Source organism: Stenotrophomonas bentonitica (genome assembly GCF_013185915.1).
GTDB lineage: Bacteria > Pseudomonadota > Gammaproteobacteria > Xanthomonadales > Xanthomonadaceae > Stenotrophomonas > Stenotrophomonas bentonitica.
Genome location: NZ_JAAZUH010000001.1, coordinates 632,996 through 863,681 on the forward strand (window position 1 = coordinate 632,996; position 230,686 = coordinate 863,681).

Annotated in this window: 198 protein-coding genes, 1 tRNA gene and 3 pseudogenes (1 of these 202 only partly in view); 97 read left to right on the forward strand and 105 right to left on the reverse strand. The window is 64.4% G+C overall.

Annotation, left to right across the window (positions count from 1 at the left end; genetic code table 11):
- Nucleotides 1–32: 32 nt before the first annotated feature.
- From HGB51_RS02820 to HGB51_RS02860, 9 genes are all read right to left on the reverse strand, one after another.
- Nucleotides 33–1,145 carry an alkene reductase gene (locus tag HGB51_RS02820; RefSeq protein WP_070206267.1) on the reverse strand — a complete coding sequence of 371 codons (1,113 nt, stop codon included), beginning with the start codon at nt 1,143–1,145 and terminating at the stop codon, nt 33–35.
- Between the two features lie 140 nt (nt 1,146–1,285).
- Nucleotides 1,286–2,167, reverse strand: coding sequence for an EcsC family protein (locus tag HGB51_RS02825; RefSeq protein WP_070206268.1), 882 nt, complete (start codon nt 2,165–2,167; stop codon nt 1,286–1,288).
- A 30-nt stretch (nt 2,168–2,197) separates the two neighbouring features.
- Nucleotides 2,198–2,767: an oligoribonuclease gene (gene orn / locus HGB51_RS02830; RefSeq protein ID WP_070206269.1), complete on the reverse strand. Its 570-nt coding sequence runs from the start codon at nt 2,765–2,767 to the stop codon at nt 2,198–2,200.
- 46 nt (nt 2,768–2,813) lie between these two features.
- Entirely contained in the window at nt 2,814–3,326 is a 513-nt protein-coding gene (gene tadA / locus HGB51_RS02835; RefSeq protein ID WP_216666754.1) for a tRNA adenosine(34) deaminase TadA, read from the reverse strand.
- 4 nt (nt 3,327–3,330) lie between these two features.
- Nucleotides 3,331–3,789, reverse strand: a complete 459-nt coding sequence (mntR, locus tag HGB51_RS02840; protein WP_070206271.1) for a manganese-binding transcriptional regulator MntR — start codon at nt 3,787–3,789, stop codon at nt 3,331–3,333.
- A gap of 38 nt (nt 3,790–3,827) precedes the next feature.
- Nucleotides 3,828–4,943, reverse strand: coding sequence for a hybrid sensor histidine kinase/response regulator (locus HGB51_RS02845; RefSeq protein WP_070206272.1), 1,116 nt, complete (start codon nt 4,941–4,943; stop codon nt 3,828–3,830).
- Nucleotides 4,940–5,524, reverse strand: coding sequence for a chemotaxis protein CheB (locus HGB51_RS02850; RefSeq protein WP_070206273.1), 585 nt, complete (start codon nt 5,522–5,524; stop codon nt 4,940–4,942). The genes HGB51_RS02845 and HGB51_RS02850 overlap by 4 nt, the downstream gene beginning before the upstream one ends.
- The gene (locus HGB51_RS02855; protein ID WP_171966721.1) at nt 5,524–6,372 is read right to left on the reverse strand and encodes a CheR family methyltransferase; all 849 of its coding nucleotides are present in this window, start codon (nt 6,370–6,372) and stop codon (nt 5,524–5,526) included. Before HGB51_RS02855 ends, HGB51_RS02850 begins: the two co-directional genes overlap by 1 nt.
- Entirely contained in the window at nt 6,345–9,443 is a 3,099-nt protein-coding gene (locus HGB51_RS02860; RefSeq protein ID WP_070206274.1) for a response regulator, read from the reverse strand. The genes HGB51_RS02855 and HGB51_RS02860 overlap by 28 nt, the downstream gene beginning before the upstream one ends.
- A gap of 158 nt (nt 9,444–9,601) precedes the next feature.
- On the opposite strand from HGB51_RS02860, the gene HGB51_RS02865 reads away from it, so the two are divergent.
- The 4 genes from HGB51_RS02865 (at nt 9,602) to HGB51_RS02880 (ending at nt 13,305) form a co-directional block, all read left to right on the forward strand.
- A complete protein-coding gene (locus HGB51_RS02865; RefSeq protein WP_070206275.1) occupies nt 9,602–10,759 on the forward strand; it encodes a two-component system sensor histidine kinase NtrB in 1,158 nt (385 codons plus the stop codon).
- Nucleotides 10,752–11,120 (forward strand): response regulator, encoded by a 369-nt coding sequence (locus HGB51_RS02870; RefSeq protein WP_070206276.1) that lies wholly within the window; start codon nt 10,752–10,754, stop codon nt 11,118–11,120. Before HGB51_RS02865 ends, HGB51_RS02870 begins: the two co-directional genes overlap by 8 nt.
- A 104-nt stretch (nt 11,121–11,224) precedes the next feature.
- Nucleotides 11,225–13,015: a sensor domain-containing phosphodiesterase gene (locus tag HGB51_RS02875; protein ID WP_070206277.1), complete on the forward strand. Its 1,791-nt coding sequence runs from the start codon at nt 11,225–11,227 to the stop codon at nt 13,013–13,015.
- Nucleotides 13,016–13,074: 59 nt separating this feature from the next.
- Nucleotides 13,075–13,305 (forward strand): DUF1653 domain-containing protein, encoded by a 231-nt coding sequence (locus HGB51_RS02880; protein WP_070206278.1) that lies wholly within the window; start codon nt 13,075–13,077, stop codon nt 13,303–13,305.
- Between the two features lie 96 nt (nt 13,306–13,401).
- Here HGB51_RS02880 and HGB51_RS20495 read toward each other — a convergent pair whose 3' ends face one another.
- The 17 genes from HGB51_RS20495 to HGB51_RS02965 all read right to left on the reverse strand — a co-directional run bounded on the left by HGB51_RS20495 (nt 13,402) and on the right by HGB51_RS02965 (nt 29,497).
- Nucleotides 13,402–13,959, reverse strand: coding sequence for a DUF4189 domain-containing protein (locus HGB51_RS20495; RefSeq protein ID WP_084738774.1), 558 nt, complete (start codon nt 13,957–13,959; stop codon nt 13,402–13,404).
- 16 nt (nt 13,960–13,975) lie between these two features.
- The gene (locus HGB51_RS02890) at nt 13,976–14,518 is read right to left on the reverse strand and encodes a DUF4189 domain-containing protein (protein ID WP_343034348.1); all 543 of its coding nucleotides are present in this window, start codon (nt 14,516–14,518) and stop codon (nt 13,976–13,978) included.
- Between the two features lie 67 nt (nt 14,519–14,585).
- A complete protein-coding gene (locus tag HGB51_RS02895; RefSeq protein ID WP_084738775.1) occupies nt 14,586–15,134 on the reverse strand; it encodes a DUF4189 domain-containing protein in 549 nt (182 codons plus the stop codon).
- Between the two features lie 4 nt (nt 15,135–15,138).
- Entirely contained in the window at nt 15,139–15,690 is a 552-nt protein-coding gene (locus tag HGB51_RS02900) for a DUF4189 domain-containing protein (protein ID WP_084738776.1), read from the reverse strand.
- 266 nt (nt 15,691–15,956) lie between these two features.
- Nucleotides 15,957–16,496 (reverse strand): DUF4189 domain-containing protein, encoded by a 540-nt coding sequence (locus HGB51_RS20500; protein WP_141738965.1) that lies wholly within the window; start codon nt 16,494–16,496, stop codon nt 15,957–15,959.
- A gap of 47 nt (nt 16,497–16,543) precedes the next feature.
- Entirely contained in the window at nt 16,544–17,683 is a 1,140-nt protein-coding gene (locus HGB51_RS02910) for a TrbL/VirB6 family protein (protein WP_084738777.1), read from the reverse strand.
- 78 nt (nt 17,684–17,761) lie between these two features.
- Nucleotides 17,762–18,571, reverse strand: a complete 810-nt coding sequence (locus HGB51_RS02915; protein ID WP_141738966.1) for a hypothetical protein — start codon at nt 18,569–18,571, stop codon at nt 17,762–17,764.
- Between the two features lie 28 nt (nt 18,572–18,599).
- Entirely contained in the window at nt 18,600–21,047 is a 2,448-nt protein-coding gene (locus HGB51_RS02920; RefSeq protein ID WP_070206395.1) for a VirB4 family type IV secretion/conjugal transfer ATPase, read from the reverse strand.
- Nucleotides 21,048–21,137: 90 nt separating this feature from the next.
- Nucleotides 21,138–21,446 carry a VirB3 family type IV secretion system protein gene (locus HGB51_RS02925; protein ID WP_084738779.1) on the reverse strand — a complete coding sequence of 103 codons (309 nt, stop codon included), beginning with the start codon at nt 21,444–21,446 and terminating at the stop codon, nt 21,138–21,140.
- On the reverse strand, nt 21,439–21,837 hold the full coding sequence (locus HGB51_RS02930) for a TrbC/VirB2 family protein (protein ID WP_070206282.1): 399 nt from the start codon (nt 21,835–21,837) through the stop codon (nt 21,439–21,441). Before HGB51_RS02930 ends, HGB51_RS02925 begins: the two co-directional genes overlap by 8 nt.
- A gap of 45 nt (nt 21,838–21,882) precedes the next feature.
- Entirely contained in the window at nt 21,883–22,710 is an 828-nt protein-coding gene (locus HGB51_RS02935) for a lytic transglycosylase domain-containing protein (RefSeq protein WP_070206283.1), read from the reverse strand.
- The gene (gene virB11, locus HGB51_RS02940; protein ID WP_070206284.1) at nt 22,710–23,762 is read right to left on the reverse strand and encodes a P-type DNA transfer ATPase VirB11; all 1,053 of its coding nucleotides are present in this window, start codon (nt 23,760–23,762) and stop codon (nt 22,710–22,712) included. The genes HGB51_RS02935 and virB11 overlap by 1 nt, the downstream gene beginning before the upstream one ends.
- A gap of 15 nt (nt 23,763–23,777) precedes the next feature.
- Complete coding sequence (locus HGB51_RS02945; RefSeq protein ID WP_070206285.1) at nt 23,778–25,013, reverse strand: TrbI/VirB10 family protein; 1,236 nt, start codon at nt 25,011–25,013, stop codon at nt 23,778–23,780.
- Nucleotides 25,010–25,786 carry a TrbG/VirB9 family P-type conjugative transfer protein gene (locus HGB51_RS02950; protein ID WP_070206286.1) on the reverse strand — a complete coding sequence of 259 codons (777 nt, stop codon included), beginning with the start codon at nt 25,784–25,786 and terminating at the stop codon, nt 25,010–25,012. The genes HGB51_RS02945 and HGB51_RS02950 overlap by 4 nt, the downstream gene beginning before the upstream one ends.
- Nucleotides 25,783–26,925 carry a VirB8 family type IV secretion system protein gene (locus HGB51_RS02955; RefSeq protein WP_070206287.1) on the reverse strand — a complete coding sequence of 381 codons (1,143 nt, stop codon included), beginning with the start codon at nt 26,923–26,925 and terminating at the stop codon, nt 25,783–25,785. Before HGB51_RS02955 ends, HGB51_RS02950 begins: the two co-directional genes overlap by 4 nt.
- 33 nt (nt 26,926–26,958) lie before the next feature.
- On the reverse strand, nt 26,959–27,417 hold the full coding sequence (locus HGB51_RS02960; RefSeq protein WP_070206288.1) for a hypothetical protein: 459 nt from the start codon (nt 27,415–27,417) through the stop codon (nt 26,959–26,961).
- Between the two features lie 382 nt (nt 27,418–27,799).
- Entirely contained in the window at nt 27,800–29,497 is a 1,698-nt protein-coding gene (locus HGB51_RS02965; protein WP_070206289.1) for a type IV secretory system conjugative DNA transfer family protein, read from the reverse strand.
- 593 nt (nt 29,498–30,090) lie between these two features.
- On the opposite strand from HGB51_RS02965, the gene HGB51_RS02970 reads away from it, so the two are divergent.
- The 3 genes from HGB51_RS02970 to HGB51_RS02980 all read left to right on the forward strand — a co-directional run bounded on the left by HGB51_RS02970 (nt 30,091) and on the right by HGB51_RS02980 (nt 35,240).
- Nucleotides 30,091–31,311, forward strand: coding sequence for an MFS transporter (locus HGB51_RS02970; protein ID WP_070206290.1), 1,221 nt, complete (start codon nt 30,091–30,093; stop codon nt 31,309–31,311).
- Nucleotides 31,312–31,846: 535 nt separating this feature from the next.
- The gene (locus tag HGB51_RS02975; RefSeq protein WP_070206291.1) at nt 31,847–32,392 is read left to right on the forward strand and encodes a hypothetical protein; all 546 of its coding nucleotides are present in this window, start codon (nt 31,847–31,849) and stop codon (nt 32,390–32,392) included.
- 124 nt (nt 32,393–32,516) lie between these two features.
- Nucleotides 32,517–35,240 carry a UvrD-helicase domain-containing protein gene (locus tag HGB51_RS02980; protein ID WP_070206292.1) on the forward strand — a complete coding sequence of 908 codons (2,724 nt, stop codon included), beginning with the start codon at nt 32,517–32,519 and terminating at the stop codon, nt 35,238–35,240.
- Here HGB51_RS02980 and HGB51_RS02985 read toward each other — a convergent pair.
- Nucleotides 35,237–36,145, reverse strand: a complete 909-nt coding sequence (locus HGB51_RS02985) for an NAD(P)/FAD-dependent oxidoreductase (RefSeq protein WP_070206293.1) — start codon at nt 36,143–36,145, stop codon at nt 35,237–35,239. The genes HGB51_RS02980 and HGB51_RS02985 overlap by 4 nt on opposite strands.
- Nucleotides 36,146–36,247: 102 nt before the next feature.
- On the opposite strand from HGB51_RS02985, the pseudogene HGB51_RS02990 reads away from it, so the two are divergent.
- The 8 genes and pseudogenes from HGB51_RS02990 to HGB51_RS03025 all read left to right on the forward strand — a co-directional run.
- Nucleotides 36,248–36,597 (forward strand): annotated as a pseudogene (locus HGB51_RS02990) (chloride channel protein); the annotation flags it as partial.
- A 353-nt stretch (nt 36,598–36,950) separates the two neighbouring features.
- Nucleotides 36,951–40,775, forward strand: a complete 3,825-nt coding sequence (locus HGB51_RS02995) for an RNA-directed DNA polymerase (protein WP_141738967.1) — start codon at nt 36,951–36,953, stop codon at nt 40,773–40,775.
- Between the two features lie 1,139 nt (nt 40,776–41,914).
- Nucleotides 41,915–42,661 carry a DUF5343 domain-containing protein gene (locus tag HGB51_RS03000; RefSeq protein WP_141738968.1) on the forward strand — a complete coding sequence of 249 codons (747 nt, stop codon included), beginning with the start codon at nt 41,915–41,917 and terminating at the stop codon, nt 42,659–42,661.
- A gap of 419 nt (nt 42,662–43,080) precedes the next feature.
- The gene (locus HGB51_RS03005) at nt 43,081–43,383 is read left to right on the forward strand and encodes a hypothetical protein (protein WP_070206298.1); all 303 of its coding nucleotides are present in this window, start codon (nt 43,081–43,083) and stop codon (nt 43,381–43,383) included.
- 685 nt (nt 43,384–44,068) lie between these two features.
- Nucleotides 44,069–44,371 carry a hypothetical protein gene (locus HGB51_RS03010; RefSeq protein WP_070206299.1) on the forward strand — a complete coding sequence of 101 codons (303 nt, stop codon included), beginning with the start codon at nt 44,069–44,071 and terminating at the stop codon, nt 44,369–44,371.
- On the forward strand, nt 44,368–45,861 hold the full coding sequence (gene hxsB, locus HGB51_RS03015) for a His-Xaa-Ser system radical SAM maturase HxsB (RefSeq protein WP_256123578.1): 1,494 nt from the start codon (nt 44,368–44,370) through the stop codon (nt 45,859–45,861). The genes HGB51_RS03010 and hxsB overlap by 4 nt, the downstream gene beginning before the upstream one ends.
- Nucleotides 45,848–47,038 (forward strand): His-Xaa-Ser system radical SAM maturase HxsC, encoded by a 1,191-nt coding sequence (hxsC, locus tag HGB51_RS03020; protein ID WP_070206300.1) that lies wholly within the window; start codon nt 45,848–45,850, stop codon nt 47,036–47,038. The genes hxsB and hxsC overlap by 14 nt, the downstream gene beginning before the upstream one ends.
- 77 nt (nt 47,039–47,115) lie before the next feature.
- Nucleotides 47,116–47,793, forward strand: a complete 678-nt coding sequence (locus tag HGB51_RS03025) for a peptidoglycan-binding protein (protein ID WP_246233451.1) — start codon at nt 47,116–47,118, stop codon at nt 47,791–47,793.
- Nucleotides 47,794–48,412: 619 nt separating this feature from the next.
- Here the strand turns inward: HGB51_RS03025 and HGB51_RS03030 are convergent.
- From HGB51_RS03030 to HGB51_RS03050, 5 genes are all read right to left on the reverse strand, one after another.
- Complete coding sequence (locus HGB51_RS03030) at nt 48,413–49,936, reverse strand: MobA/MobL family protein (protein ID WP_070206301.1); 1,524 nt, start codon at nt 49,934–49,936, stop codon at nt 48,413–48,415.
- A gap of 151 nt (nt 49,937–50,087) precedes the next feature.
- Nucleotides 50,088–50,672 (reverse strand): Swt1 family HEPN domain-containing protein, encoded by a 585-nt coding sequence (locus HGB51_RS03035; protein ID WP_070206302.1) that lies wholly within the window; start codon nt 50,670–50,672, stop codon nt 50,088–50,090.
- Entirely contained in the window at nt 50,669–51,370 is a 702-nt protein-coding gene (locus tag HGB51_RS03040; protein WP_141738970.1) for a DUF5343 domain-containing protein, read from the reverse strand. The genes HGB51_RS03035 and HGB51_RS03040 overlap by 4 nt, the downstream gene beginning before the upstream one ends.
- Before the next feature lie 942 nt (nt 51,371–52,312).
- Nucleotides 52,313–52,900 carry a hypothetical protein gene (locus HGB51_RS03045; protein WP_141738971.1) on the reverse strand — a complete coding sequence of 196 codons (588 nt, stop codon included), beginning with the start codon at nt 52,898–52,900 and terminating at the stop codon, nt 52,313–52,315.
- Nucleotides 52,901–53,700: 800 nt separating this feature from the next.
- A complete protein-coding gene (locus HGB51_RS03050) occupies nt 53,701–53,847 on the reverse strand; it encodes a hypothetical protein (protein ID WP_171966688.1) in 147 nt (48 codons plus the stop codon).
- A 354-nt stretch (nt 53,848–54,201) separates the two neighbouring features.
- On the opposite strand from HGB51_RS03050, the gene HGB51_RS03055 reads away from it, so the two are divergent.
- The 3 genes from HGB51_RS03055 (at nt 54,202) to HGB51_RS03065 (ending at nt 57,719) form a co-directional block, all read left to right on the forward strand.
- A complete protein-coding gene (locus tag HGB51_RS03055; protein WP_070206306.1) occupies nt 54,202–55,593 on the forward strand; it encodes a site-specific integrase in 1,392 nt (463 codons plus the stop codon).
- A gap of 93 nt (nt 55,594–55,686) precedes the next feature.
- A complete protein-coding gene (locus HGB51_RS03060) occupies nt 55,687–55,998 on the forward strand; it encodes a hypothetical protein (RefSeq protein WP_070206307.1) in 312 nt (103 codons plus the stop codon).
- A 626-nt stretch (nt 55,999–56,624) separates the two neighbouring features.
- On the forward strand, nt 56,625–57,719 hold the full coding sequence (locus HGB51_RS03065; RefSeq protein WP_070206308.1) for a hypothetical protein: 1,095 nt from the start codon (nt 56,625–56,627) through the stop codon (nt 57,717–57,719).
- A gap of 256 nt (nt 57,720–57,975) precedes the next feature.
- Here HGB51_RS03065 and HGB51_RS03070 read toward each other — a convergent pair whose 3' ends face one another.
- Nucleotides 57,976–58,416, reverse strand: coding sequence for a hypothetical protein (locus tag HGB51_RS03070; RefSeq protein ID WP_141738972.1), 441 nt, complete (start codon nt 58,414–58,416; stop codon nt 57,976–57,978).
- Nucleotides 58,417–58,989: 573 nt separating this feature from the next.
- Here HGB51_RS03070 and HGB51_RS03075 point away from each other — a divergent pair.
- Complete coding sequence (locus HGB51_RS03075) at nt 58,990–59,481, forward strand: hypothetical protein (protein ID WP_070206310.1); 492 nt, start codon at nt 58,990–58,992, stop codon at nt 59,479–59,481.
- A 913-nt stretch (nt 59,482–60,394) separates the two neighbouring features.
- Here the strand turns inward: HGB51_RS03075 and HGB51_RS03080 are convergent.
- The 6 genes from HGB51_RS03080 to HGB51_RS03105 form a co-directional block, all read right to left on the reverse strand.
- Nucleotides 60,395–60,625: a hypothetical protein gene (locus HGB51_RS03080; protein WP_070206311.1), complete on the reverse strand. Its 231-nt coding sequence runs from the start codon at nt 60,623–60,625 to the stop codon at nt 60,395–60,397.
- Between the two features lie 166 nt (nt 60,626–60,791).
- A complete protein-coding gene (locus HGB51_RS20440) occupies nt 60,792–61,424 on the reverse strand; it encodes a cupin domain-containing protein (protein ID WP_343034350.1) in 633 nt (210 codons plus the stop codon).
- A 1,143-nt stretch (nt 61,425–62,567) separates the two neighbouring features.
- Nucleotides 62,568–63,008: an ankyrin repeat domain-containing protein gene (locus tag HGB51_RS03090; RefSeq protein ID WP_084738781.1), complete on the reverse strand. Its 441-nt coding sequence runs from the start codon at nt 63,006–63,008 to the stop codon at nt 62,568–62,570.
- A gap of 175 nt (nt 63,009–63,183) precedes the next feature.
- Complete coding sequence (locus HGB51_RS03095) at nt 63,184–64,878, reverse strand: ABC transporter ATP-binding protein/permease (RefSeq protein ID WP_070206312.1); 1,695 nt, start codon at nt 64,876–64,878, stop codon at nt 63,184–63,186.
- 21 nt (nt 64,879–64,899) lie between these two features.
- Nucleotides 64,900–66,954, reverse strand: a complete 2,055-nt coding sequence (locus HGB51_RS03100) for a TonB-dependent siderophore receptor (RefSeq protein ID WP_171966722.1) — start codon at nt 66,952–66,954, stop codon at nt 64,900–64,902.
- Between the two features lie 1,547 nt (nt 66,955–68,501).
- Entirely contained in the window at nt 68,502–69,188 is a 687-nt protein-coding gene (locus HGB51_RS03105) for a hypothetical protein (RefSeq protein WP_070206314.1), read from the reverse strand.
- Between the two features lie 678 nt (nt 69,189–69,866).
- Between HGB51_RS03105 and HGB51_RS03110 the strand changes: the two genes are divergently transcribed.
- Nucleotides 69,867–70,517, forward strand: coding sequence for a response regulator transcription factor (locus HGB51_RS03110; protein ID WP_084738782.1), 651 nt, complete (start codon nt 69,867–69,869; stop codon nt 70,515–70,517).
- Between the two features lie 90 nt (nt 70,518–70,607).
- Here HGB51_RS03110 and HGB51_RS03115 read toward each other — a convergent pair whose 3' ends face one another.
- On the reverse strand, nt 70,608–71,129 hold the full coding sequence (locus HGB51_RS03115; RefSeq protein WP_084738783.1) for an H-NS family nucleoid-associated regulatory protein: 522 nt from the start codon (nt 71,127–71,129) through the stop codon (nt 70,608–70,610).
- Between the two features lie 1,609 nt (nt 71,130–72,738).
- Nucleotides 72,739–73,020, reverse strand: a pseudogene (locus tag HGB51_RS03120) (ankyrin repeat domain-containing protein); the annotation flags it as partial.
- A gap of 310 nt (nt 73,021–73,330) precedes the next feature.
- Here HGB51_RS03120 and HGB51_RS03125 point away from each other — a divergent pair.
- Nucleotides 73,331–73,993, forward strand: a complete 663-nt coding sequence (locus tag HGB51_RS03125; protein WP_070206317.1) for a YoaK family protein — start codon at nt 73,331–73,333, stop codon at nt 73,991–73,993.
- 107 nt (nt 73,994–74,100) lie between these two features.
- Nucleotides 74,101–74,553: a hypothetical protein gene (locus tag HGB51_RS03130; RefSeq protein ID WP_070206318.1), complete on the forward strand. Its 453-nt coding sequence runs from the start codon at nt 74,101–74,103 to the stop codon at nt 74,551–74,553.
- Nucleotides 74,554–74,625: 72 nt separating this feature from the next.
- Here the strand turns inward: HGB51_RS03130 and HGB51_RS03135 are convergent, their stop codons facing one another.
- Nucleotides 74,626–74,793, reverse strand: a complete 168-nt coding sequence (locus HGB51_RS03135; protein ID WP_171966723.1) for a hypothetical protein — start codon at nt 74,791–74,793, stop codon at nt 74,626–74,628.
- A 2,044-nt stretch (nt 74,794–76,837) separates the two neighbouring features.
- Here HGB51_RS03135 and HGB51_RS03140 point away from each other — a divergent pair.
- Nucleotides 76,838–78,598 carry a sensor domain-containing diguanylate cyclase gene (locus HGB51_RS03140; RefSeq protein ID WP_246233398.1) on the forward strand — a complete coding sequence of 587 codons (1,761 nt, stop codon included), beginning with the start codon at nt 76,838–76,840 and terminating at the stop codon, nt 78,596–78,598.
- Nucleotides 78,599–78,790: 192 nt separating this feature from the next.
- On the opposite strand, the gene HGB51_RS03145 is transcribed toward HGB51_RS03140, so the two are convergent.
- Complete coding sequence (locus HGB51_RS03145; RefSeq protein ID WP_070206319.1) at nt 78,791–79,024, reverse strand: hypothetical protein; 234 nt, start codon at nt 79,022–79,024, stop codon at nt 78,791–78,793.
- Nucleotides 79,025–80,235: 1,211 nt separating this feature from the next.
- Here HGB51_RS03145 and HGB51_RS03150 point away from each other — a divergent pair.
- From HGB51_RS03150 to HGB51_RS03170, 5 genes are all read left to right on the forward strand, one after another.
- Nucleotides 80,236–81,384: a PAS domain-containing sensor histidine kinase gene (locus HGB51_RS03150; RefSeq protein ID WP_070206320.1), complete on the forward strand. Its 1,149-nt coding sequence runs from the start codon at nt 80,236–80,238 to the stop codon at nt 81,382–81,384.
- Between the two features lie 86 nt (nt 81,385–81,470).
- A complete protein-coding gene (locus HGB51_RS03155) occupies nt 81,471–81,857 on the forward strand; it encodes a hypothetical protein (protein WP_070206321.1) in 387 nt (128 codons plus the stop codon).
- Between the two features lie 233 nt (nt 81,858–82,090).
- Nucleotides 82,091–83,779: a diguanylate cyclase gene (locus tag HGB51_RS03160; protein ID WP_070206322.1), complete on the forward strand. Its 1,689-nt coding sequence runs from the start codon at nt 82,091–82,093 to the stop codon at nt 83,777–83,779.
- 781 nt (nt 83,780–84,560) lie between these two features.
- Entirely contained in the window at nt 84,561–84,830 is a 270-nt protein-coding gene (locus tag HGB51_RS03165) for a cyclase (RefSeq protein WP_070206323.1), read from the forward strand.
- A complete protein-coding gene (locus HGB51_RS03170; RefSeq protein WP_070206324.1) occupies nt 84,820–85,098 on the forward strand; it encodes a PQ-loop repeat-containing protein in 279 nt (92 codons plus the stop codon). Before HGB51_RS03165 ends, HGB51_RS03170 begins: the two co-directional genes overlap by 11 nt.
- 188 nt (nt 85,099–85,286) lie before the next feature.
- On the opposite strand, the gene HGB51_RS03175 is transcribed toward HGB51_RS03170, so the two are convergent.
- The gene (locus tag HGB51_RS03175; protein WP_070206325.1) at nt 85,287–86,282 is read right to left on the reverse strand and encodes a magnesium transporter CorA family protein; all 996 of its coding nucleotides are present in this window, start codon (nt 86,280–86,282) and stop codon (nt 85,287–85,289) included.
- A 159-nt stretch (nt 86,283–86,441) separates the two neighbouring features.
- On the opposite strand from HGB51_RS03175, the gene HGB51_RS03180 reads away from it, so the two are divergent.
- The 5 genes from HGB51_RS03180 to HGB51_RS03200 all read left to right on the forward strand — a co-directional run bounded on the left by HGB51_RS03180 (nt 86,442) and on the right by HGB51_RS03200 (nt 89,277).
- Nucleotides 86,442–86,723, forward strand: a complete 282-nt coding sequence (locus tag HGB51_RS03180; protein WP_141738973.1) for a hypothetical protein — start codon at nt 86,442–86,444, stop codon at nt 86,721–86,723.
- A 322-nt stretch (nt 86,724–87,045) separates the two neighbouring features.
- The gene (locus HGB51_RS03185) at nt 87,046–87,438 is read left to right on the forward strand and encodes a response regulator (protein WP_070206327.1); all 393 of its coding nucleotides are present in this window, start codon (nt 87,046–87,048) and stop codon (nt 87,436–87,438) included.
- 93 nt (nt 87,439–87,531) lie between these two features.
- Nucleotides 87,532–88,029: a YciE/YciF ferroxidase family protein gene (locus tag HGB51_RS03190; protein WP_070206328.1), complete on the forward strand. Its 498-nt coding sequence runs from the start codon at nt 87,532–87,534 to the stop codon at nt 88,027–88,029.
- A 44-nt stretch (nt 88,030–88,073) separates the two neighbouring features.
- Nucleotides 88,074–88,712, forward strand: a complete 639-nt coding sequence (locus HGB51_RS03195) for a DUF6766 family protein (protein WP_070206329.1) — start codon at nt 88,074–88,076, stop codon at nt 88,710–88,712.
- A 1-nt stretch (nt 88,713) separates the two neighbouring features.
- Nucleotides 88,714–89,277, forward strand: a complete 564-nt coding sequence (locus HGB51_RS03200) for a cysteine hydrolase family protein (RefSeq protein WP_070206330.1) — start codon at nt 88,714–88,716, stop codon at nt 89,275–89,277.
- Nucleotides 89,278–89,319: 42 nt separating this feature from the next.
- On the opposite strand, the gene HGB51_RS03205 is transcribed toward HGB51_RS03200, so the two are convergent.
- From HGB51_RS03205 to HGB51_RS03230, 6 genes are all read right to left on the reverse strand, one after another.
- Nucleotides 89,320–90,132: an OBAP family protein gene (locus tag HGB51_RS03205; RefSeq protein WP_084738785.1), complete on the reverse strand. Its 813-nt coding sequence runs from the start codon at nt 90,130–90,132 to the stop codon at nt 89,320–89,322.
- 39 nt (nt 90,133–90,171) lie between these two features.
- Complete coding sequence (gene ligD / locus HGB51_RS03210; protein ID WP_070206331.1) at nt 90,172–92,739, reverse strand: DNA ligase D; 2,568 nt, start codon at nt 92,737–92,739, stop codon at nt 90,172–90,174.
- A gap of 9 nt (nt 92,740–92,748) precedes the next feature.
- Entirely contained in the window at nt 92,749–92,925 is a 177-nt protein-coding gene (locus tag HGB51_RS03215; protein ID WP_070206332.1) for a DUF3606 domain-containing protein, read from the reverse strand.
- 108 nt (nt 92,926–93,033) lie between these two features.
- Entirely contained in the window at nt 93,034–93,537 is a 504-nt protein-coding gene (locus tag HGB51_RS03220) for a hypothetical protein (protein WP_070206333.1), read from the reverse strand.
- A gap of 44 nt (nt 93,538–93,581) precedes the next feature.
- Entirely contained in the window at nt 93,582–94,484 is a 903-nt protein-coding gene (locus HGB51_RS03225) for a manganese catalase family protein (protein WP_070206334.1), read from the reverse strand.
- A gap of 54 nt (nt 94,485–94,538) precedes the next feature.
- Nucleotides 94,539–95,048 carry a ferritin-like domain-containing protein gene (locus tag HGB51_RS03230; RefSeq protein ID WP_070206335.1) on the reverse strand — a complete coding sequence of 170 codons (510 nt, stop codon included), beginning with the start codon at nt 95,046–95,048 and terminating at the stop codon, nt 94,539–94,541.
- A 241-nt stretch (nt 95,049–95,289) separates the two neighbouring features.
- Here HGB51_RS03230 and HGB51_RS03235 point away from each other — a divergent pair, with 241 nt between their 5' ends.
- Nucleotides 95,290–97,059, forward strand: coding sequence for a YbhB/YbcL family Raf kinase inhibitor-like protein (locus HGB51_RS03235; RefSeq protein ID WP_070206404.1), 1,770 nt, complete (start codon nt 95,290–95,292; stop codon nt 97,057–97,059).
- Between the two features lie 116 nt (nt 97,060–97,175).
- Here HGB51_RS03235 and HGB51_RS03240 read toward each other — a convergent pair whose 3' ends face one another.
- A complete protein-coding gene (locus HGB51_RS03240; RefSeq protein ID WP_070206405.1) occupies nt 97,176–97,610 on the reverse strand; it encodes a BLUF domain-containing protein in 435 nt (144 codons plus the stop codon).
- Between the two features lie 163 nt (nt 97,611–97,773).
- Between HGB51_RS03240 and HGB51_RS03245 the strand changes: the two genes are divergently transcribed.
- Nucleotides 97,774–98,022 (forward strand): hypothetical protein, encoded by a 249-nt coding sequence (locus HGB51_RS03245; protein ID WP_070206336.1) that lies wholly within the window; start codon nt 97,774–97,776, stop codon nt 98,020–98,022.
- Between the two features lie 23 nt (nt 98,023–98,045).
- On the opposite strand, the gene HGB51_RS03250 is transcribed toward HGB51_RS03245, so the two are convergent.
- Nucleotides 98,046–98,414 (reverse strand): response regulator, encoded by a 369-nt coding sequence (locus HGB51_RS03250; protein ID WP_070206406.1) that lies wholly within the window; start codon nt 98,412–98,414, stop codon nt 98,046–98,048.
- 155 nt (nt 98,415–98,569) lie between these two features.
- On the opposite strand from HGB51_RS03250, the gene HGB51_RS03255 reads away from it, so the two are divergent.
- The 3 genes from HGB51_RS03255 (at nt 98,570) to HGB51_RS03265 (ending at nt 101,659) form a co-directional block, all read left to right on the forward strand.
- On the forward strand, nt 98,570–99,712 hold the full coding sequence (locus HGB51_RS03255) for a two-component system sensor histidine kinase NtrB (protein WP_070206337.1): 1,143 nt from the start codon (nt 98,570–98,572) through the stop codon (nt 99,710–99,712).
- Between the two features lies 1 nt (nt 99,713).
- Nucleotides 99,714–100,064 carry a response regulator gene (locus HGB51_RS03260; protein ID WP_070206338.1) on the forward strand — a complete coding sequence of 117 codons (351 nt, stop codon included), beginning with the start codon at nt 99,714–99,716 and terminating at the stop codon, nt 100,062–100,064.
- A gap of 950 nt (nt 100,065–101,014) precedes the next feature.
- Nucleotides 101,015–101,659: a response regulator gene (locus tag HGB51_RS03265; protein ID WP_070206407.1), complete on the forward strand. Its 645-nt coding sequence runs from the start codon at nt 101,015–101,017 to the stop codon at nt 101,657–101,659.
- 289 nt (nt 101,660–101,948) lie between these two features.
- Here HGB51_RS03265 and HGB51_RS03270 read toward each other — a convergent pair whose 3' ends face one another.
- Both HGB51_RS03270 and HGB51_RS03275 read right to left on the reverse strand, forming a co-directional pair.
- Complete coding sequence (locus HGB51_RS03270) at nt 101,949–102,467, reverse strand: hypothetical protein (RefSeq protein WP_070206340.1); 519 nt, start codon at nt 102,465–102,467, stop codon at nt 101,949–101,951.
- Between the two features lie 66 nt (nt 102,468–102,533).
- Nucleotides 102,534–103,430 (reverse strand): PDZ domain-containing protein, encoded by an 897-nt coding sequence (locus HGB51_RS03275; RefSeq protein ID WP_084738787.1) that lies wholly within the window; start codon nt 103,428–103,430, stop codon nt 102,534–102,536.
- A 939-nt stretch (nt 103,431–104,369) separates the two neighbouring features.
- Here HGB51_RS03275 and HGB51_RS03280 point away from each other — a divergent pair.
- On the forward strand, nt 104,370–104,621 hold the full coding sequence (locus HGB51_RS03280; protein ID WP_246233457.1) for an HNH endonuclease: 252 nt from the start codon (nt 104,370–104,372) through the stop codon (nt 104,619–104,621).
- A gap of 201 nt (nt 104,622–104,822) precedes the next feature.
- Here HGB51_RS03280 and HGB51_RS20445 read toward each other — a convergent pair whose 3' ends face one another.
- Nucleotides 104,823–105,116: a helix-turn-helix domain-containing protein gene (locus tag HGB51_RS20445; RefSeq protein ID WP_070206410.1), complete on the reverse strand. Its 294-nt coding sequence runs from the start codon at nt 105,114–105,116 to the stop codon at nt 104,823–104,825.
- 130 nt (nt 105,117–105,246) lie between these two features.
- On the opposite strand from HGB51_RS20445, the gene HGB51_RS03290 reads away from it, so the two are divergent.
- From HGB51_RS03290 to HGB51_RS03310, 5 genes are all read left to right on the forward strand, one after another.
- Nucleotides 105,247–106,023, forward strand: a complete 777-nt coding sequence (locus HGB51_RS03290; RefSeq protein ID WP_141738974.1) for a hypothetical protein — start codon at nt 105,247–105,249, stop codon at nt 106,021–106,023.
- Nucleotides 106,024–106,095: 72 nt separating this feature from the next.
- On the forward strand, nt 106,096–106,407 hold the full coding sequence (locus HGB51_RS03295) for a hypothetical protein (RefSeq protein ID WP_070206342.1): 312 nt from the start codon (nt 106,096–106,098) through the stop codon (nt 106,405–106,407).
- Nucleotides 106,404–106,745, forward strand: a complete 342-nt coding sequence (locus HGB51_RS03300; RefSeq protein WP_070206343.1) for a hypothetical protein — start codon at nt 106,404–106,406, stop codon at nt 106,743–106,745. The genes HGB51_RS03295 and HGB51_RS03300 overlap by 4 nt, the downstream gene beginning before the upstream one ends.
- A gap of 170 nt (nt 106,746–106,915) precedes the next feature.
- Complete coding sequence (locus tag HGB51_RS03305) at nt 106,916–107,107, forward strand: hypothetical protein (protein WP_141738975.1); 192 nt, start codon at nt 106,916–106,918, stop codon at nt 107,105–107,107.
- A 1,935-nt stretch (nt 107,108–109,042) separates the two neighbouring features.
- Entirely contained in the window at nt 109,043–109,267 is a 225-nt protein-coding gene (locus tag HGB51_RS03310; RefSeq protein WP_141738976.1) for a hypothetical protein, read from the forward strand.
- Between the two features lie 197 nt (nt 109,268–109,464).
- Here HGB51_RS03310 and HGB51_RS03315 read toward each other — a convergent pair whose 3' ends face one another.
- The 8 genes and pseudogenes from HGB51_RS03315 to HGB51_RS03350 all read right to left on the reverse strand — a co-directional run bounded on the left by HGB51_RS03315 (nt 109,465) and on the right by HGB51_RS03350 (nt 117,232).
- Entirely contained in the window at nt 109,465–109,731 is a 267-nt protein-coding gene (locus HGB51_RS03315) for a putative hemolysin (RefSeq protein ID WP_084738789.1), read from the reverse strand.
- Nucleotides 109,732–111,330: 1,599 nt separating this feature from the next.
- Nucleotides 111,331–112,260: a Kiwa anti-phage protein KwaB-like domain-containing protein gene (locus tag HGB51_RS03320; protein ID WP_070206345.1), complete on the reverse strand. Its 930-nt coding sequence runs from the start codon at nt 112,258–112,260 to the stop codon at nt 111,331–111,333.
- Nucleotides 112,257–112,841 (reverse strand): hypothetical protein, encoded by a 585-nt coding sequence (locus tag HGB51_RS03325; protein ID WP_070206346.1) that lies wholly within the window; start codon nt 112,839–112,841, stop codon nt 112,257–112,259. The genes HGB51_RS03320 and HGB51_RS03325 overlap by 4 nt, the downstream gene beginning before the upstream one ends.
- Before the next feature lie 474 nt (nt 112,842–113,315).
- Nucleotides 113,316–113,762, reverse strand: coding sequence for a hypothetical protein (locus HGB51_RS03330; protein ID WP_141738977.1), 447 nt, complete (start codon nt 113,760–113,762; stop codon nt 113,316–113,318).
- Between the two features lie 217 nt (nt 113,763–113,979).
- Nucleotides 113,980–114,426: pseudogene (locus HGB51_RS03335) on the reverse strand (site-specific integrase); the annotation flags it as partial.
- Between the two features lie 8 nt (nt 114,427–114,434).
- A complete protein-coding gene (locus HGB51_RS03340; protein ID WP_070206349.1) occupies nt 114,435–115,904 on the reverse strand; it encodes a site-specific integrase in 1,470 nt (489 codons plus the stop codon).
- 83 nt (nt 115,905–115,987) lie between these two features.
- Nucleotides 115,988–116,077: transfer RNA gene (locus HGB51_RS03345), tRNA-Ser, on the reverse strand.
- 162 nt (nt 116,078–116,239) lie between these two features.
- The gene (locus HGB51_RS03350; RefSeq protein ID WP_068854691.1) at nt 116,240–117,232 is read right to left on the reverse strand and encodes a LysR family transcriptional regulator; all 993 of its coding nucleotides are present in this window, start codon (nt 117,230–117,232) and stop codon (nt 116,240–116,242) included.
- Nucleotides 117,233–117,356: 124 nt separating this feature from the next.
- Between HGB51_RS03350 and HGB51_RS03355 the strand changes: the two genes are divergently transcribed.
- A complete protein-coding gene (locus tag HGB51_RS03355) occupies nt 117,357–117,944 on the forward strand; it encodes an FMN-dependent NADH-azoreductase (protein ID WP_070206350.1) in 588 nt (195 codons plus the stop codon).
- 114 nt (nt 117,945–118,058) lie between these two features.
- Here HGB51_RS03355 and serS read toward each other — a convergent pair whose 3' ends face one another.
- The gene (gene serS, locus HGB51_RS03360) at nt 118,059–119,339 is read right to left on the reverse strand and encodes a serine--tRNA ligase (protein ID WP_070206351.1); all 1,281 of its coding nucleotides are present in this window, start codon (nt 119,337–119,339) and stop codon (nt 118,059–118,061) included.
- Nucleotides 119,340–119,454: 115 nt separating this feature from the next.
- Between serS and HGB51_RS03365 the strand changes: the two genes are divergently transcribed.
- Both HGB51_RS03365 and HGB51_RS03370 read left to right on the forward strand, forming a co-directional pair.
- Nucleotides 119,455–120,087, forward strand: a complete 633-nt coding sequence (locus HGB51_RS03365; protein ID WP_070206412.1) for an energy transducer TonB — start codon at nt 119,455–119,457, stop codon at nt 120,085–120,087.
- Nucleotides 120,088–120,234: 147 nt separating this feature from the next.
- Complete coding sequence (locus HGB51_RS03370) at nt 120,235–120,813, forward strand: energy transducer TonB (protein WP_070206352.1); 579 nt, start codon at nt 120,235–120,237, stop codon at nt 120,811–120,813.
- A gap of 59 nt (nt 120,814–120,872) precedes the next feature.
- Here HGB51_RS03370 and aroA read toward each other — a convergent pair whose 3' ends face one another.
- From aroA to HGB51_RS03390, 4 genes are all read right to left on the reverse strand, one after another.
- A complete protein-coding gene (gene aroA / locus HGB51_RS03375; RefSeq protein ID WP_070206353.1) occupies nt 120,873–122,180 on the reverse strand; it encodes a 3-phosphoshikimate 1-carboxyvinyltransferase in 1,308 nt (435 codons plus the stop codon).
- 34 nt (nt 122,181–122,214) lie between these two features.
- Nucleotides 122,215–123,375, reverse strand: a complete 1,161-nt coding sequence (gene pheA / locus HGB51_RS03380; protein ID WP_070206354.1) for a prephenate dehydratase — start codon at nt 123,373–123,375, stop codon at nt 122,215–122,217.
- Nucleotides 123,376–123,417: 42 nt separating this feature from the next.
- Entirely contained in the window at nt 123,418–124,503 is a 1,086-nt protein-coding gene (serC, locus tag HGB51_RS03385; RefSeq protein ID WP_070206355.1) for a 3-phosphoserine/phosphohydroxythreonine transaminase, read from the reverse strand.
- Nucleotides 124,504–124,600: 97 nt separating this feature from the next.
- Nucleotides 124,601–125,437 (reverse strand): FHA domain-containing protein, encoded by an 837-nt coding sequence (locus HGB51_RS03390; RefSeq protein WP_425505370.1) that lies wholly within the window; start codon nt 125,435–125,437, stop codon nt 124,601–124,603.
- Nucleotides 125,438–125,491: 54 nt separating this feature from the next.
- Here HGB51_RS03390 and HGB51_RS03395 point away from each other — a divergent pair, with 54 nt between their 5' ends.
- The 3 genes from HGB51_RS03395 to HGB51_RS03405 all read left to right on the forward strand — a co-directional run bounded on the left by HGB51_RS03395 (nt 125,492) and on the right by HGB51_RS03405 (nt 127,635).
- The gene (locus HGB51_RS03395; protein WP_070206357.1) at nt 125,492–125,767 is read left to right on the forward strand and encodes a polyhydroxyalkanoic acid system family protein; all 276 of its coding nucleotides are present in this window, start codon (nt 125,492–125,494) and stop codon (nt 125,765–125,767) included.
- A gap of 87 nt (nt 125,768–125,854) precedes the next feature.
- Nucleotides 125,855–126,346, forward strand: a complete 492-nt coding sequence (locus HGB51_RS03400) for a phasin family protein (protein WP_070206358.1) — start codon at nt 125,855–125,857, stop codon at nt 126,344–126,346.
- Between the two features lie 248 nt (nt 126,347–126,594).
- Nucleotides 126,595–127,635, forward strand: coding sequence for a restriction endonuclease (locus HGB51_RS03405; RefSeq protein WP_070206359.1), 1,041 nt, complete (start codon nt 126,595–126,597; stop codon nt 127,633–127,635).
- A gap of 3 nt (nt 127,636–127,638) precedes the next feature.
- Here the strand turns inward: HGB51_RS03405 and hutC are convergent, their stop codons facing one another.
- Nucleotides 127,639–128,367 carry a histidine utilization transcriptional repressor HutC gene (gene hutC / locus HGB51_RS03410; RefSeq protein WP_070206360.1) on the reverse strand — a complete coding sequence of 243 codons (729 nt, stop codon included), beginning with the start codon at nt 128,365–128,367 and terminating at the stop codon, nt 127,639–127,641.
- Between the two features lie 21 nt (nt 128,368–128,388).
- Nucleotides 128,389–129,771 (reverse strand): formimidoylglutamate deiminase, encoded by a 1,383-nt coding sequence (locus HGB51_RS03415; protein WP_070206361.1) that lies wholly within the window; start codon nt 129,769–129,771, stop codon nt 128,389–128,391.
- Nucleotides 129,772–129,834: 63 nt separating this feature from the next.
- Between HGB51_RS03415 and hutI the strand changes: the two genes are divergently transcribed.
- From hutI to HGB51_RS03455, 8 genes are all read left to right on the forward strand, one after another.
- Nucleotides 129,835–131,034, forward strand: coding sequence for an imidazolonepropionase (gene hutI / locus HGB51_RS03420; RefSeq protein WP_070206362.1), 1,200 nt, complete (start codon nt 129,835–129,837; stop codon nt 131,032–131,034).
- Between the two features lie 23 nt (nt 131,035–131,057).
- Nucleotides 131,058–132,599, forward strand: coding sequence for a histidine ammonia-lyase (gene hutH / locus HGB51_RS03425; protein ID WP_070206363.1), 1,542 nt, complete (start codon nt 131,058–131,060; stop codon nt 132,597–132,599).
- A complete protein-coding gene (gene hutG, locus HGB51_RS03430; protein ID WP_070206364.1) occupies nt 132,596–133,444 on the forward strand; it encodes an N-formylglutamate deformylase in 849 nt (282 codons plus the stop codon). The genes hutH and hutG overlap by 4 nt, the downstream gene beginning before the upstream one ends.
- Nucleotides 133,441–135,105 carry a urocanate hydratase gene (gene hutU / locus HGB51_RS03435; RefSeq protein WP_070206365.1) on the forward strand — a complete coding sequence of 555 codons (1,665 nt, stop codon included), beginning with the start codon at nt 133,441–133,443 and terminating at the stop codon, nt 135,103–135,105. Before hutG ends, hutU begins: the two co-directional genes overlap by 4 nt.
- Nucleotides 135,106–135,258: 153 nt before the next feature.
- Complete coding sequence (locus tag HGB51_RS03440; protein WP_216666706.1) at nt 135,259–137,295, forward strand: TonB-dependent receptor; 2,037 nt, start codon at nt 135,259–135,261, stop codon at nt 137,293–137,295.
- Between the two features lie 117 nt (nt 137,296–137,412).
- A complete protein-coding gene (locus HGB51_RS03445; protein WP_070206366.1) occupies nt 137,413–139,530 on the forward strand; it encodes a TonB-dependent receptor family protein in 2,118 nt (705 codons plus the stop codon).
- Between the two features lie 140 nt (nt 139,531–139,670).
- Nucleotides 139,671–140,087, forward strand: a complete 417-nt coding sequence (locus HGB51_RS03450) for an EF-hand domain-containing protein (protein ID WP_070206367.1) — start codon at nt 139,671–139,673, stop codon at nt 140,085–140,087.
- Nucleotides 140,088–140,185: 98 nt separating this feature from the next.
- A complete protein-coding gene (locus HGB51_RS03455; protein ID WP_070206368.1) occupies nt 140,186–140,722 on the forward strand; it encodes a hypothetical protein in 537 nt (178 codons plus the stop codon).
- Here the strand turns inward: HGB51_RS03455 and HGB51_RS03460 are convergent.
- Nucleotides 140,698–141,363, reverse strand: coding sequence for a cyclic nucleotide-binding domain-containing protein (locus HGB51_RS03460; RefSeq protein ID WP_070206369.1), 666 nt, complete (start codon nt 141,361–141,363; stop codon nt 140,698–140,700). The genes HGB51_RS03455 and HGB51_RS03460 overlap by 25 nt on opposite strands.
- Before the next feature lie 490 nt (nt 141,364–141,853).
- Between HGB51_RS03460 and HGB51_RS03465 the strand changes: the two genes are divergently transcribed.
- Nucleotides 141,854–142,135: a hypothetical protein gene (locus HGB51_RS03465; RefSeq protein WP_070206370.1), complete on the forward strand. Its 282-nt coding sequence runs from the start codon at nt 141,854–141,856 to the stop codon at nt 142,133–142,135.
- Nucleotides 142,136–142,207: 72 nt separating this feature from the next.
- Here the strand turns inward: HGB51_RS03465 and HGB51_RS03470 are convergent, their stop codons facing one another.
- From HGB51_RS03470 to HGB51_RS03495, 6 genes are all read right to left on the reverse strand, one after another.
- A complete protein-coding gene (locus tag HGB51_RS03470) occupies nt 142,208–142,825 on the reverse strand; it encodes an SCO family protein (RefSeq protein WP_070206414.1) in 618 nt (205 codons plus the stop codon).
- A gap of 1 nt (nt 142,826) precedes the next feature.
- Nucleotides 142,827–143,966, reverse strand: coding sequence for a hypothetical protein (locus HGB51_RS03475; protein WP_070206371.1), 1,140 nt, complete (start codon nt 143,964–143,966; stop codon nt 142,827–142,829).
- Nucleotides 143,966–145,555, reverse strand: coding sequence for a multicopper oxidase family protein (locus tag HGB51_RS03480; protein ID WP_171966725.1), 1,590 nt, complete (start codon nt 145,553–145,555; stop codon nt 143,966–143,968). Before HGB51_RS03480 ends, HGB51_RS03475 begins: the two co-directional genes overlap by 1 nt.
- Before the next feature lie 41 nt (nt 145,556–145,596).
- Entirely contained in the window at nt 145,597–145,920 is a 324-nt protein-coding gene (locus HGB51_RS03485; RefSeq protein WP_070206372.1) for a hypothetical protein, read from the reverse strand.
- A 150-nt stretch (nt 145,921–146,070) separates the two neighbouring features.
- Nucleotides 146,071–146,829, reverse strand: coding sequence for an SDR family NAD(P)-dependent oxidoreductase (locus tag HGB51_RS03490; RefSeq protein ID WP_216666707.1), 759 nt, complete (start codon nt 146,827–146,829; stop codon nt 146,071–146,073).
- A gap of 1 nt (nt 146,830) precedes the next feature.
- Nucleotides 146,831–148,570: an SMP-30/gluconolactonase/LRE family protein gene (locus HGB51_RS03495; protein WP_084738790.1), complete on the reverse strand. Its 1,740-nt coding sequence runs from the start codon at nt 148,568–148,570 to the stop codon at nt 146,831–146,833.
- 212 nt (nt 148,571–148,782) lie between these two features.
- On the opposite strand from HGB51_RS03495, the gene HGB51_RS03500 reads away from it, so the two are divergent.
- From HGB51_RS03500 to HGB51_RS03525, 6 genes are all read left to right on the forward strand, one after another.
- Nucleotides 148,783–151,101 (forward strand): TonB-dependent receptor, encoded by a 2,319-nt coding sequence (locus HGB51_RS03500; RefSeq protein ID WP_070206374.1) that lies wholly within the window; start codon nt 148,783–148,785, stop codon nt 151,099–151,101.
- A gap of 2 nt (nt 151,102–151,103) precedes the next feature.
- Complete coding sequence (locus HGB51_RS03505; protein WP_070206375.1) at nt 151,104–152,822, forward strand: sodium:solute symporter family transporter; 1,719 nt, start codon at nt 151,104–151,106, stop codon at nt 152,820–152,822.
- Nucleotides 152,823–152,972: 150 nt separating this feature from the next.
- A complete protein-coding gene (locus HGB51_RS03510; protein ID WP_141738979.1) occupies nt 152,973–153,575 on the forward strand; it encodes a hypothetical protein in 603 nt (200 codons plus the stop codon).
- A gap of 100 nt (nt 153,576–153,675) precedes the next feature.
- Entirely contained in the window at nt 153,676–154,359 is a 684-nt protein-coding gene (locus HGB51_RS03515) for a MarC family protein (protein WP_084738798.1), read from the forward strand.
- Between the two features lie 80 nt (nt 154,360–154,439).
- Entirely contained in the window at nt 154,440–155,579 is a 1,140-nt protein-coding gene (locus HGB51_RS03520; protein WP_070206378.1) for an FAD-dependent monooxygenase, read from the forward strand.
- Nucleotides 155,580–155,637: 58 nt separating this feature from the next.
- On the forward strand, nt 155,638–156,474 hold the full coding sequence (locus HGB51_RS03525; protein ID WP_171966726.1) for an alpha/beta fold hydrolase: 837 nt from the start codon (nt 155,638–155,640) through the stop codon (nt 156,472–156,474).
- Here the strand turns inward: HGB51_RS03525 and HGB51_RS03530 are convergent.
- The 4 genes from HGB51_RS03530 to HGB51_RS03545 all read right to left on the reverse strand — a co-directional run bounded on the left by HGB51_RS03530 (nt 156,452) and on the right by HGB51_RS03545 (nt 161,821).
- Complete coding sequence (locus HGB51_RS03530) at nt 156,452–156,814, reverse strand: hypothetical protein (protein WP_070206380.1); 363 nt, start codon at nt 156,812–156,814, stop codon at nt 156,452–156,454. The two genes, HGB51_RS03525 and HGB51_RS03530, sit on opposite strands and share 23 nt — an antisense overlap.
- Nucleotides 156,811–159,183: a GH92 family glycosyl hydrolase gene (locus tag HGB51_RS03535; protein WP_216666708.1), complete on the reverse strand. Its 2,373-nt coding sequence runs from the start codon at nt 159,181–159,183 to the stop codon at nt 156,811–156,813. The genes HGB51_RS03530 and HGB51_RS03535 overlap by 4 nt, the downstream gene beginning before the upstream one ends.
- Nucleotides 159,184–159,268: 85 nt before the next feature.
- Nucleotides 159,269–161,494 (reverse strand): patatin-like phospholipase family protein, encoded by a 2,226-nt coding sequence (locus tag HGB51_RS03540; RefSeq protein ID WP_070206382.1) that lies wholly within the window; start codon nt 161,492–161,494, stop codon nt 159,269–159,271.
- Between the two features lie 9 nt (nt 161,495–161,503).
- Nucleotides 161,504–161,821, reverse strand: a complete 318-nt coding sequence (locus HGB51_RS03545; protein ID WP_084738792.1) for a DUF5076 domain-containing protein — start codon at nt 161,819–161,821, stop codon at nt 161,504–161,506.
- A gap of 89 nt (nt 161,822–161,910) precedes the next feature.
- Here HGB51_RS03545 and HGB51_RS03550 point away from each other — a divergent pair, with 89 nt between their 5' ends.
- Together HGB51_RS03550 and HGB51_RS03555 are read left to right on the forward strand one after the other, a co-directional pair.
- Nucleotides 161,911–162,687 carry a HipA family kinase gene (locus HGB51_RS03550; RefSeq protein ID WP_070206383.1) on the forward strand — a complete coding sequence of 259 codons (777 nt, stop codon included), beginning with the start codon at nt 161,911–161,913 and terminating at the stop codon, nt 162,685–162,687.
- Entirely contained in the window at nt 162,665–163,054 is a 390-nt protein-coding gene (locus tag HGB51_RS03555) for a DUF3037 domain-containing protein (protein WP_070206384.1), read from the forward strand. Before HGB51_RS03550 ends, HGB51_RS03555 begins: the two co-directional genes overlap by 23 nt.
- Before the next feature lies 1 nt (nt 163,055).
- On the opposite strand, the gene HGB51_RS03560 is transcribed toward HGB51_RS03555, so the two are convergent.
- From HGB51_RS03560 to ligA, 7 genes are all read right to left on the reverse strand, one after another.
- Entirely contained in the window at nt 163,056–165,587 is a 2,532-nt protein-coding gene (locus HGB51_RS03560) for a membrane-bound PQQ-dependent dehydrogenase, glucose/quinate/shikimate family (protein WP_070206385.1), read from the reverse strand.
- Nucleotides 165,588–165,763: 176 nt separating this feature from the next.
- Nucleotides 165,764–168,478, reverse strand: coding sequence for a DNA gyrase subunit A (gyrA, locus tag HGB51_RS03565; RefSeq protein ID WP_070206386.1), 2,715 nt, complete (start codon nt 168,476–168,478; stop codon nt 165,764–165,766).
- A gap of 169 nt (nt 168,479–168,647) precedes the next feature.
- Nucleotides 168,648–169,709 carry an S-methyl-5-thioribose-1-phosphate isomerase gene (gene mtnA, locus HGB51_RS03570; protein WP_070206387.1) on the reverse strand — a complete coding sequence of 354 codons (1,062 nt, stop codon included), beginning with the start codon at nt 169,707–169,709 and terminating at the stop codon, nt 168,648–168,650.
- A gap of 18 nt (nt 169,710–169,727) precedes the next feature.
- A complete protein-coding gene (locus HGB51_RS03575) occupies nt 169,728–170,450 on the reverse strand; it encodes a DUF3011 domain-containing protein (protein ID WP_084738793.1) in 723 nt (240 codons plus the stop codon).
- A 165-nt stretch (nt 170,451–170,615) separates the two neighbouring features.
- Nucleotides 170,616–171,560 (reverse strand): EF-P lysine aminoacylase EpmA, encoded by a 945-nt coding sequence (epmA, locus tag HGB51_RS03580; protein ID WP_070206388.1) that lies wholly within the window; start codon nt 171,558–171,560, stop codon nt 170,616–170,618.
- Nucleotides 171,557–172,042, reverse strand: coding sequence for a GNAT family N-acetyltransferase (locus HGB51_RS03585; RefSeq protein WP_070206389.1), 486 nt, complete (start codon nt 172,040–172,042; stop codon nt 171,557–171,559). Before HGB51_RS03585 ends, epmA begins: the two co-directional genes overlap by 4 nt.
- A gap of 61 nt (nt 172,043–172,103) precedes the next feature.
- The gene (gene ligA, locus HGB51_RS03590) at nt 172,104–174,563 is read right to left on the reverse strand and encodes an NAD-dependent DNA ligase LigA (protein ID WP_070206390.1); all 2,460 of its coding nucleotides are present in this window, start codon (nt 174,561–174,563) and stop codon (nt 172,104–172,106) included.
- A 130-nt stretch (nt 174,564–174,693) separates the two neighbouring features.
- Here ligA and HGB51_RS03595 point away from each other — a divergent pair, with 130 nt between their 5' ends.
- Nucleotides 174,694–175,812, forward strand: coding sequence for a pyridoxal phosphate-dependent aminotransferase (locus HGB51_RS03595; RefSeq protein ID WP_070206391.1), 1,119 nt, complete (start codon nt 174,694–174,696; stop codon nt 175,810–175,812).
- A gap of 39 nt (nt 175,813–175,851) precedes the next feature.
- On the opposite strand, the gene zipA is transcribed toward HGB51_RS03595, so the two are convergent.
- From zipA to HGB51_RS03625, 6 genes are all read right to left on the reverse strand, one after another.
- Nucleotides 175,852–176,574 carry a cell division protein ZipA gene (gene zipA / locus HGB51_RS03600; protein WP_070206392.1) on the reverse strand — a complete coding sequence of 241 codons (723 nt, stop codon included), beginning with the start codon at nt 176,572–176,574 and terminating at the stop codon, nt 175,852–175,854.
- Between the two features lie 43 nt (nt 176,575–176,617).
- Nucleotides 176,618–180,121: a chromosome segregation protein SMC gene (gene smc, locus HGB51_RS03605; protein WP_070206393.1), complete on the reverse strand. Its 3,504-nt coding sequence runs from the start codon at nt 180,119–180,121 to the stop codon at nt 176,618–176,620.
- A gap of 719 nt (nt 180,122–180,840) precedes the next feature.
- A complete protein-coding gene (gene rplI, locus HGB51_RS03610; RefSeq protein ID WP_070209227.1) occupies nt 180,841–181,290 on the reverse strand; it encodes a 50S ribosomal protein L9 in 450 nt (149 codons plus the stop codon).
- A 103-nt stretch (nt 181,291–181,393) separates the two neighbouring features.
- Nucleotides 181,394–181,624, reverse strand: coding sequence for a 30S ribosomal protein S18 (gene rpsR, locus HGB51_RS03615; protein ID WP_002804494.1), 231 nt, complete (start codon nt 181,622–181,624; stop codon nt 181,394–181,396).
- 11 nt (nt 181,625–181,635) lie between these two features.
- Entirely contained in the window at nt 181,636–182,073 is a 438-nt protein-coding gene (rpsF, locus tag HGB51_RS03620; protein WP_070209226.1) for a 30S ribosomal protein S6, read from the reverse strand.
- A gap of 166 nt (nt 182,074–182,239) precedes the next feature.
- Nucleotides 182,240–182,578, reverse strand: coding sequence for a HesB/IscA family protein (locus tag HGB51_RS03625; protein WP_070209225.1), 339 nt, complete (start codon nt 182,576–182,578; stop codon nt 182,240–182,242).
- Between the two features lie 129 nt (nt 182,579–182,707).
- Here HGB51_RS03625 and asnS point away from each other — a divergent pair, with 129 nt between their 5' ends.
- The 11 genes from asnS to HGB51_RS03680 all read left to right on the forward strand — a co-directional run bounded on the left by asnS (nt 182,708) and on the right by HGB51_RS03680 (nt 192,013).
- On the forward strand, nt 182,708–184,102 hold the full coding sequence (gene asnS / locus HGB51_RS03630; RefSeq protein WP_070209224.1) for an asparagine--tRNA ligase: 1,395 nt from the start codon (nt 182,708–182,710) through the stop codon (nt 184,100–184,102).
- A gap of 22 nt (nt 184,103–184,124) precedes the next feature.
- Nucleotides 184,125–184,430, forward strand: a complete 306-nt coding sequence (locus HGB51_RS03635) for a hypothetical protein (protein ID WP_070209223.1) — start codon at nt 184,125–184,127, stop codon at nt 184,428–184,430.
- Nucleotides 184,427–184,741, forward strand: coding sequence for a hypothetical protein (locus HGB51_RS03640; RefSeq protein WP_070209222.1), 315 nt, complete (start codon nt 184,427–184,429; stop codon nt 184,739–184,741). The genes HGB51_RS03635 and HGB51_RS03640 overlap by 4 nt, the downstream gene beginning before the upstream one ends.
- Before the next feature lie 7 nt (nt 184,742–184,748).
- Nucleotides 184,749–185,387: an FMN-binding negative transcriptional regulator gene (locus HGB51_RS03645; RefSeq protein WP_070209221.1), complete on the forward strand. Its 639-nt coding sequence runs from the start codon at nt 184,749–184,751 to the stop codon at nt 185,385–185,387.
- 33 nt (nt 185,388–185,420) lie between these two features.
- Nucleotides 185,421–186,083: a carbonate dehydratase gene (gene can, locus HGB51_RS03650; protein WP_070209220.1), complete on the forward strand. Its 663-nt coding sequence runs from the start codon at nt 185,421–185,423 to the stop codon at nt 186,081–186,083.
- A 20-nt stretch (nt 186,084–186,103) separates the two neighbouring features.
- Nucleotides 186,104–186,616, forward strand: a complete 513-nt coding sequence (locus tag HGB51_RS03655; protein ID WP_070209219.1) for a 3-hydroxyanthranilate 3,4-dioxygenase — start codon at nt 186,104–186,106, stop codon at nt 186,614–186,616.
- A 76-nt stretch (nt 186,617–186,692) separates the two neighbouring features.
- A complete protein-coding gene (gene kynU / locus HGB51_RS03660; protein ID WP_070209218.1) occupies nt 186,693–187,958 on the forward strand; it encodes a kynureninase in 1,266 nt (421 codons plus the stop codon).
- 28 nt (nt 187,959–187,986) lie between these two features.
- Nucleotides 187,987–189,354, forward strand: a complete 1,368-nt coding sequence (locus HGB51_RS03665) for an FAD-dependent oxidoreductase (protein WP_070209229.1) — start codon at nt 187,987–187,989, stop codon at nt 189,352–189,354.
- On the forward strand, nt 189,354–190,793 hold the full coding sequence (sbcB, locus tag HGB51_RS03670) for an exodeoxyribonuclease I (RefSeq protein WP_070209217.1): 1,440 nt from the start codon (nt 189,354–189,356) through the stop codon (nt 190,791–190,793). The genes HGB51_RS03665 and sbcB overlap by 1 nt, the downstream gene beginning before the upstream one ends.
- Nucleotides 190,790–191,476 (forward strand): DUF2461 domain-containing protein, encoded by a 687-nt coding sequence (locus tag HGB51_RS03675; RefSeq protein ID WP_070209216.1) that lies wholly within the window; start codon nt 190,790–190,792, stop codon nt 191,474–191,476. Before sbcB ends, HGB51_RS03675 begins: the two co-directional genes overlap by 4 nt.
- Nucleotides 191,477–191,479: 3 nt before the next feature.
- Nucleotides 191,480–192,013: a DUF2939 domain-containing protein gene (locus HGB51_RS03680; protein ID WP_070209215.1), complete on the forward strand. Its 534-nt coding sequence runs from the start codon at nt 191,480–191,482 to the stop codon at nt 192,011–192,013.
- A gap of 87 nt (nt 192,014–192,100) precedes the next feature.
- Here the strand turns inward: HGB51_RS03680 and HGB51_RS03685 are convergent, their stop codons facing one another.
- From HGB51_RS03685 to HGB51_RS03695, 3 genes are all read right to left on the reverse strand, one after another.
- A complete protein-coding gene (locus tag HGB51_RS03685; RefSeq protein ID WP_070209228.1) occupies nt 192,101–193,051 on the reverse strand; it encodes a 5'-nucleotidase in 951 nt (316 codons plus the stop codon).
- Nucleotides 193,052–193,067: 16 nt separating this feature from the next.
- The gene (locus HGB51_RS03690) at nt 193,068–193,844 is read right to left on the reverse strand and encodes an NAD kinase (RefSeq protein ID WP_070209214.1); all 777 of its coding nucleotides are present in this window, start codon (nt 193,842–193,844) and stop codon (nt 193,068–193,070) included.
- A 593-nt stretch (nt 193,845–194,437) separates the two neighbouring features.
- Entirely contained in the window at nt 194,438–199,414 is a 4,977-nt protein-coding gene (locus tag HGB51_RS03695; protein ID WP_070208798.1) for an NAD-glutamate dehydrogenase, read from the reverse strand.
- Nucleotides 199,415–199,943: 529 nt separating this feature from the next.
- On the opposite strand from HGB51_RS03695, the gene HGB51_RS03700 reads away from it, so the two are divergent.
- Both HGB51_RS03700 and HGB51_RS03705 read left to right on the forward strand, forming a co-directional pair.
- Nucleotides 199,944–201,218 carry an efflux RND transporter periplasmic adaptor subunit gene (locus HGB51_RS03700; protein ID WP_070208799.1) on the forward strand — a complete coding sequence of 425 codons (1,275 nt, stop codon included), beginning with the start codon at nt 199,944–199,946 and terminating at the stop codon, nt 201,216–201,218.
- 15 nt (nt 201,219–201,233) lie between these two features.
- Nucleotides 201,234–204,404 (forward strand): multidrug efflux RND transporter permease subunit, encoded by a 3,171-nt coding sequence (locus HGB51_RS03705; RefSeq protein ID WP_070208800.1) that lies wholly within the window; start codon nt 201,234–201,236, stop codon nt 204,402–204,404.
- Between the two features lie 432 nt (nt 204,405–204,836).
- Here the strand turns inward: HGB51_RS03705 and HGB51_RS03710 are convergent, their stop codons facing one another.
- Nucleotides 204,837–205,985: an acyl-CoA dehydrogenase family protein gene (locus tag HGB51_RS03710; protein WP_070208801.1), complete on the reverse strand. Its 1,149-nt coding sequence runs from the start codon at nt 205,983–205,985 to the stop codon at nt 204,837–204,839.
- Between the two features lie 145 nt (nt 205,986–206,130).
- On the opposite strand from HGB51_RS03710, the gene HGB51_RS03715 reads away from it, so the two are divergent.
- From HGB51_RS03715 to HGB51_RS03730, 4 genes are all read left to right on the forward strand, one after another.
- Entirely contained in the window at nt 206,131–207,060 is a 930-nt protein-coding gene (locus tag HGB51_RS03715; protein ID WP_070208802.1) for an ArsR/SmtB family transcription factor, read from the forward strand.
- Nucleotides 207,061–207,071: 11 nt separating this feature from the next.
- Nucleotides 207,072–208,160 (forward strand): homocysteine S-methyltransferase family protein, encoded by a 1,089-nt coding sequence (locus tag HGB51_RS03720; protein WP_070208803.1) that lies wholly within the window; start codon nt 207,072–207,074, stop codon nt 208,158–208,160.
- Nucleotides 208,157–210,844 carry a methionine synthase gene (gene metH / locus HGB51_RS03725; protein ID WP_070208804.1) on the forward strand — a complete coding sequence of 896 codons (2,688 nt, stop codon included), beginning with the start codon at nt 208,157–208,159 and terminating at the stop codon, nt 210,842–210,844. The genes HGB51_RS03720 and metH overlap by 4 nt, the downstream gene beginning before the upstream one ends.
- Nucleotides 210,845–210,946: 102 nt before the next feature.
- Entirely contained in the window at nt 210,947–212,125 is a 1,179-nt protein-coding gene (locus HGB51_RS03730) for an MFS transporter (RefSeq protein ID WP_070208805.1), read from the forward strand.
- A 3-nt stretch (nt 212,126–212,128) separates the two neighbouring features.
- On the opposite strand, the gene HGB51_RS03735 is transcribed toward HGB51_RS03730, so the two are convergent.
- The 6 genes from HGB51_RS03735 to HGB51_RS03760 all read right to left on the reverse strand — a co-directional run bounded on the left by HGB51_RS03735 (nt 212,129) and on the right by HGB51_RS03760 (nt 218,254).
- On the reverse strand, nt 212,129–214,168 hold the full coding sequence (locus HGB51_RS03735) for an acyltransferase family protein (RefSeq protein ID WP_246233401.1): 2,040 nt from the start codon (nt 214,166–214,168) through the stop codon (nt 212,129–212,131).
- A gap of 84 nt (nt 214,169–214,252) precedes the next feature.
- Nucleotides 214,253–214,963: a DUF2058 domain-containing protein gene (locus HGB51_RS03740; protein WP_070208807.1), complete on the reverse strand. Its 711-nt coding sequence runs from the start codon at nt 214,961–214,963 to the stop codon at nt 214,253–214,255.
- Between the two features lie 13 nt (nt 214,964–214,976).
- Nucleotides 214,977–215,216, reverse strand: coding sequence for a SlyX family protein (locus HGB51_RS03745; protein WP_070208808.1), 240 nt, complete (start codon nt 215,214–215,216; stop codon nt 214,977–214,979).
- Nucleotides 215,209–216,558, reverse strand: a complete 1,350-nt coding sequence (locus tag HGB51_RS03750) for a UDP-glucose dehydrogenase family protein (RefSeq protein ID WP_171966727.1) — start codon at nt 216,556–216,558, stop codon at nt 215,209–215,211. The genes HGB51_RS03745 and HGB51_RS03750 overlap by 8 nt, the downstream gene beginning before the upstream one ends.
- A gap of 23 nt (nt 216,559–216,581) precedes the next feature.
- On the reverse strand, nt 216,582–217,562 hold the full coding sequence (locus HGB51_RS03755) for an FKBP-type peptidyl-prolyl cis-trans isomerase (protein WP_070209531.1): 981 nt from the start codon (nt 217,560–217,562) through the stop codon (nt 216,582–216,584).
- An 83-nt stretch (nt 217,563–217,645) separates the two neighbouring features.
- Nucleotides 217,646–218,254: a glutathione peroxidase gene (locus HGB51_RS03760; protein WP_084739117.1), complete on the reverse strand. Its 609-nt coding sequence runs from the start codon at nt 218,252–218,254 to the stop codon at nt 217,646–217,648.
- Between the two features lie 268 nt (nt 218,255–218,522).
- Between HGB51_RS03760 and HGB51_RS03765 the strand changes: the two genes are divergently transcribed.
- The 7 genes from HGB51_RS03765 to HGB51_RS03795 all read left to right on the forward strand — a co-directional run bounded on the left by HGB51_RS03765 (nt 218,523) and on the right by HGB51_RS03795 (nt 223,070).
- On the forward strand, nt 218,523–218,774 hold the full coding sequence (locus HGB51_RS03765; RefSeq protein ID WP_070209530.1) for a hypothetical protein: 252 nt from the start codon (nt 218,523–218,525) through the stop codon (nt 218,772–218,774).
- Nucleotides 218,775–218,776: 2 nt separating this feature from the next.
- The gene (locus HGB51_RS03770) at nt 218,777–219,139 is read left to right on the forward strand and encodes a GntR family transcriptional regulator (RefSeq protein ID WP_070209529.1); all 363 of its coding nucleotides are present in this window, start codon (nt 218,777–218,779) and stop codon (nt 219,137–219,139) included.
- A complete protein-coding gene (locus tag HGB51_RS03775; protein ID WP_070209528.1) occupies nt 219,136–220,011 on the forward strand; it encodes an ABC transporter ATP-binding protein in 876 nt (291 codons plus the stop codon). Before HGB51_RS03770 ends, HGB51_RS03775 begins: the two co-directional genes overlap by 4 nt.
- Complete coding sequence (locus tag HGB51_RS03780) at nt 220,008–221,039, forward strand: hypothetical protein (protein ID WP_070209527.1); 1,032 nt, start codon at nt 220,008–220,010, stop codon at nt 221,037–221,039. The genes HGB51_RS03775 and HGB51_RS03780 overlap by 4 nt, the downstream gene beginning before the upstream one ends.
- A 26-nt stretch (nt 221,040–221,065) precedes the next feature.
- The gene (locus tag HGB51_RS03785) at nt 221,066–221,953 is read left to right on the forward strand and encodes a DUF4097 family beta strand repeat-containing protein (protein ID WP_070209526.1); all 888 of its coding nucleotides are present in this window, start codon (nt 221,066–221,068) and stop codon (nt 221,951–221,953) included.
- Between the two features lie 12 nt (nt 221,954–221,965).
- Complete coding sequence (locus HGB51_RS03790; protein WP_070209525.1) at nt 221,966–222,553, forward strand: DUF2884 family protein; 588 nt, start codon at nt 221,966–221,968, stop codon at nt 222,551–222,553.
- 91 nt (nt 222,554–222,644) lie between these two features.
- A complete protein-coding gene (locus HGB51_RS03795) occupies nt 222,645–223,070 on the forward strand; it encodes a YggN family protein (RefSeq protein WP_070209524.1) in 426 nt (141 codons plus the stop codon).
- Between the two features lie 302 nt (nt 223,071–223,372).
- On the opposite strand, the gene HGB51_RS03800 is transcribed toward HGB51_RS03795, so the two are convergent.
- Complete coding sequence (locus tag HGB51_RS03800) at nt 223,373–224,788, reverse strand: class II fumarate hydratase (protein ID WP_070209283.1); 1,416 nt, start codon at nt 224,786–224,788, stop codon at nt 223,373–223,375.
- A gap of 232 nt (nt 224,789–225,020) precedes the next feature.
- Here HGB51_RS03800 and HGB51_RS03805 point away from each other — a divergent pair, with 232 nt between their 5' ends.
- The 5 genes from HGB51_RS03805 to HGB51_RS03825 form a co-directional block, all read left to right on the forward strand.
- The gene (locus HGB51_RS03805; protein ID WP_216666710.1) at nt 225,021–226,355 is read left to right on the forward strand and encodes a hemolysin family protein; all 1,335 of its coding nucleotides are present in this window, start codon (nt 225,021–225,023) and stop codon (nt 226,353–226,355) included.
- A gap of 35 nt (nt 226,356–226,390) precedes the next feature.
- Nucleotides 226,391–227,758 (forward strand): adenylosuccinate lyase, encoded by a 1,368-nt coding sequence (purB, locus tag HGB51_RS03810; protein WP_070209282.1) that lies wholly within the window; start codon nt 226,391–226,393, stop codon nt 227,756–227,758.
- Nucleotides 227,759–228,095: 337 nt separating this feature from the next.
- On the forward strand, nt 228,096–229,529 hold the full coding sequence (locus tag HGB51_RS03815; protein ID WP_070209281.1) for a ribosomal protein uL16 3-hydroxylase: 1,434 nt from the start codon (nt 228,096–228,098) through the stop codon (nt 229,527–229,529).
- Between the two features lies 1 nt (nt 229,530).
- Entirely contained in the window at nt 229,531–230,031 is a 501-nt protein-coding gene (locus tag HGB51_RS03820) for a DUF7931 domain-containing protein (protein WP_084739091.1), read from the forward strand.
- 184 nt (nt 230,032–230,215) lie between these two features.
- Nucleotides 230,216–230,686: the 5' end (the start) of a 2-oxoglutarate dehydrogenase E1 component gene (locus HGB51_RS03825; RefSeq protein ID WP_070209280.1), read on the forward strand. The gene runs 2,361 nt beyond the window's last position; 471 of the gene's 2,832 nt are visible here — the first part of the coding sequence; its start codon is at nt 230,216–230,218; its stop codon lies beyond the right edge, outside the window.

Consider the following 230,686-nt stretch of genomic DNA (forward strand, 5'->3'; position numbering starts at 1 on the left):
TCCGGCACCGCGAAGCCACGCAGGGCGTGGCTCTATCCCAATGCAGGCTCCGTCACGGGATAGTCGGTAAAACCAACCTCCCCGCCCCCGAAGAACGTCGCCTTGTCCGGCGCGTTCAATTCGAGACCCTGCTGCAACCGCTCCGGCAGGTCCGGGTTGGCAATGAACGGCCGGCCAAACCCGATCAGATCCGCCCAGCCCTTCGCCAACGCTTCCTCCGCACGCTCCACGGTGTACTTGCCTGCGTAAATCAACGTGCCGCGATACACCATGCGCAATGCTTCCTTGAACGCCACCGGCATCACCGGGGCATCGTCCCAATCGGCTTCGGCGATGTGCAGGTAGCCCACGCCGATGCTGTCCAGGATGTGCGCGGCGGCCAGGTAGGTCGCCTGCGGGGTGTCGTCCACTGCGCCCTGCAGGGTGGTCAACGGGGCAAGGCGCACGCCGACGCGCTCGGCGCCCACTTCGGCAGCAACCGCTTCGGTCACCTCGCGCAGGAAACGCAGGCGGTTCTGCAGCGAGCCACCGTAAGTGTCGGTGCGCTGGTTGGCCTGCGAGTCGATGAACTGGTTGATCAGGTAGCCATTGGCGCCATGCAGTTCGACGCCGTCGAAACCGGCCTCGATCGCGCGGCGGGCGGCCAGGGCGTACTCGCGCACGATCTGCGGGATCTCGGCGATGTCGAGCGCACGCGGCATGGAGTGCTGGACCATCTCGCCCACTCCACCCTGCGGGCCGGTGCCGGCGACGTCGACGAACACCTTCACGCCCTCGGCCTGCAGCGCCGAAGACGAGACCGGGGCGGCGCCGCCCGGCTGCAGGTCCACGTGCGAGACGCGGCCGACGTGCCAGAGCTGGGCGAAGATGCGCCCACCGGCGGCGTGCACGGCATCGGTGACGCCGCGCCAGCCAGCGACCTGGGCGTCATCGTGGATGCCGGGGGTCCAGGCATAGCCCTGCCCCTGCGGGCTGATCTGGGTGCCTTCGCTGACAATCAGGCCGGCCGAGGCGCGCTGGGCGTAGTACTCGGCCATCAGCGGGGTGGCGACGTTGCCGGCGGCGGCGCGCGAGCGGGTCATCGGCGGCATCACGATGCGATTGGGCAGGGTTAGCGCGCCGAGGCGGTAGGGGGTGAAGAGCATGGGGGATCCTTGCGGGGAGACTGTGGCAAGGATGGGGATGGTGGCGGTCAGGGACCAGCCACATCAGGGCAAAACAGTTGTGCCGTGGGTGCAATGATCGGCTGGGGCAGCCACGCAGGGCGTGGCTCTACCGGCCCAAATCAGGCCTTTCCGGCGTCTCGTTGGCCCGCCAGCAGGTTGTAGGCGCTACGCACTGTTTCGTAGCCGTACTGCCGTTCGAGGCGGCGCACGATGAAGTGGCCGCGGGCCATGTCCTGATAGTAGTCGGTGAACATGGTGTTGAGGGTGGCGCCGGCGACCGCGCCGATGATCGGGACCGCCTGTGCGGCGAACTTCTCGGTGACCACCACGCCGAAGCGGGCGGCGACCTTTTCGACGATCTTGGCCAGCCACTTGCCGGCTTCCTTGGGGGTCAGCCCGATCATCACCCCGCCGCCGCCAACGGCTGCGCCGGCCAGCTCGGCAGAGAGGTGGCGCATGACCTCGGCGGTGAAGCCGCGGGTGATGTAGTAGCCGGTTTCGCTGGCATCGTCCTGTCCGGAGTTGCCACCGAGGGCGAACACTTCCAGGCAGGCGTGGCGGGTGCCCATCTCGGAAAGATCGAACCCTTCGCTGCGGGCGACGTCGGCGACCGAGCGCATCATGATCGTGGTCGAGACCGGCAGTTCCAGGAACAGAGCCGTGAAGCCGAAGGCACCGCCGAGCGCGCCGGTGGCGGCGGCCGCGGCCTTGTGCCAGCGGGTGGACGCCTCCTTGCCGGGCGTGTTGTCCATGCTCCAGAGCGCGGCCTGCGCCGACTTGAACAGGGCAGCCTCGACCGCGCCGTGGATGCGTTTGGACACCGACTGCGGCAGCTTCTTCACCGCGAATTCGAGCGGCGAACCGATCAGGTTGGCCATCTTGGCGGTGAGCGTGGGCGATTCCAGCAGTTCCACCGCCCGTTCGAGGTCGGCCCAGTCCTTGGAGGTGGGCACGATCTTCGCCTCGATGGGCGGCGGCAGGATGCGGACGATATGGCTCATGGCGCGATCATACCCCCGGGCGATTGAACGTTACGTAGGCAGGCCGGACAGCGCGCCCATGAACTGGCGGTAATGGCGCAGTTCTGCGATCGAATCGTGCACGTCGCTCAGCGCGGTGTGGCTGGAGGTCTTGCCAACCCCGGCGGCCACCGTCGGCGCCCAGCGCCGGGCAAGTTCCTTGACCGTGGACACGTCCAGGTTGCGGTAATGGAAGTACTTCTCCAGGCGCGGCATTTCACGGTGCAGGAAACGACGGTCCTGGCAGATCGAATTGCCGCACATCGGCGAGGCGCCGGCCTTGATCCACTGGGCCAGGAAGTTCACGGTCTGCGCTTCGGCCTGGGCCAGGGTCACCTGGCTCTCCACCACGCGCTGCCACAGCCCGGAACGGCGGTGCTGGTTGCGGTTCCATTCGTCCATCGCTTCCAGCCGCTCCACCGGATGGTGGATGGCGAACTCCGGACCTTCGGCCAGCACGTTCAACTGCGCGTCGGTGACCACGGTGGCGATCTCGATGATCGCGTCGTTGTCGGTGTCCAGACCGGTCATTTCCAGGTCGATCCAGATCAGTCGTTCGCCTTCTGCGCCGTTGTCTGCCATGTTTTCCAGCCGTTTTTACGAAAGGGTGATGATACCGCGCACAAGGTCAGGGAAGCAGCAGCGGCGGTTTGCCGCGCTTGGCGCGGAAATAGTTGGTCAGGCGCGTGCTGGCTTCCTTGGCCAACACCCCACCATGCAGTTCAACGCGGTGGTTGTGGCGCGGATCGCCGAGCAGGTCGAACACGCTGCCGCAGGCGCCGGTCTTGGGGTCGGTGGCCGCGTACACCAGCCGCGCCACGCGCGCATGCACCACCGCCATCGCGCACATCGCGCACGGCTCCAGGGTCACGTACAGCGTGCTGCCCAGCAGCCGATGGTTGGCCAGCGCCCTGCCCGCCTGGCGCATCGCCACGATCTCGGCGTGGGCGCTGGGGTCGTGGTCGGCGATGTTGAGGTTCCAGCCCTCGCCCAGCACGGTGCCGTCGGCCCCGACCAGCACCGCGCCCACCGGAATCTCGTTGAACTCACGCTCGGCACGTTCGGCCAGGGCCAGCGCGTGCTGCATCCAGTGCTCGTCCTGGTCGTGCACCGGCACGCCCAGCGGCGGCGGCGCGGGCAGGCGCTCAACCACGGCCGTCGGCCTTGCGCACGAACGCCTCGAAGGCGGCCAGGGTGGCCTCGCTCACATGGTGTTCGATGCCTTCGGCATCGCGGCGCGCCGAGTCCGGGTCCACGCCCAGCGCCAGCAGGAAGCGCTCCACGGTCTGGTGGCGGGCACGCATCTCCACGGCCAGCTGCTCGCCGGCCGGGGTCAGGAACACGCCCCGGTACGGCCGCTGGATCGCCCAGCCTTCCTTGACCAGCCGCTTGAGCGCCTTGGCCACGGTCGGCTGCGCCACCCCCAGCCGGGTCGCGATGTCGACCTGGCGGGCCTCGCGGCCGTCGGCGATCAGGTCGGCGATCAGCTCCACATAGTCTTCCACCAGCTCCGAACGCCGCGCCTCGCGCACCTGCACGAACCCTTCCACATGGACCTGGGCATCGATCAGCGGCGTGGACGTCTTGCGGGCGGTAGGCGACATACGGGGAGTTTACCGTAGTGACGGGCCATGCCCGTCAGTCAGGCGCCTTGCCGCATCAACCCCGTCTCGAACACCACTTCCCCGTCCAGGTTGCGCGCTGCCAGGTCTCCGCCATGCGCGCGGGCGAACTCATGGGCAATGAACAGCCCAAGTCCCAGCCCGCGGCTGTCGTGGAAACTGGCCTTGAACGGCTCGAACAGGCGCGGCAGCAGCGTCTCGGGAATCTGACCGGCGTTGCGCACCTGCAGCCGCAGCGAGTCGCCCGCGAGCCCACGCACCAGCACCTGCACCGGCGCATTGCCCCCGTGCAGCACGGCGTTGCCGACCAGGTTGGAGAGCAGCTGGGCCAGCCGGTCCGGGTCGCCATGCAGGCAGGTATCGCCTTCCACCTGCAGCTCGATGTGCGCCTGCGGGTGGGCACGGCTCATCTCGCTGACCACCGCCGCCGCCACCTCGGCCAGGTCGCACTCCACCTGCTGCAGGCGCAGGCCACCGCTGCGGATGCGCGAGAAGTCGAGCAACTGCTCCACCATCCGCGCCATGCGCACCGCGCTGTTCTCCAGGTGCACCAGGGTCTGCTGCGCCGACGGATCATCGGGCAGATCCAGCGCCAGCTTGTCCGCGCACAGCAGGATCGCCGAGAGCGGCGTGCGCAGGTCGTGGGTGAGCACCGCCATCATCGTTTCGTTGAGCGTCAGCGCGTGCTCCAGCGCCTGGTTGCGCGCCTTGAGCAGCTGCTTCTGCTGGTAGAGCTCGATGAACACGTTGACCTTGCTCATGATCACCTGCGGCTCGATCGGCTTGTGCAGGAAATCCACCGCACCGCTCTCATAGCCCTTGAACGCGCGCACCGGGTCGTTCGGCGAGGCGGTCAGGAAGATGATCGGCACATCGCGGCTGCGCTGCGAACCGCGCATCAATTCGGCCAGCGAGAAGCCGTCGATCTCGGGCATGTGCACGTCCAGCAGCGCCAGCGCCACTTCGTGCTCCAGCAGCAGTTCCAGCGCTTCCGCACCGGAGGCCGCGCACAGGATGTCGAGTCCGTCGCGGCGCAGCAGCGCTTCCATGGCCACCAGGTTCTGCGGCACGTCGTCGACGATCAGCAGGTTGACCCGGTCGGTGGTGGCCGCAGGGGTGGGCGCAATCAGGTTCATCGTGCAAGGCCTTTCATACGCGAACAAAGGGATTCAAGGGTCAACACCGCATCGGCGCCGGCATGGGCCAGGGCCGCTGCGGGCATGATCGGGGAAAAGGCGTCGTCCGGGCTCTGGATCCAGGCCTGGCCGCCCGCCTCGCGGACCGCCGCAACACCGGCACTGCCGTCGTTGCTGGCGCCGGTCAGCAGGATCGCCAGCACGCCGCTGCCGAACACATCAGCCGCGCTCTCGAACAGCGGGTCGATGGCGGGGCGCGAGAACAGCACCGGCGGGTCCACCGACAGCGCCAGGCTGTCGCGGTCCTCCACCAGCAGGTGGTAATCCGGCGGCGCGAAGGTCACCGTGCCCGGCACCAGCGCCTGCTTGTCCTCGGCTTCCCGCACCGGCAACACGCAGCCGTGGTCGAGCAGGTCGGCAATCCGGCTGGGGCGGTCGCGCGGCAGGTGCAGCACCACCAGCACCGCCATCGGCAGCCCGGCAGGCAGCGCGGCCAGCAGTGCCTGCAGCGCACGCACGCCGCCGGCGGAGGCGCCGACCACGATCAGTTCGATGTTGGGCTGCACGGCGTCGGCGTTCATCAGGCCAGCTTCCGGTACAGGCGCTGCTCGCGCGCGCAGGCTTCGAATTCGTTGGCGTGCTCGCCGAACTGCAGCGACTCCTTGCTGCCCAGGCCGAGGAAGCCACGGTGCACCAGCGCCTCGTGGAACAGGCCGATGGCGCGGTCCTGCAGGGCGCGCTGGAAGTAGATCAGCACGTTGCGGCACGACACCAGGTGCACTTCGGAGAACACCGTGTCGGTGGCCAGGCTGTGGTCGGCGAACACGATGTTGCGCTTGAGCCGGCGGTCGAACACCACCCCGCCGTAGCCGGTGCTGTAGTAGTCCGACAACGAGCCGCTGCCACCCGCTTCCAGGTAGTTGCGGCTGAACTGGGCCAGCCGGTCCAGCGGGAACGCGCCTGCTTCGGCCGCCTGCAACGCCTCGGGGTTGATGTCGGTGGCGTAGATGATGGCGCGGTCGAGCAGGCCTTCTTCCTGCAGCAGGATCGCCAGCGACCACACTTCTTCGCCGGTGCTGCAGCCGGCGATCCACAGCTTGATCGAGGGATAGGTGCGCAGCACCGGGATGGCGTGCTCGCGCAGCATGCGGAAGTACGCGGGATCGCGGAACATCTCCGAGACCTGCACGGTGAAGTACTGCATCGCCAGCGCGAAGGTGTCCGGTTCGTGCAGCAAGCGGTGCTGCAGCGCGCCCATGCTGTCGCAGTCGAAGCGCGCCATGGCATGCCGCATGCGCCGCCGCAGCGACGCCAGCGCGTAGTCGCGGAAGTCGTAGTGGTAGCGCTGGTACACCGCCTCCAGCAGCAGCTTCAGCTCCAGGTCGTACAGCTCGGCCTCGTTCATCGACGCGAGCACCACACGCGGCACAGCGAGACCAGCTTGTCCACATCGATGGGCTTGGCGATGTAATCGTTGGCACCAGCCTGCAGGCAGTGCTCGCGGTCATCCGGCATGGCCTTGGCGGTCAGCGCGATGATCGGCAGGTCGCGCCAGCGGTTGTCGCGGCGGATCTCGCGCATCGCGGTCAGGCCGTCCATCTCCGGCATCATGATGTCCATCAGCACCAGGTCGATGTCCGGGCCCAGCCGTTCCAGCGCTTCGCGGCCGTTGCGGGCGATCTCCAGCTTTACTCCCAGCGGTTCGAGCACGCTGGACAGGGCGAAGATGTTGCGCACGTCGTCCTCGGCCAGCAGCACGGTGCGGCCGTCCAGCACTGCGTCGCGGCGGCGCGCTTCGCGCAGCAGGCGCTGCTGGTCGCTGGGCAGCGAGGCTTCCACGCTGTGCAGGAACAACGTCACTTCATCGAGCAGGCGCTCGGGCGAACGCGCACCCTTGATGATGATGCTCTTGGAATAGCGGCGCAGGCGCTGCTCTTCGTCGCGGGTCAGCGCACGCCCGGTGTAGACGATCACCGGCGGGAAGCCCAGCGCCTCGTTGCCGGCCATGTGTTCGAGCAGGTCGTAACCGGTGCCGTCGGGCAGGGCCAGGTCGGTCACCATGCAGTCGAAGGTGGAACCGGACAGCTCGGCGATCGCCTCGGCAAGGGTGCCAACGGCGGTGATTTCCAGCTGGTCGCGGCCCAGCAGCAGCTGCAGGTTGGAGCGCAGCGCACTGTCGTCCTCGACGATCAACAGGCGGCGCACATCACGTTCGTTGGTGGCTTCCAGCTGCTGGATCGCCTCGACCAGGCGCTCGCGCGTGGCCGGCTTGATGACGTAGCCAATGGCACCCAGTTCCATTGCCACCTGCGAGCGCTCCAACCCGGACACCACGTGCACGGGAATATGGCGCGTGGCCGGATCGCGCTTGAGGCGCTCCAGCACGCTCAGGCCCGACACATCCGGCAGGCCGATGTCGAGCAGGATGCCGTTCGGGCGCAGCTCGACGGCCAGCGACAGCGCCTCTTCGGCGGTCTGCGCGACCACGCAGTCGAAGTCCAGCTCATGCGCCATGCCAACCAGCGCCTCGGCGAAGGCCACATCGTCCTCCACCGCCAGGATCATGCGCCCGGCGCGGCTGCGACGGCCGCGGTCGTCGACCACGCGCGGTCCCTGCGGCGCCACCGGTGCGTCGTGACCCGTACCGAACAGCGGCACGGCGGCGGCGGGCTTGGGCGTCGGCGCCATCCGCACGTCCGGCGCGGCGGCCAGCGGTGCCGGGCTGGCGCCAGCGGCCAGCGGCAGTTCCAGGGTGAAGCAGCTGCCGCGCCCCGGTTCGCTCGACACGGAAATGTCGCCGCCCATGCGCGAAGCCAGGTCGCGCGAGATCGACAGGCCCAGGCCGGTGCCGCCATAGCGACGGCGGGTACTGCCATCGGCCTGGCGGAACGCTTCGAAGATCACCTCGGTCTGCGCCTGGGCGATGCCGATGCCGGTATCGCTCACCGCGAACTGGATCCGCCCTGCCCCGTTGCCACGCACCACCAGCGAGACGCTGCCGTGCTCGGTGAACTTGATCGCATTGGCCAGCAGGTTCTTCAGGATCTGCTGCAGGCGCTGGCCGTCGGCGACCAGCTGGGTCGGTGCATCGTTCTCGGCGCGGATGTCCAGCGCCAGGCCCTTCTGCTGGGCGAGCGGCTCGAAGGTTTCCTTCAGGCGCTGCAGCACGCTGGGCACCGCCAGGTTCTCTTCGGCCAGTTCCACATGGCCGGCTTCGATCCGCGACAGGTCGAGGATGTCGTTGATTAGCGCCAGCAGGTCGTTGTTGGACGAGTGGATGGCCTGGGCGTACTTGACCTGCTCGGCGGTCAGCGTGCCGTCCTTGTTGTCGGCCAGCAGCTTGGCCAGGATCAGCGCGCTGTTGAGCGGCGTGCGCAGCTCGTGCGACATGTTGGCCAGGAACTCGGACTTGTAGCGCGAGCTGGCTTCCAGTTCGCGGCTGTTCTGCACCAGCTGGCCCTGCGCGATGAGCAGCGCCTGCTGGCGCGCTTCCAGTTCGTGGGTGCGCTCTTCCAGCTGCACGTTGGTCTGTTCCAGCTCGGCCTGCTGCTGTTCCAGGTTGGCCTGCGAATGCAGCAGGCTGCGGCTCTGTTCTTCCAGCTCTTCGTTGGCCACCCGCAGCTCTTCCTGCTGGGTCTGCAGCTCTTCGCTCTGGCGCTGGGTTTCTTCCAGCAGCTCCACCAGCTGCGCGCGCAGCAGCGCGGTACGCATGGCCATGCCCACCGGTTCAGCGCATTGCAGCAGCAGATCCAGTTCCAGCGAACGCGCGGGCGAGACGCCGGCACGGCCGAGCTCGATCAGGCCGATCACCGCGCCGTCGGCGGTGATCGGACCGAGCAGGCGCTGGTGCACCACGGTGCGGCCCAGCGCGGTTTCGATTTCCAGCGGGCTTTCGCCCTCTTCCAACCGGCGTGGCGTGCCGGCACGCAGCACTTCACCCCACTGCCCGGCCGAGGCCGGCAGCGATTCCGGCAGCTGCGCGGGCAGTGCGGCCCCGCCGACCAGCACCAGGCGCTCGCCCTGGAGGCGATACAGCGCACCGACATCGGCGTTGAGGCGGGCGCACAGCGAACGCATCGCCGCGTCGGCGAGCGTCTTCGGCTCAGGGTCACCGCGCAGGCTCACGGTCACATCGTTCTCGCCTTCCTGCAGCCACAGCGCATCGGCGGCGGTGCGGCGGGCCTGGATCGCCTTGACCACGGTCAGCGCCATCAGCAGGAAGGACACGCCGCCGATGGTGCGATTGACGAATGAGAACGCCGAATTCGTGCTGGCGGGCGCCAGATGATAGCCCACCACCAGCAGGATGCAGGAGCCCACCGCCACCAGCACCGGCACTTCCAGGCGGCGCTGGAACAGCGTGATCCCCACCGCCATGAAGTAGGTCAGCCACACCGCGTAGCCCAGCGGCACCACCAGTTCCAGGCCGATGGTCAGGCCCATCAGGCCGGCGGATGCCAGCCAGATCCAGCGGTCGCGAGCAGTCGGAGCAGCATTCATCCAGACAATTCCAGCGTGAAAAGGGGTTCGATGTTAACCGAACAGTGAATGCGTGCGTTATCCGCCAGTTGGCGACGCGATCAACCCCATTGTTGACACTATCTTCACATGATCGCTTCTACGGTTCTGGCCCTTACCGGGGGAGTAGAGCTGTCGCCGTGGTCCAGGCCGTCACCGACATCACGCCATCTGCTGATGATCGCCTGCAGCTGCAGTTGTTGATCGATCATGTGTCCGACCATGCGATTTACATGCTGGATGCCGAAGGCTGCATCCGCAGCTGGAACCGTGGCTGCGAGCGGGTCAAGGGCTACACGGGCGAGGAAGCGCTGGGCCAGCACGTGGGCCTCTTCTACGGTGCCGATGACCGCACCAACGGCGTGCCGCAGCAGACCCTGGCCCAGGCCGAATCACAGGGCCGCTTCGTCGGCGAAGGCTGGCGCGTGCGCCGCAGCGGCGAACGTTTCCGCGCCAGCGAGGTTATCGAAGCCGTACGCCAGGACGGCGTGCTGCTGGGTTTCGTCAAGGTCACCCACGACATTACCGAGCGCTACCAGGCCCAGCGCCTGCTGCAGGACGCCCAGCGCGCACGTGAACAGCTTCAGCAATTCGAGGGCGTGGGCCGGCTCACCCGCGGCCTGGCGCATGAATTCAACAACCTGCTGACCACCATTGGCACGGCGCTCGACCTGATCGCCGCACAGCCGGTGGCCGACGCCCGCACCCGCGAGCTGGCCGACCTGGCCCAGGCCGCCGCCGACCGCGGTTCGCTGCTGACCCGCCAGCTGCTTGCGTTTTCGGCCGACCAGACGCTCATCCGCGAGCACCTGCAGGTGGCGCAGCTGCTGCAGGACCAGCTTCCGTTGCTGCAGCGCGCCTGTCCAGCTAACATTCTGCTGCGTACGGAAGTGCCTTTCGACCTACCTCGAATCGTCACCGATGGCGTACAGTTGCACACTGCCGTGCTGAACCTCCTGCTGAACAGCTGCGAGGCGATGCCACAGGGCGGAACCATCACCCTCAGCGCCCGGGTCGAGCAGCGCCTCGCTCCGGACCTGGCCACCCCCACCCAGCGCCGCTATGTCGCCATCGCCGTCACCGACGCCGGCAGCGGCATGCCGCCGGACGTGGCCGAGCGCGCCAGCGAGCCGTTCTTCACGACCAAGGAGGTCGGCAAGGGCAGCGGGCTGGGATTGAGCCAGGTGTTTGGTTTCGTCTCCCAGTGCGACGGCTTCGTCGACGTCCAGACTGCCCCCGGACGCGGCACCACGGTCCGTTTGTTGTTACCTGCCCTTGAGGAACCCGCCCATGTCTGAGCCCCTTCGCGTCTTGATGGTTGAAGACCAGGAAGAGCTGCGCGAGATGATCGGGCAGGCGCTCAATGATTTCGGCTTCGACGTGCATACCGCCAACGACGGCCCGCACGCTTTGCAGCTGATTGATGAAACGGGCGACTTCAATATTGTGTTCAGCGACGTAAACATGCCCAACAACATGAGTGGGCTGGAGCTGAGCGCTCACGTGGCCGAAGCGCTGCCCAACGCGCGCATGATCCTGTCCTCGGGCTATGCGCGCTCGCAGTTGCCGCCGCTGCCGCCCCATGTGGAATTCATTGCCAAGCCTTACCGGCTGCGCCAGCTGATCGATCTGCTGAAGAATCCAGCGCCTGCTGCCTGACGCGCGGTGGCGTGAATGCTTCATACCTGAACGAGTTCGTTCACACAGGCTCTGCAACGGCGGCGGGATAGTACGGGTGTACTCCGTATGACAGGACGCACCGGATGCTCGACCGCAGCCAGGATCTCGAACGTGTCGCGCTGATCGAAGCGCTCAATGTGATGGATCCAGCCCTGGGCCGTTCGTTGGACCCGATCACCGAACTTGCGGCGTTTACCTTCGGTACGCCGATCGCGCTTATCTCGATCGTAGATGCCGACTCTCAGCAGTTCATCTCGCGGGTTGGCTTGGCGCTGGAGCGCACCGACCGCCACCACTCGATCTGTTCGTGTGCGCTGCAGTCCACCGGCATCCTGCAGATCGGCGACTTGCGCGACGACCCGCGCTTCCGCGACAACCCCATCGTTTCCGGCCCCGAGCGCATGCGCTTCTACGCGGGTGCGCCGCTGGTGACCCGTAACGGGATCCCGTTGGGCACCTTGTGCCTGATGGACCGCGAACCGCGCGTGTTGTCCGAGGATGAGCAGCGCCAGCTGCAGACCCTGGCGCGGATCGTGGTGAACCAGATGGAGCTGACCATGTCGGTCGGGCGCCGCGAGCCGATCAGCGGCCTGCCCAACCGCCAGCAGTTCCAGGCCGACCTGAGCGTGCTGAGTCGGCGCGATGGCGCCAACCAGTTCACCGGCGTGCTGCTGGATGCCTTCGACCTGCAGAGCGCGAACGATGCCGGCCAGGCACTCGGCCTGAAGCCGGTGGAATCCCTGCTGCGGCAAGCCGCGCTGCGCGTGCAGGAAGTGCTGCACGACAGCGTGCAGATCTACCACGTGGCGTCTTCGCGGTTCGCCTTCGTACTGCGCGACCGTTCGCACGAACAGGTCGAAGAATTGATGGAGCGGCTGCGCGAGCGCCTGCGCCGGCCGCTGATGGTCGGCAGCATTCCCATGTCGCCCCAGTTCCACGCCGGCCTGTGCAACTTCCACGCCGAGCCCGACCAGGCCAACGATCTGCTGCGCAAGTGCATGGTAGCGCTGAACCATGCGCTGCAGACCGACGCCTGCCTGTGCTGGTACTCGTCCGACCGCGACGCGCACCTGCGCCGCCGCTACCGTCTTGCGTCCGACGCGGCACGCGGACTGGCGCAGGAGCAATTCAGCCTGGTCTACCAGCCTCGCTACGACCTCACCGACGGCCAACCGGTCTCGGCCGAGGCGCTGCTGCGCTGGACCCACCCGATGCTGGGGCCCATCACGCCCGGCGAGTTCATCCCGGTGCTGGAGTGCACCGCGTTGATGCCGCAGTTGAGCCAGTGGGTGATCGAGCATGCCTTCGCCCAGGCAGCGCGCTGGCAGCAGCTGCTGCCGGGCTTCACCCTCTCGATCAACCTGTCGCCACGCGACTTCGACAACGAAACGCTGTGGACGCGGATGGCCGAACGGCTGCAGGAGCACGGCCTGGTGCCGTCGCAGATCGAAGTGGAAATCACCGAGGGCCAATGGCTGCACAGCCACCCGGCCGCCCTGCCCCAGCTGCGCGCGATGGCGGCCGCCGGCGTGCGTATCGCGATCGATGACTTCGGCAGTGGCTACAGCAACTTCGGCTACCTGAGCGAGGTGCCGATCAGCCATATCAAAGTGGACCAGAGCCTGGTCACTGGCCTGGCGCGCTCGCGCACCGCACGGCTGAAAGTGGAAGCGATCATCAAACTGGCCCATCAGCTCGGCTACCGCACCGTAGCCGAAGGCGTGGAGCATGAGGCGGAGCTGTCGTTGCTGCGGCTGTGGAACTGCAATGAAGCGCAGGGGTATTACCTGGCGCGGCCGATGAGTGCCGAAGCCGTGACCCAGCTGGTATTGGCGCATCGTGCGGGACCGCCGCTGGAGCCGGATGCCGACTAGCGGGTCAGCGTTACGCGGGATCCTGCGATAATCCAGTTTCTCCCACCCTGGTGCACCCGATGTCCGACCTGTCCCCCCTGCCCGAGATCGCCCCCGGCCACTACCGCCATTTCAAGGGCGGCGAGTACGAGGTGATCGGCGTGGTCCGCAACAGCGAAACCCTGCAGCCGATGGTGCTCTACCGCGCGTTGTACGGCGAGCACGGCCTGTGGGTGAGACCGTATGAGATGTTCTGCGCGACGGTGGAGGTAGACGGCGTGACCCAACCAAGATTCGCCCGCACGTCCTGAATGCACACCCCGGTAGAGCCACGCCCTGCGTGGCTGAAACCGTGCATCAAGCGCGAACCACCCCGCGTCGTTGTTACAGCCACGCAGGGCGTGGCTCTACCGGAAGGACCTGAATTCCGACATGCTACAGGCCGAGTAAATGATCGAGCATGCATCGGCGCCGTCCGGCGAGCACCGCTTCATGGCTTCAGCTGTTGCGATGTCCGCGCTTTTCGCCGTGTAAATGACCGATCTCCCGCCGGACCCACCTTGGCTCTTTGGCTTCGGATCAACAACCGCGATGCACTGGTTGTAGTACGTGGTGAGAACCTTGCACTTCAACCCACCACCACTTCTGCACTGCTCCAACGCGATCCTGCTCGCTTCGCCTTTCGACTTTCGGGACTCAGCAACACCAGTAGCGACAACCACGCCACGTTCATTGGCGCTGGCATCCTCTGCCAGCGCCCCCCAGCGCGTCTCCCACTTGCCCGTGGGACGAGGGGCGACAGACTCGCCTGACCCACTACCTGACCCAGGAATCGGCGCACAGCCCTGAACACCCTGCCCGCCGATGGGATACTGCCCAGGCGGACAGCCACCTTCTGCAAGGGCGCCAAAGGATGCAAGTAAAAGCAACAGTATTAGAGGTGCTCTCATAAGTTCACCAGACATTCAATGAATCGGCGCATTAGTACTTTTCAAAGTACGGCATGCTGCACTCCGCGTAGACCTCAGCGCAAACTTTGCTACCCGCCTTCTTGCAGGACTCCGTCGCCCGTTGAAGAGCGATCTCCTTCGTAGCCCCCGTGTTGAGCCTCGTACCAAGTGCCTTATCTGCTTGGATGACCGCCGCACACTGGTTCTTGAAGGTAAAATCCGCCTGGCAGTCAGACGCACCCCACTGAGCGCACTTATCGATTGCTGCTGCGACCGCCTCGCTCTTCGTCAGCTTTCCAGCGACCGCTCCTGCATCTCCAGAGTTTGAGAAGGCAACGGCACCCCACGTCTGGTGCCAACGGCCCGTTGGGACAGGATCACTACTACCTGATGCACCTCCACCAGTTGGTGCGCATCCTCCAACACCCTGGCCTCCGACTGGGTACTGTCCTGGGGGACAACGTCCCTCTGCAGCAGCTTGGAAAGTCGGCACTGCGAGCAGTGCTGACGCAAGCAGCACCATAATGCCCAAGCGGGCTGCTGCACTGCGATGGCGGACCACGGTGAAGTCCATTGGTACCTCTTAGAGTAAGTGATCGACCGGACAACGCTGCACGCTTGAAGTTGCGCAGTCGCCGTATCTAGAACTTCTCGAACTTTGGCTCCGCGCACGCCGAATAGATCTTGATGCAACCTACCCCACCTGCCTTTGTACAAAGCTCAAGGGATATCTTCTCAGCAGTATCAATGGTGGCACCGCGTCCGAAACTGGTACCTCCACTACCAGAGGTCGGGACCGATGCGGCTGCACACTGATTCTTGTAGGTAAACGCAACCTTGCACGACGCTCCGCCGCTCGACTTGCACACAGCTTCCGCATCACGGGTCGCCGCTTCCTTCGTAATCCGACTGGCCGCAGCACCGGAAGCCCCCTCGGGTGACAGCGCTATTGCGCCCCACGTCTTGATCCAGCGACCGGTAGGACGAGGGCCAGCGCCTCCGCCAGCACCGGACTGGGGAATCGGCGCGCAACCTTGAACACCCTGCCCGCCGATTGGGTACTGCCCAGGCGGACACGCTCCCTCACCAAAGGCCGATCCAGCGAGCGTGACCAACAGCAACGCGGCCAGCACGTTAGTCCTTCGAGTCACGGAGTTCACGACTCGGTTGTATGATTGCTTGCGTGTCATCAGGCTAGTTGAACGGTTTGAACTCGGACATGCTGCACGCCGAGTAGACAACTTCGCACTGCTGCGCACCCGCGACCCGACATCTCTGAAGCGCGTTTGATCTGGCCATCTCAACGGTTTCCGCTCGACTCATTACATTAATTGCGCCAGGCAAGCGATTACCCACCGGATCAGCCATTGCAACACACTGATTGTAGTACGTGAGTTTAACTTTGCATTTGCGCCCACCACGCTCGGCGCAACGGGAAAGCGCAAGTGCACTTGCAGCTCCCTTTGACTTCTGGGACACAGCTGCGCCAGTCGGTATGTTGCCTTTGATTTCCGGAGAGTTGTCTTCTGCGATCGCGCCCCAGCGCGTCTCCCACTTACCAGTGGGACGAGGGGCAGCAGACTCGCCTGAACGACCATCTGAACCGGGGATCGGCGCACATCCACCGACACCTTGGCCACCCACCGGATACTGCCCGGGCGGACAACGACCTTCGCCAAATGCCAGACCAGGAATGGCGATCAAGATGAACATCACAACCGAGCGCATGGCAACCTCACTATCCATTGAGTCGGGCACCAGACTGTCCCCAGCCGGAAGGCCCCACCACTAAAGGGGGCACGCCGTACCCACATAGCACCCCGCACTACCCCGAAAGATTGTTAGAACGTCTCAAAGTTGAACTCACTGCAATGGAAAAGGGAATACACAGGGACCAAGCGAGTCGCTCATGCGCCAAAACACAGCCCTTTTCGCGCTTACATTCCAATGCTGAAGCTTGAGCGTCTTACCTCGAAGGTCTGACGGGCAGTAGTTTTGCGGAGATCACCGCATTAGAACGATTTGAACTCGGACATGCTACACGCCGAATAGGAAACGGTGCATTCTCCACCGCCATTCTCGCGCTTGCAGTCACGGACTGCCAACTCCTTTGCCTGTTCAACCGTCTCCGCATGCGCGGCGATTGAAGTGCCGCCAGCGATTACGCCAGAAGAACTGCCAGGATCCGCGATTGCGGCGCATTGGTTGTAGTAAGCGAGTCGAACTTCACATTTGTTTCCGCCCTGCTTCCTGCACTCATCCATCGCAAGCGCCGATGCAGCGCGCTTTGACTTCTGGGAAACAGCCGCCCCCGTCGCAAGAGGCGCGCCAGGACTTGGGGACTGATCTTCAGCAATTGCACCCCAGCGCGTCTCCCACTTCCCAGTGGGTCGAGGAGAAACACCATTCGCTCCCGCACCACCACCTGGAATGGGCGCGCAACCTTGCACGCCTTGCCCACCGATAGGGTACTGGCCCGGCGGGCAGCTGCCTTCTGCGAACGCCACAGAAGGAACGAGCAAAAACAGTACGAACAAAAGCTTGCTTGGCATTCCAGAACCTCCACCTTTCGTGTCAATGCAGCGCGGACTCAGCCGCCTCACCGAGAATCAGCGTTCCCGTACTTCCCAGATCCGCTGGCCGTGCTTCCAGCCTCAGAAGTGCTCCTCACGGTGGGTTGCACTACCTGACCCACAGCGCCCTCATCACTATTCTTTGTTTGCGGCGGAGTATAGGAGCCCGGCGGCTGGCCCTGCGGGCCTGCGGCTGCCGAGCCGCCTATCTGGGAATATGCCATGAAGCTGCCCAGTGTTCCCTGGAAGAAGAATGCGGCCATTGGGGGCGCGGTCAGGATCAACGTGGTGAGTATCAGGCCCATGCCGCCCTGCTGCATGGCCTGACTGGTCATGCCATCGCTCATTGCGTCACTGAGGAAGAAGCTGTTGATCAGCGACGAGGTCCAGAACGCTGCCGACACACGGATCACCATATCCAGCGCGATGGAAACCATCGCCGACAGCACCGCCATCGAGAACATGGTACCTATGCCGTAGAACAGCCACTTCTGGAACAGCTGCTTGGTCTGATCGAACAGCAGGCACAGGATGAACAGAGGTCCGAAGCCGATGAACAGTGCGATGGCCACCTGGTAGAGCAGCAGCATTGCACCCGCAGTAACCGCCGGACCACCGGTGCCGATGCCGATGAACCACATCGCGCGCGTCTTCTCTTCCTGTAGCCCGCCGTCATCAAGCACCTTGATGGCGTCGATGCTCGACAGGGCCACCTGCATCCACGCCAGGCTCTTGTCGATCTGGTCCGACGCGGTGCCGCCTTCCCCGGTGACTACTCGGGTAATCAGGCCGCCCACGTCCTTGGTGAGGAAGTCGCTCACGCTTGTGCCAAACATGGCCATGCTGGTGGCCACACTGATGATCAACGCTGCGCGGGCCATATTGGTGACCAGCGCCATCATTGAATCCCGGCTCTGCCCAGTGACAATGCGGTAGCCCTGGATCAACACCCACAAGGTCATCAAGACCAGGGCGATGCCCCCAACCCACGCCATCATCCGGCCCATCATCTCAATGCCGAAATCGTTGATCCGCTCGCGCAGGTAATCAAGAATCAGCTTGAAGAAGACGAAGTCGCCTATCGACTGGACACGCACCGCGTAGCCCAGCAGATCCTGCAATCCGCCCGAGAAGTCAAAAACGTTGGCAATCGACCTGATCGACATTTCCACAATCCCTTGGTGATGCTGCTACTACTTCGGTCCGGCACTACTTTGCAGACCCGCTGAACCTGTATGGGTGGATCATTTGACGCCGAGTGCGCCCTTCAGTGCTGCGGTCTTGACGAGCGTCCCGATGATCTGGTTGGTGGTATCACCCTTGAGCGCATTCTTCGCCACCACCTTCTGGTTGGCCTCCATCACTTCGATGTAGGCATCGTAGGATTGCATCCGCGACTGCCAGATCTGCGACTGCACGGCCAGGTCATTGGCCATGCGAAGTGCTTCGCTGTCAGTGCCCTGGACGTTGCCCTGACTGTTGCTGAAGATGCGCAGGTTGAAGATGCGGGTCAACGAAGACTGCATCAACGGCACAGACTCCGTCATGAACGTGACCGCCTCGTTGTACTTTCGATTCTGCATCATGCGGATGTTCACGCAGATCTGTGTCTGCTGCGCCTTGAAATCTGCCTTGGGGTTGAACACGAACGTCTTGAACAGCCCGGTCAGGCTGAGGTCCGTATCGCCACCGCAACTCTGCTTGACCAGATAGTTCTCCGGAACCTTAGTCAGCACAGCGCCTTGCGGCATCCCGAAATTGTTCATGACGGCCTGCACCTGCACCAGCGCCTGCGCATACTGCTCCAGGGTTCGGATCCAGCGGGTGCGCTGCTCCACGTACTCGGCCGCGTCCTGCGCCTTGGAGGCATACGCAGTGATCTCCGCTTTGTAGGTGTTGATCTGGTTCATGATCTGCTGGTACACGCTGGGACCCACTTCGACCACCGGCATGGTGTAGGCCGGCGCAGGGGTGTTGCACATCAGCACGGTCACCAGCGAGAGCGCAGCCAGGCGGTAGCTGAAATGGCGGCGACGGGTCTTGTTATCGTTCATGGTGTTGTCCATAAGGGTCTCCATCGAATCAGGCAACAGCGTCCTGGCGGGTTCCGGCGGGCTTTCCCGAGCCCTTGCGCTTGCTGTAGAACTCACTGAGCCACTGGTCCGGGGTGAGGTCGGCCTGCGCGACCTTCTCGCGCCGGGCGGCGTCGAGCAGGACGCGGTGCATCACGTCGATATTGTCGGTGGAAGCCGAAATCACCGACAGGATGTCGTCCATGCCGCGCAGGTTGAGCTGGCATACGCTGGCCGCGTGACCCTGTTTGACCAGGAAGCAGCGCGAACGCTCGTCCAGGGCGGTGACCACCTTGAACTCGCTCTCGGTCAGCTTCAGGCCGTCGATGTAGTCCGAGCGGCTGGCATTCGGGTTGGGCAGCAGGATCAGGGTGGCGGTCTGCTCGATCAGGGCGGCAGCAATGTCGCTCTTCAGCGCGTCCTCCGGGCTCTGGGTGGCGAAGATGCCCATGCCGTTCTGCTTACGGATGGTCTTCTGCTTGTTCTTGGCGAACTCCTTCAGGCCGCCCTCGCCGTCCAGGATCTTCCAGAACTCATCCATCACGTAGATCAGCGGTCGCCCGTCGATCAGCGACTCCAGCCGGTGCAGCAGGTAGTTGATCACCGGCACCCGCACTTCCGGGTTGTCGATGATGTCGGTGTAATCGAAGCCGATGATGTTGGCCCGGCTCAAGTCCACGGTGTCCACCGGGTTGTCGAACACCCAGCCCAGCGAGTTGCCCGAGGTCCACTTTCGCAGGCGCGCGTACAGGCCGTCGTCGCCCATGTTGGGCAGGCTCTTCTGGAAGTTGGTCATGCTACGCAGGTGCATGGGGGTGTCGAGCATGTTCTCGACGGCGCGGAAGATGTCCTCTTCCTCGCGGGCGCTGTATTCGTGCTTGTTGGCCAGCACCTTGACCAGGTCAGCCAGGAACTGCACGTTGGCTTCGTTGTTCTCGCACTGGAACGGATTGAAGCCAGTGGCCTGCCCGTTCTCCAGCGCCAGGTAGTTGCCGCCGCAGGCGCGCACGAAGATCTCCGCGCCGCGGTCCTTGTCGAAGAAGAAGATGGTCGGCGACGGGTCGTACTTCTGCACCTGGCTGAGCAGGAAGTTGATCAGCGCGGTCTTGCCGGTACCGGACTTGCCGATCACCATGGTGTTGGCAATGGCCTTCTCACCCAGCGAGTTCTCTGAGGGGTGGGTGGCGTGGAAATTGAAGTAGTACGGCTGGCCGTTGGTGGTCTGCAGCGTGGTCACGCAGTCGCCCCACGGGTTGTTGTGCTGCTTGCCGGTGGCGAAGTTGTGCAGCGGCGACAGGCCGAGGAAGTTCAACGAGCTGATGTTGGCCAGGCGGGTGCGGTAGCGCCAGTTGGCCGGGAACTGCGAGTAGAACGAGGCGGTGACCGCCAGGTCTTCCTTGGTCGACACGAACCCGGCGTTGGAGAGCTCGGCGCGGGTGGTGGCGATGTTCTGCGAGAGCTTCTCCTGGCTGTCGGCGTAGACGGCCATGATGAAGTGGTACTCGCCCAGCACGAAATTGCCCGAGGAGAGCTGGTCCATCGCCTGGTCGAGTTCGACGATCTGGCTGACGGCCTTGTCGCCGGAGGAGATCATCATGCCCTTGGTGCGGTCCAGCACCTTGAGCGCGTCCTGGCGGCCCATGGGGCTGAAGGAATGGGTGATGACGTACTCGAAGTCCAGGTACTTCAGGCCGTTCAACACGCCGGGATAGGTGCCTTCGGCGTATTCCTTGATGTTGAGGATGGCGCCGAAGTGGTTCACGCCGTTGGGCGTATTGATCACGAAGTCGCCGGTCTTGGCCGAGAACATGTGCCGGCTGATCGGCAGGTAGTCCTTGACCGGGGCCGACAGCACCGGCACCGGCTCGTCCACCCGGTTGAGCAGGTAGCCGAAGAACTCCAGGGTCTCGGAGAACACCAGGCCGTTCTTTGCTTCATACATGCCCATGCGGTACGGCGAGTAGTCACGGATCACCGCTTCCACGTTGCCGGCCATTTCCAGCAGCTTGGCCACCGCCTGGTCCTGCTCGGCCTGCAGCTGGGTGATGCTGGAGGACTTGTCCATGAAGCGCTTACCCGCCACCACCGGCCGGTAGATCATGGTCAGGTACAGCTCGTTCTGCATGATCCGCTGCGAGCCGAGCATGCCCATGTACTGGTCGGAAACGTCCTGGTTGAAGCGCTGGCCGAACTTGCTGCTGCCCTTGAGTTGGCGGCGACGGCGGATGTCATGCACCCAGAATGCGACGTTGACGAAGTCCGGCGCTCGCAGGGTCTGCAGCAGGCGGTTGAAGGTGTTGTGCCGGTGTTCCAGCTCCCAGTCCTCGCGCCCCACGAACGGCAGGCCTTCCAGATGCCAGGTCAGCAGGAAGTCTCCGCCCGTGGTCTTCACGACCGTCGGCGCCACATGGGACGACAGGGGGATGAATTCGCTGATCGAGGTGTCGGGACTGAACATGACCGGTTCCAATGGATGCTGCGGGGATGACGCGGGTCCTGCACCGGGCAGGCGACGGGGGTCGCCTGCCCGGGGTACTGCATGCCGTCGTCAGGCCGACGGCGGTGGCTTGTCGCGGTAGTGGTTGGGCGTGAACACCCACATGCCGTTGTGCTGTTCCAGGTTGCGTGCGCGGAACTTGAACTGCAGGCGCAGACCGATCAGGCGGAAGATCATTTCATCGCGCTTGGCCATCTGCCGGAGGATGAAGATGGCGATCGGAATGGTGACCAGCAGCCGCATGTCGATGTACATGCTCAGCAGCAACAAGCCGCCCGCGACCAGGAAGAACGGGACGTACGGGACGCCCAGGAACATCGCCGGTCGGGTGCAGCCGCGGAACAGGACGTTCTTATGCACGGTAGTACTGGACGACGTTCATGATCGAGGTGACGGTGGTCTGGCAGGAGCTGGCATTGCCGTCGCCCAGCAGCATCTTGGCGATCTGGCCGGCCGCGCCGATCAGCAGGCCGCCGATCAGGATCGGGGCCACGTCGCCGATGCGCTTGTGGGCGAAGGCGATCTGGTAGCCGGCGAAGATCACCGCGATGGTGACCACGGCGATCGAGGCGATGTTCAGCAGACCGTTGATGTTGGAGAAGAAGCCGCAGACCTTGGTGTCGGTGCCGCCGAAGTTGGTGGCCTGGGCGAACACGTCCGGCACGAAGACGGCAGTGGCGAAGGCGACGGCCATCAGGGCGGTCTTCAGCGAGCGCTGGGCGTGGACGATGTCGAGGTGGGTACGCTTCATTGTGGATTTTCCTTGTTGATGGTCAGACACGACTGGATCGTTCCTTCAGAACACGAAGGCGGCATCCCCGGCGGGGACGTTCTGTACCGGCATCGCCTGCGCAGGCGGGGCCTGCGTCGGCAATGCCACCGGTGCGTTGCGCTCGCTCCACGGACGCACCACCACCGGGCCGGCGGTGTTCTGCGCCATCGGCTGGGCAGGCACGGGAGGGAGTGCGATGGGTTCCGGCGCGGCAGCGGGCGCGGGCGGTTGCGGCATCGCCCGTTCCACGGCGCCCATCACCACCCGCGACAAGGCCGCGTCGGCGGTGCGGAGCGCGACCACGTCCTGCGGCTGCCCGCTGAGCTGCGGATGGTGGGCAACGTCGACAACGCGGCGCTCCGCGCGGCTAACCACATCGATGGGCACCGCGCCGTTGGCCGCCACCATGCTGCCGCGTTGCCGGGCGATGGAGGCGAACACCTTCTGCACGTAGCCGTGGCGGAAGCCGGTGGTGAAGTTGCCCGAGTAGTAGCAGCTGAACGACTTGCCCCAGTCGTTGCCCGAGCGCCCGTAGCACTCGGCCAGGATGCGCGAGGCAGCCTGCAGGTTCGGGCACTGCTGGAAGGCCTTTTCGTACGAATCGAGCCCGTACTTGACCAGGTTGTAGCGGTTGACCTGGGCCAGCCCGACCGAGAAATTGTAGCCCTTCTCTTCCAGCATGCGCACCGTGGCCAAAGCCTCGTCCAGCTGCTTGGGCTGGCGCACCAGCGCACCGCCGACCACGCCGATGGCGTACGGATTGCGCGAGGATTCGACGTTGATCACATGCTGCATCACGTCCATCGACACTGCCATTTCGGGGCAGGCCATCATTTCCAGTCCAGGCAGCATCAGGCGTCCCTCCCCGTGGCGGCCAGCGCCCGTTCGGGGCTGAAATCGATGCCGGTGATGTAGCGGCTGCCGGCGTGTGCCTTGATATGCACCACCACGTCGATGGTCATCATCAGCAGGCGCTTGATCACCGAGAACTCCAGGCCCGAGCCCTCCGCCGAGGCCTTCACCATCAGGCCCAGCTGGTCCCAGGTCTGCTCCGGGCTGCCGGCATGGCAGCTGGTGATCGAACCGGGGTGGCCGGAGGCGCAGTTGCGGATGAAGTAAAACGCTTCATCGCCACGGAGCTCGGCCAGGATGATGCGGTCCGGCTTCATGCGAAGGCAGGCTTCCATGCAGCTCTTGGCGGTGACATTGCTCGCGCTTTGCCCGCCCTTGGAATACAGCAGGTGCACCACGTTGGGCTGGCTGATGAAGAGCTCGCGCGCGTCCTCGATGGTGACCAGGCGCTCGTTGGCCGGAATGTGGTTGACCAGCGACTTCATGAAAGTAGTCTTGCCGCTGCCGGTGGCGCCGGAGACCACGATGTTCTTCCGGTACTGCACCGCCTTGCGGAAGAACTCGGCGTAGTCGCGGTTCTGGCGCAGGGCCAGCAGCTCCTGGTCCTGCTCGCTGAGCGAGGCACCCTGCTCCAGGATCTGGTTGAAGAAGCCGTCGCTCTGGTACTGCTCCAGGGTTTTGGTGTGCTTGGACGGCAGGCGGATGGTGATCGACACCTTGCCTGCGTCGCACGCCGGCGGAATGACGAACTGGGCACGCTGGCCAGTCGGGAAGGTCAGCGACACCACCGGGTCCACATCGGTGATGCGCTGGCCGGTGTTGCTTTCATTGACCACGGCGGTACAGAACTGGCGCGCACGCTCGTAGGTCAGCGTGGGCACTTCCACACGCTGCCATCCGTCACGCGTTTCCAGGTACACCTCGCCCGGACGGTTGATGCAGATTTCCGTCACATCGGGCGAGGTCATGTACGTGTGGATACCCAGGACCTCGTACTGGTACCTGAGGAACTCACTGGAAACGTCGGCTACGGGGGCCACTTCGGCGTCCATGGTCTGTCCAGTCGGTCAGCGGCGGCGCGGCAGCACGTCGCTGAAGTCGACGTCCTTGGCCACGTAGACACTGACCACAGTGCCCTGGTTGATGGTCACGGTGGGCGGGCGACGCTCGCTCAGCGCTTCGTTTGCCAGGCGCTCCATGCTGCGCGCGGTCGCACTCTCATAGGGCGACTGCACGGCAAAGCCGTTGCTGGCGATCTCTGTGGTTTCCGGACCGTGTTCGGCGGCCGCGTATTTGAACGCGTCGGCGATCAGGCTGATCATCAGCGCCGAGGCGATGCGGCTGCCCCAGTGCGCGCTGTAGTCGCCGGGATGACCGGCGCCACCGAGCTGGTCGATGCCGGGGCTGGACATGGCCACGTCGATGCCGTTGGGCGTAGTGATGCGGTCCCACACCACTTCCACGCGCTTGCCCTGCGGGCCGCCACCGTAGGCGCCATAGATCTTCGAACCCTTCGGCAGCAGCAGGCTGCGGCCATTGATCGAGTACACCGGCTCGGTGAGCAGGCAGGAGGTGAAGCCGGCCACGTCGGTGATGATGCGGGTCTCGAGCACGCAGCGCAGGTAGGTGCCGCGGACCAGCAACGCATCCGGGCTGCGGATGAAGCTGGCGTTGGACACATCCTCCACGTCCGGGCCGCGACGGACCTTGGCCGGTGCCGGCTGCTGCGCGCCGGGCAGCTGGGCCAGCATGGCGCGGGTGTACTCGTCGTCCGGACGGCCACCGAGACCGCCGGCCTGCCCTTCGGCACCGCCGCCGCCCATGCCGCCGCCTACTCCACTGCCGGACGCCATGCGGCGATCCAGCAGCGAAGGCTGGCGCGGTTCGTTGGACATGTCCATGTCGCCGCCGATCGCCGGCGGCGTGCGGTACGGGTTGTCCTGCGCCGGTGGCGGCAACGGCGGCAGCATTTCAATGGGCTGCGCGTCGGCCACCGGCGGTGGTGCCACTACCGGCGGCGCGGTCGGCAGCTCCGGCGTGGACACGCGGGCCTGTTCGTTGACCTTGGCCGGGCGGTCCTGGTCGTCGCTGCTCTTGCGCAGCAGCAGGAAGCCCATTGCGATGACCAGCACCAGGATGCCACCGAGGAAGGCCAGGGCCTTGCGGTTCAGGCGCTGCTCTTCGGCCGAGCGCAGCTGCGGCGCGGCGGCGTCCAGGTTGGGATTGTTGTCGGCCACGTTCTGCCCGTAGTACGGGTTGCCGGTGGGCTCATGCGGCTCGTTGCCGGGAGTGTGCTGGCTCATTTCTTTACGTTCCTTCGCAGGCCGACGACGCTGTCACCGTGGCGGATCACCAGGTAGGGATAGGTGCCATGCACGATGAGCGCGTTGCCTTCCACCGTGGTGTTGACCACGAAGTCCTCACCGTCTTCGCTTTCGCGACCGAACACCGCCGGGAAGATCCCGGTCTTGTACTCCGGCGACGCGGGCAGCTTGAGGTAGGTGAAGCGGCCATCGTCGTAGGCGTTGACCGGGATCAGCCAGCCCATCTTCTTCGCGCGGCGCGTCGAGTAGGAGTAGTCGAAGTTGTACTGGCGGTCCTTGGCCAGCTCCGAGCTGAGCAGCGGCTTGACCTCTTCGTCCACCGCCTGCTGCGCGGTACCGAATTCGGTATCGCTCGGGTAACGGAAGGCGATCTTGTACTGCACGCCCGCGCGCCGCGCCTGTTCCAGCTGGCGCCAGTCGGTGGCGACCACCTTCAGTTCGAAGATGTACGAATGGGTCTCGGTGCGCACCATCATGTTGGTGTCCACGTCGACGTTCTTCGGCTTGAGATAGAACACGTTCTCGCGACGGGTCAGCTCCCAGCCGCTGCTGAAGCCGGTGCTGTAGTCCAGGATCTTCTCGTTCGGGCTCAGTTCGATCTGGGTGGTCAGGCCCAGGCCGGTGCGCACCGGGTAGATGCGGTCCTGTTCGTACTCGTACTGGTCCACCACCTGGGCCTGCGCCGGGGCGCTGGCCATGGCCATGATCGGCACCAGGGCCAATGCGGCCCATCCAATGTTGCGACTACTCATCGGTTGCTTGCTCCCTCAGCAGTTCCGGTGGAAACGTTTCGTGCCGGCGCAGTGGCCGGTTGCCGCGGCGCGACCTGTCCTGGTATTGCCTGGCCGGGCACGACCTGCCCGGGGTTCTGTTGCTGCATCGGCTGGGCCGGCATTGGCTGTGCGGGCATCGGCTGGCCCGGCACCGTCATCTGGCCGGGAACCGGCTGGCCTTGAACCTGCTGGCCCGGTGCCACGGTCTGCCCCGGCACCGGCGCGGCTACCGGCTGCCCGGTATTCGGATCGATCATCGTGGCGGCCGCTGGATTGTTCGGGTCGTACACCGGCACCGCAGCCGCGGCGGCCGCTTGCGCAGCTGCCTGCGCTGCCGCGGCCTGGTTGGCCTGGCTGGTCATCGACGCGTCGTCCGGCACCGGCACGCCGCGCGCGTAGTCGCTGTCGACGCGGTACTCGGTGACCTGGAACGCCAGCGGGTTGAGCACGCGGTCCTGTTCGGAGAGGGCCAGGTCGGTGCGGTACTCGAACCGCATCGTCACCAGCTTGTTGTCCAGGAACTGCATTACCCCGGTGGTCTTGTCGAGCAGGCTGCGCTGGATGCGCACCGACGCGCCACGGAAGCTGCCATTGCCCTCCGCCGCCAGCGGCGTGATGCTGAGGATCTTGACCCGGATCGCCTTGTTGGTGCCGTACACGTACACGGGGTTCTGCGGATTGTTGTTCGCATAGCGCTGGCGCTGGGTTGCAGCCACCGGCTCGGACGACATCGTGAACACCAGGTCCCAGTCGCGCAGGCCCATCACCGCCGAATCGAACGACTCGCGCGCCATCACGTATTGCGCGACGTTGCTGCGGTTGATCGCCTCGTTGGCGGTGATCGACCCGGCACCGAACGTTCCGCTGAGGCGCGCGACCGTGGCGTTGCCAGTGTACGCGTCGGCCATCACCAGGAACGGCACCTTCTCCTTGAGCGGCAGCATGTAGTAGTAGCCGCCGGCCAATGCCAGCGACATCACCATCGAGCCGGTCGCCACCCACCACGCGCGACGCTCGCTGCGACGCGCCATGTCGGCGACGGTCAACTCGTAACTCACAGCCTTGGCGACCGCCTGGTCGACCTTGGGATTGTTGCCTGCGTCCTTCTTTCGGAACATGGGGTCATCCGTACTGCTGGAACATCAAGGGGATCAGCTGCCGCTGGTGCTGTTGGCGTTGCCGGTGGCCGCAGTCGGCGCCGACGCCGAAGCGGTCTGCACCACGATCTGGTTGCCGACGATCGACACCAGCACGCCCTGCCCCGCATACGCGGCGCTCAGGTCGATCATGGCCTGCTGCGGATTGGTGGTACCGATCGTGGAGACCGCGCCATACAGCGTGTAATCGGAACTGATGCGGTAATCGAGCGTCATGCCCGAATCCTTGGCCCAGCGTTCAAGCATGGTCTTCAAGGTGCCGTCCATCGGCGAAGCCTGGTACACGTAACTGGTGTACAGCGGGATTTCCATCGTGGTGCTGGCGAAGCGGTTCACCGGCTTCCACCGGCCGCCGAAGTCCGGCGCCGGTGCAGTGGCGCACCCGGCGAGCAACAGCACCGCAGATGCAATGGCGACGCCGATGGATCCCTTGAACAATGACGCTTGCTTCATACGAACTTCCCTATGGCGTACGGAATAGCGGTTTTCAGCCTGAAAATCGGCAAAACTAAAGCGTGTCGACGCCCACGGCGGGCTCAACCAGTCAACGTGCGGATGTGAGTTGAAACACTTTTCAACGGTGAAACCGGGCCCCAGCCCGCCTGGTGTGCATTCGCCCCGAACGCCTGTCCGGCCCCTGCGCCTGCACACTCAAACCGTGAAAAGCCATCCTTGTACTTGCTGCTGCATGCGTAACGACGATTTCATGACGCATGAAACGTCCATCAAAATTACGATGCCACACCTCCGCGTCAAATCAACGTCAATTACGACAACTTTTTAACCTTCACACGCAACTTCTTTGACGTGCGTCACATGCGTTCACGTGCAGCGCTCACAGCGCCAGCATCGGCACATCGGTCTTCGGCAACAGACGCGATGTGAAATAGCGGTCCTTGTAGTACTTGATCTTGTCGCACTTCACGGGATGCGGAATGCCTTCGTACAGGAACACCTCGTGGTCATTGCCCATGGCCTTGAGCTCCTGCGGCAACATCAGTGCGCGGCGCTCTTCCGTGAAGTTGTGGGTCTTTTCACGGGCGTGGGTGACGTTCTTCTTCCGCACGGTGGTGTAACCGAGCATCTCCGAATAGTCGTTGGCGTCCTGCTGCTCGCGCGGCGCGTACAGGATCTGCAGCGCGTGGTTGGTGATGATCGTGCGCGATACGTCCCGGCCGTAGGTTGCGTCCAGCTGCGCCATGCTCTGGATGATCGGCAGCAGGCGCACGTTGTAACCGGCCATGTAGGACACCGCCGAGGCAATGATGTCGACCTTGCCGATCGCGGTGAACTCGTCCATCAACAACAGCACCTGGTACTTCAGGTCCGGATTGGATTTGGGCAGTTCCTTGGTGTTGAGGTTGATGATCTGGCTGAAGAACAGGTTGATGATCAGTCGGCTCTCGGCCAGCTTGTTGGGCTGGATGCCGATGTAGATGGTCATCTTCTTCCGGCGCAGGTCGGTGAGCAGGAAGTCGTTGGCGCTGGTGGCCTTGTCCAGCACCGGATTGATCCAGGCGTTCAGCGGTTCCTTGAAGGTGCCCATGATCGACGCGAAGGTTTCATCGGCCTGCGAGAGCAGATTGGCGAAGGCCGCGCGCGCATTGCCGCTGAGGAACTTCTGCTCGGACAACGCCTTGAGGTACTTGCGCAGGTCGCTGCCATCGCCGGTGGCGAGGCGGAACACCGCACCCAGGGTCGGCGCGCCCTGCCCGCCCGGGAACCCCTGCTGGCGTTCGTCGTCGCGGTTTTCGAACAGGTACAGCGTGAAGGCCATGAACGCATTGCGTGCCTGGCTGATCCAGAATTTCTGGTCGTCCGAGCCGTCCGGGTACAGCATCGCGGCAATGCTCATCAGCTCCGAGACGCGGAAGGCCGGGTCGTCGGAGACGTAGCTGAGCGGGTTCCAGCGATGGGTACGGCGGTCTTCGGCGAACGGATTGAACAGGAACACCTCATGGCCTTGGCTGGCGCGCCAGCCACTGGTGAGGTCGAAGTTCTCCTGCTTGATGTCCAGCACGACTACGGACTCGCCGTACTCGAGCAGGTTCGGAATCACCACGCCCACGCCTTTGCCGGAACGGGTGGGTGCGGCCAGGATCACGAACTGCTGGCCACTGAGGCGCACCAGCTTGCCGCCGAAGCTGCCCACCACGATGCCGTTGTCGGTCTTCTTGAACAGGCCATGCTTCGCCAGGTCACCCGCCTCTGCAAAGCGCGCATCACCATGCAGCGACTTCTTCTTCGGCTTGACCAGGAAGAACAGCGCGCCCAGCAGCGCCAGCGCCGGCAGACCGAACCCGATCACGCCCGCGGCTTTGATTTTCGTCAGGTACGGCGCAACGGCAGGCTGATCCATCGCCTGGACGTATTGAAGATAGGTGTTCCACTTGAACAGCCCGGTGTCCAGACCCAGCAGCAGCAGCGTGAGGTATCCGGAAAGACAGTAGCCAACAAGTGCGGTCAACAGGACTGCAACAGCGATGACGACAGGTTTCTGCGTGGACAAACGTGATCCTCCATGACGCGCCATTCCAGGCGCTACGACGTGCGTTGGCATCAGTGTGATGCGCGGTGCACGCGACTCGTAATCCAACTTCCGACATCTGGACCAATGTCAATGACGCGCATCCTAATGCACGTTTGCAGCGCTGCCAATCAGAAAGTTCTGATGATACGTCTGTAAATACAGGTGTATTCGCATGAATGATGCGTGCAGCGGGACAATGGAACACGATCGTAAACAACGCATCACGCAATGCACGCAACGCGCGTGTGCATTCTTCACGCAGCACTGAATTGCAGTGCTGTAGACGCGCGCGAAGCAACGCGTTGCAATCATCAAAACTGTGCTACTCGTCACGGTGGTTAATGATTGTGTAGAGCGTTCGACGTGCTCGCGTGTGAAATTCAACGCTTCACTTGTGCATGCCTCCATGTGAAAGCGTGCGAGCGACGTTCTTTTCGTCGTCGAGATAATGTGAAGAAAATATGACGAACATCCTTCACACCCCGTCTCAGAAGACCCCCTGATCCACAGCATTCCAGCCGCAGACCTGCGTCAGACAGGCGCATGTTGCGCCGCAGCAGTACAATGCCCAGCCACGTTCTTCGTTCTCCTGCCCCATGAGCCCCACCAACCTCCCCTTGGCCGCGCGGCTGTCTGCCCGTGAGCGCACGCTGATCATCCTGGCCCTGTCGCTCGGCGGCTTTGCCATCGGCACCAGCGAATTCGCCAGCATGGGCCTGATGCTGGAAATCAGCCGCGGGCTCTCCATCAGCGAGACCCAGGTCGGCCACCTGATCAGTGCCTACGCCATCGGTGTGGTCGTGGGCGCCCCGGTGCTGGCGTTCGCAGGTGCCGGTTATGCGCGGCGGACCCTGCTGCTGGGCCTGATGGGCTTCTATGCGGTGGGCAACCTGGCCAGCGCGCTGGCACCGGACTACGCCACCATGCTGATCGCCCGCTTCGTGGCCGGCCTGCCGCACGGCGCCTACTTCGGCGTGGCGATGCTGGTGGCCGCCGCGATCAGCCCGCCCGCACAGCGCGGCGCGGCCGTCTCAAAAGTGCTGTTGGGTCTCTCGGTGGCGATCCTGGTCGGCAACCCGCTCACCACCTGGCTCGGCCAGCAGCTCAGCTGGCGCACCGCGTTCGCGCTGGTCAGCGTGCTCGCCATCGCCACCGTGGTGATGATCGCGCGCTTCCTGCTGCCGGACCCGGACGAGGTGCGCACCTCGCCGATGCGCGAACTGCGCGCCTTCAACAAGCCGCAGGTGTGGTTGGCGCTGGCGATCGGCTCGGTCGGTTTCGCCGGCATGTTCTGTGTGTTCACCTACCTCGCCCCGACCCTGGTCCAGGTGACCGGCCTGGCCGAATCGTGGATGCCGGTGGCCGTGGGCATCTTCGGCATCGGCGCGATCATCGGCAACGTGGCCGGCGGCTGGCTGGTGGACCGCTTCCAGTTCCGCGCCGCCGCCATCGTGCTGGTGTGGTCGATCGTGGTGCTGCTGGCCTACCCGCTGGCCGCCAACTCGGTGTGGACCATCTTCCCGCTGATCGTTGCGGTCGGCACCATGGGCGCCCTGGCCGCAGTGCTGCAGACCCGCCTGATGGACGTCGCCGGCGAAGCCCAGACCCTGGCAGCCGCCTCCAACCACGCCGCCTTCAACACCGCCAACGCACTGGGCCCGTGGTTCGGCGGCATGGCCATCGGCGCCGGCTTCAGCCCGGCAGTGACCGGGTATGTGGGCGCAGCCACCGCCGTGGGCGGCCTGCTGCTGTGGGGCGTGGCGGTGCTGGTGCAGCGCCAGTCGCGCGGCAACGAGGCAGTTGCCTGCGAACGCTGATTGGACGGATGGTCGCTCCACTGAACAAGCCCCGCTTCGGCGGGGCTTGTTCGTTCTGGACACTGCGGATCACGCAGGCAAACAACCGCGTAGCGACACGCCATGCGTGTCCCACGCACCGCCCGATTCCCGCGCAAACCCACCGCCATCGCACCTCCTGACACCCTGCTGGACACGCATGGCGTGTCTCTACGCGCATAAACGCATGACGCGTGCACCCCGTTCTTCCTGCAACTCCGTCGCACTTTCGCGAAAACCTGCGCACGTTGCGACACGTTTTAGGCAACGCCTATCGAAGGCGCAATTTCAACAGAAACAATCAACTAGCCATGCCATGCACTGGCGCTCAAGGTAGGCGACGGAGCTTCGAAACTCCGAATGCGTGCAAACTTATGACGTCCCATGTCGGGAGGGTGGCTAATACAAGACCCCTCATCCGGGGAAATACGCCACGCCGTACGCACGCTTCCACGGTTTCGAACCTCCCGGCTCCCTTGCCCTACCGGCAAGGGAGATTTCCCCTTGGAGGACCGCCATGCACATATCACGCCACACCCCGATGTTCCCCGAGCTCGGCATGCCTACGGCCGAACAACCGCGCCACTACACAGTGCGTGCGCACACCTACCCTTGGATGGACACTTTCGACGGCGGCCTCGTGCCCTGCATCGCCGCGCACGGCAGCTGGTTGTACAACGCAGGCTTCAAGCCCGGCGCAAGGGTAACCGTGCAGGCGGTCGAGGGCCGGCTGATCTTCGACCTTGTCGACCCACCGAAGGAACCGCGTAATCGCAAGTGCAACGCGTTCGAAAAGTACATCGCCGACCGCTACGCACCCAGGCCGGGAGAAGTCACCTACTACGAACACCCGGGCCTGCTGGTCCGCGAGCACATCCTCGGCCCCATGGGAGCTTCAACCCTGGACTTCGCCCACGCCATCGGCGTCTCCCAGGACCTGGCCGAATGCTTCCTGGCCGGCGACCACGACGTAGACATGGACCTGGCCGAGCGCCTCGCCCCCTTCGCCAGCACCTCCCAATGGTTCTGGTGGGAACTGCAACAAAAGCACCTCTCCAGGTAGAGGCGGGCCCTGCCCGGCTGCACGCCGACGCGGCAATTCCGATCGGATTTTCCTATCATGGCAATCCCTTCCAACGCTCGCCCGGCCCCGTGCCAGCGACCGCCCCGCTTTCCTGGATGTACAGATGACGCACGACTGGTCCCCCTCCCCCTGGGGCCGACGCCTCTCGCGCTCGCCGGACTGGCGGCTGCGCCGGGTCGATGACCGGTTCGAGCTGACCGTGGATGGGCAGGTCTATTCGCTGGCGGTGAGCGCCTCCAACGCGTGGCGCGTGCAGCGCGGTCCGGTGTGGTCTTCGCTCAGCATCGCCACCGAAGACGGCGACCTGCGGCTGGGCGGCCTTGCCGCCGCCCCGGCGCGCGAACTGGAGGCGCTGTGGGCGGCAAGCGCGCATGCCCACCAGCAGGACCAGCAACTCGGCGACGCCAACGATGCGCTCGCGCGGATCCGCGACTGGCTGGACCAGGTCGATCACGCGCAGGAACTCGCGGATGCACAGCAGCGCTGGTTCACCCTCGAGCAGCAGCAGACACTGCTGGATGCCCGCCCGCGCCTGACGCTGGACGGCGATGCGCTCTGGGCCATCTTCGACGACCCCACCCTGCGCCCGCAGCTGCACGGCGTACCCGCAGCGATCGAAGACGATCTGCAGCGCTGGACAGAGGACTGGGAGGCACAGTGGGCGTCACGCAATGAAGCGCACCTTCAACAGGAACGCGACGCCGTCGCTCCACTGCTGGCCCAGGTCGAACGCAGGCCGCTGAGCGAAGAACAGACCCGCGCTGTACTCAGCTTCGAAAGCCGCATGCTGCTGGTGGCCGCCGCCGGCTCCGGCAAGACCTCGACCATGGTGGCAAAGGCCGCCTACGCCGTGCAGCGTGGCTTGATGGCGCCGGACCAGATCGTGATGCTGGCCTTCAACAAGGAGGCCGCCACCGAACTGCAGCAGCGCACTGCCGCCGCATTCGAACGACTCGGCCTGCCAACAGGCGAGGTCAACGCCTGCACCTTCCACGCGCTGGGTCGGCAGATCATCGGCAAGGTGACCGGCCGCATGCCCGAGGTGCCCTCGTGGGCGGTGGATGCGGCGCAGGGCTTCGACCAGCTGGCCGACATCATCGACCGCCTCAAGGACCGCTCGCTGCATTTCCGTACCCAGTGGGACATGTTCCGGCTGGTGTTCGCACGCGACCTGCCACCGCAGGGCGAAGCCACCCCGGCCGACGGCTGGGACAGCGACGGCAACCGCTACGTGCGCACCCTGCGCGGCGAGCGTGTGGGCAACATCGAAGAGTGCGTGATCGCCGACTGGCTGTTCTACAACGGCGTGGACTACACCTACGAACCGCACCCGGTGCTGGATACCGGTACCGACACCTGGCAGCCCGGCTGCGCGGACTTCTTCTACCCGGGCACCACGCTGTATCACGTGCACCATGCCGACGGCAGTGGTGACAGCACACCGCTACATGCGCGCTCACGCGATGCGGTGCAGCTGCGCACGACCGCCACGCAGCTGCGCAATGGAGACCTGTTCAACGCACTGTCCGAAGCGCTCACCGCGCACGGTCTGGAGCTGGACCCGAACCCGGACCGCGAGCTGCCCGCCGAAGGCGCCAAGCCCATGCCGGACAGCGACCTGATCGGCCTGCTGCGCACCTTCATCAGCCATGCCAAGAGCAACGGGCTGGCCCCTGCCGACCTGGCCGAGCGCCTGCGCGAACTGCCCGAAGACCGGTTCAAGCATCGCTATCGGCTGCTTCTGGAACTGGCCACGCCGATCCTGCACGCCTGGGACGACGCGCTCGCCGCCGAGAACGCCATCGATTTCGAAGACATGCTCAACCAGGCTGCCGAGTACCTGGAACAGGGCCGCTACCAGGCGCCCTACCTGCTGGTGATGGCCGATGAATTCCAGGACGCCTCGCGTGCACGCGCACGGCTGTGCAAGGCGCTGGTGCAGGCGCCGGGGCGGCATCTGTTTGCAGTGGGCGACGACTGGCAGTCGATCAACCGGTTTGCCGGCGCCGACGTGAGCGTGATGACCGGGTTTACCGAGACCTTCGGCCCCTCGCAGGTGCTGCAACTCTCCCAGACCTTCCGCTGCCCGCAGGCGCTATGCGATGCGTCCAGCCGCTTCATCTCGAAGAACCCGGCACAGATCGCCAAGCAGGTTCGCTCTGCCACACCGGCCCAAGGCCCGGTGCTGCAGGCGTTCCAGGTGGCCTCGCGCGACCGCCTGCAGGACGCGATCTACCAGTACCTGCAGCGCCTGCAGCAGCAGCTGCAGAGCGGCGCCATTGCGCCCGGCCGCGATGGTCGCCTCTCCGTGTTCGTGTTGGGCCGCTACAACGCAGACCGCGCCTACCTGCCCGCCCACTGGGCGCAGCGCTTCGGCGCGCAGCTGGAGCTCAGCTTCCTCACCGCTCACCGCGCCAAGGGTGCGGAGGCCGACATCGTGATCCTTCCTTCCATGCTGGAGCGCAGCTTCCCCAGCGCCCGCGCCGATGACCCGGTGCTTGGCTTGGCGATGCCGCACGCCGACACATTCCCGCTGAGCGAAGAGCGCCGCCTGTTCTACGTGGCGCTGACCCGTGCGCGGCGCTCGGTGGCGATGTTCACCGTGCAGGGCAAGCGTTCGCCGTTCCTCAACGAGTTGGTGCACGACGGTGCGGTGGAGATCACCGCCACAACGGGCGAGCCCATCCGCGAGCAGGCCTGCCCGGTCTGCGAGGGCGGGGTGATCGTGCAGCGCAGTGGGCCGTATGGGGAGTTCGCCTCCTGCTCGAGCTTCCCGCGTTGCCAGTACAAGCCGAGGCAGGCTGCGCCCGTCACTGCGCTGCGCTAGTCCAACAGGCCCAGCAGCGAGCGGTGCACGGCCACGCCCACCAGTGCCCCCTCGCCCACCGCCAGCGCGATGCTGCCGGCCATGCGCCCGGCATCGCCGCAAGTGAACACGCCGGGCACGGTCGTCTGCTTGGCTGAATCGGCGACGATGCAGCCTGGATCCAGCAGCTCGCAGCCAAGCTGTTCGGCCAGGTCGCAGGAGAGGCGTGACTGGGGGAGCAGGAACAGGGCGTCCAGGGTGATCTTGCGGCCATCGGCCAGTACAACGCTGGCGGCGTCTTCCACACGCTGGATGGCGGTGGATTCGATGGTCACCCGACATGCGTCCATGCGCTCGCGCTGCTCAGGATCGATGCCTTCGAGATTGGGGCAGAACAAGGTGATGTTGCCCCAGTCGCACAGCAGGACTGCCTGGCCGGCGCCACCATCCTTGGAGCAGCCAATCACCCCGATGTTGCCTTCGTAGATCTCATACCCGTGGCAGTACGGGCAATGGAACACGCTGCGGCCCCAGCGCTCGGACAAGCCTTCGATGTCCGGAAGGGTGTCGGTGACGCCGTAGGCCAGGACCAATCGGTCGCCAATGAACGTGCTGCCGTCTTCGCAACCCACCTCAAAGGACACCCCCTCTTCCAGCACCTTGGCGTGGGTTGCCCTGCCCTCGCGCCAGGTCACAGTTGGGTAAGCCATCAGCTCCGCGCGCGCCTTGGCCGCGATCTCGGCCGGAGGGAGGCCCTCCCGGGCGATGAAGCCGTGCGCCGCCAGCGAGTTGCGGTTGCGCGGCAGCCCGGAATCGATCACCAGCACGTTGCGGCGGGCGCGAACCAGCTGCAGCGCTGCGGACATGCCGGCGTAGCTGCCGCCAATGATGATGGCGTCCAAATGGGGGCTGGGGGTGGCGCTCATGGGGGGAACCTGGAGCGATTGGGGGAGCTGCGAGAATACGACCATCCTGTGAAGCAGCAGTCACGCTGATCTGAAGCGCCCCAGCCCCCCCCCCCCCCTGGCAAGAATCTCGCCAGTCTGGTGTCCAACATCGCGAATATCCCCGCCAACATCTTCTCGCCCGCACTGGCAGTGGCCGCGGGTATCGGCCGCAACCTAGCTGCCGTGGCGCCAGGCGTGAATGGGGAGGTGCTTGCGCTGCTTTGTATGTGCGCCCATCTCACTGGCGTAACTCAGCGATGCTGACCTCAGCGACTATTTCGCTGGAACTAACCGATAGCAGCGACACGCTGCTGCCAGTTCTGGTTACGGCGTTGCTCGCGCGAGGGGTGTCGGGGCTGGTGTGCAGAGTGCTGATTTATCTGGGGATGGAAAATCTGTCGCTCAGATCAACGGAAACACCAGAGCCTTGAGGCCGATGCAAAGGTAGCGCAAGGAAAACTTGGGAGGATCTGAGGAAACCATTGCAATACAACGAGCCGGTTGCAGAAGTAGCGGCCGTTGACTGCAGCCGTTCTCATCTCACTTAGAAACCAGTGCTGTTGCAGCTGACCGCACTGTGGCATAGGGAAGGCTCGCCCCTCCCTTCAGCATCCCGACATGAGTTGGGCAGATGATCGCGACAAGACGCGAACAACCGCTTGTCGTAAGGAGCGCAGATCATACTCTTGACGCCCTCCCAATGCTGAAAGACGCAGGCCAGCCGAAGTGGTAATCTCAAACCAAAGCGCATACACACTGACCTCATCCATTAAAGGGATCGAATATGAGCGTTGTTGATTCGCGGTACGAAAAACTGTGTCCGCGAGTAAAGATTGTTCACGATGAGGTTGTTCTTGCCCAAGCATGGAAGAAGACGCACACCTTTGTTCGGCGCTACAACTGGTACGCCGACGTACTGGAACTTGATGTATCCGGAGTCTGCTTACCAGAGAGCCTAGCCGCTTGGTCCGCAGATATCGCGAATGGAAACTATGTGACTACTCCAGCATGGCTGGTCCCGGCGCCGAAGAATGGCTTGTGGTTCTTCTCTTCTGACTTGGATGGGGGGTGGCAGCCGCGACGCGTCGAAGGGGAGCAACGTCCGGTGCTGCGACCGCTTGCTCATATCGGAGTGCGGGAACAATCAATAGCCACCGCCGTCATGCTTTGCCTGGCTGACTGCGTTGAATCAGCACAAGGCGACACGTCTCTCGCTGCGGACAGAGCAGCAAAGATGGGCGTTTTTAGCTACGGCAACAGGCTCTTTTGCAATTGGTCGAAGGATCACACCATTGCCTCATTCGCATGGGGAAACTCGAACACCTACAGCAGATACTTTCAGGACTACCAACGGTACATCGAACGGCCATTAGCAATCGCAAAGAACATCGACGTCGACAAAGATGGAAAAGTCTTCATCGTCAGTCTAGACCTAAGCGCATTCTTCGACAACATACACATCGCTCTACTTGTAGAAAAGCTAAAGATTGCGTACCAAGACTTTTTCGACAACTCCGAAGATGACTTGCAACCTGCGGACAACGGGTTTTGGGAAGTAGCACTACGCGCCCTGAGCTTCAAGTGGCGCGATGAGGACCTCTCCCTGAGTCATTTGTTTCGAGATGGGACGCTTCCACTGGGGCTTCCACAAGGATTGGTCGCGAGCGGCTTTTTTGCGAATGCGTACCTGCTCGATTTTGACCGTGACGTCGGCTCATTTATAGATCGGACTCCAAGAGGAAAGACCTTCCGAATTCACGACTACTGCCGTTACGTCGATGATCTTAAGTTGGTCATCTCAGTCAAGTCCGACGAGGCAACACCTCATGATCTCGCCGAATTGGGTGACGAGATCACTGCCTGGGTTCAGCGTCTCCTGAAAAAGCACACCACTGCATCTGGGACCGAAGGCACGTATCTCCGGCTCAATGCAAAGAAGACTCAGCTCGAAGCACTCGTCGACATTGGAACCGAGTCCGGCACTGCGGCACGCATGAAAACCCTTCAACAGCAACTTAGTGGTCCTTTTGACCTCGACTCTCTCCGTCATGCTGAAGCCGGGCTCAACGGATTGCTGTCACTAGCAGAACTTGGGCTCATAGAAGACACGAAGCCCTCACGAGGCAATCTTCGCCTGGCGACGGTGTCAGCACTGAAGCAGGAGGTAAGGGATGACACGCTCACGCGCTTCTCCGCATACCGACTTGTGCGTTCGCTACGAGAACGCAGACGAATTACAGACCTGACCGAATCCGTTGATGGTGAGAGTGCAATTGAGGCGCTACGGCATGACTATCAGGCTGCTGCACGACGATTGGTATCTGCATGGGCGCTAAATCCTTCCCTTGTTCAGGTACTCCGATATGCACTGGACCTATGGCCCAGCGTCGAACTGCTTGGGCCGGTCGAGGAGGCGTTGCTGAGCAAGTTGAACGACACTGGCCCAGACTCCGAATTCGGCCGAAGAGTCGCCTATTACGTCCTCGCGGACCTGTTCAAAGCGGGTGCAACTGAGACAGGCAGGGAGGCCATGCAAGACCATAGCTTTGAGGTTTCTGACGTTGAAGCCTACCGGGTTGCACTCGCGAACCTCGCAGCACGAATGCTTGACGAGCGGGAGGCGCCTTGGTACGTCCAACAGCAGGCGAGTCTCCTTCTGGCCTCAGTTGGGCAAGTCGCGAGAAGTCCAAAGAGCGCAACTGAGCTTCGATTCCATAGAGCGCTTCATCTATTCGCTCGAGCAAAGTCACCCGCTCTCGACCTGTCCTCCGAGGAAGAGGTAGTGGTGTCGCTCGTTGGTCACCAGCTTCTTAATGATGACGCGCATTATGCACGCTGGTTCACTCGCTTTGGCAATTCGAGGAATAGGAAACAGGTTGCAAAGGCATGGAAGATTGTGGCTGAGGCATCTCCAGCCCTGTTTAACAGTCTCTTTAGTTCCACACGAAACGGCATGAAACAACTGATTTCCTGGGCACCGAGGCATCTCGCCCGATTTGCAGAAATGCGATGGTCATCCGGAAACGCTCCGCTTCCGACGGGAAGGTGGCTGCCGCTCTTGACGGTTATTACCCACCCGAGTCAGTTGTTCAGCCAAGAGAATTCACTGCTAAAGCTTGCGGAAGCATTAAGTAGGTCGAAAGCAGTACGGGCGTTCGACTCTGAACTCCTCACGCCATTGAATGTGGAGGTAAGGTCGAATGACTGGGGGCAGTTAAGCAATCCAAGCTTTGCGACGCTCGACGCACGGGCAGTCGTTTCACTCCAAAGAACGGACGGGGCGTATGACACCCCCCCGTGGTGCCGACGCGAAGATGCCTGGATGTATGCGTACGGACGTCTATTGCGGGCTGCCGCCACGGGAGAGCCCGACTTCACTGCACGTCACTGGCTCGCAAGTGAAGACACAGGATGGTATAGCGGCCTGAAGAGTACATGGCACAAGCGTCGCTTGGGAATGCTTCATTCCGCAGAGGGCCTAAGGGGTACTGCGGCAGCAATCACGCCTTGGTTCTCGGACTTGCTAATGCACATGCTGAGGTGGCCAGGTTTGTCTGAACGCAAGAACCTAGAGGCTTCAGGGATCACTACCCGCAGAGATTTCGCGGACGCTATCAAGAAGCGCCTTGACTTTCAGAAGGAGCTCTATGGGGTCAGCAGTCGAGTACCTGTATATCGCTATCCCGTCGAATGGCGTTTGGACCATGATCGTGGGCTTCGAGTTGCTATGGTCCAGGGACTTATGCCGCTCCATAACCATTTCAACGGTGGCCTGGCAGGGCTCGACGATCCAGGCTACCGGGAAAGGCACCGAAACCACACTGCGGCACTGCTCCATCTCACTAATAAGCATCTCGCTGCACGCGAGTACGTTCTGGGAACGTCAGAGAAGCCCCATATCGATGTCGTCGTGTTTCCTGAGCTCAGCATTCACGTCTGCGACCAAGATCTCATGAGGTCCTTCTCAGACGCGACTGGCGCGATACTCTTCTACGGACTCTTAGGAGCGAAAGACCCCACGAGTAAAGAGCCAATCAATGCAGCCCGTTGGCTAGTCCCGCAGAGACATACGGGCCGCCGCTCCTGGGTCGAGGTTGATCAGGGGAAATTTAACCTCACGACAGATGAACATAGTCTGGGCATAAAGCCGTGGAGACCATACCAAGTCGTCATCGAACTCCTCGATTCAACCAAGACGACCGAGGAGTCCTTCCGGCTGACAGGCTCAATCTGCTTCGACGCTACGGACCTTTCCTTAGCCTCAGACCTGAGAAATGAAAGTCACATGTTCGTGGTGTCGGCAATGAACAAGGACGTAAAGACCTTTGATGGCATGGTTGCCGCGCTGCGTTATCACATGTATCAGCACATCCTAATTGCAAACATCGGCGAGTTCGGCGGATCTACCGCTCAAGCACCATACGACAAAGAGTATCTCAGGCTCATCTCTCACACGCATGGCGGCAACCAACTAGCTGTATCGGTTTTCGATGTACGTTTGGAGGATTTCGGTCCCGCACTTGAGGCTGCGCTACCGGCAGTGAGTAAGTGGAAGGAGGTAAAGGAGCGCATCGGTAAAGCGCCGCCCGCCGGACTGGATCGAGCTTGAGCGGCCGCCCTGGCCCACGACACGCCGCGAGTTGCGGGCGCCGCTCAGCCGGCACTAGCGCCAGGGACCACCGCCGGGCGACGCCGGTCGCTCCTGAATTTGAGTGTGGACCGCGGGCCGGTGGCGCCGACGGCGCTGCGTCCGCACTGCCACCTTCAGTAGGCCGCTCGCCGGCGTCGTGTTTGCAGTGAACGAGGCGAGCGCCCCCTTCGAGCATCACTTCTCTGGAACGTCGCCCACTGCGACAGTCATCGGTCTCGTGTCGCGTGGACGCCCTGGTAGCCGCCCCCCCCACCCCGGGGGGATGAGCTAATGGTGGTGAAGATGCGCACCAAGCTAGCGCCTTATATCGCCGGCATCCTCACACGATGCCAGTGCTGGTCATACAACTGCGACTGCGGCAAGCCCCTCCGGTAGATCATCGGAAACGTCACCGGCCGCGCGCCCGAGGAGAGTGGGCAGCGCATGCCGCGTGGGGATTCGACTAGCTGGCCAACATCATCAACCGCCTCAAGGACCGCTAACGTCAATTCCGCATCCAGTGGCACATGTTTCTGCGGGTGTTAGCACACGATCCTCTCCCTCCGGGCAAGAGAATTCTGGCCGACGGGTGGGACAGCGACGGCGCGGTTACGTGCCTAACCTGCGCAGCGAGCGGGTCGGCAACTCGGACAAGCCCTCGATGTTCGTAAGGGTGTCGGTAACGCTGCAGGCCAAGAACAACCGGTCGCCCGTGAACGTGCTGCCGTCCTCGCAAGCCGCTCAAAGGAGCGACCGTGCTCCAGCACCTTGACGTGGGCTGCCCCGCCCTCGAGCTAGGTCAGCGCTGGGTACGCCATCGGTTCCCCGTTCCCCACGAGCCTCGTCCGGAAGCAGCCCTTACCGGGCGATGAAACCGTGCACCGCAGCGGGTCGCCACATCGAATGGACCATCACCCACGTAATGACCAAGCTCCGTGGTCTTGGTCTTACAGTCCGTAACTATCTGTTTTTACTGTATGTTTATCTTACTTGAGTTGTTTCGCAAACACATACAACAGTCCTTTAACAAACTTGGACGAATTTATCGCTTGCATTCGCAGCTGCCGTGTGGAAGAATCGCATCAATCCGCAAAATGACAGGCAAGGGAGGAGTAGAGATGAGCGACAAAGGCGTTAAACCGCCATACCCGACCTATAAGACCTTCGTTGGCCTTATAGATGAGCTTCGAAGTCATGAAGTGATGCCCGAAGCAATTGACCGCAGCTTCCTTAGTAAACGATCTGGCACTGAGCAATCCGCCCTGATCGCAGCTATGAAGTGGTTCAAACTTATTAGCGAGTCCGGCGCCCCGACGAAACTCCTGCGCGACTTCATCCGCGCAGAAGCCGATGACGCTCAGGCCATGTTTAGGTCGATGGTTTTGGAGTCATATGGCTCAATTACCGATGGAAGCTTTGCCTTAGGCAGTGCTACGACGAGCATGCTCGCTGACAAGTTCCGTGAGTACGAGATTAGCGGTTCGACGCTTACCAAGGGCATTAGCTTCTTCCTTTCGGCCGCAAAGGATGCCGGGATCAAGGTTAGCCCTCACGCCAAAGCGCCGCCGACGTCAGGCAATGGAAGTGCCAAGCGAAAGGCCAAGTCGCCTCCCGCACTGCTGGCTCCAGCAGTCACTCATTCCGAGCCGACCGGACATGGAAGCAAGCCGAAGCCTCCGCGGGAAGCAATGGTTGCCATCCCCATCCCGATCTTTGGGGGGCAGGATGGCGTTATTTATCTGCCGGACCACATGACTGCAAAGCAGTGGGAGAAGGTAATCAAGATGACCGAGTTCATCTTGCAGAACTATCGAGACACAATGGCCGAAGAAGCGGCAGTGTCGGAGTCAGAGGTGACGCCATGAGGAGAGTAGGTGGCCGCTCGCAATTTCCGCCGACGCGGGTGGCCGAAAAAAACAACGCCCCAACTTAAGTCCCCGTCTTCCAAACAGGCTTAAGTTGAGGCGCCAGGCGGGCAACGGCAAGGCAGTGAGGGCATCCCTCTGCCGGTACCGAGCCCCTCGCAGGCAAAGAGTATAACTCTTTGAGCCCCGGTATTCCATATTGCCCTCCTCTCGTCGAATTGAGGAGGACTTATGTCCATTTCCAAGACGGTGCATGTGTGCGCTTACACCCGGTTCCGCAAGGGCCGCCTGGAGTACGTCGTATCACATTGGCGCAGCCTCCCAGGCTAAGCGCAGCATCTGGGGAGCGCCGCTCGCGGCGCCTCCCTTCTTGGGGCATGTAAATTTTTGGTCGAGTTCACAACTTTAAGGAGGAAGCAATGGGCTACAACGATCATGTGCAAGACGATGGCTTCAGTGATTTCCTCGAAGAGGTCTTGGGGGGCGGGGCTCTTGAAGGCGCCGCTGAGGGAATCACACGCCAAGTAGTTGAGAGAGGACAAGAATCGCTTAGCGACAAACAAGCATTCGTGTTCAAGCGAGACGTCTTGGACGTCTACGTAGTGGATGGATGCAAACGATGCGAAGCTCCAGTCCCATGGTCCGAGATGTACGCTGCCAGCGACAACGGGGGCTACTGCAACTACTGTTGGCACATGCTCGAAAAAATGAGAGATGAGTAGCCTGACAGCCTAGCCAGCATTGTAGCTAGCTCTGAGAGTTCTCGCCTCAAACGCCGTCTCTGGTCACCAGGATGAGATGGTGGTGGTAAAGCTGGAACACTTTCTGGGCAAGCGTCCTTTCGCTGACGCCCAACCAATAAGGGTATGGCGGAGAGAGTGGGATCGGATCACCTCCGATCTAAGCAACTCAAACCGTTGCAGAAAGCCTGCTCGGCAGGTTTCCTTTCAATGTTTCCCCGATCATAGCGGCTGTTCACCGCCCCGATCCACCCTCCCGCGGCCGCCAGCCCGAATTCAGCAGTCCGACCGCCCCCGGTCGCAATCCCGCGGCAAGGCCGACCTGCCACGAAAAGACCAGCCCGCTTGACCTTGGGCTCTGGAAGCTGGCCACCGCGTCCGGCACCCGGTGCGGGCGGCCGGCGCCAGAGGGTTTTCCTGGGCCCGTCGAGTGACCGCCCCTTAAGACCGATAGGCAAAATGCCGGTAGGCCTTGGGAGCCTGTCCTCGTGACCACTCGGCGAAGACGGCGGCTCTCCATTCCTTCCCGGCGCCGGGCTTCCCCTTCGCCAAGCCCAGAGGTTTCGCTGATGGAGTCCCCCATCTTCATGGCCCGGTCGCCCGCTCCCCCTCTTGCCAGGAGATGCCAACGGGAGCAGAGTCGCTTTATCCAGGGGGAGAAAGGGCAATGGAAAGCTCGGAACTTGCGGTCGACCGCACGCTTTACTCTGACGAGGAGGTCGTCCGCGCGGCCCACCGGCTGTCGGGAATGTGCCACGTGGAACTTATTACCCGAAGCGAAGCGCTCGTGGTCGTTGTCCGCGCGCCCGAAGGCCAAACTTTGCGGAGGGACCTCAAGAGCCGGTTTTATAGCGACCTCGTCGACGAAAAGCTTCGATCTCTGGTCCGCGTAGAAACCCAAGGCCTGCATCAGGAGCTGGTTCGAGCCGCCCTGGCGCAAGCAATGCCGCGTTCGGTGGCCGGGTCGTGAAGTTCAGGCCTCCCGACGGTTTCTCCAGTGGTTCCGGCTACCAGCTGCTTCCCCTGCGGTTTCGTCGCTTGCCTTGGGCCGGCGACCGGGTGTTCGTATCGTCGATGGCGGGAGACTGGCTCATCATGCCAGCGGAAGAGTTCCACGCATTTGTTTCACACGAACTGCCAATCGACTCTCCCTACTTGGCCGATCTGCAAGCGCGTCACCTGGCTGTCGTAGACGTCAGCAAAAGTTCGCTCGCCCCATTGCTGAGCCAATACCGTAGTCGCAAGTCGTATCTGATCGGCGGGCCAGCGCTTCACATCTTTGTGGTCTCCCTTCGCTGCCATCACACCTGCGGCTACTGCCAGGTTTCGAGGCAAGGGGTCAACGCTCAGGCATTTGACTTGGCGGACTCCCCAGCAGAGTTGGCTGTGGACAGGCTGTTCGAGTGGCCCAGCCCCGAGCTGACTATCGAGTTCCAAGGTGGCGAGCCGCTGCTGAATTTCGAGCAGGTCATGCACATCACGCGCTTGATCGTCACGAGGAATCGGCAGGAAGGCCGGTCCCTGCGATTCGTTCTGGCTTCTACCCTCCACGATCTGACGGACGCGCAGCTCGACTTCCTAGCCGAACACCGCTTCAAGCTGTCCACGTCGCTTGACGGTCCAGAGTGGCTACACAACGCCAACCGCCCTCGCCCAGGGCGCGACAGCTATCGACGGACCGTCGAAGGGATCGAGCGCGGTCGCAAGCGCCTTGGCGATGACGCAGTCTCTGCACTGACGACTTTGACCAAGCTGAGCCTTTCTGTCCCTGGAGAGATCATTGACGAATACCGCCAGCTCGGCCTCCATTCCATCTCGCTTAGGCCTTTAAGCCCCTACGGCTTCGCTACCAAGACGGCTCGCCGAACGGGCTATTCGACCGCAGACTACTTGGCCTTCTATAAGACTGCGTTTGAACATTTAATGGCGGTCAACCACGCCGGCTACGCCATGGACGAGTCCTACGCCTCTTTGCTGCTGTCCCAACTATTTACCTCGTTTGGCCATGGCTACGTCGACCTGCGCTCGCCGTCCGGTGCCGGGTTGGGCGCCGTCATCTACGACTACGATGGTCGCGTCTACCCATCCGACGAGGCACGGATGCTCGCGGCGATGGGCGATACGACTTGGGCCTTGGGCGATGTGAGCCAGCCCGTCAGCGCCTGGCTCGAGTCCCCGGCCTTGGCATCTCTGCTCCATGCCGGCGTGGCTGAAGCCCTGCCCACATGCTCTGATTGCGCCTACGTCCCACTGTGCGGCGCTGACCCGGTCGAGCACTACGCCAGGCAAAAGAACACCGTTGGGCACCGGCCCACGAGTGATTTCTGTCAGAGAAACATGGGCCTGTTCGATTTTCTCCTAGAGCGCTTCGAGAAGGGGACCGCCAGGGACCAACGCCTCATGCAACGGTGGGCAATGCGCCACTCCACTGCCGAGGAGGCTGCCCATGCTGCCGCTTGAAAGCAAAGCGGTGATCTCCAGACCGCTCGGTGCCCAGCTGCTGAAGGTCGTTGGGCTTTCAGACTTCCCATCGGCCACCTTGCCCTTTGAGCGGATGGCCCTGGACCTGCGCGATACACCGGCCGGACTGATTGGCAGCCAACTGCTGGACCTGCCCTGGGGCGGGATCGTCCAATCCCCCGAAGCCCCGCGTCTCGGCGAGCGCCCTTACCTAACAATTCTCGGCGACCAACGGGTGGCCAAGTCGGGGGACGTTATCGAAGTGGATGGACTTCGACAGCGCGTCGCCAGCCGCTACCGGCGTGGGGACAACGGGAACGTCCTCTTTGCGACGGAGCGCTGCAACAGCTATTGCGTCATGTGCTCGCAACCGCCCAGGCAGGTCCAGGACGATTGGCGGGTCAGCCAACTCCTAGACCTCATCGATCTGATCGATTCGGATGAGCCATCCTTGGCCATCAGTGGCGGTGAGCCGACCTTGCTTGGGGACGGGCTCGTGGACGTTGTGGAGCGCTGCGCGTCAGTTCTCCCCGCAACCCACGTCCACATCCTATCGAACGGCCGCCTGCTGGATGGCTCAGCGCTGCACAGCCGCTTTGAAGGAATCCATCCCAACCTGAGCTGGGGCATCCCCCTTTACGGCGACCATTACGGGCTTCACGACTACGTGGTCCAAAGCGAAGGGGCTTTCGCTGAGACACTCAGAGGCCTCTATGCCCTTGAGGCGGCGAAGCAGCGCGTCGAGATCCGGGTTGTGCTGGTGCGGCCCACCTTCGAGCGACTGCCGCAGATCGCACGATTCATTCAGCGCAACCTGCCGTTTGTTGAGCACGTGGCATTGATGGGGATTGAGCCCATCGGCTTTGCCAAAGCCCACCAGGCCGATATTTGGGCCGATCCGGCCGATTTCGGTGATCAGCTCGCAGCAGCCATCAATTTGTTTGACCTTAGTGGGATTGGGGTCTCGCTCTACAACCTCCCCCTCTGCGTCATTGACCGCTCTCTGTGGCCCTATGCCGCGCAGAGCATCTCCACTTGGAAGAACGATTACTTGCCCGCCTGCACCAGCTGCTCAATGAAGCCCAAGTGCGGCGGATTCTTCTCTTGGGTAACGCCAGCGTGGACCAGCCGGGCGGTCGCCCCCATCAAGGAAACCGAGACATGTCCAGCGCATTGATGATCGTCGGCGCGACGTTGGGGGCGATCGGGGCGGAGCCAAACCAGAAGCCTCAGGATTTATCGGCGTTGTCGGAAATGGATAGCAAATACGCGACGGTGCTGAGTTCTTCCCTGAACTCCGGCCGGCACAACCTTTACGCCGGGCACCGGAGCCACAGCTCCCATCGCTCGCATAGCTCCCATCGCTCTCATTCGTCCGGCTCGGGCAGCTCTTATCGCTCCTATTCCCCGCCTGCCACCTACACGCCCCCTGCCCCTGTGCGTCAGGCCGCGCCGGCTCCAGCCCCGGCCCGGGCCCCGGCCCCGGCTCCCATCCGAACACCTACAACTCCCTACCCCCGCCCGTCCCTCACTGCGCCTGCAGCATCCAAGCCGGCCGTCAACACGTATCGGTCCTCGGACAGTGGCTTGAACCACCTGCAAAATGAGCATCCCGCGGTTGAGCCATCGCTTGAGTCCAGCACGGTGCCTGCCCCCGACGACGCGGCTTCAACTGCAGCGCCCCCGTTCAACGACAATTTCTGGCGAGCACGGACGGTGCAGCCCCAGCGCCAGGATGCTGACGAGCTCCGAATGCTTATCATGCGTGTCCAGGCCGCGCTTTACTCCAAAGGCCTCGATCCCGGTGCCATTGATGGCGTCCTTTCGCAAAAAACCCAGACGGCCTTGCGCACCTTCCAGAGGCGCTACGGACTTCAGGTCACCGGCACCATGACTACCCCGACCCTCGACGCACTTGGTGTTCGTCTTTAGAAAGCGTATGGAGTATCTGCGCAGGAGGGCTAGGCCCGCCGGTTCCGGCGGGTGGAGACAGCGCGTGTTGAAGCGGGCGCGTGTTGAAGCGTTGGGATTGGTGTGGTGTATGCCAGTCCTAGGCGTTGCAAGGCAACTTCAATATTTGTGAACCAGCGCAGATTCCCTCCCTTGCGGATTTCGGCATCGCTGCTTCGATGTGAGGACCTTCCACACATGGACCTTCAATGCCCGCCAACACAGAACTTCGAATCGCCAGTCGCCTCCTTCCCGCTCTGATGGCGCAGAGCGGGACGCGCGACATCGCTGACCGGGAAGCCGATATTCAACACGCGCTCGATGCTGCAGCCCTGCTGATGCGTCGCTTCGCTGCCTCTCCCGCTGGGCAGGTGCAACACGCTTACGTCCCCGGTAGCGGGAGCCGCCCCACCCCACGCGCTGCGGCGGTGGACCGAGCCCAGGTCCCACCGACGTTTCCCTCTCAAGAAGAATGGCGTAAATCTCGCGGCCTACCTCCCGCCCCAACTCCTCAGGCCGCTCGGCAGCCCTTCCCTGGACTGTCTCCCCGCTAAAAGACAAAGCCCCGCCTAAGCGGGGCTCTTTCTTTCAGTGCAAGCTTTCAGTGCACGGCTGGGGGCTTTGGTTTCGCGGTCGGCGGCGCCTGCTGCTCATCGATGCGAGTCACTTCCTGCTGCTGAGGCAGGAGTTCGCCCGGTGGGGCCAGGCCCTCTAGCTCGGAGGCACGGCGGAGAACGTCGGCATCCACCTCCGCCAGTGCCCCGTCGGATCCACGTAGCTTGGCTTTTTCAAGCTCTTTGGTCCGTTGCTCCAAGACGGACAGGCGTCGTTCCCGGCGTCGTATCCACTCCGGGCGCGAGTAGCACGCAGAGCCGAGTGGGTAATCGGAGTTGAATCGCTCCCACTCCTGCTGGGCAATGTGATGCAACCGCTCCGCCCTCCCCAAGGCCAGCATGCGCATGGATCGACCAATGACGGCGTTTCTCAGGGCTCGAACCTGAAGCACAGCTTTTGTTACCCATTGGCGGATGGCCACGGTTTCCCCTGCATCAGCCAGTGCGTCCCGAGCCCACTCCAAGCCGGCTCGGATCCGGTGCATGGAGAGATCCGCCCTGGCGCGAGCGATGTCCTGAAGATCCCGCAATGCCTGCGCAATGCGCTCGGCAAGACTGATCGGCTCCTCTGCTTCAGTGCCCTCATGGTGCCGGCCGATGACTTGGGCCAGACGAATCCCGGAGACGCCCCGGATTTCCAGGCCCGGCGCCAAGTGGGGCACCGACGCCCGGGAGCCCCACTCCCGACCGAGCGTCTGGCTGGCCAGCGGCCTCCCATCTCGCCCTGCCTGAAGGGAGAGCATATCCAGCTGCTCTTGGTTGCTCGCTTCGATGGTCTCGTTTTCGAGAGCAAGGCGGCTCTCCTGCCCTTTGCGTGCCAGCGCTGTGGCCGACTTGCCCAGGTGCTTGGTGGGTTCCCTGGAGAGGGCGGCGGCTTGGAGCTCATCCCCTCGGTCGGCGGCGGATCGGGCTTGTTCGGCCAGGCTCCGATGGTCGATGGTCACGGCGAGGCCCGCAGCCTCTAGGTGAGCGTTCGTGGTCTCAGCGATCATTTCCCGGACCCACTGGACCTGAGACTTCCCCGAGGCCCCGCCATCCAGCTCCCGCGTTTTCTCGCCAAAGCCCTCAGGCCCAATGCGCCTCGTGCTGGCAAGGACGTGGACGTGGTGGTTGAGCCCGTCCGGAGTGCCGGGAGAGTGGATGCTCGCCTGGACGGCGAATTGGTATCGGTCGACCAACGCTTCAGCGATGGCGAACGCGAGGTGCGCCCGCTGCTCGTCGGAGAGCTCATGCGGTAGCGAGAGCTCGAACTCACGCGCCACCGTCGAGTCCTTGCGACGCTCGGCGGCCTCCGCAACAGCCCAGAGCTCGCCGGGCACCAGCGCCCAGTCTGGCGCATCAGGGGGCGCAAGGCAGAACGTCTCGACGACGCCGCTCCTGCGGCGGTAGTCGTGCTGCTGCCCGGTGATAAGGTCGGCAAGCAACAGCCCGCCCCTGTAGGCGGCTGCGGCGACGGCCGATTGGCCCTTGGCTCGGCTAAAGGTCTTGACTGCGGTGTGGTAGATGGCCATGAAAACTCCTAGGAAATAGGAGTCTTTATGGACCAGCTTATGCTTTTGGCAAGCCTCGCAGAGGCTTGGGGTTCCAGGGGCGCAGCCCTTGGCGCACGCATCCGTCAGGATGCCTAAGTGCGCTCTTGCTTTGCTCATTGTTCTCTAAAGATCAGTTTCTCGGCCCTTCCAGCACCCGGAACCAATCCCGAATCGCAAGCTTCAACCTGTCCACCTCGTCTTCAGCCAGCACACCACAATGTGCAATGGTGCCACGAAGCATATTTAGGCCGGAGAGCGCGCGGGTGACAGCAGACTGGTTGCTCAACATCCCAGCAAAGTCACTCCAGTTGTCACGAATGATCTCGCCAAGCTGACCAAAAGTGGTGTAGTCGATATTGTCATCAGATCGGCTTGACACACCAGCATTAGCCTCTCGCGTCTGATTCTTTCTAGCCTCTTCTGCCACGCCTTGGGGGACGTGCGTGCTCCACCACTCTGGACCGTGCGCTGACTCCATCGTATCAACGATTAAACGCCTAATGTCGTTCTCGAGCAGATAGAACAGCTCATAATACCTAGACATCTTTGCCGCGTTTCTTCTATTGCTGGCATCGAACTGCCTGATAAATGGCTCGAGCCTCTCATCAGAGTCGAGCGGAGCAAGGTCGGGATCCAAAGCAATGTTGTCGGCATTCAACCCCGATTGAATAACGGCGCATTTGAGCACAAAGAGCTCTATGGTGTGGTCACTCATGTAAGCAGATTGGCCTTAAGGCTTCGGAAGATGGCGTTATAGACCTCAACGTTTGTCGTTTCCGGCAGGACAACGTTGATGTTGTAGGCAAGTTGCATCGTCCGCACCACTCCCTCAGAAGACGCCAGCGGTGCGCTGGCCTCTCGATCCACCGGTGCAGGTTCGACCTCCGCTACGTCCGTGTCTCGCACACCTTTAGCGTAGTCCTGAAAGACCTTGAACGTGCTGATGATAGAGCGGACTACTGGATCCTTTTTTGGCAGTCCTGTCACCGATACCACGATGTCTGTCAGGGCAGACTCATCTGCCTTGTGAGCAAACTGGTTCCTCCTGAATACTTCGGCGAAACCGTTCTTGAGGATCTGAACCGCAGCGGCGGACCGCCCAGAATCTGTTTGGAACTGAGAATAAAGTTCAGTTGGAGCGCCTGATTGACTGAGCAAACCGGCGGATTTTAGTATTGGTGGAATCTGGCGAGCGGCACCACCCGAGGAGCCAAGGACTGTCGATATGAAATCTGGGTTGAAGACATGTGGCTTCTCCGAGTGTGGAATTTTCTCGAGCACACTCTTCAACACTCCCGGGCTGGTGGTGTATGGAAGCCCGCCAGGAATCTTTCTACGCGCCGCCTTGTCTTGGCCTGTCTTGTCTTGGCCTGTCTTGCCTTGGACCGCACTCTCTGCACCCAAATCAGCCATCTGTATCGCTCCTTGATAGGTTCATCAGCTTAGCAAGGTCTGCCGCAGCGGATGAGCCCTCCGCATCCAGCCGCAGCCTCAATCAGTGACGCAGAGCATATGAACGGGCTATAAAACAAAAGTCGGCAAGACTTCGTTTATCTGTTGTTCATCTTAAAACGATCGACAGTTAGGCTACTTCAGTTAAGCAGTTCAGGTCGTCACCTATGCAGGCGTGTATGGGTCTCACCACGCGATCATCGCCGTTCCACAGCGTCCACAGGGCAAGCCATCGGTGATCGCCATCGGGAAAGTTGGCAAGGTCAATGTTTCGGTCTTGGTGATAGACCTGAATACAACTGACCTGACCGGGGGGCTTGGTAGGGCGACTGAACAGCTGATGGAGCGTGTCGCTCCGCACCTACGCACCGGAACATAGCAAAAACACAAACAGATCCTAGGCTACTAATGCCCAATGGGCGGCGTAAAACGCGGCAGTATCGCAGCTAAGGATTCCCCCGGCTGCGCAACCACACCTTGACACCCGGAGCGCACCGCCCGCCGTGCTCGCCCACATGACGCATGTGATCTAGTCAGATAAGAGCTTCGTAGTCTTGCGCACTCAGCCCGAGGAAAGCGCACACGCTCTGACGGTCAAGAATCCTGGACAGCCTTCGCACCCGAGCCCTAACCATGTAGCGCGACGGATCAGCCGGGCAAATCAAAAACCCCGCAAGTAAGTGAGCAATATTGCGCGCATGGAGCTCTTCATGGACTCGCCAGATATCATCCCTCCGCCCTTGAGGAACGTTCACCCCCAATGCGTAGTCAATCACCAAGTCCAGCTCGGCGCGCCGCACTGCGCGTTGCTCGGCCTTGCTAGGGATTGGCGCAAGCCCTTCGTGAATCGCTGCGGCGCGTTCATCGTATTCAGCCTGGGTCAAACGCCGCCCGTATTCAGGCCTAGCTCCTGCCGGGCCCTCTTGGTTTAGAACCTGGCGCATATACGCTCTCTACAATTTCGGGGTCTGAGATAACCATGCGACGCTCTTGAGAAATGTCAAGCAGAGTTTCGTAGTCCTGAGGCGGCAAAATTTGAGCTAGGCGGTCCTGAAAATGCAGCGTTAGGCCATCAAACTTCTTAACAAAATCTTGCCACCCGCGGGGGCCAATTTCACCAAATTCAATCTCTATCACCTCCCTGGATCTCTCAAATTCTTCACGGGCAACCATCATTTCATGGTACTGAATCGTGCTAAACGCTTGGCCTCTAGCTACAGCGCGATATCTGACGAATAGCTTGAAATTTCTAATGTTGAAATTAGCCGCTGTCTCGACTAGATTTTTACCCAGCTGCTGATCCGGAGCCCGGTGACTGCCATCCGCATCAGAATTTTCAATCAGCAGTTCCGGATACAGTTCACGGTAAAGATCGATGCTCTTAACAATGAAGGCGTGCTCTGGCGGGGCATTGGGGGGAGCCGCAGTTCCTTGGTAAATGCACGCATCTAGATCACCTGACGTCGAACCATGCAAATGCAAAGGTGCCAAGAAGAGACCGAGACCCGCTGAGGGGCGCCCAAACAGCCCGAATATCGAAACCGATAGCAGGTGACCACGAGCATTGCTAGCAGTGATGCGTGCTGGCAGGAGAATTCTGTTCGCAGACTGGTGGCATACGCCATTTATGAGGTAGTGAGTTATGCCTGCTCGGCCCTTGTCACCGGCTATGGCGTCTGCACGCGTGGTGCTGCCCGTCCCAGAACGAACTACAGTTCCACCGCTATTACCTCCCCAACATCCCCACGCATACGCCCCGTCTCCACAAGACACATATGCATGATCAGCAGCCTTGAGAGCAATGGAGGTTGGATAACAACAAACGTTTAGGACACCCATCGAGTCTTCCTTGATTACGGCCGGCGGGACAACGAATATCGCCAGCTTAGCCGAATTGAGCTGAGCTGGGCGTTGGATCAGTGGGCAAGAGGGCGGTGAACCAATGGAACCGATCGAGCGGCTTCGCCGCCTGGTGGCTAGGCGGTCTCCGAAGTGCCGTCTAGGCTTAGTCTTCCGCCCTTGTTTTCCGGCACACTTTAAAGTCCTTGACCAGCCACCCGTAGGCGTCGGATAGAGCGTCCGGCAGGAACTCCATGTCAGCGCAGGCGATCTCGACTTCGGACGGAAGCGTCACCGATGCCCCATCCACGTCCCAAACGATGTCGTATACCCGAAAGATGGTCACTTGCTCTCCATAGCCGTAACGTCCCAGAGCTTAGCTCAATGGGCTCGCGTAGGGGGCTACAGCTCGGGAGGAAGCCAACACCATGCGATGCTGGCCTCCCTAGGACTTACTTCTTACCCTTCTTGCCTTTGTCGGGGGCCTGGCTGAGGGCAGAGCCCGCCGCCGTCTTCGACTTGCTGCCAGTTCGACCGTCACGCAAAACATCACTTGAGGCCTTCGCTGCTTTCGGGCCCGTCTGCTCGTTCTTCGCCATGCCGTCTCTCCTCACCACCATGTGGTGGCATGCCGAGCATATGAAAAACCCACATACAAACTAACCACAAATATTGTTCGTTTAGCTGGCATTCATTTTTCGAAGAGCAATTAGTTAGTTTATATTGGTTAAACAGTACGGTAATGACTCCGAGAAGCTCGCCCCGCCGTCCTCTCAAGCCACTGTTTTCATTCCCTTTTTCCCCGGGCGAACGGCGGAATAATCGGCCCACACTGGTGCCCAAAAGGGGCTTCCCCACCGAGGCCTGAGGCGTTGCAAAAAGTGTCGAAATCCGATTGACGATTTTGCAGCCTGTCGTATCCCTACTTCCATCTTTCAGATGGAAGCAACGCAGTGACCAACCCCACTCAGCACTACCTCAAATCTTACTTGTCGGACTCCACCGGCACGCTCACGCTCACCAATGTTCGTATCGGCCGGGTCCGCATCGGCGAGATGATTGTCAGCGGCCGTGAGGCCGCCATCCACGCCCAGGAAATCATCAACGATGCCTGCGAACGCGCCCGGCGGGCACGCCTGGGCAAGAACGCGACCCGCTATCCAGAACCGCTGCCCATTGCCGCTCCCGCTCGCCTGCTGTCGGTGGAGATCAGCGATTACTTGGCCGACCGCGAACGCATGGGCTTGGTGCGCGACACCATCGAAGCCACCACCCGCACCCTTAAGCTGCTTCAGATGGCCTCCGGCGACATCCCCGTCTCTCGTATTGATCACACCCATATCTATCGTCTGTGGGAACTGATGCGCTGGACGCCGCCGCTGTTCTTCTCCAATCCCGTTTATCGCGGCTGGACCTTCGAGCAAGCCGTGACAGAAGGCAAACGACTGCACGTCAACCCACCGGCGCGCGCAACCGTTGAGAAGCACCGTCGCTTTCTGGTCACGTTCTTTGGGCGTCTGGAAGACGCCAAAGCGATTGCGGGCTCCCCAATGAAGTTCTTTGCCGAGGTGAAGAAGGACTTGGTGGTTGACCCGGACAAGGCCGAACGGTTGTTCGATGAGGCGGACCTTCAGCGCATCTTCGCGCCCCAGACGTTCATCCCCTGGGCAATGAAAGCGCCTCACCGTTGGTGGGTTCCAATGATCGGCTTGTATACGGGCGCACGCATAAACGAAGTGGCTCAGCTCAAGTTGGCCGACGTAGTTCAGGAGAGCGGCGTGTGGTGCATCCGCATCCAGAAGACGGTTGATGCCGACCTTAGCCACAAAGACAGGAATCGGAGCCGCCAAAGCCTAAAAGGCAAGGCCGCCATTCGGACGCTTCCCATCCCGCCGCCGCTGCTTGATGCAGGCTTTTTGGCCTTCGTGGAGGACATCCAAGCATGCGGGCACCACAGGCTCTTCCCACATCTATCCGCCGGCGTTCGGCGAGACACAGGGGAGCCAAACGCACGATACAGCCAAGGCATCTTGAGCCAGTTCAGCGCCTACATGAAAGGCCTAGGCTTCGGCAAGGGAGTCGGCTTCCACGCCTTCCGCCATACCATTGCCACAGAACTCCACCACAAGGGAGTGGCTGATGAAGACATTGCCCTGGTGACCGGGCATTCCATCAGCAAGAAGGTGCCGGTGCTGCATGAAGCGTATTTCCACAAGAAGCCGGCGCTGGCACGAACGAAGCAGATCGCCGTGCTTGACCAGTATCGCCCGGATGTCGAGCTTCCAACCTACAAGACAGGGCAGTTCAAGGCGCAGCTGGCTGACCCGAAGAAGTTCTACCCCTGACCGCTCAACCTGCTTGAGTCCCGTGCCCGGCCAGCCACCAGCAAGTGGGCGTTAGAAGTTGATAATGGGCCTCTCACTGGACGAGGCCCCGACGTGACCTACGACAAACTTGCCAAGATCGCTTCTTCGTTTGGACTGCGTGATTCAATCATCCATATCTGGGCATACAGCCTCCACATCGGCTACGGACTCAACCTGCCAATGGAGTATGCCCACTCCCGGCCAGGGATGCCGGATCAGATAAGGTCCTACGTCCATGAGTTCTGCTTGGACCTCTACCTCAGAGAGGTGCTTCAACATGCTGGGGCATCGAGGGGTAGCTTCCTACCACCGGTGACCCCGCCCGAGTGTCAACGTGGCCAGGTCAAGACGCAGCTCGGCAAGTATGCGAAGTTCTACCCGTAAGAGCTCGGCCGACTAGGACCTGCTTGGCCTGAGTTCACGGCGGGGGCGTTCACTCCGCCCCACCTCGGCGCACTGTCGTCACAGGCCCATGCGACATACCTAACCTCCCCCACAGACTCGACGTCCAGCGCAAATAGGCTAGACAGGTGGAATCGCTGCGCCAACCAACCGTGCCCTTGACAAAGTCGCGTTGCCTCATAGAAAGGGACTCAAACTCTTCGGACCATATACCGTGAACCAAGCACGAGCTAGGAGGCACCTGATTCAATACGGCATTTGCCTGTCCCGGCAGGAGGGTCCAACAGCGGAGCGGTGGTTAACCACGCCCTGCAATAAGCCAGGCGGCCGACGTTGTTTCGCGACGATCCAAGCGGCAGTGGGACACTGGGACGAACAAGCACGTTGGCTCGCCTTTGATACTGCGCTTGCCAAGGCCACTTTGGCGCAGGAAAGGGGCGGAGAAGCTACCGACCTCGTCGTGGCCGACGACGAACTGGAGAGAAAAGCGAGCGCCGCGGCGCCCGCAATACTCGTCTCGTTCCCGAGTAACTGGAAGGAGGTAGTCAAAGCGTGGGTCAACCGAGAGGGATCCATTGCCGGAATTGATATCTCGCAGGTATTGACGCATGCTCGCACCGAAGAAGAGGCCTCATGTCGGCCTCGGGAAATGGATGCAGATCATGTCTACGGAGTGGCCGAGTAGCGAGGTTATCTTAAGGGTTGAGCAGCTGATCCATGCTTGCATTGGACCGCTGGACCAGTATGTCCAACCTACCCCTCTCGCCGGGGCACTTCAGATTGCGACGTTCCAAATTATGAAGGCACACTTAGCTCACCCACAGCAGGAGGAAGAACTGACTTCCATGCTTTTAGGAGCGTATGTCAGCGCGGCGACCTGGGTCCTTGAAGTCCTTGAGTCACGCGAGAGTGCCGGGCTGACGTGGGGCCATCACAACAAGCACGGCAAAAGTGGTCAAAGTGAGGGGACCACAGGTGCGGATTTCTCTCTGCTAATCAAATTCGGCGATGAGTTTGCTAGGGCTGCTGTGTTTCAGGCGAAGTGTAGCGACAGCAACGACAGAGTTTTCGTTCATCGCGTAGCACCATATCGCGCGGCAACCCCCAAGACCTCCGCAAGGCTGCCTGAGCCTCAGATGCTTAGACTGGTCAGTCATGGGCTCAAAATCTCTGCGTCAACCGAGGAGAGCAAACTGGATTGGCTGCACTACTGCGCCTACGGACCTACCTCTTTCTTTTGCACGCCTTTAACTCAGGCAACTCAGACTCTCGTCGACTACAGGCAGACAAAGGTTAGTGCTGATGTGGCTCTTCTGCAGTTCCTGGCGGACAACTTGAAAGACCCTTCACTCGATGAAAAGTTGAAGAAGGAGGGTGGCCGCCTCTACAAGGACCATCGAGGCGAGGTAATGAAAAGGGACGAGCACACCCGTGAGCTTCTCCATCTGCTGGCAGCTGGTTCTTCTTTCAAGCCTGACGGAGATGTGACTGGGTGGCTTTCGCTAAGAACTGCCTCCGCGATCGAAGGCTTCGTAGAAACCTTTTCGAGTGATGTCAAGATAGTTGAGCTCAATGGACGCTCAGCCCCCGCTCCCACCGCAGAAGCCGCTATGATCAATCAGCTCAACGATGCCTTGAAAAGCTATAAGTCACCCGTTTCGTCCGTTCGCCCTGCGTCGCCTGGGTTTCGCCCCGGCAGATAGGCCGATGACGGTCACAATCGTCACTTAGCCGGAGGGCGCCCAGCGAGGCCCATTTCTTCAGTGGGGGAATCCCTCGACCCGCCGCGATCTAGACACTGGGAAACTTTACCGAACGCTTCCCTGGACCGCCCCATCTTCCGTCGCCTGTCGATCCCTGCGGCTCAAACCAGCTGACGTGCTGCAAGTCAGGTTGGACGCTAATGCGAAGGGGAAGCCAACGTCAGTTCATCTGCTGCCTGCCGTCATCCACGCTGGCTTAGCCGACGTTGCTCATCAGGATGAGAGCCTCGACGTCCCCCAGCTCCAACAGCAGCTCGGCCGCACGACGGGCTGCATTGAGGTGGTTGCCCACTTCAATCTCCACACTTTCGCTCCAGCTTTCACTCATCCTACTCGGGTGCAAATCAGAAGCTGCGCATCGATAAACCTCTGTCGTCAGTAGGGCGAAGGAAATACCCACCCTCACGATTGCCATCCGAGTGAAATACTCGAATTCGCCAGCAACGTTTGCCTCGACCCACTTCCAGTCGACCTCACCCCCAGCTTCGGCCTGGATTCTCGCCGGCAAGGTCACGTCGGCCTCCCAGAATACATGGTGAGCCGGTGAGGGCTCGGTTGCCTGCGCGACGTAATTTTTCGACCATGAGGCTAAGTCCATCAACTGGGAAGAGGTCAAATGACCGTCGATCTCAGCCAATGCCTCCTCTCGGTCCACCCGGTGAACCGATAGGCCGGCTTTGGCTCCCAACACCAGTGCGGGCACCAAGTCAGGCAACAGATCGATAAACTCGCATACGGGGTTTGGCATAGGACACGCGTTAAGTAACCACACTGGTTATGCCACGCATTTGCGCCCTGTCAACCAGACCGACCTTCGCCTTGATGAGGGGCGTGAGCAGGACCGCGAGGCGTTGCGCATTGTGAGGCGACGACGCCTAGCGGTAGGACGTTGCTATCGCTGCTATTCTCTTCGCCGGGCGCGACTCCTGGCCGACCCGACTTGACCGCCAGGTCAGTCCGCTTGTCGTATGAACATGGCATCCCTGTCGACCCCCGCCGACCGTTCCACGGGGATCTGACCCCCACCGGTGCCTTGGCTTCAATCGCGCGGCTTTTGATCGCCAGGTAGGCCGGTGCTTCCCCCAAGGCCTAGCGCTTATTCGACGCATGAGCCCCATGGCACACCTTCGCAGATCGCCGCCAGTGTGCGGCGTCTACACACGTTACTGGTTGCTTGGTAGGATCGACCAAACACATCGGCGGAGGTCCCATGTATCCAGAGCTATGGCTTGGAATCAGCCTATCCAGCGCCCGACTTTCGGTAGCCATCGGTCCGGAGCTGACGAGCTCCATCCTCTGCAGCGGTCAGCTGGCCGAAGGCTATAAATTGGAAAGCACCAACGACAAAGACCTTTCGCCTGTCTCGTGGAGCATCACTCTCTCCCGTAGCGAAGGAACCACCGCAACCTCTGCTTCTTTCGGCAAAGCATTTCACGTGCCCGACCCTGATCGGTCGGGGGATGACGACTTCATTGCTGCCGAAGTCTCGGTGCCCAGCACGCAGTTTGATCGCATTCTTCAGCTGTTGACCCTGGGTGTCGGGGCCTACCAACTGGGGCTGTGCTTAACCGGACTGACCTACCGTGCAAGCCCTCTGGATACCACTCGCGTTTGGAGGCTGCCTGATACGCTCTCCATCAGCGAAGCGACAATGGAAACGGACCTTATGAGCGAGGCAGTTCACAGTGCCAGGAAAGATTGACGCTTCGAAGGCAATGTTGAGGCGCTAGTGGATGCCATGCGCGTGAAGGTCGGACACTGAGCTACAAGCCAGCCGGGCGGACCGCCGCCACCGTCCTGCGCGCTGATCCAAGGAAAATTGCGCGTCAGACATCCGGGTGGGCCGTAGATCCGTTGACGTTGAGGTCAATCCACTCAACACATCGGGGACTGCCCCACCCGGCGCCTCTCAATTGGTAAGATCCCGCATCTCCATCTGTCCTGACCTCAATGCACCCGGATCTGTGGCTGGCGATCAAAGTATCCAACTCAAGCCTGTCCGTGTCCCTTGGACCCGAACATTCCAACGTTCTTCACTGCTCCGGCCAGCTGTCGGAGAAGTATGGCTTGGTAGGAGATGCTGGCAGAGACTGTCGCGTCTGCCTTGGACCATCTCTATCTTCCGCGGGACTGCGACTGCCGCCGGCGGGGCTTCAGTCGGCGTAGCCTACCCGGTCGTAGACCCAGACAGGCCTGGCGAGAACGATTTCCTCGCGGCCGAGGCGACCGTCACCGATACGCAGTTTGACCGCCTCCTGCAACTGCTCTCTGTTGCAGTAAGCGCCCCGGAGATCCACTTGGCCATCAGCGGCCTCACCTATGGAAGCGGACTGGAGAATGCGACTCGTGTCTGGACTCTTCCCGATACGCTGCCCATCTCTACAGCGAGGATGACCGCGGATGTCTCTGGACGGCCCTATTTGGCAAATGTCCCCGCGTAGGCCTGGGCGATAGCTATGTGACCGAGGCGCTGGGTCTGGACGACCTGCTCTGGTTGATACGGATTTGGCTCCCGACCTGCCAAGGCGGCTCACCAGCGTCAGTCTGCCGGAACGACGAATGGATACGCCAGATAACGTAAGTTCGGTAGTCCTGCATTGCCCGCACATCACAAGCTAGGCACCCTCTTCCTCATCCTCATCCTCATCAGATGTCTCCTCCTCCAATCCATAGATCCATACTTTTTTGTCGGCATCGACTATGCGCAGTCCTCGCCACCCCAGGCTGACCTCGACTTCCTTCATCGCAGCCAGTGCCTTTTCAAAGGTTGTAAATTCACCCTCTGGCACGGGCTCCCAGTTATTCCGATAGGCGGCTTCTATCGTGAATGAAGCGTCGTTCTCCATAGCAATCTCTGTATTGCGCACGCGAATGCGAGCTGTCAGAGAGCAAGATAAGTTGCCAGGAAGAAACCGCAACATGGATCATTGAAATAGCCCCGCCAAAAGCTATTTCTGCGCGGCGTTTAGCAAATTTTTCGAATTTTCGGCCCATTGCACAGTTTTTCGCTCTTCACCTTCGCAACGGCTGGACGCAGGGGGGCGCGTCAAGCGCCTCGGCGATCTCAGGCCCGTCCACAAACACGGTGCGCGCGCTCCGACCCTCCACAGTCAAGTTGACCGTGCGACCAACAGCGCGCGTTCGGTGCACCGTCCCTGCAGGAATAGTGACGCACTGCCACGGCCCGAGTGCGAACCCAGCCCCGGAGCTGATATCAATTTGGAGCTCGCCCTCGAAGACCAAGAAGACTTCATCGCTGTCTGGGTGTAGATGCCACCTATACTCCCCGTGGAAAACTGCCATCCGAATGCAGCTTTCGTTGAACTCCAGCAAGACCTGGTTGCGGTATGAGCCGGTGACCTCGCGTTGCAGGGAGTGGACATCCAAGACCTGCAGCGCACCATGACGTGGTCGCTCGGCAGCATACTGTTCAGGAGAGGGGAAGTCTGTGTTCATGAGGGCCAGTGGTGGAACCAAAGCGTGGCAAAAATGCCACGGGTGAGTATTCCGACTTCTACGGCGCTCTCTATGCGTATGCAGATGATACGTTGAGCGGAAGCGTCCGGCCTCCCGGATACGCAGGTGGCAGCCCCCGCTGCACTTCTGCGACCCACTTAAGCGCCTCGCGATGGTAATCGGCTCCATTGGCCCACTCCCATCCACTTAAGCTGCAGTGTATCGACCGCATGGCCCGCGCCATGCTCCAATAGCTGCTAGGTCACCTGCAATATCCGGGTTCCCTCCGCTTGGAGACACCCCTGAAGGGTGGCGTCTCCCCCGTCGTTGATAGCAATTTGCTCGCGGGCGCGTGAATGTTGTGAAAAGAAATCTCGTTCAAACCTTGCAGTCCTCCCTGGGAGCTGGGCGCCAGCAACGGGTTCTCACCGGTATGCCCTGGCAGAGGGGGCGGCTGTTCGGCACATACATTAGAACCGGACCGTCGAAACCATCGACGCAACCCAGTGCTCGCGACATTGGGCAGCAGCCTTGCTCAAGTGGGACTCACCCAAACACGCCTGGCGCACGGCCGACGGGATGTCTAGTGCGGGCCTGCCGTCTTTGTCCCAGCTCCGCGGCTGCACCCGCGGAGCTCTCTTTCGGTGCAGCCCGTCTCGGGGCCAGAGTCGGCGTGATATAAGATCCACGCGAATCCATCAGCCAGGTGGAAGATCCCGTTGTGCCCGGGCGCATAAACGTTCCCGGCGGGAGTTTTTCCCCATGGTGGAAGCCTGCGGAGACGACCCGCGGTGCCCTGTGTCCTACAAGACTTCCCCCGACGGGCGCACCTGGCCGGCTGGACTGGGCACGCCGATGGCGGACCAGCGCTGTGGACCCCACGTGATGACCATACCGGCGGCACTGTGTTCGTCACCTCGTGCTTCAACCAAGTCAGTGCAAGCAAGGACGGCGGAACCACCTGGCAAACGCTGACACCCGCCGCATGGCCACTCCGTTTTTGCCATTCCTGGCCGGCCGTGGTCGAACTCGGACCGGAAGAGATTGGAGTGGTCAACGTGGTGGACGGCAGCGTGAAGATCCGTTTCGGAACGCACTCACCTGCTCGACCGGAACCTTAAGACTAAAGGGAGGTCCGCAATCGCAGTGCTCTCGTCCGAAAAGCCCAGCTGGTAAGACGGCTGCGCCGAGCAGAACCCAAGACGGCGATTGCTGCTACCCAAATGCGTTCCGCAGGAACACATTGATGCTGGAGTCCTGATTCACCGCTGCGCTTTGGGCGGCGTTCGCGCGTCGGGCGTCGCTGACTCCTCACGGTCATCGATTTCAAAACTACTCGACCCCTGCCCCATTCGCTTTCAAGAACTCCGCGAACGCGTCGTCCCCTACCTCCAACGCATGCTCAACTGGATCGCCTTCATCGACACTAGCGCCATGCGCAAGAAGAAGCTCTGAGACTTGAATCTTCAGCTCGATCGTCATGTCCTCTGATTGAGCCAACCATACCAGGGGCGTTTCATCGTCTTCGTCTTCAGTGCATGGATACAGGTCCGGACCGATACCCGCAGCAAGCAGCGCCTTCACCAACTCTAAATCCCCGTTGACACAAGCCCGGTGCAAGTGCGGGAAACCAAAGTCCTTTGCCCTTGCAGCAAGGTCGTCTGGCAATCCATGCACAACCCGCTGCAACTGTTCGAAAGCCTGAGCGAAATCGGGAATACTCGCGTAAAAACGCCCCCAACCTTCTTCTCTTGCAAGTGCAGCGTAATCCATGCCCGGCTCCCGAAAGTTGCCCACCTACTGCTCGGAAGAGTAGACGTTCCACGGACGCAGCGCCAGCTTAGGGTCCAGGACAGTGCCGAGGACGGGTGGGCCATGGCGAAGCGCCTGCGCCGGCTGTTGGCAACGGGTGTCGCGGTGCTGTGTTCCCGTCCCAGCACGATGAATCTCACACCGGCTGGTCGGTTACCTGCGACTGACGGAGGGCGGGCCACTCCACTGAGATCGGATGCCAAGATTGAAGCATGGGCCGGTGTCCGACGCTGATCACAATGGACCGCGGAAGCCTCTCTTCCAGCAGTTGATACATCCTTGACTCGCCCTCCGGGTCAAGCGCCGACGTTGACTCGTCCAAGAACAGCACCGCTGGCCTATGCACCAACACACGGGCAAAGCCCAGCCGTTGCTGCTCGCCAGGGGACAAGCGTCGATGCCAGGTTTCGTCGCACTCAAGCTCGTCCCCCAGCTTGCCCAAGCCGACGTCAGAAAGCACTGCGCGCGCGTCAGCGATGTCTAAGCCTTCCGGATCTGACGGGTAAGCCAAGCAGGCCATAAGCGTTGCGTCGGGCATGTAGGTTTGCTGCGGCAGGAACATGGTGAGTCCGTCTGGCAAGGTCACTTCCCCCGAGGCGAAGGGCCATAAGCCAGCAAGAGCCCTGAGCAGCAAAGACTTCCCACTGCCCGACCGACCCTGAATCAACAGCCGGTCGCCCGGATGCAGTTGCAATCGGTCTACTACCCCCAAGCTAGAGCCGTCTGGAAGCTCGAGGCCCACGGAACTCAGCACGAGATCGCGCCCTCCTTTCCGGCGCTTCAAGCCATTACTTCTTGGCCTTTTTAAGGCCAAATCGAACTCATAAAGGCGCTGAAACACCGAGCGAAGTAGGGCCAAATCCTTGTATCTGTAGACGAACCAGGACAATGAGCCTCGCACTCGGTTGAACAGGCTGTTGAGCTGCATCACGGTGCCGATCGTGATCGCCCCGGAAAAGTATCGCGGCCCCGTAATCAGGTAGGGCAGCAGCATCGAGCTCTGAACGTAGAGAGCATTGAAGGCAGTGATGCGCTTTGTGTATCGCATGATCTCCCCCCAATTGCCGCGGATGCGCTCAAAGGCAGTGGCTAGGCGCTTTGATTCGACCGCCTCCCCACGCCACAAAGCGATTGGCAAGGCGTTCTCGCGCATCCGGACCAGCAGGTAGCGAAAGTCGGCTTCTCTTCGCTGTTGCTGGTAGTCGATCGGGACCAAACCCCTACCGACCCGCTCCATGATGACCGAGCCCACGAGCGCGTAAACAACGGCGGCCCACATCATATAGCCGGGAACTTGCACCGTCGTCCCCGCCAACGCAAAGCTCGCAGCTCCAGAGAGTCCCCACAGCATCGTTGCGAAGGTGAAAAAGTCCACTGCATAGTTAAGCGCCCCCACTGAAAGCCGAAGCGTCTCGCTTGCCATGAGGCGAAGATCCTCGGCAATGCGCTGATCTGGGTTGTCCACCGCGCCGAAGGCGCCCACGCGCCAGTAGGTGCTCTCCTGGGTCCACTGGTCCAAGTAGTGGCCTGTTAGCCAAGTGCGCCACCTCATCTCCAGCGCTTGCTCGAACCAAACCCGCCCCGTTCCGGCTACCACGATGCCGGCCACGATGGCCGACAGTTCTGCCATTTGGCTCCAGAAGGCAGGCAGATCGCGTTCCACCAAGGCGTCGAAGAAGTTCTTCTGCCAAAGCGTCTGCCGAACCCCGATGTAATTCAGGAAAACGTCCAGCGCTATGACGGTGGCGAGCAGGCCGTAGGCCCGCCACCGATCTTGAGAAACCCAGTATGGCCGCACCAACCGCCACGCGTCGCGTGCTGATAGCTTCATAGCACTGGACCAGGGTGGCGGTTAGAACGTCGAGCGCAAGGTCACCAGGACGTTGCGCGGCTCTCCAGGCGTGTTGTAGCTATTGAGGCCCCCAACCCGCTCAAAGTAGTGGCGATCAAAGAGATTGTTGACCGCCACGCTCATTTGGAGGGTCTCGCTGAAGCGATAGCCTGCGTGCGCGCTTGCGACCGCATAACCTCCCTGCTCCCGGACTCCTGCCACCCCCGTGCCCAAGATACCGCTGGAGACGTGCAACCCACCGCCGAATGACAGCCCGCGCAGCGCCCCGGTTTCAATGCGGTAGTTCGCAAAGAGCTTCAACGTGTGGTCCGGCTCAAAAAGCGTGAAAGGCGAACCCTCTTGGAAGGTCTGGTGACTGACGTAGCGAGTCAGCAGCCGCGTGTAGCCCGCCGTCAGGTCGAGGTTTGGCAATGGGCTTCCGCTCGCCTCCACCTCCCACCCTTTGACCTCCACCTCGCCAGCCTGCAAGAAGAAGCCCGGGTTTTCTAGGTCTGGGTAGGAGCGGTTTACGTCCTTTGTCTGGAAGGCTGCGGCGGCCAGGTTCAGCGCACCTCCCCGGACGCTTGCTTTGGCACCGATCTCCAGCTGTTTTCCAATGCGTGGATCGATCGCTTCCCCGGAGACCTTTCGCTGCGTCTGTGGGATGAACGTGTCTGCGTAGCTGGCGTAGGCCGTCACATTGTCTGTGAAGTGGAACACCGCCCCGGCGTATGGGGTGAACTCCCCATGGGCTTGGGCGCCGTCCACCCATGCCGTGAGCGGCTGCGGCGACACCGACCGGCTTTTCACGTCGAAATTGCTCCACCGACCGCCGGCGACACCGGTAAGGCGGTCGGTCAACGCCATCCGCAGCTGCCCGTAAACGCCGCTTTGGCGCGTGATGGAATGGTAGCCGGAGGTGTAGGAAATCGGCACCTCGGGGACCACGTTGGGGGAAAGCACTGGAACGTCGCGGACCACGGGGCCCTGGCCATACCGCGTGGTGCTTTCGTATTCCTCCATGGTCGCGCCAACCATTGCGTGATGGTCGCGACCCCACGCCTGGAACGCGCCGGCTGCAAAGAGGTCGACGCCCTCCCTAATCTCATCGCTGTCGCTCTGACGACGGGCGTAGCTGACAACCGTGCCCCTCTGTGGGTTGACGCCGCCAGTCGGATAGCTGTCCTTGTAATACCAGTCCAAACGTTGCCGGCTTGCACGACCCTTGATAGACCATCCGTTGTCGAAGAGATGCTCCAGGTCAAGCGTGATGGCCTCCTTATCCCACTGCTGGATGACCCAGTCGGGGTATACGTAGAGGGCACGAGACGCGCCCAAAAATCGCTGGTCGGTGAAGGCCGGCTGTCCCATGTAGGGCATCACATCATCCGACTGATGCGTGGCGGAGAGAGAAACAGTGGTGGAAGGCGCAATGTCCCAGTCCAGCGTTCCGTGGAGCAAGCGCTTGCTCGAGTCAGCGGTGTCATAGAAGTAATCGCGCTCCTGCGCGGAGGCGATGAAGCGGCTGCGCACGCGCCCGGCAGCATCCAGAGGGCCGCCAATGTCCACCTCGCCGCGGTAGTTGGACCAACTCCCCGTGGAGAGCACGATGGAGCCGCCGAAGGCCTCCCTGCCGCGTTTGCGAACGAAGTTGGCGACGCCACCAGGCTGGCCGGACCCTTGGAAGATTCCTCCCGGGCCTCGCAGCACCTCCACCCGGTCGTAGATGGCCAAATCGAACTGTTGGAACGCAGAGAGTGCTCCGTAAGCGGGAATCCCATCGTAGGAGGACTCTAAGTTGTAGCCGCGGGACCGAATCTGGCTTGTGGCACCGTCCCACGGGGTGACGGTGACGCCGGTCACTTCCCGAAGCGCGTCCTCCACGGTGACCAAGTTCTGGTCCTCGATGCGCTGGCGGGTGATGACACTCATCGAGTTGGGGAGGCCCAACACTGGGACCGGGGCTTTGCCCCCCCAAGTGACCACGGGAGACGTGTAGGAGCCAGTGCCCTCCGTAGTGCCAAGGCGCTGCGCTTCGACCTTGATCGTATCCAAGTCGGAGATGGCGGTGTCCACCGGGGGGCGCTTTGCTTCTTCTGCGGATGCATGACTTGCGGCAAGGAAGGCGCCGGCCAGTAGGGCGTGAACGGGACGCAAACGGTCATGCCTTTCAGAGCCGTGGGCTCGGCCCGAGGACGTGGTCGATTTGATCATGATGATTTCAGTGAGGAGGCGTGCAGGCGGAGCATCGGCGGGCGCTGCACGTGCCCTCCCCCGTAGACCGGAACCGACTGCCGCATTGTAACGTTATGTCATAACATTTCAATAGCAGCTCTATGGCGGTCTAGTTGGCGAAGTGAGGAAGGCAGACCGCCTGCGTGCGACCCTTTGCGTCATAGGCCAGTGGGGCGACCCTCGGCGGGCACAAGACGATAACCGCGACGACTCCGACCGCTACGCTCCTTGATGTCCGTCTGGACAGCAGCACTGTCCGACAGGCGTGGGGACACCTGATGTGTCGCCCGTTTGCTTCAAGGCGGCAAGAGATCAAGTTCCATCCGTGAGGTCGTTCCCGCTGGAGCGAGCCTTCGACGGCAATGCCGGATCATTGCAGGTTGGGTCTTTGAGCGTTCATTGCACGAAGGCAAAGAGTCGTGACGCCCCACTTCCTTGACCACCCCATAAACTCTTGACTTACCAGATCGCTGTTATGCAAGCCTTGAACCTCCCTCATGCGAGACGCGATGCAGCCCCGCAACTAGCTGCCTCTCAGCTCCTTTTCTCGTAATGAGAGACAAGTAGCGGTTGAGCTGCGTATTGTGAAGTGCGCTGCAGATATGCGAATCCACGCCATCGAGGCTCTTGCGCCGTTACGAACGGGTGCTTAGATGCAGCCATCACCCTCAGGAGACTGCAATGACAAATCGTGCGAGAAATAAAGGTAACAGATCAGAGTTGCACGACAACCGAAAGGAAGCGCTTGGCTCTCTTCCTGTTCTTCTAATAGAACGGGACAGCAACTCGATCCTAAGCCCGCAGGCTATGATTAAGGCTGCCCACCAAGGCTTGCAGGATGCATGCGCAAATTACCGCGATGCCCAAGCCAGAAGGGCAAGCGCTCACCTTAGCCCTAAGGAGCCGACGCTCTCCGGCTCTGCGACAGATATTTAACACTGTATCCATATGCTCTGCGCGTGGACGCATTGCCTCGTGAGCCCACCTAGGGGAAGACCGCCCCAGGGCGCGCAAGGGCCCTGTCCCGAACCACCAAGCCCCTGCGGTCGGCATGCAGCAATGCACCCACTTGCTTGACCGACCGACGTAGTCCCAAGACCTCCAGCGGTGCATCCAGTGTCGACACTTCTTCCTAGAGCGAACCGACGACCCAGGCAACTTCGGCAGAATCGCTGGTGGCGCTGAGAACCGGGGCAGCCGCTTGAATCAAGAGAACGCGTTGGGCCGACCCACCGGAACGATTGGATTGGCATGGAACGAATGCCTCGGCTCGGTGTGTTACAGGACTTGAGCCGCGAGAACGTTCCACGCGGCAGGCTTCCCCTGCATACGAATCCTCGACTCGATACGCGTTACGCGGAGCCCGCCGCGGCAATGGCCGAGAGGCTTCATTCGCGCCCGGCCTCCGGAGCGAGGGTATGGATCACCTTCCCGTGCGCGTCGAGGAACTCGATCGCTCCATACCCTTGGGCGGTAACGGTCAGGCGGAGCCTGGCTCGGTCTTGTTGGTCCTTGAGCGAAATCGCTGGCGTGCCATCGGCAGCCACGGTCATCTGAATCCTCGTCGGCGTTTCGACCCCTGGAATCAGGCGATTGCCCAGACGCGGCTCGCGGACCAAGGGCGGCGCTTGATTGATTGAGAAGCGCACTTCCCCGTCCGGCGAAACGCGCCAGCCGATGGCGTCCATGGCGGGGTGATCCAGGGCTAGCACCGCCATCCCGCCGTCCACGTCCGCGGTTCCAAAGCCCCCACGTTCGCTGCCCTTCTCGTCGTAAAGCACCATGCCCGCAACGTTGAAGGCCCGCTTGTATTGCAAGCCGTCGATGATGGGGGCTGGGGTCTGCCCAGACAGAGTCATTCGAATCACCCCCTTCTCATCGACAATATCGATTCGGCGCGCCGTGATGCGCTCCTTGTCCGGGGCAATGACTTGCGTCTCAGGAGACTCGCTGACGATCAGCTTTTGCAGCTGCTCAACGGACGGGCGCTTGGGGCTGGCAGACCCCTCCGCTTGCGCGCCCAGGGCCAAGACGCTCGATGCGATACCTAAGGCAATGCGGTTCAGGTGCTTCATGGGTTCTCTCTTGACCAAGGATGTGTCTCACACTCTGCGCGAGGTTGCGATACCGCTTCAGCCCGGCGACCGGCTCCGCCTTTCAGGTGTGGCAGCAATGAAGAACGCCGCACGGATCTGGGGCTCAGGTGCCACGCCAGTTGCCAGATGCCTGCCACGTGCCCGTCACCGAAGCGTGCCCGATTGACCGGGTCGAATTCAACCCGTAGCCAGCAGAGCCGAAAACCGCGCGTTGGCCGCCCATGCCCTCATGTGCCGGCCCAGGGGCGAAGCGCCCATGTATCGCGACAGCCAATACGAGACTTGCGTCACTGCTGGACGGTCCACGCTGCTGCGCGATTGCGGCTGACGGTATGAATCGTTTTTTCGCTCTCTTCACTGCCCTCGGCGCACATTCTTTCCGAGGGCGTGTGAGAGAGCCACTTCTTTCGGTGGGCCCCTCATGTTGGAACGCCCGGATATCGTGGGTGACCTGGAGGGTCTGGATCGGAAGCGCCGCCATGCGGACCGTTCTCGTCCTTCTGCTTAGGCAGGCCGGAGACGCAGCAGGAGTTGTGGTCCTCCGACCGGAGTTGCCTGAGGGGGTCGCGGAAATGCAGCGGGGGCTGCTACCTGCGTATCCGGGCAGGGCTTGAAGCAACCTTAGCGATCCCGTCGACCCGTGAAGGAGCTCCTGGTATGGAGAGTGGGCAATCGTGGCCTGCGACACACCTGTTCAAGCGAGCGCTCATCGCTGACGACCATGTAATCGTGGCCCAAGCCATCTGCCATCTGCTTTCCCAAGTGTCTGCTGCTGTCGACATGGTCACCTCTGGAGAGGCACTTGTAGCGTCAGTGCGTGATTCACCGCCCGACGTCGTCATTGCCGACGTGAGCATACCGGGCGTCAATGGCATTGATGCCATGAAGATACTGCATGATGAAGGGCATAAAACGCCGCTCGTCTTTCTTTCGGTGCACGACGAACCTTCCATGGCGGCGATGGCGCTCCGCGCTGGGGCGATGGGATATCTGCCGAAGTCTGCCGCAGGCGAAGAGCTGCTTAGGGCTTTGGGAGATGTCGTGGAAGGTCGAACCTACGTGGCGTCAACCTTGACCGCCCGAATGGCCGCAGACCCTGCCCCTGTCCAACCCAGATTGACGCCGTCTCACTTGCGCGTTTTGGAGCTTGTAGCCCAAGGCAAGCGTCCCAAAGAGATTGCTGGGGAAATGGGACTCTCCGTTCGCACCATCGAGTCTCACAAATACATGATGATGCAGGAGCTGGGGGTGCGGACGACCTTGGCACTGCTGAGGCGCGCAAAGGAAAAGGGGTATATCAGCGCCTGAAATACCGTCGGCCCCGACAAGACGCCCCCGGCACGCACAGCAACCTCGTCATTCAAGTCAAAGGAAAGCCCCCGTGTCGACGCTACGGAGCTATTTGGCTCTTTTCGTCGCCGACGCCTTCTTAGGCGTCTTCCTGGCCTTCCCCACAGGCCGCTTCGCCGGCCTGACCCCCTTCTTCACTGCCGTGCGCGTAGGCGTTACTGCCTTGGTCGCCGTCTTTGTCACGGCGACACCAATCAGCGGGAACTTGATGCCGGGGTTTGCTTTGGCCCACGCCTTGCCTTGGGCCGATGTTGACCAAGCAGCGAATGCCGTTGGCGCCTTCCCGCGGCCAGTCCAGACCTCGCCGGTGGGAAGGCGATACTTGGGGGCCACCTTGCCCAGTTTGTAACCCTTCCGCGACGTCCCGGTGCCCGACCCGCTCGCAGGTTTCAATCCGCTTGCCTCCCCAATCAGCTTGGCAATCTGTCGGCGCTGCGAAGGGCTCAGGACGCTTGCATATTTCTGGAGCACGGCCAATGCCTTAGGCATCTCGCGATCGCGCTTCTCCACTAGGGCTTTCCGCGCTTCCAAATGCTTAATTTCAGCATTGATTGATTTTAGTGTGGTCATTGCGAAAGGATGCTCCCGTGCGTGAAAGTCGACTCGTATCCTAACTCACACGCGCCCCACCAGAAAGCAAGGCTCATAGCGACGAGGGCGGCGTCCAATCAATGAAGTTCGCTCACTCCGTTAGAAGTGAGAATCTGGTCACCATTCTTCAATCATCCCGGACGATTCTTGAAGTCGTCCGGTTAAGGCCAGGACCACATGAGCCCCCTAAAGGCCGGCAAGGCGTCGCACACTATTCCCCGCGAAACGTCCTCGATTGCCCGAAAGCGCTCGCCTATGACACGAGGAAATGAACACCACGGCGGCCTATTGGAGCACTTAAGGTGATACGGTGGCAGCGCAGTGTCTTAGCTAGGGAAAGCCCTTCGAGAGACTGTGGCGACCACTCTGATAAGTGTTGTTCTTCCCGGTGCTGCAGTTCACTGGCCTTCGCTGAGGGACAGGTTTCAGCAGCCCCGTTCCCGCACCCCTTGGGGGAGCAGGGCTCCTTCTTTTAGCCCTTGTGTGCATCACAGCCTGGGGAAAACGCAGTTCAGGGCACCACCGGGGCACCTGCCCAGATTGGGTTTACGCAGAACATTCTCCCTGATTGATGTCGTTTCGGCGGACCGCGATTTCGCTTGGCTGCGATCCCTTGCCGATGACGCAACGCGCGCTACGGCCGCAGAGCGCTCTGGCACAATCAATGGCTCTCGCGCGCAATAAGTTCCACTGCGACCCCCTCGGCTCGCTGGAGCACCTGAAGACAGGACGTGCCGTGAAACCCAATAGCCTCAGCCACACCGACCCCATGCACTTGGACTTTTAGCAGCGCCCAGCTCCCCTCTGACTCCCGCCATATTTCGGACGTGTAGACATGTTTGCCGACCGACAATGTCACTCGCCGAATCTCACTGGCTGCTTGGGCCATCGGATGCTCCCTACGCGTTGACGGCTCGAGTTTGCAACGAGAGGAGGACAGCATCAAGGGGGCCCACCTGCTGCTCGCACTCTGACCCGCTCTCAGCTTTCCCAGTAGCGTCGGGCTGAGTGCAAGGCTCCGACTCAAGTCGCGCAACGCCCAACCGCCGCCACTCCATCACCCGCCCCTTCGAAGCTTGTCGGCAAGCATGTCTTCGAAACACTGCCTGCTTACCGCCTGATGCGCACCACATCCAGGGCAGGTCAGGACTCCTCCCCCGCCAATGTCTTCGAGGCCGTGGCCGGGCGTAAGAACAGCGCTGTGCCGACATGCCTTGCAAGTGACCGCCACATGCTTCAAGGATCGAACCGTGGCCGAGTCGGCCATGTCCGCTTGCACGTCCGTGATTAAAAACTTGCCTATCAAACGCCACTCCGCACAGATCTTTGTGAACTTTCCCGCTTTGGGAAGGCGACGGACTGGACACGGCCTTCACGGCCTACCCAGCGAAGTTGCGGCGATTGTCCAGGACAAGCCCTCACCGGATGATGAAAAAACAGCCAACGGCATGTCGTAGAAGCATGGCTGAGGTCTTCACGGATTGACCGCTTTGCGCTCGGTGCATGGCGCCCGGGCATCGAAAGTTGCCAGCAGTGGTTTAGCGGCGGACCGCGTCCTGCTGGAAGGGCACCGAACGCTATCAGCAGCTCAATGCTGCATTGAACGCCTCAAGTAGTCCGCGAACAGGGGATCATTGGACTCCATGGCGAAGGCCAGCGCTTCTCCCTCCGCCAGATCAGCCCCGAACCTCAACAGAAGCGCTGCCACGGCGATCTTGGTGTCGGTGTCCAACGCGTCTGCGGTGATTAGCCAGATCAACGGAGGCTCATCCGTCTCGTCTTCGGTATAGGGATAGGAATTCGCATCGATTCCTGTCTGCAAGAGCCCCTCGACAAGCTCCAAGTCGCCCGTTCGGCACGCGTGGTGTAAGGCCGATAGTCCAGCGCCCGTCCTCTCTTGACAAGGGTCGACGGCAACTGATCGACCGCGGACATCATGTGCCTAAACGTTTCGCGAAACTCGGGGACGGTCATGTAAAGCTTGCCCCACCCCAGTGCAATGGCTTTCGGCAACGCATCCATCCCCAGGTCTCCTCGCCAGCGCCCTCAGCCCAAAGATGGGGCTGTGAAGATTCTATACTCACTGGGTAGCCCAGTCGCCACCGCGCCAGTCGATGCCAAGGGAGGCGCCGCTGGCGCGTCGATCAGGGCCCGACCGTTCATTGAACAGGAGTCATCTCGTGGGCATAGACGTGCCTCGGATCGTTTGGGTCGGAACTGGCCTGCTTGCCTTTGCAGCCGGCGTGGTCAACGCGGTCGGCTACTTGGGGTATGAACACCAGGCCTTCAGTCACATGACAGGGACCGTGAGCCTTCAGAGCATTGCACTCGAGGGCAGCAACTGGGGTGCTGCTCAGCAGCTGCTCGCAGTAGTGGCCGGGTTCGTCGCCGGCTCGTTCGGTGCCGGCATGCTGCTTCGAGACCGCAGCCTTTCGGCCGCTTACGTGGCGCTCCTCGCCGCCGAGGCCGCGCTCTTCGCCGTCGCGGCCGCCCTACTCGCCGGAGGCAATGCCTCCGGTGCTTGCCTTGCTGCTGCAGGCTGTGGGATGCAAAACGCCATGACCTCTTTTTACAGCGGCTCCGCCATCCGAACCACGCACCTGACCGGCTTTTTCACGGACTTCGGCCTCGTGCTCGGTCAGGTCTGCCGGGGCAATCCTGCCCCCCGCCGTCGGCTGGGCATGTGGGGATTGGTGCTGCTGGGCTTCTCAACGGGCGGAATGGTTGCAGCTATCGCCTTCCATCACCTGGGATTCCTCACGTTGCTCTTGCCGTCGGCCACGGCCGCTCTATGTGGCTTTGGGCTTTGGCTCCATCTGCATCGAGCCAAGCTGCGGCAATAGGATCGCGTCCGCGCCATCTCATCGTGGGGATGCGTAGCCCTTGCGCTTGAATGCACCGCAATGGGGTGACACATTGCCGGGTGTGACAGGCAAAAGGGCAGGAGCTCATGGAACTTCAAAAGCAGCTGGATTTGTTGGCGGACCTCAGCATGGCGGCCCAAGGCTTTAGGCCCTCCCCCGCCCGGTTGCTTCGCCTGACCTCGCTGGGATTGATGTGGCTTCACCCGTCCAAGCCTCCGCTTACCGGCATGACCGAGGAAGGCAAGGCGTCATTCCTTTCTTTGCTGTGCCAGGGGTCAGGAATCGATCCGGCTACCTTGTTTGCTCCAGTGCACCGGTTTCACCCATCCGTTGAGCAGTTCAATGCTGGGACGTCGTTCCTGGATACGCTGGAGGCGGAGGCGCGCTCCGGAAAAAAGGTGACTCCCAGTGTGGAAAATGCGTTGTTCGCGTTATGGCTCTGCCGCCGACTGCCAGCGCAGCCGCCGCCATTGACGGAAACGGCCGGTGATGAACCTTTAGAAGCGCAGGACACCCCGCCGATCACCAGCGGCAGCTGAACAAAAGCTCGGCGTCTAGCCCGAGAGAGCCCGACCTTAAGCCGGGCTCTCCTGAGGCTGGGAACGCAAACTTCACTCTCCTTCTTCTGCTTCCGTGCCGCCCAGGTCGCGGACGCTTTCGGGGTCTTGCTCTCGCCCCACCGGCTCTTGCTCTTGGCGCCTCTCGTCATTCCCCTGTTGGTTTTTCTTGTCCTGCTCATCCTGATCAGGATTGGTGTTTTGCTGATTCTGGTTGCCCATGGTCATCTCCGACAGTTGGCATCACCGCGAGGCCGATGAGCTACCGTAGGCCGCTGTAGGTAACGATTCCGTTGCGAAATCCGCTACATGGGATACACCATCCCCACATCGTTAAACGCTTCAGGGCAATGCACAGCGCAGCTATGGCGACCGCGCCTAGGCGTCGCAACGGAAGTAGAGAAGAAGCCCCATCACTGCAAAGGGAACTGCCCCGAAAAGCATCCCGAGCCGTGGACCTGACCTGCAGGGTCGCCCATAGTCCTTGCCGAATCTAGACCGTCGGCGGGCATTTTTCCGCCGCCTCGCTCCTTTCGCGCGTGCTACCGGTCCACATGTCTAACACCGAGTGCCTGCCGGATGCCTCATGCAGTCGACGGGCCTGACCGAGGGCATTCCTGCAACGCTGCCAAGTGGTCGGTTCGTGCATCATCTGTGTGCGCACTCAGGGAGCGATCACCGCTTTCGGTCGCGCTGACTGTAATCGGGACAAGACCCGCTGCCAGCTCCACGTAGAAAACCCACTCGCCCCGATCAATCCCTGCCATGGCCGCTTCGACGGATAAGGACCAACACCGCCCATCCGGATGAACCCCACCGATCGCCGCGACGCCGCCGGATGGCTTTGCAGGGTCGTGGGCAATGCAACTGACCACCCGTTTGCTGGCCATTGTGTCCTCCCGAAGCCTGGGACAAATCTACACCCAAGATCCTAACCGACAACATAGACTACTGAAGGGCATACGCTTGGAGCCCGCTGATCCCGCGACGACCGCGAAGACTAGCTCTCCTCAACGTCTTGCGCCTTCGGCCCTTTCCCCTGGATCGTGCTCATGGTGAACACGTAGCCTTCTTTGGTCAGAAAGTCCCGCATTCGCAGCTCGGCGTCGCACGGGGACGCCAAGCGCTCGGGCGCGTAGAGCCCGTAAATGCAATCACTGCTGCTCAAGACGTCGCGCCTCACAGCGCATCTATTGGTTTGCGTCGCATGGGACCACGCGTCTCTTAGCTTGCCAGGGGAAATCGACTGACCGCTTCGAAGACGAAAGCTCAACCAACGTATTCCGACTCGCCCCGACTGAACCACTTGCTCTACTCCTGCATGTTTGCTCAGGTTACGCGCGAACGAGCTCGGAAGGAACCCTGAACACTTCATCATTGGCGCCAAAGCCCTGAAGACGTCCTAGCAGATCTATGCAGGGGTTCAAGCCTCCCGAAGCCACACAGCGCTTCTAGAATTGACCAGCGGCACCGTCTTCCAGCGGCTTTTCCCTACTGGGCAATGCGCATGATATCGGCAGCGGCGATGGACACGTCTCGGTTGGCGGCAGCGAGTTGGGCTCACTTTGGCTCGGTGGATCCAGACAGCCAAAGGCCTTCTTCTGGAATCTACTGCCTTGATGCCCTGGTCAAACGGCACCTGTCATCGCGAACCGATTGATCGGTATTTTAGTCCCAGCGCATTTAACCGAAGCAGCAAGCACCTGGCGTCCAACGGACAGCCCAGGCTAGAACCGACGGCCTGTGGGTCCCTGCGGCGGCCCGCTGGAGGTTGGTAGGGTGACCGGCGGCGGACTTGGACGACGGAGGTAGACAAAAAAACCGGTCACGACGGTGCCCCAGTGGGGGGCGTCGACTCAACCACGGAGAAACACTTGATGTTTCCTCAGCCATTGGAGAGCCCCGGCATCGCCAATGACTGCATCAGTCAGGAGTGCCCGAAGTTGGCGGACCTCGTGGTCACTTCACTATGCCACGTTCACGCGCAGGATGTTCGCCTGAAGCGGCGCCGTTCAATCTGTAGGGCATGAGTGTTTCACGGCTGTGGGCTTAATCCGCCCTCTTCTCGGGGCCGGTGCTACAGCAGAGACCGGGTAAGGCGATCGGCACCGATGGGTGGGGACTGAACGCTTCAGGAGGACGTCGGGTCTTCTCTGTAGATAGTGCTGCGGCAGCCGATAACGATGACACGCCTTCTCCTCAAGGCGTAATCTGATCCTGTCCCAGAACGCGTTAGCTTATGCCCCCTACTGGCACCGAAGAACGGTTGATCGCCCTAAGCAGCTTGCAGGCCTTGGATTTGGCCGCAGGGGTATCGCTCGATCGCCTGACAGAACTCACTGCATACACTTTCGAGACGCCCGTCGCCTTCGTCTCCTTGGTTGAGGTGGACAAGCAGAAGTTGATTTCTCGGCTTGGGTTGCCAATGGCGCAGACCCATATCCGCGAATCGATTTGCTCCCACACCATTGGTTCGGACCAAGTCATGGTCGTGGACGACCTGCGCGAGGACCTGCGCTTTCGGGACAACCCGTTGGTTATCAAGCCGCCCTACCTGCGCTTTTACGCGGGTGCGCCGCTAATGGCCCAAAACGGCATCGCCATAGGGGCGCTCTGCATCATGGACACGATGCCGCGAGAGTTCTCTGACGCAGATCGACGGCAGTTGGAGACGCTTGGCCAAAGCGTGATGCATCAACTTGAGCTACGGGCGTTGTCGGGACGGCGCGAGCCGGTCAGCGGGCTGCCAAATCGCCATCAGTTCGCTATCGACTATGAAAGCCTTGCGCGACGCGAGCCTGGGAGAAGAATGTATGCAGTCCTGGTGGATATCTTGGACATCCACAGGGCCAATGAAGCAGGTCAGGTCCTTGGCATGCCGCCGCTGGAAGCGCTGATAAGACGTGCTGGGGTCCGCCTGAAACTGGCCTTAGACGGGCTTGCAGACGTTTACCATGTGGGCGTCACACGGTTTGCCTTTTTGATCGACCTGCCGAGGCCCGCTGATCTCGAATCGTTGCTTACCGAGATTCAGAAGCGGATGATCCGCCCCCTGATGGCGGGCGCCGTCCCGATGGCACCCATGTTCCACGCAGGAGCATGCACCGTTGACTTAGGCGTTGACGAGGCCAAGGACGTCATCCGAAAGATACTGATCGGCTTGCATTCGGCTATCTCCACCCAAGGCCTTGTTAGCTGGTATTCGGAGACAAGAGACGAAAGCCTGCGCCGTGGCTACCGCTTGGCTGCCGACGCCGAACGCAGCCTGCGTCAGCAAGAGTTCCACCTCGTCTACCAGCCCAGGTTCCAACTTTCGGATTCAAGCCTGCGCTCGGCAGAGGTCCTGATTCGGTGGAACCATCCTCGATTGGGACCGGTGAGTCCCGCCGAGTTCATTCCAGTGTTTGAGCGCACCGCCCTCATCGGCAGCGTGACCGCTTGGGTCTTGGAGACCGCCTTCGAGCAGCTTGCGATTTGGAGGCGAAGCGGCATTGAGCTGTGTCTTTCTATCAACCTATCGGTGAAGGATCTCGCGAAGGCGGACGCCGCTGCCCAGATTCTGGCGATGATTGAAGGCAAAGGCCTGGCGCCGGTGGATGTCGAGGTGGAAATCACTGAAGGCGAGTGGCTAAGGGCGGACTCCTTGCCGGGCGAGCAAATCTCCGAACTCGCCGCCGCAGGCGTTCGAGTAGCGATCGATGATTTTGGCAGCGGCTATAGCAACTTTGGCTACCTCACCGAACTGCCAATCCATACCCTCAAGCTCGACAAGTCATTGATAGATAACATTGTTGTAGATGAGCGCGCCTGCCTCAAAGCGCAGGCAATCGTGCGCCTTGCCCAAGACTTGGGGTATGTAACCGTTGCCGAGGGGGCGGAAACGGTTGAACAGGTAGAGTGCCTCAAAGCGCTGGGCTGTGATGAAGTCCAAGGGTATGCCCTTGCTCGGCCGATGCCCCCGGCTCAACTCAGCGAAATGCTTACGAAGAGTCCCGTCTTCCCCTGGCAACCAGCCGTGTCCACTTGAATAGCGCCTCATTGCTGCCTGGGGACGTCGCCCAAGGCACTGAAGGGCGCGCCAGGCCCCTCGAAGGCGCGCCCGGGATTGAAGGTCACGCAAGACGGCTACTCATGACCACACCTCCCTACCCGGTCGGAAACCTCAGGCCCACCCTTGGTCCGCCCCTTTGAGGCTGCCTGTCGCCGCGGTCGGCAACGATTAGCCAACAATCAGGCGCTTAGCCAAGTTCTCCGCTGCAAGCAGCGCGGCTTCTAACGTTTCGAATGAGCTTCGGTCGATGGGACCGCCTGCGCCGCTCTCGAGCCGAACGCCGAGCAGAACCCAGTCGTCCGCCGACTCCCGCCAGACCTCTGCGGTGTAAGTGGTGTCAAAGATTCCCAAGACCACGTCGTAGTGGCGATCGTCCGCCTGCTGACTGCCCATTTCTTTCATGCCTGGCCAAGGCTTTCCACATCATTCCCGCAGTGCACTCCGTTCACTACTCGCAACGCTGTCAGAAAGCTGTATTAGACAATCCGGAAGAAACACTGCTCAGATACATCCTGTCATGGCCGCGCTCAACCCTGTGGCTCATTGAGCCTGCAACATCCAGCGCAGGCAGCATTGCACTGTGGGCACGGGTTGGCAACACGGTTCCGTGCCTACAGGTCCGGGGGCCACAGCAGATCGAAGAAACGAGCGACGTAGTTCGACCGACAAGCGGTTTGAATCGGGGCCCGCCTATCGCAAGGATGGGCGATGTGTTGTAGGACTGTAAGCCGTTTAGCCAATACCAGGAAGAAGGCAATCCGGCCTCAGCAGGCGCTTAGCCCACTCAGATCGTCCATCTAGGCGCCGTTGGTGAGGAAATGAAGGATTCAGAAAAGCAGAAGGCTTCGCGCCTGCGCGCCACCGTCGCGGGTGTGCTCGCGGCAGCTCCACCCACATTGGGCAATGCATGCCTAACAAGGGCGGTGTGCTGCCTAGGCAGGCTGGATGGAGCAATGGGGCACATGCACGATGCCTAGCGCAACGGCATGCAACTGCCCGGCAAGCGTATCGTCGGCGACGGTCAGTGTGAAATAAGGAGCGGTCAGTGGCGGCCCAGCAAAGATGGAGGTCAAGGGACGGCCAGACACGAACAGCCGAAGTGATAGACCAGGCATCGAATGGATGACATGGTTGAGGGAGCGTAGTGCTTCAGGCGGCAGATGAAACCGAAATAGGGGGTGCCCTGCCTCGCTGTAGCCCAAGAACTCAATGGCGCTCAGCTGGACATAGAGAGCGTTCGACTGCGGGGGTAGCACGGTGATTGTTAGCCTAGTTCATTGGTGCGAATCAACTTCAACGATCGATAGCCGCTGGACGCAGCATCCTTGCATTTAACCTCAGAAGCAGCGGCATGCTCAACTGACTCCAACAGCCTTGCTAAATGCGAGCGCGCTCGCGCCAGGCTCCATCGCCCAGCATCGCTGCAGGCCAGAAGGTCCCCCTCGGACACCCGTTCACCAAGCTATCACCAGGGTCCCGACCTATCTGTTGCCGCTGCCGTTGGCGTCGAGCGCCTCAAGGGATCCGGCGGTGCGCCATGTGAGCATTGAACAGATCGTCGCTTGGCGCGGATGCGCTAGCATTCGCCCCGTGCCCACCCCGCGACCTGCCACATGACGAAGCATGCCCACCCCTTAGATGAGTTGCAGGCCCAAGAGGTCCTTTCCCGGTTCGCTGCTCGGTCATTGCAGCACTGTATTCTCGCGCTAGACGCTGGCGGGACGGTGATTTGGGCCAGCCCAGGGGCCGGCGAAATATTGGGGGCCGGTGCTGACGCGCTTGTCGGCTTGTGGTTCGGGCAGTTCTTCACACCCGAGGACGTGGCGACCGGCATTCCTCAGCACGAGCTCGAGGTCGGATTGCAAACCGGCAGTGCTACGGATGATCGGTGGATGACTCGACTCAACGGGTCTCGGTTCTGGGCCAGCGGCTTAACCGTTTATCTGGGGGCGGGCGAAGCCCCGGCTCGCTATCTAAAGATCTTTCGGGATCTCACTGAGCAACATGCTCAGCTGGAGCGCACCCGTGCCGAAGCGGCGGCGGCGGCAGACCGGACAGAAGAGATGGGCGTCGCCATTGCCATGGTCGCCCACGAGCTTAGAAATCCCCTTGCAGGAATCATGGTGGCATCGGACCTTCTGGAGGGAACGTCGGGCGACGCGAGTGCTTCCAGTGCCGCTCTCAAGGGCCTTTCCGACAACCTTGATCTTGCAACCCGTCTTGTTGATGATCTGCTTGACCACAGCAAGGTTTCGACGACGGGGTTTCAGCTTGACACGTCCACTTGCACCCTCCGACACCTTCTTGAAAGCTCCGCTCAGATTGCGCTCACGCAGATGCGGCAACTTGATCGGCCATTGGCTGTCCTCGTGCCTGCAGGCGATATTTGCATTCAGGTCGACCGGATGCGGATGCAACAGGTCGTGGTCAACCTCCTCACGAACGCGCTGCGATACACGCCTGAGCCAGGCCGAATCTGGCTTACTGGAACCGTGGAGGGATCAGAGGTCATCGTGCGCGTCACCGATGAAGGCATTGGGATTGAACCAACAAAACTGGACGATCTCTTTCGATCCTTCACCCGAGTCGGAGTCAAAGGAACGCGGCTGGGCCTAGGCATCGGGCTTGCATTGGTTAAGAAGATTTTGGAGCAGCATGGCGGATCCGTGCAGGCTCGAAGCAAAGGCTTGGGAAAAGGCAGCCAGTTTGTTGCGAGGTTTCCCACCCGGGTGCCTCCCTCTCCCACCGAGCTCGCCGACTAACGCCCTTAAGGAAGCCACAGGCACGCAGTGTTGGCCCGTGCCGTTTTACCGCTTAAGGCCGCTCCTGTGTTCGCTGTTGGCCAGTCATGCATCGTCAGGTCAACCGAGGGGACGTGGACGACGGATTGACAGGCCAGCTACGCTGCTACCATGCGTTGGCCATCACTTGTTCGTTCACCATGGATCTATCAAATCTGCATCTCATACAGGAGCGTATACGCGGCATTGAGGGGCAGCTCGAGCTCACGCTGGCGCACTTAAAGGCGCTCGAGGTCTCTTTGAGACTTTCCATTGCAACCCACACGGATCCAACGAGCCTTCTCGCAGCGCTGGATATCTTCGAGGAAGGAACCGATGGTCATGGACCGGCGGGCCTGAGCGAATACTCGGCCGGCTACAGACGTGCCTTTAGCGATGGAATCGCAAGCGTTCGGAAGGAAGTCTTGCTTTTTCAAAAGAGGCGGTCCGAGTAGCGGCCCCTCGTGGTGCAGCCTTTTGGGGTGTAGCTGCCTACGGGCAGAACGTGGTTGGCCCTGCCGAATGCGTGCCCGCCGATATGGGTTTCCCCTCGCTCGGAGCCGGTTACCGAGACGGGCCGGTGGAGAACGCTCAGCCTGAACGGTCCGCACGCGGCGTTCACTTCGTTGGGTCATGGAGGATCGTAAGCTTTGGCTCGGTGAGCACTGATCCCAAGAGGACCACAGCGATGATCGAGGCGGACCGCCTTTCCACGCTCAATGCCCTGCGAATCCTGGACTCCGATCCGGAGCCTTTCTTTGATGCACTGACCCAAGCCGCCCGAACGATGACAGGGATGCCCATCGCCCTCATCTCGCTGGTCGACGGGGAGAGGCAATGGTTTAAGTCGCAAACGGGCTTGCCGGGTGTAACGGAGACGCCGAGGGACATTTCCTTTTGCACGTGGGCGGTCCAGTCTGACCTGCTATTCGAGGTTGAGGACGCCGTCGAGGACCCCCGGTTCGCAGACAACCCCTTGGTCATTGGCCCTCCGTTCGTCCGGCACTACGTAGGAGCTCCCATAACAGCCAAGGGTGAAAGCGTGGGGACGCTCTGCTTACTCAGCCCTGAGGCGGGAAAGATTTCCGAAGCGCATGCGCAAGCCTTGGCCTGTTTAGCCCAAGCCGCTGCCGTGGGTATGCAGCAGCGCGCCCGGTTGCTCGAACGGGTCACCGAATCCCATGCCCTGCAACGCCGGCTTCAAAGGAGCCAGTTCTTCTTGGAGCGCACCAACTCGTTGGCCAGGGTGGGGGGCTGGGAGCTTTCTTTGGCGACCAACGTGCTGAAGTGGACCAAGGAGACCCACTTTATTCACGGCGTAGCGGAGGATGCGAAGCCCTCTTTCGACGCGGCGGTGGCGTTTTACTCGACCGAAGCCCGCCAACGCTTGGAGTCGGCCTTGACCGAATGCACGCGGTTTGGAACCCCGATGGACTTGATCCTGCCCTCCAGCAAGGCGACCGGAGAGCGTATTTGGGTGCATGTCGTGGGTCAGCGAGAGGACAGCGAAACCGGCGGGCGCTTGATAGGGGCCATTCAAGACGTCACCGAGCAGCGCACGGCGCTGGAAGCATTGGGTCGCAGCGAGGCCCGCTACCGACGGCTATTCCAACACAGCCTAGGCCTGATCTGCACGCACTCGCTCGACGGCACCATCACCTCAGTCAACCCTGCCGCGTCGCACTCGCTGGGCATGCCCGAAGGCGCGTTGATTGGCCGATGCCTGATTGATGTCATCCCCAAGGAGAAGCGGGCCTCGTATGAGGACTACCTGAAGCGCATCTCAGAGAACGCCAGCGACTCGGGGACAATGGAGTTGTTGGCGCACGATGGCTCCCGCAGAGTCTGGGCTTATCACAACGTGCTGGACACCGAAGCCGATCCCCCGTATGTGCTCGGCCATGCTCAAGACATCACCACGCAGCACATCCAGGAGAAGCAGCTTCATGACTTGGCAACGCGTGACCCGCTCACGCGCGCTTTCAATCGTCGCTACCTCAGCGAATTGGCCAACCAGCAGCTCGACGGCTGGGGATGTTTGGTGTTTGATCTGGACCATTTCAAAGAGGTCAACGATACCCAAGGTCACGCTCGAGGCGACAAAGTCTTGGTGGATTTTGTCGCGTTTCTCTCGGCTCCGCTCGAGGGCGAAGAGGCAGTGGTGCGGCTTGGGGGCGACGAGTTCTTGGTGTTCGTGCCAGGCGCAACGATGGGCCGCCTTCAAGTCCTGGAGCAGGCCTACCAAGAGCATGCCAGCGACGCTCCGATCTGCTTCTCGGGCGGTTGCGCGATCGGGCGGCCCTCCGAATCGGTGGCAGACACCATCAACAGGGCAGATATGAAGCTCTACGACCGACGGAAACGGGAGAGAAGGTAGGCAGCCGCTTGGTCGCCGTCCCGACACGAGCCCTTTTTCAGCGCTGCGTGGGAGCACGTCAACCCGCCCAAGTGCGACCGGCGTCGGATACCAGCCTTTGGCTGCCGGTCGCTTGGGCAACCATGACACTCCTAGAACTGCTCTGCGACCTTCACGTCCTCCGCCGTTCCTTGTGCTGGGCGAACGCCTGAATGGCTGGAGCGTCGTTCAAAACATCCTGAGCGAGTCGCTCGGCGGCTTCAAGGGACGACTGACAAGAAGGGTAATCTTTCCGAGCGGGTTGCACGGGAGGCAACCCGTGGACTTCCACTGCGAGCAGTCGCCATTGAGAACCACTGGCCCTCCAAAGGTCAGCGGTATAAGTTGCCCCATCAACGGACAGCGTTACGCTGTGAAACGAGTCTGGAGCATTTGCAACCGCCACCTTTCTACCTCTCTGACCTGGTAAAGCTGTCACCGCCGGCAACACCGGCTCGAGGCCAGTCTGCACCGCGTGCCCCCTCCCTTCAATACCCATTGCGTGAAGGCGATGACGTTGTGTCTGGAGCCAACCCGCTTCCTACCGTCGCTCCGCCACACAACTTTGGCCATAGCCGGCAAAGAACAACGGACCCGTGGTCGTCAACGTTCACATTGTTCGAGCGGGCGGCTCCCGATTATGTTAACCATGGCGATAGGATGCCTGGGACTGCCGGAGCAACTCGCTCCTACAACAGGCGCTGCGCCGATGACCTGAGGCCGCCCTTAGCACCGAACTAGTTGCCTAACTAAGGAAAACAACATGGAAAAGCGGGTCTGCTTTGACTTCGAGATCGATTTCAGCAACGGCGGCGGAATCCAAGGCCAAGGCTTCCGCTTGGACATTCGCGGGGACGACATCACTGACGAGGCGCTGGCCGACTACATCGTGTGCGACATGCGGCTGCCGATGGTTGGTGAGGTTCGCATCCTCAACAAGCTAATTATTGAGGAGCCGCACAAGCGCCGGACAGGCGACCACGGCGAGCCGACTGTTTCCGACCATAGTGAGATGAACGATCATGCATCCTGATGTTCTTGGCTGGGCCGCAACCGTCGTGCTGATCGCCACGCTGGTCCGGCAGATGATCAAACAGTGGCAGTCGCCCCACCCCGAAACCGTCTCCAAGTGGCTGTTTGTCGGTCAGATGACCGCGTCCACCTTGTTCACGATCTACAGTGCGCTCTTGGGTTCGACCGTGTTTGTCGTGACCAATGCCCTGCTGCTGCTCACGGCGGTCATAGGCCAAGTCTTGGCTTGGCGTCGACGGCAACGAACTCACCCTACACCGCCAGGATGACCCCGTAGTAGTTTGCTTCCTCCGGCGGCGAAGGCAGCGGACCGGCGACGTTGCGTGCCATCGACTCAAGGCTGGCCCACTCGGGTGACGTCCAGCGCTGCCTAGGCGCTCCCATCTCCATTCCGACCCCAGGAAGCGCTCGGGGCCGAGGTCGCCCATATTTTCCAACGAAGGCGGAGTCATGCCTACTACAACCACCCTCGCCTGCGGCCAACAAAAATGGACGTGAGTCCAAGCCCAACCATGACCGCCACTGCGATCCAGAAGCCCTCGGTTTTCAGGCTGAAGAAGTTCGCGTCGAAGTTCATGCCCAGGGCGCCAGCGATGACCGCCAACAGGCCTGTCACGACCGTCACGAAGGTCAGCAGCTTCATGCGTTCGTTCGTCTGGAGCTCGGTCTGTGTGCTGAACAATTGGAAGCTCCCCACGACGAGTTCCCGGGCGTTTTCCACTACGTCCAACGCCCGTTCGTAGCGGTCGTCCAGCTCGCTTAGATGCCGGGCCACTTCTTCGGCCCCGTCGGGAACGAAGTCCGGCCGCGAGAGCCCGTCGAAGACCACCCGATGCGGTGCGAGCATCCGCCGCAGGCGCGAGGCGGCACCCCGAAGCGCGCACAACTGAGGCAACGCGGACCGGCCCGGCGGCTTATCGGACAAGATGCGGCTCTCCAAGCGCTCAATCTCAACCTCAAAAAGCGCTACTGCGGAAAAATAAGTCGAAAGGTGCCAATCCAGCAGGGCAGCCACGAAGCTTGCCTCGCCTAGGCAACCGATGTCGCAAACGGTCTCCGGCTCACGGACTCGCATGTCCGCCAAGAAATCAATGTCGTCCACGTGGTGCGTTACGACAAAGTTATCCCCCGCGATGATAGTCAGGACGGCGCCCTTAAAGTTCAGGTTCTGACCCGGCAGCACCGCAACCACCCGAGCCGTGAAATGGTTGGCAAACTTCTCAAGCTTGGGATTGGTAGAAATGGGTCCTGTCGGCAACGACCCCCGCCCCAAATCCAACGCCTGCCAGACCCGCTCTACGTCCGCGTCGCTGGCCCCGCAGAGATCTACCCAAAGCAGCTCGTCATCCTTGGGCGCGGTGTTAGGCAACTCTCCAATATCTAGCGGACAGCTGCCCTTCTCCTGGTAGAGAGTAATAGTGACACCGGTGCCGCACGTTAGAGGCATGTCCATAGCGCCATACTGCGGGGGTAAACTTGGACCCAGCGTGAAGATGGGTTTAGGATTGTCCTGAGGGTCCAGTCGACCGTGCGGCCTCTGATTAGGTCGCGATTTTATCCCCGTGTGAGCTTTTCAGCGCCATTTCTCTTGTTGGGACGACAGGAGTTCGACATGCCGAATATCGGTTCATTTTACTTATTTGAGGTGGATTGCAACGGCCTGACGGCTTCCGGACCGGAAGCGGTCAAGGTGCACTGGTTGTATGCTCAATGCACCCACTGCGGTCAGAACTTCCTGGGCACCTGTCCGCCCACTCTGGTGAACATCCCCGACGGCGGCACCGTGGTCGAGTGTCCCAACTGCGCTTCCCGGCAGGCTGTTGCCGGACAGACGTTCGTCGACTTCATGGCCAGGTTTCCGACGGGGTTCAGCGGCCCTGTTCCCGCGCCCTGACGGCCCTACATTGGGGGCTGGCTGTGAGCCGTTCGCAGCCCCCTGACTTTCCGAAGGTCCCGCCCATTCCCGGCCGCTGACGCGTCTACAATCGGCGAGAGGCCCTGCGCGACCATATCACTAGCGTTTGCGAGCGAACTGAACGCGGCATTTGCGGTGTGGTCTTTGTTGGGGGACCGGAGCCGCCCCAGGGAGGTGCCAACACTGGCAAAGGCCGAGCGGGCCTTCCGGACGGCAATGCCGCCCACACTCTGGACGGCGTCTTGAGATCCCGATCACGCGTTGAGGCTTAGGGTCCAGACAACCCATTCGTAACGCTCCCATGTCTTCCATCCACGCCTATCCCGCAGTCCACGGCAACCTTCTAGTGCTCGAAGATGACTTGGACTTGGCTCCGCTTCTCAAAGAAGTCCTCGTCATGGCTGGCTACGATGTCCACCTCGTGCGAACCGTAAGGGATGCAAAGGCCCAAATCGGGAGAGGCGCCTTGGCTGCCGCAGTGCTCGACTGGGGGATTTTTGGAGGGAATGCAAAGGAGTTCGCAGACGAGCTGCGCACAGCAAGGGTGCCCTACGTCTTTGCCTCCGCTTCCAATCCTTCAGAGCTCTCGGCTGACCACCGTTGGGCGCCCTTCTTCTCCAAACCCTACCCCATCACCGCCCTCATCAACGCAGTGGAGGAAAGCCGCTTGAGTGGCGTTCCGATGCCCGGGTGACGACGCACTTCCACATGAGCACAAACCTTCACGCTCCTTGCTCCAAGGCAGGCGCATGGTAGGCATCCGATCCCCTGAACGAAGGTGCCTTGCATGGCAATCAAGACCGCAGAAGAACTGTTTGTGCACGAGCTGTCGGATATCTACAGCGCCGAAAAGCAGCTGACCAAGGCACTCCCCCGCTTGGCCCGCGCCGCAGAAAATCCGGACCTTGCCGCCGCCTTTGAAACCCACCTGGAAGAGACCCAAGGCCAGATTGAGCGAATCGACCAAGTCGTAGAAGTCCTGGGTATACGCCTGAAGCGCATCAAGTGCGCGGCGATGGAAGGCCTGGTCGAAGAAGGCAAGGAAGTCATCGAAGAAATCGAAAAGGGCCCAGTGCGCGACGCAGCCCTCATTGGTGGTGCCCAGAAGGTGGAGCACTACGAAATCGCCTCCTACGGCACCATTGCCGCCCTGGCCAAACAGTTGGGCTACAAAGACGCCCTGCCCTACCTGCTGGAGACGTTGGAAGAAGAAAAGGCCACGGACGAGAAGCTCACCTTGCTCGCTGAGCAAGGAGGCAACCAGAGCGCGGCCAAGTCCAAGTAAGTTCTGGGCGGGCCTTCGGGCCCGTCTTTTCTGGGAGTGGAAAGATGTGGCGTCGAAACGGTCTTTCTCTGGTGCTCTTTGGCCTGATGGCCGTGTTTCTCTCGGCCCAGGCCCTGACCGGGTGGCACGTTTACAACGAGGAACTCAACCAGCATGGGGTCGCGTCCATCGGACTGTGGACCTACTTCTCGTCAGGCCACTTCATCAGCGCCACGTTTGAGAACTGGGAGAGTGAGTTCCTCCAGATGGGCATGTATGTGCTGCTCACCGTCCGCCTCCGTCAACAGGGTTCTGCCGAGTCCAGGCCACTAGACCCTGAGGAAGAGGAGTCCCGTATCGAACCCGGCCCCCCCCCTCTTCCCGTGCTCAAGGGCGGGCTCTGGAAAGCCCTTTACAGCCACTCCTTGGCAATCGCGTTCTTCGCCCTCTTCTTCGTTTCTTTTTCGCTTCATGCGGTGGGCAGCTGGGAGGCCAAATCGGCCGAGGATCGACTGAGCGGGTTGATGCCGCCCACCTTCACCGAGCACCTGTTCAGCAGCGACTTTTGGTTTGAGTCGATGCAGAACTGGCAGAGCGAGTTCCTGGCTGTGCTGGCGTTGGTGGTCTTTTCCATCTTCTTGCGTCAAAAAGACTCGCCGCAGTCCAAAGCAGTAGAAGCCCCGCACTCCCAGACGGGGGACTGACGTGCCCCGCCCCGCCCTTCTCATCATCGACCTCTTCTCTCGCTTCGACTTCCCAGACGGACCACAACTGGCCCCGCTGGCCCTCAGGGCGGCGAGGAAGGCCCGACAGCTTCGGGAGGCCTTTGACGAAAAAGACTGGCCCGTGGTCTACGCCAACGACAACTTTGGCGACTGGAAATGCGGCTTTCACCAGCTCGCCGAGGTTTGCCGACATGAAGACGGCGCGCCCGGTCAGATCGCCAAACTGCTGTTCCCAGGCCCGGATCACTACACCGTCTTGAAGCCTAAGCACTCGGCCTTCCTCGCCACCCCATTGGCCGTCCTCCTCGCGAAGCTCGACGTGGGCCAGCTGGTCCTCGTTGGCATGGCGCTCGACTCGTGTGTGCTCGCCACCGCATTGGATGCGAACTCTCGCGAGTTGCCATCCGTCGTCGTCTCGGACGCCACCGCCTCCCTGCCCCAACGACGATCGGCCGCCCTCAACGTCATCCGCCACACCGGAGGAGTCACTGTGCAGTCCACACGTCAGGTGATAGCGAGCGTTGCGGCCAACCAGCCGTTTTAGCCTAACTGGATGTCTTCCTAGGCAAAGCGAGAGAAGGCGCCACTATTCCCTAGTGGCCGGCCCTTCGGACGTCGCGTTTTGGTCCGGGGCTAACACCTCATTGGTTTTCCTCCCCCGGCCGTGAAGATGGTCACCAGCCGGATCCTCGATTTGGATCACCGTCCCCTTTTGCCAAGCATCTGCGCCTGGATCAATTGCAGGCGTCGTAATCTCGGCGCGGCGCTTGCGCTTCTCGTCGCTGCTTACGCCGAGCCGGCTATCTCGAGTGGCCACCATGGCAGGATCCGCCTGCCCATCGGCCGTGAAGCCCATCATCAACTGCGGCATGCCCCGCGGTAGGTCCTTGTCCAAGTCCGTGTGCCAGGTGTGCCACGTCTTTCCATAGGTCCGGATGAGCTTTTCCATGAGTTCCTGCTCGGCAACCTCAGGGATACCCGGCGCGATCAGCTGCCCTGATTTCACTTCTTGGACGTGGCTGTGCCAGAGCGCTTTTTCCTGCTCGGGTAGGCCGGCAAACAACGCTTCACTGATGATGTATTCGACACCCATCAGCTTGGCGTCCTTTACGTTGCCGTCGTAGATCGTGCATTGAATGACATCTTCGTTGAGGATGGAGCAGTAGTGATGGGCCTCCATCTGGACGCTCATCTGGCCATTGTAGAAATGGAAGCCGTCCAAGTAGGCATTGACCGCGTCGATCGGCGGCCGGTCCTGCAGGATGGCAGCCCCGGCGTCCAACGCCTTGGTTTTTGCTGTTTCCTCGGCCCCAGGGGCGCGGACACTGGACTCGGTGTTTCCGCCACCACAGGCTGAAAGAGCAAGCGCTGCGGCAGCGCAGAGAATGGTTGGACGCATGCTGTGTCTCCTTGAGCGGGTAGCTAAGCTGCGAATGGATCAGTCTTCCTGTGCCCACCGGGCAAGGTTCTGCTGGATCGTGTTGATTTCCGCCCAAGGGTCCTTGCGGCGCCGCCTCAACCGCGCCGGCACGTCCTTCATGGTGAAGGCATCTGCTCGGTTCAACTTGGCAAGCTCGCTCCAGGCGAGCGGCATGGCCACCGGAGCGCCTGGCCGGCCGCGCAGAGAATAAGAAGCGACCGCGGTTGCTCCCCGACCGTTTCGAAGGTAGTCCACAAAGATTCGCTTGTTCCGCAGGCTCTTGGTTGAGGTGGCCAGGAAGCGGGTTGGCTCGGATTGGGCCAACGCCTCTGCAAACCCTTTGGCGAAGCGCTTGGTCAGGTCCCAGTCGCACCCGGGGTTCAATGGCACAACGACGTGCAGGCCTTTGCCGCCGGAGACGCGCAGGAACGACTCCAGTTCCAGCTGCGCAAGGAACTTGCGAATGTCCACCGCTGCCTTCTTAACCTCGGAGAACGGAACCTCTGGGCCTGGGTCGAGATCGAAGACGACCCGATCGGCCCGATCCGGCGCCTCTGCGTGGCTGCCCCAGGGGTGGAACTCCAGTGCGTTGAACTGCACAAGCTCCAGCAGGCTGGGCGCGTCCCTCACGACCAGGTAGTGCGCGTTGATGCCACTGTCCTCCTTGAGCCGAACCGAGTCCACGAGCTCCAGTCCTGCGGTGTGGTGCTTCTGAAAGAAACACGGTTTCCCGGTGCCACTGGGGCAACGGATGATAGACAACGGCCGATCGATGATTTCGGGCAGCAGGTGGTCCATGACTGCCGCGTAGTAGGCCCAGACGTCCTGCTTGGTAGCCTTGAGGTCGGGGAAGATCACCTTGGTCGGACTGGAGAGCTTGGGAACCTCCCTAGTGTTAGTGGCGGTTGCCGCTGCGGGCCGACGGGCGCTCTTGGTCGCTTTGCCAGCCGCCTTCGATTTCGTCCCTTTCCCAGCGTCTGTGCTCCCCCCAGCCCTGTCCGAGTCCATCAAGTCGGCCACGTCTTTATCGCGCCTCACCGCCTTGAGAGAGGGCTGACGGAGGAGTTGCTGTCCCCCGATGCCGCGGTAGAACACCTCCACCACGAACCTGGGTTGGAACCAAGTCGCCGACCGGAGGCCCGTCCCCTGCGTTGGCACGTGGGCCGTGGGGGTCTTCCCACCCGCTCGCCCAATGAGCTGCGCCATCTCTTTGATGAGGACATCGGAAAAGCCCGAGCCCACGCGGCCCACGTAGAGCCACCCATGCTTTGGGTCCGGCTTGGCCAGCAGGAGGGAACCGAAGCCCGTGCGGCTGCCTTTGGGCGCCGTGTAACCGACTACAGCGAACTCGTCGCTGGCCAGCTGCTTGGTCTTCTTCCAGTCCTCGCTTCGGCCTCCGTGATAGGCCCGATCTGCCCGCTTGGAAATGATGCCTTCAAAATGGCGCTGGCCCGCCAGCTGATACGCCGATTCGCCATCGCCCTCAATGTGGGAACTGTAGGCCAAGTGACCGGTAGATCCTTCCAATAACGCCTGCAGGAGGGCCTTGCGGTCCACCAAGGGCGCATTGGCGATGTCGATCCCATCGATGTGGAGCAAATCGAACAACGCATAGGCCAACGTGCCCTGCCGCTCCCCGGACAAGGTGGCCTGAAGGAGGTTGAAGTCTTCCTTCGTGCCGCTGCCGGCGATGAGCTCGCCGTCCAGCGCCCCCGACTTCAATCCTAAAGCGGCCACGGCGTCACGGATTTCAGGAATCTTGTCCGTCCACTCCAAGGCGTTGCGGGACCATAAGCGCACCTCGCCGTCGTTGATCGTTGCGAGGATGCGGTAGCCGTCCCATTTGATCTCATGCACCCACTGCTCCCCCTTCGGGGGCGCGTCGCCGAGCTTGGCCAGTTGAGGCTCGAACGGCCCATCGGGAGGCTCTGCTACCACTGCACCAGGCAACGCCAACGCCTTCTTCGCCCAGTCCTTTTTGCGGGGTCGCTTGGCCGGAACTGCGGTCAGCTTCTTTTTGTCGCTCTTGCCCGCTCCGGCTCGCTTGAGGTCCTCGGCAGGAGCGCGTGCCACGTCGGCCAGGAGATCGTCCGCCTCCAGATGGCCTGCAAAGGCATCGTCCTCTTTGAACAACAGCCACTGCGGCTGACGTGCGGGCTTGCCAGAGCGGACCAGGTGCCAGCCGCCCTTGAGCTTGGCGCCAAACAGCTCAAACCGCAGATGCCCTTTTGCGAGCTGGGCTTCCGGGTCGCCGTTCGTGGCCCAGACGCCGTGATCGAACTGCGCCACGTGACCGCCCCCGTATTCCCCTTTGGGAATCTCGCCCTCGAAGGACGCGTAGTCCACGGGGTGATCCTCGACCTCAACCGCCATCCGCTTGACCTTGGGATCGTAGCTGGGCCCCTTGGGGACGGCCCAACTCTTGAGGGCGTCGCCCACCTGCAGCCGGAAGTCGTAATGGCGGCGGCTGGCGTGGTGGAGCTGGACGACAAAAATGGCCCGCTGCCCGGCTGGCAACGCCTTGCCGGGCTCGGGTTCCTTGGTCTGATCAAAGCGGCGCTTGCGGCGGTATTCGACCAAGGACATGGCGGCGGCCTACTTGCCCAGGTGTTGCCGAACCGCGGCGGCCGCCGGCCCAACGGCCTTAACAGCTTCACGGAGTTCGTCTGCGGAGACCCCCAACGCTTTGGTCCAATACTGAAGTTCGTAGTCTTCGTTGACGTTGATGCGGTCGCGGTCCGGGCCGCCGGTCTTGCTCTTGTCGTCTGTCATCTTGGAATCCTCTTGTAGTGATTGAAACCACAGAAGAGCACGGATGCTCGTTCCCAAGGCCGTTCTAGGACAGCGCGCGTTGTCGCGCTGTGAACCAGCCGGCGTCCATCAGTGAGGGCGGTTCGCCAACAGCGCGGCGCGAAACTCTGCAACCCACGGCATGAGGACCAGGGGAACGGGCGGCAAGATGAGCGCTGCCCAGACCGATATCGGTTTGCTGTCCCACGTCAGTGCCCAGGTCGGCACAGCGGTGAAAGCGGTATAGGCGGCAAAACCCCAGGGTGCGATGTCCAGGACGCTGTGAACGTGTTGCTCAACAGGGGCCACATGGCGGGTCGCATCGGCAACCATCGTGTCTGCGTAGGCCGCAGCGGCATGAAGGACCGCCAGTCCACTCAATAGTGCGGCGACCGCCCATGAACTTTCAAACACCGCCCACACCAGGACCCCTATCCCCACTAAGAATATTTGGACGCCGTGCAGCGCGCTCTCCCTGACCCCAGAGGTCTGAGGAAGTGAGGTGCGCCGGTGAATGACAAAATCCGCCAAGCCAAAGCCCAGCCACCCAAGGTAGGCAGCGTATGCAACGCTTTGGCTCGACGGGCTCCACATGCTGGACGCCTAGGCTGGCAAATCCTGCCGGAAAACAATTCGGTTCATGGTTCTCTCGCAGGGCTCTTCGTCGCACCGGCGCCCTCGCCCGTGGCCAGTTCCGCGCCAGTGAGCGGATCTTCTTCGGGGTCCGAAAGCGTGCGCAAGCTGACTGCCTCCAGCGCAAGCTTTTCCCGCTCAGAGAGGCCCACGGAACAATCGCCATCGCCGCCATCCAACGCTGCCTGGGCGTCGCGATCGCTGACTTGCTCCCACAGATCACCGCTGTTCCAGCTGCCGGCTGCGTCGCCTTCTCCCTGAGACATGTCCATGTAGAGATCAGTGAACGCGGGGTCGCCGGGCATCTTACCCGGTGGGAAGTTGGGACGGATGCTGTAAAGCGCCTTTTCGAACGACTTCTGGTGTGCGATCTCGCGCGTCATGAGGAAGCGCAGGGCGTCTTTGATGCCAGGATCATCGGTAACGTTGATCAGGCGTTCGTAGACAATTTTGGCACGGGCCTCGGCGGCGATGTTCGAGCGGAGATCCGCGGTCGGCTCGCCGATGGAGTCGATATACGCCGCATTCCAAGGCACGCCGCTTGAGTTCACGAGAGCGGGGCCGCCGCCGTAGAGGATCTGCTGCGTGTGACTGGTGCTGTTGCCACCCAGGTTGCGCATGTCCTCCACTTCGGCCATGCCTTCCGACTGGACGGCCTTGGGTCCTTGGTTGAGCATGGCAATGATGGTGCCGATGATCTCCAGGTGGCTGATTTCTTCGGTGGCGATATCAAACAGAAGATCCTTCCTCCCCGGATCCGTCTCCCCCAGCGCCTGGGTGAAGTAGCGCATCGCAGCCGCCAGCTCTCCTTGTGGGCCGCCGAACTGTTCCAACATCAGGGTTGCAAGGGCCGGATCAGACCGCTCGACCCGGACGGTATACATGAGCTTCTTATGGTGCAAAAACATGGGGTAGTCCTCTGGCGATGGCTGGGACGTGGCTTGCGCGCATGCGCAGGGCCATTACTTCTTGGCCTCGACGCCGGGCGTGGCGTCGCGAACCATGAACTCTTCAGTGATTTCGGGCAGGTGTGCGGCCAACCAGTCGGCCATGGCCTCTTCCTGCACGAGGATCTGCTCGCAGACCCGGACCGTTTCGGAGTCGCCGGCCGTTTTTGCAGCGGCGATCAGGGCAGTGTAGGAGGCGATTTCGAAGTGTTCGAAGACATACCCCGCCATCGCGCCCTTGACGATCTCGTCGGAGGCGGTCATTCCACCAACGGCTTGGCCGAACGCTGACATCTTGCCCATCACGTCTTTGAGCGTGGACGGGGAGCTGCCCAGGCGCTTGATACAGCCTTCCAGCAGCTCGCGCTGACCAATGGTTTCTTGAATATGTTCTTCAATACGGGCCTTGAGCACCGGGTAGTGTTTGATGCGGGAAGCTTGGCCCTTGAGCATCGTTTCCGCCTGCTGCTCCATGGCATGGGCGTCGCGCAGCCAGTCCAGGAGGTTCTCTTTAAGTTCGGCCATGGCAATCTTCGTAGGTGGATGGAACTTCAACCTAGCGCTCCTTCCATGTGTGCGGGGCGAGGTCACCGTGAAGGCAAAGCGAGGGCCAACACCACAGGGCGACTCTCGGGGTAAAAGTGTTGGGGCAGGAATCCGATTTGGTTGAGCCAGCAGCGCCCATAACGCGGCGCATGCATCCTGTTCTCGACGTGGTGATCGTCCCAGGTGGAAGCTGAATGCCCCGATGCGCTTGGACCTGACCATGAATCGATCTGCGCTACTGCTGCTCCTGCTCTCCTCCGCCGCAGTGTTCGCCCAGCAGGGCGATGGCACCGACGTGCAGGCTGGCGTCCATACCTTCAAGCCGGCCAAGGTGGACGCCACGACCAACCGGATCCAGGCCTTGAAGGTTCCCAACGGGTTTCAGGTTCGCCCCTTAGCCCAAGGCCTCCAGAATCCCCGCATCATTGCCGTTGCTCCCGACGGGCGTATTTACGTGTCACGCAGAGACCAAGGGGATGTCTTGCTTCTTGAGGACCAGAACGAGGACGGCACGCTCGATTCAGAGCCCAAGGTCGTCTTCACTCGGCCGGGCGCTCACGGCTTAGCAGTCTCCAATGGCATGTTGTATGTGGCCACGGTGAATGATGTCTACCGCGCCCCTATCCGTCCGGACGGCACGTTGGGGCCGGAGGAGCGCATCATCAATGACCTGCCCGACGGGGGCCAGCACCCCAATCGGACCTTGGCCTTTGGACCGGACGGGAAGCTTTACATCAGCGTCGGGTCCTCCTGCAACGCCTGCAATGAGACCAACCCGGAGCACGCCACGCTGTTGCGCGCGTCCCCGGACGGGAAGACCCGCTCCATCTTCGCCAGTGGGCTGCGCAACACCATTGGCTTTGCTTGGGACCCGAAGACTGGGGAGCTCTGGGGGATGGACCACGGCATCGACTACTTGGGCGACAACGAACAGCCCGAAGAACTCAACCGGCTCCAGAAGGGGAAGCAATACGGATGGCCCCACATCTGGGCCAAGGACGGGGAGAACCCCCAAAGCACGCCGCCGGGGCAGATCAGCAAGAAGCAATGGGCGGCGATGAGCGAGCCCATGACGCTGGGCTACACCGCACACGCGGCCCCGATGCAGCTCGTGTTTTACAACGGCGGTCAGTTCCCTACCGACTACCGCGACGATGCGTTCGTGACGATGCGAGGGTCTTGGAATCGCAAACCCGCTTCGGGCTACGAGGTCGTGCGGGTTCGCTTCGAGAACGGAAAACCGGTGGGGTTTGAGCCGTTCCTGACAGGATTCTTGGTGGACGGCGGAAAGGCCCACATCGCACGCCCTGTCGGGTTGGCCGTGACCAAGGGCGGTGCCTTGCTGGTGGGTGACGATGCCAATGGGGTCATCTATCGCGTGAGCTACGGCGCAGCACCGTCAACCACTGTGGAGCCCAAGACCGTTCCCGCAGACGTTTTAGCAGCCCAGGTCCGAGCGGGCTCGGGCGTTCCCTTGGCGTTGCAACGGGTGGGGAACGTCGGAAAGGCGGACGTTCGGTCGCCGGGCTTCGCCTCGGGCCAACCGCTGCCCCCTCGCTTCAGCGCCTATCACGACGATGCCTCTCCGCCGCTGTCCTGGGCCTCGGTGCCGAACGCCAAGTCGTATGTGCTGATCATGGAGGACCCGGACGCCGCGGACCCCAAACCGTTCGTGCATTGGGTGGCTTACAACATCCCAGCGACCGCCAACGGACTTCCCGAAGGCCTTCCGACGGACCCACGGCTCCTGAAGCCTGCAGCCATGCTGCAAGGGAAAAATAGCCGCGGCTCGATTGGTTACTTTGGCCCTAAGCCCCCCGTCGGCGATCCGCCGCATCACTACCACTTCCAGTTGCTGGCTCTGGATGGACTGCTGGATCTGAAGCCAGGGGCGAGCAGAGACGAGGTGCTTGAAGCGGCCAAGGGCCATGTAATCGGCGGAGGCGAGGCCATCGGCACCTACCCACAGACGACGCCCCCCCTTAAATGACGGTCGCTACATCCGGCACCGCTCGCAACACAGGGAGAGGGGCGCCGGTGTGTAGGCATCTTTTCAATTCGGGGCGGTGCCTAGGGCGACGATTGGTCCGGCGGTGGCTTCAGCGGCTAAGCCACCGCCCCGGCGATGTAAGGCTGGACGTAACGATGCAGGTGCTCCATGGCCGTGACTGGGTCGCTCTGCCGCGCGTCGGAGCGAACGAACCCGGTCCAGTCGGCTTTCACCATCGTTAGCAAGTGGCTGGGGTCGGCCAGCAGCCACCGCATGCTCCAATACGGAACCAAGCGCCGCCCCACGGGGCCCCGGGCAAGCTCCATGACATTGGAGTGCAGCAAGGAGCTCTGGATGCGTTGATATGCGACCAAGACGCCGTCCTCAGGCCCTTCGAAGTATTGAAGATAGCGTTGGCCGTCGAAGAACAGGATACCCGTTACGCCCGCTTGGACATTGAACGCGGCTGCCCGCTCCACCATGGAATCCACTTCCGCTCGCTTCCAAGGCTGGTCGGCTTCACTGACGTATGCGATGGCGCGCAGGGGCATGTTGGACTCCAGGTAAAGCGACAGCCTCACCCTACCTGCCTATTAAGAAACGTCCGGTGATGGAGGGTGCGGCGTGAAGGCCCCGTGCAGCCCCTTCGTGGCCACGCTAACGTCCCAATCATCCCGGGTGCCTCATGCTGCGGACACTGAGACAGGGGCAGACATGAACACCATTGGATTGTTTAACATCGAGCGGTTCGAGGCCGTGTTCAATGCCGCCGGCGGCGTGGATCGCGTAACAGGGGTTACTCTTACGTGCGGCCACTGCTACAGGACGTCCACTTCGGACGACCATGCGTTGGTCCATCTGCCCGGAGGCACCCTGGTCCGCTGCGAACATTGTGGCACGCACCAAGCCGTCAGCAACGCAAAGATCGCGGAGTGGGATCGACAGGCCACCCTTGAAGCGTAGGAAGGATTAGCGGTGACGCCCCGCTAGAGCGATTCCGCCAGGCGATCCAGCATTTGACCAATGTCGCGCAGCCTGAACGGCTTTTCCAAGAGGTAGCCGCCTTGGAAACGCTCCGGCAAGTGGTTTCCACCAAAGCCGGTGGTGAACACGAATGGGATGCCCTTTTGGGCCAGAAGATCGGCCACCGGGAAGGAATCCAGTCCGTTGAGGTTAACGTCCAGCATCGCCACGTCGAACCCGCCCAGCTCCACCAACTCAAGGGCCTCATCCAAGCGCTCCGCTTGGGAACTCACCTTGTGCCCCAGCTGCACGATGGTTTCGCCAATGATGTTCATCAGCGTGGGCTCGTCCTCAACGAGCAGCACGTTGAGAGGCTTTCCGACGACAGGCATTTCGTTCTCCATGGGCAAACGCTTGATGGCTCGCTGCAGAACTGCAAGGCCCCCGGCGCTATTCTAGGAAGGACGTGAAGGGTCCGTCAATTCTGCTTCTTTACAGATTATTTACAATCACCGGCTTAACGTGAACGTGATTCCGAGGATTTGCCGTGCCCCTAGCCCAGCGCCCCCAAGACGCTTTGAACGACGAGTCTCGCCAGTTTTCCCTGCTTGTGAACTCTGTCACTGATTACGCGATCTACATGCTGGACCCCCAGGGCGTCGTAAGGACCTGGAATCCCGGCGGCCAACGCATCAAGGGCTATCTGGCCGAGCAAGTGGTTGGGACCAACTTTTCCCGGTTCTACCTGCCTGAAGAAGCCGAAGCGGGCGTTCCCGAACGGAACCTTCGCACTGCTGCTTCTGAGGGGCGATACGTGGACGAAGGCTGGCGGCTGCGCCAGGATGGGACCCGATTCAGAGCCAATGTGGTCATCGACCCGATCTGGGAAGACGGCGAGCTGATAGGGTTCGCCAAGATCACGCGCGACGTTTCCGAGCGCTACGAGGCCGAGGAGCGGCTGCGGGAAGCGCAGGAGAGCCTGCTGCAGGCGCAGAAGATGGAGGCGATCGGCAAGTTCACCTTGGGCTTAGCGCACGACTTCAACAACCTGCTGACAATCGTCGCCAACTGCCTGGACCTAGTGAGCCTACGGCTCAAAGACAGCGCCTTGGCTGACCTGGTGGAAACCGCGCATCGAGCTGTGGAGCGCGGCGCCCTGCTCACCCGTCAGCTGTTGACGTTCGGCCGGGGCCAGGCGTTGGTGCCGGAGCCTCTGAGTCTGTCAGAGGTGATGCGTGAGATACAGCCGATGCTGGAGCGATCCGCTGGAAGCACGATCCGTGTCTCGGCGGACGTGCCGGCCACCTTGCCGCGTCTTGAGCTGGACAAAGCGCAGCTGGAGGCGGCAATGCTTAATTTGGTGTGCAACAGCCGTGACGCGTTGTCGACCGGCGGACACATCCAGATCACGGCGTCTGCGCAGCGGCTGCGAGACCCTTCCAAATCAGACGCAGTGGTTCAGACCTACGTTTGTTTGGCCGTTAAGGACAATGGGGAAGGCATTCCTCTGGCCCAGCAGACTAGGGTCTTCGAACCATTCTTTACCACCAAATCGGTGGGCCGCGGCAGCGGGTTGGGGTTGAGCCAGGTATTTGGCTTCACTTCTCACTCGGGCGGCTTCACCGAGCTCGACAGCATTCCAGGGGAAGGCACGCGGGTCACGTTGTGTTTCCCAGTTCCAGAGGCCTGACATGCCCATCAACGTTCTTTTTGTAGAAGACGAAGCGGACCTTCGGTCTGTCGTGGTCGAAGCCCTTTCCGGTCAAGGCTTTGCTGTGACAGCGGCAAGTAACGGGGTGGAAGCCATCGCGCAGCTGCGTGGCGAAACGCAGTATGCGGTGGTCGTTACAGACGTGTGCATGCCTGAAGGCGTTTCGGGACTTGACGTTGCGGCGGAAGTAGCGAACACCCAACCTCATGCGCGTGTTTTAGTCGTCTCTGGCCTCCAGCGGGCCCAGTTGCCGCCGATCCCGCCGGGCGTGCTTTACCTGCCCAAGCCCTACCGATTTACCCAGCTCATTCGTGCCATCCAAGAGGCGTGAGGACGCCGACGTTGGATCGACTGTTTAACGCCGCGCCGAGTGGGACGACATGCGGTGGCGCGACGACCTAAGCTGATTTGGCTTGACACCCACATGCTGGCCATCGCACCTGCTCCGCTGTCTCGCGTTGGGGGGCACAAGCTTGCTGCATGAATTGTTCAGCTTCGGTCTAGGTCGAAAGGCATCTGGCTGTAACGCGCGCGGTTGGTAGACTCTTTGCAGTTGTTTCCACAGGGGAAGTGGGTGTATATCGAGATTTATCGAGCGCGCGGCATCTGGGCGCATCTCACGGGAAGCAGTGGTTGGCGCTGGAGGCTCAAGACACGAGACGGCGCGGTGCTCATAGACCCACGGGAGGCCTTTGATGACCGGCAGACGTGCCTCAGCGTGGTGTCTCTACTGATCGCCGGCGTTACGGCGGCCGTGGTGGATGCAGAGACCCGGTGCGTGCTTAGGCCCTTAGCCGGGCAATGGGTGAAAGGAGAGGAGTTCGTGCCTTAGCAGCCGTGTTCTCTGCGCTGGGAGAGCAGTCGCCCATACTCTCTGGCGGCTTCTGATCCAGGTCGCTACTCTTGCTGACGATCGTTCAGTCCTCTGCGTCGCCATCAATGAGCGAAGCCGGCGCACCGGCACCATGGCGTCCAAGGCCGGTATCGGGGCTTGTAACGCTAGACGACGCAACGTGGGTTCGGTGCCTTTGCGCAAGCGGGGTTGGGACGGGTCGCTTACCGCTTAGGACGGTTAACGGCGTTGCTGACCCATCGCTGTAGGGCGAGCTCGAGTGCATTGCCCCCACTTGAACAACTCAGTAGAAATACCGTTTCGGGTCTTCTTGATCTACGGATGGTCTCAGAGGGCACGCCGTGTAGCATGTGGTGGGTCAAGGCTTATCAGCGGCTCTTGATGAGCAATCGCCACACTTGCCACAGACCACAACGACGGGGGCCTCTGTGTTGAAAGAGCAGCTTCAGCCTTGTTCTAAAAGGATTCGCAAACTGTTAATAGCGGATGACCATTTGATTGCCGCCGAGGGGCTCGCACGAATCTGCTCCGACGTAGCGGACACCGTCGAGCTGGTGGTCTCAGGTGACCAACTGCTCAAAAGCCTGCGACAGACGCCGCCAAATCTTGTGATCGCAGAGACGGCGTTGCCCATCGTTTCAGGGCTCGATGCAATGAGGTTCGCACGGTTGGAAGGCTACCTTATGCCGTTCCTATTTTTGACGAGGCATGGCGACCTGGGGGAAGCGGCCTCGTCAGTCCGGTGGGGCGGCCGGGGCTACCTCACCAAAACCTCAGACCAAGCGGAGTTATTGGATGCCGTAAAGACCGTGCTCGCGGGCAGCATCTATTTTTCCGCAGCGGTTCTGACTTCGCCGCCATGCTCGGACACCGGCAGCGCCTATGGTTTGACAACCAGTCAGGTCGGCATCATCCGGCAACTCGGGGAAGGGCTACGAGCAAAGGAGATTGCATACACCATGGGGCTCTCGACCCGGACCATCGAGCACCACAAGTTCTTGATGATGCGCAGGCTCGGCGTTCACGGCACCATTGAACTTGTCGCAAAAGCAAGGGAAATAGGGGTCATTTAAGAGCGGCTTCCTAGGCAATTCCTAGGCCAGGAGGCGCTCGAAATGCGCCTTGGGGTTCCCAGGCAATCGTGTGTGCCAAAGCGCTTGGAGGCCCCGAACAGCGCCTCTCCGTGCGTTGAACTGGCCGTCAGGGACAGCCCAACCTAGGCGTCAGAACGTTAGCTGCGCCCATGTGGCTGTGCACGCTACCTTCTGGCGACCTGGCGATTGAACCCTGCTCATTCCAAGCGTTCGAAAGGAGCGAGCCTGAGCAGGCAGCGCGACCGGGGAAGCGATCTTGATTGAAGCGCTAGCAGCTCGGCCGTTCCAAGGCGTCTTCGATGTCTGCGATGCGAACAAACGTTTCAGTCATTGCCTCGGTAAGGTCCACCCCGCAGCGAAACGCGTTCATCAGCGCCCCCACCAGGTAGCGGTGGACATCGGTTCGGCCGATATCCACGTGGGTTTCGTCAGCCCGGTTTGCATGCTTCACCGCGTCGCGCAGGCCCACCATGTCCTCGTGTATCTCGCGGTAGTGTAGATCTGGGCGAGCCGTCAGTTGCCTCGCATAGTGCAGCATGTGCTCGCCCACGGCAGGGGTGTCATTGGTCGCTGGGAGGCAGCGAAACATGTCTTCCGCTGTGCCAGCCAAGAGGACGACTGTTGCAGGGTGCGCTTGAACAAGGTAGAGCTGGCAGGCCGTATCCAGGTGCCCGCTAGCGATTTGCAGCTTGGTGGGGCGCGTGGTCATGGCCGAGAGTCTATCGGAAAAGACGTTGCGATCCTCGCTTGGAATCTCAAATGGCCGTTTCACGACCTTGTGACGCATGTGACTACTACGGCGGTTACGGCCAACGGGGAGCAAGCGACCCCACCCTTCATCCTGCTGGCGGCGTCAATCGTCCTGAGTCGGTTTGTGCTGCTGCCACCAGCCCTGCCCGGCCTCCTCCGGCCGTGGGGCCGGTGCTGAATCGCTGACGGGAACCGGGCGCGCCGTGGGCGGAGGGAGCGCAGCGGCGGACGTAGCGGGCGCACTCGCCGAAACCGGCGCAATAGGCGAGGGTCGCTTATGGACGATGACCTCCCCCTTGTTGAGCACCTGAAGCTTGGCTTCACCTATCTGGAGGTAGCCGAGCAGCTGGATGACGGCAGGACTCTGTTCGGCCAATGGCACGCCCCCGATGTGGGTTACAACGTCGCCGGCGCGCAGACCTGCCTCCTCGGCGGGCCCTCCTGGAACAAGCGTCTCGATCACAGCCCCGACCTTCCGGGTTTTGCGCGTGGGCTTCTCGTAAGCCTGGATTCCCAGTGCGTTGTGTTCGCCGGGGACCATGCGCCCCTCGGCAAAGGCAGCGACCATCTGCAATCCCAGATAGTTTTCGTTATAAACCACCGGGTTGTTGATCTCTACCGAGTTGCTGGCATTGAACATGTTCGTGGCAACCGTCTCGAACTTGTTGCTCACCATCACGTTGGGGCCGGTTTGCGCCATCGTAAAGGTCAGACGCCCCTTAGGCTCCTGCCAGCCACTGTTTCCTTGGGCCATTTGCACACCCACGGATTGCCAGAACGACAGTGGGAACTCGTAGACCATGACGTTCCTGTCCTGCCGCGCCGGGGTTCTCCCCGCAGGCAGCATCATCGCCACAACGGCGTCCTGAACCTCCTGAACGCTGCGGCCCTTCACGGTCACGACTGGCAAAGGCGTGGAACCCAGTCGAGCCGGGTCAGCATGTGCCTGGCCCGCACACAGCAACAAGGCCAGCGTGCTGGCCCAAATTCGGAGCCTCATCTTTCCCCCTTCCCTGTTCAGCGGTCCCTATCGGTCTAGTCTACGTCCCTCCGGCTCCTGCAGACACGTTTGGGTTGCCAGAAGACGGGGGCTTATGGTGTCGGGTCGACATATGCCCCCCGGTCCCAGGACCGGTAGCGCCACGGCACCACCTCTTCCAAGCAGGTGATTCGCGGACTCGGCAAGTTGGCTACGCCGTCAACGGTTGCCCGTAGTCGCTCCGCGTGTGCTTGCGGGACAAACAGCCAAGGCCTGACCGCCCAGGTCGAGGGCACCCCGCTGTCCCGAGCTAGAGCCAACTGGACACCAGCCCATTGCTGATCCCAGCTCCTCAGGCGGGCCAGCAATGAAGGCGCACGAGCGGCGTAGGTGATCTCGCAAAGGTAGACCGCTTGATCTTTGAAGCTGACCGCCACTGCGTCGCAATACCAGTGGGGTCCGCTCGTGTCTGGATTGACCCCCTCGTTGAGCTGGATGCAGCATTGGCTGTTCACGAACAGCGCCCGATCCGCCCGCAGGTAGTCCAGAACCACGCCTTCAAAATGGTCGATACCTGGCGTCCTTGGTCTTCGTGAAGAGGAACTCATGCTTACCCAAGTGCCACTCATCCTCAATCCAACGATAGGGCGTGGCCTTTTCGCTTCCGTCGCCCCTCCTATTCCCTGCCCTCGCACCATCTGCCATCGGCTCGGCACCTTGCATTTTTGTTGGCAGTTGCGCGGACTCCAATGCTGCGCTATAACGCGCCTGCCGGTCGCATAAGCGCTGGTGTTGTGCCCGTATAGCCCATCGGCTTCGGGTGCCCGAGGTTCTCTTCTAGGAGGCACGGGAATCTTCTTTTGATTCCGGAGCCCTCTTATGAGCAACAAACGCCTCAAATCCATTCGCACTTCTGCCTTCCACGCCCAGTCCGGCCGCTGCTATTACTGCGGGCTTCCGATGTGGCTGGCTTCGCCTTCCGAGCTTGGGCCTGAAGCAAGCAAGGCCTACAGCGCTCAATGCACCGCCGAGCACTTGGTGGCAAAACAGGATGGGGGGAAAGACCTCGCAAGCAACATTGTGGCGGCGTGCTGCTTGTGCAATCAAAGGCGTCACCAGCGATCCGCAGGAGCCCTCGCGCCCGATTCCTATCGCGCTCGGGTCCAACGCCAAATGGCGAAGGGAAAGTGGCTCCCATATCGGGTTCGATGAGGCCCTGCCCAAGCTGCGCGTGGATGCCAATCCGAGGGATCTCTGGGAACTTAACATGCCCTCGTCTACCACCCAAAACGTTGACAGCTTCACGTCCGACATTCATGCGGCACTTCGCCTAGCTATCTCGGCTGACCAAACGTGCAGAACCGCGTGACGCGTGACGGGATCAGGTCGGGAAAGCAAAACGCGTGCAGGCTTTTACTCCTGGTTCAACTGTTTTGCCAACTCAATGCGCTGGCTGGCCGTGAGCTTGGAGAGCGCCAGAACCACGGCGGCGGTGGCTTCGTCTTCGGCTACCAAGTAAGCCATCGGGACGCCCAGCACGCCCGCCAGCTTCCCTAGCCCGTCCAGATCGATGCCACTGACCTCGGTCTCATAGCGATTGACCCGGCTGCTCGCCAGCTTCTTATCGAGCCCCATCAAAACCCCCAGCGCTCGTTGGCTGGGAATGCCGCGCAGTTCTCGGGCCTGTTTCAGGCGGGCGGCGAACAGGGAGCGGGCGGAGGGGCTGGGCAAGTGAACGGAAGTTGAAAACTTGGGTAGACAGCATGACGCGGTCCCTCGATGCATGGCAGACTCTTCATCAAATGTAGCACCCTCCCAACCGACCACAGGGGTTTTCATGAAGATGATCGAGACAAGGATCGCCATCGCCTTGACGGCTGCACTGCTGTTGGCCGCCCAAGGGGCAGCCGCGCAAACCCACCCTGAGCAAGAAGAAAGGCCCAACAAGCCTGGATTCTTTCGGCAGCTGGGCACCAGCCTGAAAGACGCCGGCCAGCAAATGGTGGGGGTCAAACCGGCCCAAGGTGGCGCTAAGACGAGTGCCGATAGCGGGGCCATCTACGTGCCCATCAGCGGCTCAGGCAAGCTGCCCGGCCTCTTCAAGGCGGACAACCATCAGCAAGCCCAGCTCGGCAAGCTGGAGTGGCCCCGGGTGGCCCTCACGTTCCAGGAATGGGGTGCGTCCCTGCCCTGTTGGACCGTCGAGGCGAAGATCTGGACGAGCGCCAGCGCCTCCACGACGGAGACCTTCCGCACCTGCGCCAATGCCTCCTTGACCGAGACCGACGACCTGGGAGACACGGCCGAGCTCAATACCTCGGCCCTCTGGAAAGCTCGCGATACGTTGATGGGCGTCCGGGTGCCCCCCAGCAAGCCGAACACTGGGGCGAGCCGTTCTTCGGGTCCCAACCCGCCCAGCCAGCCGTTCGTGGTCAACGTCTCCCGCCCTGGCGTGTCAGAAAGGGCTGTTCAGGTCGCGCTGCGCGTGGCGTGGGTCAGCGGCTTTATCCAAACCGCCGACATCTACCCCGGCGCGGCTGGGGTCCTGACCCCCTTCAAGGACGGTCGCATGTGGATCTCAGGGTTCAAGCCCGAGGGCAATCGCGACAAGTAGTCGTCCACGTAAAGCGATATCTGGGCGGCAGGCACCTGCCGCTCTTCAAATTCATCACTCAAGGAATGACCCATGAAAGCAAGGTTCCTTCTGGCCGCCTTGGCCTTCGCCCTCACCCTGACCGCATGCGGTGGTCCTCCCTCGAACAGCGATGCCGAGAAGGCGCTGGCCACCCTGTTGACGCAGAGCGGAGCCGGGGAAGTCCAGGAGATTCAGGACTTCCAGTTGACGGGGTGCGTGGAGGCCCAAGACACGGCGGGCTATCGGTGCGACACCGCTGGAAAGGTGAGCATCGACATCGGAGGCCGGCGAGTGCCCATCCCTGTCAGCAAGAACCTCCGCTACGCCAAGGAATCGGGAACATGGAAGGCCTACGCCAAATGAGCGCCCAGCCCCCTCCGCTGTATGTCCCCCCGCGACCGACTGCCCGGACCCTGCCGACGCCCCGCACGCGGTTCTTCTGGTGGTATTCGCTGTCTCTGCTCTTTCTGGGACCTTTCGGTTTCGTCGTCGGGCCAGTCATGGCCCGACGCGCAAACCGGAAGGCGGCGCGTCGTTACCCGGTCGAGGCCCACGCAGCACAGGCGCGCGATGTGGGCTTTGCCTGGTGGCAGTGGTGGATCATGACGCCGCTGACGTTGATGGGCGCTTTCTGGGTGTTTGGCCTGCTGAGTGGGCTGCCGATGTTCTTGTTTGTGATGTATGCGCAGCTAACTCAATAGCAGTGGGATCTTGCAAATACAACGGGCCGCCACGAGCGGCCCTTTTTATTGCCAGCTCGCGGTAGCGGGCGCCCTGAAATAGAGATGCTTTGGCAAAGCAACCAGCATCATGGACATTGACAATACTGGAAACCAACTTATAAGAGTCTGACATAAGCCGGAGTCACCCTATGAAGTTCACCATCGAAGTTGTTTCGGACTACCCGCCGCCTGAGCGCCTTCCTCTAAACAACCCGATCGACGGGAAAATCTTCCTCGTGCTTGCGCCGGACGGGAAAAGCATGACCCCGTCCGGCATGCAACTTCCAGGTCTTGAGGACGTGCCAAGTCTTTCGCTAATCAAAATAACGCGAGATTCTTAATTCCACGTTGGTGAAAGTTCGTTGAGGCTGGCGCACGCCACTAGCGCATCTTCGTAATGCTCGAAATATGAACCTAGCTCCACACCAGCCTGCCTGTCGAAGACCACATACTTGGTGGTCTCCTCAGGGGGAGAACCAGCATTCGTAATCGTCTTTGTATCCACACGATACCTAGGCGAACCCTTGATCTTTGCCATTTTGAACCGGACCTCTTCTTGGATTTCGGTTATGTTGATCGACCCGCGCTCGGCGGCATCTGCGCCGCCTCGGTTTACAAGTTAGCAGGACTATTGCCAGCTCTCCATCGCGTGCAATGGTCGACTCCGGTGCAATAGACTAACGGGACACAACCCAGGACACATGTCCGGTTCGCGAACTGTTCTAGGGTCAAGGGGTCAGGTTAGGTTCGGATCGATCCGGTTCCCTGTTGGTCCTGTGGATGCAGCTCACGCAGCAGTCGCCGCGGCTGTGTTGATTTGAATAACGTGGGCCCGCTGGGCAGAGCGCTTTGAATGCCTTGGCTTTCGCGGTCGCCAGAGGGGGCAGTCACCTAGGACGGGCGACTGTCCCCTCCGCGCAGCCCACCCGTGCTAAAGTTCTGCTGCATTGCACTATTGGGCATCACCGTGATTTGGAGCGCCGTTTCTCACAGGTTTCCGGACAACGGCGCACCGGAGTCAACCGTCTTCCGCACGCGGTTCAAGCGAAAGCATCTCAGGGTGGCGTGCGTTGTTGGTCGGTCTTCGCGACGAGGAAGACCGACGCTCGGTGGCAACGGCGAGCTGGCAGTTGGGGTCCTTGAGAGGGCTGCCGAGGTCGTCACTCAGGTTGGCTTGATGTCACCGTGGGAGGTTCCTCTTCGGATGAGGGACGCACTGGCGGCCGCCGAAGCCAACGAAGCGCTCCTGCTCGTCTGCAACGATGGGGCCATCTACAGCCAAGCCTGCGCGTTGCTCAACGCCCAATTTGCAGCGGAGGACCTCGCGCACTTCTCTTGGCAGGAACCTTAGGATGCCGCCCCCCCAGGGCCACGTATGCCGGCGCGATAGCCGCTTTGGATAGCGCAGTGACCGTTCGTCAGGGGCGCGACGAGGCGCAGCTCACATCGCAGGAGGTCCTAGCCAAAAAGCGAGACCTCTTTAGAATCCTGACTGGGAGCGTGCTGCACGCCGTCTGACCCCAATGGAGCAGGTCGCGCAAGCAACCAGCTTGACCGACGTGGGTCTATGGGCACGGCTGAGAGCCCCTGTGGCCTTCGTTAAACCCAGCGCCCGTCTGGGGGCACAGGGACGCTGCGCTTTGAGCAGCTCTCTTCACCCAAGGGCAGCGCCCTGCTACATTCGCCAAGAACCGAGTGGTCAGCTTCTGCAGGAGGATGGAAGATGCCAAACACTGGACAGTTCTATCTCTTGAAGGTCACAGGCGAGACGAAGGCCGATGGGACGTTGGCTTGGGTCGACCGGGTTGAAAGCACCTGCTGCAGTTGCATGCGCACCTTCGCGGCGACAGAGGGCAAAGAATTGATCGAACTTGCGCGTGGGGCCGTGGTCGCGTGCCCAGCCTGCGGCAATCATCAAACGATTTCTCTTGCTTACTTCGATGACTTCATCACCCGCCAAGGGCAGAGTGCGCGAGCTCCTTCAACGAAGGGCCCGTAGAGAGAAAATCCAGGCGGTCGCGCCACGCATCAACCGCCCTTCGTCGCACCAGCTCGCAAAATAGGCAGCTAGGGTGCTGCCGGCAGGCATCCGTCCTCACTCGTGAGTGGAATGCATCGAACGCCGACCTCATCACTCCCCCTCCAATTGGACGTTGCTTCACATTTTTTCCACGCCACGCGTTTTTTACTATTGGCCGAATTCCAAGAGGCGCACGCGAGGGCTTCAGGCAATGCCGCACACGGGTCTTTTTCTCCTCCATACCGTGGATGGAGACATGGATGCTTCCACCAAGCGGCTGACCAAGCCGCACTCCGTGAAGGCGATATGCCTGACGTGCCATCACCAGGTCGTCGCCAATGCGCCACCCGACTTTGAAGTGATTGATGGCGGGGTCATTCTCTACTGCCGTAAATGCGGCACTCGGCAAGCCATCAGTGACGCTCGATTCGCCGAGTTCTGGGAACGGGTCCGGATGTTCCGCGAGATCACCAAGGAATGATCGAACCGAAACATGTGGGACGTCACGCATCCTAAGGTCGCGGATTGCATCATGCCGATGGCAAGCCTCAGCACCGCTCGCGTGCCACCGATACGACTTTTGCCAGGCCGTGGCAGCCTCTTACATGCATCAATACGTGTCCGGTCACCCAAGCGCCTCTGTCCTGCGAAGGGGCCTTGGATGCGCGGCACCTTCGATTATTTAGTCGAGCCAGCATTGTCGCGACGGAAGAGCTCCCACTCATCAACGCGGGTCCCGTCCTTCATATGGCAAACGCCTCTCTGATCCCCCTGCCGGCTCTCTTGGATCATCACATTACCGCCCAGCTTTTCGCAGTATTCCGAGGCTGGGTTAGGTATTGCAACCGCTTTGCGTCGTGCTTCCTGTTCCTGGCTGGAGCAGCCTGCCACCGCTGCAACCGACGCGGCCAGCAGCGCGAGATGAAACTGAGCCATCTGATGCATGATGCTCTCCTCAGCAACCCTTGCTGATTTCTTGAGAGTGTGAAAGCGGCCGCGTGACAGAAGGGTTCAGCTCTCCAGCTCGGAGAGCGGAACTGCGGGGCTGCGGCCGCGATGAAGGGCGTTGCTGTAGACCCCGATCCGTTCCTCTTCCAACCATCCGGCTTCGCCAAAAGTTGCGCAACCCCGCGCAAAAAAGGGTGGGTTTGTTTTGATTGGGGCGGACGCTGCTCTCGTTCCTTGGATATTGTGCCCTCTTGGCACCCGTGAGAGGCCAGAGTGTCTGCAACGATGGCAATCTCTCCAGAAGCTCAAGGTTGGAGCAGGTTGTCGTGTCGGATGCAGTCTACGGTCCGCTGAACATACCCTCAGGGTCGCAGCTTTTGAGAACGGCCATCTCTACACTTGGAACCCATTGTTGAGGGGGGCGCTATGGACACGCAAGAGACGCTATGTGCAGCACAGGAAAAAACATCGCTTGCTGAGAAGACAAAGCTTTGGTGGTTGGGACACCACTGGACAGTTCGTCTCTATCTAGGCGGCGCCACCTGCATGCTTGCTTCCATCGCCCTTTTCCATAGGTCACCGAACACCCTCCCTTCCGACGTTGCCGCCTATGCCAGTTGTGCCCTGCTGATAACTGCGTTTCTCGGAGACGCTTACGCGTGGGCGGTCCCGAAATTGGGCCAGCCTATGATGAAGTTCTCATTGACGGTGTTTGGAGCCACTGCACTCACAGCAGCAACTGGGGTGGGCAGGACAATAGTCAATGAAGCAACCACCCAGCAGCCCTCCCTTTTTCCGACGACAAGCGCCCTACTCAGTCTGCTTTCCGTGGTGCCCGTAATAACAACGTCATTAACCGTTCTGGGTGCAGTTCCTGCCCTCGTTGGCTTAGGATGGGGCTTCTTCAAGCTTTCAAGATCAAAAGCAACAGGCAGCCAGTTCGATGTAGTCGTTACGCTTATCAGAGGGTTTGCTGCTCTCACACTTGTGCTAGGAGCATCTGCTTTGTCGAGTAGCGAGTCCCCTGTCTATCCGGGGTTACGGTGGGTGGCGGCCCAAAGTGCTTTTTTCTCTGACCTGCAGAGAGACGACGCGTGCGCTCCTCTTGATGGGGATAGAGTGTCCCGTATTAATGACGACTTGGTGGTTGTCGGTCGCCTGACAGAAGACGGGCCACAGTTCGTTCGTCGAACCTGTGCCCTGTCTGCTGAAACCACAGTCTTGCGCCCCCAAGTCCCAGGCGCAGCTCTACACGGCAGCGCTCAGCCAAGCCAAGACCCGCCACACATTCGGTGACACTTTTGCCTGAGACGACGAAGCCGGGGACAGCCCCATACAACTAAGGCTTCGACCAAGTTCCTTTGGATGACGGGGGGACCTATCACCGCCTCTCGCCGTTCGGCTGTGCTTCGCCGCCCGCCCCGGGCTTCGGCGGCTGCCCAAGAAAGGCAGCCTACCCTGCTGACCACCATCATTGACCGACCCAAGCAGGCTAGGGCTGGGCGGCAAATGACCGTTGCTATGGCCCCGCTACCCGAGCATCAGTGCCGCCCCGGCCACTGAGGTCGATCTAGCCCCGGTCCCCAAGTGCGGCTGTTATTGAACCGCGTCGAGACGATGGCCGTTTGGCACGTCATACATGATTGCGGTGATCTCGCTGATGAGACGCTGGTCCAGTAGCAGTTTCATGATTACCGCAGCCGTTTCCTTAGTGGGAACGATGTGTCCCGCCGCGTCGAACTGAACTCCCCACTGGTATTTTTCGCATACCTCACGCAGCGTGCCAAGATACTTCGGATTGTCGTAGAGCTTGCGTTCTTGGATGACGGCCATCCGGCGCAAATGGGTTCCATTAGTGCCGACGTGCGCGACCAATGGAGCCATGTCAGTGAATAGGGATACGAACCGCTCCTCGTCCTGAAGTTCGCCAAAAGCGCTCACAAAGCCTGCGCGATACCTCATCAGCGACTCGAAAGCTCCTTTGTTGCTTACGAGCAGCGCATCGTCCAACGCGAAGAGATCGAATCCTGGCTCTAACGTGAAATCCACGCCCTCCACGGCGCTAAGCTCGCCGTTTTGGAAGAGCATGTTGACGACCCCTCTCTTTCGATACGCAGTTCTCCATGTCGCAGGTGATCGTCGCATTGCATACAGCACGCGCTCGCCTTCGTAGAACTTCACCACATAGCCCAAAGCGTTCTTGAGCTGGTCCCGGCTTGTGATAGCGTGCTCAACCTCTGGCCGGTCGACGAGAGCCTTAAGCAAGTGGAAGTCTGTATCGACTGCGGCGACCGACAGACAGCCATTTTCCGTTGGCTGGGCTAAATGCCCGTATGGGACCCACTCCGTCATCATTGCCCTCTCCGCCTTAGGGAAGTCGCGCAGTGCGCTTTCCAAACCCTCATCTATTCGGACGTAGCTAGCGCTAAAGCGGGCTGCCGTTGTGCTGGACTTGAAGACCCACAGATGGACCCCCGCGCTATCAAAATCAAATTCCTGCAATGCTTCCAATGCTTGGTCAGTCATGGTTCCCCCATCAAATAAACGTCCTGTACTTCTTCCGCAACCTGAATGCCGGGCACAAGCGCCCCCCTTTTCAAGACCCTAACCATTCGAATTGCCCCCGCCTGTCCCGGCGCGACTTTTGCCTCATAGAGCTTCCATCCCAACACGATCAACAGCGGATTCATCAGAATCTGGCCTGAACGATACGTAATGAAGAATAATCCTACCCAAAAGACTAGGAAGCCCCCTAACTTTTGCGGGTCCCCATAGCTCAAGCCCATGAAAGAGACCACATAGGGAAGCACGTAGTTGATGAGGTCATTAGGAATGGCTTTAGCTTCTTGGACATGCACGCGATGGACGAGCCGGACCGAGCGCAGCGCGACTGTCGTCAGAGCAAGTGCAACCAAGGTTACCACCACGCTGGCCCATGCCAGCCAGGGGTGGGAAAAGATCTGAAACTGGCAATCCCATTGCCCTTTCCAGCCGCACAAGTCCGCCCCCCAATGCTTGGCCGAAATATCTTGAACCATCAAGATTAATGCCAAGGGCACGTAGGAACCTAAGAAGATAAAAAGAGCAGACCAGAACTGAAGTTGCATCGCAGGACCCTTCTATTGTCGCCAACATTGTTGCGAATGGGCATCGCACGGGCTGAGAACACCGCCCGGCTCCCGCCGGTCGGACCGAGGCAAGTAGGGGTGCTCCGATGCGCTTTGCACCTAGCGCCCAGTGCCCCGCCGATGATTCTTCTCACGACACGATACCTAGTAGGCTGCTCGAGGCGTTCACTCGCGATGCAACGTTTTGCTGCTCTCAGTAGGCAGCCGCGGAGCGCATCAAGTTCGGCTACCGATGCTCTGGCGTATAGTATCCGGCTGAGGGATTTGGTGGGGACCGCCATCCACCTCTCTTTCCAATAAATCGTGCCGAGACGAATAACCCCCCTAACAACCTTGACTTTATTTATAAAAGACTTAGCCTCAGCCCCGAACCAATATCCGGGAAACGGCATGTTAGCTAGTTTAAGATTAACTCTTCTGATTATTTTTGCCAGTAGTTGGATCACCCTTACGCTATGGCTTCTGCTTTGGGCGTGGCAGCAACACGGACCAAAACCGAAATCCAATGAGATAACTTATAGCAGCCGCCACAAGGAGAGGCACATCGAGTAGCCAAAGCGAGCAAACCGACAGTAACGAGCCCGCATTCAAGAACACCCCGAAAACGTCTTCGATTAGAAAACGAACGAACTGGTCTCGATACTTAGCCTCTTTCGCATTGGCAACAAAGAACAATAGCGCTGCTGCGAGAATCATAGCCAGGACCAGAAGAAGCCAAAGCCTCCAGTCAATGAATCTACTGAACTCCACAACTATCGGAGGATCTTTAGGCTTTGCATTGTTGAAAAGCCATTGCGGCAATCCTTCAGCGATCAGAGCCACAAAAATCCATATCAAGAGATTGCTGAAAATCCTAAAACCGTAGTTGGCCACAGCGCCTCCTTTTGCAGACATAGCCACCCCCTCTCCTGAAATAAAAGTTAAGAATTACCTACAAAGAGCATCCAATCAAAGCACATCGGGCGCATGTATCTGTGGAAAATCCACCGAGTGTGTAGAATGGCAGATGGGCTGTCCGAATTTAACCAGCGTAGCCACCCGGTCCGGCAGACTCAGCCTATCTGAGCTGTCGCCCAAAGCCGAGTGCTGTCGAGTTGGGCATATCCGGGAAGAACTATTCACCACCTGCCCGTCGCACCTCTTCCACATACTCCCAGGATCCCGACTCGATGACCGGCTCGGCCAACGGAACGAACCGACGGCTGTTTAGTTTCTTGATGCTCTGGCCTTTTACTCCTTGGCGAACGAAGTAGCCAGGGACGCCGTCGATGACTTCGATGTCTTCCAACCGCAACTGAGCAGTTTCGTCGGCCCACGCGCCCGAGTAGAAGCCCAGGATGGGTCCGAACCACTGGTGCGCATGTCTTGACGCCCACTCTGGGAACTCAACTGGGTCGAAAGTAGCCTCCATCTCGGCGTTGGTGAAAGGCGAGCCGGTGTCTTCACAGTCCGTCCTGGCCATCACCCTGATGCCCGCCAATGCGTTCACGACCGGGTGCGCGCCCTCGACCAAACAAGCTGGGGACACTCTCCCTCGTTGCCAATGCTTCGCCGCTGTGCAGGCAGGCGATGTCACTGGAAGCCCCAAGCAAGGGAGTCCAAGCCCGGCGAATGGGCACCGAGTCCGCTGAGCTTCTCCATCGCTGTGAATTCACGACTATAGGTCGAATGGTGCTCATCATCGAGCTCATGACCAACCATTTGCGCGCGCAGCTCGGACACGACACCGGCCCCCTGAAGCTCTTGGATGAATGTCTTTCGCAGCGAGTGAAAGCCCCTTTTTGCCGGCTCCCAGTTCTTCCCCACGTCGGCTAGGTGACGACTAAACGCCTTGGTAATCCAGTTCCCCTGCCCATTCACTGCCGTTGCTTTTGCAGCTGGGAAGAGTCTCACTTGACCCTCCTTGCGCTTTCCATCGACCCATTCCAAGAAGCCCATATTGATAAGCTCGGGATGGAGGGGCACCGTGCGGAGGCTCACCTCAGTCTTCACCTTTTGGTGCTCGCCCTCGTCGGAGATGCGGATGCAAGGGATGCCATCCTCTTCAAACACATCCTTCAGGAGTAGCTGCCCCACTTCGGACGCCCTGGCGCCCGTATAAAGTCCAAGGAGCGAGGCCCAGCGGGCCGATTCGGACATCTTGGCGAGCGCCGCTGGTGCAAACAGGGCATGGATCTGCGCTCGGTCGTAAGCCTTAAACCCGAGCTTTTTCCGAGACCGCTTCTCGCGCTGGGAGTAGGTCACGTGGCCCGACGCAGGATTGTCGCCCCGCGGGTAGTAACCAGATGCCATGGCCCACTCGAAGAACCCGCCCTTGCCACCGATGTAGCTTTGCTTGTTTGTTAGCGTCGGAGTGGAAGCTCCCTTCTCCCGCATGTCTTGATACCAGCGGGCCAGGTCCGAGCGAGTGATGGCATGCACCTTGGCGTTCGAGCCCAAGAAGGCAACTAACGCCTCGATAGCCGTCTTTTTGATCGTGAATGTCTTAGGCAACGAAGAAGGCTTGAGCGTCGCGAGAAAAGCATCCCGCGCCTTACCGAGGGTCAACGTTTCGATTGCGGGCCTAGCTGCCGACGCCATCGATCTGCGAGCTGCCGGCGTCGGAATGGACTGCGCCTTAACCGGCAAGGGATGCGACCGCGCGTTTTCTGCATCCAACGCGTCCAGCTCCATCATTAGGCGGTAGAGCTTCAGATCCCTGGGGCTGTCTATCTGCCACGTCTCCGTGACCGTGCCGTCCGGCGCTCGGCTCCGGTTCAACGTCAGCTCTTGGAGGTTCTCCGCGCTCGTCAAGCGAGCAATCAGCAAGTCGGCATCCAGTTTGCTTAGCTTGTCCACGCGTTGATCCTTCAACTGTGCGAAGAGCCGAGCATATCCCGACGCAAGCACAACTGCACGCACGTGGGCCTGGGCCAAATCCTTGGTCCGGAGGGTCCGCTTGATCAGCCGGCAGTCGAGCACGGCTTGCAGATCGACGGGAACTCGCTGGACGAAAGACCAGCGGCCGGTAGATGACCGGCTCATATGGTGGGGGATGCGCATGCGAGCGTTTCCTCTGCATGCTTCCTGCTTTCCAACCAGCCAAAATCACGATTTTACTTTAAAATCAATGATTTAGATACAGGTGGCGGAGAGAGTGGGATTCGAACCCACGGAAGGAATTACCCTTCGCCGGTTTTCAAGACCGGTGCCTTAAACCGCTCGGCCATCTCTCCGTATAGGTGGAGCTTTCGCACCTACCCGCTGCAGTCATTGCAACCGCAGCGTTCCGGTCAGGGCGCGGCCCTGGCCGGTATGGCTCCCAGCCTTCGGCCGGGGCGCCATTCTCGCATTTTCACACCGACTCTGCCCAGCACTGGCGCAGCAAGCCGTGGCCCTCAGCCCGCATCCACCGCCAAAGCCCCAAGCGCACTCGCCCGGATCTTCTCCTTCGCCCGCTCACACGCCCCACCGCAGTCCAAACGCGAGGCCTCCAACTGAGGCGGCAGGTGTTCGGCCAGGAAGTCGATGAACACCCGCACCGCCGGCAGCAGGCCGCGGCGGGAGGCGAACACGGCATGGCAGATGCCCTGCGGAAGCGACCATTCCGGCAGCACCACTTCCAGCTCGCCACTCCGCACGGCGTCGGCGCAGACGGTTTCCGGCAGCATGGTGATGCCGAAGCCGTCCTTGACCATGCTCTGCAGCAGCGGGAAGTCGAACCCGGCCACGCGCGGCTGCAGGTCGACGCGGCGCACCGCGCCTTCCGGGCCGTGCAGTTCCCAGCGCTGGCGGGCTTCGTCTTCGCTGATGCTCAGGGTGACGTGGTTGGCCAGTTCGTCCGGGTCTTTCGGACGGCCGGCGCGGTCCAGGTACTTCGGGCTGGCGACCAGCAGTTCCTGCACCTGGCCGAAGCTGCGCATGACCAGGCTGCCGTCGTCGTCCAGCCGCGAGCGCACGCGCAGGGCGACGTCATAACCTTCATTGATGATGTCGACGCGACGGTTGCTGATGTTCAGTTGCAGGCGCACCTTGGGGTACTGGGCCAGGAACTTGGGCAGCAGCTTGGGCAGCTGCATCTGGGCCAGGGAGACCGGCACGCTGGCGCGGACGAGGCCACGCGGTTCGGCGCTGAGCCGGTCCACGACTTCGCGGGCGGCCTGCGCTTCGGCGAGCATGGTCTGCGCGTGCCGGTGCACGCTGGTGCCGACGTCGGTGACCGCGAAGCGGCGCGTGGAACGCTGCAGCAGGCGTACGCCGAGGTCGGTTTCGAGCTGGCTGATGCGCCGGCTCAGGCGGGATTTGGGGATGCCCAAGGCGCGTTCGGCAGCAGCGAAGCCGCCGTGATCCACCACCATGGCAAAGTAGTAAAGGTCGTTGAGGTCGTGCATACCGAAGTTCCAGATATAGAACAATACGTGGTATTCAACCACCTTTATCCCAGCGACGCAACAACCTAACCTGCTCTCCGTCGGCGGCGCCTTGACCGCCCTTTCCCGGATACAGGTGATTGCCATGAAGCTTCTTCACATTGATGCCAGCGTGCTCGGCGACAACTCGGTGTCCCGCCAGCTGTCCGCGGCCGTCGTCGCACGGTTCAATGAGACCGTTGAGCACCTCGACGTAACCTACCGCGATCTTGATCGTAATCCCATTCCCCATTTGAGTAGTGGTTCGCTGGCCCAGGTCGATGCGGCCGAGGCGACTGAAGCCGAAGACGTGATGCAGCAGTTCCTGGCGGCAGACGTGATCGTGATCGGCGCGCCGATGTACAACTTCAGCATTCCCTCGACGCTGAAGGCGTGGATCGACCGCGTGGCGGTGGCTGGGCGCACCTTCAAGTACACCGAGAATGGCCCGGTGGGCCTGGCCGGTGGCAAGCGCGTGATCATCGCCAGCTCGCGTGGCGGCATCTACACCGATTCGCCGGCCGACTTCCAGGAGCCGTTCCTGCGCCAGGTGTTCGCCTTCATGGGCATCGACAACGTGGAGTTCGTTCGCGCTGAAGGTATTGCGTATTCGCCGACGCATCGCGAAGAGGCCATTGCGGCCGCGTTGGCCAGCCTGCCGGCGGCCGAGTTCGAAGAGCTGGCCGAGGCCTGAGTGTTCCAGGGCAGGCGTTGAGTCCTCGTCGGACGCCCTGCCCGGGCCGGAGATCCCCTCCCCCAATCCGGCCCACCCTGCGGCCCCGCGTTTGCGGGGCCGTTTCTTTTTCGCTTACGCGATCTTTTCGAGGCCGCCCATGTAGGGCTTGAGTGCGTCCGGTACGGTGATGCTGCCGTCGGCGTTCTGGTAGTTCTCCATCACGGCGATCATGGCGCGGCCCACGGCGACGCCGGAGCCGTTGAGGGTGTGCACCAGTTCGGGCTTGCCGGTTTCCGGGTTGCGCCAGCGGGCCTGCATGCGGCGGGCCTGGAAGTCGCCGCAGTTGGAGCAGGAGGAGATTTCGCGGTAGGTGTCCTGCGAGGGCAGCCACACTTCCAGGTCGTAGGTCTTGATCGCGGAGAAGCCCATGTCGCCGGTGCACAGCAGCACCTTGCGGTACGGCAGGCCGAGCTTTTCGAGCACGACTTCGGCGCAGCGGGTCATGCGCTGGTGTTCGGCTTCGCTGTCGGCGGGGGCGCACACGGTGACCAGTTCGACCTTTTCGAACTGGTGCTGGCGGATCATGCCGCGCACGTCGCGGCCGCCGCTGCCGGCTTCGGCGCGGAAGCACAGCGAGTGGGCGGTCATGCTGAGCGGCAGGCGCTCGGCGTCGATGATCTCGTCGCGGACGATATTGGTCAGCGAGACTTCCGAGGTCGGGATCAGGTAGCGGGTGGACTCGCCCACGGCGGTCTTGAACAGGTCGTCCTCGAACTTGGGCAGCTGGCTGGTGCCGCGCAGCGATTCGGGATTGACCAGGACGGGGACGTTGGTTTCGTCGTAGCCGTGCTCATTCGTGTGCAGGTCCAGCATGAACTGGGCCAGGGCGCGGTGCAGGCGGGCCACCGGGCCACGCAGCACGGTGAAGCGCGAGCCGGACAGCTTGGCGCCGGCTTCGCCGTCCAGGCCGTGGTTGCGGGCGCCCAGCTCGACGTGGTCGAGCACCGGGAAGTCGAAGCTGCGCGGGGTGCCCCAGCGCTTCTGCTCGACGTTCTCCGATTCGTCCTTGCCGAACGGAACATCGTCAGCCGGGACGTTGGGGATGCCCATCGAAATGGCTTCGATCTTCTCGCGCAGCTCGTCCAGGGCCACTTCCGAGGCCTTCAGTTCGTCGGCGAAGGCGGCCACTTCGGCCATGATCGCGGCGACGTCCTCGCCCTTGGCCTTGGCCTGGCCGATCGCCTTGGAGCGGCTGTTGCGCAGGCTCTGCAGTTCCTGGGTGCGGATCTGGATGCGCTTGCGGTCGGCTTCCAGCGACTCCAGCCCGGAGACGTCCAGCTCGAAACCGCGCGAAGAGCGCAGGCGTTCGGCGAGTTCGGCGGGCTGTTGGCGAAGCAGGGCTGGATCAAGCATGGCGTTTGGGGGCTGTTGGTGGGTCTGGAGGGGGATTATCGCCTGTAATCGGCTTTTCTGCCGCGCGGTTCATTCCCGCCATGGCAGAATCGGGGGGTTCACCATGGTATGGCTCATGTCCGCTTCCCGTTCCTCGTCTGGCAAGAACATCACCTTCCAGCTGCCCCGCCGCAGCCTTTTCATCTCCGCCATCGCCTTTGGCGTGGGCCTGCTGCTGTTCCTGGTGGTATGGCTGAGCAGCCGCAACAACGACTTCTACAAGGCCGGGCCGGCCCAGACCCCGCAGGAGGTTGCGGAGGTGGAGCCCCTGCCCGAGCCGCTGGCGGCTGCGGCCGGGTCCAGCGACATGCCCGATGCCAAGCCGGTGCCGGTGGGCGAGGAACGGCCGCAGCTGGTCGAAACCGCCCCGCCCCCGCCGCCCGCCGCTGCGCCAGCTCCCGCGCCCGATGCCGCGCCGGTGGCGATGGCCGCCGGTGACCGCCCGCAGCCGATTGCCGAGCAGTCGCCGCCGCCGACCTACCCGCCGTCCGCGCTGCGCAATGGCGTGGAAGGCAGCGTGGTGGTGCGCGTGGACGTGGACCCCAGCGGGGTGCCGATGGACGTGACCGTGATCCAGCGCAGCGGCTCGCGCGATCTGGACCGCGCCGCGACGGATGCGGTGCGCCGCTGGCGCTTCCTGCCGGCGCAGGCCAATGGCCAGCCTGTGCAGGGCAGCATTGAAGTGCCGTTCGATTTCAAAACGCAGTAATCACGGCCGCGTCACGCCTGCGTATAGGCGTGACTCATGATGATGAACCCCGACGGGAATGCACTCGCGGCGTTGACGCTTCGGTGACACATCTTCAACCGGACCCGGGCAACACTGGCGTCGTCACATCGACACCAGGAGTTCACCATGAGTGTTACCCATACCCATGAGATGCCCAGTTCGCCGCAGCACCAGCGCGACGTCATTGATGCGACCGAGCGTCGGCGTACCTCGCCGGTGCTGTGGATTGCGCTGATTGTTGCGATGTTCGCCGCGGCGTTGGTCTGGCTGCGTTATGCCAGCCCGGATGACACCGCGACCGCGCCGGTGGGCGAGCGCATGCTGCCGGCGACCGAGACCCCGGTTGCGACCACCCCGGCACCGGCTACGCGTCAGGCGGCTCCGGCGACCACGCAGCGACGTGCTGCCCCGGCCGTGCGTGATCGCGATGCGCGTCCGCTGAGCAGCAATGCCAAGCCGGTGTACCCGCGTACGGCACTGCGTAGCGGTGTGGAAGGCAGCGTGATCGCCAGCCTCAACGTGGATACGCGTGGCCAGGTGACCGATGCCAATATCGTGCAGCGCACCGGCGGTCGTGACCGCGATCTGGACCGTGCGGTGCTGAGCACGGTGCGTGACTGGAAGTTCGAGCCGGCGATGCAGGATGGCCGCGCCATTGCCAGCGTGGTGCGCGTGCCGGTGGATTTCCGTACCGCTGAGCGGTAAGCGGATCGAAAACGGCGGGGGAGCCGGGGAGCCGACCGAAAGGTCGGCTCCCATTTTTTTCAGGCCAGGTTGAAACCTGCGCCGCGCGCGAGCCCATCAAAATTCGGGAACGAGGTCGCTACGTTGGCGATGTCGTTGATCCGCACTTCTCCGCTGCTCAACTGGCCGGCGATCGAGAACGCCATGGCAATACGGTGGTCGCCGTGGCTTTCGATGGTGCCGCTGCCCAGCGTCTGGCCGCCGTGGATGGTGGCGCCGTCGTCGGTCTCGTCCACCTGCACGCCCAGGCTGCGCAGGCCGGTAGCCATGGCGGCCAGGCGGTCGGATTCCTTGACCCGCAGTTCGGCGGCGCCACGCACCACGGTGTTGCCCTGCGCTGCTGCGGCGGCAACGAACAACGCCGGGAACTCGTCGATCATGTCCGGCACCAGCGCTTCCGGAATCTCGGCGCCGTGCAGCGGGGCATGGCGCACCACCAGGTCGGCTACGGCCTCCCCGCCCTGCTCGGCGTGGTTCTCTTCGCGGATGTCGGCGCCCATCAGGCGCAGCGCGGCCAGCAGGCCGGTGCGGCGGGGGTTGAGGCCAACCTGGCGCAGGCGCAGTTCCGAGCCCGGAATGATGCTGGCGGCGACCAGGAAGAACGCGGCCGAGGAGAAGTCGGCGGGCACGGCGATGTCGGTGGCGCGCAGCCGCTGGCCGCCGCGCAGGCGGGCCTTGCCCGGCGAGAACTCGATCTCCACGCCGAACGCGCGCAGCATGCGCTCGCTGTAGTCGCGGGTCGGGTGCGGTTCGGTCACGGCAGTTTCGCCCTGGGCGTACAGCCCGGCCAGCAGTACGGCCGATTTGACCTGGGCACTGGCGACCGGCGACACGAAGTCGATGCCGTGCAGCGGCTGGCCGCCATGCACGCGCAGCGGCGGGGTGCCGTCGGCTTCGGTGTCGATCTTGGCGCCCATCTGGGCGAGCGGGCCGGTGACGCGGCGCATCGGGCGGCCGGACAGCGATTCGTCGCCGACCAGCACCGAATCGAACGGCTGCGCGGCCAGCAGGCCGGAAAGCAGGCGCATGCCGGTGCCGGCATTGCCGCAGTCCAGCGGCGCGCTGGGCGCCTGCAGGCCGTCCACGCCGACGCCGTGCACGATGCGCTGCGAGGGCGACGGGGTTTCGATGCGCACGCCCAGCTGCGAGAAGATCGCGGCGGTGGCGCGGGTGTCTTCGCCTTCGAGGAAGCCGTCGATGTGCGAAACGCCGTCGGCCAAGGCGGCGAACATCACCGCGCGGTGCGAAACGGACTTGTCGCCGGGAATGGTCAGGGTGCCCTGCAGGGGCTGCCCCTTGCGGGCGATCCAGGAAGCGGAAGCGGTCATCGGTGAATCCTGTAAAAGCGGAAGAACGGTGGGATCAGGGCACGGCAACCGGGTAGGAACCCAGCACCTTGATCTGTGCCGAGTGCGCCTTGAGCTCGGCCAGCGCGGCCTGCATCGCTTCGTCGTCGATGTGGCCGGCCAGGTCGATGAAGAAGCCGTATTCCCACTTGGCGTTGTGCGAGGGCCGCGATTCGATGCGGTTCATGCTGATGCCGTGGCGCGCGAACGGGCTGAGCACGTCGAACAGCGCGCCGGGCTTGTCGTGGATGAACACCAGCACCGAGGTGCGGTCGTGGCCGGAGGTCGGGAAGAACTGGCGGCCGATGACCAGGAAGCGGGTGGTGTTGTCGGCGTCGTTCTGGATCGGCTTGGTAACGACCTTCTTCAGGCCGTACACGTGCCCTGCACTCTCGCCGCCAATGGCGGCCGCGTCGTCGGCATTGCGCGCACGGCGCGCGCCTTCGGCGTTGCTGGAGACCGGCACCTTTTCCGCCTTCGGCAGGTTGGCGCGCAGCCACGAGGAGGTCTGCATGAACGACTGCGGGTGGCCGTACACGCGCTCGACGTCTTCCAACCGGCCGCTGCGCGACATCAGGTACTGCTGCACGCGCAGTTCGACTTCGCCGCAGATCTTCAGGTTGGAGGTGAGGAACATGTCCAGGGTGATCTGGATGGTGCCCTGCCCCGAGTTTTCCACCGGCACCACTCCGAAATCGGCGTTGCCCGCTTCCACTTCCTGGAACACTTCTTCAATGCTTGCCAGCGGCAGGCCCAGCGCCGAGCGGCCGAAGTGCTTGAGCACGGCCTGCTGGCTGAAGGTGCCTTCCGGGCCGAGGTAGCCGATCTTCAGCGGCTCCTGCTGGGCCAGGCAGGCGGACATGATTTCGCGGAACACGTGCACCAGCACTTCGTCGCTGAGCGGGCCTTCGTTGCGATCTACCACCATGCGCAGCACCTGCGCTTCGCGCTCGGGGCGGTAGTAGTCGACGGCGGCCGCGAGCTTGCCCTTGGCCTTGCCGACCTGGTGGGCGAACTGCGCGCGCTCGGCGATCAGCGCCTGGATGCTGCGGTCGATGTGGTCGATCTTGGCACGCACGTCGGAGAGCACCGGGGCGGCGACGGCGGGAACGGCGTCGGCCTTTTTGCTCTTCGGTTTGGCGGCGGGTGCCTTGGGCTTGGCGGGTTTGGTGGCCATGGGGGTTATCCAGATTTGAAACGAGTACGTCGTACGAAAGCGTCAGCCGTTGCGCTGTTGGAAATCGCGCATGAAGGCGGCCAGCGCCTGCGCGCCTTCCACCGGCAGTGCGTTGTACAGCGAGGCACGGATGCCGCCGACCGCCTTGTGGCCCTTCAGCGCCAGCAGGCCGGCCGCCTTGGATTCACTGACGAACCGCGCGGTGAGCGTTTCGTCGGGCAGGAAGAACGGAATGTTCATGCGCGACCGCGCCGCCGGCACCACCTCGTTGCGGTAGAAACCGCCGGAAGCGTCGATGGCGTTGTAGACCAGCGCGGACTTGGCCGCGTTGCGGCGAGCGAACTCTTCCACGCCGCCTTCGGCCAGCATCCACTTGAACACCAGGCCGGCCAGGTACCAGTTCCAGGTCGGCGGGGTGTTGAGCATGGAGTCGCGGGCCACGTGCGAGCGGTAATCGAAGATGTCCGCGCGCGGCTGGCCGCTGCGTTCGAGCAGGTCGCGGCGCACGATCACCACCGAGACCCCGACCGGGCCGAGGTTCTTCTGTGCGCCGGCGTAGATCAGGCCGTAGCGCGAGACGTCCAGCGGCTCGCTGGCGATGGAGGAGCTGAAATCGGCGAACAGGGGCACGCTGCCCACGTCCGGGGTGTCACGGAACTCGACGCCGTGGATGGTTTCGTTGGCAGTGATGTGCACGTAGGCGGCATCGTCGGACAACTGCCACTGGTCGCGCGGCGGGATGTCGTGGAAGCCGTTGGCCTCGCTGCTGGCGGCCACGTTGACCCGCACGTAGGGGCTGACCTGCTTGATCGCGGTCTTGCCCCAATGCCCGGTGAGCACGTAGTCCACGGTCTGCCCGGGGCTGGCGAAGTTCAGGGCCAGCAGCGCCTGCTGGGTGGTGGCGCCACCGGCCAGGAACAGCACGGCGTAGTCGTCGGGAATGCCGATCAGGCGGCGCAGGTCGGCGTCGGCCTCGGCGGCCACGGCCATGAACTCCGGGCCGCGGTGGCTCATTTCCACAATGGAGGCGCCAGCGCCGTTCCATTCCAACATTTCCGCCTGCGCCTGGCGCAGGACCGATTCCGGCAGGGTTGCAGGGCCGGCACTGAAATTGAACGCGCGCGTCATGTCACACCTATGGGGCAAGACCCCTAGTATGCCGCAGCGCACCAGCCTTTAGGCCTTGCTGCACAAGGCGAAATTGGTTGCTTTTGAATCTATCGGCTCAGCGCGCGCCGAACCACAGCAGCAGGCTGAGCAGGCCGGCCAGCAGCAATGCGCTGCCCAGCAGCCAGGGCCAGCGGCTGACCCGCGGCGGCTTGGCCGGCGCTTCAACCGCGCTGGGCAGGTCGAGCAGTGCTTCTTCTTCGTCGCTGGCCACGCGCTTGCGTCCGTCGTGCGGCACTTCCAGCACGAACCGATGCTGCGCGTCGAAGACCAGCTGGTCGCCGGGCTGCAGCCAGCAGTGGCGCACGCTGACGCCATTGACGCGGGTGGATTCGCCGGCGCCCAGGTCGCGCAGCAGCAGGCGGTCGCCGTGCCGTTCGATCCGTGCGTGCTGTTCGGCGAAGGCCGGGTCGTCGATGACGATGTCCGATTCGAGCCCGCGCCCGATCACGCGCGGACGGTCCAGGGTGAAGCTGCGGCCGTGGTGCTGGCCGCCGACCCCGCGCAGCAGGCGCTGGTCGTCGCCGCCGTCATCGCTGCGCGACGGGGCGTGGTTGAGCACTTCGCATTCGCCCTGCACCACCATTTCCACGCCGTCGGCATAGACCGCGTCGCCGGGGCGCAGCAGCGCCATCCGCCGCACCGGCCGGCCGTTGACGTGGATGCCGCGCATGCCCGACGCCACCTGCAGCCACAGGCCGCGGTCGTCCAGGCAGAACTGGGCCAGCAGCAGGGTGCCGGCGGCGTCACCGCCGAGGCGCACGCCGCCCGAGGCGTGGCGCACGATGCGCTGCACCCCCGGCTTCAAGGGCTGGTCGGGGTGTTGGCGATGGGTGAAGTGAACAAGCAGGTTCTGCACGCGGCGCAGCCTAGCAGGTTGGATGTCAGGGAGGATAGAAGTGTGCACAATGCACGCCCGTTTGCCGCAACCGCCTGCCAGGAGCCCGCCATGTCCAAGATCGATATCACCCACGCCCACGCCCTGCCCGCCGAGGCAGTTCGCACGGCCGTGGAGGGCATGGTGGCCAGGCTCACCGAGAAGTACGGCGTGACCGCCAGCTGGGCCGGCGATGCGCTGAAGTTCAACGGCTCCGGCGTCGAGGGCCTGATCGAGCTGCTGCCGGGCAACGTGCATGTCGTGGCCGACCTGGGCTTCCCGGTGTCGATGATGAAAGGCATGGTCGAAGACCAGATCCGGAATGCACTGCGCGAAAAGCTGGGCTGAACCGCAGGCGCGGCCCGGCCGCGCCGTCACGCCGCGCAATCGAAGCGCTGGGTAGGATCCGGGGGTGGCCACTCACAGGATCGCCCCATGAACGCACACGACGACTACGATGACCGCACCGGCGAAAAGCCCTCGATGCAGGACCAGGCCGAGCGTTTTTCCCGCAAATTGACCGACTCGGCCCAGCAGATCTGGCTGGCCGGGCTTGGCGCGTTTGGACGCGCCCAAGCGGAAGGCAGCCGCGTTTTCGAGAACCTGGTCCGCGAAGGCGAGACCATCGACGCACGCAACCGTGAGCAGGCCGGGGATGCCCCGCGCTGGCGCGACAACGTCGAAGAACACCTGGGCGAGGCCCGCGAGAAAGCGTCCGGTACCTGGGACAAGGTCGAGAAGGCCTTCGACGACCGGGTCCAGGGTGTGCTCAAGCGCCTGAACATCCCGACTGCCGAGGACGTCGCGGCGCTCAATGCCCGGATCGAGGCGCTGACCACCCGCCTCAACCGGGCTGAAGCGCGAAATGCGTCGCCCAATGCGGACCCGTTGCCGGGCAGCCACCAGTCGCCCACCTCCGATGCCTGATTGTTGCAAAGCAGCACAGCTTTGTTGACAATCGAAACCGACCCGCCAGTGCTTCCGCGCCGTTTGTTCCCTCCCCTCACGGCATAGGACTGGCGGGTTTTTTGTGCCCGGCGTTTCGGGGGCCAAACTGAGACTTCGGTCAGCCGGGTCTGAGACCGCCACCTCTTTTTGGCGAAAACGACATCCCGCAGACGGCGGCAAGCGCATATAAACTGTCGTCTGCATCTCCGTGTTCATCTCTAGGCCCCATGTTCTCCTGGATTCTGGCTCTCCTGCTGGCTGTCGCTGTCTGGTCCCTCGCCGCTGCCTACTTCTGGCTGGTGAAACGCCGCCGGAAGGAGACCAAGCTGGGACTCAATGCCTTGGCCGGCATGCACTGGCGGGATTTCTCCGAGATCGTCCGGCGCGCCCTGCACGAGCAGCGCGGGCTGCAGGACATCACCGGCGAGCCCGACGACAGCCGTGAGCCGAGCAGCGACTTTCTGATGCAGGACGCCAAGCACCAGCGCTTCCTGGTGTCGTGCAAGCATGGCCGGGCCTACCGGATCGGCACGGCGGCGGTGAACGAGTTGGGGGCGGCGGCGCGCCTGGCCGGTGCCCGCGGCGGGATCCTGATCACCGAGGGCCGGATCGAGCGCGACGGCCGCGCCACCGCCGACAAGCAGAGCGTGGAGGTGCTGGACGGCACCCTGCTGTGGCCGATGCTGCAGCCCTACCTGCCGGGCGACGTGGAAAGCCGGGTCAAGAACGAGGCGCGGCGCGAGGCGGTGCGGCGGATTTCGATCGCCGCGCTGGGCTCGCTGACGCTGGGGCTGATCGTGGGCATGGGGTATCTGACCTCGCGGTTGGACCAGGATGAGACGCCAACCGCTGCGGCCCCCGCTGGTACCACTACGCCTGCGCCGGTTGCGCCGGATGCGGCGACGTCGGTGGCCGCAGAGGTCACCCCTGCCCGGCCGGAAGCTGAAAAGCCTGCGCCGGCGCCGGTCGCCCCAGGCGACAACCCCAACAGCATCCTCGGCACCGTGGCCGATCCGGACCCAGAGACGCTGGCGCGTTACCAGCGCGAGCTCTCCGCGCTGGTGGGCCAGCAGACCGGCGTGCTCAATGCGTTCTGGCAGACCCGGCAGACGCTGGCGGTGAACCGCTCGGCCGAGATCGACGAGATCTGGCCGCAGATCTGCCACCAGCTGAAGCGTTATCCGGCGCTGCGCACGGTGCGCATCCAGTTGAACCCGCGCCTGGGCACCGACGAACCGGTGCGCTGGCGCCAGTGCGCCACCTCGTAACCGTCAGCGCGCGCCGGGCGCGAACTTCGCTACCAGGTCCCAGGCGTCGCCCAGGAACATCTGGCGTACGCAGGTGATCGGCTGTTCGCCGCGCCAGGTGAGGCGGTCGATGACCAGGCAGGCGGTGCCGGGCTTGACCTCCAGCAACGCGGCGGCCGCCGCATCGGCGCCCCAGGCGCTGATCCGGTGCTGGGCACGGGTCCAGGACACGTTCTGCAGCAGCCAGCTGCCCGGCGCGGTGGTGGTGAAATCCACCTCCAGCACTTCAGGCACGCCGACCGGGCTGATCAGCCGGTGCTCCAGCGCCAGCGGCCGGCCATCGGCACGGTGCAGGCAGCGGATCGCGAGCAGCTTCTGCTCGCCCGAGAGCGCCACTTCTTCGCTGGCCGCCGGGTTCGGCGCGCGATAGGCGCGCTCCAGCAGCTGGTAACCGTACGCATGGCCACGCGCGCCGACCGCCATCGCGATGTCGGGAATTTCGAGCGCCACCTGTTCCAGATGCGGCGGCTGCCGCGCCACGAACGAGCCGGCGCGACGGCGACGCTCGATCATGCCGCTCTCGGCCAGTGCGGTGAGCACCTTGTTGACCGTCATCCGCGAGCAGCCGTACAGCTCCATCAGCTCGTGCTCGTACGGAATGCGGAAGCCCGGCGCCCATTCCCCGCTGAGGATGCGGCTTTCCAGATCGGCACGGATACGCTGGTTGAGGGTCTCGGCTTTCTTGCCCGTCACTCGGAAGTCCTGGAATGCATGTCAGTTCGCGGCGTTCAATACGCCGCGCAGGGCCTGGGCAAAACGCGCGGCCACGGCGTCGCGCTGCAGGTGGCGACCGTGCCGGACCAGCTCGCGCCCCCCGCGCCAGACCGATCGAACGGCGCCATTACGGGCGGCGAACACCCAGCTGTCAAGCAAGGCGTCGCCGTCGCGCGCAACCATGGCCGGGTGCTGCGGGTCCAGTTCGACCACGTCGGCCGGCGCACCCGCCTGCAGGCCGCAGCCCACGCCCAGCGCCTGCGCGGCGCCGTGCAGCGACTGCTCGAACAGCCAGCGCCCGGTGGACACGCCTTCCTGCGGGGCCAGCACATTGCGCCCGCGCAGCTGCAGGCGCTGCCCGTATTCGAGCAAGCGCAGCTCTTCGGCGGCGTCGATCAGCACATTGGAATCCGAGCCCACGCCGAAGCGTCCACCGCCCCGCGCGAACGCCTGCATCGGGAACAAGCCATCGCCCAGGTTGGCTTCGGTGATCGGGCACAGGCCCACCACCGCGCGACTGGCCAGCATGCGCTGCACTTCGTCGTCGTCCACGTGGGTGGCGTGCACCAAGCACCAGCGTTCGTCGACGGCGGCGTGCTCGTACAGCCAGCGCACCGGGCGCAGCCCGCTCCAGGCCACGCAGGCGTCGACCTCGCGGGTCTGCTCGGCAATGTGGATGTGCACCGGGCCGTTGTTGAGCGGCAGCAGCGCCGACAACTCCTCGCCGGTGACCGCACGCAGGCTGTGCGGGGCGATGCCCAGCACCGCGTCGTCCTGGCCACGCAGCGCCTGGCGGCAACCGTCCAGCAGCTGGGCGAAGCCGTCCACGTCGTGCAGCAGGCGGCGCTGCGCCGGGTTCGGCGGTGCGCCGCCGAAATCGGCATGCGCGTAGAACACCGGCAGCAGGGTCAGGCCGATGCCACTGCCCTGTGCGGCGGCGGCGATGCGCGCGGCCATTTCGGCGCGGTCCGCATACGGGGTGCCGTCCGGCGCGTGGTGCAGGTAATGGAATTCGCCCACGCGGGTGAAGCCCGATTCGAGCATCTCCACGTAGGCTTGTTCGGCGATGGCCTGCACTGCCTCGGGCTGCAGGTGGGCCAGGAAGCGGTACATCAGCTCGCGCCAGCTCCAGAAGCTATCGCCGCTGCGTCCGCCGATCTCGGTCAGCCCGGCCATGCCGCGCTGGAAGGCGTGGCTGTGCAGGTTGCCCAGTCCGGGCAGCGCGATCGCCAAGGCGGTGTCGCCGGGCTGCGCGGCCACGTCAGCCGCCACCGACTGCACGCTGCCGCCGGCGCAGACGATGCGCACATTGCGCGCCCAGCCCTGCGGCAACAGGGCGTGGTCGGCGTGGAACGCGAGGACGGGTGCGGGGTTGGCTGGCATCACTGGACATCCCGGAAGTGGCGCCTATATTGTATAGACATATAAGCCGCTGTGGTTGCTGCCATGCACTGTGACACCCTCTGGACCCACGCCCATCTGATCACCGTCGACGGCCCCGGCCTGGGCGTGATCCGCGACGGGGTGATCGCGGCCACCAACGGCCGCATCGTGCATGTGGGCCCAGCAGGTTCGGAGGCGCACCTGCAGCCGGCGCAGCGGGTGGACTGCGGCGGCCGCTGGATCAGCCCCGGGCTGGTCGACTGCCATACCCACCTGGTCTACGCCGGGAACCGCGCCAACGAATTCGAACAGCGCCTGCAGGGCGTGAGCTATGCCGATATCGCCCGCGCCGGCGGCGGCATCGTCAGCACCGTGCGCGCCACCCGTGACGCCAGTGAGGCCGAGCTGCTCGCGGCGAGCCTGCCGCGGCTGGACGCGATGCTGGCCGAAGGCATCACCACCGTTGAAGTCAAATCCGGTTACGGGCTGACGCTTGAGGATGAAAGCAAGCAGCTGCGCGTGGCCGCCGAACTGGCGCGGCAGCGCGCAGTGGAGATCGTGCCCACCTTCCTCGGCGCGCATGCGGTACCCCCCGGCCGCGAGGCGCAGGAGTACATCGACGAAGTGTGCAACGTGATGATTCCGGCGGTGGCGGCGCAGGGCCTGGCCGAAGCGGTGGACGTGTTCTGCGAGAACATCGCCTTCAGTGCCGCGCAGGCCGAACAGGTGTTCACCGCCGCGCAGGCGAACGGGCTGGCAGTGAAGATCCACGCCGAACAGCTCAGCAACCAGCATGGCGCGGCGTTGGCGGCGCGGCATGGTGCGCTCTCGGCCGACCATATCGAACACCTCGACGACGACGGCATTGCCGCGATGCGCGCGGCCGGCACCGTGGCGGTGCTGCTGCCGGGCGCGTTCTATTTCACCCGCGACACCACCCTGCCCCCGATCGCCGCCCTGCGCGCGGCCGGCGTGCCGCTGGCGTTGGCGACCGACAGCAACCCCGGCACCTCGCCGCTGACCAGCCCGCTGCTGGCGATGAACATGGCCGCCACCCTGTTCCGCATGACCGTGGACGAGTGCATTGCCGGCTTCACCCGTGAAGCGGCGCGTGCGCTCGGCCGACAGGCGCGCATCGGCCGGCTGGCCGTGGGCCTGGACTGCAACCTGGCCGTGTGGGACATCGAGGCGCCTGCCGACCTTGTCTACCGCATGGGCTTCAACCCCCTGCACGCGCGCGTGATGCGCGGCGTATCCGTCTGACCTTAGAGATGCCCGGAGATTCCATGAGCAAGACCCTGACCCTGCAGCCCGGCGCGGTGACGCTGGCGCACTGGCGCGCGATCTACGACGGCGCGCACGTGCGCCTGGACCCGGCCTCGGCCGAGGCGGTGCAGCGCAGTGCGCAGACCGTGGCCGACATCGTCGCCAAGGGCGAGCCGGTGTACGGCATCAATACCGGCTTCGGCAAGCTGGCAAGCGTGCGCATCGAGCGCGACGACCTGGAAACCCTGCAGCGCAATATCGTGCTTTCGCATGCGGCCGGCGTGGGTGAGCCGATGCCGGCGCCGGTGGTGCGCTTGATGATGGCGCTGAAGCTGACCAGCCTGGCGCAGGGCGCGTCGGGCATCCGCCCGGCCACGCTGGCGCTGCTGGAGGCGTTCCTGCAGCACGACCTGGTGCCGGTGATTCCGTGCCAGGGCTCGGTGGGTGCCTCGGGCGACCTCGCCCCGCTGTCGCACCTTGCCAGCGTGATGATCGGCGTCGGCGAAGCCTTCGTCGGCGGTGAACGCGTCCCTGCGGCCGACGCGCTGGCGCGCTGCGGGCTGGCCCCGCTGGTGCTGGGTGCGAAGGAAGGCCTGGCCCTGCTCAACGGCACCCAGTACTCCACCGCCTATGCACTGGCCGGGCTGTTCGAGATCGGCACCGTGTTCCAGGCCGCACTGGTCACCGGCGCGCTGTCGGTGGAAGCGGCCAAGGGTTCGGACACGCCGTTCGACCCGCGCATCCACAGCATCCGCGGCCAGCGCGGCCAGATCGCCACGGCGGCGGCACTGCGCACATTGATGCAGGGCTCGGCGATCCGCGAGTCGCACCGCGACAACGACGTGCGCGTGCAGGACCCGTACTGCCTGCGTTGCCAGCCGCAGGTGATGGGCGCGGCGTTCGATGTGATGCGCCAGGCCGCGACCACGCTGGTGATCGAAGCCAACGGCGTGTCCGACAACCCGCTGGTGTTCACCGACACCAACGAAGCACTCAGCGGCGGCAACTTCCACGCCGAACCAGTGGCCTTCGCCGCCGACATGCTGGCCATGGCGGTGTGCGAGATCGGCTCGATCAGCGAACGCCGCACCGCGATGCTGGTGGACCCGGCGCTGTCCGGCCTGCCCGCGTTCCTGACTCCGAAGCCGGGCCTGAATTCCGGCTTCATGATTCCGCAGGTCACCGCTGCGGCGCTGGTCTCGGAAAACAAGCAGCGCGCCTACCCGGCCAGCGTGGATTCCATTCCCACCTCGGCCAACCAGGAAGATCATGTGTCGATGGCCGCGCACGGCGCGCGCCGCCTGCTGCAGATGGCCGAGAACGCGGCGAATGTAGTGGGCATCGAACTGCTCGCCGCCGCGCAGGGCTGCGACTTCCACACCGGGCTGCGCTCCAGCGATGCGCTGGAAGCAGTGCGCCAGCGCCTGCGCGCGCAGGTGCCGACCCTGCAGGACGACCGTTACTTCCACCCGGATATGGTCGCCGCCACGGCGCTGGTGCGCAGCGGCGCGCTGGCCGAAGGGCTGGCCGAGGTGCTGCCACAGGTGGAGCCGCTGGCATGAACGCCCACCCGGACTGGCTGCAGGTGCACGAAGGCGATGCACCGCTGATCGTCAGCTTCCCGCACACCGGCACCGAGCTGCCCGACGCGCTGGCTGGCGACTTCGTGTCGCCGTGGCTGGCCCGCCGCGACGCGGACTGGTGGGTGCATGAGCTGTACGACTTCGCGCAGCGGATCGGGGCGACCACGGTCCGTTCAGCGATCTCGCGCTCGGTGATCGACCTCAACCGCGACCCCAGCGGGGTCTCGCTGTATCCCGGCCAGAACACCACCGGACTATGCCCGCTGACCACCTTCGACAACCAGCCGCTGCACCATCCCGGCCGCGAGCCGGATGCGGCGGCGATCGCCCAGCGTCGCGATACCTGGTTCGCGCCGTACCACGACGCGCTCACCGCGCAGATCGCACGGCTGCGCCAGCGCCACGGCACGGTGGTGGTGTACGACGCGCATTCGATCCGTTCGCATATTCCGCACCTGTTCGACGGTGAGCTGCCGCAGTTCAACCTGGGCACGGCCGGTCCGTCCGGCACGCCGGACACCTCGTGCGACAACGCACTGAGCGATGTGGTGGAGAACCTCTGCCGGATCAGCGGCATGAGCCACGTGCGCAACGGCCGCTTCAAGGGTGGCTGGATCACCCGCCACTACAGCGACATTCCCGGCGGCGTACACAGCCTGCAGATGGAGCTGGCCTGCCGCGGCTACATGCACGAGCCCGAATTGGTAGACGTGCACAGCTGGCCCACCCCGCTCGACCCCGACCACGCTGCACCGCTGCGCCAGACCCTGCAGCAGGTGCTCAACGCCTGCCTTGAATTCGCGAACTCCCGGAGTGCTGCATGAGCTGTCACGATTCCACCCGCATCATCATCGCCCCCACCGGCACCACGCTCACCGCCAAGAGCTGGCTGACCGAAGCGCCGCTGCGGATGCTGATGAACAACCTGCACCCGGACGTGGCCGAGCGCCCGCAGGAACTGGTGGTGTACGGCGGCATCGGCCGCGCCGCGCGCGACTGGGAAAGCTATGACGCGATCGTGGAAACCCTGACCCGTCTTGAAGACGACCAGACCCTGCTGGTGCAGTCGGGCAAGCCGGTCGGCGTGTTCCGCACCCATGCCGACGCGCCGCGCGTGCTGATCGCCAATTCCAACCTGGTGCCGCGCTGGGCCAACTGGGACCACTTCAACGAGCTGGATAAGAAGGGCCTGGCCATGTACGGCCAGATGACCGCCGGCAGCTGGATCTACATCGGCGCGCAGGGCATCGTGCAGGGCACTTACGAGACGTTTGTGGAAATGGGTCGCCAGCACTACAACGGCAGCCTGGCCGGCAAGTGGTTGTTCACCGGCGGCCTGGGTGGCATGGGCGGCGCGCAGCCGCTGGCTGCGGTGATGGCGGGTGCTTCGTGCCTGGCGGTGGAATGCCGCAAGAGCAGCATCGAAATGCGCCTGCGCACCGGCTACCTGGACACCTGGACCGACAACCTGGACGAGGCCCTGCGCCTGATCGAGGAATCGTGCACGGCGAAGAAGCCGCTGTCGGTTGGCCTGCTCGGCAACGTGGCCGACGTGCTGGATGAACTGCTGCTGCGCGGGGTCAAGCCGGACCTGCTGACCGACCAGACCTCCGCACATGACCCGGTCAACGGCTACCTGCCGCAGGACTGGACCGTGGAAGAGTGGGACGAGAAGCGCGTTTCCGCGCCGAAGGAAGTGGAAAAGGCGGCGCGTGCCTCGATGGCCAACCACGTGCTGGCCATGCTCGGTTTCCATGCGCTCGGCGTGCCGACCGTGGACTACGGCAACAACCTGCGCCAGATGGCGCTGGAAGAAGGCGTGGCCAATGCGTTCGACTTCCCCGGCTTCGTGCCGGCCTACATCCGTCCGCTGTTCTGCCGCGGCATCGGCCCGTTCCGCTGGGCTGCGCTCAGTGGCGATCCGGAAGACATCGCCAAGACCGATGCCAAGGTCAAGGAACTGATTCCGGACAACCCGCACCTGCACCGCTGGCTGGACATGGCGGCCGAGAAGATCAAGTTCCAGGGCCTGCCGGCGCGCATCTGCTGGGTCGGCCTGGGCGACCGCGACCGGCTGGGCCTGGCGTTCAACGAGATGGTCGCCAACGGTGAGCTGAAGGCACCGGTGGTGATCGGCCGCGACCACCTGGACAGCGGCAGCGTGGCCTCGCCCAACCGCGAAACCGAAGCGATGGCCGACGGCTCGGACGCGGTCTCGGACTGGCCGCTGCTCAACGCCCTGCTCAACACCGCCAGCGGCGCGACCTGGGTGTCGCTGCACCACGGCGGCGGCGTCGGCATGGGCTTCTCGCAGCACGCCGGCATGGTGATCGTGTGCGACGGCACCGAAGCGGCCGCCAAGCGCATCGCGCGCGTGCTGTGGAACGACCCGGCCACCGGGGTGATGCGGCATGCGGACGCCGGGTATGAGATCGCTATCGAATGTGCGAAGGAAAAGGGGTTGGACCTGCCGGGCATTCTTTGAGGCACGATCCGCTGTCCGGAATCCGACATCACCACCACCCCACGGTCGTCCTGGCCGTGGGGTTCACGCCGGACTGACCCACGCGCCTTAGCCTCTTCACCATTCCTGCAACAGGAGGTGCGGATGGCCGGGCGACGCGTTCGAAACGTGGGTGTGCTCCATGCACTGCTGCTGGGCCCGCCCTGCGCCTTTGGGGCCGAACCTCCAGCGGCGTCCACCGACCCGGTCACGCTGGACCGCATCACCGTGGTGGGACGCCAGCAGAACCTGCTGGGCGTCGCCACCACCGCCTCGGAAGGCAGCCTGGACCGCCAGGAGCTCGAGCGGCGACCGCGACTGCGTCCCGGTGACATGGCCGAGTTCATCCCCGGCGTCGCCGCGACCCAGCACTCCGGTTCGGGCAAGGCAAACCAGTATTTCCTGCGCGGGTTCAACCTGGACCACGGCACCGACTTCGCGCAGTACCTCGAGGACATGCCGATCAACCTGCGCAGTCACGGCCACGGCCAGGGCTATTCGGACCTCAACTTCATCATCCCGGAGCTGGTCGACGCGCTCAGCTATCGCAAGGGTCCGTATTACGTCGACGTGGGCGACTTCTCGTCCGCGGGCTCGGCGCGTTACGTGCTGGCCGACGGCATGCCGCGCGGGTTGCTGCAGCTGGAGGCCGGCCAGGGCGGCTATCGCCGCGTGGTGGCCGCCGACAGTGGCACGTTCGGCAGGGTGACCGTGACCGGTGCACTGGAGGTGCAGGGTTACGATGGGCAGTGGGACGATATCGACGAGGACGTCGACAAGAAGAACGCGATGCTGCGCGTGTCCGCGCCGCTGGGTAATGGGCAGGCGCATGCGCTGCTCATGGCCTATGACAATCGCTGGAACTCGCCGGATCAGATTCCAGCGCGTGCGGTGGCGGAGGGGCTGATCACCGAGCGCGGGTCCATCGACACCACGCTGGGTGGCGATTCGCGCCGCCATTCGCTGTCGGCCGGCTGGCAGGGTCGATGGCTGGGCGGTGAGACGCGGGTCAGTGCGTACTGGATCGACTACGGCCTGTCGCTGTGGTCCAACTTCACCTACTTCCTGGATGATCCGGACAGCGGAGATCAGTTCCGCCAGTTCGATAATCGCACCGTCACGGGGTTTCGTGCGGACCAGCAGTGGGAGGGTGACCGCTGGACGCTGCAGGCCGGCCTGGAAGGTCGCCGCGATGACATCGGTGCGGTGGGGCTTGCCCGCACCGTCGAGCGCCGGATGCTCGACTACATCCGCAATGATCGGGTCGACGAACGCAGCCTCGGCGGCTGGCTGGGTGGGTCGTATCGCCTGACCGACACGCTGCGCATCAACGGCGGCCTGCGCCGCGACCACTACGACTTCGAGGTGGATGCGCTGCAGCCGGAAAACAGCGGCGACGCCAACGACAGCATCACCTCGGCCAAGGCCGGGCTGGCCTGGCGCGTGGCCGAACCGGTCGAGCTGTATGCCAGCTGGGGACAAGGCTTCCATTCCAACGATGCGCGCGGTACAACGCTGCGGCTGGACCCGGTGTCCGGCGAAGCGGCCGACCCGGTAACGCCACTGGTGCGTTCGCGCGGCAGCGAACTGGGCGTGCGCTGGTTCCAGGCCGAGCGGTTCCAGACCACGCTGGCGCTGTGGCAGCTGGAGCTGGATTCGGAGCTGCTGTTCGTGGGCGATGCAGGCAACACTGAAGCGACGCGACCCAGCAAGCGCAAAGGGGCCGAGCTCACGGCTTACTGGTTCGCGCAGCGGCAGTGGAACCTGGAGCTGGAAGCCGCCTACACCGATGCCCGCTTCTCGGACCACGACCCTGCAGGAGACGCCATTCCCGGCGCGGTGCCGTGGGTGGTGTCGGCAGGCTGGAATGCAGAATGGGGAGACGGGTGGCACTCCAGCCTGCGCGTTCGTTACCTGGGGGCGTATCCGCTGATTGAGGACGTCAGTGTCGAATCAGACGGCGCCACCATCGCCAACCTTGCGGTCGGGAAGCGCTGGAAGAACTGGGGTGTGGAGCTGGATGTGCTCAACCTGTTCGATTCGAACGACCACGATATCGACTACTACTACGCCTCGCGCCTGCCTGGCGAGCCGGATGAGGGCGTGGAGGATCTTCATTTCCACGTGTTCGAACCCAGAACGATCCGCGTACGGTTGACGTACCGTTTCTAATCTCCGTACGCACCCTACGGGTGACGGCGGGCGCGCAACCTGTTAACTTTCGCGCCCTCAACGCGGTTTACAGGTCGTCGTGCCTGCCGCTGCCCGCTCCGTACTGGTTCCAGACGCATGCCTGTTCTTCGTTCGTTGTACCGCCCCACCCTGTCTCCCCTGCCCCTGGCCCTGTGCCTCGCCCTGACGGCCACCGCGCAGGCCGCCCCGGCCGATGCACCCACGACGCTCGACGCGGTCAGGGTGACCGCCGCCAGCGACGCCGACCAGGCCCGCGCCGCGCTCAAGCGCGTTCCGGGCGCCGGCAACGTGATCGACCTGGCCCAGGCCGACGGCCGCCTGGCCGGTACCGCCGACGTGCTGGCCTACCAGCCCGGTATCAGCGCGCAGTCGCCCGGCAATGAGGGCACCAAGGTGTCGATTCGTGGCTCCGGCATCAACCGGGGCCCGGGTGCACACGCCTCCGGCATTTCTGTGTCGCTGGATGGCCTGCCGCTGACCGGCCCGGGCGGCACGCCCTACGAACTGCTGGAACCGCTGTGGCTGAGCCGCGCGGAGGTGCTGCGCGGGGCCAATGGGTTCGAACGCGGCGCGCTGGCGCTGGGCGGTGCGATCAACTACGTCAGCCGCAGCGGTCGCGATGCGGCCGGGCTGGAGCTGCAGTACGAGGCCGGCAGCCGCGGTTACCAGAAGCGCAGCGTGGGCTACGGCGGGATCGCCGGCAGCGTCGACTACTACCTGGCCTATACCGATACCGAGTACGACGGCTACCAGCAGCACGCCGCCGGCGACGGCAAGGGAGCGATGGCGAACGTGGGCTGGCAGATCAACCCGCAGCTGGAAACGCGCTTCTTCCTGCGTTACCGCGAGACCAACCACGAAACGCCCGGGCGCCTGACCCGCGAGCAGATCCGCAACGATCCGCGCGCCGCCAACCCGGCCAACCTGGCCATCGATGCGCGCCGCCCGCAGCCGGGCAGCACCTGGCTCGGCAACATGACCACGCTGCAGATCGATGCCGATTCCTCGCTGCAGGCCGGGCTGGTGTACCACCACTACCCGATGGACCTCAACGAGAGCCTGTACCGGCAGCAGCTGGACTACACCAACCTCAATGCCACGCTCGACTACCGGCGCGCGCATGCGCTGTTCGGCCGCGACAGCGTGACCACGGTGGGGCTGCGCGTGACCCACGACCTGGATGCGGACGTGCGCGAAACGCTGCGCTTCCCGAGCAATGGCTACCCGGCCGGTACCCACACGCGCGACTTCTCGCACCACGGCACCAACAGCTCGCTGCACGTTAGCAACGAGCTGGCGGTAGACGAGCGCCTGCGCGTGCAGACCGGGCTGGCGCTGATCAACACGCGCAAGGACGTGCAGGTCACATGGCCGGCCACGCCGGAGCGGCTGCGCGGCAGCGAGTGGGATTACGCACCTCGGCTGGGCTTCACCTGGCAGCAGACCGCCGCGACCCAGTGGTTCGGCAACCTGAGCCGTTCGGTGGAACCGGCGCATCCGTGGTCGATGATCTGGGGCAGCAATCTGTATTTCGCACCGGGTAACGGCGCCTCCAGCGGTCGCCAGCGCGCGCCGGTGGACCTGCAGAACCAGACCGCGACCACGCTGGAACTGGGTGCGCGTGGCGACAGCATGTTGGGTCGCTGGGAACTGACCGGGTACTACGCGCAGGTGCGGCACGAGCTGCTCAGCGTGGAGGTGGCGCCGGTACCGAACCTGTTCGTGGCCGAGAACAATGCCAGCCCGACCGTGCACCGTGGCATCGAGGCCGGGCTGGACAGCACGCTGTGGGAGGGCGGCGAGGGTCGCCTGTCGCTGCGCCAGGCGTATACCTTCAGCGACTTCCGTTACCGCCACGATGCGCGCTTTGGCGACAACCGGCTGCCGGGCCTGCCGCGCCACTACTACCAGGGCGAGCTGCGCTTCGATCATCCGGGCGGGTTTTATGCGGCGCTCAATACCGAGTACGCGTCGTCGATGTTTGTCGACTATGCCAACAGCTTCCGTGCGGACAGTCATCTGATCTTCGGTACGCGGGTGGGGTTCGATGCGCCGGGTGGGCGTTGGCAGGCTTGGGTGGAGATGCGGAACCTGGGCGACAAGCATTACGCGGCTACGGTGACGCCGGGGTACAACGATGGTGGGAAGGATGTGGCGCGGTCCACGCCGGGGGATGGGCGTGGGGTTTATGGCGGGGTGCGCTGGCGGTTCTGACACGCGTGGCGTGTCACTACGCGTGAGTCCTGCGTACGTTTGGGGTTAGCCCAGCGTACGTGTGTCAGTAGAAATACGGGTGTGGGGCGCGGTGGGCTGGTGGAGACTGGGGCTTCCTTGGCCGCCTTGCGGAGCTTCCCGTGAACCAGCTCGCCTCTACCCTCGCCTGCTCCCTGTTGCTCTGCCTCGGCGTTGCTGCCAGCGCCCAGGCGCAGAAGGTCGGCGATACCGCCGCGCAGCGTTTTGCCGCCCTCGACAAGAACGGCGATGGACGAGTCAGCGATGACGAGTACGACGGGGCGGCGCTGTTCCGGCTGCTGGATGGGGACCGCAACTACAAGGTCACCGTCGAGGATATCCAGGAGGTGGTGGGCCCGGACCGCGATGGCCAGCTCACCGCGGCCGACCGGATCCGGGTGGCCGATCTGAACGGCGATGGCGAGCTCACCGAAGAAGAGGTGTCGCGCGTGGCTGACATGCGCTTCCAGTCGCTGGACGTGGACCACGACAACAACCTGACCTTCGCTGAATTCCAGTCCGGGTTCTGGCGGCCCTGAGCCACTGTCCCGGCAACAAGGTGGAAGGGGCTTGACCTGGATCAACCCCGACGCCGGCGTACTGTCTAGGCTGGAATTCCCCTCCCTGGAATTCCTCCATGAACATCCTGCTGGGCCTGATGCCCTTTCTGGTTTTTGCCGTTGCCGCGCGCCTGTTCGGCACCTCGGGCGCGCTGTGCGCGGCCGCCCTGACCGCGTTGATCCTGTGCGCGCGCGACTGGACCGGCCCACGCCGGCATTGCGGGCTGCTTGAGCTGGTGTCACTGATCGTGTTCGGTAGCTTGGCCGTGTATGCCGGCCTGACCCGACCGGCGTGGCCGGTGATGGGCGTGCGCCTGGCGGTTGATGCGGTGCTGCTGCTGGTGATGCTGGCATCGCTGCTGATCGGGCGCCCCTTCACGCTGGGCTATGCCCGGCCGGAAGGCGATCCGGCTGTATGGCTGACGCCGCGCTTCATCCGCGGGCACTACGTGGTATCCGGTGTGTGGACCGCAGCGGTGGCGGCGATCGTGGCGGCCGACGCGCTGGTGCTGGTGTGGCCCAATGCACTGATGGTCGGCGTGGCGGTGATCGTCACCGCCCTGCTCGCTGCCAGCCGTTTCACCAGCCGTTATGCGGCTTCCCTGCGGACCTGATCCAGGCCCGCCTCGGCGGCCGCCATCGCCTGCAGGCGCTCGCGGCCGCGCACTTCCACTTCACGCCCGTCCAGCGCGACCAGGCCCTCGGCCTGGAAGCGGCGCAGCAGCCGGCTGAGCGTTTCCGGTGCCAGCCGCAGGTAACTGGCGATATCCATCCGCGACATGGTCAGCTGCCAACGGCTGGCCGAATAGCCGCGTGCGGCCATGCGGTCGGCCATGCCGATCAGGAACGCCGCCAGGCGCTCGTCGGCGCTGTTGTTGCACGACAGCTGCGTGGCGCGGGCGATGTCGCGGCTGAGCAGCCGGAACAGCTTGGCCTGCAGCTGCGGCATGCGGGCCGACAGGGAGGCCGCCACGCGGAACGGCAGGCGGCAGGTGGTCACTGTGTCCAGCGCGATGGCGTTGCAGGGATGGCGCTCTTCATCGATCGCACTGAGCCCGAGGATGTCGCCCGGCATGTGGAAGCCCAGGGTCTGCTCGCGCCCTTCGCGGTCGATCGAATACGTCTTCACCGTGCCCAGCCGGATCACGGCGATGTGCTGGAACGGGTCGCCCTGGCGGAACAGGAAACTGCCGGCGTGGACCGGGGCGGTGTGCTCGATGAGGCCGTCGAGCTCGTGCAGGTTGCCTGCCTCCATGGAACCGGGAAAACAGTCCGATACCAACGGGCAGGACTGACATTCGCGGCAGCGCGCCGACGGCGCACCAAAGCTAGTACCCATGACATGTAACTCCAGCACTACAGCGTCGCCCGGTAACCGGGCACTGGCAGGACTGGATATGCCTGCCGCCTTCCCCCTGTCTGATGCGCAGAACAAAAGCGATGAGGCGGGCCGTCGTGAAGGCGTGGTGCCGTTCGGCCGGACCGGCGATGGATGCCGGGGGTGCGGCACCGCAGGGGGCGGTGGCGCGCGTGATCCAATATGTGGACCACGGTTCCATGATATTTATTGGAACACCGTTCCGCAATATGAGAATCATCAGTATTTCTACTGGTTCTTCGTATTCAGGAGGCGATTTCGTTCCGCTTGACCCAGGTCAAGAAGCGGCGTCTGGCAGTCCCTAATGTGTGCTCACCGGCCGCACTGACGCGGATCACGGACCCTCAAAATCTTTCGGAGTAATCGCATGAACCGCATGACCCGCCTCGCCCCCTTCGCCCTGTTCGGCGCCCTTGTACTGGCCGGTGCTGCCCAGGCTGAGCCGGTGGTCAACATCGGCGAACGCCACGGCGACCTGCGCACCGCGCAGGAACACATCGTGCAGGCCTACCAGCTGGTCGGTGCCGCCCAGCAGAACAACGTGGAAGGCCTCGGCGGCCATGCCGAACGCGCGCGCCAGCTGCTGATCCAGGCCGACGCGGAGCTGCGCCAGGCGGCGACCTCGGCCAACAACAACGGCCGCCCCTGATCGGCGACCGGTGCGAAGCGCCAAAACAACAACGCGGCCCCAGGGCCGCGTTTTTTGTTGGATGTACGACCCTCAACGACGTGGCACCGCCGCCACCCGCGCACGCGGCGACGTACGCGCAAGCTCCCCCACGATCTGCGTGGCCACCTGCGCCTCATCCGCCGTACGCCCGAAGTGATCCACGTACCGACCATTGCGGTCGAGCAGAAACACGAACGTGGAGTGATCCATCATGTACTGGCCCGGTTTCCCGTAGGGCACCTTCTTGTAATACACGTGGTAGCTATCGGTGATCGCAGTAATCTGCGCCGGCGTGCCGGTCAGCCCCACCATGTCTGGCCCGAACAGCGACACGTAACTCTTCATTTTCGCCGGCGTGTCGCGTTCCGGATCGATGCTGACGAACACCGGCGTCAACGACGGCCCACCCGCCTTCTGCACGCGCCGCGCAATGCGCTGCACGCGGGCCAGGTCGGTCGGGCACACGTCCGGGCAGCTGGTGAAACCGAAGTACAGCAGCACCGGCTTGCCGTGGAAGCTGCGGTCGGTCACCGCCTGGCCGTTCTGGTCGGTGAGCTTGAACGGCCCGCCGATCAGGGTCTGGTTCTGCGCCGCCAGCGGCTGCATCGACAGCAGCAGCAACGACAACGATACCGCCGGTACGAACGCCGGCCACAGGCTCCGCAGCATGTCAGTGCGCTCCTTCATAGGTCAGCGCGAAACCGACCAGGTTGGAATCCTGCCCGGCCTGCGCCTGGCTGCCCACCGAGAACGCCATGGTCAGCTGACCGGTGACCCGGTAGCCCATGCTCAGTTCGTTGAGGTAATCGTGCCGCCCTGCCCCGGGCGCCCACGGACGCCGCTTGTCGGTGCGGGTGGCGCCGAACACCCAGCGCCCGTAGTCCACCGTCACCGAGGTGGTGAGGTAGCGGGTATCGTTGCCGGCCACCGCATCTTCATTCTGCACGTCGGCGTATTCCACCAGCGGCACCACGTCGAAGTAGCGGCCGCGCAGGGTGCTGTCCAGGTCCGCGCTGGATGCCGGCGCCCAGATGTAGCGCGCCGAGACCACGCTGATGATCTCGTCATCGGCAGGGCCGGTATCGGGCTGGGCCACGCCGGCACGGTTGCGCATGTAGCCCGCTTCCAGTTCCAGGAACGGCAGTGCCGGAATCGAATTCCAGTTCACGGTGAGCGCGTACGAGTCCAGCTTGCCGGTGTTGGCCGGCCCGCCGTCCGAGCGCTGCGCGCGCCCGCCACTGCGCAGGAACGGCCGGCTCAGTTCGGTGGTGTCGGCGGTGTAGAGGTTCACGCCGCCCTGCACCATGCCGGCCTTCTGCCCGAACCAGCGATAGGCATAGGTGGCGCCGAGCATGCCGCCGAGGTCGTAGGTCGACACGAAATCGTTGGTGTACAACCCGGGTGCGGCGTCCATGGCGCGCCCGAACGGCACCTGCAGTTTGCCCACCTGCAGCTGCGTGTGCTGGGTAAGCTTGTAGTAGTTCAGTTCGTTGATCACCAGCCCGATGTCGCCGAAGGTCCGCTTCTCGCCGGTGGCCGGCGGGTTGATCGGATTGAGTTCGGTCGACAGCCGGATCTGGTCGTTCGGACTGAAGCGTACGTAGAAGCTGCTCTGGATGTCCGGGTAGAAGTCGGTGGTGTTGCGCGGCGCAGGCGAGTCTTCAGCGTGGCTGTAGTCGTACTGCAGCACCGCGCTGTAGTCCATGCCGACGTTCGGGTAGTAGCCCTTGTCGGCACGCGCTTCAGTGGAGGCCAGGCCCAGCCCGGCGGTCACGCCCAGCATCAGGGCGGTTCGGCGCACGGTATTCATCAGCGCACCTCCGCGGGCAGCTGCACATTGGTGGGCAGCACGAACTCACGGCCGGTGTTCTGCAGGTAGCTGCAGGTCTGGTTGTCGCCATAGATGCCGCCGAGCGGCGCCAGCTTCACCGCCTGCTCGTAGTCTTCCGGGCGCACCACCTGCACCACCTGCATCATGCCGCCGTCCTCGTGTTCGAGAATGTGGCAGTGGTAGACGAACTTGCCCAGCATCACCGGGTCCTTGAAGGGAATGCGCAGGGTGATCGAGCCGCGCGTGGGAATGAACACGGTGTCGCGGTAGCCGCTGAACGGCACCGGCTTGTCGTTGATCGCCACCACCTGGAAGTCGGTCTGGTGGATATGGAACTGATGCAGTTCCTGCGACGGGTTGTACAGGCGCCACTCTTCCACGTCGCCGAGCTTGACCGTGGTGTTGACCCGGCGCGGGTCGAAGCGCTCGCCGTTGATCATGAAGGCGTCGCCGTCGGTGGGCGAATCCTGGAAGGCGAACTGGCGGACGTTGGCGACCGCGACGTTGCGCAGGTCCTGCGCCGCCGGGTACGCGCTGGTGATCGAGCGGGTCGGCACCGGTGCACCGGCCGAACGCAGCGTGGCGATGCGCGCACCCTTGTACTGGTCGCCGGCGGCGCCGGTGTTGCCGGCGGCCAGCTCGACCGGGTGGTCACCGGCGGGCGGACCCACCACCAGCACGCTGAAGCGCGCCGACGGGCCGATCAGCAGTTCGTCGGTCATCACCTTCTTGGTCACGGTGTTGCCGTCGCGCGAGAGGATCTGCACGTCCTGGCCGTTGATGCGCACGCGGAAATACTGGTTGGCGGAAATGTTGAGCAGATGCCAGAGCTGGGTTTCGCCGGGCTGGATGTCGATCACCGGGTCGGCCTGCCCGTTCACGGTGCGGATCGACGGCGCACTGGTCACGATCGCGCTGGCCAGCTTGCCGGTGCTGGTCTTCTGGAAGTTGCGCAGGACCAGCACGCGCTCCTTGATGCCTTTCAGTTCGGGGAACGGGTCGAGGATGCCGTCGACCAGGATCGGCCCTGCAATGCCGGACTCCACCTGGCGCTGGGCGCCGCCGTGGAAGTGGCTGTGGTACCAGTACGCGCCGGGGCTGTGGTCCGGGGGCAGCTTGAACTGGTACAGGCCCTGCTGGTGCGGGCCGACTTCGCGGAAGATGCTGTCGCCCGAATCCAGCGGCGTCACCGTCATGCCGTGGAAATGCAGGTTGGTCTTTTCGTCCATCTGGTTGTCCAGGGTGACCGCGATGGTGCCGCCCGGCTTCGTCCGGATCAGCGGCGAGTCGTAGTTGCCGTTGAACACCAGCGCGCGGTACGGCTCGCCGCCCACCGACACCTGCGACATCGCCGCGCGCAGGGTGCCCTGGCTGACCCCGTCGGCGCCGTAGCGGATCTCGACCGGCGGCTGCAGCGGTGCCCCCGGGCTGCTGCGCTCGGCCGGCGCCTGCGCGACGGTGGCGCCGGTGAACAGCAGCGCGCCCACCAAGGCCACGGCGTAGAGGTCATGCAGGCGTCGCAGGCGGCGCGCGCGTGAGGGGGTGGGAACGGCGGCTGGGGCGTCCATGGCGATACCTGTAGAAGAAACGGAAAGGGGTGGCTGCGGCGTCAGGTGCCGGCAACCGCCCAGGTGATGAAGGCGGTGGCGATGGTGCTCACCACCAGCCCGAGCAGGAACAGCCAGTCGGCGGCCCACTCGAGGGCCCGGTTGCGCTTGCGGCGACGGGTGCGCAGCGCCCAGTAGGCGCTCAGGCACGAGGCCAGGTAGATCAGGGAGTTGATGCACAGCAGGTCGTCGCCGAAGGTGTCGACCTTGCGCAGCACGATGATCACGTGCAGCACGCCGACCACGGTCATGCACACCCCGATCATCGCGGCCGAGGTGGTGAAGATGTGCACGCACATGTCCTCATCGAGGCTGGGCGTGTGCATGGGGGGCGCAGGTTTGCGTGGGACGGGAGGCATGCCGTTCTCGCTGACGGGACGGGGGGCACGCGCACGGTAGCGGCGGCCGGATGCCGGCCACATGACCCAGATCAAGTCAACGCAACTTTGGCCGCTCAGCGGCCGGTCAACGGCCGGTCAGGCCACGCCACCGTCCACGGTGAAGGTCTGCCCGGTGCACATCGCGCTTTCGTCGGCGCACAGCCACAGCGCCATCTCGGCGATGTCGGCCGGCCGCAGGTGGGTCTTCAGGCACTGCCGCTCCAAGTAACGCGCGGACTTGCCCGGGTCGGCAGCGGCCTTGGCCAGCTGGCGCTCGGTCAGCACCCAGCCGGGTGCGATCGCATTCACGCGGATGCCGTCGCTTCCCAATTCACGGGCAAGGCTGCGGGTCAGCCCTTCCACGGCCGACTTCAGCGTGCAGTACACCGGCACGCCGGGCACGCCGATGCGCCATGCCACCGAGCCGAGATTGACGATGGCGCCCTGCCCGGCCGCGCGCATCGGCACGGACAGCGCCTGGGCGAGGAAAAACTGGTGGCGCAGGTTGACCGCGACGCGGTCGTCCCAGTCGGCCAAGCTGACTTCGCCCAGCGGTTGGGCCTGGTCGTTGCCGGCGTTGTTGATCAGCGCATGTGGGGTGCGCCCGGCCAGCAGGCCCTGAACCGCCGCCAGCGAGGCCTCGATGTCACGCAGGTCGCAGACCGCATGCGCCGGTGGCGCGATGCCCCGCGCCTCCAGCGCTGCCACGGTGCGCTGCGCCGCATCGGAGTCGATGTCCACGAAGCACACCTGGCTTCCCTGCAGCGCGAAGGCTTCCACGATGGCCGCGCCGATGCCCGACGCGCCCCCGCTGACCACCACCACCGTGCCCGCAAGCGAGGGGTACCGGGCCATGTCAGCCGCCGTAACCGCGAACGGGCGCGCCGGCGACATCCACGTCCAGCGCCAGCAGGCTGCCCGACAGCGGCGCGGCGGCCAGCTGGGTGGCGGAAAGGCGGATCCGCGCGGTGGTGATGTACAGCGTCTTCAGTTGCGGCCCGCCGAACGCCAGGTTGGTGGGGCGTGGTACTGGCAGGTCGATGCTGCGCACGACGGTGCCGTCCGGCGCCAGCCGCTTGATCGCCCAGCCGTCCCACATGGCGCACCACACATGGCCCTGCGCGTCGACCGCCAGGCCGTCGGGCATGCCCTCGGAGTCGGTGAAGGTGGCGAACACGCGCTTGTTCGACACGCGGCCGCTTTCCAGCGCGTAGTCGTACACGTATACGGTGCGGCGACCAGAGTCGGCCAGGTAGAAACGGGTATTGTCCGGGCTCCAGCCGAGCCCGTTGCAGATGTGGAAGCCGCCTTCGATCTCGTCGAGTACGCCGTCGGTGTCGAGCCGGTACAGCGCGCCGCGTTCGGGCGTGGCATCGATGGCCAGGGTACCGGCCCACAGGCGCCCCAGTGCATCGCACTTGCCGTCATTGAAGCGGCGTCCGCTCATGTGCAGCGGCGCGGCGATCGGATGCATGTCGCCACCGGGCAGGTCGAGCACGCGGAAGCCGCTCTGGGTGGCGGCGATGAAACCGCCCGAGGTGCGCGGCACCACCACGCCGACCAGTTCGCCCAGCGGCGTGGTCCGCGTATCGCCGGTGACCAGGTTGGAGATGTTGACCGACGGCGCGAGGATGTCCACCCACAGCAGCGAGCGTCCGTCGCCCAGCCAATGCGGGCTTTCGGCCAGGAACGCGCTGTGCGGGATCACGCAGCGCACGTCGTGGTCCACGGCATGGCTCGGCGTGACCGAGCTGCTGATCGACATGAAGGTTTCCCCCACGTTGCCGGCAATGCGCCGCGCCGCTTCGATCACATCGCGGCCCAGCGCATGCAGGCGTTCGAGCGGCAGCCGGAACGACGGGCCGCTGATGCTGACCGCGCCGATGGCTTCGCCGCGGTGGTCCAGGATCGGCGCCGCCACGCCGCTGACGCCGAGTGCGGATTCCTCCACCGACACTGCGTAACCGCGGGCCTTGATCAGGTCCATTTCGCGCTGCAGCTCGGCCAGGTCGAGGATCGAATGCGGCGTAAGCGCGGTCAGCGGTCCACTGCCGAGGTACCGCTGCAGTTCTTCGGGCGGGCGATGCGACATCATCGCCTTGCCGATCGAAGTGACCACCGCCGGCATGCGGCTGCCCACGCCGTTGGCCAGGCGCATCGCCTGCACGTGGTCGCGCTGGTCGATGATCAGGATGTCGCGCCCTTCCAGGATGCCGAGCCGGGTGGTTTCCTGGGCGAGTTCGCGCAGCCGCAGCAGCTCGGGCTCGGCCGCGCTGCGCAGGTCGAAATCGCTCCACACCCGGTGCGCCATTTCGAACAGGCGCGTGCCCAGGCGATAGGTCTGGCTGGCCTCGTCCACGCGCACCAGCCGGTATTCGATCAGGGTCTGCAGGATCCGGTGCAGGGTGCTCTTGGGCAGCCCGGAGTACCGGCCCAGTTCGCTGAAGGGCAGCGGGTGCGGCGCGTCGGCGATCAGGGTCAGCAGGCTCAGGCCCTTGGACAGCGCCTGCGCACCGGGAATGGCAAAACGCGGGTCGCCATCGTCCACGACCTCGGCGAGGTCGTCGCGGGATGCGGATTGCCTGGTTCGCGCCATGATCGCTGTCCGGGGCTGGGGCCGACGCTGCCGATCCTAAGTTTTAGAACGGCGTTCCGCAAGTTGGAGCGCACCGCCGCAAACCGTTGCCGCTCCGTGGACGATGCTGAACAGGCAGTAGTTTTACTGGTTGCTTTGCAGCTGAACAGGCCTGTGCAGCGACGCAGGTCACGTTACAGAATGAATCCGAACCACCGTTCACGGAGTGGCGCATGCCATGGCGGTCGCTGGAAATGGCCCTGTTCACGGTGCTGGCGCAACCGGCAGCGGCGGTAGTCGCGCGGGAAGACCCCAGCGCCCGCGCCACGCCCTCGGTGACGGCCTTGGACCGGATCACGGTGACCGCCCAGCACCGCGAGGAGAACGTGCAGCGCATCGCGCTGGCGGTGTCGGTGGTGGACGGGCAGGCCCTGCAGCGCCGCCAGGCGGTCGATATCAGCCGGCTGCAGGCGCTGGTGCCCAGCGTGACCTTCTCGGCGGGCAATGAGCTGCGCAACAACGCCATCCGAATCCGCGGCGTCGGCACCGACGTGTTTTCCACCGGGGTGGAACCCAGCATCGCCACCGTGGTGGACGGGGTGGTGCTGCAGCGCCCCGGCGCGGCCTTCAGCGACCTGCTGGATGTCGAGCGGGTGGAGGTGCTGCGCGGTCCGCAGGGCACCTTGTTCGGCAAGAACGCGTCGGCCGGCGTGATCCAGGTGATCACCCGCGCACCGGATTTCGAACGCCGCAGCGGCGCCCTGTCTGCCCTGCTCGCACAGGACAACGAGCAACGCCTGGAAGCGGCCGTGTCCGGACCGCTCAGCGAACAGCTGGCCTACCGGCTGGCGGCGTTCGAGCGCAGCCGCGATGGCGATGCCGAGAACCTGCGCGATGGGCGCACGTTCAACGACCAGCGCGCGTATGGCGTGCGCGGCAAGCTGCAGTGGCGGTCGGCCGACCGGCGCTCTGACGTGACCCTCAGCGCGGATGTGAGCCGGTTGGACGCCGATTGCTGCGCGCTGCCGCTGACCCAGGCCACGACCGATCCGCGTGCCCTGCCGACCGGCACCGCCGTCGGCCGCGACAACGACCAGGTCAACAATGACGTGATGCCGTTCGTGCGGCAGAAGAATGCCGGCGCGGCACTGACCGCGCGGATCGCGCTGGGCCGGCACACCTTGACCAGCATCACCGGCTGGCGCCGCTTCGACAACGACAGCGACGTGGACCTGGACGACACCCCGGCGCAGCTGGTCACGCGCAACTTCAACATCGAGTCCAGCCGCACCTTCACCCAGGAACTGCGGCTGGCCTCGCCCACCCACACCGCGTTCGACTATCTGCTGGGCGCGTACTACTTCGACGGTGCGGTCCACAATTCGCTGGACCGGCGCGGGCTCAACATCGGCGCGACCACCGGCATCGCGGCCGATGGCCACGTGGTACCGCGCATGCCCGGCGACCAGGCGGTGCTGGCCGGGCATTCGGACGTGGACAGCCGCAATGCCGCGCTGTTCGGGCAGGCCAACTGGCGACCGCGCGAACGCCTGACCCTGACCGCCGGCCTGCGCCTGCTCACCGAGCGCCAGCAGCTGCGCTTCGTGCGGCCGCAGGACGCGCGCTTCAACGGTGCCGACCAACCCGCCACGCTGCCGGCGTTCGGGCCGGTCAGCGGCCGCTACCGCGACAGCGCCAGTATCGGCCGGCTCAGTGCGAGCTATGCGTTCACGCCGGTGGTCACCGGGTATCTGGCTTGGGGCACCGGCTACAAGGGCGAAGGCCTGGCCGCCACGCTGGGTCTGACCGCGGCCCAGTTCGCGCAGCTGCCCGCGCCTGCCGAAACGTCTGAACTGTTCGAGGCCGGACTGAAAAGCACCTTGTTCGACAACGCACTGATGCTGAACCTCACCGGCTTCCGCACCCGCATCGACGACTACCAGGCGCAGACCTACAGCGCGACGCAGGGGCTGTTCCTGCTGACCAGCGCCGGCGGCGTGGCCATCGACGGGGTGGAGCTGGAATTCATTGCGCGCCCGCACGCGTACTTCAGCCTCAGCGGCGGGGTGACCTGGCTGGACGCGCGCTTCGATGGCGTGCCCAATGGCCCCTGCTACACCGGCCAGACCGCCGCGCAGGGCTGCCTGCCGACCGGCAACGGCGGTGCGTTCGTGCAGAACCTGGACGGCAAGCAGTTCATGAACGCGCCGCGCTGGCGCAGCGTACTGGGCGCGCGTTACGACGCGCCGCTGACCGCGAAGATGGATGTGTATGTCCAGGCAGACTACCGCTGGCAGGACGCAGTGGTGTTCGACATCAGCCAGAACCCACGGATGACCCAGCGCGCGTACGGCATCGCCGACCTGTCGGCGGGCCTGATCTTTGCTGATGGCAAGGTCGAACTGGGTGTGTACGTGCACAACCTGGCCGACACCCGCCATGCCGCCAACATCATGCCGGTGAGCACCGCCGGTGGTGCCAACGCGTATGCGCAGCAACTGCCGGGAGACTTCCGCCGACGTGCCGGCCTCAGCCTGCGCATGAACTTCTGACGATGGCGCCGATCGATTTCGCGGTGTTGGCTGCCTACCTGATCGGCACGCTGCTGATCGGCCTGCGCTACGCCGGACGCAACCGGCGCTCGCGCGACATGTTCGCCGCCGGCGGACGCTCGCCGTGGTGGGTGTCCGGGTTGAGCGGGTTCATGACCCTCAAGTCGGCCGGCACCTTCGTGGTCTGGGGCGGGCTGGCCTATCGCGAGGGCGTGGTCGCCATTGCGATCAACACCTGCATCGGCGTTGCCGGACTGCTGGTCGGCAGCCTCGTCGCCGGGCGCTGGCGGCGCACGGGGGTGACCACGCCGGCCGAATTCGTGCAGCTGCGGTTCGGACCGCAGGCGGTGCAGCTGTACACCTGGGCGATGATGGGCATGCGCATCGTGTCCACCGGGGTGGCGCTGTACGCGTTGTCGGTGATGCTGGTGGCGCTGGTACCGCTGGAACCGGGCCACCTGCTGCGCGACGACGCCACCGGGCATCTTTCACTGGCGGTGGCGATCGGTGTGTTCGGCGCGGTGGTGGTGGCCTACACCGTCACCGGCGGGTTGTGGGCGGTGCTGATGACCGACGTGCTGCAGTTCATCGTGCTGCAGCTCGCGGTGCTGTTCGTGATTCCGCTGCTGTGGTGGCAGCTGCACAGCGGCGTGCCGCTGGCACCGGTACCGGAGACCTTCTTCCAGCCCTTCTCCAGCCAGTACACGCTGTGGTTCATGGCCGGCTGGGTGGCGGTGCACTTCTTCCTGGTCGGCGCGGAATGGGCGTTCGCACAGCGCTACATCTGCGTGCCGACCGAGCGCGACGCGCGTTGGAGCGCGTGGTTGTTCGGCGTGCTGTACCTGGTCAGTCCCACCCTGTGGCTGACCCCGCCGCTGCTGTACCGCATGCTGCAACCAGACGCCGACCCCGAGCAGGCCTACATCCTGGCCAGCCAGCTGGTGCTGCCGGCCGGCATGCTGGGCCTGATGATGGCGGCGATGTTCTCGGCCACGGCGAGTGCGATCAGCGGGCAGATCAACGTGTTCGCCGGCGTGCTCACCGAGCAGTTCTACCGGCGCCTGCGCCCGGAGGCGAGCGAGCGCCGACTGGTGGCTGCCGGGCGCCTGTTCGCCCTGCTGATCGGCGCGGCGTTGATCGCGGTGGCGTGGTGCGTGCCGCGCATGGGCGGTGCGGAGAAGATCGTGCTGACCCTGACCGGCATGCTGCTCGGGCCGTTGATGGCGCCGACGATCTGGGGCCTGCTCAGTGGCCGGATCGGAACGCACACGGTGTTTGCTACCGCCGGGATCAGCTTCAGCATCGGCGTGCTGGTGCGACTGGGCATGGACCTGGGCTGGTTCGCCGACAGCGCGCCCGCGCGCTGGATACAGGCCAACCCACGACTCACCGACGTGCTGGTCGGTGCGGTGTTGCCGGTGGTGATCCTCTCGATATCGCACGTCATCGCGAAAGGTCCCGCGCCACAATGGCAGCGCGTACGCGCGCGCATTGACGCCTATGCGCCGACGCCGATGACGACCGTCGACGCGAACGATCACGCGCCGGCGCGCACCGTTGCGATCTCGCTCACCGTGACCGGCGTGCTGACGCTGGTACTGATCGCCTTCAACGACAGTGGGCGCACCGCCCTGCTGATGTTCGGCGCGATCCTGCTGCTGATCGCCGCCGTCGCCTGGCGGCGGGTGGTGCGCCAGCTGCGTGCGCAGCACCCGGGCTGAGCCTTGCTGCCATGTTCGCCGCGCTTGACCTGGGTCAAGTGGCGGCCCCGCGCGGGCTCGTAATGTCCTCCCCCAGCGATGCCAGCGGCGGACGCACCCTCTCCCCCGTCCCTGCTGCCCTCGCCCCCAACCCTTTTTTCGGAGACAGCAATGAAGCGTTTTTCCCTCGGAGTGGCGATGCTGCTCCTTCTGCCCTGGTGCGCACTGAGCGCCCAGGCCGCCCCCGCAAGCGCGAAAGCGGCAGCACCTGCCGGCAACGTGGAGCCGATGCCGGCCGCCAACTGGCTGTTCGTGCAGACCGGCAATGGTTTCCAGTCCGACGGCAAGACCCTGACCCTGAAGGGCGTGGGCGAGCAGACCCTGATGTTCACCGACCGCCCCGAGCGCATGACCGGTGACGTGTCCACCGCCAGGTTCGTCAGTTACTGGGGCAGCGGCAAGGACGATTTCCAGAAGGACCCGCCCAACGCCACGGTCTCTACCGTGGTCAACGGCAAGACCGACCTGGCCGTGGTCGAGCTGACCAACCCGCGCCTGAGCGGCAACAACCTGACCTATGACATCCGCGTGCTGGGCGGCACCCTGCCCGACGCCGGCCAGCATGCCAGCGTGTTCATCGACTGGTGGTACGGCCCGGCGATGTATGGCCCGCGCCCGTGGGGCTGGGGCGGCGGTCCGCACCCGTATCCGGGTGGGCGTTGCTGGCGCGGCCCGTATGGCCACCTGCACTGCCAGCCCTGGTGGGGCTACTGAGAACCGGTTCGCGTCTTGAATCCAGGGCCGCACGCATCGCGTGCGGCCTTTTTTCTGGCAAGGTGGGCGGGCGATCCCGGCCTGACCAATGGAAAGCATCATGTGGAATGAATTCAGCCATGCCTTCCTGGTGATCTTCACCAGCCTGCTGCCGGTGATCAACCCACCCGGCGCGGCGCTGATGGTGCTGGGCCTGATGCCCGATGCAACGCAGAAGCAACGCGCCCACGTGGCGCGCGCGGTGGCGTTCAACAGCCTGGTGATGCTGGCGGTGTCGATCAGCATCGGGGCCTGGGTGTTGTCGTTCTTCGGCATCTCGATCCCGGTGCTGCGCCTGGCCGGTGGCCTGGTGATTGCGGCCACCGGATGGCGGCTGCTCAATGCGCCGGCGCAACCCGAGCGCGTCTCGCTGACCGGTGCGGCCCAGGCCGAGGCACGCCAGGACCTGGACCTGGACGCCACGGTCGAATCGCAGACCTTCTATCCGTTCACCCTGCCCCTTACCGTCGGCCCCGGCGCCATTGCGGTGGCGACCGCCGTGGGCACCACCTCGCCGGAACAGGGCCCGGAAGTGGTGCATGTGGTGGCGGCGGCCAGCGCGCTGGTGGCACTGTGCGCGCTGATCTACCTGTGCATGCGTTATGCCGGCCGGCTGCAGGCCCTCCTCGGCCGCACCGGCATGCAGGTGATGCTGCGCCTGCTGGCCTTCGTGATCCTGTGCATCGGCGTGCAGATCGGCTGGCTGGGCCTTTCTGAACTGCTCGGGCTGCCCGCGCCGCACTGATCGGCCTGGCTTGACCCAGGTCAAGAAGCAGCGCGCGCATCGCCCTAGGCTGTGCGCACTCCCTTCCTGGATCGCCTGTCATGCCCCCGCTTCCTACCGTTCTCGTTTCCGGCGCCGGTGTCGCCGGGCTCGCCACCGCCTGGTGGCTGCGCCACTTCGGCTTCCCCGTCACCGTGGTGGAAAAGGCACCGTTGCTGCGCGATGGCGGGCATGCGGTGGATATCCGCGGCGTGGCGCTGGAGGTGGTCAAGGCCATGGGCCTGCACGACACGCTGCAGGCGCAGCGCACCCACCTGCGCGGGCTGAGCATGCTGGATCGCCAGGGCGAACCGGTCAGCGTGGATGACAGCCGCACCTTCAGCGGCGGCAAGCTCGACAGCGCCGACATCGAAATCTTCCGCGACACCCTGTGCCGGGTGCTGGCCAGCGCGGCCGAGGCCAGCGCGGACATCTGCTTCGACGAACACATCACCGCGCTGACCCCCGGCGCGAACGGCGTGATCGTGAGTTTCGCGCGCCAGCTCTTGCGCACCTACGACGTGGTGATCGGTGCGGACGGCGTGTACTCGCCGGTGCGCAGCCATGCCGTGCAGCCGGGCGACGACTGCCTGCTGCCGCTCGGCGGCGCGCTGGCGTTCTACAGCGCGCCCAACCTGATGGCGCTGGACGGCCGCGAAGGGATGTACCGCGACGCCGAACTGGGCGTGGTGGTCTACCCCGATGCCAGCGGCCGCGAGCTGCGCGTGGGCGCAGGGTTCGGTGCCGAGGTAAACAGCGCGCTGCGCCACGACGTGGCCGCGCAGAAGGCGCTCACCCGCACGCAACTGCGCGGGCTGGGGGGCCGCTGGCAGCCGCTGGTGGACGCGGTGGGCAGCACCGACGCCTTCTACTTCGGCGAACTGGTGCAGGTCAAACTGCCGTGCTGGTCGAAGGGCCGGGTCGCGCTGGTCGGTGACGCGGCGCATTGCGCTTCGCCGTTCTCCGGCCAGGGCACCAGCCTGGCGCTGGTCGGCGCGTTCGTGCTGGCCCGCGAACTGGCCAACACACCGACCACGCCGGAAGCCGCGTTCGCCCGCTACGAAGCGCGCATGCGCGCCTTCGTCGACCTCAACCAGGCGCTGGTGGACATGAACCGCCAGGGCCCGGTACCGGATGCGCAGATGGCGGCCGCCGCCAATGGCATCGACCTGCCCGACCTGCCCGACCTGCGCGCCGCATGAGCGCCCGCCCGCGCCAACCGATATCCTCCCGCCCCTGCCTGCCCTGCTGGTGTTTCCCATGCCCCTGATGACGACGTCACGCGGTCCTGCGCATTGGACCGAAACCGCTTCCCCCACCGATGCACCGCCGGTGGTGCTGATCCATGGACTGGGCGGCGACGCCACGTTCTGGGTCGCCGAACAACACGCGCTCGCCGACCGCTTCCGGGTGCTGGCGGTGGACCTGCGCGGTTCCGGCAAGACGCCGGGGGGCACCGCGCCCTTCTCGATTGAAGACCTCGCGCAGGATGTCCTTGCGATCATGGACGCCGCCGGCATCGATGCCGCCCACGTGGTGGGCTTCTCGATGGGCGGAACGGTGGCGCAGGCGCTGACACTGGCCGCGCCGCAGCGGGTGCGCAGCCTGGTGCTGGCCGCTACCTTCGCGCACACCGGCACCCAGGCCGAGCTGTTCCTGAAGGCGATCGGCGCGGTCTACGCCAGTGGCGCCACGCCGAAGCAGATCTTCGAGCTGGTGTTGCCGTGGTTGTTCTCCGATCGCTTCCTGTCCAGCCCGGCCGCCGCCCCGTACCTGGATTACCCGGAGAACGCCGACGACGAGCAGGACCGCGACGACTGGCTGCGCCTGCTGCAGGCGATGCTGGCCTTCGACGGTCGCCCTGCCCTGTCGCGGCTGCGCATGCCGACCCTGGTGATCGGCGGCGATGAAGATCGGCTGGCCCCGCAGGAAGGCGTGCATGCGCTGGCCGCGGGCCTGCCGCAGGCCACGCTGTGCATGCTACCCGGCGGGCACCTGATGAACGTGGAATCGCTGCAGCGCTTCGTCGACGCGCTGGCCACGCACTTCGTGGCGCACGCGGGCACTGCGGAGCTCACACCAGCGATGCCAGCATGAAATAAGGCAGGTACATCGCAAACAGCGCGCTGACCGCACCGAGCACGGCCGCACCGAGGCCGAACACGCCGGCGGCAATGCGCACGTACGGCGTGGTGCGCAGGAACAGCGCGGCGCCGACCAGCACCGGTGCCAGCCAGGCCGTTCCCCAGGCCTGGCTGAACATCCGGGTGATCCACGGCAACGGCTGCCCGGCCGCGCCGAACAGATCGGCGTAGTACGGCATTGCCAGCAGGCCGAACGCGGTCACGATCGCGGCCATGGCCGCGCTCGCGAACAGGCCGAGCCACGGCAGCACGGCGGCACTACGCAGCAGCAGTGGATGTACGGCGTTGATCATTCCGGTCCATGGGAAGGCGGCAGCGTGGCCGTGCCCCACTGCGTGTTGCGCGTGGTGCCCAGCTCGAAGTCCAGCGTACCGCCTTTCTGCACGAAACTGGCCGGCAGCCAACTGGCATCGCTCGGCTTGCCGTTCACGCGCAGGCCCTGCACGTACGGCGCATCCATCGCCGCGCCGCTGGCGGTGACGGTCAACGTGGCGCCCGGGCGCTGGATCACCGCCTTGCGGAACAGCGGGCTGCCGATCACCAGGTCGGCGCGACCCGGATACAGTGGGTACAGGCCGAGGGCGGACCACACGTACCACGACGACATCTGGCCGAGGTCATCATTGCCGGGCATGCCTTCCGGTGCGTTGGTCCAGATCTGGCGCATCGCCTGGCGTACGGTTTCCTGGGTCTTCCACGGCTGCCCGACGAAGTTGTACAGCCACGGCGCGGCAACCGACGGTTCGTTGTCCAGCTCGGCATGCAGCGGGCCGGACTTGGTCACCGCCCAGTCGCCATTTTCCTTGCGGAAGAACGCATCCAGACGCTGGATCGCCGCCTCGCGACCGCCCAGCGTGGCGATCAACCCGGCCGGGTCGAACGGCACCATCCACAGGTACTGCGCGCCGCTGCCTTCCACGAACTCCTCGTCCGAGGCGGGTTCGAAGGTCGGCCAGCTGCCGTCGGCGTTGCGCGGCTGGATGTAACCGGCCTGCGCGGTCGCCTTCGGGTTGTAGAGGTTGCGCCACCAGCCGGAGCGTTCGCGGAACAGCGCGGCACCCTTGGGGTCGCCGGCCGCAACCGCCAGTTCGGCGAGGCCGAAATCGGCGGCGGCCATTTCCAGCGTATCCGACGCGGTGCCCCAGCCCGGCGCACCCACCGGCATGTACTTCAGCGCCATCCACTGGTCCAGGCCCGGGCGCTGGCCCACGCACAGCACCGGGCAGCCACGGCGGCTGAGGTCGCGTTCGGTCGGCACGGTGGCGGCCTGCTTGAGCGAGGCGTACGCGCGCTTCAGGTCGAAGCTTCGTCCACCAAAGGCATGGATCGCGGCCACCGACGGCGGCGAGGGATCGCCGTTCATGACGCCGGTGGCGCCAGTGAGGTGGGTCCAGCGATCCCACACGCCGCCGTTCTGGTCGGCCTGGTTGAGCAGCGACTGCGCGATGTCCGAGCCGACCTGCGGCTGCAGCAGGGTCACCAGCTGCAGCTGCGAGCGGTACACGTCCCAGCCGGAATAGTTGGCGTACTGCGCGCGCTGGCCCTTGGACAACGCATGGACTTTGCCGTCCATGCCGCGGTAACGGCCGTCGCCGTCACTGAACAGGTTCGGCGCGAGCAGCGCGTGGTACAGCGCGGTGTAGAACACGGTGCGCTCATCGGGCGTGCCGCCTTCCACGCGGACCTGCCCCAGCGTCTTGTTCCATTCGGCACGGGTGGCGGCCTGGGTCGCGGCCACGGTGGTGCCGGCCGGGCTTTCGCGGCGCAGGTTGGCGCGCGCGCCGGCTTCGTCGACATACGAGATGCCGATGCGTGCGGTCACGGTCGGGCTGCGCTTGGGGTCGAACTGGATCCAGCCGCCGGCACCCTTGCCGGCCGGCGGGTGGCCCTGCGTGCCGTAGCTGGTGCCACCGCCGCCTTCGCGCGCGCCGGGCTGCACGGTGTCGTCGCGCCAGGTGCCGCCCACTTCGAACGGCTGATCGAATTCGGCGACGAAATGCAGGGTGTAGTAGCTCTCGCGACGGTCTTCGGCGAGGTAACCGCAGAAGTTGCCGGCGGTCACCGAGCCGCGCACGGTGCGGGTGGCCGGGTCGATCACGATGCTGGAATCGGTGCTGCCCACTTCGCTGTCGGAGGTGCGGAACAGCAGGTTGGCCGGCTTGTCGGCGGGGAACTGGAACTGACCGACGGCGGTGCGCGCGGTGGCGCCGAGGTTGACCACCACGCCGTTGTCGAGGGTGAGCGTATAGGCGCCGGGGCTGGCGCTTTCGCGCTTGTGGTCGAGCACGCTGGCATAGCGCAGGGCGGCGTCGGCCGAGGACGGCGACAGCTCCACCTTGCTGGTGACCGGCATGATCGGGATGTCGCCACTGGCGCCGGTGCAGCCGGTTCCGGACACGTGGGTCAGGCTGAAGCCCCGCACGCCGTTGCCGCGCCACTCGTAGCCGCCGGGCGCCGCGAACGCGAAGCGCTTGCCGGGCAGCGGGGTCATTTCAGGACTGAAGGCGACCATGCCGAACGGCACCGACGGACCCGGATACACGTTGCCGGCGTTGGTGGTGCCGATGAAGGGATTGACCTCGGCGGCGAGGTCGGCGGCCTGCAGGGCGCAGGGCGCGGCGGTCAGGACAAGCGAAGCAGCAGCCAGCATCGTACGGTGCACTACGGACTCCCAGTTGCGCCACGGCCTGCGTGGCTGCCTCGATTGTATCGATCTAAATCAACCCCTCAATGGGACAAATGGCACATCAGAACCCGTCCAGCGTACGCAGGAGCGAGCCGAAGGTGAGATAGAACGCGTCGTGCCCGCCTTCTGCGCGGCCGTAGCCCAGGAACACCGGGCCGAGGAAGGTGTCGGCGCCGACGAAGATGCTGCCGGCGCTCTGCATGCCGTCGGTGTCCACCTGGTCGCGCGCGGCCCAGTAGCCGCCCCACTCCAGGCTGCCGCCCACGTACAGCGGAATTGTCAGCAGCGAATCGGCGTGGGCCACGCGGCGGTAGTACACCAGCCGTGCCAGCGCGGTCTGCGGGGCGAAGATCGACTCTTCGGGGTAGCCGGACAGGTTGCCGAGCCCGCCCAGGAACCCGTAGGTGGCGAGCAGGTCGTCGCCACCGTGCGCGGACGACGCGCGCACGCCCCCCAGCCAGCGATTGCGGCCGTGCGACCAGGCACCGTCCCACTGCAGGCGGGTGACGGCTGCCGGGTCGTCGGTACCCAGCGCGCCGAGGTAGTGCTGGCGGGTAAGCGACAGGCGCTGGCCGCGGCTGGGGAAGGCGGAACTGTCGATGGAATCGTGCCGCAGCTGCCAACCCACGCTGCCCATGTCGGCGCGGTAGTTGCCGAGCTGGGTGGGGTTGCCGACGTCCAGTCGCGCGCGCTCCTGGCCGCGCTCGAGGAAGGTGGCGAATTCCCAGTCCGGATGCGGCGAGTACGCCCAGCGCAGGCCGCCATACCACTGGCTGTAGCGATACTGCGCCAGCGAACCGCCCTGCTCCAGCACCAGGTCGAGGTCGGTGGCACGGTAACGCGCGTACGTGGACAGCGCGTGGCGGCCACTGCCGCCGAACGGGTGGTAGTACTCGGCGAACAGTTCTTCGACTTCGCCCAGGCCGGCGCGCAGTTTCAGTTCGGCGCCCTGCTCGCTCAGGCCGGTCTTCGTGTACTCGCTGATCAGCTGGTAGTTGCTGGTGCCGTTGAAATCGTCGGACAGGCGCAGCGCGAAGTGCAGGAAATCCGGTCCCCAGCGTTTGTCCTGCGGCGCGATCACCAGCCCCAGCTCACCCTCGCGGTCGTCCAGCCGCCACTGCACCTGTTCGTACCGGCCCTCGCCATAGGTCAACGCGACCTGGCGCTCGATCGTCTCCGGCTGCAATGGCTGGCCGATCTGCGGCTGCAGGCGCTGTTCGATCACGCGCGGGGTGCGGGTTTCGCCGCGCAGCACGTCGACGAACGCCACGATCGGCGCTTCGAACGCGGGCGGGCGATGCTGCCGCTGAAATACCGCGTACTGCTGCGGGCTGGCCTGGTAGCGCGCGATGGCGGTCACCTGGGCCTGCGCCGCCTGCTCGCCTACGCCCACCGCCTGTGGCGAATGGTTGAAGTCCTGGCTGCCCATCGTGCCCAGTGGCGGCGTGATCAGCAGGTCCTGCGGACCCAGCGTGGCCAGCTGCGCGTCGACCACGCGCTTCATCAGCACGCCGGCCATCTGGTGGCTGATCGCCAGCGGCGAATCCAGCCGCTCCTCATCCATCAGCGGCGTGCCGACCCGCACCACGATCAAGCGCTGGGCGCCGAGCTTGCGTGCTTCGTCGATGGGCAGGTTGTCGACCACGCCGCCGTCGACCAGCAGGCGGCCCTGGTAACGCACCGGCGCGAACACGCCGGGCACCGACATGCTGGCGCGGATGGCGAGCGCCATGTCGCCTTCGGAGAACACCACCTTGTCACCGGTGACGATGTCGGTGGCCACGGCGCGGAACGGGATCGGCAGCTGGTCGAAGTCGCGCACCTGCCAGGTCGGCAGCAGCAGGCGACGCAGCAGCATTTCCAGCTTCTGGCCCTGGATCAGCCCGCGCGGAAAGGCGATCTTGCCATTGCTGACGCCCACCTCGACCCCGCCGAGCAGGCGCAGGTCGTCTTCCTTGCGGCGCATGCTGCGTTCGTTGCGCGGCGGCTTGTCGCGCAGCACTTCGGCCCAGTCGATGCCATCCAGCACGGTCTCGATCTCATCGGCCGAGTAACCAGAGGCGTACAGCCCCCCGACCACCGCGCCCATCGAGGTGCCGACAATGCAGTCCACCGGCACCCGCTCGCGTTCCAGCACCTTGAGCACGCCGATATGGGCCGCGCCGCGCGCGCCGCCACCGCCGAGGACGAGGCAGGTGCGCGGGCGGTCAGAACCTGCGGGTTGCGCCGATGCCGCCAGCGGCAACAGCAGAGCGACACTGATCGTCAGCAGGCAGAGCGCGCGCATGGGGCTGCCTCAGTGCGACGGTTTGCGATCATCGCGATCGCTTATCGCACCTTCGATGCTGTCCTTGGGTGCGTCGACGCGATTCAGGAAATCACGCAGCATCACCGCGCGGCAATCCTGGACGGACTGTCCGTCGCGTTCTGCGAACATGCGCGCAGCATGCTCGAACAGGTCCGAGAGCAGCTCGCCGAAATCCTCGGCACCGCCGCCCAGATCGGAATTGAGGCTGACGTGCAGCGACTGATTCGCTGCCCACAGGCGCAGGATCTCGAATGCTTCGGGGTCACTGAGGACACCATCGGGAACGCGCAGTTCATCGGTATGCATGACGGATCTTCCCTGGAGGCGGCCCGCCCCAGCGGACCGTTACCGGGTCACGGTAAGATGGGGCCGCTCGTTCCGTCAATGGATGCCCCTTGCGTACCGTCCATGCGCTCCGATACATCACGCCGCTCCGCGAGGGTGGCTCCCTGCCCGCCGTGGTCGAGACCGACGACGAGGGCATGGTCGTGCTCAAGTTCCGCGGTGCCGGGCAAGGGCCGAAGGCGCTCATCGCCGAGCTGATCGCCGGTGAAATGGCGCGGACGCTGGGCCTGCCGATTCCCGAAATCATGTTCGTGGAGCTGGACCGCGAGTTCGCGCGTACCGAGCCGGACCCGGAGATCCAGGACCTGATCCGTGCCAGCGAGGGGCTGAACCTGGGCAGCGATTACCTGCCCGGTGCGATCAATTACGACCCGGCCGCAATGCCGGTGGACGCCGACCTGGCCTCGCGCATCGTGTGGCTGGATGCATTCATCAGCAATGTCGACCGCACGGCGCGCAACCCGAACCTGATGGTGTGGCACCGCAAGCTTTACCTGATCGACCACGGTGCGGCGATGTACTTCCACCACGACTGGGCCAACGCGGGTGATGCCTGCGAAAAGCCGTTCGTGCTGATCCGCGACCAGGTGCTGCTGCCGTTCGCGTCGAAGATCGCCGAGGTGGACGCCGAACTGGCTGCGCTGCTGCCGGATGCGGAGATCGAGCGAATCGTGAACCTGGTGCCGGACAGCTGGCTGGTGGACGAGCCGGCCTTCGACAGCCCTGCGGCGTATCGCCAGGGGTACATCGATTACCTGAAGTGCCGCCTGCAGGCGCGCGCCGCGTTCGTACAGGAGGCCGTCCGTGCCCACGCTGCATACGTATGACTATGCGGTCATCCGCGTGGTACCGCGGGTGGAGCGCGAAGAGTTCATCAACGTCGGGGTGATCGTGTCCTGCCCGGGCGCGAAGCACCTGCAGGCCGCGATTGAGATCGATCCGGCGCGGATGCACGCGTTCGCGCCGTCGCTGGATGTGGAAGCGCTGCAGCCGTGGCTGGATGCGATTGTGGCGATCTGCCGCGGCGATGCGACGGCGGGGCCGATCGCGCAGCTGCCGGCGCGGTCGCGTTTCCATTTCCTGACTGCAAAGCGCAGTTCCATCGTGCAGATGTCGAGCACGCATGTGGGGCGCACCGCGGACCCGCAGGGCGTGGTGGAGCACCTGATGCGGAAGATGGTGCGGGTGGTGTGATTTACGGACGCCCTTTCGGCAACGCATACGCCATCACGTAATCTCCTGCAGGCGTCTCCATGAAGTGGTGGCCTCCGGCCATGATCACCACGTACTGGCGGCCGTTGTATTCGTAGACCATCGGATTGGCCTGGCCGCCGGCCGGCAGCTTGGCGTGCCACAGTTCCTTGCCGGTTTTGATATCGATCGCGCGCAGTAGATCATCGGTAGCGGCGGCGATGAAGATCAGGCCGCTGGCGGTGATCGCCGAGCCGCCGTTGTTCGGGGTGCCGATCTCGATGGGTAAACCGGAACGGATGCCGAACGGGCCGTTGCCGCGCGCACTGCCGAACGGGCGGTCCCACAGCAGCTTGCCGCTGCGCAGGTCGATGGCGCGGATGCCGCCGTACGGCGGCTGCTTGCACAGCAGCTTGGTGAACGGCAGGCGCCAGCCGGCGTTGACGTCGATGGCGTACGGCGTGCCCGTCTGCGGGTCCCCTGCCCCTTCGGCACCGCCGCGGTCGGCGCGCACCATTTCGCGCGGTACCCAGCCCTTGCGGTCGGCTTCGGCACGCGGCACCAGGCGGTTGTAGTTGGGCATGTCGTTGTAGTTGGCCACGATCACGCCGTGGCGCGGGTCCACGGCAACGCTGCCCCAGTCCGAACCGCCGTTGTAGCCGGGATATTCGATGGAATGCTGGTCGGACGTGGGCGGCGTGTAGAAGCCCTGGTAGCTGGCCTTGCGGAACTGGATGCGGCAGACCAGCTGGTCGATGGGGGTGATGCCCCACATGTCGCGCTCGGTCAGGTCGGGCCTGCGCAGCGTGTGGTAAAGCGAGAAGCGTTGGGTCGGGGCGCGCTGGTCCGGCTCCACGCCACCGCCGGGCACGGCGCGCTCTTCGGCCGGGGTCAGCAGTTCGCCGGTGCGACGGTCGAGCACGTACAGGTCGCCCTGCTTGGTCGGCAACAGCAGTGCGGGCACCTTGCCGGCGGCGGTCGGGAAGTCGACCAGGGTCGGCTGCGAGCCGAGGTCGTAATCCCAGACATCCTTGCGCACCGCCTGGAAATTCCACACCGGCTTGCCGGTGGTCACGTCCAGTGCCACCAGCGAGGTGGCGTAGCGGTTCTGGTTCTCGGTGCGCGACCCGCTCCAGTAATCGCCGGCAGAATTGCCCATCGGCAGGTACACCAGGCCCAGCTGCTCATCGCCGGTTGCGGTGGTCCACATGTTCGGGGTGCCGCGCGTGTAGGTCTGGCCCTGCGGCGGCAGGCCGCTGCGCTCGGGCGCGTCCATGTCCCAGGCCCAGCGCAGCTTGCCGGTTTCCGCGTCGTAGGCTTGGATCACGCCGGACGGTGCGTCGCGGCGCTGGCCGTCGAGCACCTGGTGGCCGGTGACGATGACCCCGCGCACGATTGCCGGTGGCGAGGTGATCGACACATACCCGGGCGGCACGTCACCCATGCCCAGGGTGATGTCGACCTGCCCGTTGTTGCCGAAACCCGGGCACGGCCGGCCGGTGGCGGCGTCGACCGCGATCAGCCGACCGTCGAGCGTGCCTTCGATGATGCGTGCCGCGCACAGCGCGCGGTTGCCCGGCGCGAGTGGACGCGAGCCGAGGCTGGGGGAGGCTTCGGGCAGGGCCAGGTCGGCGGCGACGTCGGCCAGCACCGGGTCGACCTGCGGCACGCCGGGCACTTCGTAGTACGACACGCCGCGGCAGGCGGCGGTGTACGGAATGCTGGCGTCCTTTACCTTCGGATTGAAGCGCCAGCGCTCCTTGCCAGTCGCCGCATCCAGCGCGATCAGCTGGTTGCGCGCGGTGCACAGGTACAGGGTGTCGCCGACCTTGAGCGGCGTGGTTTCGGCGCCCCAGCGCTTCTTCGGCAGGTCGCCGGTGCGGAACTGCCAGGCCAGCTCCAGCGTGCCCACGTTGGCCGGGGTGATCTGCTGCAGCGGCGAATAGCGGGTGGCCGCATTGCTGCGGCCCCAGGCGGTCCAGTCGCCAGGCGCGGGTTTATCGGCCGGTTGTGGGCTGGCCTCGCGGGTGGGCGCCAGGCCGGTGCCGGAGACGTCGACCGGGAACGCCTGGGTGCCGGCCACGGCGCCGTGCGGCACGAAGGCCAGCGCGAATGCCACTACGAACACCACCCCGAGCACACCGGCAAGCGTGCGCGACACCCGGCGCGGCACCGGCGTGCGCAGGGTGGGCAGCAGCAGCGCGAGCAGGAAACCCAGCGCGGTGACCAGGCCGAGGCGCGGTACCCAGCGCCAGTAGTCGCTGCCCGATTCCCACCCGGTCCACAGCGCGGTGCCGACGAACACCAGCAGGTAGGCCCAGGCGCCGCTGCGGCGGTTGCCCCAGAGCAGGACGCCGGCGACCACCATGCCGGCACCGGCCAATGCGTAGTACCAGGAGCCGCCGAGCTGCACGAGCCAGATGCCCAGGCCTCCCAGGACCAGGCCGAGGATGATCAGGAGGATCGCGAGCACGGTGACGAGCGGGTGGCGTGCGGGCGCCACCACGGACGGTTCGGACGACGGTGCAGCGGACATCGGTGTTCTCCCCGGTACGGCGGAACCCTGGATGCTGCCAGCCTCCCCTGCGGGCCGGTTTTTTTGAAGCATATGCCCGATGGGATGTGAAAGTCGTGCGTATTTTTTCGGGCACCCCCTGAAACGAACAACGCCGGCGTTTGGCCGGCGTTGTTCGGTGTTGCGTGGTGGTTCGATCAACCCTGCGGGTTGTCGTCGCCGGTTGCGGGTGTCGCTGCAACCTCGGCCGGCGTTGCCGCGACCTCGACTTCATCCTCGACGTCGTCGATGGAGGCGTCCATCCGCTCCACCGCCTGCAGCTTCTCGTCCTTGGACAGGCGGATCAGGGTCACGCCCTGGGTGTTGCGGCCCACGCGCGAGATTTCCGAACCGCGGGTGCGCACCAGGGTGCCGCCGTCGGAGATCAGCAGGACCTCGTCGCGCGAGCCCATCAGCACCGCGCTGACCAGCTTGCCGTTGCGCTCGGTGGTCTGGATGCCGATCACGCCCTGGGTGCCACGGCCCTTGCGCGGGTAATCCGGCAGCGGGGTGCGCTTGCCGTAGCCGTTCTCGGTCGCGGTCAGGATGTACAGCATGCTGTCGTCGTCGCCACCCTCGATCACGGCGTCGCCGTTCTCGACCGCGGTTTCTTCGACCTGCACGTCGTCTTCGTTCTCGTCATCGCTGCCGCCGGCACGCTCGGCCACGATCAGGCTGACCACTTCCTCGCCCTTGGCCATCTTGATGCCGCGCACGCCGGTGGCGGTACGGCCCATCGAGCGGACCCGGTCTTCGCCGAAGCGCACGGTCTTGCCGTTGGAGGCGAACAGCAGGATGTCGCGGTCGCCGTCGGTCAAGCCGACACCGACCAGCGCATCGCCCTCGTCGAGGTTGATGGCGATCTTGCCGCGCGCCAGGCGGAACGCGAACTCGCTGAGCGGGGTCTTCTTGACCGTGCCGTTGCGGGTGGCGAAGAACACGAACTGGCCTTCGGCGTACTCGCGGACCGGCAGCACCGCCTGCACGCGCTCACCGTTCTCGAGCGGGATCCAGTTGATGATCGGACGCCCACGCGCGTTCGAACCGGCTTCGGGCAGCTGGTGCACCGGCAGCCAGAACACCTTGCCCGAACTGGTGAAGGTCAGCAGCGTGTCGTGCGTGTTGACCAGCCACAGCTGTTCGATGAAATCTTCTTCCTTGGTCGCCGCCGCACTGCGGCCACGGCCGCCACGACGCTGCGCGCGGTAGGCGCTGACCGGCTGGCGCTTGACGTAGCCGGCATGCGACACGGTCACCACCACGTCTTCCGGCGCGATCAGGTCGAGGATGTCCAGGTCTTCTTCGCTGTGGCGGATCTCGGTGCGGCGTTCGTCGCCGAACTCGGTGCGCACGTTGATCAGCTCTTCGCGGATGACCTGCAGCAGGCGGTCCGGATCTTCCAGGATGTGGATCAGCCCGGCGATGGTTTCCAGCAGCTGCTTGTACTCTTCGGTCAGGCGATCCTGCTCCAGCCCGGTCAGGCGGTGCAGGCGCATTTCCAGGATCTGGGTGGCCTGGATCTCGGTCAGCTGGTAGCCGCCTTCGATCAGGCCCACGCCCTTGGGCAGGTCTTCCGGACGGGAGGTTTCCGCACCGGCCGCACCCAGCATCGAACCGACCAGGCCCGGTTCCCACAGGCGCGCGAGCATGCGCTCGCGGGCTTCGTTGGGATTGGGCGAGGTCTTGATCAGTTCGATCATCTCGTCGATGTTGGCCAGCGCAACGGTCAGGCCTTCCAGCACGTGGGCACGGGCGCGCGCCTTGCGCAGCTCGAACACGGTGCGGCGGGTGACCACTTCGCGGCGGTGGCGCACGAAGGCCTCGAGCATCTGCTTGAGGTTCATCAACTGCGGGCGGCCGTCGACCAGCGCCACCATGTTGATGCCGAACACCGACTCCATCTGGGTCTGCTGGTAGAGGTTGTTCAACACAACTTCCGCCGACTCGCCGCGCTTGATTTCGATGTAGATGCGCATGCCGTCCTTGTCGGACTCATCGCGCAGCTCGCTGATGCCTTCGAGCTTCTTTTCCTTGACCAGCTCGGCGATCTTCTCGATCAACCGGGCCTTGTTCACCTGGTACGGGATCTCGGTGACGATGATCGATTCGCGGCCGTTGTCGGCCACTTCGATATCGGCCTTGGCGCGGATGCGCACCCGGCCACGACCGGTGCGGTAGCCAGCGACGATGCCGGCGGTACCGTTGATGATGCCCGAGGTCGGGAAATCCGGGCCCGGGATGTACTCCATCAGGCCGTCAACGTCGATCTCCGGATTTTCGATCAGCGCGATGCAGGCGTTGATCGACTCGGTCAGGTTGTGCGGCGGGATGTTGGTGGCCATGCCCACCGCGATGCCGGCCGAACCGTTGACCAGCAGGTTCGGGAACCGGGTCGGCATGACCGTCGGCTCCAGTTCCTTTTCGTCGTAGTTGGGCTGGAAATCGACGGTTTCCTTGTCGATGTCGGCCATCAGCTCGTGGGTGAGCCGCGACATGCGGGCTTCGGTGTAACGCATCGCCGCGGCGGAGTCGCCGTCGACCGAACCGAAGTTACCCTGGCCGTCGACCAGCATGTAGCGCAGCGAGAACGGCTGCGCCATGCGCACCAGGGTGTCGTACACCGACTGGTCGCCATGCGGGTGGTACTTACCGATGACGTCACCGACGATACGCGCCGACTTGTAGTACGGCTTGTTGCTATGCGCGTTCAGTTCGTTCATCGCGTACAGCACGCGGCGATGCACCGGCTTGAGGCCGTCGCGTGCATCCGGGAGGGCGCGGCCCACGATCACGCTCATGGCGTAATCGAGGTAGCTCTTGCGCATCTCGTCTTCCAGGTTGACCTGGATGATTTCCTTGGCGTTTTCTGCCATTCGGGTTCCGTTGTCTGGTAGCGGTCCAGTCCGTCGCGCCGGCCCTTGCGGGGCGGCGGCGCCGGAATCTCGATTAACTGACGGAGTCTACCACAACAGGGGGTTTTTAGCTGCTGTTTACGGGGCTTTTACCGGCGTAAATCAGGGACTTACAGATTTTCCGAGAAGCTCAGCCGAATGCGGCCTGCATGTTGGCGACGGTGGGGTTCAGGATCACGCCCTTCTCGGTCACGATGGCGTCGATCAGCTCGCCCGGGGTGACGTCGAAGACCGGGTTCCAGGCGGCGATGCCCTCGGCCACCGTACGGGTGCCGCCGACGCCGTACAGCTCGCCGGGGTCGCGCTGTTCGATCTCGATCTGCGCGCCGTCGGCGGTGTCCATGTCCACCGTGGAGGACGGCGCCACCACCATGAACTTGACCCCGTGGTGGCGGGCGGCGATCGCCAGCTGGTAGGTGCCGATCTTGTTGGCGGTATCGCCGTTGGCGCAGATGCGGTCGGCGCCCACGATCACCCACTGCACCGCACCGGTCTTCATCAGGTGCGAGGCGGCCGAGTCGGCGATCAGGGTGGCGTCGATGCCGTCCTGCTGCAGTTCCCACACGGTCAGGCGGGCGCCCTGCAGCCACGGCCGGGTTTCGCCGGCGAACACACGGCCGATGCGGTGCTGGGCCATGCCGGCGCGGATCACGCCCAGCGCGGTACCAAAGCCGGCGGTGGCCAGCGAGCCGGTGTTGCAGTGGGTCAGCACGCCGCTGCCGGCGTCGATCAGGCCGGCGCCCAGCGCGCCCATGTGGCGGTTGGCGGCCAGGTCTTCCTCGGCGATGGCCTGCGCCTCATCGGCCAGCACCTGCGCCCAGTCGGCGCCGGCCGGGGCCAGTGCGCGGCGCATGCGCGCCAGCGCCCAGGCCAGGTTCACGGCGGTCGGGCGCGAGGCATTCAGGCGCTGCAGGGCCGGCTCCAGCTTGGCCAGCGCCTGGGCGCCGTCGTCGGCCTGGACCTGCTGTGCAGCCAGCACCACGCCCCAGGCCGCGGCGATCCCGATCGCGGGCGCGCCGCGCACGGTCAGTGCGTGGATGGCTTCGGCCACCGCGTCGCTGTCACGGCATTCCACGTGCTCCACCACGAACGGCAGCTTGCGCTGGTCGAGCAGCTGCAGGGAATCGCCGGTCCACAGGATCGGGCGGATGTGGTCGTAGCGGGCGTAGTCGATATCGGGGGATGCGTTCATCGCCCCATTGTAACGGGTTCAGTTGACCTGGAATTCGGCCCGGCAGCCGTTGTCGACCCACACCCCGCGCGTGTCCCAGCCCCAGCTGCGGCCTTCGTCGCAGGGGCTGCCGGAGAGCTGCTTGACCAGTACCGCGCTTTTGCTGATCCCGGCACCGCAGAACCGGCGCTGGCGGGACTTGGACTCGCAGACCACGGTGCGCGGCACGTTGAGGAAACCGCTGCCGTCGGCCGCACCCACTTCGAAATCGCCCTGGCAGCCGCGGGTGACCCAGATCTCGTTGCGCTTGACGCCCCAACTGTGGCCTTCGCGGCACGGCAACGCGCCCAGCTGGCGCAGCAGGCGCACCGGTGCGCCCTGCAGGATCACCGGGCAGCTGCTGGGGCGGCCGTTGGATTCGCAGCGCACCACGCGGCGCACGTTGCGGCCGGGATCCTTGTCGGCGCCGGAGGGACTGCGGCTGCGGAATTCGGCCCGGCAGCCCAGGGTGACCCACACCCCGGTGCGGTCGGTGCCCCACTCGGAGCCACGCACGCAGCTGTTGTCGGAGAGCTGGCGGACCAGGTCGACGCCGTTGGCCACCGGCATGTCGCAGTGCACCCACTCCATGTCGCGCGACTGGCAGCGTACGACCTGGGCGCTGTAGCCGGTCTCGGCCTGGGCAACGGCAGGCAGCATGCCGGCGCACAGCACCAGGCCCAATGCAGACAGCGTCCAGCGCGGCGCATCCCATGACGGCATGCCCCACGTCGTTGCCGACGGCATTGGTCCAGCAGCCTGCCCCTGCATCATCACTACCCTTCCCGCCGCCACTGAACGATTACGTCGATACCATCCGACATCGGGTGTGATCAGAGCATCATCATGCGCAACGCGCAAGACAGGCGTATGGCGATGTACGCGGATTCAGGCGTGCGCGAAGTCGAACGCAAGCACGTCGGCGATACGCCCGGTGCGGTTCATCGCCATCAACAGCCGGTCCACGCCGACCGCCACGCCGGCGCAGTCCGGCAGTGACGGCAATGCCTCGATGAGGCGTTCATCCACCGGCGGCAACACCGCGCCGCGTGCGCTTCGCAGTGCGTGGTCGCGCGCGAAGCGGGCGCGCTGTTCGGTCGCATCGTTCAGTTCGTGGTAGCCGTTGGCGAGCTCGACCGCGCCGAGGTACAGCTCGAATCGTTCGGCCAGCGGCGGCGTGCCCGGGCGCACCCGCGCCAGTGCGGCCTGGGTGGCCGGCCAGTCGTGCACCACGGTCATGCAGTCGTCGCTGAAATGCGGCTGGATGCAGTGGGTCATCAGCAGGTCCAGCCAGTCGTCGCGGGTCAGCCCCTCGGGGTCGAGGCGCACGTCGGCCAGCGGCGCCTGCAGTTCCGCGTCGGTGGCCTCGAACGGGTCGAGCCCGACGTGCTTGCGGTACAGGCTGCGGTAGTCCAGGACCTCCAGCCGGGCGTCGCGCTGCACCAGCGCCAGCGCGGCACGCACCAACGCGGCGGTTTCCTCGATCAGGCGGTGGTGGTCCCAGGCGACCCGGTACCACTCGAGCATGGTGAACTCCGGGTTGTGCCGGCCGCCGGCCTCGCCGTTGCGGAACACCCGGCCGAGCTCGTAGCAGTCGCCGACGCCGGCCGCAAGCAGGCGCTTGAGCGGGTACTCCGGGGAGGTCCGCAGCCAGCGCTGCGCCGTGCCGGCATCGACGTGGCCGCTGAAACCGGTGTGGAAGCTGTCGATGTTGGGTTCGGTGTTGCCCGCCGCCGACAGGATCGGGGTTTCCACTTCGAGCACGTCGCGTTCGGCAAAGAAGCGGCGGATCAGCGCGTTCAATGCAGCGCGCTGGCGCAGTGCGGCGATCACGCGCGCGCGTCCCGCAGGCGCTTGGCCAGCTGCAGGGTGAGCAGGCTGCGGGTGTCGTCGACATAGCCGGTGGCCAGGTACAGGCGCCGCGCCAGTTCGTTGTGGTGGTTCACTTCCAGGCGCATGCGCTCCACGCCGCGCGCGTTGGCGCGCTGTTCGAGGATGGCCAGCGCCTGCTTGCCGCGCCCGCGGCCGCGTGCGGCGTGGCTCAGGTACAGCTCGTCGAGCAGCGCGAAGTGGCCGCCCTGCTCCAGGCTGAAGCCCATCGCAAGCGCGGCGTGGCCAACCACTTCACCGGTTTCGGACAACCACAGCAGCACCTCGCCGTTGCGCGGGTCCTCGAGCAGCGCGGCCAGCGCACGGCGCACGCGCGCTTCCTCGAAGTCCAGGTGGTCTTCGGCGTAGAACTCGCGCATCAGGCCGATGACCAGTTCGGTGTCGGCGACGGTGGCAAGGCGGAAGTCGAGGGGTGCGGTGTGCATGGGGTGTCCTTTGTAACGGGGGTTCAACGGCGGCGGTAGAGCCGGGCCCTGCCCGGCTGCGTCATCGGGCGAGGAACGCTACCAGTCGTTCTTCATCCCACACGTCCACACCCAACTCATTCGCCTTGGTCAACTTCGACCCCGCATCCGTCCCGGCCACCACGAACGAGGTCTTCTTCGACACACTGCCGGCCACCTTGGCGCCCAGCGCTTCCAGCCGTTCCTTGGCCTCGTCACGGGTCATCTGCGAGAGGGTTCCGGTCAGCACCACGGTCTGCCCATCCAGCGGGCCTGCGGCCTGCGCCGACGCTTCCGGGGCGCGCTCCAGCAGCGTCCGCCGGTAGTCGTCGGCCTTCAGCAGCATCGGTCCATTGCCGTTGCTGTCCAGCCACTCGGCAACGCCCAGCGCCACCTCGTTGGGCAGGCCGGCGGCGACCAGCTGCACCGGTTCGGCATCCAGCACGCTCGCGGCGTCGGGCAGCATCGCGGTCAACTTCTCCGCGCGCAGGCGGGTGATGCCGGGAATCTCCGCTTCCACCAGCAGCTGGGCGAAATCCAGCCCATCGCGCAGTTTCGCGCTCGGCGGGTGGGTGTCGCTGATGCGCACCTGGCCGACCTGCAGCAGCGCGTCGATCGCGTCCTGGTTGCCCGGCTGTTCGAAGAAGTGACCGAGCGAACGCGCCACTTCGCCGCCGATGTCCGGCACCCGCTTGAACAACGGCCACGGCAGGTGGCGGATCAGCTCCAGGTCGCCGAACCAGACGGCCAGCGCCTTGGCGGTGCTTTCGCCGACATGCTCGATGCCCAGCGCGAACAGCAGCCGCTCCAGCGTGGTGGTGCGGCTGGCGTCGATCGCAGCAATCAGGTTATCGGCCCACTTGGTGGCGATCTTCTTCGTGTTCCATTCGAACGCGGCGGGCAGCGACAGCGCACGCGCGCGCCAGCCCTCATCGCCGGCATCCAGCGCCAGTACGTCGCGCAGGTACTGGCCGCTGCCCTCCGGCGGCAGGTGCAGGCCGATCTGGCTGGCCAACGCCTGCGGCGACTCGGCGTCGAGCACCAGCTTCAGCTGCAGCAGCTGGTCGCGGGTCAGGCGGTACAGGTCGGCGACGCCGCGCACGATGCCGGCGTCGACCAGGGTTTCGATGTACTTGCCGCCCAGCCCGTCGATGTCCATCGCACGGCGCGAGGCGAAGTGCGCGATGGCTTCCTTGCGCTGCGCCGGGCAGCTCAGTTCACCCGAGCAGCGCCACGCGGCAGCGCCTTCCTCGCGCACGATCTCCGAACCGCAGACCGGGCACCGGGTGGGCATGCGCCACGCCGAGGTACCGGCCGGGCGACGCTCGGCGATCACGCTCACGACTTCTGGAATCACATCGCCGGCGCGGCGCACGATCACCGTGTCGCCGACCCGCACGTCCAGGCGTTCGATCTGGTCGGCGTTGTGCAGGGTCGCGTTGGAGACGATCACGCCGGCCACCGCCACCGGGTGCAGGCGCGCGACCGGCGTGGCCGCGCCGGTGCGGCCGATCTGGATCTCGATGGCCTCCACCGTAGTGGTCTGTTCCTGCGCCGGGAACTTGTGCGCGATGGCCCAGCGCGGCGCGCGCGAAACGAAGCCCATCTGCTCCTGCCCAGCGCGGTCGTCCAGCTTGTAGACCACGCCGTCGATGTCGAAGGCCAAGCCGTCACGGCGTTCGCCGATGTCACGGTAATAGGCGAGCAGGCCGTCGCTGCCCTCCACCACCTGGCACAGCTCGCTGACCGGGAAGCCCCAGGCCTTGAGCTGGGCCAGCGTGGCCGAATGGGTCGGCGGCAGTTCGCCGCCCTGCACTTCGCCGGTGCCGTAGGCGTAGAAACTCAGCTTGCGGCGCGCACTGAGCTTGGGGTCCAGCTGGCGCAGCGAACCGGCCGCGGCATTGCGCGGGTTGGCCAGCACCTTGCCCTCGTGCAGGCGCGCGTCGGCGTTGTAAGCCTCGAAGTCGGCGCGCGCCATGTAGACCTCGCCGCGCACTTCCAGCACCTGCGGCCAGCCGCTGCCCTGCAGGGTGTGCGGAATGACCTTGATCTGGCGCAGGTTGGCGCTGACGTCCTCGCCGGTGCTGCCGTCGCCACGGGTGGCGCCCTGCACGAAGCGTCCGTCTTCGTAGCGCAGGCTGATCGCCAGGCCGTCGAGCTTGGGTTCGGCGGAGAAGAACAGCGCGTCGCGGCGCAGGCGCTCGCCGATGCGGCGCACGAAGTCCTGCACTTCCTCGTCGCTGAAGGCATTGCCCAGCGACAGCATCGGCACCGCGTGGCGGACTTCGGCAAAGCGCGAGGAGGCCTTGCCGCCGACCCGCTGGGTCGGGGAGTCGGCCTGGACCAGCTCCGGGTGCGCCTGTTCGAGCGCTTCCAGCTCCCGCACCAGGCGGTCGTAATCGGCATCCGGAATCAGCTGCTCATCGCGGTCGTAGTACGCCTTGCCGGCCTCGTCGATCTGGCGGCGCAGGGCCTCGGCACGTTGGGCGGGGCTGGGACTCATGCGGCGGACATCCTGGAGGGGTAGTGAATTTTAACGGATCGGAGCCCGACGAAATGTCGCCGATGTCGCTTGCCTGGCACGCGGCGTGGCGCTAGCGTGCCGCCATTGTCCTGCCTTCGGTGTTCCCGCCATGTCATCGCCCGTTGCGTCCCGCCGTTCCTTCCTGCAGCTGGCCGGTACCGGGCTGGCCCTGTCCGGCATCGGCCTGGCGCCGGCGGCTGCCGCGTCCAGCGTGGTCCTGCCGACCAGACCCGCCGCAGCCGGCACGGTGCTGCTCAACTTCAACGAGAGCCCGTACGGCCCGGCCCCGTCGGCGCAGGCGGCGGCACGCGCGATCGTGGCCGAAAGCGGCCGCTACCTGTTCTCGCTCGCCGGCGAGCTTCGCAACCTGTTCGCCGAACAGGAAGGCATCAGCACCGACCGTGTCCGCCTGTACCCCGGCTCCAGCGAACCGTTGAATCGTGCCGCGGTGATCTGGACCTCGGCGACAGCCGGCCTGGTGGTGGCCGACCCGACGTTTGAAGCCCTGGGCGACCTCGCCGCCGCCCGCGGCGCGACGGTGGCGAAGGTGCCGCTGCGCGCCGATGGCGCGCATGACGTGCACGCGATGGTCGAGGCGGCACGGCGGGTCAATGCGGGCCTGATGTACCTGTGCAATCCCAACAACCCGACCGGTTCGATCACCCCGGCGGCGGATGTGGCGTGGCTGCTGGCCAACAAGCCCGCGCAGACCCGGCTGCTGGTGGACGAGGCCTACCTGCAGTTCAGCGCGCAGCCGTCGGTGATCGCGCAGGTGATGCAGCGCGACGACGTGATCGTGCTGCGTACGTTCTCCAAGTTGTATGGCATGGCCGGGCTACGCCTCGGCGTGGCGGCGGCGCACCCGGACCGGCTGCGCGAGCTGGCCAGCCTGGGCGACAACCCTCTGCCGGTCACCGCGCTGGCGGCCGGCCTGGCCAGCCTGCGCGAGCCGGGGCTGGTGACGCAGCGGCGCGAGCAGAACACGCGGGTGCGGCAGGCGACGGTGGAATGGCTGGAAACGCGCGGATTCCGCTGCCTGCCGAGCGAGGCGAACTGCTTCATGGTCGACGTGCAGCGCGACGGCGCAGGGTTCACCAAAGCCATGGCGGAGCGCGGCGTGGTGATCGGCCGAAGCTGGCCGATCTGGCCGAAGATCGTGCGGGTCAGCGTGGGAACGGACGCGGAGATGGAGGCGTTCCGCACCGCGTTCGCGGCGGTGGTCGCGTAACGCGGGGATGCCGGCGGTGCAGCCACCCAGGGGGTGGCTCTACCAGCGTGGGGATTTCGTAAGGGGCGGCGCTTGATGCTGGCGGTCGTAGGCGCGCAGTTCGTCGCGGATGTGCGCGACCCGCTGACGGCCCAGGCTGGCGCGGCTGTCGTCCAGCACTTCGCCGCCGAGCAGTTCGCCCATGCGCTCGACGGTCGGCAGCATCTTTTCCCAGGCGTCCAGCGCGGTCAGCGGCGCCGGCAGGGTCAGGAAGAAGGCGATCGCCGGGGTTTCCATCTCGCGGATGTTGGCCATGTCGAAGCTGCCCGGCTTCATGATGTTGGCCATCGAGAAGATCGGGCCGCGCTCGGGGTGGCCTTCGACCAGGCGGTGGAACACGTTCATGTGGCCGAACACCAGGCCGGTCTTCTCGGCCGCGACCACGATGTCCTCGCCGCGCAGCTTTTCGCCCGCGCGGGCCGCGACGAACAGCGAGACGATCTTGTCGAAGTCCTGGGTGGTGCGCTTGCCGAGGTCGCTGGCCGGGCTGTCCACTTCGGGCAGGCCGAGCTCGGGCTGGGTCACGCCGTCGTCGGCGGCAACGCCCTCGGCGCCGGGCTCGGTCTCGCCCAGCAGCGGCTCGCGGCGCTGGCCGGTCCCTTCGCCGCTTTCCACGCGGCGGCCCTGCGACTTCTTCCGCGGCCGGCCAAACAGGAAGATCGCAGCAATCAGCAGCAGGCCGGCGGCCAGGATGCCGATGCGGAGCAGTGCCATGTCGGACATTCGAAAGGTCTCCAGCTAAATACGTTCAGGTAAGCATGGCACGTCAGGCCGCGCCCGCCAATCGTGCCGCCTCTTCCAGGTCCACGCTGACCAGGCGGCTGACGCCCGGTTCGCGCATGGTCACGCCCGAGAGCTGGTGCGCCGCCTCCATCGTGGCCTTGTTGTGGCTCACGAACAGGAACTGCACCTTCTCGCTCATTTCCTTGACCATGTTGGCCAGGCGGCCGACATTGGCTTCATCCAATGGCGCGTCCACTTCGTCCAGCAGGCAGAACGGGGCCGGGTTGAGCTGGAAGATCGCAAACACCAGCGCCACCGCGGTCATCGCCTTCTCGCCGCCGGACAGCAGCGAGATGCTGGACACCCGCTTGCCAGGCGGGCGCGCCATGATGGTCACACCCGTGTCGAGAAGGTCTTCACCGGTCAGTTCGAGGTAGGCGTGGCCACCGCCGAACAGGCGCGGGTACAGCTGCTGCACGCCGGCGTTGACCCGGTCGAAGGTGTCCTTGAAGCGGCCGCGGGTCTCGCGGTCGATCTTGCGGATGGCGTCTTCGAGGGTCTCCAGCGCGGTGGTCAGGTCGGTGTTCTGCGCGTCCAGGTAGTCCGAGCGCTGCGAGGCCTCGCCGTACTCCTGGATGGCGGCCAGGTTGACCGGCTCGAGCCGGCGCATGCGGCCGTCGATCTGGTGCACGGCCTGTTCCCAGTCGGTGATGCGGGCATCTTCGGGCAGGGTGTTGATCACGTCCTGCAGCACGAACCCGGCCTTCTCCACCGAGGCGGTGAGCTGGTCGGCGCTGAGCACCAGGGCCTGCTGGTCGAGCTTGCGCTGGGAAATGCGCTCGCGCTGGGCCAGGGCCTGTTCGTCGCGCTGGTGGCGGGTCTGTTCGAAGCTGCGCAGTTCGGCGTCGATGCTTTCCAGCAGGGTGCGGGCTTCGCCGAGCACGCGGTCGGCACGGACGCGTTCGCCGAGGGCGTTCTGGTGTTCGGCTTCCAGCGCGTGCACCGGCGAGTCGCCTTCGTCGAGCTGGGAGTGCAGTTCGCCGAGACGCGAGTCGAGCTGGCCGCGCTGGGTGCTCATGCGCTCCAGCGCCTGGCTGAGCGAGGCGACCTGGGTGCGCTGCGACTCCAGGGTAAGCGCCAGCGAGTGGGCGCTGTCGCGCACGTTGCGCGCGGCTTCGCGGGCGCGGTCGCGGGCATCGCCGAGCTGGCGGCGTTCGCTTTCCAGCGCTTCGCGGGTCGACTCGAGGTCGCCCATGCTGTTGACCGCGTCGTCCAGGCGGCCGCGGGCTTCGCGGACCTGTTCGCGGCTGGCGTCGAGGTTTTCCAGCAGCTGGGACAGTTCGCCTTCGATGCGGTCGATGCGGGTACGCGCGGCGTCCACCTTGCCCTGCTGGCTCTGCAACTGGCCGCCGAGTTCGGAGACGCTGCGGTGGGCCAGGTACAGCTGGCGCTGGGCGTCTTCGCGCTGTTGTTCACCGGCCAGCAGCTGGTCACGGAATTCGGCCAGGCGGTTTTCGAGTTCGGCTTCGCGTTCCTGCAGGGTGTCGATCTGTTCGCGCAGGCTGACGATTTCGCGTTCGCGCAGCAGGGCGCCCTGCTTGGCGGCGCCCGACCGGGAAACGCGGACCCAGCCTTCGCCGAGGCGTTCGCCGCCACGGGTGATGACCGAGTCGCCGTCGGCCAAGGTGTCCTGCAGGGCACGGGCCTGTTCGAGGTCCTCGGCGGCATGCAGGCGGGCCAGCAGGCGGCGGATGGCGGTGGGACCCTGGACCTTGGCGGCCAGCGAGGTCGGGGCGACCTGGAGCGGGCTGGTGTCGGCGGAGACCAGGGCGATGCGGCCATCGCCGAGTTCGGCCAAGGCGCCGACCAGCTGTTCGGGGGCGTCGACCAGCACGCCTTCGATGAGCTGGCCGAGCGCGCTTTCGACGGCGTTTTCCCAGCCGTTCTCGACGCTGAGGCGTTCGCCGACGCGGGCGCCGGAGTCCAGTCCGTGCTGCTTGAGCCAGGCGACGGCGGCGCCCTGCTCCTGGCCGAGGGCGGCCTGCTGCAGGGTTTCGAGCGAGGACAGGCGGCCGCGCGCGGCCTGGGCCTGCTTGCGGATGTCGGCCAATTCGGTCTGGCCGGTGCGCTGGCGGTCCTGCAGGCCGGCGACGGCTTCCTTGCGGGCTTCGACCTGTTCGGTCAGGCCGTCGAGCGAGGCCTTCTGGGTTTCGTGCTGCAGCTGCAGTTCTTCGAAGGCTTCGGCCAGTGCGTCGAGGTCGAGGCCGACGCGTTCGGCGCTGAGCGCTTCGCGGCGGCGGTCGGCTTCGAGCACCTGGCGGTCGAGGTAGTCGACGCGGGTGCGTTCAACTTCGCCGGCGCGCGAGGCTTCGGAGGTGGTGCGGGTATGCGATTCCCAGCGCGCCTGCCAGTCGGCCAGTTTGGCTTCGGCGTCGCGCAGGGCTTCCTGCTTGATCTCGTTTTCTTCCTGCAGCTGTTCGAGCTGGGGTTCGGCCAGGTCGACAGCGTCGCGCAGGACGGTCAGCTTGGCTTCGTCGCCGCTGATGTGCTGGCCGAGCTCGGCCAGGGCCTGGGAGGTTTCGTCGCGGGCCTTGTGCAGGCGCTGGGACATCTCGCGCTGGTGCTGGATCTGCTGCTCGAGCCGGGCCAGGGTGCTGCCGACCTGGTAGACCTCGGCCTGGGCGGTGCTGAGGGCGTCGGCGGCTTCTTCGCGGCGCACGCGGCTGGTTTCGATGCGGGCTTCGGCGTCGCGCTGTTCGGCGATGAACTGCTGCAGGCGGGTTTCTTCCTGCGAGAGGGCTTCGCGCAGGCTGCCGAGGCGGGTGTCGAGGTTGCGGTACTCCAGGGCCTTCCACTCGGCGTCCTTGACCCGGCGCTCTTCCTGCAGGCCCTGGTACTGCTCGGCCTGGCGGGCCTGGCGCTTGAGGTGTTCGAGCTGCTTGCCGATTTCCTCGCGCAGGTCGTTGAGGCGGTCGAGATTCTCGCGGGTGTGGCGGATGCGGGTTTCGGTTTCCTTGCGGCGTTCCTTGTACTTGGAAATGCCGGCGGCTTCTTCGAGGTAAACGCGCAGGTCTTCGGGGCGGGCTTCGATGATCTGGCTGATCATGCCCTGTTCGATGATGGAGTAGCTGCGCGGACCAAGGCCGGTGCCGAGGAACAGGTCGGTGATGTCGCGGCGGCGGCACTTGGTGCCGTTGAGGTAGTAGTTGCTGCTGCCGTCGCGGCTGACGGTACGCTTGACCGAGATTTCGTTGAACGAGGCGTACTCACCGGAAATGGTGTGGTCGCTGTTGTCGAAGATCAGTTCGACGGTCGCCTGCGAGACGGGCTTGCGCGCGGAGGAGCCGGAGAAGATGACGTCGGTGAGCGAGTCGCCACGCAGGCGGCTGGCGGAGCTTTCGCCCATGACCCAGCGCACGGCATCGATGATGTTGGACTTGCCACAGCCGTTGGGCCCGACCACGCCGGTCATGTTGGTGGGCAGATGCAGGGTGGTGGGATCAACAAACGATTTGAAGCCGGAGAGCTTGATCGTGGACAGACGCATGGCGTAGAGGGCTTCCGGACAGTCGCGATGGCCCGAGTATAACGGGGCGGATGTTCCACGGGCGTACGGAGCCTGAGTCGCCCGTGCTCCCAAACCGGTAGAGCCGGGCTCTGCCCGGCTGCTGTTGGATTCAGGCGAACAGCTGCAGGGTGCGCGGTTTCCCTGGCTAGGGCCGCCCGGTGCCGGTTTGCGGGGTCGCCGTAAACCCATCCATGGGGGCTAAGCGGACGCCATCCATGGCGCCGATTCCCCCGCAAACCGACCCCGGTCGACCCTTTGACAGTTGGCCGCTGGCCACGGGAAACGCGGTTGCCGGCCGTTGCCGGCGTTGCGATGCCGATCATTTCGATGCGTCACCGGGCGGGGATGATTTCACGGCGGTCGTTTGGGAACCGACCCTACCAAAGCGGGTCAGCGCACGGTCTCGAACCCGCGTAGTGACACGCCATGCGTGTCTTCTCTCGCAGACGGGGCAGATCTCTCTGGAGAAGAGCCCCCTTCTTGTTGAAGGGGGCGCGCCGAAGGCGGGGGGTTAAGGTGGAATGCGCGGATAACGCGGGCCGAAGGCCCGTGTTATCCCGGAGCGGGGCTGCCCGGCGGCCGCCCCTGCACGTAAAGACTGAAACGCTGCTTTTTGCACGGAATCGAGCAATGTCCAAAAACAAAAACGGGCACCCTTTCGGGCACCCGTTTCAGCGATCACGGCCTTGCGGCTGGGATCAGGCTTCGGCGACCACGACCACCTGGACGGTGGTTTCGACGTCGGCGTGCAGGTGGATGACCACCTCGAACTCGCCGACGTTGCGGAAGGCGCCTTCGCCCAGGATGACTTCGCTCTTTTCCAGCGGCAGTCCGGCCTTGGTGAAGGCTTCGGCGATGTCGCGCGGGCCGACCGAGCCGTACAGCTTGCCTTCGGTCGACGCGTTGGCGGCGATGGTGACGCTCTTGCCTTCCAGCGTGCCCTTGCGGGCTTCGGCGTCAGCGTGGATCGACTGGGCCTTGGCTTCGTACTCGGCGCGCTTGGCTTCGAACTCGGCAACGTTCGAGGCGGTGGCCGGAACGGCCTTGCCGGTCGGAACGAGGAAGTTGCGGCCGTAGCCCGGCTTCACGTCGACCTGGTCGCCCAGGCCGCCGAGGTTGGTGACCTTCTGAAGAAGAATCAGCTTCATGGTGTTGCTCCAAAAATGTATTCGTTAGCGGGGAAAACCCCGCAGCGGATGGCTGTCCGAATATCGAACCGTGAAAGGGGCGACCCGGGGCCGCCCGCCTTCATCAGACGTCGTGGTTGTCGGTGTACGGGATCAGGGCCAGGAAACGGGCGCGCTTGACGGCCGTTGCCAGCTGGCGCTGGTACTTCGACTTGGTACCGGTCACGCGGCTCGGCACGATCTTGCCGTTCTCGGTGAGGTACTGGCGCAGGGTGTTGAGATCCTTGTAGTCGATCTCCTTGACACCTTCGGCCGTGAACTTGCAGAACTTGCGGCGACGGAAGAACTTGGACATGTGCGTGCTCCTTAGGCGGCGGAAGCGGCGTCGTCGCCGGCTTCGTTGTCAGCGGTGTTGGCGGCTTCGCCTTCTTCGTCGTCACGACGACGACGCTCGCCACGCTCGGGCTTGTCGCCCTTCTCGTCCTTGCTCTTCATGATCAGCGACTGCTCGGTGTCGGCCGCGTCGCGGACCAGCACCAGGTTGCGCAGAACGGCGTCGTTGAACTTGAAGCTTTCGGTCAGTTCGGTCAGAACGGCCTGGTCCACTTCGATGTTCATCAGCACGTAATGTGCCTTGACCAGGTTCTGGATCGGGTACGCCAGCTGGCGACGGCCCCAGTCTTCCAGGCGGTGGATGGTGCCGTTACCGGTTTCGACCAGCGACTTGTAGCGCTCGATCATGGCCGGGACCTGCTCGCTCTGGTCCGGATGGACCATGAACACGACTTCGTAATGACGACTCATGTGTGTATACCTTTCGGATGTGGCCCTTGCGGGCCGGACAGCTCCCCGCAGGTGAAAGCGGTGGAGCAAGGGTTCCTGCCGGAAAACGGGCAGGAAGCCGCGCATTATCGCAGCAGACGGGGTTCCGGGCAAGCCGGGCGGCCGCCGGGCCGCCCCGGGGGCCGGATCAGGCCTTGTCGGCCTCGGTCGTGAAGCTCTCGCCGCAGCCGCATTCGGCGGTGGCGTTCGGGTTCCTGAACGTGAACGTCTCGCTCAGGCCCTGCTTGCCGAAGTCGATCTCGGTCCCATCGACCAGGGCCAGGCTGTCGGCATCCACGTAGATGCGGACCCCGTCCTGCTCGAACACGGTGTCGCCGGCGCGCTGGTCGCGGGCCAGGTCGGTGATGTGGCCCCAGCCGGAGCAGCCGGTGCGGGTCACGCCGAAACGCAGGCCCAATGCGTCCGGGCTCTGGGCCACGAACTTCTGGACACGGGCGAAGGCAACAGGGGTAAGGGTGACAGCCATGACAGACGACTCCAGCGGATCGGACACATTATAGGTCTACGGCCCAGTCAGAAATGCCTCGCAAGCAGAACGCTGCAACCGTTAAACTCCTCGTTCAGAGATCGAGTCGATCAACAGAGGATTCAAGTCATGACGGTGGTCAGCGTTGAACATGCGCTTGCCGGGAAGATCCCGGAAGGCGGCGAGGCAACAGTACGGGGCTGGGTGCGCACGGTGCGCGGGTCTGCGGCGCTGGCCTTCGTCAATGTCACCGACGGCTCCTGCTTCGCCCCCATCCAGGTGGTGGCCAATGACACCCTGGGCAACTTCGACGAGATCAAGGCGCTGACCCCGGGCTGCTCGGTCATCGCGCGCGGCACCCTGGTCAAGTCGCAGGGCAAGGGCCAGTCGTTCGAGATCCAGGCCAGCGACATCGAGATCGTCGGCCTGGTCGAAGACCCGCTGACCTACCCGATCCAGCCCAAGCCGATGAGCGCCGAGTTCCTGCGCGAAGTGGCCCACCTGCGCCCGCGCACCAACCTGTTCGGCGCGGTCACCCGCATCCGCAACTGCCTGGCCCAGGCCGTGCACCGGTTCTTCCACCAGAACGGGTTCAACTGGATCAGCACCCCGATCATCACCACCTCCGACGCCGAAGGCGCCGGGCAGATGTTCCGTGTCTCCACCCTGGACATGGTCAACCTGCCGCGCGACGCGCAGGGCAAGGTGGACTTCAGCCGCGACTTCTTCGGCAAGGAAACCTTCCTGACCGTGTCCGGCCAGCTCAACGTCGAGGCCTACTGCCTGGCGCTGAGCAAGGTGTACACCTTCGGCCCGACCTTCCGCGCCGAAAACTCCAACACCACCCGCCACCTGGCCGAATTCTGGATGATCGAGCCGGAAATCGCCTTCGCCGACCTGGCCGAAGACGCCCGCCTGGCCGAGCAGTTCCTGAAGTACCTGTTCCGCGCGGTGCTCGACGAGCGCGGCGACGACCTGGCGTTCCTGGCCGAGCGCGTGGACAAGAACGCGATCACCAAGCTGGAGGGCTTCATCAACGCCCCGTTCGAACAGATCGACTACACCGAGGCGGTGAAGCTGCTGCAGAACTCGGGCAGGAAGTTCGACTTCCCGGTCGAATGGGGCCTGGACCTGCAGACCGAGCACGAGCGCTGGCTGACCGAAGAACACATCGGCCGCCCGGTGGTGGTGACCAACTACCCCGAGCACATCAAGGCGTTCTACATGCGCCTGAACGACGACGGCAGGACCGTCGCGGCGATGGACGTGCTGGCCCCGGGCATCGGCGAGATCATCGGCGGCAGCCAGCGCGAAGAGCGCCTGGACGTGCTGGACGCGCGCATGGCGCAGTTCGGCCTGGACCCGGCGCACTACGGCTGGTACCGCGATTTCCGCCGCTACGGTTCGGTGCCGCACGCCGGTTTCGGCCTCGGCTTCGAGCGCCTGGTGGTGTACGTGTGCGGGCTGGGCAACATCCGCGACGCCATCCCCTACCCGCGCGCACCGGGCAGCGCCGAATTCTGATCCCCACCACGGAGGCACGCCCATGACCCTGTTCCTCGCGCTGTGTTTCGTCGGCGTGGCGATCGCCGGGTTCAGTGCCTTCGTGATTTTCTGGCCGCTGACCCTGGTCCACATCCGCGACCGCCACCCCGCCCTGGCCAGCCGCTTCGGCAGTGGGGCCTTCCTGCGCCCGGACGCGCTGCGCTGGCTGCTGGGCCGGGACTACCGCGGCACCCCCGACCGTTCGCTGTCGGGGCTGGCCACGCCGGCCTGGCTGTCGCTGCTCACCCTGCTGGCCGGACTGGGCATGGCCGCCCTGCTCTGGCTGCTTTCGATGGTACTGACATGAACGATATCTCCGCCGTACGCGACTCCTGGTGGCTGGCAAGCCTGGGCAACACCCTCATCTGGGCACGCCTGCGCGTGCGCGCCGCCGGCACCGCCGAGGTGCTCGACAGCGACGGCAACACGCTGAGCTACGACAGCGAAGACACCGCCCGTTCGCAGCTGTTCGACGCCGAGTTCGTCGAGTTCGACGGGCTGGATGAGGAAGACGCGCTGGTGCGCGGTTTCAGCCTGCACGAAGTGGAACCGCCGCACGCCGACGACGATGACGGCCTGAAGGGCCAGATGGTGCGGAACCTGGGCGCGCGCGCCTGATCCCCCGATGTTCATCCCGTCCGACTTCGTTGCGACCGACCTGACCTGGCTGGACCGGCTGCTGGCGCGCGATGCGTTCGTCACCCTGGTCACCACCGGCGCCGACGGCCTGCCGCAGGTGACCCTGCTGCCGGTGGTGTACCGCCGCGACGGCCAGGACATCCTGATCGAAGGCCACTGGGCCCGCCCCAACCCGCAGGCCGGCCATGCCGGGCCGGCGCTGATGCTGGTGCACGGCCCGCACGCCTATCTGTCGCCGGGCTGGTACCCGGACAAGGACAGCGCCGGCCGCGTGCCGACCTGGAACTACGCCGCCGCCGAACTGCGCGGCGCGCTCGAGCCGGTGACCGACCCGGGCGAACTGATGGACATGCTGGACGCGCTCAGCGCGGTCAACGAAGCCAGCGTCGGCAACGACTGGCGGCTGGACCGCGACGACCCGCGCCAGACCCGCATGCTGAAGGGCATCGTCGGCTTCCGCTTCCGCCCCAGCCAGGTGCAGATCAAGCTCAAGCTGAGCCAGAACCATCCCGAGGCCAACCAGCTGTCGGTGATCGATGCCCTGGAGGGCTCCGGCTCCCCCGCTTCCCAGGACCTGGCGCAGTGGATGCGCCAGGTACGCGAGCAGCCCGCCGCCGGCGGCTGACCCACCCCACCTCACGTCAGGGATACCGAAACGATGAAAGACATCCACCAGCTGCTGCAGAACAACAAGAACTGGGCCGACCGGATTGAACAGGAGGACCCCGAGTTCTTCCACCAGCTGGCCAAGCAGCAGCATCCCGAATACCTGTGGATCGGCTGCTCCGATTCGCGCGTGCCGGCCAACCAGATCATCGGCATGGCCCCGGGCGAAGTGTTTGTACACCGCAACATCGCCAACGTGGTGGTGCACACCGACCTGAACTGCCTGAGCGTGATCCAGTACGCAGTGGACCAGTTGAAGGTGAAGCACATCCTGATCGTGGGCCACTATGGCTGCGGCGGCGTACACGCCAGCCTCAACCACACCCGCGTGGGCCTGGCCGACAACTGGCTGCGCCATGTGGGCGATGTGGCGCAGAAGCATGCGGCGATCATGGAGGCGATCGAAGAGCCGGAGCTGAAGCACGCACGCCTGTGCGAGCTCAACGTGATCGAACAGGTGGTCAACGCCTGCCGCTCGACCATCGTGCAGGACGCCTGGGCGCGCGGGCAGAAGCTGATGGTGCATGGCTGGGTCTACAGCCTGAAGGACGGCCGGGTGCGCGAGATGGGTATCGACGTCGGTGCGCCCGAAGACCTGGCCCCGGCCTACGAAAAAGCGCTTGCGCACGTACCGCGCCGCGGCAAGCGCGACTGACCTTCACCACGGAAACCACCATGCTGCCCTCGCCGATCAACCTGCTTGGCTGGATCGAAGAAAACCGCCACCTGCTCAAGCCGCCGGTGGGCAACAAGATGATCGAGAACGGCGACTTCATCATCATGGTGGTCGGCGGCCCGAACAGCCGCACCGACTTCCATTACGACGAAGGCCCGGAGTGGTTCTACCAGCTCGAAGGCGAGATGCTGCTGAAGGTGCAGGAAGACGGCGCGGTGCGCGACATTCCGATCCGCGCCGGGGAAATCTTCCTGCTGCCGGGCAAGGTGCCGCACTCGCCGCGCCGCCCGCCCGGCGGGGTCGGCCTGGTGGTCGAACGCAAGCGGCTGGCGCATGAGAAGGACGGCGTGATGTGGTTCTGCGAGCGCTGCAACCACAAGCTGTACGAAGAGTATTTCACCCTGCAGAACATCGAAACCGACCTGCCCAAGCTGTTCGCCCGCTACCAGGCCGACATCAGCATGCGTACCTGCGACAACTGCGGGCATGTCGACCCGCTGCCGGGTGGCTGACCCCGCGTTATAGGATTCGTGCCATATACAGCTCGCATGGATAGACTGCGGTTTCACTGCCAACCCTGATCGACCCATGTCCGAGCTCCTCAGCCGCACCCATGCCACCGCCCTGGACGCCGCCGACCCGCTGCGCGCCCTGCGCGCCGAGTTCGTCTTTCCCCAGCACAACCACCGCGACCAGACCTATTTCGTGGGCAATTCGCTGGGCCTGCAGCCGCGTGCGGCCAAGGCCGCGGTGCAGGAGGTGATGGACAAGTGGGGGGCGCTCGCGGTCGAGGGTCACTTCACCGGCGAGACCCAGTGGCTGGGCTACCACCGGCTGGTCAACGCGCAGCTGGCCCGGATGGTCGGCGCGCTGCCCAGCGAAGTGGTGGCGATGAATACGCTCAGCGTGAACCTGCACCTGATGATGGTCAGCTTCTACCGCCCCACCGCCGAGCGTCCGGTGATCCTGATGGAGGCCGGCGCCTTCCCGACCGACCGCCATGCGGTGGAGTCGCAGATCCGCTTCCACGGCTTCGACCCGGCCACCGACCTGGTCGAGGTCCAGCCCGATGAGCCCAACGGCACGATTTCGCTGGCAGCGATCGAGCGTGCCATCGCCGAACACGGCCCGCGCCTGGCGCTGCTGCTGTGGCCCGGCGTGCAGTACCGCAGCGGCCAGGTGTTCGACCTCGACGCGATCACCCGCATGGCGCGCCTGCAGGGCGCCCGGGTCGGCTTCGACCTGGCCCATTCGGTCGGCAACGTGCCGCTGCAGCTGCACGACATCGCTCCGGATTTCGCGGTCTGGTGCCACTACAAGTACCTCAACAGCGGCCCCGGCGCGGTGGCCGGCTGCTTCGTGCACGAACGCCACCACCGCGACGCCAGCCTGCCCCGGTTCGCCGGCTGGTGGGGCCACGAGGAAGCGACCCGCTTCAAGATGGCACCGCAGTTCGTCCCGGCGGTGGGGGCCGAAGGCTGGCAGCTGAGCAACCCGCCGGTGCTCGGGCTGGCCCCGCTGCGCGCCGCGCTGGACGTGGTGGACAAGGCCGGCGGCATCGAGGCCATGCGCGCCAAGTCGCTGCAGCTCACCGGCCTGCTCGACGCGCTGGTCCGTGCCCGCCTGGCCGGGGTGCTGGAAGTGCTGACCCCGGCCGAACCCGAGCGCCGTGGCTGCCAGCTGTCGCTGCGCGTGGTCGGTGGCCGCAACCTGTTCGAATATCTGCAGACGGTGGGCGTGCTGGGCGACTGGCGTGAGCCGGACGTGATCCGCATTTCGCCCACCCCGCTGTACAACCGTTACCTCGACCTGCATCACTTCGTCGAAGAAGTGGAATCCTGGGCGGGCCTGTAAGCCTGCCCTCCCCTGCGTGGACCCTGACTTGATCGCATCTGCACACCGCTCCCTGAGCATCATCGGCGCCGGCCTGGCCGGCTCCCTGCTGGCCATCCTGCTGTCCCGCCAGGGCTGGCGGATCACCCTGTACGAACGCCGCGGCGACCCGCGGATCAGCGACTACGAGAGCGGCCGCTCGATCAACCTGGCCCTGGCAGAACGCGGGCGCAACGCGCTGCGCCAGGCCGGGGTGGAAGACGCGGTCATGGCCAAGGCGGTGATGATGCGCGGGCGCATGGTGCATCCGCGCCAGGACGAGCCGCAGCTGCAGCGCTACGGCCGCGACGACAGCGAAGTGATCTGGTCGATCCACCGCAAGGACCTCAACACCACGCTGCTGCAGCTGGCCGAAGACGCCGGCGCGCAGGTGCACTTCCACCGCCGCCTGCACACGGTGGATTTCGATGCCGGCTACGCGCGCTTCATCGACGATCGCAACGACCACCCGCACGACATCCGCTTCGACACCCTGATCGGCGCCGACGGTGCCGGTTCGGCGCTGCGTGCGGCGATGAACCGCAAGCACCCGCTGGACGAGCGCATCGAGTTCCTCGACCACTCCTACAAGGAGCTGGAGATCCCACCCACTGAGGACGGCGGGTTCCGCATCGAGGCCAACGCGCTGCACATCTGGCCGCGCGGCAACTACATGTGCATCGCGCTGCCCAATGACGAAGGCACCTTCACCGTCACGTTGTTCCTGCCCAACGAGGGCAACCCCAGCTTCGCCACCACCAACAGTGGTGCGGAAGCCGAGGCGCTGTTCGCACGCGATTTCCCCGATGCACTGGCACTCATCCCGAACCTGCGCCGCGACTGGGAAGAACACCCGCCCGGCTTGCTTGGCACCCTGCACCTGCGCCAGTGGCACCTGCAGGGCCGCGCGGTACTGCTGGGCGATGCCGCGCACGCGATGGTGCCGTTCCACGGCCAGGGCATGAACTGCGCGTTCGAAGACTGCGTGGCGCTGGCCCGGCACCTGCAGGAGCAGGACTCGCTGGCGGCCGCGTTCGCCGCGTTCGAGGCCGAACGCAAGCCGAATGCCGAAGCGATCCAGCAGATGGCGCTGGAAAACTACCTGGAAATGCGCGACCGCGTGGCCGACCCGGCGTTCCTGCTGCAGCGCGAGCTGGAGCAGGCGCTGCAGGCGCGCTGGCCGACCCGCTTCGTGCCGCACTACACCATGGTGACCTTCCTGCACACGCCGTACGCGGTGGCGCTGGAACGCACCGAGCTGCAGCGGAAGATCCTGCAGGACGCCACCGCCGGTCACGAAACGCTGGAGCACATCGACTGGGCCGCGCTGGAGCGCGTCGTGCACGCGCAGCTGCCGGTGCTGGAGGGCGCGCACTGATGGCCGACAGCTTCCTGTTCTACGACCTGGAAACCTTCGGCCAGGACCCGCGCCGCACCCGCATCGCGCAGTTCGCCGCGATCCGCACCGACGCCGACCTCAACCAGATCGACGAACCGGTCAGCTTCTACGTGAAGCTGGCCGACGACCTGCTGCCGTCTCCAGTGGCGACGCTGATCACCGGCATCACCCCGCAGCACGCACTCGCTGAAGGCGTCAGTGAAGCGGAGGCGTTCGCGCGCATCAACGACCTGATGGCACGGCCCGGCACCTGCACGCTGGGCTACAACACGCTGCGCTTCGACGACGAGTTCGTCCGCCACGGGCTGTTCCGCAATTTCTTCGATCCGTACGAGCGCGAGTGGCGCAACGGCAATTCGCGCTGGGACCTGCTGGACATGCTGCGCCTGGTGCACGCACTGCGCCCGGACGGCATTGCCTGGCCGCAGCGCGAAGACGGCGCCACTTCGTTCAAGCTCGAGCACCTGGCACTGGCCAATGACGTGCGCGTCGGCGACGCGCATGAAGCGCTGTCGGACGTGCACGCCACCATCGGCATGGCGCGCCTGTTCAAGCAGGCCCAGCCCCAGCTGTGGGACTACGCACTGAAGCTGCGCGACAAGCGCTTCGTCGGCAGCCTGCTCGAGGTGGACGCCCTGCAGCCGGTGCTGCACATCTCGATGCGCTACCCGGCCCAGCGCATGTGCGCCGCCCCGGTGCTGCCGATCGCGCGGCACCCGTACATCAACAACCGGGTGATCGCGCTGGACCTGGAAGGCGACCTCGACGGGCTGCTGGCGCTCCCGGCCGAGACCCTGGCTGCGCGCCTGTATACCCGTGCGGCCGACCTCGCCGAAGGCGAGCAGCGCGTGCCGCTCAAGGAAGTGCACCTCAACAAGGTGCCGGCGCTGGTCGCCTGGAACCACCTGCGCCCGGCCGACCACGCCCGGCTGGGGATCGACGTGGCGCTGGTGGAGGCCAATGTCGCCCGGGTGCGCGCGGCCGGCCCGGCGCTGGTCGAGAAGGTGCGCCAGGTCTATGCCGGCGAGCGCACCGCCACGGTCAGCGACGTCGACGCCTCGCTGTACGACGGCTTCCTGGCCGACGGCGACAAGGCCTTGATGACCCGCCTGCGCACCAGCCCACCGGCCGAGCTGGCCGGGTTCGCCGAGCGGCTGAAGGACCCGCGCATGCCGGAACTGCTGTTCCGCTACCGCGCGCGCAACCATCCGCAGACCCTGGACGCCGCCGAACGGGGTCGCTGGAACGACTACCGCCGGCAGCGCCTGCTCGGCGACGCCGCGCTGGGCGAGCAGAGCCTGGCGGAGTTCCGCGCGCAGCTGGACATCTTGGCCGCCGAGCACGCCGACGCGCCCGACAAACTGGCCCTGTTGCAGCACCTGCGCGACTGGGGCAACGACCTGGAGCAGAGCCTGTGAGCACCTATTTCACCCCTGCCAGCTTCACCTTCCTGCGCGGCCTTGCCCGCAACAACGACAAGACCTGGTTCAACGCGCACAAGGACAAGTACGAAGAGAACGTGCGGCAGCCGTTCCTGCGCCTGATCAGCGACCTGCAGCCGGACCTGGCGGCGGTGAGCGACCACTTCCGTTCCGACCCGCGCGGCGTGGGCGGCTCGCTGTTCCGGATCTACCGCGACGCGCGTTTTTCCAACGACAAGTCGCCGTACAAGACCTGGCAGGGTGCGCGGCTGTTCCATGAGCGGCGCAAGCAGGTGCCGGCGCCCTCGTTCTACATCCACCTGCAGCCCGGCGAAAGTTTCGTCGGCGCCGGGCTGTGGCACCCGGAGCCGGCCACCCAGCGCAAGGTCCGCCACTTCATCGTGGACAACCCGGGTGCCTGGAAGGCCGCCGCACATGCGCCGGCGCTGCGGAAGAAGTTCGATTTCGAGGAAAGCGAAAAGCTGGTGCGGGCCCCGCGCGGGTTCGAGCCGGACTTCGAGTTCATCGACGACCTCAAGCATCGCAACTGGGTGTTCTGGCGCGCGCTGGACGACGCCACCATGACCGGGCCGAAGCTGCGCCAGACCCTGGCCAAGGACCTGGTCACGCTGGGGCCGTTCGTGGATTATCTTTGTGCGGCGTTGGATCTGGAGTTCTGACCCATGAAGAAGCTGATCTGGATCCTGGTCGTTCTCGCGGTCCTGCTGGCCGGGCTCGTCGCGGCCGGCCCGTACCTCACCATTCGCGGGCTGTCGCAGGCCATCGAGCAGCGCGACACCTCGAAACTGGACCGTTACGTGGACTTCCCGATGCTGCGGGCGAACCTGCGCGCGCAGCTGGATGACTACGTGGTTCGCCAGGCCGGGCCGGACGTGCAGTCGAACCTGGTGGGCGCACTGCTGCTCACTGCCGGCCAGCGCCTGGGCGGCACTGCGGTGGATGCGATGGTGACCCCGACCGGGATCAGCGCGCTGCTGGAAGGCCACACCCTGTGGAAGCGGGCCAGCAACGACCTGGAAACCAACGACGCTTATGCCGCGCCGAAGGCGGCCCGGCCGCTGGAGGGCGCCACGCATCGGTTCGAATCGCTGTCGCGGTTTACCGCCACCAGCCAGACCGCGCAGGGCCCGGTGGTGTTCGTGCTGCAGCGGCAGGGGCTGAGCTGGAAGCTGGTGGACATCCGGTTGCCTTTGTAACGGCGAGCCACCCTAGTGCCGGCCGCCGGCCGGCTCCTCGCTTGATCCGGCATCGTGCAGAGCCCGCCAGCGGCGGGCACTACCGCTTTAGCGGGTTTCGTTGGCTACACCGTGCGGGACGTGGCCGGCCGCAACGTTGAGGTGCTGACGGGCGCTGTCGATGTTGTGCTGCGAATCGTCGAAGAAGATGTCCGCGCCGAAGGCTTCCAGGAACGGCCCCTTGTGGCGGCCGCCCAGGAACAGCGCCTCATCCAGGCGCACGCCCCACTCGCGCAGGGTGCGGATCACCCGCTCATGCGCCGGCGCCGAGCGCGCGGTGACCAGCGCGGTGCGGATCGGGGCAGCTTCGCCCGCCGGGAATTCCGCCTGCAGGGTGTGCAGCGCCGACAGGAAGTTCCGGAACGGCCCACCGCTGAGCGGCTCGCGCGCATTCTCGCGCTCATGCCGGCCAAACGCCTCCACGCCCTGCTCGCGCGAAATGCGCTCGCTCTCATCGCCGAAGATCACCGCGTCGCCATCGAAGGCAATGCGCAGCTGGCCCAGCGGCTGGCTCATGTCCAGCGGCTCGGCCGCGGCCAGCGTTTCATCGTAGGGCTTGGGCAGGATGGTCGCGGCAGCGATGCCATGCCGCAGCGCACGCCGCACCGATTCCGGATTGGCCGACAGGAACAGGTCGGTGCCGAACGGCTTCACGTACGGCCAGGTCGGCTCGCCGGCAGTGAACGTGGCGCGGATGATGCCCAGGTCGTAATGCTGGATCGAGTTGAAGATGCGCAGGCCGGTGTCGGCCGAATTGCGCGACAGCAGGATGACCTCGACCCGCGGCGACTCCGGCGACTCGCCCTGGTTCAGCGCCAGCAGCTTGCGCACCACCGGGAAGGCCACGCCAGGGCGCAGGATGTCGTCTTCATGCGTGCGCTGGTACTCGGCGTAGGCGTCCACGCCTTCGGCCTCGAACAGCGCGTGGCCTTCTTCAAGGTCGAACAGCGCACGCGAGGTCACGGCAACGGTCAGCAAGCGGGGGGTGTTGTCGCCCATGGCGGTCAAAGGTCCTTCAAAACATGAACTGTTCGCTGAGGATCCGGTCTTCCAGGTTGTGTTCCGGATCGAACAGCAGGGTCACCCGGCGCTCGCGCGACTCGCGGATGGTCACCTCGACCACGTCGCGGGTTTCATGCGAATCGGCGGTCACGCTGACCGGGCGCTTGTAGGGGTCAAGCACGCGGAAGCGCACTTCGGTGTCGGCCTTGAGGATCGCACCGCGCCAGCGCCGTGGCCGGTACGGCGCCAACGGAGTCAGCGCGATCGTATGCGACCCCAGCGGCAGGACCGGGCCGTGCGCGGAGTAATTGTAGGCGGTGCTGCCGGCCGGCGTGGCCACCAGCACCCCGTCGCCGATCAGCTCGGCCACGCGCTCCTGCCCATTGAGGTCCACCCCGATATGCGCCGCCTGCCGGGTCTGGCGCAGCAGCGACACGTCGTTGTAGGCCAGCGAGCCCGTGGTCGTCCCCGACTCGGTCAGCGCCAGCATCTCCAGCGGCCGCAGGTTGGCCGGTTCGGCCACCGCCAGCCGGGCAGGAAGTTCGCCATCGTCCTCCCGATACTGGTTCATCAGGAACCCCACCGTGCCCAGTTTCATGCCGAACACCGGCCGCCCCAGCGCACCGTGCCGGTGCAGGGTCTGCAGCATGAAGCCATCGCCGCCCAACGGGCACAGCACGTCGGCCTCTTCCGGCGCATGGTCGCCATAGCGCGCCACCATCGCCGCGCGGGCGAACTGCGCCGCTTCGGTGTTGCTGGCCAGGAAGGCGATGCGGGGGGTATCGCTCATGTGGGGTCCGGTGGAGGGGTTGCTGGTTGAAGCATAACCGGGGTGGGAGTGCGCTTGTTGTGGGTTGGTCGCTAACGGCAGCGTTTCGATTCATACGTGCAGGGGCGGCCAGCGGGCAGCCCCGCTCCGAGACACGCCGTGAACCCGTCCTTGGGGGCTGCTAGAAAACATCCATGTTTTCTAGCGTCTCTCCGGGGGCTACCCGCTGGCCGCCCCCATACATGGTCGTGTGCGGTGGGGAAATCAGACACGCATGGCGTGTCACTACGCGGGTGGTCCGTCGGCGTAGTGGGGTTTTCCGTGGCCACCTGCCAACTTTCGGGGGGTCGGCGGGGGTGGGTTTGAGGGGGCACGAGCCGCATGGATGCGGCGATGAGCTTACACGGACGTACTTGCAGCGTCCCCCACGAACCCGCACCCGACGGCCCTGACCAGGGAGACCCCGCAGCCCAAGGCTGTTCGCACGAATCCAACAGCAGCCGGGCAAGGCCCGGCTCTACCGGGTCGTTTGCAACCCAGAGATCGCGGGCGCCAGACAACAAAAAGGCCCCGCCGAAGCGGGGCCTTTCTGCATCAAGCACTACCCGGAGCGCTTACGCGCCGTGGGCAGCCAGCTGGCCCAGGCGCTGGACCGCGACCGAGACGGTCGGGTAGTCCAGCGTCTTCTGTTCGGCCAGTTCCTGCAGCATCGACAGCGTGAAACGCAGGCTGCTGTCGTCGCGGGCCAGCCATGCGGCGACCTTGGCTTCGGCAGTACTGCCCTTCATCGACAGCACCTGTGCCGCCAGGTTGCGGTGGTGCGCCGCCAGCTCGTCGCGCAACACGCCACGGGCCACCGCGTGCCACCGGCCGTTGACCTCCAGCGCATCGATCTGCTCGAACAGCCACGGCAGCTGCAACGCATCGCCCAGGCGGAAGTGGACCTTCGACACATCCACCGGCTTCAGCTTGCGCGTACGCGCCAGCTCGATGATGTCGAACGCCGGTTCCAGGAACTGCAGTTCCGACAGCTGCTGTGCCAGCGCCGGCGGCAGGCCCTTGTCCTTCCACTCCTGCACGCTCGCCTCATACGCCGGGCGCTGCGAATCCGGCAACACACCCGACGCCTCGCGGATGTCGTTGAACGGCGCCTGGTAGCGGTTCACCGCCTCCGTGATGCCCGGCATCGCACCGGGGCGGAACAGCAGCCAGCGCACGAATGCACGCTGCAGCTTCCAGATCACTTCCAGCGCATCGATCTGCACCGACTCCGGCAGCGTCCCGTCCAGCGCATCGATCTGCGCCCACAGCGCACGCGCGTCCAGCGTCTCACGGCTGATCGTGTACGCCTTCGCCACCTCCGCGATCGTACGGCCCGTGTCCTCCTGCATGCGCATCAGGAACGTCGCGCCCATCCGGTTGATCGTCTGGTTCGTCACCGCCGTAGCGATGATTTCGCGCTTCAGGCGGTGACGCTCCATCGCGTCCGCATACTTCTTCTGCAGCGGCGTCGGGAAGTAACGCTGCAGTTCCTTCGACAGGTACGGATCTTCCGGAATGTCCGAATCCAGCAGCTGCGCGAACGCCACCAACTTCGAATACGACAGCAGCACCGACAGCTCCGGACGGGTCAGGCCCTGCCCACGCGCCTTGCGTGCCGACATTTCCGCGTCCGAAGGCAGGTACTCGATCTGGCGATCCAGCAGGCCCTGCTTCTCCAGCGTCCGGATGAAGTGCTGCTTCGAACCCAGGCGCTTGACCGCCATCCGCTCCATCAGGCTAAGCGCCTGGTTCTGGCGGTAGTTGTCGTTCAGCACCAGCTCCGCCACTTCGTCCGTCATCGACGCCAGCAGCTTGTTGCGCTGCTCCACCGTCAACTTCTTCGCCCGCACCACATCATTGAGCAGGATCTTGATGTTGACCTCGTGGTCCGACGTGTCCACGCCGGCCGAGTTGTCGATGAAGTCCGTGTTGAGCAGCACGCCGGCCTGCGCCGCCTCGATGCGGCCCAGCTGGGTCATGCCCAGGTTGCCGCCCTCGCCCACCACCTTGCAGCGCAGCTCGCCACCATTCACGCGCAGCGCATTGTTGGCGCGGTCGCCCACATCGCTGTGCTGCTCGGTCGCCGCCTTCACATAGGTACCGATGCCGCCGTTCCACAGCAGGTCCACCGGCGCCTTCAGGATCGCGCTCATCAGATCGTTCGGCGACATCGCCTTGACGTTCTCGTCCAGGCCCAGCGCCTCACGCACCTGCGGCGTGATCTCGATCGACTTCAGCGTGCGCGGGAAGATCCCGCCGCCCTTGCTGATCAGCTTCGCATCGTAGTCCGCCCAGCTCGAGCGCGGCACCGTGAACATGCGCTCGCGCTCCACGAACGACGTCGCCGCATCCGGATTCGGGTCCAGGAAGATGTGGCGGTGGTCGAACGCCGCCAGCAGGCGGATGTGGCGCGACAGCAGCATGCCGTTGCCGAACACGTCGCCGGACATGTCGCCGACACCCACCGTGGTGAAGTCCTGGCTCTGGCTGTCACGGCCCAGCGCACGGAAGTGGCGCTTGACCGACTCCCACGCACCGCGTGCGGTGATGCCCATGCCCTTGTGGTCGTAACCGACCGAACCACCCGACGCGAACGCATCGCCCATCCAGAAGCCGTGCGCGATGGCCAGGCCGTTGGCGATGTCCGAGAACGTCGCCGTGCCCTTGTCCGCCGCCACCACCAGGTACGGGTCGTCCAAGTCGTGGCGGACCACGTCCACCGGCGGCACGATCTTGTTGTTGACGATGTTGTCGGTGATGTCCAGCAGGCCCTGGATGAACAGCTTGTAGCAGGCCACGCCGTTGGCGAACACCGCATCACGGTCGCCGCTGGCCGGCGGGGTCTTGGCGAAGAAGCCGCCCTTCGCGCCGACCGGCACGATCACTGTGTTCTTCACCATCTGCGCCTTGACCAGGCCCAGCACCTCGGTACGGAAGTCTTCGCGACGGTCCGACCAGCGCAGGCCGCCACGCGCCACCGCGCCGAAGCGCAGGTGCGTGCCTTCCACGCGCGGGCCATACACGAAGATTTCGCGGTACGGGCGCGGCTTGGGCAGGTCCGGCACCAGCGCCGAATCGAACTTGAAGCTGATCACGTGGCCCGGTCGGCCCTGTGCATCGGTCTGGTAGTAGCTGGTGCGCAGGGTCGCGTCGATCACGCCCATGAAGCTGCGCAGGATGCGGTCTTCGTCAAGGCTGGACACGCGGTCCATCAGCTTCAGCAGCGCTTCGCGCGCGGCGTCCATCTGCACCTTGCGGTCGCCCTTGCGGGCGTCGACCACGGTCTTGAGCACCTTCTGGGTGGCTTCGTCGCCGCCGGACAGCACTTCAAGGTGCGCGCGCAGGTCGGCCTGGCCTTCTGCGATCGCGTCCTTGTCCTCATGGCCGGTCGCCGGGTCGAAGCGGGCTTCGAACAGCTCCACCAGCAGGCGGGCCAGCAGCGGGTAACGGGTGAAGGTGCCTTCCACGTAGGCCTGCGAGAACGGCACGCCGGTCTGCAGCAGGTACTTGCAGTAGCCACGCAGCATGGCGACCTGGCGCCAATGCAGGCCGGCCGACAGCACCAGGCGGTTGAAGCCGTCGTTCTCGGCGTCGCCGTGCCACACGCGGGCAAAGGTTTCACCGAAGGCGGCATCGGCGCTGGCCGCGTCGATCGGGCCGGCCACCGACTCCACTTCGAAGTCCTGCACGTACACCGGCGCGTTGTCGACGGTGAGGCGGTACGGGCGCTCGGCGATCACGCGCAGGCCCATGTTTTCCATCATCGGCAGCGCGTCCGACAGCGGAATGTCGTCCAGCTGGCGGTACAGCTTCAGGCGCAGGCCGTCGCCTTCTTCGCGGTGCACGGCCTGCAGGCTCAGGCGCAGGTCGTCCGGCCCGGTCAGCGCGTCGAGCTGGCTGACGTCGTTGGCCGCGATCTCGGTGCTCGAGTCTTCGATGTAACCGGCCGGCAGCGCCTTGCCGATACGGGCGGCAATGCGCAGGCCTTCGGTTTCGCCGTGGCGGGCCACCAGAGCTTCGCGCAGGTCGTCCTGCCAGTTGCGCAGCACCTGGGCGAGCTTCTGTTCCAGCGCGCTGGTGTCCACTTCCAGGGTCTGGCCGGCCTTCGGGCGCACGATCAGGTGCACCTGGGCCAGCGGCGACTCACCCAGCACCACCGAGCTGTCCACGTACTCGCCCTGCAGCGCGTCCTTGAGCATCGCTTCGATGCGCAGGCGCACGTCGGTGTTGAAACGCTCGCGCGGCAGGTACACCAGCGCGGAGATGAAACGGCTGTACTTGTCGCGGCGCAGGAACAGGCGGCTGCGCACGCGCTCCTGCAGGCCCAGCACGCCCATGGCGGTGCGGAACAGTTCTTCCTCGGTGGACTGGAACAGTTCTTCGCGCGGCAGGGTTTCCAGGATGTGGCGCAGGGCCTTGCCGCTATGGCTGGCCGGGGCCAGGCCGGACTGCTTCATCACGAATTCGTGGCGCTGGCGCACCAGCGGGATTTCCCACGGGCGACGGTTATAGGCGCTGGAGGTGAACAGGCCGAGGAAGCGCTGCTCGCCGATGATCTTGCCCTTGGCGTCGAATTCCAGCACGCCGATGTAGTCCATGTAACCGGCGCGGTGCACGCGCGAACGCGCGTTGGTCTTGGTCAGGATCAGCGCGTCCTTCAACCCGGTGGTGGCGTTGAGGCCCTGCGCGGCCAAGGTCTTGACCGGGCGCGCGGCGGACTTGTCCTTGCCGCGCATCAGGCCCAGGCCGGTGTCGTTCAACGGCGCCAGCACTTCTTCCTTGCCCTGCTTCTCGACGCGGTACTCGCGGTAGCCGAAGAAGGTGAAGTGGTTGTCGGCGGCCCAGCGCAGGAACGCCTGGGCTTCGCTGCGCGACGCGTCATCGATCGGCAGCTGGCGGGTGCCGAGGTCGTCGGCCAGGACCAGCGCCTTGCTGCGCATGGCGTCCCAGTCGCCGACGATGGCGCGCACTTCGGCCAGCGCCTTGACGATGGCCTGTTCGACATCGGCCATGGACTCGGCCGGCTGGCGGTCGATCTCCAGCAGCATCACCGACTCGGCGGTGCCTTCGCCCACCTGGGTGAGCTTGCCGGCCTTGTCGCGGCTGAAACGGATCACCGGGTGGCCCAGCACGTGCACGCCCACGCCGTGTTCGGCCAGGCTCATGGTGACGGTGTCGACCAGGAACGGCATGTCGTCGTTGACGATCTGCAGCACGGTGTGCGCCGACTCCCAGCCATTGGCCTTCAGGGTGGGGTTGAACACGCGCACGTTGGCCTTGCCGGCCTTGCGCACGCGGGCGAATTCGAGGGTGTCGCCGGCCAGTGCGGCCCATTCTTCAACCGTGTGGTGCGGGAACTCGTCCGCTTCCATGCGCTTGTAGAAATCTGCGGCGAACGCCACTGCCTCGGCCTGCCCGGCCGCCGGGTAACGCTTGCGCAAGGCCGTGTACACCGGTTCCAGAGAGAAGCCCACTGGCGAAACAGTCTGCGTATCGGCTGGTTTGGTCGTTTTTTTCACGGTCTTGGCTGCTGTTTTTTGCGGTTTCATGGCAGAGCGATGCGTGTTGCCCAGTTGGGAAAATGAAATTGTAGCCCTACCGCACGAAAACACCTTGCTGCAGGACGGAATAAGGTTTTTCGGGTTGGGTGGCGTTTACGTCGCCCGTTGATCAGTGCGCCAGAGTATGGAAAGTGCTGCATCCGACATGTGCATGACAGCATCGGCACTCGACATGGCAACTTGACGACGCACACAACGGACCGTGTCGAAAGCCATGCTTCACCAATTCTGAACTGGACGGTATAGTCCACCGCGTGAGCTCCCCCACCCCCACCGCCGCCGTGCTGGATGCACGCGATCACCGCGTGTGGAACGGTGCCGTTGGATTTCACATTTCTGAATGGCGCCTGTTGAGGCGCCGCGCCGGTCTGGTCCGGCATGACGACCCGCACTTCATGGCGGACCTGCTATTGAGCAGGATCGCCGTAGCGTGTTCTTCCCATCCGTGCAGACGCTACGCAGCGGCGCCGGTGGCTGATTACCCACAGCATTCAAACCAACACCGGAGTTCCCCCCGATGATCGCCCCACTCCGCACCCTCGCCCTGACGTGCGCAGTCGCCGTCGCGTTGACCGCCTGCAAGAAGCCGGAACAACAGACGCCCCCGCCGCCGGAAGTGGGCGTGATCGAAGCCAAGGCCGATACCCTGCCGCTGCAGCGCGAAATGGTCGGCCGTCTGTCGCCGTACCGCAGTGCCGACGTGCGCGCCCGCGTGCCTGGCGTGCTGCTCAAGCGCGTCTACCAGGAAGGCCAGGACGTCAAGCAGGGCCAGGTGATGTTCCTGATCGACCCGGCGCCGCTGCAGGCCGCATTGAATGCCTCGCAGGCCGAACTGGCCTCGGCGCAGGCGACCTATGCCAACGCCAAGGCCGCCGCTGCCCGCGCCCGCTCGCTGGCGCCGCAGCAGTTCGTGTCCAAGTCGGACCTGGACAACGCCGAAGCCACCGAACGCTCGTCCGCCGCTGCCGTGCAGCAGGCGCAGGCCGCGCTGTCGAACGCGAAGATCAACCTCGGCTACGCCCAGGTGACCTCGCCGATCGACGGTCGCGCCGGCAAGCAGCAGGTCACCGAAGGCGCGCTGGTCGGCCAGGGCGACATCACCCTGCTGACCACCGTGGACCAGCTCGACCCGCTGTACGTGAACTTCTCGATGAGCTCGGACGAACTGACCCAGCTGCGCCAGGCCGAAGCCAAGGGTTCTGTGCTGCTGGCCGGTGACGGCAAATCGACGGTGGCGGTCAAGCTTTCCGACGGCACCGCCTATGAGCATCCGGGCACGCTGGACTACTCCTCGGCCGTGGTCGACCCGTCGACCGGCGCGGTGACCCTGCGCGCGGTGCTGCCGAACCCGGACAAGATCCTGCTGCCGGGCTCGTTCGTCAGCTTCCAGGCGGTGCTGGGCGAGCGCAAGAACGCGTTCCTGGTACCGCTGCAGGCGCTGCAGCGCGACACCGTCGGCGGCTTCGTGATGGTGGTGGGCAAGGACGGCAAGGTGGTGCGCAAGAACGTGGTCACCGAAGGCCAGCAGGGCAGCAACTGGCTGGTCAGCAGTGGCCTGCAGCCGGGCGACCAGGTGATCGTTGCCGGCGTGCAGAAGGTCAAGGAGGACGCGCCGGCCACGGCCAAGCCGTGGAGCCCGACCGCTCCGGGCGCCAATGGCCAGGCTCCGGCGGGCGCTGCGCCCGCCACTGCCGGCCAGGCACCGGCCGCGCAGGCCGACGCTGCGGCACCTGCCGACGCGGCCGCCAAGCCCTCCGACGGCGCTCCGGCTGCCGAACCGACCAAGCAGTAACGGGAACCCTCCGTCATGCCTAAATTTTTCATTGAACACCCGGTATTCGCCTGGGTGGTCGCGATCCTGATCTCGCTTGCGGGCGTGATCTCGATCCTGGGTCTGGGCGTGGAGTCCTACCCGAGCATCGCACCGCCGCAGGTGACGGTGAGCGCCACCTACCCCGGCGCCAGCGCCGACACCACCGAAAAGTCGGTCACCCAGGTGATCGAGCAGCAGCTGACCGGTATCGACCACCTGCTGTACTTCAGTTCCTCGTCGGCCTCGAACGGTCGTGCGCAGATCACCTTGACCTTCGAAACCGGCACCGACGCGGACATCGCGCAGGTGCAGGTGCAGAACAAGGTGTCGCTGGCCACGCCGCGCCTGCCGACCGAAGTGACCCAGCAGGGCGTGGTGGTGGCCAAGGCCAACGCCGGCTTCCTGATGGTGGTGGCGCTGCAGTCGGACCGCGAGTCGATCACCCGCGACGCGCTGAACGACATCGTGGGCTCGCGCGTGCTCGACCAGATCTCGCGTATCCCCGGCGTCGGCAGCACCCAGCAGTTCGGTTCCGAGTACGCCATGAACATCTGGCTCAACCCGGAACGCATGCAGGGCTTCGGCCTGTCCGCCACCCAGGTGCTGGCGGCGATCAAGGCACAGAACGTGCAGTTCGCGGCCGGTTCGCTGGGCTCGGATCCGTCCCCGGCCGGTCACTATTTCACCGCCACGGTTTCGGCTGAAGGGCGCTTCAGCTCGCCTGACCAGTTCGAGAACATCATCCTGCGCGCCAATGCAGACGGCTCGCGGGTGATGCTGAAGGACGTGGCCCGGATCGCGTTCGGCGCCAACAACTACGGCTTCGACACGCAGTACAACGGCAAGCCGACCGGTGCGTTCGCGATCCAGCTGCTGCCGGGTGCGAACGCACTGAACGTGGCCGATGCGGTGCGCGCCAAGATGGAGGAGCTGCAGCCAAGCTTCCCGTCCGGGGTAACGTGGTTCTCGCCGTACGACAGCACCACGTTCGTGAAGATCTCGATCGAGGAAGTGGTCAAGACCCTGGTCGAAGCGATCGTGCTGGTCTTCCTGGTGATGTTGATCTTCCTGCAGAACTTCCGGGCGACGCTGATCCCGACGCTGGTCATTCCGGTGGCGCTGCTTGGTACGTTCCTGGGCATGAGCATCATCGGCTTCACGATCAACCAGCTGACGTTGTTCGCGATGGTGCTGGCGATCGGCATCGTGGTCGATGACGCGATCGTGGTGATCGAGAACGTCGAGCGCATCATGACCGAGGAGAAGCTGCCACCCAAGGCGGCGACCCAGAAGGCCATGACCCAGATCACCGGTGCGGTGGTGGCCATTACCGTGGTGCTGGCGGCGGTGTTCATTCCGTCGGCACTGCAGGGCGGCGCGGCCGGCGAGATCTACAAGCAGTTCGCGCTGACCATTGCGATCGCTATGGCGTTCTCGGCGTTCCTGGCGCTGGGCTTCACACCGGCACTGTGCGCGACGTTCCTGAAGCCGACGCACGGCGAGCCGAACGTGGTGTACCGCACGTTCAACAAGTACTACGACAAGGTCAGCGGTACGTACGTGGGCCACATCACGTCGGCGGTGAAGCATGCGCCGCGCTGGATGATCCTGTTCGTGGTGCTGACGGTGCTGTGCGGTTTCCTGTTCACGCGCATGCCGGGCAGCTTCCTGCCGGAAGAAGACCAGGGCTATGCGCTGGCGATCGTGCAGCTGCCGCCGGGTTCGACCAAGGCGCAGACCAACGCGACCTTCGCGCAGATGCGCGGGATCCTGGAAAAGCAGGATGGGTTCGAGGGCATGCTGCAGGTGGCCGGTTTCAGCTTCGTGGGTTCGGGCGAAAACGTGGGCATGGGCTTCATCCGCTTGAAGCCGTGGGCGGACCGTGACATCACGGTGCCGGAGTTCATCGGCAACATGAATGGTGCGTTCTACGGGATCAAGGAGGCGCAGATCTTCGTGGTCAACCTGCCGACGGTGCAGGGCCTGGGCCAGTTCGGCGGCTTCGACATGTGGCTGCAGGACCGTGGCGGGGTGGGCTTCGAGCAGCTGACGCAGGCGCGCAACACGCTGCTGGGAAAGGCGGCGGAAGAGAAAGAGCTGCTGACGGGCGTGCGCCCGAACGGGCTGGAAAACGCGCCGCAGTTGCAGCTGCACGTGGACCGGGTGCAGGCGCAGACGATGGGCCTGTCGGTGTCGGACGTGTACAGCACGATCCAGCTGATGCTGGCGCCGGTGTACGTGAACGACTTCTTCTACCAGGGCCGCATCAAGCGGGTGACGATGCAGGCCGACGGTCCGTTCCGGACCGGGGCGGAGTCGTTGAACAGCTTCTACACGCCGAGTTCGCTGCAGACCAACGCGGACGGTACGCCGGCGATGATTCCGCTGAGCACGGTGGTACGTTCGGAATGGGTGTCGGCACCGCCGTCGCTGAGCCGTTACAACGGGTATTCGGCGATCAACATCGTGGGTTCGCAGGCGCCGGGCCGCAGTTCGGGCGAGGCGATGCAGGCGATGGAGCGGATCGTGCAGGACGACCTGCCGGCGGGCTTCGGCTACGACTGGTCGGGCATGTCGTACCAGGAAATCCTGGCGGGCAACGCGGCGACGCTGCTGCTGGTGCTGTCGATCGTGGTGGTGTTCCTGTGCCTTGCGGCGCTGTATGAGAGCTGGTCGATCCCGGTGGCGGTGCTGCTGGTGGTGCCGCTGGGCGTGCTGGGTGCGCTGGCGTTCTCGCTGGCGCGCGGGCTGCCGAACGATCTGTACTTCAAGATCGGCCTGATCACGGTGATCGGCCTGGCGGCGAAGAACGCGATCCTGATCGTGGAGTTCGCGGTGGAGCAGCGGGCGGCGGGACGGAACCTGCGCGATGCGACGATCGAGGCGGCGCGCCTGCGCTTCCGCCCGATCCTGATGACGTCGTTCGCGTTCATCATGGGCGTGATCCCGATGGCGATCTCGACCGGTGCGGGCGCGAACGCGCGCCACGCGATCGGTACGGGCGTGATCGGCGGCATGGTGTTCGCCACCTTCCTGGGCCTGCTGATGATCCCGGTGTTCTTCGTGGTGGTCCGACGCATGCTGGGCGACAAGCTGGACGAACCGTCCAAGGAGTTCCTGGAACGCCAGGGCGACGCTAATACGGTCCATCGTCCGGATCGTTGATCCTGTGTAACGTGTAATGCAAAAGGCCCCGGAGCGATCCGGGGCCTTTTTTTTGTTCGGCAGTTGCCTGCGTTGCGTGGCGCCGGGCTCTGTCCGGCTGTTGTTGGTTTTGGGCGAACAGCCCTCGGCTGAGAGATTGTCTGCTGTGGGGCCGGCGGGGGTGGGTTTGAGGGGGCACGAGCCGCATGGATGCGGCGATGAGCTTACATGGACGTACTTGCAGCGTCCCCCACAAACCCGCACCCGACGGCCCTGACCAGGGGAACCGCGCAGACCCCGGCTGTTCGCCTGAATCCAACAGCAGCCGGGCAGAGCCCGGCTCTACGTGATTACGCCACCCCAGCGGATGGCGAAGCTAAACCCCAGAAAGCAATCGGGGCCCACGAAGGGCCCCGATTGCTTTGCTTTGCTTTGCTTTGGTTTGGCGTCGGATCAGCGCAAGCCGGTCTCGTTGCGCGCGATCACCAGGCGCTGGATTTCCGAGGTGCCTTCGTAGATCTCGGTGATCTTCGCGTCGCGGAAGTAACGCTCCAGCGGCATTTCCTTGGAGTAGCCCATGCCGCCGTGGATCTGCACCGCCTGGTGGGTGATCCACATCGCTGCTTCCGAGGCGGTCAGCTTGGCGATGGCCGCTTCGTTGCTGAAACGCTTGCCCTGCCCCTTCACCCATGCCGCGCGCAGCGTCAGCAGCAGCGCTGCGTCCAACTTGCACTTCATGTCCGCGATCTTCGCCTGCGTCATCTGGAACGTGCCGATGGCCGCGCCGAACGCCTTGCGCTCCTTCACGTACTCGAGGGTCGCCTCGTACGCCGCACGCGCGATGCCGATGGCCTGCGACGCGATGCCGATGCGGCCCGCGTCCAGCACGCCCATCGCGATCTTGAAGCCCTCGCCTTCCTTGCCCACCACGTCGTCCGCGTCCGCCACGTAATCCTGGAACTCGATCTCGCACGTCGCCGACGCACGGATGCCCAGCTTCGGCTCGGTCTTGCCGCGGTGGAAGCCCGCCTTGTCCGTGTCGATCATGAACGCCGTGATCCCGCGTGCGCCCTGCTCCGGCGCGGTCATCGCGAACAGCACGATGTACTTCGCCACCGGGCCCGAGGTGATCCAGCTCTTCTTGCCGTTGATCACGTAAGTGCCGTCTGCCTGCTTCACCGCCCGGCAGCGCATCGCCGTCGCGTCCGAACCCGACTGCGGCTCGGTCAGCGCGAACGCGCCAATCGCCTCGCCTTCCGCGATCGCACGCACGTATTTCTGCTTCTGCGCCTCGCTGCCGTAGCTCAGGATGCCGCTGCAGAACAGCGAATTGTTCACCGACATGATCGTCGAATGCGCCGCATCGCCTGCTGCCACCTCCACCATCGCCAGCACGTAGGAGATCGGGTCCATCCCCGCGCCGCCGTACTCGGTCGGCACCTCGATGCCCATCAGCCCGTTCTCGCCCAGCAGGCGGATGTTCTCCAGCGGGAACTCGCCGGTACGGTCATGGTGCTCCGCGCTCGGCGCGATCTTTTCCTGCGCGATGCGACGGGCAACGTCCTGCAGCATCAGCTGCTCTTCAGTAAAGCTGAAATCCACAACACCCTCCCGGAAACATGGCTGGAGGCCGCACAATACGCAGCCGCATGGAAGGATTGTACCGGGGAACGGACCGCCCCAGCTGACTTGACCCGCACGGCTCGGACGAACGAAAATATCTCTATATCGCGATAGGTAGATATTTATGGATCTCGAGGACTGGTCGGTCCGGCTGAAAGTGTTCGCCGACGCCACCCGCGTACGCCTGCTGACCCTGTTGGAGCAGGAAGAACTGACCGTGGCCGAACTCTCGGCCATCACCACCCTGGCCCAGCCCCGGGTGTCCACCCACCTGGCCCGGCTCAAAGAGGCCGGCCTGGTCCGCGACCGCCGCGCCGGCGTTTCCGCCTACTACCGCTTCGACGACGCCGCGCTCGACCCCGCGCAGCGCGCATTGTGGCATGCCCTGAGCACCGGCAGCGACGATCCCCTGCTACGCCAGGATGCTGAACGCGTGGCCGCCGTGCTGGCCAGCCGCGCCGCCGACCAGAACTGGGCCGACAGCGTCGCCGGCGACATGGAGCGCCACTACTCCCCCGGCCGTACCTGGGAAGCCCTCGCCCGCACCGCGCTGCCGCTGCTCGAAACCGGCGACGTGCTCGACATCGCCTCCGGCGACGGCGTGCTCGCCGAACTGGTCGCCCCGCACGCCAAGCGCTACGTCTGCATCGACACCAGCGCCCGCGTCGTTGCCGCCGCCAGCGAACGCCTGCGCCGCCTCGCCAACGTCGAGGTCCGCGAAGGCGACATGCATGCCCTGCCGTTCAAGGATCGCAGCTTCGACCTGGTCGTGCTGATGCACGCCCTGACCTACGCCGCCAAGCCCGCCCAGGCCGTCGCCGAAGGCGCGCGCGTGCTGCGCTCCGGCGGCCGCCTGCTGCTGTGCAGCCTGGCCCGCCACGAACACAAGGCCGCCGTCGAAGCCTATGGCCACGTCAACCTGGGCTTCTCGGACAAGGAACTGCGCAAGTTCGCCGAAAAGGCCGGGCTGGTCGTCTCCAGCCTGGAAACCGTGACCCGCGAAAAGCGCCCGCCGCACTTCGAAGTCATTTCGCTGATCGCCAGCAAGCCCTGAGGTTGCCCCGCATGTCCCTGCCCTGGCTGCATCCCGACCGTGTCCGCGCCCTCGAAGACGCGCTGGCCACCCGCATCCTGATCATCGACGGCGCCATGGGCACCATGATCCAGCGGCATGGGCTGGAGGAAGCCGACTACCGCGGCGAGCGCTTCGCCCAGGGCTTCGACCACCAGCATGGCGCCGGCTGCGACCACGGCACCCCGGAAGGCCATGACCTCAAGGGCAACAACGACCTCCTGCTGCTGACCCGCCCCGAGGTAATCGCCGGCATCCACACCGCCTACCTGCAGGCCGGTGCCGACCTGATCGAGACCAACACCTTCAACGCCACCTCCGTGAGCCAGGCCGACTACCACCTCGAACACCTGGTGTACGAGCTCAACAAGGCCGGCGCCGCCGTGGCCCGCGCCTGCTGCGACGCGGTCGAAGCCACCACCCCGCACAAACCGCGCTTCGTCATCGGCGTGCTCGGCCCGACCAGCCGCACCGCCTCGATCAGCCCCGACGTCAACGACCCCGGCTTTCGCAACACCAGCTTCGACGCGCTGCGCGACACTTACCGCGAAGCCATCGACGGCCTGATCGACGGCGGCGCCGACACCCTCATGGTCGAAACCATCTTCGACACGCTCAACGCCAAGGCCGCCCTGTTCGCCATCGAAGAAGCCTTCGACGCGCGCGGCGCGCGGCTGCCGATCATGATCTCCGGCACCATCACCGACGCCTCCGGGCGCACCCTGTCCGGGCAGACCGCCGACGCCTTCCATGCCTCGCTGGCCCATTCGCGCCCCCTCTCGATCGGCCTGAACTGCGCGCTGGGCGCCGACGCGATGCGTCCGCACGTGGAAACCCTCGGCCAGGTCGCCGACTGTTACGTCAGCGCCCACCCCAACGCCGGCCTCCCCAACGCGTTCGGCGAGTACGACGAAACCCCGGATGAAATGGCCGCCACCCTGCGCGGTTTCGCCGAGGACGGCCTGCTGAACCTGGTCGGCGGCTGCTGCGGCTCCACCCCCGACCATATCCGCGCGATTGCCGAGGCCGTGGCCGGTATTCCGCCGCGCGCCCTGCCCGCTGCACGGGAGCAGGCCGCATGAGCGCGCCGACCCGCCACACCCGCCTGTCAGGGCTTGAGCCGCTGGTCATCACCCCGGACCTGCTGTTCGTCAACGTCGGCGAACGCACCAATGTCACCGGCAGCGCTCAGTTCCGCAAGCTGGTCAAGGAAGAGCACTACGAAGAAGCCGTTGAAGTGGCGCGCCAGCAGGTCGCCAGCGGTGCGCAGATCCTCGACGTCAACATGGACGAGGGCCTGATCGATTCCGAAAAGGCGATGACCCGCTACCTCAACCTGATCATGTCCGAGCCGGACATCGCCCGCATTCCGGTGATGGTCGACTCCTCCAAGTGGAGCGTGATCGAGGCCGGGCTGAAGTGCCTGCAGGGCAAGAGCGTGGTCAACTCGATTTCGCTCAAGGAAGGCGAAGCGCTGTTCATCGAGCACGCACGCAAGGTGCTGCGCTATGGTGCCGCCGCCGTGGTGATGGCCTTCGACGAACAGGGCCAGGCCGATACCTGCGCGCGCAAGGTGGAGATCTGTACCCGCGCCTACCGGATCCTGGTCGACCAGGTCGGGTTCCCTCCGCAGGACATCATCTTCGACCCGAACATCTTCGCCGTCGCCACAGGCATCGAAGAGCACGACAACTATGCGGTGGACTTCATCGAAGCCACCCGCATCATCAAGCGCACGCTGCCGCATTGCCACGTTTCCGGCGGCGTCTCCAACGTGTCGTTCTCGTTCCGTGGCAACGAAACCGTGCGCCAGGCGATCCATTCGGTGTTCCTCTACCACGCCATCGCCGCCGGCATGGACATGGGCATCGTCAACGCCGGTGCGATGCCGATCTACGACGACCTCGACGCCGAACTGCGCGAGCGCGTGGAGGACGTGATCCTCAACCGCCGCGCCGATGGCACCGAGCGCCTGCTCGAGATCGCCGAGCGTTACAAGGGCAGGAAGGGCGAGGTCAAGGGCGAAGACCTGGGCTGGCGCGAGAAGCCGGTCGACGCACGCCTGGCGCATGCGCTGGTGCACGGCCTGGATGCCTGGGTGGAAGCCGATACCGAAGAAGCCCGTGTCCGCTCCAGCCGCCCGCTGGACGTGATCGAAGGGCCGCTGATGGACGGCATGAACGTGGTCGGCGACCTGTTTGGCGCGGGAAAGATGTTCCTGCCGCAGGTGGTCAAGTCCGCGCGCGTGATGAAGAAGGCGGTGGCCTACCTGCTGCCCTTCATCGAAGCCGAGAAGGCGCGCAGCGGCGACACCGCCAGGAGCAACGGCAAGATCATCATGGCCACGGTCAAGGGCGACGTGCACGACATCGGCAAGAATATCGTCGGCGTGGTCCTGGCCTGCAACAACTTCGAGGTCATCGACCTGGGCGTGATGGTGCCGGCGCAGAAGATCCTGGATGCGGCCCGCGCCGAGAACGCCGACATCATCGGCCTGTCCGGACTGATCACGCCGTCGCTGGAAGAAATGAGCCATGTCGCCCGCGAGATGGAGCGCCAGGGCTTCACCCTGCCGTTGATGATCGGCGGCGCCACCACGTCGCGCGCGCATACCGCGCTGAAGATCGACCCGCATTACAAGGCGCCCACGGTGTGGGTGAAGGACGCCTCGCGCGCGGTGGGCGTGGCCCAGTCGCTGATCTCCAGCGAGCTGCGCGAGGCGTTCGTCGCTGCCAACGAGGCCGACTACGCCGACATCCGCCAGCGCCACCGCAACCGTGGCGACGCCAAGCGGCTGGTGACCCTGGCCAAGGCGCGCGCGCAGCGCTTCGATGGTGGCTGGGACACCTACACGCCCCCTGCCCCGCGCAAACCCGGCCTGCACGTGCTCGACGACTATCCGCTGGCCGACCTGGTCGAGGTGATCGACTGGACTCCGTTCTTCCAGGCCTGGGAGCTGGCCGGCAAGTACCCGGCGATCCTCACCGATGAGATCGTCGGCACCCAGGCCAGCGAGCTGTACCGCGACGCGCGCGCGATGCTGGCACGCATCGTCGACGAGCGCTGGCTGACCGCCCGGGCCGTGTTCGGGCTGTGGCCGGCCAACAGTGTCGGCGACGATGTGCACCTTGAGACCGATGACGGCCCGGCGGTGCTGCACTTCCTGCGCCAGCAGGTGGACAAGCCGGTGGAGCGCCCGGACTTCTGCCTGGCCGATTTCATCGCGCCGTCCAACAGTGGTCGACAGGACTGGATCGGCGCGTTCGCGGTGACGGCGGGCATCGGTATCGAGCCGCATGTGGCGCGCTTCGAGGCAGACCATGATGATTACAACGCGATCCTGCTGAAGGCGCTGGCGGACCGCCTGGCCGAAGCATTGGCCGAGCGGCTGCACCAGAAGGTGCGCACTGATTACTGGGGCTACCAGCCAGATGAAGCGCTGGACAACGAGGCGCTGATATCCGAGCAGTACAGCGGCATCCGCCCGGCCCCGGGGTATCCGGCCTGCCCGGAGCACAGCGAGAAGGGCACGTTGTTCCGGCTGCTTGATGCCGAACGCAATGCGGGCATGGAGCTGACCGAGAGCTTCGCAATGCTGCCCACGGCGGCAGTTTCGGGGTACTACTTCAGCCACCCGCAGAGCCAGTATTTCGTTGTGGGTCGGGTGACCCGTGAACAGGTCACCGATTACGCCAAGCGCAAGGGCGTGGATCGGGCGCAGGTGGAGCGGTGGCTGGCCTCGAATCTGGATTACGATCCGGAGTGACATCGGCCCGGTAGAGCCGGGCTCTGCCCGGCTGCCGGACGTGGCAGCATCGCTTGGGACACGCATGGCGTGTCGCTACGCATATCCGACGGATTGACTGCAATGACGCTTCAAACTCGCGACGCCGTTCCAGTGGCGCGCCTCTCCAGCTATTACCTGTTTTATTACGCAGCACTCGGGGCGTTTACGCCTTACTGGTCGCTGTTCCTGACCGCGCGCGGGATGAGCGTGACCGCGATCAGCGTGATGATGGGGATCTGGTATGCGACCCGCATCGTGGCGCCGACCACCTGGACCTCGATCGCAGCCGCCTCGCGCGACCCGATCCGCTGGCTGCGGATCGGCAGCGTTCTCACGCTGGTCACCTTCTGCGCCTTCCTGCTGCCGCTGCCACAGCCGTGGATGTATCCGGCGATGGTGGTGTTCTGCTTCTTCTACAACGCGGTGATGCCGCAGTTCGAGTCGATCACGCTCACCCACCTGGGCAACGACAGCCACCGCTACGGCATGATCCGGGTGTGGGGCTCGCTGGGCTTCATCGCGGTGGTGATGGGCTTCGGCTGGTTCCTGGAAGGGCGAAGCGCTGGCGTGCTGCCGTGGCTGATGCTGCCGCTGTTCGCGCTGCTGGTAGGCTCCTCGTTCGCCAACCGCTATGCGCGCGACTTCCACCGCGCCGACGGCGATGCCACCGGCTTCTGGCAGATCGTGCGCAAGCCGCAGGTGCTGGCGTTCTTCCTCGCCGCCTTCATGGAACAGCTCTCCTTCGGGCCGTATTACACGTTCTTCTCGGTGTACATGGACCACCACGGGTATGCGACCTCAACCCTCGGCCTGCTGTGGACCATCGGCGTGGTGTTCGAGGTGGCTGTGTTCTTCACCATCGGCCGCTTCTTCCGCCGTTACGACGCCAGCTGGATGCTGTTGATCGCGCTGCTGAGTTCGACCGTACGCTGGACCGTCACCGCGTTGTTCCCGCAGCACCTGGGGGTGATGCTGGTGGCGCAGACCGCGCACGCGCTGGGTTTCGCCGCGTTCTTCGCCGCAGCCATGCAGATGCTGGCCACGTATTTCCCGGGCCGGCTCAACGGGCATGGGCAGGGATTGCTGTACGGCTTCTCGTCCGGCGTGGGCGGCGTGCTCGGCGCATTGATCGCTGGCCAGCTGTGGGGCATCGACAACGGCCGCACCGCGTTCCTGGTTGGTGCCGGTTTCGCCGCCGCAGGCGCCCTGCTCTGCTTCTTCGCAATCAGCCTGCCCCTGTTGCGGGGCAAGCGTCGCTAGCTGTTACCGCACCTGCTCGCGAAACGATGGCAACAGGACACGGTTGCCGTAACCGCTCAGGTGGTCGCCGTCGAAGTACAACGGCCTGCCGTCCAGGTCAGGCCCGCACAGCGCACCCGGGCACAGCAGCGGCAGCGGATCCCACACGCTGGCGCCGGGCAGTGCTGCAGCCACCTGCTTGAGGCTCTCCAGCACCGGGGCGCGCATCGCTTCGGTCTGCGCGCGCGGAATCTCCATGCCGTTGGTGCAGATCGGGTTGTGGCGGTTGAACGCATCCGAGCAGCGGTACGGCGGCGCCGGCAGTACCGGCTTGGGCGCTTCGAACACGATCCGCACGCCACGCTCTGCCAGCGGCCGCAGCTGTTCGATCGCCGCCGCGACTTCGCCCGCGCGCCCGCTCACTGCCGCCGGGCTGGCCAGGTCGGCCTGCACCTGCGCGATGTCGAACAGCTGGTACTGCTCCGCCAGGCGCGGTACGCGCAGGCCGGGCAGGAACAGCACGTCGCCTGCGCGCGCATTGGCCTGGATGTCATCCAGCACGTTCCGGGTGTACGCATCGCAGGCCGGATTCGGCCCACGCCAGCCCTGCATGCCGACCAGCGCACAGCCGCCACTGCCGTACAGGCGCACCTGGCCACCGTCCTGCACAACCTTGCGGCGCAGCAGTTCGTTGTAGACCAGCGCGTGCGAGTCGCCGGCGACGAACAACACCGTGCCGGTCCCGCTGCCGCCCGGACACTCGCCCCGCTGCAGCAGGCGCGCCTGCCCGCCCGCGACCGGAATGTGCGACTCGACCACCTGGCAGTCCGGCACTTCCTTCTTCAGGCCCTTCGCGTACGGATACCAGTCCAGCGGATGCCGACTGACCGTGCTCAGCGAGTAGTGCCGTTGATGCTTGACCAGTGCCGACTGCAGACCGGCGCCAAGTACGAGTACCGCCAGCCCCAGCAGCACCCAGCGTCCGTTCGTGCGCGGCCCGCGCGCGCCATGCCGCAGCGGCTGCTCCACCCAGCGCCAGGACAGCCAGGCCAGCGCGAACACCAGCAGCACGGCGATGGCGCCGTTGGCCACGGTCTCCAGCCCCACTGTCCAGCGGAACAGCACGAACACCGGCCAGTGCCACAGGTACAGCGAGTACGAAAGCTTGCCGACCCAGACCATCGGCGTGCTGGACAGCGCGCGCCCGATCCAGCCCTGCGGGTGGCCGTGCAGCACTGCGAGCAGCACGCCGGTGGACAGCACCGGCCACAGCCCATCCGGCCAAGGCGAGTGACCCGGCCGGGCAGACCACAGCCCGTACCCGAGTGCCGCCACGGCAAGCAGCAGCACCGGCGAACGCCATGAGAACCCGCGCGCCACCGGTACCGCGGTGAAACGCCCGGCCAGGGTCATCGCCTGGTACAGCAGCACGCCGGCGCCCAGCTGCCAGAAGCGCGTGGTGGTCACGTAGAACGCCTGGATCTCCTGCCCGCCCTGCCCGACCAGGCGCAGCGCGTAAGCCAGCGACGCCAGCGTTGCCAGTGCGAACAGGCCCAGCGACAGCGCACGGCCGCGCCCACCGCGCGCCCAGGCCAGGAACAGCAGCGGGAACAGCAGGTAGAACTGCTCTTCCACGCCCAGCGACCAGGTGTGGGTGTACGGATTGAATTCGGTGCGCGGCGAGAAGTAGTCGTTGCCGGTGCTGGCCAGCACCCAGTTGCTCAGGCCGAAGAACGCGCGACGGCCGGTCTTGTCGCTGGTTTCGCTGAGCCAGGATTCGGGAATGAACAGCGCGCTGAGCACGGCGGTGACCAGCAGGCAGACCACCAGCGCCGGCACGATGCGGCGGATGCGCCGCGCATAGAAACGCAGCAGGCCCTGCCAGCCGCCGACCGCAGGCAGCCGGTCGACCGACGCGCTGACCACGAAGCCGGAGATCACGAAAAACACGTCGACGCCGGTGAAGCCACCCGGCAGCCAGCTGGCCTTGAGGTGGTACAGGATCACCGACAGCACGGCGACGGCGCGCAGGCCGTCGATGTGTGGCACGTAGGTTTGTCGCAACTGGCTTTCCTGCATGCACACTCCTGTGACCTGGCGACCTGCCTCGCAGGCCGTCAGGTGGCATTACATGGGGCGATTACGCGCTTACCAGACCAGGTCGTCCGGCACCTGGTAGGCCGGGTCGGCGTACGGGTCGTCTTCGGCCGGGGCGTTAGGATCCACGCGCAGCGCGACCGACGGCGCGAACACCGCTTCGGCCTCGTCCAGCACCGCCGCGGTCACCAGCAGGTAACGGCCATTGCTCTGCAGCACGCCCAGTTCGCCCGCATTGAGCTGGCGCAGCTGGTCGGCGGTGACATAGATGCGCTTGATCTTGCCGCCGTACGGGAAGTGCCGCGCAATGTCGGCGGCTTCATCGTTGAGCGCCTTGCCCTTGAGCAGTTCGTCGAGCTTGACCTTGGCTTCGCGGCGCACGCGCGCCTCTTCCTGCTTCAGGCGCTCGGCTTCGATACGGTCGTCCTTTTCCTTCTGCGCGCGGATCGCATAGGCCTTGGCCAGGTCGATGTCCTCGCGCGAGCGCGGCGCGCCCTGGCCGGGCTTCTGGCCCTGGCCCGGACGGGCTCCGCCGCCACCGGGGCGGCCCTTGCCCTGCGGGCCACGGCGGGCGTCGCCGTCGCGCGCGGGGCGCTGGCCATCGCGCGGCGGGCGCGCGCCATCGGCGGCCTTGCCCTGCGGGCGACCACCGTGCGGCTTGTTCGGGGGCCGGCCATCACGGCGGGCGTCGGGCTTGCGTTCGGGCGTGGGCGCGGACTTGAAGCCCAGGCCCAGCAGCTGGTCGCGGAGGGTATCGCTCATGACGTTGGGTCGATCAGTAGTGCGGGGGCGGTGGTTCTTCGCCCGAATCGGAATACAGCGCGTTGCGGACCTTGCCCAGGTCCTCCAGCAGCAGGCGGGTCAGGTCGGCGTTGCGGCTGCCCTCGATGCGGGCATCGGCCAGCGCTTCGCTGAGCTCGGCCAGCGCCTGTTCCTGGAAGGACACGCGCATTTCAAGCTCGACCAGGCGCGCTTCCAGCGCCTGCTCACGCGCGGAGGGAGTGGACTCATGCATGCAGCGAACGTCCCCGGCCAATGCCGTAGTAAGCCAGGCCCGCCGCTTCGATTTCCTGCGGGTCGTACAGGTTGCGGCCGTCGAATACCACCGCGTCCTTCAGGGTTTCGCGCAGGCGGTTGAAATCCGGGCTGCGGAACTGCTTCCACTCGGTCACCACCACCAGCGCGTCGGCGCCGTCGATGGCGTCGTAGGCGTTCTCGCAGAACACCAGGTCGTCGCGCTCGCCGAAGATCCGGCGTGCTTCATCGGTGGCTTCCGGGTCGTAGGCGCGCACGGTGGCGCCGCCTTCCCACAGCTGCGCCAGCAGGCGGCGGCTGGAGGCTTCGCGCATGTCGTCGGTGTTCGGTTTGAACGACAGGCCCCACACCGCGAAGGTGCGGCCGCGCACGCCCTCATCCTCACCGCGGTCGTAATGGCGCTGGATCAGCTGGAACAGATGCCCCTTCTGCGCATCGTTGACCGCTTCCACCGCATTGAGCAGCTTCGGCTCATGGCCATGCTGCTGCGCGGTGCGGGCCAGCGCCTGCACGTCCTTGGGGAAACACGAGCCGCCGTAACCGGCGCCCGGGTAGATGAAGTGCCAGCCGATGCGCGGGTCCGAACCAATACCCTGGCGGACCTGTTCGACGTCGGCGCCGACCTTTTCGGCAATATTGGCGATCTCGTTCATGAACGAAATCTTGGTCGCCAGCATGGCGTTGGCGGCGTACTTGGTCAGCTCGGCCGAACGCACGTCCATTTCCACCACGCGGTCGTGGTTGCGGTTGAACGGTGCGTACAGGCGGCGCATCAGCGCCACCGATTCGGCGTTGGCCGCGCCGATGACGATGCGGTCCGGCCGCATGCAGTCGGCCACTGCGTCGCCTTCCTTGAGGAATTCGGGGTTGGAGACCACGTCGAACGCGATCTCCTCGCCGCGCTCTGCCAGGACCTCGGCAATCGCGGCGCGGACCTTGTCGGCCGTGCCTACCGGCACGGTCGACTTGTTCACCACCACGGTCGGCACACGCATGTGCCGGCCGATGGTGCGGGCCACGGCCAACACGTACTGCAGGTCGGCGCTGCCGTCCTCGTCCGGTGGCGTGCCCACGGCAATGAAGATCACCTGGCCATGTGCGATCGCCTCGGCGGCGTCGGTGGTGAAGGCCAGCCGCGAGGCGGCATGGTTGGCCTTGACCATCGGCTCCAGGCCCGGCTCGTAGATCGGGATGACGCCACGGTTGAGGCCGTCGACCTTGGCCTGGTCGATATCGACGCAGACCACCTGGTGGCCGACCTCGGCCAGGCAGGTACCCGTGACCAGTCCGACATAGCCGGTACCGAAAATTGCGACGCGCATGTCCGTAGTAACTCCAGTTCCGATTACGGAAGTACGTCCAGCAGCTCGACGTCGAAGGTCAGCGTCGCGTTCGGGCCGATCGGACCGCCCGGCGTGCCCTGCTCACCGTAGGCCAGTTCGCCCGGGATCCAGAAGCGGTACTTGGCGCCGACCGGCATCAGTGCAACGCCTTCCGACCAGCCCTTGACCACCTGGTCCAGGCCGAACACGATCGGCTCGCCACGGGTGTAGCTGCTGTCGAACACGGTGCCGTCGAGCAGCTTGCCTTCGTAGTTCACGCGGACCTTGCTGGTCGGCATCGGGCGCTCGCCCGAACCCGGACGCAGCACCTGGTACTGCAGGCCCGAGGCGGTGGTGACCACGCCCGGCTGGGTCTTGTTCTTGGCCAGGAAGTTGTTGCCTTCGGTGCGGTTGGTACCGGCCTTGGCGGCTTCCTTGGCCTGCATCTCACCCTGCTTGGCGGCCATGAAGGCTTCCAGGGTCGACTTGGCCTGGTCGGCGGTCAGCTTCGGGGTGCCATTGGCGAAGGCGGTCTTGACCGCGTCAAACAGCACGTCCAGGTCGAGCTCGGCCTTCAACGGCGCCAGCGACGGGCCGACGGCGTAGCTGCCCAGCATCAGGCCGACCTTCTCACGGTCCACCTTCGGCGCCGGGGTGCCCGGGGCCATGCCCGGCACCGGCTGGCCGCTCTTGACCGCCATCGCCATGCGCAGCGACTGGTCGGTCTTCTGGGCTTCTTCCTGGGTGATCAGCGGCTGCTTGCCTTCGAAGGCGTTGTTCACTGCACGACGCAGGGCGGCCAGATCGATTTCGTCGGCGATCGGGGCGAACGAATTTGCGACATCCATGCCGATGGCATAGCTGACGTTTTCACGCTGGGAGGTCAAGGTCGAAGTCTCCTTTGCGGCTGCACCTGCAGCCGGTTGTTGCGACATCACGGTACCGGTGGCACCCATCGCCAGAATCAGAACCGACGCCGCGGCGCCGCGCATTCCCATCTTCATTCGCTGCATTCCTGGAAGTTACTGGACGCCGACGTCGGCGCGAATCCGGCATTGTCGCACGCACGTGCGAGATGTCGAGGCTGTCAGTGCGTCGGCGGTGTGACAGACAGCTCACGTTCGATCGCGGCGACCAGCGCCTTGTCGTCCGGCGTCACCTTGCTGGGGAACTGGGCGACCACCTTGCCGTCCCGCCCGATCAGGTACTTATGGAAGTTCCAGCCCGGTGCGACCTTGGTGGCGGCGGTCAGGCGCTGGTACAGCGGCGTGGCCTCCGGCCCGGTGACCTGCACCTTCTGGAACATGGGGAACTTCACGCCGTAGGTCAGCGTGCAGAACTCCTGGATCTCCTTCTCGCTGCCCGGTTCCTGGCCCTTGAAGTCGTTGGAGGGGAAGCCCAGCACCGAGAAGCCGCGCGCGGCGTACTTCTTCTGCAGGGCCTCCAGGGCCTCGTACTGCGGGGTGTAGCCGCACTTGCTGGCGGTGTTGACCACCAGCAGCACCTTGCCGCCGTAGGTCTTCTCCAGGTTCACTTCCGACTTGCCCGCCAGCGGCCGGTAGTCGACGTCGAGCAGGTCGGCCGCCTGGGCCGAAGCGCTGCCCAGCAGGCCCACCAGCAGCAGGCCCACGCCCCAGCGGCGGGCGCGCGCGCGGAAAGCGGGGTTCGGGGGCAGCACGGGAGACGTCTGGGACATCGCAAAAACTCCGGATCGAAGCGGGAAAACCTGCTGTGCAGGGCGCACGCGGACTATATCACCGGGGGTTTTGCTCCCGCAGCTGAATGCACGGCAGTGAAAATGAAGGTGATGACGGGGAGATTTCACCTGCTGAATCAACAACTTGCGCCCCGCATTCAGACTGTGTAACACCCCTGCCATCAGTTGGGGCGTGTCGGGTATTGCACATCGGCGTGTCGGTGTTATAGTTGCATACAACACCAGTCACCTGATGCAGGGGAAGCCCATGAACCGCATGCGCCACCACTCCGCCAAAGCCCTTACAGCCGCGTCCGCGCTGCTGCTGCTGGGCTGGTTCAGCATCCCCGCCGGTGACCGTGGCAGCGACATCGCCACCGGTGCGTTTGAAGGCCCGCAGGACGCAGGCGTCATCAAGGCAGGGACCGCCGACGGCGCCCCCACGCCTCCCCGCCGGCTGCACAGCTCCCTGTCCATGCCTTACTTCTCATTCGCACAGTCGCTGAACCCACGGAGCTGACCATGAGCGATATCCAATGGAGCGATGGTGCTCCGATCTACCGTCAGCTGAAGGAACGCGTGATCGCCATGATGCTGGACAGCATCATCAAGCCCGGCGATGCGTTGCCCTCGGTTCGACAGGTGGCCGCCGAGTACCAGCTCAACCCCATCACCGTGTCGCGCGCTTACCAGGAACTGGCCGACGAAGGCCTGGTCGAGAAGCGCCGTGGCCTGGGCATGTTCATGACCGAGGAAGCCGCCACCCAGCTGCGCAGCAGCGAGCGCGACCGCTTCCTCAATGAAGAATGGCCGCTGGTCCTGGAGCGCATCCAGCGCCTGGGCCTGCATCTCGACGAATTGCTGCCCCAGGGGAAATCCTCATGAATGCCGTTGCTAGTGATGTCGTCATCTCCGCCCGTGGCCTGCGCAAGGCCTACAAGCAGACCCTCGCGCTGGACAACACCAGCTTCACCATCGCGCCGGGCCGGATCACCGGCCTGATCGGCCCCAACGGTGCCGGCAAGACCACCCTGCTCAAGGCGCTGCTGGGCCTGACCACGGTGGACGGCGAGCTGAGCGTGCTCGGGCTGGACCCGACCGTGCAGCGCAACGCGCTCATGAATGACGTGTGCTTCATCGCCGACGTGGCGGTACTGCCGCGCTGGATGAAGGTGCGCGACGCGATCGACTTCGTGGCCGGGGTGCACCCGCGCTTCGACCGCGCCCGCTGCGAGCGTTTCCTGGCGGCGACCAAGCTGCAGCCGCGCCAGCGCGTGCGCGAACTGTCCAAGGGCATGATCGTGCAGCTGCACCTGGCACTGGTGATGGCCATCGACGCCAAGGTGCTGGTGCTGGACGAACCGACGCTGGGCCTGGACATCCTGTACCGCAAGGAGTTCTACCAGCGCCTGCTGGAAGACTACTTCGACGAGCAGAAGACGATCATCGTCACCACCCACCAGGTGGAAGAGATCGAGCACATCCTGACCGACGTGATGTTCATCCGCGACGGCCGCATCGTGCTGACCGCCGACATGGAAGAGGTCGGCGAGCGCTACACCGAAGTGCTGGTCTCGGCCGAGACGCTGGAGGCCGCCCGTGCGCTGGGCCCGATCGACGAGCGCAGCCTGCCGTTCGGCAAGACCGTACTGCTGTTCGACGGGGTGCCGCGCGCCCAGCTCACGCCGCTTGGCGAAATCCGCAGCCCCGGGCTGGCGGATCTGTTCGTGGCCATCATGAAGGGAACCTACGCATGAACACCGTCCACTACCACCCGATCAGCAAGGCCAGCACGTTCAAGTGGCTGCTCAAGCGCGAGTACTGGGAAAACCGCGGCGGTTTCCTGTGGGCGCCGCTGATCGCCGGCGGCATTTCGCTGGTGATGAGCCTGATCGGGATCCTGATCGGCCTGTGGGGCCTGCGCCGTGCGGCCGCGAGCGGTGACCTGCACATCGACAACCGCAACATCAGCATCAACGGCCTGGACCTGAAGCTGCTGACCGAGCACATGGACGCCAAGAGCATGGCCGACCTGGGCAATGCGCTGGACGCGACGCTGGTGCTGAGTTCGCTGTGGCCGTTCGTGGTGCTGGCCTTCGTGGTGTTCTTCTACTGCCTGGGTGCGCTGTATGACGACCGCCGCGACCGCAGCATACTGTTCTGGAAGTCGCTGCCGCTGTCGGATACCCAGACCGTGCTGTCCAAGGCGCTGAGCGCGCTGCTGGTGGCGCCGGTGATCGCGGTGATCGCGTCGGTGCTGACCATGTTCGGCTTCCTGGCGATCCTGTCGGTGATCGTGATGACCCACGGCGGCAACCCGATGACCCTGATCTGGGGCCCGGCCAGCCCGCTGGCATTCCTGGCCGGCCACCTGGCCTGGCTGCCGGTGTACCTGCTGTGGGCGCTGCCGACGGTGGGCTGGCTGCTGATGTGGTCGGCGCTGGCCAAGTCCAAGCCGTTCCTGTGGGCGGTGATGCTGCCGCTCTTCGCCGGGATCATCGTCAGCACCACCCGGGTGATGCAGCTGTTCGACATGAGCAGCGGCTGGTTCTGGCAGCACATCGTGGGCCGCCTGTTGCTGGGCACGCTGCCGGGCAGCGACCTGTTCTACCGCCAGGACCAGCTGCAGGCGGTGATGCACGACAGCGACAACATCGCTGCGGCGCTGTCGCCGTCCAGCCAGCTGGCCGCGCTGGCCCTGCCGGAATTGTGGATCGGCGCGGCTGCCGGGGCTGTATTCATCGTGATTGCCATCCGCCTGCGCCGCCGCGCCGGCGAAATCTGATCCCTCACCGCTTCGAGGAACCGTCCATGATCCGCACGCTTGCCATTGCTTCGCTGATGTTGCTGCCGCTGACCGCACTGGCCGATGAGCCGCAGTGCAAGTTCAACGCGCCCCGCGATCTCAAGCTCGACGTCGCCGGCGCCAAGGCGGTGGTGTTCGAGGTCAACCAGCACGACCTGGTGCTGCAGGCCGGCCCGGGCGCTGCCCAGCTGGGCGGTCGGGCCTGTGCCTCCAACGCCGACTGGCTGCCGGAGCTGACGGTCACCCAGGAGAAGGTGGGCGACAAGCTGGTGGTGCGGCTGCGCCGGGAGAACCAGGGGCTGAAGTTCAACATGAGCGGCAACAGCTACGCGTACCTTGACCTGCGCGGCACGATTCCGGACAACGTGCTGATCCAGATGAAGGTGGGCTCGGGCGATGCGTCGGTCACCGGGGCACATTCGCTGAGTGCGGACGTGGGCTCGGGCGACATCAACCTGCGCGACATCAAGGGCCTGGTCACGGCGGCGATCGGTTCGGGCGATGTGGAGCTCGACGGGGCGGGTGCGCTGAACCTGCTGTCGGTGGGTTCGGGCGACTTCACTGCCCGCAACCTGCGCGGCGATGTCACGGTCGGCACGATCGGTTCGGGTGACCTGACCCTGGACGGGGTGACCGGCAACGTCGCCATCAAGACGGTGGGTTCGGGCGATGTGGACCTGCGCCAGGTGAAGGGCAACGTGAGCCTGGGCAACATCGGGTCGGGCGACTTCGAGGCACGCGATGTCGGCGGCAGCGTGACGGTGGACCGTCACGGTTCGGGCGATGTGACGGTGCGCGATGTGGGCGGCGACCTGACCGTGGCCAACAGTGGCAGCGGCGACATCAATGACAGCAACGTGCGCGGCCGCGTCCAGCTGCCGCGTGGCAAGTAAGGAGACGCGCACATGAAGACTCGACTGCTGCTGCCGGCGCTGCTGCTGTGCCTGCCCCTGGCGGGGTGCGGCAATGCCGATTCGAACCGGACGGACCCGGCCACGGGCAAGCCGGTGGTGGACGCCGATTCGATCGGGAAGAAGGTCAAGGACGCGACGGACAAGGCCCGGGTGGAAATGGCCCAGGGCAACATCAAGGTGTCCAACAACCAGTCGGACAAGGCGGAGATCACGCCGCAAGGGGACCTGCTGATCAATGGCAAGGCGGTGGCGGTGGATGCGCACCAGCGTGCGCTGCTGCTGGACTACCGCAAGCAGATCGAGGCGCTGGCCGGTGCGGGCATGGACATCGGGGTGGCCGGTGCGAGCCTGGGGGTGAAGGCGGCCGGCGAGGCGCTGCGGGGGGTGTTCTCGGGCGATACGCAGGGCATCGAGGAGCGGGTGAACGCGGAGGCGGCGAAGATGGAGGCGAGCGCGAAGCAGCTGTGCGGGCTGCTGCCGGTGATGCTGGCCAAGCAGCAGGCGCTGGCGGCGGCGCTGCCGGCCTTCAAGCCGTACGCGACGATGGACCAGAGCGACATCGACGACTGCCACAACTGACGGCGGGAGCCTGCGACGTTCGGTCGCAGTCAGGCCACCGGGACGGGGGGAGGACTACACTAGTCCTCCCCTTTTTCGTTGTTCGCCCGCCATGAAGAAGTTGTGCCTGCTGCTGTTCGCCCTGTTCTGCGTTGTCGCCACCGGCTGCGACCAGGAGTACCGCAACCACCGCGCGGAGCGCAGCAAACCGAAGATCACGGTCAGCGACGGCATGGTGACGGTGCGCCGGGCGCCGGCGCCGAACCTGATCATCCTGCCGAACGGGCACATGAAGGTGGACGAGATCGAGATTCCGCTGGACGACAGCCAGCAGGCGCTGCTGCAGAACATGTTCGGGCAGCTGCAGGTACTGCGCCAGAACACGCTGGTGGACGCGCCGCACGACCCGGACAAGCGCGCGGTGAAGATCGTGGTGCCGCCGGGCATGCAGCCGATTCCGGCGGACATCGTGACCCGCATTCCCGAGTTCAAGGGCTACACCGAGACGTTCGATAACCTGATGGCAGACCGGCGCTGACGCCGCACTGCTACGTGGTTGCAATCCTGGTCTGCCCGGCTGCGACGTGGTTGCAGTCCTGGTAGAGCCGGGCCCTGCGCGGCTGCTGTTGGATTCAGGCGAACAGCTTGGGGGTGCGTGGCTTCCCTGGTCAGGGCCGTCGGGTGCGGGTTTGTGGGGGACGCCGTAAATACATCCATGTAGGCTCATCGCCGCATCCATGCGGCTCGTGCCCCCTCAAACCCACCCCCGCCGACCCTCCGATAATTGGCAGGCGAGTCACCAAAAAGCGGTAGAGCCGGGCCCTGCCCGGCTGCTGTTTCTCAGCCGCCCGCGCCACCGCCGCCTGCCTGAATCCCACCGGCCGTAAGCGCCGCCGGATCCAGCAGGCGACGCAATTCCGCCTCGCTCAATCCACTGTCTTCCTTCGCAACCTCCAGCACCGGCCGCTGCTCCTTGTAGGCGCGCTTGGCAATTGCGGCGGCCTTCTCGTACCCGATGATCGGGTTGAGGGCGGTTACCAGGATCGGGTTGCGGCCCAGTGCTTCGCGTACGCGGTCTTCGCGGACCTTGAGCCCGGCAATCGCGGTGTCGGCGAGCAGGCGCGAAATGTTGGACAGCAGGCCGATCCCGTCGAGCAGGTTCGCTGCGATCAGGGGAAGCGTCACGTTCAACTGGAAATTGCCGGTCTGGCCCGCCACCGTGATCGCCGTGTGGTGGCCGATCACCTGCGCGCACACCATCACCGTCGCCTCCGGAATCACCGGATTGACCTTGCCCGGCATGATCGAACTGCCCGGCTGTAGCGCCGGCAGCTCGATCTCGCCCAGGCCCGCCAGCGGGCCGGCATTCATCCAACGCAGATCGTTGGCGATCTTGATCAACGCCACGGCCAAGGCATTGAGCTGGCCCGACAGCTCCACCGCATCGTCCTGCGCCGCCAGTCCCTCGAACTTGTTCTCCGCGCTGTCGAAGCGCACGCCGGTCTGCTGCTTCAGGCGCTTGGCGACCCGCTCACCGAAACGCGGGTCCGCATTGATGCCCGTGCCGATGGCGGTGCCGCCCAGCGGCAGCCGGCGCAGCCGCTTCAGGCTGTCTTCCAGCCGCTGCTGCGCCGACGACAACTGCGCCGACCACGCACCGAATTCCTGCTCGAACGTCAGCGGCATCGCATCCATCAGATGCGTGCGCCCGGTCTTGACCACCTTGCGCAACGCCCGGCCGCGCTTGTCGATGGTCTTGCGCAGATGCACCAGTGCGGGCAGCAGCTGTTCCTGCACGCCCAGCAATGCCGAGACCCGCAACGCCGTGGGAATCACGTCATTCGAACTCTGGCCCTGGTTCACGTGGTCGTTCGGATGCACCGCCGTCTTGCCCGCCTTGCCCGCACGGTTGGCCAGCGTCGCGATCACCTCGTTGGCATTCATGTTCGACGACGTGCCCGAACCGGTCTGGTAGATGTCGATCGGGAAATGCGCGTCATGCGCGCCATCGGCCACTTCGTCGGCCGCACTCTCAATCGCCTTGGCGATATTTTTCGGCAGGTGGCCCAGCTCGGCGTTGACCGCCGCCGCCGCCCCCTTCACCAGACCCAGCGCACGGATGAAACCGCGCGGCATGCGTTGGCCCGAGACCGGGAAATTGTCTACCGCACGCTGCGTCTGCGCGCCCCAGAGCGCGTCTGCAGGCACCTGCAGTTCGCCCATGCTGTCATGCTCGGTCCGGAAACCCTTGCTCATTGCATCACTCCGCGGTTCTTTCAGTGGGGAAAGGGAACGGCGGCTGGCAACGGGCCTTCATTCCCTGGCTGGCGGCTCCCCTCACGATACTCCCAAGCCCGATTGAAACCCAAGCGCGCGCCGGTTCGGCTAGACTCGGGATTCGTGTTCATTCAGGCATCACCTCTCTCCCCATGGGCGACGACCCTCATTGTTGTAACAACACCCGCACCGCCACGCAGGGCCGCCGCGCATGATCGTCGGCAACCTCCTGCTCCTGCTGCTGGCCCTGTTCCTGGTCGTGCTCAACGGCTTCTTCGTGGCCGCCGAGTTCGCCCTGGTCAAACTGCGACACACCCAGGCCGTCGGCCTGGCCGCCCGCCACGGGTGGCGCGGCCGCCTGCTGCTCAACGTGCATTCGCACCTGGATGCCTACCTCTCGGCCTGCCAGCTCGGCATCACCCTGTCCTCGCTCGGCCTCGGCTGGGTCGGTGAACCGGCCTTCGCCCACCTGCTGCAGCCGCTGTTCGACACGCTGGGCATGGGGCCCGAAGCGGCCCGCCTCACCGCCTTCATCATCGCCTTCAGCCTGATCTCGTTCCTGCACATCGTGCTCGGCGAACTCGCGCCGAAGTCGATGGCGATCCGCCGCCCCGAAGCCATGTCGCTGTGGACCGCCGCGCCGCTGTACCTGTTCTACTGGGCCATGTTCCCGGCGATCTGGCTGCTCAACCACAGCGCCAACGCCCTGCTGCGCCTGGCCGGCTGGGGCGACGTGGAGCACACCTCGCACCGCTACTCGCGCGAAGAGCTCAAGCTGATCGTCGCCCGCCAGCAGCCCGGCGCCGACGCGCCGGACCAGGACCTCACCCTGATGAGCCACGCGCTGGAACTGCCCGAGCTGGTCGCCGGCGACCTGATGCGGCCGCGCGAGCACATGCGCGTGTTCCGCCAGGGCATGGGCCTGGCCGAGGTGATGGCCGAGTTCGCCGAAAGCCGCTACAGCCGCTACCCGTGGTTCGACACCGACGGCGAAGAAGTGCTGGGCGTGCTGCACATGAAGGACCTGCTGGTCGAGATCGCGCGCGGCAACCCCACCGACGACCTGCGCGCCCTGCTCCGCCCGGCCAACCTGATCGCACTGGAAACCCCGGTCACCGCCGTGCTCGAGCGCTTCCGCACCGGCACCACGCACATGGCCCTGTGCGTGGAGGAACATGGCCGCATCCTGGGCTACTTCACCCTCGAAGACCTGCTTGAAGTGGTGGTCGGCGACATCGAGGACGAACACCCGCACGTGGTCACGGACGCCCCCACCCGCGGCGCCGACGGCAGCCTGCTGGTGGCCGGATCGACCTCCATCTTCCGCCTCGAACGCCTGCTCGGCCGCGACCTGGCCGCGCCCGAGCACCTGAACTCGGTCGGCGGGCTGATCGTGCACCAGCTGCAGCGCCTGCCCGAAGAGGGCGAACAGGTGCTGATCGACGGCCAGCTGTTCACGGTCAAGCGCATGGCCGGGCACCGGATCCAGGCCGTCACCGTGCGCCGCGCGCCCGAACAGGCCGACGGGGACCCCGGGGCAGCGTAGAATGACGGCCCCCGCCGTCATTGCCTGCGCCCGCCATGTCCGAATTCGCCCTGCTCGCCCTGTCCCCGCTCGATGGCCGTTATGCCGGCAAGGTCGACGCGCTGCGCCCGATCTTCTCCGAGTACGGCCTGATCAAGGCCCGCGTGAAGGTCGAAGTGGAATGGCTGCTGGCCCTGGCCAACGAGGCGGGCATCGCCGAGCTGGCGCCGTTCCCGGCCGGCGCCGCCGCCCGCCTGCGCGCCCTGGCCGACGACTTCGCACCGGCCCACGCCGCGCGGGTGAAGGAGATCGAGCGCACCACCAACCACGACGTCAAGGCGGTGGAGTACTTCATCAAGGAACAGCTCAAGGACGACGCCGAACTGGCCCCCGCCCTGGAGTTCGTCCACTTCGCCTGCACCAGCGAAGACATCAACAACCTCAGCTACGGCCTGATGCTCGAACAGGCCCGCCGCGAGGTGCTGCTGCCCTCGCTGGACGGCATCGCCGCCAGCCTGCGCGCCCTGGCCCACGCCCAGGCCGAACAGCCCATGCTCTCGCGCACCCACGGCCAGACCGCCTCGCCCACCACCCTGGGCAAGGAAGTGGCCAACGTGGTCGCCCGCCTCGAGCGCCAGCGCCGCCAGATCGCCGCGGTCGAACTGACCGGCAAGATCAACGGCGCGGTGGGCAACTACAACGCCCACGCCATCGCCTACCCGGACGTGGACTGGCCGGCCTTCGCCAAGCACTTCGTCGAAAGCCTGGGCCTGGTGTTCAACCCGTACACCACCCAGATCGAACCGCACGACAACATCGCCGAAATCGGCGACGCCGCCCGCCGCGCCAACATCATCCTGATCGACCTGGCCCGCGACATCTGGGGTTACATCTCGCTGGGCTACTTCAAGCAGAAGCTCAAGGAAGGCGAAGTCGGCTCCTCGACCATGCCGCACAAGGTCAACCCGATCGACTTCGAGAATGCCGAAGGCAACTTCGGCATCGCCAACGCCCTGTTCGAACACTTCAGCGCCAAGCTGCCGATCAGCCGCTGGCAGCGCGACCTCACCGACTCCACCGTGCTGCGCGCGGTCGGCACCGCCTTCGGCCACAGCCAAGTCGCCCTCGACTCCCTGGCCAAGGGCCTGGGCAAGCTGACCGTCAATCCCGAGCGCCTCGACGGCGACCTGGACGCCGCCTGGGAAGTACTGGCCGAAGCCGTACAGACCGTGATGCGCCGCTACGGCCTGCCCAACCCCTACGAACAGCTCAAGTCCCTGACCCGCGGCCAGGGCATCACCGCCGAATCGATGAAGGCATTCGTCGAGTCCCTGGACCTGCCGGAAGACGCCAAGCAGGGCCTGCGCGACCTGACCCCGGGCGGTTACATCGGGTTGGCGGCGGACCTGGCCAAGGCGATCTGATCGAGCCAGGCAACACGAGAACCCCAAACGGGGCGCCGATCATTCCGGCGCCCCGTTTTGTTTGCGACCCACCGCCCAAACCGACGCACTATCGGGGGCGGCCGCCGGGTAGCCCCGGAGGGACGCTAGAAAACATGGATGTTTTCTAGCAGCCCCCATGGATGGGTTCACGGCGTGTCCCGGAGCGGGCTGCCCGGCGGCCGCCCCCAGCACGTAGCACCCGAGGCGCCAGCGCTCTGGCTCTGGCCTGAGCGCGACACCCCACCGCAGGTGCACATGACACAGAACCAGCAGACAATAGGCGCGTATCCCGCCTGAACGCTGCAAGGATTCCCCCATGGCTGTGCGCAAGACCAAAACCCCCGTCATTGAAGTCCAGGCCCGCCCCGGCCTGCCGCTGGGCATGCCCGCCGCCACCTTCCTGCGCGACTACTGGCAGAAGCGCCCCCTGCTGATCCGTGGCGCCTTCCCCGACTTCGAAACCCCGCTCCAGCCCGAAGACCTGGCCGGCCTGGCCTGCGAGGAAACCGCCCTCGCCCGCCTGATCAGCCATGACCGCGCCACCGACGGCTGGAGCGTGCGCACCGGCCCGTTCCAGGAAGAAGACTTCCCCGGCATGCCCGACCACGACTGGACCCTGCTGGTCCAGGACGTCGACAAGTGGGATCCCGACGTCCGCGCCCTGCTCAGCCACTTCAGCTTCCTGCCGCGCTGGCGCATGGACGACGTCATGATCAGCTTCGCCGCCACCGGCGGCTCCGTCGGCGCCCACGTCGACCAGTACGACGTCTTCCTGCTCCAGGCGTACGGCCACCGCCGCTGGCAGATCGACGCCAGCGAATCGATCAAGGGCAAGCGCCCCCCGCTCGACTTCCGCCCCGACGTCGAACTCAAGCTCCTGCAGCGCTTCAAGCCCACCCACGACTGGGTGCTCGAACCCGGCGACATGCTCTACCTCCCGCCCAACGTCCCCCATAACGGCGTCGCCGAAGACCCCTGCCTGACCTTCTCCTTCGGCATGCGCGCCCCCGCCTCCGCCGAACTGATCAGCGACTACCTCGACACCCTGATCATGGATGCCGACGAAGCCATCCGTTACCAGGACCCCGACCTCAAGGTCCCCGAGGATCCCAACGAGATCGACGCCGTCGCCATGAACCGCGTCGTCCAGGCCCTCAATGCCATACGCATGAACGACCCCGACCGCCTCGGTGACTGGTTCGGCCGCTTCATCACCACCTACCGCGCCGCCGGTGACGTCGTCGCCTCCGGCCAGCCCCTGCCGCGCCACGATGTCGAAGCCGCCCTGGCCGAAGGCATCGAACTCGGCCGCCACCCCTGGGCCCGCCTTGCCTGGCGCCGGGCCAAGCGCGGCGCCAGCCTGTACTGCAGCGGCCTCGAATTCGCCCTCCCGGTCAAGGACGCCCAGGCCCTGGCCGGCGCCGAACAGATCGGCGCCCCGCTCTACCAGAAGCTCTCCGCCAAGGGCCGCGACGCCCTGCACGAGCTGATCGCCGGCGGCTACTACCAGCTGCTCGACGGCGACGCCTTCGACGATGAAGACGACTTCGACGACGAAGACGGCAACGAAGGCGTTGCCGAATACGAAATCATCGACGCCACCGACACCGTCGAGGTCGTCGAAGACGAAGACGTCCAGGCCAACGTCCACGAAGTCACCGTCCACGAAGACGGCGTCGAAGTGATCGTCGACTTCGACGACAGCGACGACGACGCCGACCCCACCGACGGCCACGGCGGCAAGGCCTGACATGGCCGCGCCCGGCTTCCCCGATGGCGCGGTCAACATCGAAAGCGCCGACCAGGCGGTGGCCCTGACCACCGCCCTGGTCGCGCGTGCCCGCCGCCAGCTGTGGATCCACAGCCGCCAGCTCGACCCCGGCCTGCTCGACGCACCCCCGGTGCTCGACGCCCTGCGCCGCTTCGCCACCGCCCGCCACGACAAGCAGGCCACCCTGCTCGTGCACGACGCCACCGCCATCGCCCAGGCCGGCTCGCCCCTGCTCGGCCTGATCCAGCGCCTGCCCACCGTGTTCCGCGTGCGCCAGGTCAGCGATCCCATCGACCGCGCCCTCGCCTCCGCCTGCCTGGTCAACGATGCCGGCGACTACTACTTTCGTCTGAGCGGCCTGCGCTTCGACGGCGAGGCCGGGTTGTCGCTGCCGGCACGTTCGCGGCCGTTGCAGGAAGGTTTGCAGCGCATATGGGAACGTTCGCGGGAATGTACCGAGCTGCGCGCACTGGGCTTCTAGTCCGGTTCCGGCACCTGAACCTGTCTGGGAATGACACCGCAGGCCCGCCGGAGGCCGTCGTGGTGCCCCTTCGTGTCCCGATGGGGGTACAATTTGGCCCGTTAGATACCGCCCGTGCAGGGCTATTCATCTTCCCTGCCGGATCATCGAAGCCCTACCCCACAAGCGAATCCGACCCTCCATCGTGGACAATCTACTGAAGCAGTTTGCGCAGTCTTCGCAGCTCGCCGGCGGCAACGCCTCCTATATCGAGGATCTGTACGAGCAGTACCTCGTTTCTCCGGACAGTGTCGATCCCAAATGGAAGACCTACTTCGACGGCTTCAAGGGCCGCGAAGCCGGTGACATTCCGCATTCGGCCGTCATCGCCCACATCGCCGACGCCGCCAAGAACGCGGTCAAGGGCGGCGGCAACTCCGGTGCCAGCGACGAACGCGAGCGCAATGTCGGTCGTCTGATCACGGCGTACCGTTCGCGCGGCCACCTCGACGCCCGCCTGGACCCGCTGGGCCTGGCCCAGGCGGTCAACTCGCCGGACCTCGACCTGCCGTTCCACAGCCTGTCCGAAGGCGACCTCAACGCCGAATTCAGCACCGGCGGTGTCGGCGGCCAGCCGCGCATGAAGCTGCGCGACCTGCTTGCCCGCCTCAAGAAG

Excerpts from the sequence above, each read along its gene's own strand:
- HGB51_RS03680 (WP_070209215.1), top strand. The coding sequence starts at position 191,480 with ATGAAGAAGCTGATCTGGATCCTGGTCGTTCTCGCGGTCCTGCTGGCC.
- HGB51_RS03370 (WP_070206352.1), top strand. The coding sequence starts at position 120,235 with ATGAGTGTTACCCATACCCATGAGATGCCCAGTTCGCCGCAGCACCAG.
- HGB51_RS03165 (WP_070206323.1), top strand. The coding sequence starts at position 84,561 with ATGGAAAAGCGGGTCTGCTTTGACTTCGAGATCGATTTCAGCAACGGC.
- HGB51_RS03395 (WP_070206357.1), top strand. The coding sequence starts at position 125,492 with ATGTCCAAGATCGATATCACCCACGCCCACGCCCTGCCCGCCGAGGCA.
- HGB51_RS03150 (WP_070206320.1), top strand. The coding sequence starts at position 80,236 with ATGACGAAGCATGCCCACCCCTTAGATGAGTTGCAGGCCCAAGAGGTC.
- HGB51_RS03460 (WP_070206369.1), bottom strand. The coding sequence starts at position 141,363 with ATGGAGGCAGGCAACCTGCACGAGCTCGACGGCCTCATCGAGCACACC.
- HGB51_RS03180 (WP_141738973.1), top strand. The coding sequence starts at position 86,442 with ATGCCGAATATCGGTTCATTTTACTTATTTGAGGTGGATTGCAACGGC.
- HGB51_RS02850 (WP_070206273.1), bottom strand. The coding sequence starts at position 5,524 with ATGAACGCCGACGCCGTGCAGCCCAACATCGAACTGATCGTGGTCGGC.
- HGB51_RS03280 (WP_246233457.1), top strand. The coding sequence starts at position 104,370 with ATGTGGCTGGCTTCGCCTTCCGAGCTTGGGCCTGAAGCAAGCAAGGCC.
- HGB51_RS03315 (WP_084738789.1), bottom strand. The coding sequence starts at position 109,731 with ATGCATCAGATGGCTCAGTTTCATCTCGCGCTGCTGGCCGCGTCGGTT.
- HGB51_RS03690 (WP_070209214.1), bottom strand. The coding sequence starts at position 193,844 with ATGAGCGATACCCCCCGCATCGCCTTCCTGGCCAGCAACACCGAAGCG.
- HGB51_RS02945 (WP_070206285.1), bottom strand. The coding sequence starts at position 25,013 with ATGAGCCAGCACACTCCCGGCAACGAGCCGCATGAGCCCACCGGCAAC.
- HGB51_RS03645 (WP_070209221.1), top strand. The coding sequence starts at position 184,749 with ATGTTCATCCCGTCCGACTTCGTTGCGACCGACCTGACCTGGCTGGAC.
- HGB51_RS03540 (WP_070206382.1), bottom strand. The coding sequence starts at position 161,494 with ATGCGCGCGCTCTGCCTGCTGACGATCAGTGTCGCTCTGCTGTTGCCG.
- HGB51_RS03215 (WP_070206332.1), bottom strand. The coding sequence starts at position 92,925 with ATGACAGACGACAAGAGCAAGACCGGCGGCCCGGACCGCGACCGCATC.
- pheA (WP_070206354.1), bottom strand. The coding sequence starts at position 123,375 with ATGGCCACCAAACCCGCCAAGCCCAAGGCACCCGCCGCCAAACCGAAG.
- HGB51_RS03820 (WP_084739091.1), top strand. The coding sequence starts at position 229,531 with ATGGCCGCGCCCGGCTTCCCCGATGGCGCGGTCAACATCGAAAGCGCC.
- HGB51_RS03485 (WP_070206372.1), bottom strand. The coding sequence starts at position 145,920 with ATGCACACGCCCAGCCTCGATGAGGACATGTGCGTGCACATCTTCACC.
- HGB51_RS03415 (WP_070206361.1), bottom strand. The coding sequence starts at position 129,771 with ATGCCAGCCAACCCCGCACCCGTCCTCGCGTTCCACGCCGACCACGCC.
- HGB51_RS20500 (WP_141738965.1), bottom strand. The coding sequence starts at position 16,496 with ATGCCAAGCAAGCTTTTGTTCGTACTGTTTTTGCTCGTTCCTTCTGTG.
- HGB51_RS03355 (WP_070206350.1), top strand. The coding sequence starts at position 117,357 with ATGAAGCTTCTTCACATTGATGCCAGCGTGCTCGGCGACAACTCGGTG.
- HGB51_RS02955 (WP_070206287.1), bottom strand. The coding sequence starts at position 26,925 with ATGTTCCGAAAGAAGGACGCAGGCAACAATCCCAAGGTCGACCAGGCG.
- HGB51_RS03480 (WP_171966725.1), bottom strand. The coding sequence starts at position 145,555 with ATGGACGCCCCAGCCGCCGTTCCCACCCCCTCACGCGCGCGCCGCCTG.
- aroA (WP_070206353.1), bottom strand. The coding sequence starts at position 122,180 with ATGACCGCTTCCGCTTCCTGGATCGCCCGCAAGGGGCAGCCCCTGCAG.
- HGB51_RS03515 (WP_084738798.1), top strand. The coding sequence starts at position 153,676 with ATGTGGAATGAATTCAGCCATGCCTTCCTGGTGATCTTCACCAGCCTG.
- HGB51_RS03500 (WP_070206374.1), top strand. The coding sequence starts at position 148,783 with ATGCCATGGCGGTCGCTGGAAATGGCCCTGTTCACGGTGCTGGCGCAA.
- HGB51_RS03035 (WP_070206302.1), bottom strand. The coding sequence starts at position 50,672 with ATGAGTGACCACACCATAGAGCTCTTTGTGCTCAAATGCGCCGTTATT.
- HGB51_RS03190 (WP_070206328.1), top strand. The coding sequence starts at position 87,532 with ATGGCAATCAAGACCGCAGAAGAACTGTTTGTGCACGAGCTGTCGGAT.
- HGB51_RS03815 (WP_070209281.1), top strand. The coding sequence starts at position 228,096 with ATGGCTGTGCGCAAGACCAAAACCCCCGTCATTGAAGTCCAGGCCCGC.
- HGB51_RS03785 (WP_070209526.1), top strand. The coding sequence starts at position 221,066 with ATGATCCGCACGCTTGCCATTGCTTCGCTGATGTTGCTGCCGCTGACC.
- HGB51_RS03730 (WP_070208805.1), top strand. The coding sequence starts at position 210,947 with ATGACGCTTCAAACTCGCGACGCCGTTCCAGTGGCGCGCCTCTCCAGC.
- HGB51_RS03050 (WP_171966688.1), bottom strand. The coding sequence starts at position 53,847 with ATGGCGAAGAACGAGCAGACGGGCCCGAAAGCAGCGAAGGCCTCAAGT.
- HGB51_RS03490 (WP_216666707.1), bottom strand. The coding sequence starts at position 146,829 with ATGGCCCGGTACCCCTCGCTTGCGGGCACGGTGGTGGTGGTCAGCGGG.
- hutI (WP_070206362.1), top strand. The coding sequence starts at position 129,835 with ATGCACTGTGACACCCTCTGGACCCACGCCCATCTGATCACCGTCGAC.
- HGB51_RS03110 (WP_084738782.1), top strand. The coding sequence starts at position 69,867 with ATGGAGAGTGGGCAATCGTGGCCTGCGACACACCTGTTCAAGCGAGCG.
- HGB51_RS03585 (WP_070206389.1), bottom strand. The coding sequence starts at position 172,042 with ATGCACACCGCACCCCTCGACTTCCGCCTTGCCACCGTCGCCGACACC.
- hutG (WP_070206364.1), top strand. The coding sequence starts at position 132,596 with ATGAACGCCCACCCGGACTGGCTGCAGGTGCACGAAGGCGATGCACCG.
- HGB51_RS03115 (WP_084738783.1), bottom strand. The coding sequence starts at position 71,129 with ATGACCACACTAAAATCAATCAATGCTGAAATTAAGCATTTGGAAGCG.
- HGB51_RS03250 (WP_070206406.1), bottom strand. The coding sequence starts at position 98,414 with ATGCCTGTCGTCGGAAAGCCTCTCAACGTGCTGCTCGTTGAGGACGAG.
- HGB51_RS03520 (WP_070206378.1), top strand. The coding sequence starts at position 154,440 with ATGCCCCCGCTTCCTACCGTTCTCGTTTCCGGCGCCGGTGTCGCCGGG.
- HGB51_RS03545 (WP_084738792.1), bottom strand. The coding sequence starts at position 161,821 with ATGCATACCGATGAACTGCGCGTTCCCGATGGTGTCCTCAGTGACCCC.
- HGB51_RS02985 (WP_070206293.1), bottom strand. The coding sequence starts at position 36,145 with ATGAGCGCCACCCCCAGCCCCCATTTGGACGCCATCATCATTGGCGGC.
- HGB51_RS03530 (WP_070206380.1), bottom strand. The coding sequence starts at position 156,814 with ATGATCAACGCCGTACATCCACTGCTGCTGCGTAGTGCCGCCGTGCTG.
- HGB51_RS03305 (WP_141738975.1), top strand. The coding sequence starts at position 106,916 with ATGAAGTTCACCATCGAAGTTGTTTCGGACTACCCGCCGCCTGAGCGC.
- gyrA (WP_070206386.1), bottom strand. The coding sequence starts at position 168,478 with ATGGCAGAAAACGCCAAGGAAATCATCCAGGTCAACCTGGAAGACGAG.
- HGB51_RS02975 (WP_070206291.1), top strand. The coding sequence starts at position 31,847 with ATGCACATATCACGCCACACCCCGATGTTCCCCGAGCTCGGCATGCCT.
- HGB51_RS02930 (WP_070206282.1), bottom strand. The coding sequence starts at position 21,837 with ATGAAGCGTACCCACCTCGACATCGTCCACGCCCAGCGCTCGCTGAAG.
- smc (WP_070206393.1), bottom strand. The coding sequence starts at position 180,121 with ATGCGTCTGTCCACGATCAAGCTCTCCGGCTTCAAATCGTTTGTTGAT.
- HGB51_RS02860 (WP_070206274.1), bottom strand. The coding sequence starts at position 9,443 with ATGAATGCTGCTCCGACTGCTCGCGACCGCTGGATCTGGCTGGCATCC.
- HGB51_RS03635 (WP_070209223.1), top strand. The coding sequence starts at position 184,125 with ATGACCCTGTTCCTCGCGCTGTGTTTCGTCGGCGTGGCGATCGCCGGG.
- HGB51_RS03465 (WP_070206370.1), top strand. The coding sequence starts at position 141,854 with ATGAACCGCATGACCCGCCTCGCCCCCTTCGCCCTGTTCGGCGCCCTT.
- hutH (WP_070206363.1), top strand. The coding sequence starts at position 131,058 with ATGAGCAAGACCCTGACCCTGCAGCCCGGCGCGGTGACGCTGGCGCAC.
- HGB51_RS03310 (WP_141738976.1), top strand. The coding sequence starts at position 109,043 with ATGGATGCTTCCACCAAGCGGCTGACCAAGCCGCACTCCGTGAAGGCG.
- HGB51_RS03750 (WP_171966727.1), bottom strand. The coding sequence starts at position 216,558 with ATGCGCGTCGCAATTTTCGGTACCGGCTATGTCGGACTGGTCACGGGT.
- HGB51_RS03790 (WP_070209525.1), top strand. The coding sequence starts at position 221,966 with ATGAAGACTCGACTGCTGCTGCCGGCGCTGCTGCTGTGCCTGCCCCTG.
- HGB51_RS03260 (WP_070206338.1), top strand. The coding sequence starts at position 99,714 with ATGCCCATCAACGTTCTTTTTGTAGAAGACGAAGCGGACCTTCGGTCT.
- HGB51_RS03090 (WP_084738781.1), bottom strand. The coding sequence starts at position 63,008 with ATGGATTACGCTGCACTTGCAAGAGAAGAAGGTTGGGGGCGTTTTTAC.
- HGB51_RS03405 (WP_070206359.1), top strand. The coding sequence starts at position 126,595 with ATGTTCTCCTGGATTCTGGCTCTCCTGCTGGCTGTCGCTGTCTGGTCC.
- HGB51_RS03095 (WP_070206312.1), bottom strand. The coding sequence starts at position 64,878 with ATGAAGCTATCAGCACGCGACGCGTGGCGGTTGGTGCGGCCATACTGG.
- HGB51_RS02950 (WP_070206286.1), bottom strand. The coding sequence starts at position 25,786 with ATGAGTAGTCGCAACATTGGATGGGCCGCATTGGCCCTGGTGCCGATC.
- HGB51_RS03270 (WP_070206340.1), bottom strand. The coding sequence starts at position 102,467 with ATGCGTCACAAGGTCGTGAAACGGCCATTTGAGATTCCAAGCGAGGAT.
- kynU (WP_070209218.1), top strand. The coding sequence starts at position 186,693 with ATGTCCGAGCTCCTCAGCCGCACCCATGCCACCGCCCTGGACGCCGCC.
- HGB51_RS03705 (WP_070208800.1), top strand. The coding sequence starts at position 201,234 with ATGCCTAAATTTTTCATTGAACACCCGGTATTCGCCTGGGTGGTCGCG.
- HGB51_RS03080 (WP_070206311.1), bottom strand. The coding sequence starts at position 60,625 with ATGGAGAACGACGCTTCATTCACGATAGAAGCCGCCTATCGGAATAAC.
- HGB51_RS02845 (WP_070206272.1), bottom strand. The coding sequence starts at position 4,943 with ATGAACCTGATTGCGCCCACCCCTGCGGCCACCACCGACCGGGTCAAC.
- HGB51_RS03000 (WP_141738968.1), top strand. The coding sequence starts at position 41,915 with ATGAGCGACAAAGGCGTTAAACCGCCATACCCGACCTATAAGACCTTC.
- HGB51_RS03625 (WP_070209225.1), bottom strand. The coding sequence starts at position 182,578 with ATGGCTGTCACCCTTACCCCTGTTGCCTTCGCCCGTGTCCAGAAGTTC.
- HGB51_RS03230 (WP_070206335.1), bottom strand. The coding sequence starts at position 95,048 with ATGGCCGAACTTAAAGAGAACCTCCTGGACTGGCTGCGCGACGCCCAT.
- HGB51_RS03685 (WP_070209228.1), bottom strand. The coding sequence starts at position 193,051 with ATGGGCGACAACACCCCCCGCTTGCTGACCGTTGCCGTGACCTCGCGT.
- HGB51_RS02890 (WP_343034348.1), bottom strand. The coding sequence starts at position 14,518 with ATGGACTTCACCGTGGTCCGCCATCGCAGTGCAGCAGCCCGCTTGGGC.
- HGB51_RS03760 (WP_084739117.1), bottom strand. The coding sequence starts at position 218,254 with ATGTCCCAGACGTCTCCCGTGCTGCCCCCGAACCCCGCTTTCCGCGCG.
- HGB51_RS03325 (WP_070206346.1), bottom strand. The coding sequence starts at position 112,841 with ATGCAACTTCAGTTCTGGTCTGCTCTTTTTATCTTCTTAGGTTCCTAC.
- hutU (WP_070206365.1), top strand. The coding sequence starts at position 133,441 with ATGAGCTGTCACGATTCCACCCGCATCATCATCGCCCCCACCGGCACC.
- HGB51_RS02980 (WP_070206292.1), top strand. The coding sequence starts at position 32,517 with ATGACGCACGACTGGTCCCCCTCCCCCTGGGGCCGACGCCTCTCGCGC.
- metH (WP_070208804.1), top strand. The coding sequence starts at position 208,157 with ATGAGCGCGCCGACCCGCCACACCCGCCTGTCAGGGCTTGAGCCGCTG.
- sbcB (WP_070209217.1), top strand. The coding sequence starts at position 189,354 with ATGGCCGACAGCTTCCTGTTCTACGACCTGGAAACCTTCGGCCAGGAC.
- HGB51_RS03195 (WP_070206329.1), top strand. The coding sequence starts at position 88,074 with ATGTGGCGTCGAAACGGTCTTTCTCTGGTGCTCTTTGGCCTGATGGCC.
- HGB51_RS03155 (WP_070206321.1), top strand. The coding sequence starts at position 81,471 with ATGCATCGTCAGGTCAACCGAGGGGACGTGGACGACGGATTGACAGGC.
- HGB51_RS03560 (WP_070206385.1), bottom strand. The coding sequence starts at position 165,587 with ATGTCCGCTGCACCGTCGTCCGAACCGTCCGTGGTGGCGCCCGCACGC.
- HGB51_RS03105 (WP_070206314.1), bottom strand. The coding sequence starts at position 69,188 with ATGAAGCACCTGAACCGCATTGCCTTAGGTATCGCATCGAGCGTCTTG.
- HGB51_RS03525 (WP_171966726.1), top strand. The coding sequence starts at position 155,638 with ATGCCCCTGATGACGACGTCACGCGGTCCTGCGCATTGGACCGAAACC.
- HGB51_RS02875 (WP_070206277.1), top strand. The coding sequence starts at position 11,225 with ATGCTCGACCGCAGCCAGGATCTCGAACGTGTCGCGCTGATCGAAGCG.
- HGB51_RS03350 (WP_068854691.1), bottom strand. The coding sequence starts at position 117,232 with ATGCACGACCTCAACGACCTTTACTACTTTGCCATGGTGGTGGATCAC.
- rplI (WP_070209227.1), bottom strand. The coding sequence starts at position 181,290 with ATGAAGCTGATTCTTCTTCAGAAGGTCACCAACCTCGGCGGCCTGGGC.
- ligA (WP_070206390.1), bottom strand. The coding sequence starts at position 174,563 with ATGAGTCCCAGCCCCGCCCAACGTGCCGAGGCCCTGCGCCGCCAGATC.
- HGB51_RS03235 (WP_070206404.1), top strand. The coding sequence starts at position 95,290 with ATGAATCGATCTGCGCTACTGCTGCTCCTGCTCTCCTCCGCCGCAGTG.
- HGB51_RS02970 (WP_070206290.1), top strand. The coding sequence starts at position 30,091 with ATGAGCCCCACCAACCTCCCCTTGGCCGCGCGGCTGTCTGCCCGTGAG.
- HGB51_RS03740 (WP_070208807.1), bottom strand. The coding sequence starts at position 214,963 with ATGAGCGATACCCTCCGCGACCAGCTGCTGGGCCTGGGCTTCAAGTCC.
- can (WP_070209220.1), top strand. The coding sequence starts at position 185,421 with ATGAAAGACATCCACCAGCTGCTGCAGAACAACAAGAACTGGGCCGAC.
- HGB51_RS03290 (WP_141738974.1), top strand. The coding sequence starts at position 105,247 with ATGAAGATGATCGAGACAAGGATCGCCATCGCCTTGACGGCTGCACTG.
- HGB51_RS03240 (WP_070206405.1), bottom strand. The coding sequence starts at position 97,610 with ATGCCCCTGCGCGCCATCGCATACGTCAGTGAAGCCGACCAGCCTTGG.
- HGB51_RS03130 (WP_070206318.1), top strand. The coding sequence starts at position 74,101 with ATGGAACTTCAAAAGCAGCTGGATTTGTTGGCGGACCTCAGCATGGCG.
- HGB51_RS03300 (WP_070206343.1), top strand. The coding sequence starts at position 106,404 with ATGAGCGCCCAGCCCCCTCCGCTGTATGTCCCCCCGCGACCGACTGCC.
- HGB51_RS02880 (WP_070206278.1), top strand. The coding sequence starts at position 13,075 with ATGTCCGACCTGTCCCCCCTGCCCGAGATCGCCCCCGGCCACTACCGC.
- purB (WP_070209282.1), top strand. The coding sequence starts at position 226,391 with ATGTCCGAATTCGCCCTGCTCGCCCTGTCCCCGCTCGATGGCCGTTAT.
- HGB51_RS03780 (WP_070209527.1), top strand. The coding sequence starts at position 220,008 with ATGAACACCGTCCACTACCACCCGATCAGCAAGGCCAGCACGTTCAAG.
- HGB51_RS03445 (WP_070206366.1), top strand. The coding sequence starts at position 137,413 with ATGCCTGTTCTTCGTTCGTTGTACCGCCCCACCCTGTCTCCCCTGCCC.
- HGB51_RS02870 (WP_070206276.1), top strand. The coding sequence starts at position 10,752 with ATGTCTGAGCCCCTTCGCGTCTTGATGGTTGAAGACCAGGAAGAGCTG.
- HGB51_RS03065 (WP_070206308.1), top strand. The coding sequence starts at position 56,625 with ATGCTCGCACCGAAGAAGAGGCCTCATGTCGGCCTCGGGAAATGGATG.
- HGB51_RS03225 (WP_070206334.1), bottom strand. The coding sequence starts at position 94,484 with ATGTTTTTGCACCATAAGAAGCTCATGTATACCGTCCGGGTCGAGCGG.
- HGB51_RS03495 (WP_084738790.1), bottom strand. The coding sequence starts at position 148,570 with ATGGCGCGAACCAGGCAATCCGCATCCCGCGACGACCTCGCCGAGGTC.
- HGB51_RS03175 (WP_070206325.1), bottom strand. The coding sequence starts at position 86,282 with ATGGACATGCCTCTAACGTGCGGCACCGGTGTCACTATTACTCTCTAC.
- HGB51_RS03775 (WP_070209528.1), top strand. The coding sequence starts at position 219,136 with ATGAATGCCGTTGCTAGTGATGTCGTCATCTCCGCCCGTGGCCTGCGC.
- HGB51_RS03075 (WP_070206310.1), top strand. The coding sequence starts at position 58,990 with ATGTATCCAGAGCTATGGCTTGGAATCAGCCTATCCAGCGCCCGACTT.
- HGB51_RS20495 (WP_084738774.1), bottom strand. The coding sequence starts at position 13,959 with ATGTCTGGTGAACTTATGAGAGCACCTCTAATACTGTTGCTTTTACTT.
- HGB51_RS03340 (WP_070206349.1), bottom strand. The coding sequence starts at position 115,904 with ATGCGCATCCCCCACCATATGAGCCGGTCATCTACCGGCCGCTGGTCT.
- HGB51_RS02965 (WP_070206289.1), bottom strand. The coding sequence starts at position 29,497 with ATGGCGCGTCATGGAGGATCACGTTTGTCCACGCAGAAACCTGTCGTC.
- HGB51_RS03720 (WP_070208803.1), top strand. The coding sequence starts at position 207,072 with ATGTCCCTGCCCTGGCTGCATCCCGACCGTGTCCGCGCCCTCGAAGAC.
- HGB51_RS03185 (WP_070206327.1), top strand. The coding sequence starts at position 87,046 with ATGTCTTCCATCCACGCCTATCCCGCAGTCCACGGCAACCTTCTAGTG.
- HGB51_RS03770 (WP_070209529.1), top strand. The coding sequence starts at position 218,777 with ATGAGCGATATCCAATGGAGCGATGGTGCTCCGATCTACCGTCAGCTG.
- HGB51_RS03700 (WP_070208799.1), top strand. The coding sequence starts at position 199,944 with ATGATCGCCCCACTCCGCACCCTCGCCCTGACGTGCGCAGTCGCCGTC.
- mtnA (WP_070206387.1), bottom strand. The coding sequence starts at position 169,709 with ATGAACGCATCCCCCGATATCGACTACGCCCGCTACGACCACATCCGC.
- HGB51_RS03805 (WP_216666710.1), top strand. The coding sequence starts at position 225,021 with ATGATCGTCGGCAACCTCCTGCTCCTGCTGCTGGCCCTGTTCCTGGTC.
- HGB51_RS03160 (WP_070206322.1), top strand. The coding sequence starts at position 82,091 with ATGATCGAGGCGGACCGCCTTTCCACGCTCAATGCCCTGCGAATCCTG.
- serS (WP_070206351.1), bottom strand. The coding sequence starts at position 119,339 with ATGCTTGATCCAGCCCTGCTTCGCCAACAGCCCGCCGAACTCGCCGAA.
- HGB51_RS03795 (WP_070209524.1), top strand. The coding sequence starts at position 222,645 with ATGAAGAAGTTGTGCCTGCTGCTGTTCGCCCTGTTCTGCGTTGTCGCC.
- HGB51_RS03295 (WP_070206342.1), top strand. The coding sequence starts at position 106,096 with ATGAAAGCAAGGTTCCTTCTGGCCGCCTTGGCCTTCGCCCTCACCCTG.
- HGB51_RS03005 (WP_070206298.1), top strand. The coding sequence starts at position 43,081 with ATGGGCTACAACGATCATGTGCAAGACGATGGCTTCAGTGATTTCCTC.
- HGB51_RS03455 (WP_070206368.1), top strand. The coding sequence starts at position 140,186 with ATGAACATCCTGCTGGGCCTGATGCCCTTTCTGGTTTTTGCCGTTGCC.
- HGB51_RS03135 (WP_171966723.1), bottom strand. The coding sequence starts at position 74,793 with ATGGGCAACCAGAATCAGCAAAACACCAATCCTGATCAGGATGAGCAG.
- HGB51_RS03475 (WP_070206371.1), bottom strand. The coding sequence starts at position 143,966 with ATGAATACCGTGCGCCGAACCGCCCTGATGCTGGGCGTGACCGCCGGG.
- HGB51_RS03640 (WP_070209222.1), top strand. The coding sequence starts at position 184,427 with ATGAACGATATCTCCGCCGTACGCGACTCCTGGTGGCTGGCAAGCCTG.
- HGB51_RS20440 (WP_343034350.1), bottom strand. The coding sequence starts at position 61,424 with ATGGAGCCGATTACCATCGCGAGGCGCTTAAGTGGGTCGCAGAAGTGC.
- HGB51_RS02920 (WP_070206395.1), bottom strand. The coding sequence starts at position 21,047 with ATGTTCAGTCCCGACACCTCGATCAGCGAATTCATCCCCCTGTCGTCC.
- HGB51_RS02820 (WP_070206267.1), bottom strand. The coding sequence starts at position 1,145 with ATGCTCTTCACCCCCTACCGCCTCGGCGCGCTAACCCTGCCCAATCGC.
- virB11 (WP_070206284.1), bottom strand. The coding sequence starts at position 23,762 with ATGGACGCCGAAGTGGCCCCCGTAGCCGACGTTTCCAGTGAGTTCCTC.
- HGB51_RS02825 (WP_070206268.1), bottom strand. The coding sequence starts at position 2,167 with ATGAGCCATATCGTCCGCATCCTGCCGCCGCCCATCGAGGCGAAGATC.
- HGB51_RS02915 (WP_141738966.1), bottom strand. The coding sequence starts at position 18,571 with ATGAACGATAACAAGACCCGTCGCCGCCATTTCAGCTACCGCCTGGCT.
- HGB51_RS03655 (WP_070209219.1), top strand. The coding sequence starts at position 186,104 with ATGCTGCCCTCGCCGATCAACCTGCTTGGCTGGATCGAAGAAAACCGC.
- HGB51_RS03010 (WP_070206299.1), top strand. The coding sequence starts at position 44,069 with ATGGAAAGCTCGGAACTTGCGGTCGACCGCACGCTTTACTCTGACGAG.
- HGB51_RS03695 (WP_070208798.1), bottom strand. The coding sequence starts at position 199,414 with ATGAAACCGCAAAAAACAGCAGCCAAGACCGTGAAAAAAACGACCAAA.
- HGB51_RS03040 (WP_141738970.1), bottom strand. The coding sequence starts at position 51,370 with ATGGCTGATTTGGGTGCAGAGAGTGCGGTCCAAGGCAAGACAGGCCAA.
- HGB51_RS02960 (WP_070206288.1), bottom strand. The coding sequence starts at position 27,417 with ATGAAGCAAGCGTCATTGTTCAAGGGATCCATCGGCGTCGCCATTGCA.
- HGB51_RS03505 (WP_070206375.1), top strand. The coding sequence starts at position 151,104 with ATGGCGCCGATCGATTTCGCGGTGTTGGCTGCCTACCTGATCGGCACG.
- orn (WP_070206269.1), bottom strand. The coding sequence starts at position 2,767 with ATGGCAGACAACGGCGCAGAAGGCGAACGACTGATCTGGATCGACCTG.
- HGB51_RS03745 (WP_070208808.1), bottom strand. The coding sequence starts at position 215,216 with ATGCATGAGTCCACTCCCTCCGCGCGTGAGCAGGCGCTGGAAGCGCGC.
- asnS (WP_070209224.1), top strand. The coding sequence starts at position 182,708 with ATGACGGTGGTCAGCGTTGAACATGCGCTTGCCGGGAAGATCCCGGAA.
- HGB51_RS02900 (WP_084738776.1), bottom strand. The coding sequence starts at position 15,690 with ATGGATAGTGAGGTTGCCATGCGCTCGGTTGTGATGTTCATCTTGATC.
- HGB51_RS03755 (WP_070209531.1), bottom strand. The coding sequence starts at position 217,562 with ATGAAGATGGGAATGCGCGGCGCCGCGGCGTCGGTTCTGATTCTGGCG.
- HGB51_RS03400 (WP_070206358.1), top strand. The coding sequence starts at position 125,855 with ATGAACGCACACGACGACTACGATGACCGCACCGGCGAAAAGCCCTCG.
- HGB51_RS03595 (WP_070206391.1), top strand. The coding sequence starts at position 174,694 with ATGTCATCGCCCGTTGCGTCCCGCCGTTCCTTCCTGCAGCTGGCCGGT.
- HGB51_RS03800 (WP_070209283.1), bottom strand. The coding sequence starts at position 224,788 with ATGAGCAAGGGTTTCCGGACCGAGCATGACAGCATGGGCGAACTGCAG.
- HGB51_RS02935 (WP_070206283.1), bottom strand. The coding sequence starts at position 22,710 with ATGCTGCCTGGACTGGAAATGATGGCCTGCCCCGAAATGGCAGTGTCG.
- HGB51_RS03575 (WP_084738793.1), bottom strand. The coding sequence starts at position 170,450 with ATGCCGTCATGGGATGCGCCGCGCTGGACGCTGTCTGCATTGGGCCTG.
- HGB51_RS03030 (WP_070206301.1), bottom strand. The coding sequence starts at position 49,936 with ATGGCCATCTACCACACCGCAGTCAAGACCTTTAGCCGAGCCAAGGGC.
- HGB51_RS03025 (WP_246233451.1), top strand. The coding sequence starts at position 47,116 with ATGGATAGCAAATACGCGACGGTGCTGAGTTCTTCCCTGAACTCCGGC.
- HGB51_RS03205 (WP_084738785.1), bottom strand. The coding sequence starts at position 90,132 with ATGCGTCCAACCATTCTCTGCGCTGCCGCAGCGCTTGCTCTTTCAGCC.
- HGB51_RS03170 (WP_070206324.1), top strand. The coding sequence starts at position 84,820 with ATGCATCCTGATGTTCTTGGCTGGGCCGCAACCGTCGTGCTGATCGCC.
- HGB51_RS02895 (WP_084738775.1), bottom strand. The coding sequence starts at position 15,134 with ATGACACGCAAGCAATCATACAACCGAGTCGTGAACTCCGTGACTCGA.
- hxsC (WP_070206300.1), top strand. The coding sequence starts at position 45,848 with ATGCTGCCGCTTGAAAGCAAAGCGGTGATCTCCAGACCGCTCGGTGCC.
- HGB51_RS03145 (WP_070206319.1), bottom strand. The coding sequence starts at position 79,024 with ATGAAAGAAATGGGCAGTCAGCAGGCGGACGATCGCCACTACGACGTG.
- HGB51_RS03470 (WP_070206414.1), bottom strand. The coding sequence starts at position 142,825 with ATGCTGCGGAGCCTGTGGCCGGCGTTCGTACCGGCGGTATCGTTGTCG.
- serC (WP_070206355.1), bottom strand. The coding sequence starts at position 124,503 with ATGACGCGCGCGTTCAATTTCAGTGCCGGCCCTGCAACCCTGCCGGAA.
- HGB51_RS03715 (WP_070208802.1), top strand. The coding sequence starts at position 206,131 with ATGGATCTCGAGGACTGGTCGGTCCGGCTGAAAGTGTTCGCCGACGCC.
- HGB51_RS03365 (WP_070206412.1), top strand. The coding sequence starts at position 119,455 with ATGTCCGCTTCCCGTTCCTCGTCTGGCAAGAACATCACCTTCCAGCTG.
- HGB51_RS03320 (WP_070206345.1), bottom strand. The coding sequence starts at position 112,260 with ATGACTGACCAAGCATTGGAAGCATTGCAGGAATTTGATTTTGATAGC.
- rpsF (WP_070209226.1), bottom strand. The coding sequence starts at position 182,073 with ATGAGTCGTCATTACGAAGTCGTGTTCATGGTCCATCCGGACCAGAGC.
- HGB51_RS03220 (WP_070206333.1), bottom strand. The coding sequence starts at position 93,537 with ATGTGGAGCCCGTCGAGCCAAAGCGTTGCATACGCTGCCTACCTTGGG.
- mntR (WP_070206271.1), bottom strand. The coding sequence starts at position 3,789 with ATGTCGCCTACCGCCCGCAAGACGTCCACGCCGCTGATCGATGCCCAG.
- HGB51_RS02995 (WP_141738967.1), top strand. The coding sequence starts at position 36,951 with ATGAGCGTTGTTGATTCGCGGTACGAAAAACTGTGTCCGCGAGTAAAG.
- zipA (WP_070206392.1), bottom strand. The coding sequence starts at position 176,574 with ATGTCCGACATGGCACTGCTCCGCATCGGCATCCTGGCCGCCGGCCTG.
- rpsR (WP_002804494.1), bottom strand. The coding sequence starts at position 181,624 with ATGTCCAAGTTCTTCCGTCGCCGCAAGTTCTGCAAGTTCACGGCCGAA.
- HGB51_RS03510 (WP_141738979.1), top strand. The coding sequence starts at position 152,973 with ATGAAGCGTTTTTCCCTCGGAGTGGCGATGCTGCTCCTTCTGCCCTGG.
- HGB51_RS02910 (WP_084738777.1), bottom strand. The coding sequence starts at position 17,683 with ATGTCGATCAGGTCGATTGCCAACGTTTTTGACTTCTCGGGCGGATTG.
- HGB51_RS03765 (WP_070209530.1), top strand. The coding sequence starts at position 218,523 with ATGAACCGCATGCGCCACCACTCCGCCAAAGCCCTTACAGCCGCGTCC.
- HGB51_RS03245 (WP_070206336.1), top strand. The coding sequence starts at position 97,774 with ATGAACACCATTGGATTGTTTAACATCGAGCGGTTCGAGGCCGTGTTC.
- ligD (WP_070206331.1), bottom strand. The coding sequence starts at position 92,739 with ATGTCCTTGGTCGAATACCGCCGCAAGCGCCGCTTTGATCAGACCAAG.
- HGB51_RS03275 (WP_084738787.1), bottom strand. The coding sequence starts at position 103,430 with ATGAGGCTCCGAATTTGGGCCAGCACGCTGGCCTTGTTGCTGTGTGCG.